Origin of the sequence: Cytobacillus sp. Hz8 (assembly GCF_042263505.1) — a bacterium.
Taxonomy (GTDB): Bacteria; Bacillota; Bacilli; order Bacillales; family Cytobacillaceae; genus Bacillus_BE.
Genome location: NZ_JBHKFI010000001.1, coordinates 1 through 230,686 on the forward strand (window position 1 = coordinate 1; position 230,686 = coordinate 230,686).

General features: G+C 37.0%; 218 protein-coding genes, 17 tRNA genes, 2 rRNA genes, 1 pseudogene and 1 other annotated feature (1 of these 239 cut by a window edge). Of the genes and pseudogenes, 170 read left to right on the top strand and 68 right to left on the bottom strand.

Annotation, left to right across the window (positions count from 1 at the left end; all coding sequences use genetic code 11):
* From ACE38V_RS00005 to ACE38V_RS00105, 21 genes are all read left to right on the top strand, one after another.
* Positions 1-128: ribosomal RNA gene (locus ACE38V_RS00005) — 23S ribosomal RNA — on the top strand; the annotation flags it as partial.
* A 76-nt stretch (positions 129-204) separates the two neighbouring features.
* Positions 205-322, top strand: a 5S ribosomal RNA gene (gene rrf / locus ACE38V_RS00010).
* Between the two features lie 7 nt (positions 323-329).
* Positions 330-404 (top strand) — tRNA-Glu (locus tag ACE38V_RS00015).
* 68 nt (positions 405-472) lie between these two features.
* Positions 473-548 (top strand) — tRNA-Val (locus tag ACE38V_RS00020).
* Positions 549-581: 33 nt separating this feature from the next.
* Positions 582-657: transfer RNA gene (locus ACE38V_RS00025), tRNA-Thr, on the top strand.
* A gap of 18 nt (positions 658-675) precedes the next feature.
* A tRNA-Lys gene (locus ACE38V_RS00030) sits at positions 676-751 on the top strand.
* 17 nt (positions 752-768) lie between these two features.
* Positions 769-853 (top strand) — tRNA-Leu (locus ACE38V_RS00035).
* Positions 854-861: 8 nt separating this feature from the next.
* A tRNA-Gly gene (locus ACE38V_RS00040) sits at positions 862-936 on the top strand.
* Between the two features lie 30 nt (positions 937-966).
* A tRNA-Arg gene (locus ACE38V_RS00045) sits at positions 967-1,043 on the top strand.
* A 35-nt stretch (positions 1,044-1,078) separates the two neighbouring features.
* A tRNA-Ala gene (locus ACE38V_RS00050) sits at positions 1,079-1,154 on the top strand.
* A gap of 20 nt (positions 1,155-1,174) precedes the next feature.
* Positions 1,175-1,248: transfer RNA gene (locus ACE38V_RS00055), tRNA-Met, on the top strand.
* An 18-nt stretch (positions 1,249-1,266) separates the two neighbouring features.
* Positions 1,267-1,359: transfer RNA gene (locus ACE38V_RS00060), tRNA-Ser, on the top strand.
* Between the two features lie 171 nt (positions 1,360-1,530).
* Positions 1,531-1,603, top strand: a tRNA-Phe gene (locus ACE38V_RS00065).
* Positions 1,604-1,615: 12 nt separating this feature from the next.
* Positions 1,616-1,699, top strand: a tRNA-Tyr gene (locus tag ACE38V_RS00070).
* Between the two features lie 36 nt (positions 1,700-1,735).
* Positions 1,736-1,811: transfer RNA gene (locus tag ACE38V_RS00075), tRNA-His, on the top strand.
* A 43-nt stretch (positions 1,812-1,854) separates the two neighbouring features.
* A tRNA-Gly gene (locus ACE38V_RS00080) sits at positions 1,855-1,925 on the top strand.
* Positions 1,926-1,933: 8 nt separating this feature from the next.
* Positions 1,934-2,007: transfer RNA gene (locus ACE38V_RS00085), tRNA-Ile, on the top strand.
* Between the two features lie 221 nt (positions 2,008-2,228).
* Positions 2,229-2,303: transfer RNA gene (locus tag ACE38V_RS00090), tRNA-Asn, on the top strand.
* A gap of 496 nt (positions 2,304-2,799) precedes the next feature.
* Positions 2,800-3,192 carry a response regulator gene (locus ACE38V_RS00095; protein ID WP_375839080.1) on the top strand — a complete coding sequence of 131 codons (393 nt, stop codon included), beginning with the start codon at positions 2,800-2,802 and terminating at the stop codon, positions 3,190-3,192.
* Complete coding sequence (locus ACE38V_RS00100; protein WP_375839081.1) at positions 3,185-4,114, top strand: cyclic di-GMP-binding domain-containing protein, MshE-related; 930 nt, start codon at positions 3,185-3,187, stop codon at positions 4,112-4,114. Before ACE38V_RS00095 ends, ACE38V_RS00100 begins: the two co-directional genes overlap by 8 nt.
* Before the next feature lie 261 nt (positions 4,115-4,375).
* Positions 4,376-5,287, top strand: coding sequence for a cation diffusion facilitator family transporter (locus tag ACE38V_RS00105; RefSeq protein WP_375839082.1), 912 nt, complete (start codon positions 4,376-4,378; stop codon positions 5,285-5,287).
* Positions 5,288-5,682: 395 nt separating this feature from the next.
* On the opposite strand, the gene ACE38V_RS00110 is transcribed toward ACE38V_RS00105, so the two are convergent.
* From ACE38V_RS00110 to ACE38V_RS00135, 6 genes are all read right to left on the bottom strand, one after another.
* Positions 5,683-6,333 carry a hypothetical protein gene (locus tag ACE38V_RS00110; RefSeq protein WP_375839083.1) on the bottom strand — a complete coding sequence of 217 codons (651 nt, stop codon included), beginning with the start codon at positions 6,331-6,333 and terminating at the stop codon, positions 5,683-5,685.
* Positions 6,334-6,454: 121 nt separating this feature from the next.
* Positions 6,455-7,804: a hemolysin family protein gene (locus tag ACE38V_RS00115; RefSeq protein ID WP_375839084.1), complete on the bottom strand. Its 1,350-nt coding sequence runs from the start codon at positions 7,802-7,804 to the stop codon at positions 6,455-6,457.
* A gap of 69 nt (positions 7,805-7,873) precedes the next feature.
* Positions 7,874-8,344, bottom strand: a complete 471-nt coding sequence (locus tag ACE38V_RS00120) for a MerR family transcriptional regulator (protein WP_375839085.1) — start codon at positions 8,342-8,344, stop codon at positions 7,874-7,876.
* A gap of 313 nt (positions 8,345-8,657) precedes the next feature.
* Positions 8,658-9,998 (bottom strand): hemolysin family protein, encoded by a 1,341-nt coding sequence (locus tag ACE38V_RS00125; RefSeq protein ID WP_375839086.1) that lies wholly within the window; start codon positions 9,996-9,998, stop codon positions 8,658-8,660.
* Between the two features lie 195 nt (positions 9,999-10,193).
* On the bottom strand, positions 10,194-10,736 hold the full coding sequence (locus ACE38V_RS00130) for a GNAT family N-acetyltransferase (protein WP_375839088.1): 543 nt from the start codon (positions 10,734-10,736) through the stop codon (positions 10,194-10,196).
* A 73-nt stretch (positions 10,737-10,809) separates the two neighbouring features.
* Positions 10,810-11,691: a cation diffusion facilitator family transporter gene (locus ACE38V_RS00135; protein ID WP_375839090.1), complete on the bottom strand. Its 882-nt coding sequence runs from the start codon at positions 11,689-11,691 to the stop codon at positions 10,810-10,812.
* Between the two features lie 275 nt (positions 11,692-11,966).
* Here ACE38V_RS00135 and ACE38V_RS00140 point away from each other — a divergent pair, with 275 nt between their 5' ends.
* The 3 genes from ACE38V_RS00140 to ACE38V_RS00150 are packed head-to-tail and all read left to right on the top strand — an operon-like array spanning position 11,967 to position 14,363.
* Positions 11,967-12,191 (top strand): FeoA family protein, encoded by a 225-nt coding sequence (locus tag ACE38V_RS00140; RefSeq protein ID WP_375839091.1) that lies wholly within the window; start codon positions 11,967-11,969, stop codon positions 12,189-12,191.
* Entirely contained in the window at positions 12,191-14,197 is a 2,007-nt protein-coding gene (gene feoB / locus ACE38V_RS00145) for a ferrous iron transport protein B (RefSeq protein WP_375839640.1), read from the top strand. Before ACE38V_RS00140 ends, feoB begins: the two co-directional genes overlap by 1 nt.
* 19 nt (positions 14,198-14,216) lie before the next feature.
* Complete coding sequence (locus ACE38V_RS00150) at positions 14,217-14,363, top strand: FeoB-associated Cys-rich membrane protein (protein WP_375839092.1); 147 nt, start codon at positions 14,217-14,219, stop codon at positions 14,361-14,363.
* Between the two features lie 389 nt (positions 14,364-14,752).
* Here ACE38V_RS00150 and ACE38V_RS00155 read toward each other — a convergent pair whose 3' ends face one another.
* The gene (locus ACE38V_RS00155) at positions 14,753-14,956 is read right to left on the bottom strand and encodes an alpha/beta-type small acid-soluble spore protein (protein WP_375839093.1); all 204 of its coding nucleotides are present in this window, start codon (positions 14,954-14,956) and stop codon (positions 14,753-14,755) included.
* 358 nt (positions 14,957-15,314) lie between these two features.
* On the opposite strand from ACE38V_RS00155, the gene ACE38V_RS00160 reads away from it, so the two are divergent.
* Complete coding sequence (locus ACE38V_RS00160) at positions 15,315-15,557, top strand: hypothetical protein (protein WP_375839094.1); 243 nt, start codon at positions 15,315-15,317, stop codon at positions 15,555-15,557.
* A gap of 53 nt (positions 15,558-15,610) precedes the next feature.
* Here the strand turns inward: ACE38V_RS00160 and ACE38V_RS00165 are convergent, their stop codons facing one another.
* From ACE38V_RS00165 to ACE38V_RS00190, 6 genes are all read right to left on the bottom strand, one after another.
* Positions 15,611-16,708, bottom strand: a complete 1,098-nt coding sequence (locus tag ACE38V_RS00165) for an ABC transporter ATP-binding protein (RefSeq protein ID WP_375839095.1) — start codon at positions 16,706-16,708, stop codon at positions 15,611-15,613.
* 118 nt (positions 16,709-16,826) lie between these two features.
* Entirely contained in the window at positions 16,827-17,768 is a 942-nt protein-coding gene (locus ACE38V_RS00170; protein ID WP_375839096.1) for a PucR family transcriptional regulator, read from the bottom strand.
* A gap of 109 nt (positions 17,769-17,877) precedes the next feature.
* Positions 17,878-19,056: a YheC/YheD family endospore coat-associated protein gene (locus ACE38V_RS00175; RefSeq protein ID WP_375839097.1), complete on the bottom strand. Its 1,179-nt coding sequence runs from the start codon at positions 19,054-19,056 to the stop codon at positions 17,878-17,880.
* A complete protein-coding gene (locus ACE38V_RS00180; protein ID WP_375839098.1) occupies positions 19,053-20,420 on the bottom strand; it encodes a YheC/YheD family endospore coat-associated protein in 1,368 nt (455 codons plus the stop codon). Before ACE38V_RS00180 ends, ACE38V_RS00175 begins: the two co-directional genes overlap by 4 nt.
* Complete coding sequence (locus ACE38V_RS00185; protein WP_375839099.1) at positions 20,417-21,505, bottom strand: YheC/YheD family endospore coat-associated protein; 1,089 nt, start codon at positions 21,503-21,505, stop codon at positions 20,417-20,419. The genes ACE38V_RS00180 and ACE38V_RS00185 overlap by 4 nt, the downstream gene beginning before the upstream one ends.
* Positions 21,506-21,511: 6 nt before the next feature.
* A complete protein-coding gene (locus ACE38V_RS00190; RefSeq protein WP_375839100.1) occupies positions 21,512-22,897 on the bottom strand; it encodes a YheC/YheD family endospore coat-associated protein in 1,386 nt (461 codons plus the stop codon).
* A 343-nt stretch (positions 22,898-23,240) separates the two neighbouring features.
* Here ACE38V_RS00190 and ACE38V_RS00195 point away from each other — a divergent pair, with 343 nt between their 5' ends.
* From ACE38V_RS00195 to ACE38V_RS00215, 5 genes are all read left to right on the top strand, one after another.
* Positions 23,241-23,591: a YlbF/YmcA family competence regulator gene (locus tag ACE38V_RS00195; protein WP_375839101.1), complete on the top strand. Its 351-nt coding sequence runs from the start codon at positions 23,241-23,243 to the stop codon at positions 23,589-23,591.
* A 223-nt stretch (positions 23,592-23,814) separates the two neighbouring features.
* Entirely contained in the window at positions 23,815-24,681 is an 867-nt protein-coding gene (locus ACE38V_RS00200; RefSeq protein ID WP_375839103.1) for a Cof-type HAD-IIB family hydrolase, read from the top strand.
* Positions 24,682-24,808: 127 nt separating this feature from the next.
* Complete coding sequence (yunB, locus tag ACE38V_RS00205; RefSeq protein ID WP_375839104.1) at positions 24,809-25,552, top strand: sporulation protein YunB; 744 nt, start codon at positions 24,809-24,811, stop codon at positions 25,550-25,552.
* 115 nt (positions 25,553-25,667) lie between these two features.
* Positions 25,668-27,182 carry a coproporphyrinogen III oxidase gene (locus tag ACE38V_RS00210; protein WP_375839105.1) on the top strand — a complete coding sequence of 505 codons (1,515 nt, stop codon included), beginning with the start codon at positions 25,668-25,670 and terminating at the stop codon, positions 27,180-27,182.
* Between the two features lie 126 nt (positions 27,183-27,308).
* Positions 27,309-28,100, top strand: coding sequence for an enoyl-CoA hydratase (locus tag ACE38V_RS00215; protein ID WP_375839106.1), 792 nt, complete (start codon positions 27,309-27,311; stop codon positions 28,098-28,100).
* Positions 28,101-28,429: 329 nt separating this feature from the next.
* On the opposite strand, the gene ACE38V_RS00220 is transcribed toward ACE38V_RS00215, so the two are convergent.
* Positions 28,430-28,615, bottom strand: coding sequence for a YhzD family protein (locus tag ACE38V_RS00220; RefSeq protein ID WP_375839107.1), 186 nt, complete (start codon positions 28,613-28,615; stop codon positions 28,430-28,432).
* A gap of 145 nt (positions 28,616-28,760) precedes the next feature.
* Between ACE38V_RS00220 and ACE38V_RS00225 the strand changes: the two genes are divergently transcribed.
* From ACE38V_RS00225 to ACE38V_RS00250, 6 genes are all read left to right on the top strand, one after another.
* Positions 28,761-29,660, top strand: coding sequence for an ABC transporter ATP-binding protein (locus ACE38V_RS00225; protein ID WP_375839108.1), 900 nt, complete (start codon positions 28,761-28,763; stop codon positions 29,658-29,660).
* The gene (locus ACE38V_RS00230) at positions 29,653-30,906 is read left to right on the top strand and encodes an ABC transporter permease (protein ID WP_375839109.1); all 1,254 of its coding nucleotides are present in this window, start codon (positions 29,653-29,655) and stop codon (positions 30,904-30,906) included. The genes ACE38V_RS00225 and ACE38V_RS00230 overlap by 8 nt, the downstream gene beginning before the upstream one ends.
* Before the next feature lie 113 nt (positions 30,907-31,019).
* On the top strand, positions 31,020-32,246 hold the full coding sequence (locus tag ACE38V_RS00235) for a metallophosphoesterase family protein (RefSeq protein ID WP_375839110.1): 1,227 nt from the start codon (positions 31,020-31,022) through the stop codon (positions 32,244-32,246).
* A 17-nt stretch (positions 32,247-32,263) separates the two neighbouring features.
* Positions 32,264-35,248, top strand: coding sequence for an ATP-binding protein (locus tag ACE38V_RS00240; RefSeq protein WP_375839111.1), 2,985 nt, complete (start codon positions 32,264-32,266; stop codon positions 35,246-35,248).
* Between the two features lie 111 nt (positions 35,249-35,359).
* Positions 35,360-36,301, top strand: a complete 942-nt coding sequence (gene yhaM, locus ACE38V_RS00245) for a 3'-5' exoribonuclease YhaM (protein WP_375839112.1) — start codon at positions 35,360-35,362, stop codon at positions 36,299-36,301.
* 141 nt (positions 36,302-36,442) lie between these two features.
* A complete protein-coding gene (locus ACE38V_RS00250) occupies positions 36,443-36,622 on the top strand; it encodes a sporulation YhaL family protein (RefSeq protein ID WP_375839113.1) in 180 nt (59 codons plus the stop codon).
* A gap of 61 nt (positions 36,623-36,683) precedes the next feature.
* On the opposite strand, the gene ACE38V_RS00255 is transcribed toward ACE38V_RS00250, so the two are convergent.
* Positions 36,684-37,547: a peptidylprolyl isomerase gene (locus tag ACE38V_RS00255; RefSeq protein WP_375839114.1), complete on the bottom strand. Its 864-nt coding sequence runs from the start codon at positions 37,545-37,547 to the stop codon at positions 36,684-36,686.
* Positions 37,548-37,810: 263 nt separating this feature from the next.
* Between ACE38V_RS00255 and ACE38V_RS00260 the strand changes: the two genes are divergently transcribed.
* Entirely contained in the window at positions 37,811-37,894 is an 84-nt protein-coding gene (locus tag ACE38V_RS00260) for a YjcZ family sporulation protein (protein WP_090746485.1), read from the top strand.
* 458 nt (positions 37,895-38,352) lie between these two features.
* Here the strand turns inward: ACE38V_RS00260 and ACE38V_RS00265 are convergent, their stop codons facing one another.
* Both ACE38V_RS00265 and ACE38V_RS00270 read right to left on the bottom strand, forming a co-directional pair.
* Complete coding sequence (locus tag ACE38V_RS00265) at positions 38,353-38,535, bottom strand: hypothetical protein (RefSeq protein ID WP_375839115.1); 183 nt, start codon at positions 38,533-38,535, stop codon at positions 38,353-38,355.
* A 130-nt stretch (positions 38,536-38,665) separates the two neighbouring features.
* Positions 38,666-39,223, bottom strand: a complete 558-nt coding sequence (locus tag ACE38V_RS00270; protein ID WP_375839116.1) for a DUF3267 domain-containing protein — start codon at positions 39,221-39,223, stop codon at positions 38,666-38,668.
* 323 nt (positions 39,224-39,546) lie between these two features.
* On the opposite strand from ACE38V_RS00270, the gene ACE38V_RS00275 reads away from it, so the two are divergent.
* A complete protein-coding gene (locus tag ACE38V_RS00275) occupies positions 39,547-39,882 on the top strand; it encodes a DUF1878 family protein (protein WP_375839117.1) in 336 nt (111 codons plus the stop codon).
* A 1-nt stretch (position 39,883) separates the two neighbouring features.
* Here the strand turns inward: ACE38V_RS00275 and ACE38V_RS00280 are convergent, their stop codons facing one another.
* Positions 39,884-40,459, bottom strand: coding sequence for an HTH-type transcriptional regulator Hpr (locus ACE38V_RS00280; RefSeq protein WP_375839118.1), 576 nt, complete (start codon positions 40,457-40,459; stop codon positions 39,884-39,886).
* A 732-nt stretch (positions 40,460-41,191) separates the two neighbouring features.
* Between ACE38V_RS00280 and yhzF the strand changes: the two genes are divergently transcribed.
* Positions 41,192-41,383 carry a membrane protein YhzF gene (gene yhzF, locus ACE38V_RS00285; protein ID WP_375839119.1) on the top strand — a complete coding sequence of 64 codons (192 nt, stop codon included), beginning with the start codon at positions 41,192-41,194 and terminating at the stop codon, positions 41,381-41,383.
* 33 nt (positions 41,384-41,416) lie between these two features.
* On the opposite strand, the gene ACE38V_RS00290 is transcribed toward yhzF, so the two are convergent.
* The 3 genes from ACE38V_RS00290 to ACE38V_RS00300 form a co-directional block, all read right to left on the bottom strand.
* Complete coding sequence (locus ACE38V_RS00290) at positions 41,417-41,944, bottom strand: tryptophan transporter (RefSeq protein WP_375839120.1); 528 nt, start codon at positions 41,942-41,944, stop codon at positions 41,417-41,419.
* Between the two features lie 143 nt (positions 41,945-42,087).
* On the bottom strand, positions 42,088-43,167 hold the full coding sequence (gene serC / locus ACE38V_RS00295; RefSeq protein ID WP_375839121.1) for a 3-phosphoserine/phosphohydroxythreonine transaminase: 1,080 nt from the start codon (positions 43,165-43,167) through the stop codon (positions 42,088-42,090).
* A gap of 325 nt (positions 43,168-43,492) precedes the next feature.
* On the bottom strand, positions 43,493-43,912 hold the full coding sequence (locus tag ACE38V_RS00300; RefSeq protein ID WP_375839122.1) for an HIT family protein: 420 nt from the start codon (positions 43,910-43,912) through the stop codon (positions 43,493-43,495).
* Positions 43,913-44,528: 616 nt separating this feature from the next.
* Between ACE38V_RS00300 and ACE38V_RS00305 the strand changes: the two genes are divergently transcribed.
* The 3 genes from ACE38V_RS00305 (at position 44,529) to ACE38V_RS00315 (ending at position 47,333) form a co-directional block, all read left to right on the top strand.
* The gene (locus tag ACE38V_RS00305; RefSeq protein ID WP_375839123.1) at positions 44,529-45,269 is read left to right on the top strand and encodes an ABC transporter ATP-binding protein; all 741 of its coding nucleotides are present in this window, start codon (positions 44,529-44,531) and stop codon (positions 45,267-45,269) included.
* The gene (locus tag ACE38V_RS00310) at positions 45,262-46,476 is read left to right on the top strand and encodes an ABC transporter permease (RefSeq protein ID WP_375839124.1); all 1,215 of its coding nucleotides are present in this window, start codon (positions 45,262-45,264) and stop codon (positions 46,474-46,476) included. Before ACE38V_RS00305 ends, ACE38V_RS00310 begins: the two co-directional genes overlap by 8 nt.
* Before the next feature lie 140 nt (positions 46,477-46,616).
* A complete protein-coding gene (locus ACE38V_RS00315) occupies positions 46,617-47,333 on the top strand; it encodes an EcsC family protein (protein ID WP_375839125.1) in 717 nt (238 codons plus the stop codon).
* 26 nt (positions 47,334-47,359) lie between these two features.
* Here the strand turns inward: ACE38V_RS00315 and ACE38V_RS00320 are convergent, their stop codons facing one another.
* Both ACE38V_RS00320 and ACE38V_RS00325 read right to left on the bottom strand, forming a co-directional pair.
* Positions 47,360-48,535, bottom strand: a complete 1,176-nt coding sequence (locus tag ACE38V_RS00320) for a M20 family metallopeptidase (RefSeq protein ID WP_375839126.1) — start codon at positions 48,533-48,535, stop codon at positions 47,360-47,362.
* Positions 48,536-48,676: 141 nt separating this feature from the next.
* Complete coding sequence (locus ACE38V_RS00325; protein ID WP_375839127.1) at positions 48,677-50,068, bottom strand: hypothetical protein; 1,392 nt, start codon at positions 50,066-50,068, stop codon at positions 48,677-48,679.
* A 311-nt stretch (positions 50,069-50,379) separates the two neighbouring features.
* Here ACE38V_RS00325 and hemE point away from each other — a divergent pair, with 311 nt between their 5' ends.
* The 3 genes from hemE (at position 50,380) to hemY (ending at position 53,909) form a co-directional block, all read left to right on the top strand.
* Positions 50,380-51,426 carry a uroporphyrinogen decarboxylase gene (gene hemE / locus ACE38V_RS00330; RefSeq protein WP_375839128.1) on the top strand — a complete coding sequence of 349 codons (1,047 nt, stop codon included), beginning with the start codon at positions 50,380-50,382 and terminating at the stop codon, positions 51,424-51,426.
* An 87-nt stretch (positions 51,427-51,513) separates the two neighbouring features.
* A complete protein-coding gene (gene hemH, locus ACE38V_RS00335) occupies positions 51,514-52,443 on the top strand; it encodes a ferrochelatase (RefSeq protein ID WP_375839130.1) in 930 nt (309 codons plus the stop codon).
* Between the two features lie 35 nt (positions 52,444-52,478).
* Positions 52,479-53,909, top strand: a complete 1,431-nt coding sequence (hemY, locus tag ACE38V_RS00340; RefSeq protein WP_375839131.1) for a protoporphyrinogen oxidase — start codon at positions 52,479-52,481, stop codon at positions 53,907-53,909.
* Between the two features lie 239 nt (positions 53,910-54,148).
* Here hemY and yhfH read toward each other — a convergent pair whose 3' ends face one another.
* The gene (gene yhfH, locus ACE38V_RS00345; RefSeq protein ID WP_375839132.1) at positions 54,149-54,283 is read right to left on the bottom strand and encodes a protein YhfH; all 135 of its coding nucleotides are present in this window, start codon (positions 54,281-54,283) and stop codon (positions 54,149-54,151) included.
* 224 nt (positions 54,284-54,507) lie between these two features.
* On the opposite strand from yhfH, the gene ACE38V_RS00350 reads away from it, so the two are divergent.
* The 3 genes from ACE38V_RS00350 (at position 54,508) to ACE38V_RS00360 (ending at position 58,013) form a co-directional block, all read left to right on the top strand.
* Positions 54,508-55,242: an MBL fold metallo-hydrolase gene (locus ACE38V_RS00350; RefSeq protein ID WP_375839134.1), complete on the top strand. Its 735-nt coding sequence runs from the start codon at positions 54,508-54,510 to the stop codon at positions 55,240-55,242.
* A gap of 33 nt (positions 55,243-55,275) precedes the next feature.
* On the top strand, positions 55,276-56,265 hold the full coding sequence (lplA, locus tag ACE38V_RS00355; RefSeq protein WP_375839135.1) for a lipoate--protein ligase: 990 nt from the start codon (positions 55,276-55,278) through the stop codon (positions 56,263-56,265).
* 182 nt (positions 56,266-56,447) lie between these two features.
* Positions 56,448-58,013, top strand: coding sequence for a fatty acid--CoA ligase family protein (locus tag ACE38V_RS00360; RefSeq protein ID WP_375839136.1), 1,566 nt, complete (start codon positions 56,448-56,450; stop codon positions 58,011-58,013).
* A gap of 158 nt (positions 58,014-58,171) precedes the next feature.
* Here ACE38V_RS00360 and ACE38V_RS00365 read toward each other — a convergent pair whose 3' ends face one another.
* The gene (locus ACE38V_RS00365) at positions 58,172-58,723 is read right to left on the bottom strand and encodes a helix-turn-helix domain-containing protein (RefSeq protein WP_375839137.1); all 552 of its coding nucleotides are present in this window, start codon (positions 58,721-58,723) and stop codon (positions 58,172-58,174) included.
* Between the two features lie 145 nt (positions 58,724-58,868).
* Here ACE38V_RS00365 and ACE38V_RS00370 point away from each other — a divergent pair, with 145 nt between their 5' ends.
* The 3 genes from ACE38V_RS00370 to ACE38V_RS00380 all read left to right on the top strand — a co-directional run bounded on the left by ACE38V_RS00370 (position 58,869) and on the right by ACE38V_RS00380 (position 61,742).
* Positions 58,869-59,600 (top strand): AzlC family ABC transporter permease, encoded by a 732-nt coding sequence (locus ACE38V_RS00370; RefSeq protein WP_375839138.1) that lies wholly within the window; start codon positions 58,869-58,871, stop codon positions 59,598-59,600.
* On the top strand, positions 59,593-59,898 hold the full coding sequence (locus tag ACE38V_RS00375) for an AzlD domain-containing protein (protein ID WP_375839139.1): 306 nt from the start codon (positions 59,593-59,595) through the stop codon (positions 59,896-59,898). The genes ACE38V_RS00370 and ACE38V_RS00375 overlap by 8 nt, the downstream gene beginning before the upstream one ends.
* A gap of 563 nt (positions 59,899-60,461) precedes the next feature.
* Complete coding sequence (locus ACE38V_RS00380) at positions 60,462-61,742, top strand: M48 family metallopeptidase (protein WP_375839140.1); 1,281 nt, start codon at positions 60,462-60,464, stop codon at positions 61,740-61,742.
* A gap of 321 nt (positions 61,743-62,063) precedes the next feature.
* Here the strand turns inward: ACE38V_RS00380 and ACE38V_RS00385 are convergent, their stop codons facing one another.
* Entirely contained in the window at positions 62,064-62,300 is a 237-nt protein-coding gene (locus ACE38V_RS00385; protein ID WP_375839141.1) for an IDEAL domain-containing protein, read from the bottom strand.
* Positions 62,301-62,485: 185 nt separating this feature from the next.
* Here ACE38V_RS00385 and ACE38V_RS00390 point away from each other — a divergent pair, with 185 nt between their 5' ends.
* Positions 62,486-63,019 carry a competence protein ComK gene (locus tag ACE38V_RS00390; protein WP_375839142.1) on the top strand — a complete coding sequence of 178 codons (534 nt, stop codon included), beginning with the start codon at positions 62,486-62,488 and terminating at the stop codon, positions 63,017-63,019.
* Between the two features lie 64 nt (positions 63,020-63,083).
* Here the strand turns inward: ACE38V_RS00390 and ACE38V_RS00395 are convergent, their stop codons facing one another.
* Positions 63,084-63,434, bottom strand: coding sequence for a YhjD family protein (locus ACE38V_RS00395; RefSeq protein WP_375839143.1), 351 nt, complete (start codon positions 63,432-63,434; stop codon positions 63,084-63,086).
* 361 nt (positions 63,435-63,795) lie between these two features.
* Here ACE38V_RS00395 and ACE38V_RS00400 point away from each other — a divergent pair, with 361 nt between their 5' ends.
* The 14 genes from ACE38V_RS00400 (at position 63,796) to ACE38V_RS00465 (ending at position 79,626) form a co-directional block, all read left to right on the top strand.
* Positions 63,796-64,734, top strand: coding sequence for an LCP family protein (locus ACE38V_RS00400; RefSeq protein WP_375839144.1), 939 nt, complete (start codon positions 63,796-63,798; stop codon positions 64,732-64,734).
* A 143-nt stretch (positions 64,735-64,877) separates the two neighbouring features.
* Positions 64,878-65,495, top strand: coding sequence for a TVP38/TMEM64 family protein (locus tag ACE38V_RS00405; RefSeq protein WP_375839145.1), 618 nt, complete (start codon positions 64,878-64,880; stop codon positions 65,493-65,495).
* Positions 65,496-65,540: 45 nt separating this feature from the next.
* Positions 65,541-66,083: a signal peptidase I gene (lepB, locus tag ACE38V_RS00410; RefSeq protein WP_375839641.1), complete on the top strand. Its 543-nt coding sequence runs from the start codon at positions 65,541-65,543 to the stop codon at positions 66,081-66,083.
* 446 nt (positions 66,084-66,529) lie between these two features.
* Positions 66,530-69,757, top strand: a complete 3,228-nt coding sequence (locus tag ACE38V_RS00415) for an AfsR/SARP family transcriptional regulator (RefSeq protein WP_375839146.1) — start codon at positions 66,530-66,532, stop codon at positions 69,755-69,757.
* 310 nt (positions 69,758-70,067) lie between these two features.
* A complete protein-coding gene (locus ACE38V_RS00420) occupies positions 70,068-71,288 on the top strand; it encodes a substrate-binding domain-containing protein (RefSeq protein ID WP_375839147.1) in 1,221 nt (406 codons plus the stop codon).
* Between the two features lie 77 nt (positions 71,289-71,365).
* A complete protein-coding gene (locus ACE38V_RS00425) occupies positions 71,366-72,142 on the top strand; it encodes an ABC transporter ATP-binding protein (protein ID WP_375839148.1) in 777 nt (258 codons plus the stop codon).
* Positions 72,117-72,824: an ABC transporter ATP-binding protein gene (locus ACE38V_RS00430; RefSeq protein ID WP_375839149.1), complete on the top strand. Its 708-nt coding sequence runs from the start codon at positions 72,117-72,119 to the stop codon at positions 72,822-72,824. The genes ACE38V_RS00425 and ACE38V_RS00430 overlap by 26 nt, the downstream gene beginning before the upstream one ends.
* Before the next feature lie 15 nt (positions 72,825-72,839).
* Positions 72,840-73,700, top strand: a complete 861-nt coding sequence (locus ACE38V_RS00435; RefSeq protein WP_375839150.1) for a branched-chain amino acid ABC transporter permease — start codon at positions 72,840-72,842, stop codon at positions 73,698-73,700.
* Between the two features lie 5 nt (positions 73,701-73,705).
* On the top strand, positions 73,706-74,716 hold the full coding sequence (locus tag ACE38V_RS00440) for a branched-chain amino acid ABC transporter permease (protein ID WP_375839151.1): 1,011 nt from the start codon (positions 73,706-73,708) through the stop codon (positions 74,714-74,716).
* The gene (locus tag ACE38V_RS00445; RefSeq protein ID WP_375839152.1) at positions 74,716-74,895 is read left to right on the top strand and encodes a hypothetical protein; all 180 of its coding nucleotides are present in this window, start codon (positions 74,716-74,718) and stop codon (positions 74,893-74,895) included. The genes ACE38V_RS00440 and ACE38V_RS00445 overlap by 1 nt, the downstream gene beginning before the upstream one ends.
* A 25-nt stretch (positions 74,896-74,920) precedes the next feature.
* Positions 74,921-75,934 carry a 3-oxoacyl-ACP synthase gene (locus ACE38V_RS00450; protein WP_375839153.1) on the top strand — a complete coding sequence of 338 codons (1,014 nt, stop codon included), beginning with the start codon at positions 74,921-74,923 and terminating at the stop codon, positions 75,932-75,934.
* Positions 75,931-76,830 carry an intracellular short-chain-length polyhydroxyalkanoate depolymerase gene (gene phaZ / locus ACE38V_RS00455; RefSeq protein WP_375839154.1) on the top strand — a complete coding sequence of 300 codons (900 nt, stop codon included), beginning with the start codon at positions 75,931-75,933 and terminating at the stop codon, positions 76,828-76,830. The genes ACE38V_RS00450 and phaZ overlap by 4 nt, the downstream gene beginning before the upstream one ends.
* A gap of 13 nt (positions 76,831-76,843) precedes the next feature.
* On the top strand, positions 76,844-77,584 hold the full coding sequence (gene fabG, locus ACE38V_RS00460) for a 3-oxoacyl-ACP reductase FabG (protein ID WP_375839155.1): 741 nt from the start codon (positions 76,844-76,846) through the stop codon (positions 77,582-77,584).
* 545 nt (positions 77,585-78,129) lie between these two features.
* Positions 78,130-79,626 (top strand): class I adenylate-forming enzyme family protein, encoded by a 1,497-nt coding sequence (locus ACE38V_RS00465; RefSeq protein WP_375839156.1) that lies wholly within the window; start codon positions 78,130-78,132, stop codon positions 79,624-79,626.
* Between the two features lie 78 nt (positions 79,627-79,704).
* Here ACE38V_RS00465 and tnpB read toward each other — a convergent pair whose 3' ends face one another.
* A complete protein-coding gene (tnpB, locus tag ACE38V_RS00470; protein ID WP_375839157.1) occupies positions 79,705-80,883 on the bottom strand; it encodes an IS200/IS605 family element RNA-guided endonuclease TnpB in 1,179 nt (392 codons plus the stop codon).
* A gap of 328 nt (positions 80,884-81,211) precedes the next feature.
* Between tnpB and addB the strand changes: the two genes are divergently transcribed.
* Together addB and addA are read left to right on the top strand one after the other, a co-directional pair.
* Complete coding sequence (addB, locus tag ACE38V_RS00475) at positions 81,212-84,688, top strand: helicase-exonuclease AddAB subunit AddB (protein WP_375839158.1); 3,477 nt, start codon at positions 81,212-81,214, stop codon at positions 84,686-84,688.
* A 3-nt stretch (positions 84,689-84,691) separates the two neighbouring features.
* Positions 84,692-88,465: a helicase-exonuclease AddAB subunit AddA gene (addA, locus tag ACE38V_RS00480; protein ID WP_375839159.1), complete on the top strand. Its 3,774-nt coding sequence runs from the start codon at positions 84,692-84,694 to the stop codon at positions 88,463-88,465.
* A 53-nt stretch (positions 88,466-88,518) separates the two neighbouring features.
* On the opposite strand, the gene ACE38V_RS00485 is transcribed toward addA, so the two are convergent.
* Genes ACE38V_RS00485 through ACE38V_RS00510 form a run of 6 tightly spaced genes read right to left on the bottom strand, consistent with a single transcriptional unit; the run spans position 88,519 to position 90,470 of the window.
* The gene (locus ACE38V_RS00485; protein WP_375839160.1) at positions 88,519-88,737 is read right to left on the bottom strand and encodes a spore germination protein; all 219 of its coding nucleotides are present in this window, start codon (positions 88,735-88,737) and stop codon (positions 88,519-88,521) included.
* Positions 88,738-88,777: 40 nt separating this feature from the next.
* The gene (locus ACE38V_RS00490) at positions 88,778-89,149 is read right to left on the bottom strand and encodes a spore germination protein GerPE (protein WP_375839161.1); all 372 of its coding nucleotides are present in this window, start codon (positions 89,147-89,149) and stop codon (positions 88,778-88,780) included.
* 8 nt (positions 89,150-89,157) lie between these two features.
* A complete protein-coding gene (locus ACE38V_RS00495; RefSeq protein WP_375839162.1) occupies positions 89,158-89,334 on the bottom strand; it encodes a spore gernimation protein GerPD in 177 nt (58 codons plus the stop codon).
* A gap of 7 nt (positions 89,335-89,341) precedes the next feature.
* Complete coding sequence (gene gerPC / locus ACE38V_RS00500; RefSeq protein ID WP_375839163.1) at positions 89,342-89,950, bottom strand: spore germination protein GerPC; 609 nt, start codon at positions 89,948-89,950, stop codon at positions 89,342-89,344.
* A gap of 58 nt (positions 89,951-90,008) precedes the next feature.
* Positions 90,009-90,233, bottom strand: coding sequence for a spore germination protein GerPB (locus ACE38V_RS00505; protein ID WP_375839164.1), 225 nt, complete (start codon positions 90,231-90,233; stop codon positions 90,009-90,011).
* Between the two features lie 15 nt (positions 90,234-90,248).
* Positions 90,249-90,470: a spore germination protein gene (locus ACE38V_RS00510; RefSeq protein ID WP_375839165.1), complete on the bottom strand. Its 222-nt coding sequence runs from the start codon at positions 90,468-90,470 to the stop codon at positions 90,249-90,251.
* 256 nt (positions 90,471-90,726) lie between these two features.
* Between ACE38V_RS00510 and ACE38V_RS00515 the strand changes: the two genes are divergently transcribed.
* From ACE38V_RS00515 to ACE38V_RS00545, 7 genes are all read left to right on the top strand, one after another.
* On the top strand, positions 90,727-92,325 hold the full coding sequence (locus ACE38V_RS00515) for a long-chain-fatty-acid--CoA ligase (RefSeq protein WP_375839166.1): 1,599 nt from the start codon (positions 90,727-90,729) through the stop codon (positions 92,323-92,325).
* 475 nt (positions 92,326-92,800) lie between these two features.
* On the top strand, positions 92,801-93,706 hold the full coding sequence (locus tag ACE38V_RS00520) for a fumarylacetoacetate hydrolase family protein (RefSeq protein ID WP_375839167.1): 906 nt from the start codon (positions 92,801-92,803) through the stop codon (positions 93,704-93,706).
* 104 nt (positions 93,707-93,810) lie between these two features.
* Positions 93,811-94,167: a YisL family protein gene (locus ACE38V_RS00525; RefSeq protein WP_375839168.1), complete on the top strand. Its 357-nt coding sequence runs from the start codon at positions 93,811-93,813 to the stop codon at positions 94,165-94,167.
* A 133-nt stretch (positions 94,168-94,300) separates the two neighbouring features.
* Positions 94,301-97,207 (top strand): EAL domain-containing protein, encoded by a 2,907-nt coding sequence (locus tag ACE38V_RS00530; protein ID WP_375839169.1) that lies wholly within the window; start codon positions 94,301-94,303, stop codon positions 97,205-97,207.
* A gap of 319 nt (positions 97,208-97,526) precedes the next feature.
* Complete coding sequence (locus tag ACE38V_RS00535; RefSeq protein ID WP_375839170.1) at positions 97,527-98,459, top strand: ABC transporter ATP-binding protein; 933 nt, start codon at positions 97,527-97,529, stop codon at positions 98,457-98,459.
* Positions 98,460-98,526: 67 nt separating this feature from the next.
* The gene (locus ACE38V_RS00540; protein ID WP_375839171.1) at positions 98,527-99,735 is read left to right on the top strand and encodes an ABC transporter permease; all 1,209 of its coding nucleotides are present in this window, start codon (positions 98,527-98,529) and stop codon (positions 99,733-99,735) included.
* Positions 99,732-100,829 (top strand): ABC transporter permease, encoded by a 1,098-nt coding sequence (locus ACE38V_RS00545; protein ID WP_375839172.1) that lies wholly within the window; start codon positions 99,732-99,734, stop codon positions 100,827-100,829. The genes ACE38V_RS00540 and ACE38V_RS00545 overlap by 4 nt, the downstream gene beginning before the upstream one ends.
* Before the next feature lie 184 nt (positions 100,830-101,013).
* Here ACE38V_RS00545 and ACE38V_RS00550 read toward each other — a convergent pair whose 3' ends face one another.
* A complete protein-coding gene (locus ACE38V_RS00550) occupies positions 101,014-101,580 on the bottom strand; it encodes a DUF2777 domain-containing protein (RefSeq protein ID WP_375839173.1) in 567 nt (188 codons plus the stop codon).
* 161 nt (positions 101,581-101,741) lie between these two features.
* Between ACE38V_RS00550 and asnB the strand changes: the two genes are divergently transcribed.
* Positions 101,742-103,592, top strand: coding sequence for an asparagine synthase (glutamine-hydrolyzing) (asnB, locus tag ACE38V_RS00555; RefSeq protein ID WP_375839174.1), 1,851 nt, complete (start codon positions 101,742-101,744; stop codon positions 103,590-103,592).
* A gap of 230 nt (positions 103,593-103,822) precedes the next feature.
* A complete protein-coding gene (locus tag ACE38V_RS00560; protein ID WP_375839175.1) occupies positions 103,823-105,358 on the top strand; it encodes an alpha-amylase family glycosyl hydrolase in 1,536 nt (511 codons plus the stop codon).
* A gap of 113 nt (positions 105,359-105,471) precedes the next feature.
* Here the strand turns inward: ACE38V_RS00560 and ACE38V_RS00565 are convergent, their stop codons facing one another.
* Entirely contained in the window at positions 105,472-105,963 is a 492-nt protein-coding gene (locus ACE38V_RS00565; protein ID WP_375839176.1) for a YajQ family cyclic di-GMP-binding protein, read from the bottom strand.
* Between the two features lie 133 nt (positions 105,964-106,096).
* Between ACE38V_RS00565 and ACE38V_RS00570 the strand changes: the two genes are divergently transcribed.
* On the top strand, positions 106,097-106,960 hold the full coding sequence (locus tag ACE38V_RS00570) for a CvfB family protein (protein WP_375839177.1): 864 nt from the start codon (positions 106,097-106,099) through the stop codon (positions 106,958-106,960).
* A gap of 210 nt (positions 106,961-107,170) precedes the next feature.
* On the opposite strand, the gene ACE38V_RS00575 is transcribed toward ACE38V_RS00570, so the two are convergent.
* Complete coding sequence (locus ACE38V_RS00575; protein ID WP_075981472.1) at positions 107,171-107,302, bottom strand: DUF3941 domain-containing protein; 132 nt, start codon at positions 107,300-107,302, stop codon at positions 107,171-107,173.
* Between the two features lie 291 nt (positions 107,303-107,593).
* Positions 107,594-108,454 (bottom strand): DegV family protein, encoded by an 861-nt coding sequence (locus ACE38V_RS00580; protein ID WP_375839178.1) that lies wholly within the window; start codon positions 108,452-108,454, stop codon positions 107,594-107,596.
* A 124-nt stretch (positions 108,455-108,578) separates the two neighbouring features.
* On the opposite strand from ACE38V_RS00580, the gene ACE38V_RS00585 reads away from it, so the two are divergent.
* Both ACE38V_RS00585 and ACE38V_RS00590 read left to right on the top strand, forming a co-directional pair.
* On the top strand, positions 108,579-109,409 hold the full coding sequence (locus tag ACE38V_RS00585) for a YitT family protein (RefSeq protein ID WP_375839179.1): 831 nt from the start codon (positions 108,579-108,581) through the stop codon (positions 109,407-109,409).
* 105 nt (positions 109,410-109,514) lie between these two features.
* Entirely contained in the window at positions 109,515-110,285 is a 771-nt protein-coding gene (locus tag ACE38V_RS00590; RefSeq protein ID WP_375839180.1) for a BsuPI-related putative proteinase inhibitor, read from the top strand.
* 48 nt (positions 110,286-110,333) lie between these two features.
* Here ACE38V_RS00590 and ACE38V_RS00595 read toward each other — a convergent pair whose 3' ends face one another.
* The 3 genes from ACE38V_RS00595 to ACE38V_RS00605 form a co-directional block, all read right to left on the bottom strand.
* On the bottom strand, positions 110,334-110,519 hold the full coding sequence (locus ACE38V_RS00595) for a DUF3813 domain-containing protein (RefSeq protein ID WP_375839181.1): 186 nt from the start codon (positions 110,517-110,519) through the stop codon (positions 110,334-110,336).
* A gap of 1 nt (position 110,520) precedes the next feature.
* The gene (locus tag ACE38V_RS00600) at positions 110,521-110,673 is read right to left on the bottom strand and encodes a hypothetical protein (protein WP_375839182.1); all 153 of its coding nucleotides are present in this window, start codon (positions 110,671-110,673) and stop codon (positions 110,521-110,523) included.
* A gap of 118 nt (positions 110,674-110,791) precedes the next feature.
* Positions 110,792-111,610 carry a Cof-type HAD-IIB family hydrolase gene (locus ACE38V_RS00605; RefSeq protein ID WP_375839183.1) on the bottom strand — a complete coding sequence of 273 codons (819 nt, stop codon included), beginning with the start codon at positions 111,608-111,610 and terminating at the stop codon, positions 110,792-110,794.
* A 357-nt stretch (positions 111,611-111,967) separates the two neighbouring features.
* Between ACE38V_RS00605 and ACE38V_RS00610 the strand changes: the two genes are divergently transcribed.
* From ACE38V_RS00610 to ACE38V_RS00620, 3 genes are all read left to right on the top strand, one after another.
* Positions 111,968-112,741, top strand: a complete 774-nt coding sequence (locus ACE38V_RS00610) for an alpha/beta fold hydrolase (RefSeq protein WP_375839184.1) — start codon at positions 111,968-111,970, stop codon at positions 112,739-112,741.
* 357 nt (positions 112,742-113,098) lie between these two features.
* Entirely contained in the window at positions 113,099-113,407 is a 309-nt protein-coding gene (locus ACE38V_RS00615; RefSeq protein WP_375839185.1) for a metal-sulfur cluster assembly factor, read from the top strand.
* Between the two features lie 15 nt (positions 113,408-113,422).
* On the top strand, positions 113,423-113,761 hold the full coding sequence (locus tag ACE38V_RS00620; RefSeq protein ID WP_375839186.1) for a DsrE family protein: 339 nt from the start codon (positions 113,423-113,425) through the stop codon (positions 113,759-113,761).
* A 170-nt stretch (positions 113,762-113,931) separates the two neighbouring features.
* On the opposite strand, the gene narI is transcribed toward ACE38V_RS00620, so the two are convergent.
* Genes narI through ACE38V_RS00640 form a run of 4 tightly spaced genes read right to left on the bottom strand, consistent with a single transcriptional unit; the run spans position 113,932 to position 120,367 of the window.
* Entirely contained in the window at positions 113,932-114,621 is a 690-nt protein-coding gene (gene narI, locus ACE38V_RS00625) for a respiratory nitrate reductase subunit gamma (protein WP_375839187.1), read from the bottom strand.
* Positions 114,597-115,172: a nitrate reductase molybdenum cofactor assembly chaperone gene (gene narJ, locus ACE38V_RS00630; RefSeq protein ID WP_375839188.1), complete on the bottom strand. Its 576-nt coding sequence runs from the start codon at positions 115,170-115,172 to the stop codon at positions 114,597-114,599. Before narJ ends, narI begins: the two co-directional genes overlap by 25 nt.
* Before the next feature lie 58 nt (positions 115,173-115,230).
* Entirely contained in the window at positions 115,231-116,697 is a 1,467-nt protein-coding gene (gene narH, locus ACE38V_RS00635; protein WP_375839189.1) for a nitrate reductase subunit beta, read from the bottom strand.
* Positions 116,687-120,367: a nitrate reductase subunit alpha gene (locus ACE38V_RS00640; RefSeq protein WP_375839190.1), complete on the bottom strand. Its 3,681-nt coding sequence runs from the start codon at positions 120,365-120,367 to the stop codon at positions 116,687-116,689. Before ACE38V_RS00640 ends, narH begins: the two co-directional genes overlap by 11 nt.
* A gap of 311 nt (positions 120,368-120,678) precedes the next feature.
* On the opposite strand from ACE38V_RS00640, the gene ACE38V_RS00645 reads away from it, so the two are divergent.
* Complete coding sequence (locus ACE38V_RS00645) at positions 120,679-121,797, top strand: TIGR04053 family radical SAM/SPASM domain-containing protein (protein ID WP_375839191.1); 1,119 nt, start codon at positions 120,679-120,681, stop codon at positions 121,795-121,797.
* Positions 121,798-121,874: 77 nt separating this feature from the next.
* On the opposite strand, the gene ACE38V_RS00650 is transcribed toward ACE38V_RS00645, so the two are convergent.
* Positions 121,875-122,573: a Crp/Fnr family transcriptional regulator gene (locus tag ACE38V_RS00650; protein ID WP_375839192.1), complete on the bottom strand. Its 699-nt coding sequence runs from the start codon at positions 122,571-122,573 to the stop codon at positions 121,875-121,877.
* A gap of 332 nt (positions 122,574-122,905) precedes the next feature.
* On the opposite strand from ACE38V_RS00650, the gene ACE38V_RS00655 reads away from it, so the two are divergent.
* Together ACE38V_RS00655 and moaA are read left to right on the top strand one after the other, a co-directional pair.
* Entirely contained in the window at positions 122,906-124,090 is a 1,185-nt protein-coding gene (locus tag ACE38V_RS00655; RefSeq protein ID WP_375839193.1) for a nitrate/nitrite transporter, read from the top strand.
* A 263-nt stretch (positions 124,091-124,353) separates the two neighbouring features.
* Positions 124,354-125,376, top strand: a complete 1,023-nt coding sequence (gene moaA / locus ACE38V_RS00660) for a GTP 3',8-cyclase MoaA (protein ID WP_375839194.1) — start codon at positions 124,354-124,356, stop codon at positions 125,374-125,376.
* 165 nt (positions 125,377-125,541) lie between these two features.
* Here the strand turns inward: moaA and ric are convergent, their stop codons facing one another.
* Positions 125,542-126,243: an iron-sulfur cluster repair di-iron protein gene (gene ric, locus ACE38V_RS00665; RefSeq protein ID WP_375839195.1), complete on the bottom strand. Its 702-nt coding sequence runs from the start codon at positions 126,241-126,243 to the stop codon at positions 125,542-125,544.
* Positions 126,244-126,437: 194 nt separating this feature from the next.
* Here ric and ACE38V_RS00670 point away from each other — a divergent pair, with 194 nt between their 5' ends.
* The 5 genes from ACE38V_RS00670 to ACE38V_RS00690 all read left to right on the top strand — a co-directional run bounded on the left by ACE38V_RS00670 (position 126,438) and on the right by ACE38V_RS00690 (position 131,036).
* Entirely contained in the window at positions 126,438-127,397 is a 960-nt protein-coding gene (locus ACE38V_RS00670; protein ID WP_375839196.1) for a methyl-accepting chemotaxis protein, read from the top strand.
* A 171-nt stretch (positions 127,398-127,568) separates the two neighbouring features.
* Positions 127,569-128,834 carry a molybdopterin molybdotransferase MoeA gene (locus ACE38V_RS00675; RefSeq protein WP_375839197.1) on the top strand — a complete coding sequence of 422 codons (1,266 nt, stop codon included), beginning with the start codon at positions 127,569-127,571 and terminating at the stop codon, positions 128,832-128,834.
* Positions 128,828-129,367, top strand: coding sequence for a molybdopterin-guanine dinucleotide biosynthesis protein B (gene mobB, locus ACE38V_RS00680; RefSeq protein ID WP_375839642.1), 540 nt, complete (start codon positions 128,828-128,830; stop codon positions 129,365-129,367). Before ACE38V_RS00675 ends, mobB begins: the two co-directional genes overlap by 7 nt.
* Before the next feature lie 159 nt (positions 129,368-129,526).
* A complete protein-coding gene (locus ACE38V_RS00685; protein WP_375839198.1) occupies positions 129,527-129,964 on the top strand; it encodes a respiratory nitrate reductase subunit gamma in 438 nt (145 codons plus the stop codon).
* Positions 129,965-130,319: 355 nt separating this feature from the next.
* On the top strand, positions 130,320-131,036 hold the full coding sequence (locus ACE38V_RS00690) for a YwiC-like family protein (protein WP_375839199.1): 717 nt from the start codon (positions 130,320-130,322) through the stop codon (positions 131,034-131,036).
* Between the two features lie 178 nt (positions 131,037-131,214).
* Here the strand turns inward: ACE38V_RS00690 and ACE38V_RS00695 are convergent, their stop codons facing one another.
* Positions 131,215-131,913 (bottom strand): Crp/Fnr family transcriptional regulator, encoded by a 699-nt coding sequence (locus ACE38V_RS00695; protein WP_375839200.1) that lies wholly within the window; start codon positions 131,911-131,913, stop codon positions 131,215-131,217.
* Between the two features lie 542 nt (positions 131,914-132,455).
* Here ACE38V_RS00695 and argC point away from each other — a divergent pair.
* From argC to clpB, 9 genes are all read left to right on the top strand, one after another.
* Positions 132,456-133,490: an N-acetyl-gamma-glutamyl-phosphate reductase gene (argC, locus tag ACE38V_RS00700; RefSeq protein ID WP_375839201.1), complete on the top strand. Its 1,035-nt coding sequence runs from the start codon at positions 132,456-132,458 to the stop codon at positions 133,488-133,490.
* Between the two features lie 12 nt (positions 133,491-133,502).
* Entirely contained in the window at positions 133,503-134,732 is a 1,230-nt protein-coding gene (argJ, locus tag ACE38V_RS00705; protein ID WP_375839202.1) for a bifunctional ornithine acetyltransferase/N-acetylglutamate synthase, read from the top strand.
* A 10-nt stretch (positions 134,733-134,742) separates the two neighbouring features.
* Entirely contained in the window at positions 134,743-135,516 is a 774-nt protein-coding gene (gene argB, locus ACE38V_RS00710) for an acetylglutamate kinase (RefSeq protein ID WP_375839203.1), read from the top strand.
* Complete coding sequence (locus ACE38V_RS00715) at positions 135,513-136,670, top strand: acetylornithine transaminase (protein WP_375839204.1); 1,158 nt, start codon at positions 135,513-135,515, stop codon at positions 136,668-136,670. Before argB ends, ACE38V_RS00715 begins: the two co-directional genes overlap by 4 nt.
* A gap of 78 nt (positions 136,671-136,748) precedes the next feature.
* Positions 136,749-137,828: a carbamoyl phosphate synthase small subunit gene (locus ACE38V_RS00720; protein WP_375839205.1), complete on the top strand. Its 1,080-nt coding sequence runs from the start codon at positions 136,749-136,751 to the stop codon at positions 137,826-137,828.
* The gene (locus tag ACE38V_RS00725) at positions 137,821-140,916 is read left to right on the top strand and encodes a carbamoyl-phosphate synthase (glutamine-hydrolyzing) large subunit (RefSeq protein ID WP_375839206.1); all 3,096 of its coding nucleotides are present in this window, start codon (positions 137,821-137,823) and stop codon (positions 140,914-140,916) included. Before ACE38V_RS00720 ends, ACE38V_RS00725 begins: the two co-directional genes overlap by 8 nt.
* Positions 140,916-141,875, top strand: a complete 960-nt coding sequence (gene argF / locus ACE38V_RS00730) for an ornithine carbamoyltransferase (RefSeq protein ID WP_375839207.1) — start codon at positions 140,916-140,918, stop codon at positions 141,873-141,875. The genes ACE38V_RS00725 and argF overlap by 1 nt, the downstream gene beginning before the upstream one ends.
* A gap of 116 nt (positions 141,876-141,991) precedes the next feature.
* Positions 141,992-142,171, top strand: a complete 180-nt coding sequence (locus ACE38V_RS00735; RefSeq protein ID WP_375839208.1) for a YjzC family protein — start codon at positions 141,992-141,994, stop codon at positions 142,169-142,171.
* A 196-nt stretch (positions 142,172-142,367) separates the two neighbouring features.
* Complete coding sequence (gene clpB / locus ACE38V_RS00740; RefSeq protein WP_375839209.1) at positions 142,368-144,965, top strand: ATP-dependent chaperone ClpB; 2,598 nt, start codon at positions 142,368-142,370, stop codon at positions 144,963-144,965.
* Between the two features lie 167 nt (positions 144,966-145,132).
* On the opposite strand, the gene ACE38V_RS00745 is transcribed toward clpB, so the two are convergent.
* Positions 145,133-145,324: a YjzD family protein gene (locus ACE38V_RS00745; RefSeq protein ID WP_375839210.1), complete on the bottom strand. Its 192-nt coding sequence runs from the start codon at positions 145,322-145,324 to the stop codon at positions 145,133-145,135.
* Positions 145,325-145,531: 207 nt separating this feature from the next.
* Between ACE38V_RS00745 and ACE38V_RS00750 the strand changes: the two genes are divergently transcribed.
* The 4 genes from ACE38V_RS00750 (at position 145,532) to ACE38V_RS00765 (ending at position 148,499) form a co-directional block, all read left to right on the top strand.
* Positions 145,532-146,269, top strand: coding sequence for an alpha/beta hydrolase family protein (locus tag ACE38V_RS00750; protein WP_375839211.1), 738 nt, complete (start codon positions 145,532-145,534; stop codon positions 146,267-146,269).
* A gap of 91 nt (positions 146,270-146,360) precedes the next feature.
* Complete coding sequence (locus ACE38V_RS00755) at positions 146,361-147,188, top strand: hypothetical protein (protein WP_375839212.1); 828 nt, start codon at positions 146,361-146,363, stop codon at positions 147,186-147,188.
* Between the two features lie 147 nt (positions 147,189-147,335).
* The gene (locus ACE38V_RS00760; RefSeq protein WP_375839213.1) at positions 147,336-148,289 is read left to right on the top strand and encodes a BMP family ABC transporter substrate-binding protein; all 954 of its coding nucleotides are present in this window, start codon (positions 147,336-147,338) and stop codon (positions 148,287-148,289) included.
* 39 nt (positions 148,290-148,328) lie between these two features.
* Positions 148,329-148,499, top strand: a complete 171-nt coding sequence (locus ACE38V_RS00765; RefSeq protein WP_375839643.1) for a ComZ family protein — start codon at positions 148,329-148,331, stop codon at positions 148,497-148,499.
* A 127-nt stretch (positions 148,500-148,626) separates the two neighbouring features.
* Here ACE38V_RS00765 and ACE38V_RS00770 read toward each other — a convergent pair whose 3' ends face one another.
* Positions 148,627-149,010, bottom strand: coding sequence for a hypothetical protein (locus ACE38V_RS00770; RefSeq protein ID WP_375839214.1), 384 nt, complete (start codon positions 149,008-149,010; stop codon positions 148,627-148,629).
* A gap of 199 nt (positions 149,011-149,209) precedes the next feature.
* Here ACE38V_RS00770 and ACE38V_RS00775 point away from each other — a divergent pair, with 199 nt between their 5' ends.
* From ACE38V_RS00775 to ACE38V_RS00815, 9 genes are all read left to right on the top strand, one after another.
* The gene (locus ACE38V_RS00775; protein ID WP_375839216.1) at positions 149,210-150,142 is read left to right on the top strand and encodes a beta-ketoacyl-ACP synthase III; all 933 of its coding nucleotides are present in this window, start codon (positions 149,210-149,212) and stop codon (positions 150,140-150,142) included.
* A 78-nt stretch (positions 150,143-150,220) separates the two neighbouring features.
* Positions 150,221-151,462 (top strand): beta-ketoacyl-ACP synthase II, encoded by a 1,242-nt coding sequence (gene fabF, locus ACE38V_RS00780; RefSeq protein WP_375839217.1) that lies wholly within the window; start codon positions 150,221-150,223, stop codon positions 151,460-151,462.
* Between the two features lie 319 nt (positions 151,463-151,781).
* Positions 151,782-152,405 (top strand): DUF2268 domain-containing putative Zn-dependent protease, encoded by a 624-nt coding sequence (locus ACE38V_RS00785; RefSeq protein WP_375839644.1) that lies wholly within the window; start codon positions 151,782-151,784, stop codon positions 152,403-152,405.
* Positions 152,406-152,530: 125 nt separating this feature from the next.
* Positions 152,531-153,562 carry an ABC transporter ATP-binding protein gene (locus ACE38V_RS00790; RefSeq protein WP_375839219.1) on the top strand — a complete coding sequence of 344 codons (1,032 nt, stop codon included), beginning with the start codon at positions 152,531-152,533 and terminating at the stop codon, positions 153,560-153,562.
* On the top strand, positions 153,555-154,544 hold the full coding sequence (locus ACE38V_RS00795) for an ABC transporter ATP-binding protein (protein ID WP_375839220.1): 990 nt from the start codon (positions 153,555-153,557) through the stop codon (positions 154,542-154,544). The genes ACE38V_RS00790 and ACE38V_RS00795 overlap by 8 nt, the downstream gene beginning before the upstream one ends.
* Positions 154,545-154,564: 20 nt before the next feature.
* Positions 154,565-156,259 (top strand): oligopeptide ABC transporter substrate-binding protein, encoded by a 1,695-nt coding sequence (gene opp4A / locus ACE38V_RS00800; protein ID WP_375839221.1) that lies wholly within the window; start codon positions 154,565-154,567, stop codon positions 156,257-156,259.
* Between the two features lie 88 nt (positions 156,260-156,347).
* Positions 156,348-157,313 (top strand): oligopeptide ABC transporter permease, encoded by a 966-nt coding sequence (gene opp4B, locus ACE38V_RS00805; protein WP_375839222.1) that lies wholly within the window; start codon positions 156,348-156,350, stop codon positions 157,311-157,313.
* 13 nt (positions 157,314-157,326) lie between these two features.
* Positions 157,327-158,226, top strand: coding sequence for an oligopeptide ABC transporter permease (opp4C, locus tag ACE38V_RS00810; protein ID WP_375839223.1), 900 nt, complete (start codon positions 157,327-157,329; stop codon positions 158,224-158,226).
* A gap of 633 nt (positions 158,227-158,859) precedes the next feature.
* Positions 158,860-159,606: a YjbA family protein gene (locus tag ACE38V_RS00815; protein ID WP_375839224.1), complete on the top strand. Its 747-nt coding sequence runs from the start codon at positions 158,860-158,862 to the stop codon at positions 159,604-159,606.
* A 45-nt stretch (positions 159,607-159,651) separates the two neighbouring features.
* Here ACE38V_RS00815 and trpS read toward each other — a convergent pair whose 3' ends face one another.
* Both trpS and ACE38V_RS00825 read right to left on the bottom strand, forming a co-directional pair.
* Positions 159,652-160,644 (bottom strand): tryptophan--tRNA ligase, encoded by a 993-nt coding sequence (gene trpS / locus ACE38V_RS00820; protein WP_375839225.1) that lies wholly within the window; start codon positions 160,642-160,644, stop codon positions 159,652-159,654.
* 140 nt (positions 160,645-160,784) lie between these two features.
* Positions 160,785-161,020, bottom strand: a binding site (T-box leader).
* Positions 161,021-161,074: 54 nt separating this feature from the next.
* Positions 161,075-161,443 (bottom strand): DUF3899 domain-containing protein, encoded by a 369-nt coding sequence (locus tag ACE38V_RS00825; RefSeq protein WP_375839226.1) that lies wholly within the window; start codon positions 161,441-161,443, stop codon positions 161,075-161,077.
* A 295-nt stretch (positions 161,444-161,738) separates the two neighbouring features.
* On the opposite strand from ACE38V_RS00825, the gene ACE38V_RS00830 reads away from it, so the two are divergent.
* The 5 genes from ACE38V_RS00830 (at position 161,739) to ACE38V_RS00850 (ending at position 167,508) form a co-directional block, all read left to right on the top strand.
* A complete protein-coding gene (locus tag ACE38V_RS00830; RefSeq protein WP_375839227.1) occupies positions 161,739-163,397 on the top strand; it encodes a peptide ABC transporter substrate-binding protein in 1,659 nt (552 codons plus the stop codon).
* Between the two features lie 139 nt (positions 163,398-163,536).
* A complete protein-coding gene (opp3b, locus tag ACE38V_RS00835; protein ID WP_375839228.1) occupies positions 163,537-164,466 on the top strand; it encodes an oligopeptide ABC transporter permease in 930 nt (309 codons plus the stop codon).
* Entirely contained in the window at positions 164,466-165,494 is a 1,029-nt protein-coding gene (opp3C, locus tag ACE38V_RS00840) for an oligopeptide ABC transporter permease (RefSeq protein WP_375839229.1), read from the top strand. Before opp3b ends, opp3C begins: the two co-directional genes overlap by 1 nt.
* A 16-nt stretch (positions 165,495-165,510) precedes the next feature.
* On the top strand, positions 165,511-166,545 hold the full coding sequence (locus ACE38V_RS00845; RefSeq protein ID WP_375839231.1) for an ABC transporter ATP-binding protein: 1,035 nt from the start codon (positions 165,511-165,513) through the stop codon (positions 166,543-166,545).
* Positions 166,546-166,566: 21 nt separating this feature from the next.
* The gene (locus tag ACE38V_RS00850) at positions 166,567-167,508 is read left to right on the top strand and encodes an ABC transporter ATP-binding protein (protein WP_375839232.1); all 942 of its coding nucleotides are present in this window, start codon (positions 166,567-166,569) and stop codon (positions 167,506-167,508) included.
* Positions 167,509-167,554: 46 nt separating this feature from the next.
* Here ACE38V_RS00850 and ACE38V_RS00855 read toward each other — a convergent pair whose 3' ends face one another.
* On the bottom strand, positions 167,555-167,740 hold the full coding sequence (locus ACE38V_RS00855; RefSeq protein WP_375839233.1) for a hypothetical protein: 186 nt from the start codon (positions 167,738-167,740) through the stop codon (positions 167,555-167,557).
* Between the two features lie 495 nt (positions 167,741-168,235).
* Here ACE38V_RS00855 and spxA point away from each other — a divergent pair, with 495 nt between their 5' ends.
* From spxA to pepF, 5 genes are all read left to right on the top strand, one after another.
* On the top strand, positions 168,236-168,631 hold the full coding sequence (gene spxA, locus ACE38V_RS00860; RefSeq protein ID WP_375839234.1) for a transcriptional regulator SpxA: 396 nt from the start codon (positions 168,236-168,238) through the stop codon (positions 168,629-168,631).
* Between the two features lie 311 nt (positions 168,632-168,942).
* Positions 168,943-169,602 (top strand): adaptor protein MecA, encoded by a 660-nt coding sequence (gene mecA, locus ACE38V_RS00865; RefSeq protein WP_375839235.1) that lies wholly within the window; start codon positions 168,943-168,945, stop codon positions 169,600-169,602.
* A 163-nt stretch (positions 169,603-169,765) separates the two neighbouring features.
* Positions 169,766-171,277 (top strand): cardiolipin synthase, encoded by a 1,512-nt coding sequence (cls, locus tag ACE38V_RS00870; RefSeq protein ID WP_375839645.1) that lies wholly within the window; start codon positions 169,766-169,768, stop codon positions 171,275-171,277.
* Positions 171,278-171,377: 100 nt separating this feature from the next.
* The gene (locus ACE38V_RS00875) at positions 171,378-172,568 is read left to right on the top strand and encodes a competence protein CoiA (RefSeq protein WP_375839236.1); all 1,191 of its coding nucleotides are present in this window, start codon (positions 171,378-171,380) and stop codon (positions 172,566-172,568) included.
* A gap of 182 nt (positions 172,569-172,750) precedes the next feature.
* Positions 172,751-174,571 carry an oligoendopeptidase F gene (gene pepF, locus ACE38V_RS00880; RefSeq protein ID WP_375839237.1) on the top strand — a complete coding sequence of 607 codons (1,821 nt, stop codon included), beginning with the start codon at positions 172,751-172,753 and terminating at the stop codon, positions 174,569-174,571.
* 1,345 nt (positions 174,572-175,916) lie between these two features.
* Here the strand turns inward: pepF and ACE38V_RS00885 are convergent.
* The 4 genes from ACE38V_RS00885 to ACE38V_RS00900 all read right to left on the bottom strand — a co-directional run bounded on the left by ACE38V_RS00885 (position 175,917) and on the right by ACE38V_RS00900 (position 178,737).
* Positions 175,917-176,795, bottom strand: coding sequence for a ClpXP adapter SpxH family protein (locus ACE38V_RS00885; RefSeq protein ID WP_375839238.1), 879 nt, complete (start codon positions 176,793-176,795; stop codon positions 175,917-175,919).
* Between the two features lie 5 nt (positions 176,796-176,800).
* Positions 176,801-177,199 (bottom strand): globin domain-containing protein, encoded by a 399-nt coding sequence (locus ACE38V_RS00890; RefSeq protein ID WP_375839239.1) that lies wholly within the window; start codon positions 177,197-177,199, stop codon positions 176,801-176,803.
* 290 nt (positions 177,200-177,489) lie between these two features.
* Entirely contained in the window at positions 177,490-178,128 is a 639-nt protein-coding gene (locus ACE38V_RS00895) for a lytic transglycosylase domain-containing protein (protein ID WP_375839240.1), read from the bottom strand.
* Between the two features lie 24 nt (positions 178,129-178,152).
* Positions 178,153-178,737 carry a CYTH domain-containing protein gene (locus tag ACE38V_RS00900; protein WP_375839241.1) on the bottom strand — a complete coding sequence of 195 codons (585 nt, stop codon included), beginning with the start codon at positions 178,735-178,737 and terminating at the stop codon, positions 178,153-178,155.
* Positions 178,738-179,185: 448 nt separating this feature from the next.
* Here ACE38V_RS00900 and ACE38V_RS00905 point away from each other — a divergent pair, with 448 nt between their 5' ends.
* The 4 genes from ACE38V_RS00905 to ACE38V_RS00920 all read left to right on the top strand — a co-directional run bounded on the left by ACE38V_RS00905 (position 179,186) and on the right by ACE38V_RS00920 (position 182,091).
* Positions 179,186-179,563: a UPF0738 family protein gene (locus tag ACE38V_RS00905; RefSeq protein WP_375839242.1), complete on the top strand. Its 378-nt coding sequence runs from the start codon at positions 179,186-179,188 to the stop codon at positions 179,561-179,563.
* Positions 179,564-179,608: 45 nt separating this feature from the next.
* Complete coding sequence (yjbM, locus tag ACE38V_RS00910; RefSeq protein ID WP_375839243.1) at positions 179,609-180,247, top strand: GTP diphosphokinase; 639 nt, start codon at positions 179,609-179,611, stop codon at positions 180,245-180,247.
* A 130-nt stretch (positions 180,248-180,377) separates the two neighbouring features.
* Entirely contained in the window at positions 180,378-181,175 is a 798-nt protein-coding gene (locus ACE38V_RS00915; RefSeq protein WP_375839244.1) for an NAD kinase, read from the top strand.
* Between the two features lie 19 nt (positions 181,176-181,194).
* Positions 181,195-182,091 (top strand): RluA family pseudouridine synthase, encoded by an 897-nt coding sequence (locus ACE38V_RS00920; protein ID WP_375839245.1) that lies wholly within the window; start codon positions 181,195-181,197, stop codon positions 182,089-182,091.
* A 23-nt stretch (positions 182,092-182,114) separates the two neighbouring features.
* Here ACE38V_RS00920 and prpE read toward each other — a convergent pair whose 3' ends face one another.
* Positions 182,115-182,855 carry a bis(5'-nucleosyl)-tetraphosphatase PrpE gene (gene prpE / locus ACE38V_RS00925; protein WP_375839246.1) on the bottom strand — a complete coding sequence of 247 codons (741 nt, stop codon included), beginning with the start codon at positions 182,853-182,855 and terminating at the stop codon, positions 182,115-182,117.
* Positions 182,856-183,248: 393 nt separating this feature from the next.
* Between prpE and fabI the strand changes: the two genes are divergently transcribed.
* From fabI to spoVIF, 23 genes are all read left to right on the top strand, one after another.
* Positions 183,249-184,022, top strand: a complete 774-nt coding sequence (gene fabI / locus ACE38V_RS00930) for an enoyl-ACP reductase FabI (protein ID WP_375839247.1) — start codon at positions 183,249-183,251, stop codon at positions 184,020-184,022.
* Between the two features lie 157 nt (positions 184,023-184,179).
* Positions 184,180-184,752, top strand: coding sequence for a CotO family spore coat protein (locus tag ACE38V_RS00935; RefSeq protein WP_375839248.1), 573 nt, complete (start codon positions 184,180-184,182; stop codon positions 184,750-184,752).
* A 19-nt stretch (positions 184,753-184,771) separates the two neighbouring features.
* Positions 184,772-185,113: a DUF1360 domain-containing protein gene (locus ACE38V_RS00940; protein WP_375839249.1), complete on the top strand. Its 342-nt coding sequence runs from the start codon at positions 184,772-184,774 to the stop codon at positions 185,111-185,113.
* A gap of 377 nt (positions 185,114-185,490) precedes the next feature.
* Complete coding sequence (locus ACE38V_RS00945; RefSeq protein ID WP_375839250.1) at positions 185,491-185,964, top strand: sporulation protein; 474 nt, start codon at positions 185,491-185,493, stop codon at positions 185,962-185,964.
* Positions 185,965-185,978: 14 nt separating this feature from the next.
* Positions 185,979-186,455, top strand: a complete 477-nt coding sequence (gene spoVAC / locus ACE38V_RS00950; protein WP_375839251.1) for a stage V sporulation protein AC — start codon at positions 185,979-185,981, stop codon at positions 186,453-186,455.
* The gene (spoVAD, locus tag ACE38V_RS00955) at positions 186,455-187,474 is read left to right on the top strand and encodes a stage V sporulation protein AD (protein ID WP_375839252.1); all 1,020 of its coding nucleotides are present in this window, start codon (positions 186,455-186,457) and stop codon (positions 187,472-187,474) included. The genes spoVAC and spoVAD overlap by 1 nt, the downstream gene beginning before the upstream one ends.
* Positions 187,475-187,487: 13 nt before the next feature.
* Positions 187,488-187,844, top strand: coding sequence for a stage V sporulation protein AE (gene spoVAE, locus ACE38V_RS00960; protein ID WP_375839253.1), 357 nt, complete (start codon positions 187,488-187,490; stop codon positions 187,842-187,844).
* Between the two features lie 71 nt (positions 187,845-187,915).
* Entirely contained in the window at positions 187,916-188,047 is a 132-nt protein-coding gene (locus tag ACE38V_RS00965) for a YjcZ family sporulation protein (RefSeq protein ID WP_375839254.1), read from the top strand.
* Positions 188,048-188,265: 218 nt separating this feature from the next.
* A complete protein-coding gene (locus ACE38V_RS00970) occupies positions 188,266-189,474 on the top strand; it encodes an acyl-CoA dehydrogenase (protein WP_375839255.1) in 1,209 nt (402 codons plus the stop codon).
* A gap of 78 nt (positions 189,475-189,552) precedes the next feature.
* Positions 189,553-190,323, top strand: coding sequence for an SDR family oxidoreductase (locus ACE38V_RS00975; protein ID WP_375839256.1), 771 nt, complete (start codon positions 189,553-189,555; stop codon positions 190,321-190,323).
* A gap of 95 nt (positions 190,324-190,418) precedes the next feature.
* Positions 190,419-191,171 carry an SDR family NAD(P)-dependent oxidoreductase gene (locus tag ACE38V_RS00980; RefSeq protein WP_375839257.1) on the top strand — a complete coding sequence of 251 codons (753 nt, stop codon included), beginning with the start codon at positions 190,419-190,421 and terminating at the stop codon, positions 191,169-191,171.
* Between the two features lie 148 nt (positions 191,172-191,319).
* Positions 191,320-192,933, top strand: coding sequence for a long-chain-fatty-acid--CoA ligase (locus tag ACE38V_RS00985; protein ID WP_375839258.1), 1,614 nt, complete (start codon positions 191,320-191,322; stop codon positions 192,931-192,933).
* Positions 192,934-193,094: 161 nt separating this feature from the next.
* Positions 193,095-193,664 (top strand): TetR-type transcription factor C-terminal domain-containing protein, encoded by a 570-nt coding sequence (locus ACE38V_RS00990; protein ID WP_375839259.1) that lies wholly within the window; start codon positions 193,095-193,097, stop codon positions 193,662-193,664.
* A 267-nt stretch (positions 193,665-193,931) separates the two neighbouring features.
* On the top strand, positions 193,932-194,330 hold the full coding sequence (locus ACE38V_RS00995) for an acyl-CoA thioesterase (protein ID WP_375839260.1): 399 nt from the start codon (positions 193,932-193,934) through the stop codon (positions 194,328-194,330).
* Between the two features lie 38 nt (positions 194,331-194,368).
* The gene (locus tag ACE38V_RS01000) at positions 194,369-195,496 is read left to right on the top strand and encodes a phosphotransferase family protein (protein ID WP_375839262.1); all 1,128 of its coding nucleotides are present in this window, start codon (positions 194,369-194,371) and stop codon (positions 195,494-195,496) included.
* A complete protein-coding gene (locus ACE38V_RS01005) occupies positions 195,456-196,229 on the top strand; it encodes a 2-phosphosulfolactate phosphatase (RefSeq protein ID WP_375839263.1) in 774 nt (257 codons plus the stop codon). The genes ACE38V_RS01000 and ACE38V_RS01005 overlap by 41 nt, the downstream gene beginning before the upstream one ends.
* Before the next feature lies 1 nt (position 196,230).
* Positions 196,231-198,012, top strand: a complete 1,782-nt coding sequence (locus tag ACE38V_RS01010) for an acyl-CoA dehydrogenase family protein (protein ID WP_375839264.1) — start codon at positions 196,231-196,233, stop codon at positions 198,010-198,012.
* Positions 198,013-198,125: 113 nt separating this feature from the next.
* On the top strand, positions 198,126-198,902 hold the full coding sequence (locus ACE38V_RS01015; protein WP_375839265.1) for an SDR family NAD(P)-dependent oxidoreductase: 777 nt from the start codon (positions 198,126-198,128) through the stop codon (positions 198,900-198,902).
* A 93-nt stretch (positions 198,903-198,995) separates the two neighbouring features.
* Complete coding sequence (locus ACE38V_RS01020; RefSeq protein ID WP_375839266.1) at positions 198,996-199,775, top strand: enoyl-CoA hydratase/isomerase family protein; 780 nt, start codon at positions 198,996-198,998, stop codon at positions 199,773-199,775.
* Between the two features lie 53 nt (positions 199,776-199,828).
* Complete coding sequence (locus tag ACE38V_RS01025) at positions 199,829-200,818, top strand: quinone oxidoreductase family protein (protein WP_375839268.1); 990 nt, start codon at positions 199,829-199,831, stop codon at positions 200,816-200,818.
* A 75-nt stretch (positions 200,819-200,893) separates the two neighbouring features.
* Positions 200,894-202,576 carry a long-chain fatty acid--CoA ligase gene (locus tag ACE38V_RS01030; protein ID WP_375839269.1) on the top strand — a complete coding sequence of 561 codons (1,683 nt, stop codon included), beginning with the start codon at positions 200,894-200,896 and terminating at the stop codon, positions 202,574-202,576.
* Entirely contained in the window at positions 202,576-203,577 is a 1,002-nt protein-coding gene (locus ACE38V_RS01035) for a phosphotriesterase family protein (protein ID WP_375839646.1), read from the top strand. Before ACE38V_RS01030 ends, ACE38V_RS01035 begins: the two co-directional genes overlap by 1 nt.
* Before the next feature lie 119 nt (positions 203,578-203,696).
* Complete coding sequence (gene spoVIF, locus ACE38V_RS01040; protein WP_375839270.1) at positions 203,697-203,954, top strand: sporulation-specific transcription regulator SpoVIF; 258 nt, start codon at positions 203,697-203,699, stop codon at positions 203,952-203,954.
* A gap of 180 nt (positions 203,955-204,134) precedes the next feature.
* Here spoVIF and ACE38V_RS01045 read toward each other — a convergent pair whose 3' ends face one another.
* The gene (locus ACE38V_RS01045; RefSeq protein ID WP_375839271.1) at positions 204,135-206,423 is read right to left on the bottom strand and encodes a UvrD-helicase domain-containing protein; all 2,289 of its coding nucleotides are present in this window, start codon (positions 206,421-206,423) and stop codon (positions 204,135-204,137) included.
* Between the two features lie 108 nt (positions 206,424-206,531).
* Between ACE38V_RS01045 and ACE38V_RS01050 the strand changes: the two genes are divergently transcribed.
* On the top strand, positions 206,532-206,759 hold the full coding sequence (locus tag ACE38V_RS01050) for a hypothetical protein (RefSeq protein WP_375839272.1): 228 nt from the start codon (positions 206,532-206,534) through the stop codon (positions 206,757-206,759).
* Between the two features lie 69 nt (positions 206,760-206,828).
* On the opposite strand, the gene ACE38V_RS01055 is transcribed toward ACE38V_RS01050, so the two are convergent.
* From ACE38V_RS01055 to ACE38V_RS01065, 3 genes are all read right to left on the bottom strand, one after another.
* Positions 206,829-207,251, bottom strand: coding sequence for a GNAT family N-acetyltransferase (locus ACE38V_RS01055; protein WP_375839273.1), 423 nt, complete (start codon positions 207,249-207,251; stop codon positions 206,829-206,831).
* A 6-nt stretch (positions 207,252-207,257) separates the two neighbouring features.
* Positions 207,258-207,767: a YjcG family protein gene (locus ACE38V_RS01060; RefSeq protein WP_375839274.1), complete on the bottom strand. Its 510-nt coding sequence runs from the start codon at positions 207,765-207,767 to the stop codon at positions 207,258-207,260.
* Between the two features lie 218 nt (positions 207,768-207,985).
* Positions 207,986-208,711: an alpha/beta hydrolase gene (locus ACE38V_RS01065; protein ID WP_375839275.1), complete on the bottom strand. Its 726-nt coding sequence runs from the start codon at positions 208,709-208,711 to the stop codon at positions 207,986-207,988.
* 173 nt (positions 208,712-208,884) lie between these two features.
* Here ACE38V_RS01065 and ACE38V_RS01070 point away from each other — a divergent pair, with 173 nt between their 5' ends.
* Entirely contained in the window at positions 208,885-209,439 is a 555-nt protein-coding gene (locus ACE38V_RS01070) for a phosphatidylglycerophosphatase A family protein (RefSeq protein ID WP_375839276.1), read from the top strand.
* 75 nt (positions 209,440-209,514) lie between these two features.
* Here the strand turns inward: ACE38V_RS01070 and ACE38V_RS01075 are convergent, their stop codons facing one another.
* Complete coding sequence (locus tag ACE38V_RS01075) at positions 209,515-209,739, bottom strand: hypothetical protein (protein WP_375839277.1); 225 nt, start codon at positions 209,737-209,739, stop codon at positions 209,515-209,517.
* Positions 209,740-209,900: 161 nt separating this feature from the next.
* Between ACE38V_RS01075 and ACE38V_RS01080 the strand changes: the two genes are divergently transcribed.
* The 5 genes from ACE38V_RS01080 to ACE38V_RS01100 all read left to right on the top strand — a co-directional run bounded on the left by ACE38V_RS01080 (position 209,901) and on the right by ACE38V_RS01100 (position 213,547).
* Positions 209,901-210,854: an ABC transporter permease subunit gene (locus ACE38V_RS01080; RefSeq protein ID WP_375839279.1), complete on the top strand. Its 954-nt coding sequence runs from the start codon at positions 209,901-209,903 to the stop codon at positions 210,852-210,854.
* Positions 210,851-211,858: a hypothetical protein gene (locus ACE38V_RS01085; RefSeq protein ID WP_375839280.1), complete on the top strand. Its 1,008-nt coding sequence runs from the start codon at positions 210,851-210,853 to the stop codon at positions 211,856-211,858. Before ACE38V_RS01080 ends, ACE38V_RS01085 begins: the two co-directional genes overlap by 4 nt.
* A gap of 28 nt (positions 211,859-211,886) precedes the next feature.
* Positions 211,887-212,696 (top strand): ATP-binding cassette domain-containing protein, encoded by an 810-nt coding sequence (locus tag ACE38V_RS01090; RefSeq protein ID WP_375839281.1) that lies wholly within the window; start codon positions 211,887-211,889, stop codon positions 212,694-212,696.
* Positions 212,697-212,701: 5 nt separating this feature from the next.
* Positions 212,702-213,406, top strand: a complete 705-nt coding sequence (locus ACE38V_RS01095) for a hypothetical protein (RefSeq protein WP_375839282.1) — start codon at positions 212,702-212,704, stop codon at positions 213,404-213,406.
* Positions 213,407-213,474: 68 nt separating this feature from the next.
* Positions 213,475-213,547: transfer RNA gene (locus ACE38V_RS01100), tRNA-Val, on the top strand.
* Positions 213,548-213,658: 111 nt separating this feature from the next.
* On the opposite strand, the gene ACE38V_RS01105 is transcribed toward ACE38V_RS01100, so the two are convergent.
* Both ACE38V_RS01105 and ACE38V_RS01110 read right to left on the bottom strand, forming a co-directional pair.
* Complete coding sequence (locus ACE38V_RS01105; protein ID WP_375839647.1) at positions 213,659-214,306, bottom strand: site-specific integrase; 648 nt, start codon at positions 214,304-214,306, stop codon at positions 213,659-213,661.
* 46 nt (positions 214,307-214,352) lie between these two features.
* Positions 214,353-214,888 (bottom strand): annotated as a pseudogene (locus tag ACE38V_RS01110) (transposase); the annotation flags it as partial.
* A 246-nt stretch (positions 214,889-215,134) separates the two neighbouring features.
* Here ACE38V_RS01110 and ACE38V_RS01115 point away from each other — a divergent pair.
* Positions 215,135-215,317 (top strand): hypothetical protein, encoded by a 183-nt coding sequence (locus ACE38V_RS01115; RefSeq protein WP_375839283.1) that lies wholly within the window; start codon positions 215,135-215,137, stop codon positions 215,315-215,317.
* A gap of 166 nt (positions 215,318-215,483) precedes the next feature.
* Entirely contained in the window at positions 215,484-216,203 is a 720-nt protein-coding gene (locus ACE38V_RS01120) for a hypothetical protein (RefSeq protein ID WP_375839284.1), read from the top strand.
* On the opposite strand, the gene ACE38V_RS01125 is transcribed toward ACE38V_RS01120, so the two are convergent.
* Positions 216,200-216,334: a hypothetical protein gene (locus ACE38V_RS01125; protein WP_375839285.1), complete on the bottom strand. Its 135-nt coding sequence runs from the start codon at positions 216,332-216,334 to the stop codon at positions 216,200-216,202. The genes ACE38V_RS01120 and ACE38V_RS01125 overlap by 4 nt on opposite strands.
* 489 nt (positions 216,335-216,823) lie before the next feature.
* Between ACE38V_RS01125 and ACE38V_RS01130 the strand changes: the two genes are divergently transcribed.
* The 5 genes from ACE38V_RS01130 (at position 216,824) to ACE38V_RS01150 (ending at position 221,717) form a co-directional block, all read left to right on the top strand.
* The gene (locus ACE38V_RS01130; RefSeq protein WP_375839286.1) at positions 216,824-217,183 is read left to right on the top strand and encodes a phage holin family protein; all 360 of its coding nucleotides are present in this window, start codon (positions 216,824-216,826) and stop codon (positions 217,181-217,183) included.
* Positions 217,184-217,225: 42 nt separating this feature from the next.
* Positions 217,226-217,561 carry a GH25 family lysozyme gene (locus ACE38V_RS01135; protein ID WP_375839287.1) on the top strand — a complete coding sequence of 112 codons (336 nt, stop codon included), beginning with the start codon at positions 217,226-217,228 and terminating at the stop codon, positions 217,559-217,561.
* Positions 217,555-218,109: a GH25 family lysozyme gene (locus tag ACE38V_RS01140; RefSeq protein WP_375839288.1), complete on the top strand. Its 555-nt coding sequence runs from the start codon at positions 217,555-217,557 to the stop codon at positions 218,107-218,109. The genes ACE38V_RS01135 and ACE38V_RS01140 overlap by 7 nt, the downstream gene beginning before the upstream one ends.
* Before the next feature lie 188 nt (positions 218,110-218,297).
* On the top strand, positions 218,298-219,419 hold the full coding sequence (locus tag ACE38V_RS01145) for an AAA family ATPase (protein WP_375839290.1): 1,122 nt from the start codon (positions 218,298-218,300) through the stop codon (positions 219,417-219,419).
* Between the two features lie 21 nt (positions 219,420-219,440).
* Complete coding sequence (locus ACE38V_RS01150) at positions 219,441-221,717, top strand: S8 family peptidase (protein WP_375839291.1); 2,277 nt, start codon at positions 219,441-219,443, stop codon at positions 221,715-221,717.
* Between the two features lie 538 nt (positions 221,718-222,255).
* On the opposite strand, the gene ACE38V_RS01155 is transcribed toward ACE38V_RS01150, so the two are convergent.
* The gene (locus tag ACE38V_RS01155; RefSeq protein ID WP_375839292.1) at positions 222,256-222,480 is read right to left on the bottom strand and encodes a tyrosine-type recombinase/integrase; all 225 of its coding nucleotides are present in this window, start codon (positions 222,478-222,480) and stop codon (positions 222,256-222,258) included.
* The gene (locus tag ACE38V_RS01160; RefSeq protein WP_375839293.1) at positions 222,464-222,796 is read right to left on the bottom strand and encodes a hypothetical protein; all 333 of its coding nucleotides are present in this window, start codon (positions 222,794-222,796) and stop codon (positions 222,464-222,466) included. Before ACE38V_RS01160 ends, ACE38V_RS01155 begins: the two co-directional genes overlap by 17 nt.
* A gap of 724 nt (positions 222,797-223,520) precedes the next feature.
* On the opposite strand from ACE38V_RS01160, the gene ACE38V_RS01165 reads away from it, so the two are divergent.
* From ACE38V_RS01165 to nagA, 6 genes are all read left to right on the top strand, one after another.
* Positions 223,521-224,675, top strand: coding sequence for an ROK family transcriptional regulator (locus ACE38V_RS01165; RefSeq protein ID WP_375839294.1), 1,155 nt, complete (start codon positions 223,521-223,523; stop codon positions 224,673-224,675).
* A 223-nt stretch (positions 224,676-224,898) separates the two neighbouring features.
* Positions 224,899-226,383, top strand: coding sequence for a sodium:solute symporter family protein (locus ACE38V_RS01170; protein WP_375839295.1), 1,485 nt, complete (start codon positions 224,899-224,901; stop codon positions 226,381-226,383).
* A gap of 111 nt (positions 226,384-226,494) precedes the next feature.
* Positions 226,495-227,793: an AGE family epimerase/isomerase gene (locus ACE38V_RS01175; protein ID WP_375839648.1), complete on the top strand. Its 1,299-nt coding sequence runs from the start codon at positions 226,495-226,497 to the stop codon at positions 227,791-227,793.
* Positions 227,790-229,082, top strand: coding sequence for a neutral/alkaline non-lysosomal ceramidase N-terminal domain-containing protein (locus ACE38V_RS01180; protein WP_375839296.1), 1,293 nt, complete (start codon positions 227,790-227,792; stop codon positions 229,080-229,082). The genes ACE38V_RS01175 and ACE38V_RS01180 overlap by 4 nt, the downstream gene beginning before the upstream one ends.
* Positions 229,079-229,849 carry a glucosamine-6-phosphate deaminase gene (locus ACE38V_RS01185; protein ID WP_375839297.1) on the top strand — a complete coding sequence of 257 codons (771 nt, stop codon included), beginning with the start codon at positions 229,079-229,081 and terminating at the stop codon, positions 229,847-229,849. Before ACE38V_RS01180 ends, ACE38V_RS01185 begins: the two co-directional genes overlap by 4 nt.
* On the top strand, positions 229,849-230,686 hold the 5' portion of the coding sequence (gene nagA / locus ACE38V_RS01190) for an N-acetylglucosamine-6-phosphate deacetylase (RefSeq protein WP_375839298.1). The gene runs 347 nt beyond the window's last position; the window shows 838 of its 1,185 coding nt (coding positions 1-838); the start codon lies at positions 229,849-229,851; its stop codon lies beyond the right edge, outside the window. Before ACE38V_RS01185 ends, nagA begins: the two co-directional genes overlap by 1 nt.

Here is a 230,686-nt window from a genome sequence, read left to right on the forward strand (position 1 = left end):
CTCAAGATGAGATTTCCCATAGCGCAAGCTAGTAAGATCCCTGAAAGATGATCAGGTAGATAGGTTTGAGGTGGAAGCGTGGCGACACGTGGAGCTGACAAATACTAATCGATCGAGGACTTAACCAAATAGATTACATGGATTTCTTTCTTCTTCTTGAACATTATCTAGTTTTGAGAGAACAAACTCTCAAGTGAATACAAGTCTGGTGGCGATAGCGAGAAGGTCACACCCGTTCCCATACCGAACACGGAAGTTAAGCTTCTCAGCGCCGATGGTAGTTGGGGGCTCTCCCCCTGTGAGAGTAGGACGCCCGCCAGGCTAAAATTGGCCCCTTGGTCAAGCGGTTAAGACACCGCCCTTTCACGGCGGTAACACGGGTTCGAATCCCGTAGGGGTCACCATTTAAAGGAAGGCATGCTAAAAGCGCGACGTCCTGTCGCAACGCATGCACTAGCACGTCCTGTGCGTTGGAGGATTAGCTCAGCTGGGAGAGCATCTGCCTTACAAGCAGAGGGTCGGCGGTTCGAGCCCGTCATCCTCCACCATATAAAATATTGTTAATGTTTTTGTATTCAGATGCCGGTGTAGCTCAACTGGTAGAGCAACTGAATCGTAATCAGTAGGTTGGGGGTTCAAGTCCTCTCGCCGGCACCATATCAAATTATTTTTTAAGAGCCATTAGCTCAGTAGGTAGAGCATCTGACTTTTAATCAGAGGGTCGAAGGTTCGAGTCCTTCATGGCTCACCATTATACATTTCAAATACGCGGGTGTGGCGGAATTGGCAGACGCACCAGACTTAGGATCTGGCGCCGCAAGGCGTGGGGGTTCGACTCCCTTCACCCGCACCATTAAGCGCGCGGAAGTAGTTCAGTGGTAGAACATCACCTTGCCAAGGTGGGGGTCGCGGGTTCGAACCCCGTCTTCCGCTCCAGTTTTTAAATGATTAATTTAACTAAAATTTGCGCCCATAGCTCAATTGGATAGAGCGTCTGACTACGGATCAGAAGGTTGCGGGTTCGACTCCTACTGGGCGCGCCATTAAAAAAATATTTTTTTAGAAAATCTTTATTATTGGGGGCTTAGCTCAGCTGGGAGAGCGCCTGCTTTGCACGCAGGAGGTCAGCGGTTCGATCCCGCTAGTCTCCACCATTCATTATATTAATAAATATGGCGGCGTAGCTCAGCTGGCTAGAGCGTACGGTTCATACCCGTGAGGTCGGGGGTTCGATCCCCTCTGCCGCTACTATTATTATATATATTTGGAGGAATACCCAAGTCTGGCTGAAGGGATCGGTCTTGAAAACCGACAGGCGGGTTAAACCGCGCGGGGGTTCGAATCCCTCTTCCTCCGCCATCATATAATTTAACAATGCTTAATGGCTCAGTAGCTCCAGTCGGTAGAGCACGACCGAGTAAGCTGCGAAGCAAAGGCATCAGCACACAAAACGAAAGGCTTCTTGAATAAACTTCCTGAGTTTTGGGTGAAGGACGAAGTGGAATTAACTGTAGGTGAATATTTTTATATGGCTCAGTAGCTCAGTCGGTAGAGCAAAGGACTGAAAATCCTTGTGTCGGCGGTTCGATTCCGTCCTGAGCCATCTTTTTTATTTGGAGGGGTAGCGAAGTGGCTAAACGCGGCGGACTGTAAATCCGCTCCCTTGGGTTCGGCGGTTCGAATCCGTCCCCCTCCACCACTATTTGCTTCTGACTATGAGAGTTGGAAAATAATGGCGGTCGTGGCGAAGTGGTTAACGCATCGGATTGTGGCTCCGACACTCGTGGGTTCGATTCCCATCGATCGCCCCATTATATTTAAGAGCGAAAATCCTAATAGAATTGTCACTGTTCTGCGGGTGTAGTTTAGTGGTAAAACCACAGCCTTCCAAGCTGTTGTCGTGGGTTCGATTCCCATCACCCGCTTTCCATATGGGCCTATAGCTCAGCTGGTTAGAGCGCACGCCTGATAAGCGTGAGGTCGATGGTTCAAGTCCATTTAGGCCCATTTTCTTTTAGAAATACTTTGCTTTTTAGAAAATGATTATGTATAATTGTTTTTTGTGATATTTTGAAAGAGTATTCCGCAGTAGCTCAGTGGTAGAGCAACGAGCATCTCTCCAATGAATATACTTCGAGTTGTACTCATCGAGCCGCTACTTGGATAAGCTTCCTGAGATGAGGACATTCGGCAAAGCTTTCCGAGTTTTAGGAACGAAAACTTATTATTCCGCAGTAGCTCAGTGGTAGAGCATTCGGCTGTTAACCGAACGGTCGTAGGTTCGAATCCTACCTGCGGAGCCATTTTATTAAAAAGATAAAACCAAGCTTTCGTTATTTTTGATTAGCTTGTTTTTTTGATTTAATTAAATTCCTCGATATTCTTGAATACTTTGACTAATTCTTCCTGTGCCATAGCAATGAGTACAGGTTTTTTTAATTATAAGATATTTTTTTATATAACCTACTCCATTACACTTATAGCATAATCCAATTATTTTCATTGTTATTCATCTCCTCCAAAACAAACTCATTAACAGTATGAATTAGAAAAGGAATTATTATACAAAAAATAGAAAAGGATCAAATGAATGTTTTAGGCCAAAAGACTTTAATATTCTCCAAAAATCGACAAAAAGCAGGAATATTCTTCGATTATAAAAAGGATTTTGGCCCTCTAATCTCGAAATTTAATGAATAAGGAATTCCAACCTAAAATCCTTATTATTTCATTCTTTGATGTTGTCATTGTTCCAGATTGCGTATGAAAAGTTCATTATCTGTTAGGAGTTGAGCATCTATGGAGAATAATTTAAAAGTGATTATCTGTGATGATTCCATGCTAATTCGGAAAAAGTTTATTGGCCTCTTAGAAAAATGTAAGTGTAAAGAGATTTTAGAAGCAGTTAATGGTCAAGTAGTGATTGAATTAGTTAAGGAACATCGTCCGGATCTTGTTTTCTTGGATATTGTTATGCCTGATAAGGATGGAATGGAAGCCTTGAAGGAAATTATGGAATTTGATTCAAATATCAAGGTTGTGATGGCCTCATCAGCCGGAACAAAGGATCACTTAAAGAGATCTTTACAGCTTGGAGCATATGATTTTATACAGAAGCCAGTCTCTCTCGATGCTGTTGCAAGCATCATTGAAAAGATATTAAAAGAAAGAGAGGAGACTGCACATGTTTAGTCAATATTTTGGTCATTATCTATTAAACAGTGGATTAATAACAGCCGAGCAGCTTAAAGAAGCTTTAGAGAAGCAAGGGACCACTCATGTCAAAATTGGTGTCATGGCTGTTGATGAAGGTTATATGACTGCCTCGCAGGTTGAAGAGGTTCATGAAAAGCAAAGACAAATGGATAAACGCTTTGGCGAGATCGCAGTTGAATTGGGGTATTTGACGGATGAACAAGTAAATCAAATGCTATCTGCGCAAAAGCAGGATCATTTATTATTAGCTCAGGCACTTGTTGATCAAGGTTTCATGACTATTGAACAATATTCGAGTGCACTTTCTGATTATAAAGTCAAACACAGTTTAACAGATGATAAATTTGAAGCAATCAAAAGTGGGGATATTGAAGCACTGGTTGAGAATTCTATTAATATAATGGATTTAGGAAATAAGGACTATATTATTCAATACATCTCCTTGTTTGCTAAAAATATAATTCGTTTTATAGATAATCAAGTTTACTTAGAAGTGCATGGATTAGATCAACCATTTAATTATGATTGGGTTGTTCATCAAGATATAGTAGGAGAAAAGACTCTTTATACTGCAATAGCGGCTAATGAAGATGTATTTCTTGAAATTGCTTCTGCATATGCAGAAGAACAATTAACTGAAATAGATGAGCTGGCAAAGGCATCCGTCAGTGAGTTTTTGAATTTACATAATGGTATCTTCCTTGTCAATATGTCGAATCAAGGATGTGAGTTAGAAATGAAGCCGCAACAGGTGACTCATCATTCAGAGATTCAAGGTGAAGCAACGAGTTATATTCTAAAAGTGCAAACAACAAAGGGAACTTTTTCTTTGCTTCTTTCCCAAAATCTTGAGAAAATCCATATTCATTCAATAGATGATTCTCAAGCTTTCGCTTAAATCCATAGGAAATGTGAAAATCGAGTTGTTTTAAAAGCGTTGTTGAATTTATTTCAGCAACGCTTTTCTTTTTTTCTTAAATCACATGAAAGGTACTCATTCAATGGGAAAAATAGCGGTAAAAATAATTGGGGATTTTTTGTTGATTTTTGCATGACGTTGTAGCATAATTTGAATATGAACATATACTCATATAGAACTGTTATAAAAGACAATGATGATTTAAAGGATAAAGTATGAGAGGGAAAGGAGAGAATTAAGATGGGTCATGATCATAATCACGAACATCATCATCATAGTCCTGTAAATTATGGGTTTGCATTTGGATTTGGGATTATATTAAATATTTTATTTATTATTGTTGAAGTGGTCTATGGTATCGTAGGAGATTCTTTAGCATTGCTGGCTGATGCTGGTCATAATTTAAGTGATGTATTAGGATTATTAATTGCATGGATTGCTGTATGGTTAGGAAAGAAAGCTCCCACTTCAAAGCGGACATATGGATTTAAGAAGAGTTCTATCCTAGCCGCATTATTTAATGCTGTTTTTCTACTAGTAGCTATTGGGGCAATAGCTTGGGAAGCCATTCAAAGGTTTTCATCTCCTTCTCCGGTTGAAGGAGGAATCATTATATCCGTAGCTTTGGTTGGTATCGTCATTAATTCGATTACCGCTTTGTTATTTATGAAAGGGAGTAAAGATGATCTAAATATTCGAGGCGCCTTTTTACATATGGTTGCCGACGCAGTCGTTTCATTGGGAGTTGTGATTTCAGGTTTTATTGTACTCTGGACAGGGTGGAATTGGATGGATCCTTTAATGAGCTTAGTCATTGTGATTGTGATATTTATTGGAACGTGGGGATTATTACGTGAATCCATTAATTTATCTTTAGACGCTGTTCCAAATGGTATTGATGTTAATCAAATTCAGCAGTACCTGAAAGATATCCCTACTGTGGTAGACGTTCATGATTTACATGTTTGGGGAATGAGTACGACGGAGCCGGCTTTAACGGTCCATCTTATTCGTTCAGACATTACTGATAATGATGTTCTCCTTCAAAAAATAAGTATGGAGCTACATGATCGTTTTGGAATTGAACATACCACAATCCAAATTGAGAAGGGGACTTATGATTGCTTACAGGCTCCGATCGGTTCAATTTAAACTAAAATAGATTTAATTATAAAGTGAAACTTCCATCAGTGGGGGTTTTCGACGCACAGGACGTGAAGTGTGCAGACTTATGTGTTGACGTCGCGCTTTTAGTCTGCCATTCATCCCCCACTTGATGGTTAGCCACGCAGAGCCTGATTGATTTTTCTAAGGGCTGAAGCCCAAAGAAAAATCTTATTTCACTTATCACGCTCAAGGGACGCCACATCCTGTGGCTTCGCCTGACTAGGACCTTAATCCCTCGTCGGACCTTTATGGACAGTTGATCTCCCACTTATCTTCTTCGTATTCTCAGAATCTTGAAGGGGAGTCAAAATGTCCGTTAAGAGTGGGATAAAATAGACCACAGCAATTTTATATCCTGTGGTCTATTTATTATTTATTTCTTAATGTTGGTTTGAAGACTGCGGCGTTGGAGCAATCCCATCAAGAATTTTTTTCATTTCCTCGTGAAATTGATTGTGGTCAATATCTAGATCATCTACGATATCATGTAGAGATTGACCTTGTTTTTTCAATTTGACAATCTCTTCTAAATCTTTGCCACTCAGTTTAGAAATGGCAGCACCGGCAACAAGGAATCGAAGTGAGATGTCATCCTTGATGTAAGCCTGAAATTGCTCAGGTTGCTTATTTGTATATTTAGCTAATGATTGAACAATAGCTTCTTTGTTTTTTACAAAAAATTGGCAGTTCATTTGTCTCATTCTCTTAAATTCTTCTAAATTGACCCCGAAATGCTTTGCAGTAACATCCCATGATTTTTTATTTTTTTTATAAAAGGACAAAACATCCTCAATCTCTTTATTGGCCTTTTTGGCAATATGTAATGCGATAAATATGTCTTTTTTGGTGTAGCCTTCTTCCATGAGGTCCTCTACTGTATCAGGATCGATGAGCTGCATATGATGATGTTGGTGCTGGCCAGTATTGGCATCTCCTTCAGGATTTATGGTTTCTTTTGCGGCCTGGCTGCTATTGGCTAAGCAGAAAAAGCAAAGGGTAAATAAACTTGCTATTAAAAATTTCTTCTTCATGAATGTCTCTCCTTTTAAAAGATGTTGTACAATTGATAGCATTTCCAAAAAATGTGAAAAATAATGACCAAATGAAGAAGTTTTATGAAAAATAAAAAAGCTGACGAGAAAGTCAGCTTTTTTAAGAAAGTGCTTCAGATTTTGTAAATGGTACTTGTTGAACGGTCTGTTCCATTTCTTGATTTTGGGAAACCTCGATATACTTAATATGATGTTCTTCCATTTCAACAATTTTGAACGTGTATTGATTAAAGTAAATAGTGTCGCCTTCTTTAACTTCATAGTTTTCTGTCAAAATCCAGCCGCCAATTGTATCCACATCTTCATCATCAATATTAAGACCAAGTAAATCATTTACTTCTGTCACTAAAACTTTTGAATCGATGATATAATGATTTTCTTTTATTTTTTGAATCATAGGGACTTCATCGGCATCAAACTCATCGCGTATTTCTCCAACGATTTCTTCAATAATGTCTTCAACTGTGACCAGACCAGAAGTGCCACCATATTCATCCATTAATATGGCCATATGAATTCGTTCCTTTTGCATTTTGACAAGCAAGTCATGGATAGGAATGGAATCAATTACACGAATAATTGGCCTTGTATAGGTTTCAAGAGTTAAGGAAGATAAATGTTTATTCTTAATTAACTCGGTTAAGATTTCTTTAATATTTACCATACCAATAATATGGTCTTTATCGCCATCAATGATTGGGTAACGAGTAAATTTTTCCTCTTGAACAGCTTGCAGAAACGTTTCAATGGTATCATTTTTTGATAAAGAAACCATTTCTGTTCTTGGTACCATAATTTCCTTTGCAATACGATCATCAAAGTCAAAGATTTTGTTAACGTATCGAAACTCTGATTGATTAATTTCACCACTTTTATAACTTTCCGAAAGAATCATGCGCAATTCTTCTTCTGAGTGGGCAATGTCATTTTCAGACGCTGGTTTAAGTCCAAAGATACTTGATGTTAAGCGTGCTGAACCATTTAGTACCCAAATAAATGGGAACATAACCTTATAAAATAAAATTAAAGGTTTTGAGGCAATTAAAGTTATGGTTTCTGCTTTTTGAATTGCTAATGTTTTTGGAGCCAGTTCTCCAACCACTACATGAATAAAGGTAATCAATGAGAAGGCAATCACAAGGGAAATGACACCTGCAATCGCTTCTGGTATATGCATTTGGAGAAATAAGGGTTCGAGAATCTCTTCAACCGTAGGCTCCCCTAACCACCCAATGCCTAATGCCGTAACGGTAATACCAAGTTGGCAGGCGGATAAGTATTCATCCAAGCTAGTGATTACCTTTTTAGCGGCTACCGCACTCTTGTTTCCTTCTTCAATCAACTGATCAATTCTTGTGCTTCTTACTCTAATAATCGCAAATTCAGAAGCTACAAAAAATGCGGTTAAAGCAATCAAAATGGCAATGATAACCAAGTTTAATATGTCCAAATAAATTTCCTTATCTCGCAATTAAACGAGTAAGGAGTCACCTCCTGATTTTTTCCAAAATAAATTTTGCTAGCTAGAAATTTTCAATAAAGATTTTAATAAAGCAGCACCCTCAGAAGATAACTTTTGCTTTTGCTCATCATCCAATTTTTCAAGGATAGGGACGAGAACGGAAATATCATTTTCTAGCTGTTTCATCTGTTGGGTGACAGTCCTAATTTGTTTTTCCATTTGCCCTTTATGAAGATTTGAAGCTTTCTTTAATTCTAGTTTTCTCTTAATCTCATCAAGTGGAATATGCATTTTTTTGCATTCACTAATAAAATATAAGTCAACTAATGCATCTTCAGAGTAGATTCGATAATTTGCCTCGGAACGGTCAGGAATTAAAAGACCGAGACTGGTATAATAATCGATTGTTCTCTTGGATACATTTGCCCTATTTGCTAGTTCGCCGATACGATAGACAGCCCCATCATACCACCTCAACTTATCATAAAAAATTTGTATCAATTCATTTTGTGTAATAATTTTATACAAAATGATTCGTCTTCCTTCGATAAATCACTATATTTTTAAGAAAAATATGCGTATTGGAAGTTATATTTCATTATACAGGATATCAAACCGTACAGTCAAACGTGATCGTTTTTATTTGGTAGAAGTTGTAAAATAGGAAGTTCGTTTGCGGCTAATATTCTTAGTCTGAGCTTCTGTTCGTTCATTGAGTAATTTTCTATATTTTATGTAAAAAAATACCTTATATGAATTATTATGCTTTAAATAATTAGAAATTTCAAATAATTCATGCCGCAAAAAAGCTGCAGGGAAGTGTGCAGCTCATTTTTTAAAATTAATCAGCATGATTTTCAATTAATTGTTCTTGTTTCTCCTTTTTTGCAGGATTCTTTTTCACTTCTATATACATGATGTGGTGTCCTTCAATTTCTTTGACAATAAAATTGTATCCTTCAGCCTCGATGATTTCACCTTGAAGGAGGTCAAATTTCTGCGTTAATAACCAACCGCCAATTGTGTCAACTTCCTCATCATCAAGATTGGTACCTAATAGATCATTTACTTCTGAAATTAATACCTTTGCATCTAAGATGTAGTGATCTTGGCTAATCTTTTGGATAAGCGGTAATTCATCGGTATCAAATTCATCACGTATTTCCCCAACAATTTCCTCTAAAATATCTTCAACGGTGACTAGCCCTGCAGTGCCGCCGTATTCGTCAGATAATATCGCCATATGGGCACGGTCTCTTTGTAGCATAACGAGTAAGTCGTGAATCGGAATGGATTCTATGACATGAAGGACTGGTTTAATATAGTTTTTCAATGGGTGCTCGTCTACGCATTTATTTTGAATGCAATCGGTGAGAATTTCTTTAATATTAATTATTCCGATAATATTATCTTTATCGCCATCGGTTACTGGATAGCGTGTGTATTTTTCCTCTTGAACCATTGCTAGAATTTCACTCATAGTTGCATCAACCGATAGACTAATCATTTCGGTCCGAGGTACCATAATTTCCTTTGCAATACGGTCATCAAATTCAAAGATTTTATTCACGTATTTATATTCATAAGGGTTGATTTCTCCACTTTTCACGCTTTCTGAGAGGATAATTCTTAGTTCTTCCTCTGAGTGGGCAATCTCATTCTCTGAAGCTGGTTTTAAACCAAATAAACTTGTGATAAATCGGGAAGAATGGTTTAGAATCCAAATAAAAGGGAACATGATTTTGCTAAAAACAATCAGTGGTTTTGCAAAATGGAGTGTAATCCATTCAGCCTTTTGAATCGCAAAGGTTTTAGGTGACAATTCTCCAATTACTACATTTAAAAAGGTTATAATCGAAAAGGCAATAATAAAAGATAATACTTGACTAATTGATGGTTGAAGATGAATTTTCTCGAATAACGGATCAAGAAGATCCTGCACTGTTGGCTCTCCAAGCCATCCAAGACCTAATGATGCAATAGTTATGCCCAATTGACAAGCTGATAAATAGGCATCTAAGTTTGACGTTACTTTCTTGGCCGCTTGAGCTTGTATGTTTCCTTCACCAATCAGTTGATCAATCCTTGTGGTGCGTACTTTGACGATAGCGAATTCAGATGCAACAAAAAAAGAAGTAAAAGCAATTAATAAGATAAGTAGTATAACGTTAAATAAAGCCATTATTTTGTCCTTACAACAAGTAAGGGATTCACCCCCTGAAGAATACGGTTATATGTACTTTTCCCTTATTATTTAATTTTACAATTATAAACAAAAGCTGACAAATTGTTTTATGCCTAAATCATGACATTAAGGGGAATTTAGCGAATCACTTTCGGGATAAGGGGTAGTAGATGAATGGAAATGGATAACTATTTATTTCTTCCATTCATGAGCGAGCATGCTATAAACAATGAGATTATGGAATCGATTATTCAATCTCTCTCCTTCTCTAAGGATTCCTTCTCTAATAAAACCGATTTTTTCAGGAATCGCACGGCTCTTCCAATTATGCTCCCCACAACTTATTTCAATGCGATGGAGCTTTAATTCATGAAAGGTATAATGGATGAGGGCAAAGGTACTTCTAACCATAATGCCATTTCCTTGAAAACCCTCTCCAAGGAAATAACCAATACTAGTTTGGTAATTAAACCAATCGATATGGTTTAGACTAATGCAGCCAACTAGAATATTTTTGTAACGAATCCCCAGATTTAAGCTGCTATACTCTGCAAATTGCTGGAGCCAATGATGGATAATTTGTTTATAATGCTCTGGAGATGAAATGCTGTCTACCCATGGAAGCCATTTGCGTAAATGCTGTCGATTGGAGTCTACGAGGTAAAACAACTCTTCTGCATGGTGAGGCTGCAGTAACTGAAGTTCAATATCGTGATCAACTCTTAATGTAAACACATAAACACAATCCTCTCAAAAACTGTATTTGTGTTTATGTATATGGAACCGAATGAATTGAGTTGACAAAAATTTAGGCATTTTCTTTAATCTGATAGGGTTCAATATGGATAAATGCCCTGCTGACTTTGTGTTCCTTTAATAGACGCTCTTCAATTTTTTCTGTAATCGCATGGCTTTCCACAACATTAAGTGTAGGATTGACGGTAATGGTTGCTTCAATTAATATTTGACTGCCATGCATTCTTCCTTTTAATTCTGTAATTTTGATAACCCCTGGTGTTGATGCAATGGTTTCATGAATACTTGATAATAAATTCGTGTCAAAGCCATCGGAAAGGGAGTAAGAAGATTCCTTGAAGATGTCCCAACCTGTTTTACAAATGAGAAGACCAACAATGACAGCAATGAGAATATCAAGCCAATCAATTCCCCAGTTAGTTCCCATAATTCCTATAAAAGCTCCCATGCTTACAAATGCATCTGAACGGTTATCGTAGGCAACGGCTTTTAAAGAAGCACTATTTATTTTTTTGGATAGCTTAAGGTTATAGTGAGATACACTGTACATGATGATGGCACAGCCTAATGCAGTAAAGCCAGCAAGCCAATCTGGGTTGGTAACACTAGATTTGAAAAATGTCTGGATCCCGTTAATGATAACTTGAATTCCAACAGTAAACATTATAAACGCTGCAATTAAGGAAGAAATCGTCTCCGCACGAGAATGACCGTATAAATGGTTGTGATCGGGTGGTTTTCTAGAAATTTTTAAACCAATTAAAATGGCGATGGAGGAAAGAATATCAGTTGAATTATTCAATCCATCTGCCCATAGTCCTTCTGAATCTCCAATCTTTCCAATTGTTAGTTTAAGAATAGATAATAAGATGTATGTGAATAGGCTTAACCATACTCCTTTATCAGCTTGAATTGATTTCTGCACTCTGTTCATAAATGAAACCCCCAATATCTTGTCCACCCATTTAAACCTTATCAAATCAAGGTTGTGTGAGTCTACAGCAAAATTGTCGCATAGAGGAAGTACTATTTCCTTTAGGTAATTTTTTTGGATAAAGGAAAAATAATGAAGCTATGAGGTATGTCACGGCAAATCTTAATAATTTGTGAATAATAAAGGAGAATCATTCTCAATTAGTTGTATTTTAGGTATAATTGGTTTTGTAAAGATAGTGAAAGAAAAATCCAATCTAATGTCGGGTGAGATTTATGTTAAGTCAATTGAAAAAAGGTGTAAAAGCGAGAATCAAAAATATATCAGAAATAGATGCATTGGTTCGCAGAAGATTATTAGACCTAGGGATTACGGAAGGTTCTGAGGTTTGTGTAAAATGCGCAATGCCCTTTGGAGGTCCTTTTATGATTGAATCCTATGGACAATGTATTGGAATTAGAAGAAAAGAAGCGAGCCGAATTGAGGTGGAAAAATTGTGATGGAAATAGCACTACTGGGGAATCCGAACACAGGGAAAACATCACTGTTTAACAATCTAACAGGTTCTTATGAATATGTCGGAAACTGGAGTGGTGTGACAGTTGAGAAAAAGGTTGGTGTTTTTAAAAATAAACAAGATTACTTGATTGATTTACCGGGAATATACTCATTAAATCCTCTATCAAGGGATGAAGGAGTTGTGACAAACTTTTTTCTCACTGAATCCTTTGATAAATTATTAAATATTATTGATGCCTCTCAGCTTGAGCGAAATCTGCATTTGACCATTCAATTGCTCGAGTACGGAAAACCAGTAGTAATTGGCTTAAATATGGTGGATGTTGCAAAAAATCGTGGCATACAGGTGAGTCCAGAGGAGCTATCTAAGGCTCTCGGCGTACCTGTTTCAGCAGTTGTTGCAAGAAATGGAAAGGGTTGTGACAAACTTTCAGATTTAATTGTTAAGGAACAAACGAGCAATCCTAAAGTCAACTTAATCGATTACGGCAGAGAGATTGAACAAGCTATTGATAAGCTCACTGAACTTTTACAAGGCAAAACAGAGCATTCCACTAGATGGTTAGCTCTTCAGTTTTTAGAGGGGAATCAATATGTCAAAAGATATTTAAGTCAGTTAATTGATCCAGATTTACTTGCAGATTTAGTCCAAGCAGTTGAGCAATCTGTTAAAAAGGCATATGGAGTCAAATCTTTAGATCAATATATATATCAAAAAAGAAAAGAATTTATCAGTCGCATTGTCTTTGCAGCCACTGAAAGAAAAGCAAAAAAGGTTGTTCCTTTATCTGAGAGAATTGATGCAATTGTAACAAATAAAATTATAGGAATTCCTATTTTTTTAGGGTTAATGTATGTCATGTTTGAGTTAACGTTTGATTGGCTTGGATTTCCATTATCGGATGCATTAGATGGTTTTATCTCGGGTCCGTTAACTTCAGGAATAGAAAGTGTATTAGCCCATTTAGGCGCCTCTACATTTATCCATGACTTAATTATTGATGGAATTGTTGCAGGGGTAGGCGGGGTTATAGTCTTTGTACCGCAGATTATAATTTTATTCTTCTTTATCTCTGTGTTAGAGGATTCGGGTTATATGGCACGGGTTGCGCTTGTGATGGACCGAATTATGGAGTCAGTTGGACTTAATGGAAAAGCATTCATCCCTATGATCATTGGCTTTGGCTGTAATGTCCCTGGAGTTATGGCAGCGAGAACGATTGAAACACCGAAAGAAAGATTGTTAACGATATTGCTAACCCCATTAATGTCCTGTTCTGCACGGTTACCGGTATACGCACTGTTTGTCGGAGCCTTTTTTGATGGCTACAAGGCTTTGATTGTTTTATCGCTTTATGTGCTTGGAGTAGTCGTTGCATTGCTGTTAGCCAAAATTTTCTCTTCCACTATTTTAAAGGGAGAAACATCCTTATTTGTTATTGAACTTCCTCCATATCGATTGCCACAGGCACAAGCTTTATGGAGAAGTACTTGGGATAAAGGAAAAGGATTTCTTCGCAAGGCGGGAACATTTATTTTTGCCGGATCTGCTTTTATTTGGTTATTAACTTATGCGGGACCAAGCGGTTTGAATGTTCCAATGGATAAAAGCTTTTTAGCTGTTATTGGTGGGATTGTCGCTCCGATTTTAGGCCCAATCGGTTTTGGAACATGGCAAGCAGGTTCTTCATTAATCACTGGTTTCTTAGCGAAAGAAGTCATTATTTCAACGATGAATATAATATATTTTGTACCTGACCAAGCAAGTCTTCAAGGAATTATGGCGAATTTCTATACGCCACTTTCCGCTTTTAGTTTTATGGCATTTATCCTATTATATATTCCTTGTTTAGCAACTGTGGCTACCATCTATAAAGAAACTGGGTCAAAAAAGTGGACATTCTTTTCAATGGGATATGCACTATGTATAGCTTACTTTATTGCCCTAATCATATATCAAGGTGGAAAACTTCTAGGGTTTTCTTAAAAATAAGAGGTGTGAGAACATGATTATTAATATACTAATTGGCTGTGCTATATTCGGATACGCCGGATGGGCATTGTTTAAATTTATCAAACGTTCAAAGCAAGGAAAATGTGCTGCTTGTTCAGTAAAGGACTCATGTAATCGTTGTGAGCCTGTAAAAAAATAGACAATTTGAGGAGACTCCTCAAAGGTGGTTATTCACTTTGTTGATGTTTTGGCAAGCAAGGAAAAATGTCACAAAAAATTCACTTATTTGGCATAAAACTTTCGAATTTTGTCCAAAGAAAATGGTCGGATTGTGATAATTTAAAAATAATCATTGTTTTTCAAGGGGGAGAAGCAAACATGGATCAGTTTACTATTACTTTAGCTATTGCAAGCATCATGGTGCTTGGATATTATATCGGATGTGCAATTGCTGGTAAGTCACAATCATAAAAATTCTTTTGCTGCTTGTCTTTAGTCAAGCAGCTTTTTTTTAACCATTGAAGGGGCTGACAATATGTCAGCCCCAAGCCATTTTCATATATAGTTATTTAATCTAAAAGCAATAAATTATTTAAAGCTTCCACCAAGTGATTGTTCAGCCATTTGAACTAAACGTTTTGTAATTTCTCCACCAACAGATCCATTTGCACGAGATGTAGTATCTGCTCCAAGATTTACTCCGAATTCGCTAGCAATTTCATACTTCATTTGATCTATTGCTTGAGATACTCCTGGTACTAATAATTGGTTTGAAGAATTGTTGTTTGCCATGTTGATGAGCACTCTCCTTCATTAGTTTTGTGGACTATTTTGGAATTGAACCAAATTGATTTAGAAAATCAAGCAACAAGCATAGTCCTTGTTAAAATGGGGCTGTGGTTGGGTTAGCCGGGCTTGCACCGGCAAGGTAACGATTGACCTTCCACTTGGAGTAACCCAATGCAGTTTGTTAAGTAAAGTTTGTTTATGTAATCATTATTATGGTGGATTTTTGAGAGTTTATTCGTGAAAATGTGCGAGGTAAATATTACCTTATGAAAACAATTAAATTTCGCTGTACATAGAGTTTGAAATAAGACATAAACTAATGGATGTACTTAATATAAAGGTTTATGGAGAGGTTATTTGCATGGGAATTTGTCCTGTATGTAATGGATTTCAGCAGATAAAGGAATACTGCCCAGCTTGTGGTTCTATATTAGAGGATTCCGGAAGAATCATGGATTTTTATGATGATTATAGCCCTTATATGCCTATTGATCAGTTGAAATTAGAAGATGGTTACCCAAGAGATTATGTTCAAAAGGAATGCCCGCATTCTTTAACATGTCCGTCTTGTGAATACAATAGGGTCATATTTATAAAAGAATAAAGGAAAAGGAATCCCCAAATGAATGGAGATTCCTTTTAACTATTCATTGATATTTATTTAATTCTTTTTTCTGTTTGAGAATCAAAGAAATGGCACTTGTTCATGTCAATTGCTAATTCAATTTTTACTCCATGTCTGATATCTGAACGAGAATCAATACGTGCAACGAAATTATGTCCTTCAAGGCTTGAATAGATCATCGTTTCTGCACCTGTTAACTCAGAAACCTCGACCGTTACATTAATTTTTGATCCGTGTGACGCGTCGATGAAAACCGGTTCATCATGAATATCTTCTGGACGAATTCCAAAGGTAACTTCTTTTCCAATATAACCTTGATCACGTAATGCGATCATTTTTCCTTCTGGAATGGCAATCGTTGTGTTACCAATAATAAATTTCCCATCTTGGACAGTGCCTTTAAAGAAGTTCATAGCTGGTGAACCTATAAAACCACCAACAAATACATTTTCTGGATTTTCATACACATCTTTAGGTGAGCCAACTTGTTGAATGACACCATCCTTCATAACGACAATTCTGGTAGCCATCGTCATCGCTTCTGTTTGGTCATGGGTTACATAGATGGTTGTTGTTTGAAGTCGATGATGGAGCTTAGCGATTTCAGCACGCATTTGTACACGAAGCTTGGCATCAAGATTAGATAAAGGTTCGTCCATTAAGAATACTTTTGCATCACGTACAATGGCACGTCCTAAAGCTACACGTTGACGTTGGCCCCCTGATAGCGCTTTCGGTTTGCGGTTTAAATATTCTTCTAATCCAAGAATTTGAGCTGCCTCTTTTACACGACGGTCAATTTCTTTTTTATCAAATTTTCGAAGTTTTAATCCAAATGCCATATTATCATATACAGTCATATGAGGATATAAAGCATAGTTTTGGAATACCATTGCAATATCGCGATCTTTTGGTGCGACATCGTTCACACGTTTTCCATCAATATAAAAATCTCCTTTAGAGATTTCTTCTAATCCCGCAATCATACGTAAGGTTGTTGATTTCCCACAACCAGAAGGTCCAACAAATACAATAAATTCCTTGTCAGCGATATTAAGATTAAAGTCTTCAACAGCAGTAACCTTATTATCATAAATTTTGTAAATATGATCTAGTTTTAATTCAGCCATTGTAGCTACCTCCTAAGATTTGCATTGTTGTTGATTGATTCCATCATATCCGATATTTCAGAATTTTGTTAGGTAAAAGATGCACAAAAATGGCAGCTTCCTTGTTGTGCAGTTTGCCTTAATTCGTTGATTGCTCAAATGCAAGACAGGCAAAATAAACGGTTACAGCACTATTGAAGTCTTTTAAATGGATTCCAGTTCTTTCTGAGAATTTATCAAGTCTGTATTGCAATGTATTCCGGTGTATATAGAGCTTTTTGGCTGTCATCGATGCATTCATATTATTTTCTAAAAAGATTTTGATTGTTACAAATAAATCTGGGCCATCCTTGAAAATTTCCGCAATATTTGCAAACAATACATGATGCAAATCCTCTGGAATATGGGAAGTGAGAATTTGAGGAAAAATCTTTTCAAAGGTAAAGACTCGTTCCTGAGGAGAGAGTGTAAGTGCATAATTAAAAAAGGCTCGTTCTTTTAGAAAAACATTGGAAAACTTTTTGGAACATAAGGAATTCTTTCCAACGTAAAGAAATACATTTATAAATAAGTCTGTTTCTATTGTTTTACTGATAGAAAATAATTCTTCCTCATTTAGCTGGTCTTTTTGCTCCTTATCAATGATGTACATTCGATTTTTATTTTCCCAAAAAATAATGATATCATCGGAAAAGAAGCCTTTAAGGGCGCTTTCTGTATTTTCGTTATCGATTTCTTTTCCGCTAAATTGTAATTGGAGGACACGATAACGATGTCCCTTGGAAACAGCAGGAACTTCTCCATGTTTGAATAAGAATTCAAACCATCCTGTGTCTTTATGGCTCTTGGGGATGGATTCATGGAAAACAAGAAAAGATTTTAAGAGAGCAAATTCCTTGCTGTCTATATCTTGGGAAGGAATACCCAACCAGACTTCATGGTTCTGATTTTCACAAAACCATAAATAGCTTTCAGAGAATAGAATAGAGGATTTATGATCCATTAAAATCGAATTGGGATATAGTTGTTGAATTTTTGTTAGCATAGTCAAAACTCCAATAATTAAATTTATATGTATCATTATAACAATTTCCTCCTTCTAACAAGAAAGAAAACTATTTTTGCCTTCCTGATTTCTAGTGTTCATCCAAAATGAAAGAGAAGGTATCTTCCCTTCTCTTAGGTCGAATTTAATCAAATTTTGATAGATGAAAAAATAGGCGTCTAAGCTTTTCAAGTCTGTTTGCTTCGATATCCATTTCATCAAAGCTCATCGGTTTTGAATTCACTTCATAGAGTACATATTTTCCTTCTGGGGTGAGCCCCGCATCGATGGAAAATTCACCAAAAAAACCGAGTTTTTCAGATAAATATGTCCCCAGTTCTTTCACGATGAATTCGATAAACTCGTCATGTTCCTTTGTTTTAAGCTGCTCATAAGGAATCATTTCCCCACCATTAGGAATATGGGTCGTAATTTCCTGCAATTTTGATTTTCGAATTCCGATGCCAGTTACTAAATACTTTCCATTGTCATAGTGAGCTAAAATTCGAAAATCAAAGCGGTGATTATCAATTTTGGAGGAAACAGCTTCTTCTTGCACTAAATAGGACTCTCCTGTTAAGGTCTCGTGCATTTCAGACCAAAAGACGGAAAAGTTTTCGTATGGGATTTCTTTTTTTATGCTTTCTAAATGAATTATCCCATCATCTAGTAAAGATAATTTATATATGCCCTTCCCCTTTGCAGAAAGCGTTGGCTTTAAGTAAACATTCTTATATTTTTGTAGGAAGGAATTGAGACGTTGCTCATCTTCAACTGCCTCTGTAAAGGGTAGGTATTGTTTGAGATTGGGATGCTCCTTTAATAGGAGATATAATTCATATTTGTCGATAAAACCAGGATTGAAGAAAGGAATATTTTTAACCTGAAGTATTCGTGTTGCTTGAAAAAAGGATTTGGTTTTTTCAATTTTTCGAAAAGGCACGCGATTGTATACTAAATGGGGAAGGGGGGTTTCAACCTTGATCCATTGGTTTCGCTCAGGAAGAAATAAAAAACCTTTTATCCCTTTACTGTTTATATTTTCAGGTGTAAAAACAATGGAAATTCCACCAAACTCCATTAATTTTTTTTGGAGATTACGAAAGAGTGTTCCATTTCCCGCAACTGAATAATTCTCTTTTCTGCTTGTCATAATACCGATTAAAGGACCTAAATTCCCTTTTTTCTCATTTAATTGAATAGAAAGAAGCTGCTTTTTATAGGCATCTGCCCTTTCTAAAGGGAGTGAACTTTTGCCAAGGGTGAGCCTTTGTTTTTCTTGATGTTTCCATTTTTTATTTCGCCCATCATAAAAAATGTTCATTTCAAAATTTCCTCTGGTTGTTCAATTGCTTTTTTCGTCAAAAAAACAGCAAAGGCTAGGGATAGCTTTCTTGTTAAGTATTCAAATTTTTTTAAATGAGGATGCTTAAATATGGACCTCCCAGGTTTTGAATTTGCCTCAAATAACCAGATCTTTCCTGTGTTATCTATTCCTAAATCAAAACCAATTTCACCAATAATTCCTTCTATTTGTTGTTCTAATGATTTGCTTAGCTGTAAGGCTGCTTCCGAAAATTTTTGGATAATCTCCTCTTTTTCATCGATTTGCGGAAAAATTTCATCAATTAATTTAATCGTTCCTCCGTTATTAATATGGGTGGTAACACTCCCGACCCCTGCTAATTTCGCAGCGATTGCTGTAACTTGCCAGTTTCCCTGGTCATCTTTATTCGTGTGTACTCGAAAGTCAAGTAAACGATTTTCTATGCGAATGAGGTTAATACCCTGCTGTACGAGAAAATTTGAAAGATTTTGCTTTTGGAAAACGTAATTAAATAATGATTCCAGGCTTCTGAATTTGAGTAATTTATTTTGATGCTCCTTGTTTCGATAGCGAATATAATAGTGTCCCTCTTCTTTATCAAAGACGATTTGATGGACTCCAAGTCCGAGACTGCCATGAATGGGTTTAATAAAGACATGACCATAGTCAGATAGCATTCGCTCAATCATAGATAGGGAAGTGAATGGGAAGGTTTCAGGTAAGTAATGGGCCACATTTTTATCTGAAACCAATCGCTCATAAATATCGAGCTTATTGAAAAACCCAGGATTGTACCAAGGAATTAAATATTGTGCTTGTAATTTTTCTTTAACCTTTTTTACGTGAGGATTTTGTTCACTTCTGCGATTTGGCAGGCGGTCATAGATGACATTTGGAAAGGGAACTTCAAGTTTCTTCCATTCGTCTTGCATATGAAAGAGCCCTTGTATGGTACCTTGTTCCCAATTGATATGCTGCTCTCCGAAAACAAAAACAAGAGCTCCAATCGGCTTATCAACCGAAAGTAATTTGGAAAAGAAGGCAGATCGCTCTCCGATTGGACGTATTTCATAAGGGGTAAATCCGGAAGTGAAGATTCCGACAAGTGGACCGATATATAAGATTTTTTCTTGAACAAAGACGTGCAGTGGACCACTGTCCATCGGAATCTTTAAGGCCTTAGCCAGTCCATGACTGATTGTGAGTGTATTCTCTCCATCTATTTTGGCGGGTGAAAATTTCGCTTCAAGTGAAAGGGTCCCAAACGCTATTTTTGTAAATTCATTTTTCGCAAATTCATGAGGGAGATAGATGATTGGTTCTTCACCATTGATGATATTAATTCGATATTTTTTCGTCATTTAATCGTTTCTCCTTTCCCGTTTCCTTCCATTTGATTTAGTGCTTTTGCATAATAGAGAGGTGCGGTATAAAGTCTTTCTTCAATCCCAGGGATCGTATCTAATAAGGCCTTTCTTCCGGGTTTTGAGTTGATATCTAGGATCCATAAGGCTCCATCACTAGATAAGCCGATATCGACCCCAATTTCAAAGAGCGGAGAAAAGGTTTTCTCTAATTGATGAGAGAGGCTCGTTAATAAATCATCTAATTCATCTAATAGATAGGATTTTGTTCGATCGGGCTGTTGGCTAAACCATTTCTCAAACTCAAGCGATGATGCTCCTTGCTGAAGGTTAGAAACAAGGCTTCCAGCTTTTCCTTGTCGAATGGCTTTTCCTGCAATTTTCCACTCTTCTTGATTATTTTTTTGCAGAAGGATGCGAAGATCAAATGGTTGCCCTTCCTTATTAGTAAGCGGGAGATAAGGTTGCATTAAAAATTGGTTATGGACCAAAAGGCGGTCTATCCAACGAGATAGTTGATATTCATCTAAAAAGAGATGTGAGAGCTGTTTTTCTCCTTTGTTGGTTTTAACAAGGACTCCTGTGTTTGTTTTTTGAAAATAATAAATATTGAATCCTCCAGATCCTGAGCTCGGTTTGATTAAAATTTTTGGTGTTTTTTTTAGAGATTCTAAAAGGTGGACTGCAGATTGGAACGCTTCTGTTTTGATTAAATAGGGGGCCAGTTTGGATTGCGTTAATTCAGTAAAAATTTTTAACTTATCCGGTAGACCATAGCCTAAAAATGTGATATCCTTTCGGGTTTTTAACCAATTAACGATGGATCTGCACTGGGTGGAGTGAGTATCTTCAATGTAAAAGCATCGGTCATATAAATATTCAGGAATGGTAAATTCATCGGAAATCCATTTTTTTTGCTGATAGTCAAATCTTTCTCCCATTACTTTCTCAGTCAATGGATGGATTTTGGATGGGATGAATCGAAAACAGGAAATATCAAATTTTTCCGCCCGTCTTGCAATTTCCGTGAAGTATTGTGATTCACTTGTTAAGCTCAATGCCATGAACCCTAATGAGAGCATTAGTTGTCACTCCTTTTTATCGTCAATATAAGTAAATGCTAATGAATAGCAGCATTTTAAGATGGCTTTAATCGATGGACGCATCTTTTCTCCATCGTTCCAATAGTCTTTTGAGGGTTTAGAATTGACTTCAATCAGCCAGAGATTTCCCAGTCTGTCAATGCCAATGTCGAGCCCTAGCTCGTAACAATTTGGATAATGCTCCATCTTGCTGATGATTCTAGCAGTCTCTAGAGAGAGCATTTTCAAGTGTGAGAAAGTTTGAAGTGCCATTTCTTCATTAAATAAATCAATTAATAATGCTTTTGCATTCTTTATCAATCCGCCACTTGCAATATTGGAGACAAACTGCTTTGAGGAAGCAACACGAGCAACAATGGAAGTGATTTTCCAATCTTGCTGATGATTTCGATGACAGAGTATCCGAAAATCAATAGGCCTTTCTTTATATTCTAGAAGAGGAATGGTTTGCTGAATGATATAAGATCTTTTTTGAGCAAAGGGTTTAAACCATTGATAAAATTGTGAGATATGGTGAAAGGCTTTTTTATCAACTTCGTAATTTTTTGTTGTTCTTTCTATTAAAAGCCCATTTTCTTCTTGGTTAAGATGAAGAATGTTCTTTCCTTGACTGCCGTGGACAGGTTTGATGTAGACATCCTGATAGATTTTTAAAAAATCCTGTAGATTTTCTGGTGTATAAAGAATGGTTGGAGGTAGAACTGATTGTAGAACTTGATCGGTTGCAATGGTTTGGTGAACCTCCCATTTGGATAGAAAACGCTGATTAAAGATGGGGATATCACGTGTTTGAAATAGTGTAAGCTTCTCTTGAAAAAAAGAGCTGGTTTCTAATTTCCTTGAGTGGATTCGGTTATAAATGACATTTGGAAAAGGGAGCTCTGCTTGAACCCATCCATCCCCATCAAAATAAAAACCTATTATTTCCTCTTGATGAATTTTTTGAATTTGAAAGACATAAAAGAGGCCACCAAATTGTGCAATCAATTGTTGAAGTTCCTCACAAAAGGAATGAATGGAACCAAAAAAAGGATTTTCTTCATCTATTTTCCTCATATTAGTCATCACTGCAATAATGGGCCCAATAAAAATCGTTTTTAAACCTGGATGATAATGGGCAAGCAGAGTTCTTTTATCGGCAGGGAGAGATAGCTCAGAGAGTAAGGAATGATGAAGAAGCCATTCATTTTTTTCCATATTGGAAAGTTCGATTTGTATTTGTACTTGTTTTGTTCCTACTGATAAAATAAGCTCTTCCTCAATGGGAATTTCCCAAAACCTTGCTAAAGTATGACTCATTATGATTTTCTGATGTGCTACTTGAGATGTTTTGTTCGGAGTTATGATAATTGATACGCAAGAAGTAATCATAAATATATTCCTCTTTTGCTTGCCTTTAGTTGCCAATGTTTATGATTGTGGAACCCTTACAATCTTTCTGAATATAGGCGAATATTAGATATCGTATCGTATGAATGGTTTGAAATAATGGTGCTTATGAAGAAGCAGAAGATAGAGGTTTTTTGAAGTTAAATTGGGAAGCATTAGAAAAAAATGATTGATGGTTTTTTTACGGAAAAGGGGATATTGGAATAATTTGTTATATTTTTGGAAGGATTTACGGTTTTTCTCGCTTGAAAGGGTGACATTATCGCAATGAAAGACATATTTTGTTATAGTGTATAGGATGCCTAACTGAAAAGGAGTTGTCAAAATGGCTGTAAATATACATGATTCAGCTTATGAATTGCAAAAAACCATTCGAAATAGTCAAGAATATTCTGCTTTAAAATTAGCTTATCAAGAAGTGAATGCAGATGAATCCGCAAGACGGATGTTTGAAAATTTTCGAAATATCCAAATGCAGTTACAACAAAAACAAATGATGGGACAAAATATATCCCAGGAAGAAGTAGAGCAAGCGAAAAAATCAGTTGCCTTAGTTCAACAAAATCCAAAGATTGCAAGGCTAATGGAAGCAGAACAACGAATGAGCATGGTAATTGCGGAGCTTAATCAAATCATTATGAAACCACTTGAAGAGTTATACGGACCTCTTGCCTAAAGAAAATCGCTAAAATAGAAATGAGCAGTGCTAAGATTCCTTTTAATGGGAAGTTTTGGACTGCTTTTTCTTTTTTGAAAAGCATTCGATTTTTTGCCAAGAACAAATGGTTATGTTCTTCACATCAGAAAGAATATCCATTGTCCTATTCTTTGTTCTATTCCCCCCTTAATCTACATAAAAGTGTATTAAGAACATTTCATCACGATTAGGGGGCATAACAATGATATATCGGTTATTGGCAATTAATATTGATGGTACAATTTTGCAGCCAAATGGCAGAATTCATAAAAGTACGAAAGAAGCAATTGAATATGTTCAAAATAAAGGAATTTACGTCACATTAGTAACAGGTCGTGGCTATTTATCTGCTAAAAAAGTGGCTAAGGCTTTAAGAGTGGATTCAGTATTTATCACACATCACGGGGCATACATAGCGAGCGCAGCCAACCCGCCAATTTCTGTGACTAGAATTCCAGAGGAAATTACATTTGATGTGGTGCGTTTATTGGAAGGATTTCCTTGTCAAATTCGGATCATGGATGAGAAGTTCTCACTAGCAAATAAATATAAATTAAATCACAATATCCTTACAAAAGCTGTATTTCAATCAGATGATTCGATTTTCTATCCACAACAATTTGTTGATGTGTTAAGTGATACCATTCTCGATGAACCAGTATCCCCCCTTAAACTAGAAGTTTATTTTGAAAGCCATAAAGATTTATTGGAAGCTAAAAAGATAATGGAGGGTTTATTCGACGAGATAGAAATCATCATCCTTAATGAGCTTCGAATGGAAGTTGTTGCACATAACGTATCAAAACTAAATGGGCTACACTTAGTAGGAGATTACCTTGGAATTAAACCTTCGGAAATGGTGGTCATTGGCGATGGTCTGGATGATTTAGAAATGATTGAGGCTGTCGGTTTAGGAGTAGCAATGGGAAATTCACCGAATGAACTGAAAAAAGCGGCAGATTGGATTACACGCTCTAACAATCAACATGGAGTTTCCTACATGGTCAAAGAGCATTTTCGCAAACAACAACCAATTGAGTTTCTAAAGAAAATGAATATTATTAAATAAGATCTCGGAAGACTCTTGCTAATTTTAATTAAGTAAGGGTCTTCTTTTTTTAGGTTAAGCTAGGGCTTGTTTACTGGCAATTTTCCTGTAAAACGAGCATACACTTGGTGTAAAGGAGGTTGTATCTATGTTTCGTCGACGATTTAAGGGCTTTCAAAAGCCTCGCAAAGGACCTCTGCCCATGAAGCTTGTTTTATTAATTTCCTTACTCATTTTTATTCTCTTAAATTTATTTTCTCTTTGGATTATTGAAAAAGCTGTACGTCCGATCCTTGTGGATATTGCGAAGACAGAAATAAGGGGGATTGCGATTGATGCCATAAATGAATCGGTCCAAGATAATATGAATAAGATGGATATCAATGATTTAATCGTTTTTCATAATATTGATAAGGATCATCTTACATATAGCACAAACTCAAAATTGTATAGTCAATTTATTACGAAAACCACAAAGGATATTCAAGAAAAGCTTGGAAATAAAGAACAGCATCTTTACTCAACAGAAAAGTCAGGGACAAAAGATAAAGAATTTGAATCCATCGTTTATTATATTCCCATTGGGGTTGTCACAAGAAACTCTTTACTTGCCAATTATGGTCCTAAAATTCCCCTTGAAGTTTCCATCGTGGGAGAAGTGGAGCCAACATTTGAAACCTCAGTCAAAAAAATAGGAATTAATAATACGTATTTGGAGTTATTTGTGACCTTTAAGGCATCACTACAAATTGTGATTCCATTTACAACGGAGGAGGAACCTGTTGTTACGAAGGTAAAACTAGGGGATATTTATCGTGAAGGTGATATTCCGCATTATTATGGAGAAGATGGAAGTGATTTACCTAATCCAACCATCAAAACGGAGGATTAAGAAAGATATTTCTCTCATATGGATAAAGTCTCAAAGCTAGTAAACATTCCCACAATATTGACCAGAATACTTCCTTTTTGTAAACTAGTAACAGTTCATGGATGAGGTGATTACTTTGCGAATAATGATTCGTGGTTTACTAGATGAGCGATTAAAACGGCCATTGCAGTTAATTGCTAATTTGTTTTTTGAAGAATCAGAGATTTTTTTTGAAACTTTGGTAGAAAATCCTGATTTTATCATCCAATTTCAGCTTGAAGTAAATGAAAGGATCAAAGTGAAAGCTGAATTAAATGGTGAGGGACAAGAAACGAAAATATCCGAAATGGAAAAGGCTATGCCCTTTTTTGATACAGAAAAACAAAGATTTAATTTTGTTAAAAATACAATCGCCAATGTTTATTTAGCTATTTTACAGGAGGCAACAGGGATTACCCAAAAGTGGGGGATCTTGACGGGGGTTCGTCCCACAAAGCTGCTTCATAAAAAAATAAAGGCAGGTATTTCTAAAAAGGACGCTCATCAACAATTAAAAGCCGATTATCAAATTACCGACGAAAAAATTGATCTTATGCAGCAAATTGTAGAACGGCAGTTAACCGTAGTTCCTGATTTATATCGTTTGCGTCATGAAGTAAGTATTTATATAGGAATTCCCTTTTGTCCAACGAAGTGTGCTTACTGCACTTTTCCAGCCTATGCAATTAATGGGAGACAGGGATCCGTTGCTTCCTTTTTAGGTGGCTTACACTATGAAATGCGTCAAGTGGGGAAATGGTTGAAGGATCATCATATGAAAATTACGACTATTTATTTTGGCGGAGGAACCCCAACGAGTATTTCTGCTGAGGAAATGGATCTGCTTTATGAAGAAATGTATGAGTCATTTCCAGATGTTAAAAACGTGCGGGAGATTACCGTTGAAGCTGGTAGACCAGATACAATTACCCCTGAAAAGCTGGCAATATTGAAAAAATGGAATATCGATAGGATTAGTATTAATCCTCAATCTTATATTCAGGATACTTTAAAAGCAATTGGACGTCATCATACAGTGGAAGAAACGATTGAAAAATATCATTTAGCTAGAACAATGGGAATGAACAATATTAATATGGATTTAATTATTGGTCTACCTGGTGAAGGTGTGAATGAGCTCAATGTTTCGTTAAATGAGACTGAAAAGCTAATGCCCGAATCCTTAACGGTTCATACTCTTTCTTTTAAGCGTGCCTCTGAAATGACCCAACATCGGAATCAATATAAAGTGGCTGAACGTTCTGAGGTGGAAAAAATGATGTCTATGGCTCAACAGTGGACGAAAGATCATGAATATGTTCCATACTATCTTTATCGCCAGAAAAATATTCTGGGAAATTTGGAGAATGTTGGATATTCAAAGCGAGGGAATGAAAGTATTTATAACATCATTATTATGGAAGAGGTTCAGTCCATAATTGGACTTGGATGTGGTGCGGCCAGTAAATTTATTGACCCTGCTTCAGGCAAAATTATGCATTTTGCAAACCCAAAGAATCCAAAGACTTATAATGATAGTTTTGAGAAATATACAAGTGATAAAGTGAAGATTCTAGAAGAATTATTTAAAAGTGAGGGAACTCTTTCTTAAAAGGGGTTCCTTTTTTCTACAAGAAAAGCGGACTTTCGGCAAATTTTTTCAATAATTCAGAAAGTGGTTCAATTCTTAGGAAAAAACATTTATAATCAAATTAACAAGAGGAGGAGGGGTTTAACATTGAATACGGAGTGTCCTACAAGCACAGTAAATGTGGTTGTTCATGGTCGTGTTGCTAGAGTGGAGATGAATAGGCCAGAAAGCTTAAATGCTCTAAATCAGCAAATGATCAAGGAATTGGGGGTAAAACTTAAAGAAATAGGTACGAGGGATGATATTGATATTGTTGTTTTAACAGGTAGCGGTAGAGCTTTCTCATCTGGTGGAGATATTAAGACGATGCTTTTAGGGAAAGATGAAAGCGATTTCTCCCAAGTGATGGATTGCTTAAGCGATCTTGTCGTGACGCTTTATTGTTTGCCGAAGCTTACGATTAGTGCGATAAAGGGGGCAGCTGCTGGACTTGGATTAAGCTTGGCTTTAGCAACTGATTATATTCTGGCAGATCAAAACAGTAAATTGGCAATGAATTTTATAGGAATTGGACTTATTCCAGATGGTGGAGCACATTTTTTCTTAGAAAAAATGCTTGGAGAAGATAGGGCAAAGCATTTAATTTGGGAAGGAAAAGTGCAAACGGCTGCTGAAGCGAAGCTTAGTGGGGTCATCCATGAGGTGGCAGAGGATGGATTAGAAGAAGCGTTAAATCGCAAGCTGAAGGAATGGTTGAATAAACCTGTTCAGGCGATGATTCGTACGAAGAAAATTCTTGCTGAAAATCATCGCCCGGATTTATTGAAAATATTAGAATTAGAGAAATATGGGCAGTTAAAAATGAGAAAAACGAAAGACCATGCAGAAGGAATTGCTGCATTTTTAGAAAAAAGAAAACCGAGTTTTAGCGGTCAATAATGAAGTCATGTGCTCAAATATTTAATATTTTGGCACTTTTTTGTTAAGTTTAGATGGTAGAAGGATTGGATGGAGCTGTAGCTTCTTTATGCTGGATGCCCTTCAAAGTATGTGGGCAGTATTAAGTATTTTCCGGATTGACCAATCTGAGGCTCGAGCCTGTTCCAATATTTAAACAACAATCTATTCCCTTTAAAACAAAAAAACGGACTCTAAATTTAGAAGTCCGTTTTTTTATCAAGATTATTTTCATTTTAAAAAAATAAAGGAACATGTGAAGCGCACCGTTCTATGTAGAGTCTGTCTAGTTGTTCGGTTTTTGGCCTATCTTAAGGATGGAAAAGGATTAGTTTCCCCTTAGGAGATGTACAACGATGCGTTTTTTCAGAGTAGCTTTTCTCTTCAAGTAACCTTTCCCCTATTTTCTTTGCTTCATCATCATCAATTGCTTGGAATGCTTCATCAAGTAATTTCTCCCCCGTAGGTTCGAAAACTGTCAGTTTGTAAGTGTTCACAAAACGCACCTCTTTTATAATATTCTGATAGTTTACTATTATTTTTGCATAATTTAAGATGAAGGTAAAGCAATTTTTCGTATTTTTGGAACTATTTAGCATGAGCTTTCGTATTAAAAATGATGAAAAAAAAGGAGGGAATTCTATGTCCTTACAGCTAGATAATGTGACGAAACGATTTGGAAATTTTACTGCAGTAAAAGATTTATCGATTAATATTCCTGAAAGCGAAATTTTTGGATTCCTAGGTGCCAATGGGGCAGGAAAGACGACGACCTTTCGGATGATCCTTGGCCTGCTTGATCCTAGCTCTGGGACCATTACGTGGCAGAGAAAGCCTATCAACTATTCGACAAGTTCGCAAATTGGCTATTTGCCAGAGGAAAGAGGGTTATACCCTAAGCTAAAAGTTAAAGAACAAATTGTTTATTTGGCAAGGTTGCGCAGGATGCAAAAAGAAGATGCTTTGAAGGAATTGAATTATTGGTTAGAACGCTTTAAGGTGCCTGAATACGCAGATAAGAAGGTGGAAGAGCTTTCAAAAGGGAATCAGCAAAAAATTCAGTTTATTGCCTCTGTCATACATAGGCCGAAATTATTAATATTAGATGAACCGTTTAGTGGACTCGACCCGATAAATGTTGAAATGTTGAAGGATGCTGTCTTGGATTTAAAGAAAAATGGCACAACCATCGTTTTTTCTAGTCATCGAATGGACCATGTTGAGGAAATGTGTGAGCATTTATGTATTTTACAAAATGGGACTCCAGTCGTACAAGGGGCATTAAAGGAAATTAAACGTTCTTTTGGAAAGAAAAATTTGATTATCCATGCAGATTTCGATCTTAGCTTTTTAAAGGATATTTCTGGTGTACATAAGGTGAAAATGACTCCAGAAGGAATCCATTTACAAATTGAAGGGGAGAGTGTGGCTGAGAATATTTTAAAGGACATTGTCGGACTTGGATTTATAAGAAGATTTATGCTAGAAGAGCCTTCTTTAAATGATATTTTTATAGAGAAAGTGGGTGCTTCCTATGAGTAATTTTTGGATCATGTTATTTCATACGTATTTATCTAAATTAAAAACAAAGCAGTTCATTATCACCACCCTAATTACCGTTTTGATCGTCATTGGTCTAACAAATATTCAAAATATCATTTCTTTTTTTGATAAGGACGGAGGTCATGAAAAGATCGCTGTTATCGATGAAACTGGTGCTTTATTTACTCCGCTTCAAAAGCAAGTTAAGGCAACAAATAAAGATCTTGAGCTGTCTTCCTATTCAAAGTCCATTTCAGAAGCGGAAAAGGCAGTGAAGGAAGAGAAATATAAAGGTGTACTAGTTCTTGATTTGAATCAGGAGAAACTACCAGTTGCGACCTATAAATCGATGACTATTTCCAATTCAGAGATTCCTTCAGAATTACAGGCTGCCGTTCAACAGATCAAAACGCAGATGGCCGCATCACAGATAAACTTAACTCCTGAACAATTAGCGAAATTATATGAGCCCATTTCTTTTCAAAAAGTGGCACTCGAGAAAAATGCTAAGTCAGAGGAGGAGTTAAATCAAGCAAGAGGACTAGTCTATTTTCTATTATTCTTTATTTATTTCGCGGTTATTATGTATGCCAGCATGATTGCAATGGAGGTCGCGACAGAGAAATCTTCAAGGGTAATGGAGATTTTAATCTCAAGTGTTTCCCCTGTTAAACAGATGTTTGCAAAGATATTAGCAATTGCGCTATTAAGCTTGACCCAATTAGCTGTATTTTTCGCTGTCGGCTATATTTTTGTGAAGAAGAATATGGATTCCCTTCAAGGCGGATTTTTCGATTTCTTTGGATTTGGTAATCTCCCAATTGCCACTATTATCTATGCAGCGATATTTACGCTGCTGGGCTATTTATTATACGCGACGATGGCAGCCTTACTTGGATCATTAGTAAGTAGAATTGAAGATGTGCAGCAAATGATTACACCGATGACCTTTTTAGTTGTGGCAGGATTTATGATTGCCATGTTTGGTCTTAGTCAGCCGGATAATACATTTATTACCGTAACCTCTTATATTCCGTTTTTTACACCAATGCTTATGTTTATGCGTGTTGGTATGCTCACGCTTCCAATTTGGGAACCGATAATCGGGATTGCCATTTTATTAATTACGATTATCTTCCTAGCAATTTTCGGAGCAAAAGTATATCGAGGCGGAGTGTTAATGTATGGTAAATCTAACTCCTTCAAAGATATTCGAAAAGCCTTGCAAATTACAAAAAAACAATAACATTTTTGATAAGGTCCTACCTTAAATGGCGGGACCTTCTTTTGATTAAAAGACAGAACGTGCATTCGTATTTCGGACATGTTAAAATATATAAAAAACGAGTGAGGTAAAAAATGAAAGAAATATCCTTTATTCATGCTGCTGATCTCCATTTAGATAGTCCGTTGATTGGGCTTCAACATCTTCCTCCAAAAATTTTTCAAAGATTGAAGGAAAGCACCTTTATTGCCTTGCGAAAAGTCATTGATGCTGCGATTCATTATCAGGTTGATTTTGTCATTCTTGCAGGCGATTTATTCGATGAGGAGGATCGGAGTGTTCGAGCGCAAACCCGGTTACGAAAGGAATTAAACCGTCTTTGTGCCCATCATATTTCTGTTTTTGTCATCCATGGGAATCATGACCATTTAGCTGGAGTATTCTCCAATTTGAAAATGCCGGATCATGTGAAAACCTTTGGAGCCCAGGTAGAGGTGGTTAACCACCTAACAAAAGGGGGAGCCTCTGTAAATCTTTATGGTTTCAGTTATCCCAAGCGACATGTGCTGGAGAGAAAAGTTCTCGATTATCAAAAGCAAGGGCAGGCTGATTTTCATATTGGGATCTTGCATGGTAATTTAGAAGGAAGTTCAGAACATGGAAACTATGCTCCTTTCCAATTAAAGGAGTTACTCGATCGAGAAATGGATTATTGGGCCTTAGGTCATATTCATAAAAGAACGATTGCTCAAGAGAATCCGCCAATTGTCTATCCTGGAAATATTCAAGGGCGAAATCGAAAAGAAGTAGGGATGAAAGGTTGTTATCTAGTGAATTTAACAGAATTAGGTTCAAAGCTTCACTTCGTTGAAACCTCTGATATTGTTTGGCTAGATTTAAAAATAGATGGTCGTGACATGTTGGACTTTCATTCCGTATTTCAGGGATGTCGGAAAGCTCTCGATTCTGTTAGACAGAATCATATCGGACAATTGGTTCAGTTGACAATACAGAATACAGCTCTTTTTGAGTCCCAGCTTGATCCGAATCTGCAGCAGGATTTATTAGAGGCTTTGCAAGAAGAAGAAAGTGAGGAATCAAGCTTTGTTTGGCCCATTTCTATCCAAATAGAGGAAGAGATTCAGTGGGATCGAAACTCTTTATCTTTGTCTGCTGACTTCTTTGAAGAGTTATTTGCTGTTATTGATGGATATCAGGATCAGGATCATGAACAAAGCTTAGCCCCATTATTTGATCATCCTGTCGCAAGGAGGTATTTAGAATCATTATCTGAGGATGAAAAAAGAAAGCTTTTACAAGAGACGGAAAATATGTTGGTTCAAGAGCTTTTAAGCCTGTAATAAGAAGGTGGTTGCAAATGAAAATTTTAGAAATACATATCTATGGCTATGGAAAGCTAGAGAATTTTGTCATAAAAGAGATGAAAGATTTACAAACGATTTATGGTGAAAATGAAGCAGGAAAATCAACCATTATGATGTTTATTCATAGTATTCTCTTTGGCTTTCCAACGAAGCAGCAATCAGAGCTAAGATATGAACCGAAAAACGGCGCGGCATATGGTGGAAAGCTGGTGTTGCTTTTTCCTGAAAAGGGACAAGTGGTTGTAGAAAGAGTGAAGGGGAAAGCAACTGGTGACGTCCATGTAAGCTTAGAGGACGGTACTTTCGGGGGAGAAGAGCTTCTAAAAGAGCTACTATTACATATGGACAAGAGCCTATATCAGTCGATTTTCTCCTTCAATCTAAATGGTTTGCAAAATGTTCATCTTCTCAAAAATGAAGAATTAGGACGATTTTTATTTTCTGCAGGAACATTGGGCTCTGAAAAATTAATGGCAGTAGAAGGAATGCTCCAAAAGAATCTAGATAATTATTTTAAACCCAATGGCAAAAAGCCGCTGTTAAATGAAAAGCTCAGGGAATTGAAAGCGGCTCAAGTTGAGCTCCAACAAGCAGGAGAGCAAAATGCAGATTATTTAGGGTTGATTCAGGAAAAAGAAGCACTTCAAGGCAAAATAGAGAAGTTAAAGGTAGAAACCCGTAATCAGCAATTAGAACTTCAGAAGTTTCAAAATTGGGAAGGGCTTCTTCCACTATTAAAAGAAGAACAAGCTTTACAGGAAGAAATGAGTTTGCTTGAAGACTTGCCATTTCCGATTGATGGCATTAGTCGCCTGAATCAGCTTGAACAACTGATTAAACCATATGAGGGACAAGTAAAGGGGATTAATGAGAGAATTAAATCTCTAGAGGGGCAGCTAAAGGAATTAAAACCAAATGAGAAAATCCTACAGCATGAGGCGGAGATTAGCTCTTTTATTGAAAAAATGCCTTTAATGGGACAATTAAAACAAGAGGAAGAAAAACTTCAAGAAGAGAAGAATCATATGGAAAAGGAGATTGCTGTTATTAAAGAGAATCTTCACACAGCAATGGATGATGAAGCTCTATTATTATGCAATACAGGAATCTCAATGAAAGAACAAATAGAAACTGCGGAAAAAGAGTATTCAAGATTGGTGGATAAAAAGGTCGAATTGGATGAAAGATTTGAGACAGAAAAGACGCGATTAGAGGATATCGAGCAAAAGGTTGCCGCATTGGAGCAAAGACTTTTACCAATTACGAAAAAACAAGATTTAGAAAATCAATTAAAGAAGAATTCAAATCAAGAAAAGCTTCAAATCGAGTTAACCAATATTCAAGATAAAATGGATTTTTTGGACCAAACAAAGAAAAAGCAAAAACAGCAAAAGAAGAAAAATCAGATGATTCTTACCATCCTTGTCCTTTTGAGTGTCATCGCTGTTATTAGGGGAATCATGAGCAGTCAGCTCATGATAGCAGCTGGAGGTGCTGTAGTAGTCATAATGCTTCTTTTCTTGCTGCTTAATCGTAGTCAATCAGACAAGGAAATGGAGCTAGAAAATCGAAAATTAAAAGAAAAGGAAAAAGATATTTCCGTTCAATTAAAGGATAAGGGAACAGAAGTGCTTGAGGCAATCGGAAAAACTTTAAAGGAAGATGCAGATTTAAGAAGACAATCCCAATTATGGTCAATGAAAAGGGAAGATCAAGAAATTCAGTATGAAAAGCTGATACAAGCATTTGATGAATGGGAGCACAGAACGAAACGATTGGAAAATCAATTGATTGACCTGAGAGAAGGGCTAGGTTTACCTAAGGAGATTACTTACAAGCATATTCCAAAGGCCTTTATGCTTTTGGAAAATTGGAAGCAGTATGTAAGAGATAAACAGAATATCGACCGACAATTATTGTTGATAAAGAAAGATATGGAATCGATAAGTCAGGAAATTAGAAAATGGGGAAATTTATTTTTAAAAAATAGGGAGACCCTTCCACTTCAGGAAGTAGCCATTCATTTAAAGAATAGTTTAAGAAAAGAAAATGAAAAAAATATCTTGTTTAAAGAAAATAAGGCAAAATTGATTGAATGGCATGAGGAATTGGATAAATTAACGGTTGAACTCGATTACTTGCAGGATGAAAAGAAAAAGCTATTTCAATTTGCAAAGGTGGAGAATGAGGAGACTTTTCGCGAGAGAGGAAAAATGGCGGAAAAACAGGGAAGTCTTTTTCGACGGTTAGATGAAATAAATCAACAATTTGTCCTAGCCAATATTGACACCGATGAAAAGAAGCAGATAATGGCAATCAATCATATTGAAAGTCTTCTAAATGATCAGAGCAGAACCATCGAAGAAACAGAACAACAGCTTCAAGGGCTTCATGAAAAATTAGCTGATATCAAACATAAGGTAAAGCAGTTAGAGGATGGAGGGATGTATACAGATTTGCTTCATCACTATAAGCAATTGAACTATCAATTTTCGGAGGAAGCGAAAAATTGGGCGCGATATGCGATTGCGAAGGACATCCTCTCAAAGACGATTGAAAAATATAAAGAAGAACGTCTACCAAGAATGCTGAAAAAGGCGGAGGAATATCTCTCCTATTTAACCAATCATCAATATGTGCGAATCCATGCTCAAAATGTGGGAAGCGGACTATTGATTGAACGAAGAGATCATACCCTTTTTGAGGCGAATGAATTAAGCCAGGCCACATCAGAGCAGGTCTATGTCGCCTTGAGGCTCGCACTAGCGACAACGCTTTATGATAAATATCAGTTTCCTATTGTTATTGATGACAGCTTTGTCAATTTTGATCATGAACGAACTGAAAAGGTTATTCGTTTGCTGCAATCAATAAGAGACCATCAAATATTGTTTTTTACTTGTCACAAACATCTTCTTTCTTATTTCAAAGAGGAAGAAATCCTGCATTTAAAGGAATCTATTATTCAAGCGTTCTAAACAAGATGAGGAAATTGGAAGGGCTAATTTCTATTTGGAAATGCTTGTAGTCTTCTATTTACAGATTAGGAATATGATATACTCTCTTTATGGGAAGGAGTGTCGGGAAAAATGAAAATGCTACTTCAGCACGAAGTTGGGGATGCGATTGAACAATTCTTATTAATTAAAAGCTCAACAAAAGGGACAGCAAGCAATGGGAAACCATTTTTATCGCTTATTTTGCAGGATCAAAGTGGAGAGATTGAAGCGAAGCTTTGGGACGTTTCTGATGAAGATGAGAAAACGTATGCCGCGCAAAAAATTGTTAAGATTCAAGGAGAAATTCAAAATTACCGTGGACGCAATCAGCTAAAGATTCGTCAAATACGTCCGGCAGTTCCTGATGATCGTGTAAAGCTGTCAGATTTTTTACAAACAGCACCCATCGGTATCGATGAAATGACTGGGAAAATTACACAATACATTTTTGATATGAAGAATCCGAGTATTCAAAGAATTACCCGGCATTTATTAAAAAAATATGAAAAGGCATTTTTTGAATATCCAGCAGCGACGAAGAATCACCATGAATTTGTCTCAGGATTATCGTTTCATGTTGTGAGTATGTTAGATTTGGCTAAAGCCATTGCTAATCTTTATCCAAGTCTTGATCAAGATTTATTATATGCTGGTGTCATCCTGCATGATCTAGGAAAGGTGATGGAGCTATCTGGCCCAATTTCTACAACCTATACAGTAGAAGGGAACTTGCTTGGCCATATCTCAATTATGGTGAACGAGATTGGAAAGGCAGCCGATGAGCTTAATATTTCTGGTGAAGAGATATTAGTATTACAGCATTTAGTGTTAAGTCACCATGGTAAGGCGGAGTGGGGCAGTCCAAAGCCTCCTATGATTAAAGAGGCTGAAATCCTTCATTATATTGATAATATTGATGCTAAAATGAACATGTTAGATCGTGCACTTGAAAGAGTGAAGCCAGGTGAATTTTCTGATCGAATTTTTGCTCTGGATAACCGTTCCTTCTATAAACCTACTTTTCATAAATAATCTTCAAGGGCTGAATCGGGATACGGATTCAGCCCTTGTTTTTTGAAGAAATAGAAGTTTCATCATACATATATCGATGGTAGCTGCATATTCTTATATAAAGTAATAGGACATCTTTTTCAAAATAGGGAGGATATGAACATGGCGATGCCAATTTGGGTTTATTTCATTGTAGCTGGTATTATTATTAGTGCACTGATGGCATTTAGAACAGGAAAGACAGAGAGAAAGCAGGAAATGGAGAGCATTGAGTTAGAAGGAAAGGTCTATATGGATCGAATTGAAAAGGAACGGAAGGTAAAAGATCAAGCAGAAGCATAAAAAACGGATCCGCTAATGGGATCCGTTTTTTTTTTGAAAAGGGAAGTGAAGTATCTTCGCCTTATTTTGCTGATGCCGTGCTATCACTGAAAATATCTTTTAGATCTTTATCTTTTACTTCAATGTCAGCATCCTTTAATTCTCGTTTTAATGCTTTTTGAACAGTATCATTATCAAGTTTAGATAATTTAACTTCTTCCTCAATTTGCTTCTTCATATCATTAAATGATTTCTTCTCTTTTTTATCTGTCACTTGAATAATATGGTATCCATTTTGTGATTTCACAGGCTTGCTGATTTCATTAATATCTAATGCATAAGCTGCTTTTTCAAATTCAGCAACCATAGTACCTGTACCGAACCATCCTAAATCCCCGCCTTTTTCTGCAGAGGCTGTATCAGTAGAGTATTTTTTCGCTAAATCTTCAAATTTTTGTCCAGCTTTAAGTTTTTCTTCGATTTGGTCAGCAGTCTTTTTATCTGCGACTAAAATATGTCTAGCCTTAATTTCTGGTTTGTAGTTTTTATAATAATCTTGTAATTCTTTATCTGTAACTTTAACATCTTTCATTGCTGCTTTTTGGATTAACATTTCATTCTTGAAAACTTTTTTCAATTCTTTTTCATCTTTAATATTGTTTTGTTGGAGAACAAGGTTAAAGCTATCTCCATATTGGTCCTTCAATTCTTGAACTTTAGCATCAAGCTCTTTATCAGTCACTTTATACTTATCAGACAAAACCTTATTATAGACAAGTTCTTGTAATGTAGCTTCACCGTACTTGTCCTTCATTGCGTCATATAGCTCGTCCTTCGTAATGTCCCCTGATTTTGATTTAACAATTGTTTCAGAGCCGCCATTGTTACAAGCAGCTAAAGCAATTACCCCAGCAGCTAAAGTCAGGGATAGTATCCATTTTTTCATCCATTAACACTCCTAGATCAATTTTCTAAAGTATTCATCCACAACCATAACTATACCATATAATGACTTATAAACAAAAATAATATCCATTTTATGATTTTTAAAAATTTTGAAAATAAGGACTGTACCATAGAACTTAATCCTGAATCCCTCCTTTTCATTTCAAGAAGGGATCAATTTGGGAATGATCAGGATAGTTGCCCATTCCAAATCAGTACAAATAACATAGTATAGATTAGCAACTCATGAAAGGAGGTGTTATCATGGGTGCAGGATATGGGGCAGGTTTTGCGCTAATCGTTGTACTGTTTATTTTATTAATCATTGTTGGAGCTGCTTGGCTCTAATGGTTACACGGTTACCAGTAAGGAATTAGCATGGTGATAAAGTGAAACTTCCATCAGTGGGGGTTTTCGACGCACAGGACGTGAAGTGTGCAGACGTAGCGATTGACGTCGCGCTTTTAGTCTGCCATTCATCCCCCACTGATGGTTAGTCACGCAAAGCCTGATTGATTTTTCTAAGGGCTGAAGCCCAAAGAAAAATCTTATTTCACTTATCACGCTCATAACGCCACGTCCTGTGGCTTCGCCTGACTAGGACCTTAATCCCTCGTCGGACCTTTACGGACAGTTGATCTCCCACTTATCTTCTTCGTATTCTCAGAATCTTGAAGTGGGAGTCAAAATGTCCGTTAAGAGTGGGATAAACTTACGCAACCTTTTAGTTAGTGAAAACAAAAAGAAGCGGAGAGAATCAGCATCTCTCCGCTTTTTTCAGCCTATTGATAAAAGCTTAATCTTAATTAAGTGAATAAAATTTCAAAATAGGAAGAAACCAATAAAATCGTGACTAAAATGTTAATGGTTCGAAACACTTTAGGTTGTTTTTCATCGGGAATTTCCTTTTGCAGACAAAGGGTATTTGTCAATGAATTAATTTGATACAAAATGAAAAAAGATACCATAATAAAAAATATGGAGATCATCAGCGAATCCCTCCTTTAAATACTTGTTAAATATTACTGGAAGTTTTTGCTAGGATAATTGTCATTACTCTAGCAAGAAAATACATAAAGCGTTAGTTCATTTTAATAACGTTTCAGACGGAGATACTAATCAATATGATGTATAGTTAGAACGTAACACTAATATTTCAATCCCATCTTTGCTTTCTTCAATGAAGGAATCCTTTGGTGCAAACAGGATATTTTTGACACGAATAAAATCGGGAGCACAAATTCCCACATGAAACGCTATTAAGATGGTAAAATAATGGACATAGTGTGGAAATAAGTAGCACGCTACCACGAAAAAAAGAGTTATAACGAAAAAAGGAATCGTTAATGTCAGTAAAAATAGATTTTTTGAAATGGGTTCATTTATTCTAACCATGATTGTTGGTAAATAATATTTGTTGATCCCCATCTTTTTCACAACCTTATTACCTAAATGGGCAAGAGGAAGGTAGTGTAAAAGCTTATGAATTGGGTACAAGAGCAGTAATCCTAGTACAAAAAAAATAAAATAGTGATTATCATGTTTATAAGAAACAAAGAAGTAAGTACTTGGAACATAAAGTAGAATAAAAGTAAAAAACATAGTTAAGGAAGACAATATAAATAGTCTATGTGAACCATATTGCTTTGAAAAGTTAATCGTCTTCCAGCAATTCATAGTATCAGCCTCCATTAGGAGTGTTTAACTCCAAACTCACCTAGATACTTTACGATGAAAAATGTAAAAAATCAATAGAAACTTCAGGTTCGCAGGAATAAAGAATTTTGAAATCTTTTCAAAGCTCTTTTATTATATGATATTTTCAGTTTTAATTGAATCTTGCAGCTAGAAAAAAGAAATAAAGGCAATCGGCATAAACCGATTGCTCTATACATGACCCATTCATATGAATAAAATGATCATCTTGATATTTGAATGAACATTGAATTACGATGAAGGGAAATTCTTTAAACTTAGCCAATCAAAAGGAGGTGCCAATAATGGATGAAAAAGAGTTAATGGAAAAAATGAACAGAATAGAATACCATCAATCATTAATAATCGAAATGATTTCTTCGAGTAGAGATGAGTTCTATAAGTTAGTTATTCATCATTCCCTAAATAAACAGGATGTTGACACATTTTATCAAAACTGTACTAAGCTAAGCATCAAGCTTGAAGAACAAAAAGCGGAAGGATTTGTGCATTTTCAGCCGCTTTTCGCTGAGTTTGTCTCTTTGTTAACTCCTGGACTTCAAGCAAAAGAAGTGATTAGTGCATGTATCAGACAGCAATTATTTGTTCCATTAATGGTTGAGCTTGAAAAATATTTGTAATTTAAGCAAACTCTTTTTCAGAATTTATCTTTTTTTCAACTTTTCCTTCAGCATCTTTAAATTCTCCATCAATATTTGAAAAGGATCGCTCAAATATTTCCATGAAATCCTGACCGTAAATATTTCTTACCACAGTCATGAGCTCGATAAATTCTGGAAATTTCCCATATAAATCTCTTAGAGGTAGAGCTCCTGAAAAGACTGAATTTTGCTCTGGCTGATAAGTTTCCATTAACTCTAATAAAACGTTTTCACCTTTTTCTGTTATTTTTACATAGGTATTGCGTTTATCGGTTTCTCTTTTTGAAAACTGTAGAAGTCCCCTTTCTTCTAGCTTCTTGGAAAAGTTAAACGCAGTTGAGACATGCATGACACCAAATTTAGCAACATCGGAAATAGAGGCTCCATTTAGATGGTAGGCGATCCATAGAATGTGATGCTCGTTTATGTTTAGATCGTAGGGCTTTATCCATTGCTGCCAATCCTTTTCCACTGACTTCCATAAAGCTTTGCTTAATTGTGCAATTCTCTGACTAAAAAGCAACGCTTCTTTTAATGAATACTGTTTCTCTGTCATCCCCAAAATTCACCTTCTTTTTATTATCTAATTAACATTATGCCAATAAAACAAAAATTAATAAAGATATAAATTTCAAAATTTTTAGAAATTTGATAAATTCTCTTGTCATTTAGTCTAAAATGATGGGTTTAATCGGGGGTGAAAAAATCTTGCTAACTTTCCGACAATTTTTATAGTATATTACTTTTCTTCTTCGACATGGAAAAATCCTTCTTTCTTCTAAAATAAATATTATTTAGGAAGGATTATTTTATCCCACTCTTAACGGACATTTTGACTCCCACTTCAAGATTCTGAGAATACGAAGAAGATAAGTGGGAGATCAACTGTCCGTAAAGGTCCGACGAGGGATTAAGGTCCTAGTCAGGCGAAGCCACAGGACGTGGCGTTATGAGCGTGATAAGTAAAATAAGATTTTTCTTTGGGCTTCAGCCCTTAGAAAAATCAATCAGGCTTTGCGTGACTAACCATCAGTGGGGGATGAGTGGCAGACTAAAAGCGCGACGTCAATCGCGACGTCTGCACACTTCACGTCCTGTGCGTCGAAAACCCCCACTGATGGAAGTTTCACTTTATGTGAATCTTTTTATTGTTTTGGAAAGCAGACCTAATCATGATTTTTCAGCCAAAAAATGTGGACAGGGTTAGTGTTAAAGGGAATTTAATAAGGAAATTACATATGATTTGGACAGAGTGCATAAATATGGATAAGGGAAGGGGGAGAGTGGGTTGTCAGGGATCATCTTTATTATATTTACACTTAGTGCAGCTTTAATTATTGGAATGCTCTATAATTTCCTTGCTTTACAGAGGTTTCTTGTCTATCCTTCACGGAAGATATTAAAAGAAAGAGTAAAGGTGTTAGGAGGAGGGGGAGTTCTTTTTTTTGTGATAGGAATGTTTTTAAAAAGCCTTCAATAAAAAAAGAACCCCTAAAGGGTTCTTTCTAAATGATTAATGACTGATTGTTTGGCTTGTTAATTTTGTTCGCTTTACGATTGATAGGGCAATTGGATACAGGATAATCATAAACACTGTATTGAAAGCAGCTGCTGGAAGTACGACTGTACTAAATAGGGCAATAAACGGTCCAGGTAAACCGACAATCAATAAAGCAGATGTTAAGAATACTGTTCCAGAAACGATTGTACCAATAGCTGTCAAAATCGCTACACCGATAATAGAGCTTTGGAATGATTTTAGCGCTGTGAAAATTCCAAATACGACAAAGGCTGTAACAAATTTATCAATAATGTTAGGAAATAGACCACCAGGGAATGTGGTGGTTAACCCTGAAATAATTCCTGTAACCAGCCCTAAAAGCAAGACGCTTTTCTTATCGGGGAATAAAATAATTCCTAAAAACATAAAGGTTAACATCATATCCGGTTTCATTCCAAGGAAAAATCCTGGTACAACGGCATGTAGCACAGCTCCCATACCAACTAATAAAGCTAAAACAACTAAATTTTTAGTTTTCATGTCTCTTCTCTCCTCAACTATTCTCACTAAACTTTGCTTCTCCTGCAGTGCTCTCATTGCCTGCAGCGAAAAGTTTTATTCATTATAACATACATTAATTTTGGAATAAAGATAAAAAAGTTTATGAATTTTGTATTAAAATTCTAGTAGTTTGCTTTAAATTGCTTCATAAATTGAGCAAGCTTTTCTACATTTTCGATTGGCACGGCATTGTAAATGGAAGCACGGCAGCCTCCAACAGAACGGTGCCCATTTACACCAACAAAACCAGCTTCTTTTGCTTGAGCCAAGAATGCTTGATTAAGTTCTTCTGTTTGTAGATTAAAGGTTACATTCATTCTTGAACGACTATTTTTTTCAGCATAGCCAATGTAAAATCCTTCACTTTCATCGATGGCATCATATAGAATTTTGGCTTTTGCTTCATTGACTTGCGCAAGTTTTTCCACTCCACCTTGATTAACGGCCCATTCCAAAACTAACTTCAATAAGTAAATGGCTAGTGTTGGCGGGGTGTTATATAAGGAATTATTCTTTGCATGTGTTTGATAATTCAACATAGTTGGTAATTGATCACTTGAACGGGAGAGTAAATCCTTTTTAATGATGACTACCGTAACTCCAGAAGGTCCAAGATTTTTTTGTGCACCTGCATAGATTAAACCGAAATTTTCGACATTAAATGGTCGACTTAAAATGTCACTAGACATATCGGCTACAAGAGGTACGCTGACTTCAGGAAAGCTTTGCCATTGTGTTCCAAAAATCGTGTTATTACTTGTGATATGCACATAGGCAGCATTCGGATCAATGTCCTCTGCGCTCAGTGTTGGAATTTCTTTAAATCCTTGTTCCTTAGTTGATGCAATGATTGCAGTTTTTCCAATTTTTTGGGCTTCCTTTAAAGCTTTTTCTGACCAAGAGCCAGATAATACGTAGCAACCAGTACGATCTTCAGTCAGTAGATTCATAGGAATCATGGAAAATTGAAGACTTGCCCCACCTTGAAGGAAAAGGACATCATAGTCATCTGGAATGGAGAGCAGCTGCTTTAAGAGTTCCTTTGCTTTTAAATGAACTTCTTCATAAGGTTTGCTTCGATGGCTTAACTCCATCACTCCCATACCAGTTCCATTGAAATTTAATAGATTTTTTTGCGCTTCAAGCAAGACTGACTCAGGTAATGCCGCTGGACCAGCATTAAAATTAAGTGCACGTTCCATTGTGAAATCTCCCCCAGTTATGATTTATAAACAAAACACTAAAAGTGTTACGAACCAATAGATATTTCTAGAAAAAATGCTTGTAGATCGCGTGATGAATCAACCATTTTGCTTAATAAAACGATTATTCGTTAAAAAAAATGGAAGTTTATTCGGATTTTTCGATTAAAGGCATATTTTTAAGCATTTAATAGTATAATCCTATCAAAAATCGTCTAATTGTAAAGAGAAAAATTTGAACATTTAGAAAATGTTTAATAATTAAAAAAGAGACCCGTTTTGGGGGTCTCTTAAAGTATCCCAGTGATTTTGGGATGGTTAAGCTCTATAGGGCATTCTGAATATCTTGTGCAAGCTTTTGTAAATCCTCTGGAGTATATTCAGAGGTATGTGTTTTCCAGACAGCTCCAAATCCATCTTCTTTGCCATAGCGAGGTAGGAGATGAATATGAAAGTGAAAAACGGATTGTCCAGCTGCCTCGCCATTATTATTTACGACATTCAGACCAATGGGATTGAATGCTTTCTTGATGCCATTTGCAATTTTAGGAACTGCTTCAAAAACGTGTTGGGCAATTTCTGGAGTTAGTTCATAAACATTTTCTTTATGTATTTTTGGAATGATTAATGTATGTCCTTTTGTGACCTGGCTAATATCTGTAAAAGCCAGAACATGTTCATTCTCAAAAATTTTAGCTGCAGGAATTTCCCCGTTAATGATTTTACAAAAGATACAATCACTCATTTAAGGTACACCCTTTCTTATAGCCAATATTTTCTAATTATTTTATCATAATTTAATTAGCTTGTCAGGAAATAGACCGAAAATGGTAAAGGCAGGATCCGCATGGAATCCTGCCTTCGTTGAAGGGGAATGCTTCTTTTCATTACGTTCTATTTCAGGTTAAATTCTCTTTGATAAACACCTCATTTAAAAAATGAATTGTGTTTTTTCTTTGAGAATAAGATCCTTGTTCAAGCTAACCATCCCCTACTCTTTATATGTTGTTTTAAGACGTATAAAGCTTTAGGATGATAAGTCTTTGATAAACACCTCATCTCGAATTTTGAAAATTAGTGTTTTAGATCATCGGTTTGTCTGCAAGCTTTGTGCAATGCAACCATCCCCTTGTAGAAACGCATCGAAGCTTATAAAGTAAGGTTACTGTCTGCCACAGACACCTCATTTCAAAATAGATGATCGTTAAATCTCTGTTTTGTTCTCCCCTTCGAATATTATGATGCTCATCTCTATGCGAAATATGCATCTTTTTTTGATATTTTTGGGGATTAGTCTATCCTGTTTTTTATGAGGACAATTTGTTAAAATGAAAGTAATCTGTAAGGAAGGACGTTCATTTATGACTTTGCTGCAAATTAAAGCGTTAACGGGTGGCTATACCAAAAATCCTGTATTAAAGGATGTTACATTTAATGTAAGTGAAAAGGAAATCGTTGGACTTATCGGTTTGAATGGTGCTGGAAAGAGTACGACGATACGACATATTATCGGTTTAATGGAGCCAAGAAAAGGGGAAATCCTGATCAATGGAGGGACTTTCTTAAACGATAAGGATCAATATCGTAAGCAGTTCACCTATATTCCTGAAACTCCCATTCTATATGAAGAATTAACATTGGAAGAGCATTTAAAAATCACCGCGATGGCATATGGACTAGAGGAAGCTCAATATCAAAAACGCATGGAAGCATTAATCAAAGAGTTTCGCATGAGTAAACGATTGAAATGGTTTCCTGCTCATTTTTCAAAAGGTATGAAGCAAAAGGTTATGATTATGTGTGCTTTTTTAGTTCAGCCTTCGCTTTATATTATTGATGAACCATTTGTTGGTTTAGATCCACTAGGAATACAATCCCTTTTAGATATGATGAATCAAGTAAAGGAGAATGGGGCAGGAATTCTCATGTCAACGCATATTTTGGCGACAGCAGAGAGATATTGTGATCGCTTTGTGATTTTACATGAAGGCAGGGTAAGAGCACAAGGAACATTGGATGAATTACGAGAGCAATTTTCAATGAAGGGTGCAACATTAGACGATTTATATATTCAGTTAACAAAGGAAGAAGATTATGTTTGATGAGAAGAAATTATGGCAAGAACGTTTCAGCCAATATACGAGAGAACTTAGTAAATATTTAAGATACATATTTAATGGACATATTGTTATTGTTCTCTTCTTCTTATTAGGAACGGCTGCCTATTATTATCAGCAATGGATAAAACAATTAAATTCGGATTTTCCTGCTGCTATCATTATGGCGATTATTCTCTCACTGCTTATGACGTATAGTCCTATCTTTACATTCCTGTTAGAAGCGGATCGTGTATTTTTACTCCCATTAGAAAGCAGGCTGAAGAGATATTTTTCACGTTCTTTAATGGTTAGTTATGTATTGCATCTATATTTATTGCTCATGGGGCTTGGAATTTTTATGCCTTTGTATGCAAGAGTAAATAATGGGAATTATCGCGCTTTCTTTTATTTCTTCCTTGCTATTCTTATTGCCAAAGCGTTTAATCTATCCATTCGTTGGCGGATTCATCATTTTGTGGAAGCAAGAGTTCAGATAATGGATTCCCTCGTTCGTTATGTTCTTAATGGCGTTTTTCTATATTTGTTATTTTCAAATGCACATATCATTTTTCTTCTTATTATTTTTGCTATTTATCTCATGCTGTATGTGTATTTTCAGCGTGCGACAGTGGCGAAGGGATTGAAGTGGGAACAATTAATTTCCCTTGAAGAACGCAGAATGATGTCTTTTTATCGACTGGCCAATTTGTTTACGGATGTCCCACAGTTAAGGGATCGAGTAAAGCGAAGAAAATGGCTTGATCCAGTCCTTTATTTGCTTAGGTATCAACAAAATCAAACGTATTCTCATTTATTTACAAGGACATTTATTCGTTCAGGAGATTATCTTGGTCTGTTAATCCGCTTAACGGTCATCTGTTTTATCTTCTTATTTTTCATTTCGAATGAATATGGACAAGTGTTTTTCACGATATTATTTCTTTATTTAACGGGATTTCAAATAATGCCGCTTTGGAATCATTATCAGAATAAGCTGTGGATTCAATTGTATCCTGTTAGTGAGACGCAAAAACAATCATCATTTCTAAAGCTTCTAACGAATGTGTTAAATTTGCAAACCATATTGCTTTCGCTAGCTCCTTTTATACAAGGGGGTTGGAAAACAGGGGTTGCAATCCTTGCTATTGGCTTTCTTTTTAATTTTGCTTTTGTATATGGGTATGCTAAAAATAGAATCATAAAAATATGATTGCCGGCTCTCCTTTATGGGGGGCCTTTTGTATGAAAATAGTAAATAACAATATCTGTTCAGAATAATATGTAACGAAGATCTGAAACAAAACAACGGATGAATCGTATGTAGAAGAAAGATTAAAAGGATGATGTGAAATGAATGAATATGAACATAAGGTTTATGAAGAGCTAGAGGCTTGGCACAGGGAAATTTTAAAGCGATCGAGTCTATTCAATCGACTTTCGAAAAAAGCTCAAAGAAAGCTTAATGAAGTTATTCCGGAAAAGGTTCATCAGGTTGTAACGGAGAGTATTAAAAATATGGTAAAAGCAACCCTTATTGGATCAAAGTTTACAACAAAGAAAAGAGAAGAGCCGTTATCCCTTTCGGAAATGGATGAAAGGGTAAAGCAAAAAATCAATACATTTCAAAAAACAGCTGCTGTTGAAGGGGCAGGGACAGGTGCTGGGGGGATCTTTCTAGGATTAGCCGATTTCCCATTATTACTAACAATTAAAATGAAATTCCTCTTTGAAACGGCTGCCATTTACGGCTATGATACGAATGAATATGAGGAAAGACTGTTTATTCTGCATATATTTCAACTCGCCTTTTCAAGTGATGAGAAACGGAGAGAAACCTTTGAAATTATTGAGAATTGGGAGCATCGAAAGCAAGAATTAGTGGATGTGGATTGGCGGGAGTTTCAACAAGAATACAGAGATTATATTGATTTTGTTAAAATGCTTCAACTTGTTCCAGGTATTGGTGCGGTAGTTGGGGCTTATGCTAATTATAATTTACTAGAGCATTTAGGTAGTGTTGCAATGAACTGCTATCGATTAAGATATCTTCAGGAAAAGGAGAGATAGCCTTAATAAGGTTATCTCTCCTTTTTTTAATTCTCGAAGTGATGATACTGAAGTGCAGCTGCTCCCAGAGTTTTAGCTGCGATGAGCATAGCATTTTCATCAATATCAAATTTAGGGTGATGATGGGGATAATTGCTTCCAGATGGTTTTGCACCAGTATAAAAGAAGGTGCCTTTGACATTTTGCAAATAGTATGCAAAATCTTCTCCGCCCATTTGTGGTTCGGATTCTTCAACGATTTTAACCCCAGGAATGTTTGTTGCGGTTTTAATCAAAAATTGTGTTTCTTTTTCATGATTCACAACTGCCGGATATCCTTTGATATATTCAAATTGATAGCTGCAGTCAGCGGTTTGGCATGTACCTTTTACAATACGCTCGATTTCCATGGTAATTTTATCACGTAGTTCTTCACTAAAGGTCCTTACAGTGCCAATTAACGTCGCTTTATCGGCGATGATATTAAAGGCATTGCCTGAATGAAAGGATCCAATGGTCACAACGGCTGCATCAATTGGACTAACTCTTCTGCTCACAATTTGCTGTAGATTCACAACAAGTTGTGAGGCTGTAACAATGGCGTCTTTTGTTTCATGCGGATGTGCCCCATGGCCCCCCTGTCCCTGAATTGTAATTTCAAAGCGGTCAGCAGCAGCCATAATAGGACCAAAGCGAAATTGAATCTTTCCAACTGGTTCTGTTGCCCACAGATGTGTACCAAAAATGGCGTCTACTCCATCTAGGCAACCAGCTTCAATCATGCTTTTTGCTCCACCTGGTGCATATTCTTCGGCATGCTGGTGGAGGAGGACATAGTTTCCTTCGAGTTCCTCCTTTAGTTCATTAAGAGCTTTGGCAAGAATGAGGAGTGTTGCAGTATGACCGTCGTGTCCACATGCATGCATGACACCAGGTATTAAGGATTTATAAGGAACATCCTTTTCATCCTGGATAGGGAGAGCGTCAAAATCGGCACGCAAAGCGATCGTTTTTCCTGGGTTATTCCCATAAATTTTAGCAACCACTCCGTTTCCGCCCACTTGGCTGTGAACCTCAACACCTAGTTGTTCATAGAAATTTTTAATAAATTTCGCTGTTTCTACTTCCTTAAATGAAAGCTCTGGGTGCTGATGAAGAAATCGCCTTATTGATACCATTTCACTGTAATACGACTCGAGTTTTTGAAAAAGCCTGTCTTTCATCCGCATTCCCCCTAAAAACATTTTCAATATTATAACATTTTTTACTTGAAAAGGATGGAATTTTGGTTTTTTATGATGATTTTTAGAAAGATGTTTAAGAGAGTGAAACAACCTCTGAATGAAGAAAGGCTGTTTTCTATTTTAAATGAGTAAAATGGCCACAATTGTTGTAGCGATTAATCCTACAATAACGGGTACTAGATTTCTTCGCGCTAATTCAAATGCATCCACATTACAAATGGCAGCTGCAGGAATGAGGGCCCATGGGACGAGCGTGCCGCCACCCACATAGATCGCGGCAATCTGACCTAAAGCCGTTAGTGTAGCAGCTCCTGCACCAATCGCAGTGGAGAAGAGATTAGCGATGGATCCGGCTAGGGAGATGCCAGAAAAACCAGAGCCATCTAAACCTGTAATGGCACCAACTGCCGTTAGGGTTACAGCTCCAATTTCTTTACTTAAAGGAACGACAGAAGCTAGGGCAACCCCTAGGTCGTTAACAATGCCATGCGAGCTTTTTGGAAGATAATCGCCAATCATCGTAGCGAAACCGGAATCTCCTAAATAGAAGAAAGCTGCAATTGGAATTACGGGACCAAAGACTTTAAAGCCGAATTGAAATCCTTCTATTAAATAACTAGTTGTTTGTTCTAAGCCCTTATTTTTATGGGCAACAAGGGTAATGAGAAGAAGGATAAAGATGGATGTTCCTCCGACTAATGCTGTCGCATCTCCACCTTGAAGATTTAACACAAACATAGTCACAACATCAAGAATGAATAGGACAGGAATGAGTAAGGCAAAAAATCTCTTTTGAGCTGTGGATAATAGATTTGGTTGTGAAATAGCGGAAGAAACAGCTAATGACTCTTGGTTAACTTTGAGCTTACCTAGCTTCATATCCTTTCTAAGCAGGAAAAAGGCAGTGAAGGTGGTGACCGCTCCCATCACAATAACTAGAGGGATACTAGCTTGAAGGACTGATTGAACCGGTAAACCAGCTGCATCGGCTGTTAATTTTGGCGCGGCTTGGATCACAAAATCTCCTGATAAGGCGATACCATGACCAAATAGATTCATTGCCATGGCAACGCCAAGTGCCGGCAAACCTACGCGGAGGGCAACAGGAAGCAATACCGCGCCAAGTAAAGCGACAGCAGGAGATGGCCAGAAAAACCAAGAAATTGCCATCATCAGAATACCAATGATCCAATAGGCAAGTGAGGGGGTTCGGATGAGCTTAGCAAAAGGGGAAATCATCACATCATTAATTCCCGTGGTAGTTAGAACTTTACTCATCGCAACAATAATGGAAATCACGAGGATTGTTGATAAGAGCTCTGTGATCGCATAAATAAAACTAGAAAAAATACTGCTGATGGATGCACTCAATGATCCTGTAGCGGTAATGGCAATGAGAAAAATCCCGATAATACATACAAGTGTTGTATCTCTTCGCATTACCATGAAGCCGATGATGAAAATAATAAAGGCAACATATATCCAATGAAGGGCGGTTAATTCAACAATCATAATTTTTCCTCCTCTTTCATCTTGGTTGAACGATCAAGTCTATAGACCAATACCTATTTTTTAGGTAATAACAGGATATGAATGAGGAAGAAAGTTGTGTTTCATTGTAAGAAAAACAAATTTACCATCATAGCAAAGGCTCACATGTTCATTGTAAAAACGTCTATTTTTTGACAAAAGCAAGTGTTTACTAGTCAAGCATAGAGGAAAAGGCTATATTAGAATAAGTATAAAATGATGATAAGTTTTTATTTTATGGTTTATATATTAAAATAATTAAGTTAGTGAATGGAAAGGTGGATAACTGATATATGGTAAAGCAAATAAATGATACTCTTTTAAAAGCCGCACGGGGTGAAAAAACAGATCACGTTCCGGTTTGGTACATGAGACAAGCAGGTCGTTCTCAACCAGAGTATCGTGCGATTAAAGAGAAATATTCTCTTTTTGAAATTACACATCAGCCTGAGCTTTGTGCGTATGTGACAAGATTGCCTGTTGAAAATTATGGGGTTGATGCGGCAATTTTATATAAAGATATCATGACGCCACTTCCATCTATTGGAGTGAATGTTGAAATTAAATCTGGAATTGGTCCGGTTATTTCCAATCCAATTACCTCTTTAGCTGATGTGGAAAGACTGGGAGAAATTCACCCGGAAGAGGATGTTCCCTATGTATTTGAAACGATTCGGCTTTTAACGGAAGAGCAGCTTTCGGTTCCTCTAATTGGATTTGCCGGTGCACCTTTTACACTTGCAAGCTACATGATCGAAGGTGGACCTTCGAAAAATTATAATAAAACAAAGGCTTTTATGTATGCTCAGCCTAATGCTTGGTTTGCTTTAATGGACAAGCTTGGGAACATGACAATTACTTATGTAAAAGCACAAATTAACGCAGGAGCCAAAGCTATTCAAATTTTTGACTCATGGGTTGGGGCATTAAACGCAAGTGACTATCGATATTTTATTAAACCCATCATGAATCGAATTTTCACCTCTTTAAAAGAAGAAAACGTCCCTCTAATTATGTTTGGAGTAGGTGCAAGCCACTTAACACTGGAATGGAATGATTTACCACTAGATGTTGTTGGTTTAGATTGGAGACTTTCAATCCAACAAGCTCGCCAATTGGGAATTTCAAAAGCAATTCAAGGAAATCTTGATCCAGCCATTCTTTTAGCTCCATGGGAAGTTATTGAAGAAAAGGCTAAGGAAATTTTAGATCAAGGAATGTCACAACCAGGGTTTATTTTTAACCTTGGTCACGGAGTATTCCCGCAAGTAAATCCAGATACTTTGAAAAAGCTCACTTCTTATATCCATGAGTATTCAGCTTCAATATTAGGTCAATAAGAGCGTTTCACAAGCATGGAATTGGTAAGTTTGACGTTTTTTTGGCACAATAATGGACTAGATACTAGAAAATAGAGGTGTGGGTCAATGACAAAGAAGAAAATGGGCTTATTTGTAATGGCATATGGAACTCCATATCATGAAGGGGATATTGAACGTTATTATACGCATATTCGCCATGGACGTAAGCCTACTTCTGAAATGCTTGAGGATTTGAAAAATCGCTATGAAGCAATCGGGGGCATTTCTCCGCTTGGAAAAATAACATTAGAGCAAGCGGAAAAATTAGAAAAGCATTTGAATGAAATTCAAGATGAGATTGAATTTAAAATGTATCTCGGATTAAAACATATTGAACCATTTATTGAAGATACCATTAAACAAATGACGGATGATGGGATTCAAGAAGCAGTTAGCCTAGTACTTGCTCCCCATTTTTCAACCTTCAGTGTGAAATCATATAATGATCGCGCAAAAGAGGCATCAGAAAAAATTGGTGGGCCGACGATTTCGTCAATCGAAAGCTGGTACCGAGAACCTAAATTTATCCAATATTGGGTTGATCAGTTGCATGCTACATATGCCAAGATGACAGAAGAAGAACGGGCAAACTCGATGTTAATTGTATCTGCACATAGCTTGCCAGAAAAAATCGTTGCCCTTGGAGATCCGTATCCCAAGCAGCTCCGCGAAACAGCAGAATTAATTACAAAACAAGCAGGAATCGAGAAGTATGCAATTGGCTGGCAGAGTGCGGGAAATACACCAGACCCATGGCTTGGTCCTGATGTACAGGATTTAACCCGTACGTTATATAACGAAGGACACTATCAAGCATTTGTTTATGCTCCAGTTGGATTTGTAGCGGAGCATCTGGAAGTATTATATGACAATGATTATGAATGCAAAATAGTAACAGAAGAGTTAGGTGTTCACTATTATCGACCTGAAATGCCAAATGCAAAGCCCGAATTTATTGATGCTTTAGCAACAGTTGTCTTAACTGCTCTCAAGTAGGGGAGTAATACATCGAAAAGAAGGCGAAGGACATTATGGAACAAAAAAGAACGGTTGTCGTGGTTGGGGGAGGCATCACCGGATTATCAACGGCGTTCTATTTACAAAAAAAAGCTAGGGAAAACAATTTATTATTAGATGTGAAATTAGTTGAAGCATCTGCAAGACTTGGCGGAAAAATCCAAACCTATCATAAAGATGGGTTTGTTATTGAAAAAGGACCGGATTCCTTTCTTGAACGGAAGCAAAGTGCTTCTCGTCTTGCGAAGGAAGTGGGTTTGGAAAAGGAATTAATTAATAATGCAACAGGGAAATCCTTTGTTTTAGTTCAGGATCGACTTTATTCCATGCCTGGAGGGTCCATTATGGGGATTCCAACCCAGATTGCCCCTTTTGTAACGACAGGTTTATTTTCTTTTCCAGGAAAGCTAAGAGCGGCAGCAGACTTTATTCTCCCACGGTCTAATCCGACAGAAGACCAGTCATTGGGTCAATTCTTCCGTCGAAGATTAGGTGATGAGGTAGTGGAGAATTTGATTGAACCACTACTGTCAGGTATTTATGCTGGAGACATCGATCAGATGAGCTTGATGTCAACATTTCCACAATTTTATGAAGTGGAGCAAAAATATCGCAGTCTCGTTTTAGGAATGAAAAAGTCTTCCCCAGCTCCAAAGAAGAAACCAGAAGAAAAAGCACAATCTAGTACGAAAAAAAAGGGTATGTTCTTAACTTTTAAAACCGGTTTACAGACCTTGGTTGAAGCGGTTGAGGCAAAGCTTGAGCCTAATTCTGTTATTAAGGGCACAAAGGTGGAGCATATTGATAAGGACGGAACCAAATATCATATTCAATTGAATAATGGGGAAATTCTTGATGCAGATAGCATTGTTTTATCAATTCCACATAAAGTGGTACCGTCGATTTTTTCTCAATATGAATTTTTTCAGCCATTTAATCATGTACCATCAACATCTGTTGCCACTGTAGCGCTTGTGTTTCCACAGAAAGCGATTAAGAAAGATATAGATGGTACAGGATTTGTGGTTTCCAGAAATAGCGATTATACGATTACGGCCGTTACTTGGAATCATAAGAAGTGGCCACATACGACCCCGGAAGGGAAGGTTACCTTACGCTGCTATGTAGGTCGTGCCGGGGATGAAACGGTAGTGGAGTTATCAGATGACCAAATTGTGAAAGTTGTGTTAGAGGATTTAAATAAAACAATGGATATCACAATGGAGCCTGATTTCTTTGTGGTGAGCCGCTGGAAAGAGGCAATGCCACAATACACAGTTGGCCATAAAAAGCGGATGGAAACGATCAAAAAGCATCTCCAAGAAGAATTGCCTGGCATCTTTTTAGCTGGTGGGTCATATGAAGGATTGGGAATACCAGATTGTATTGACCAAGGAGAAGCAGCGGTTGTGAAAGTATTAAACTATTTAAATATGAATGATTAGGATAGAAGAAAGGCTGCCAGTGGTAGCCTTTCTTGTCATCTTTGATAAACCAGAGTTTTGAAAAAATAGCTATGTATCAAAAAGAAAAAAAGAACCAGCCCATTTTTCATGGCTGGTTATCAAAAGGCAACAGCTCTTTTTCAGAAACTGTTTGGAAGGGTAGAGAATACGGTGACAAGCCCTATTCTCTAAAAAATCATGGAATTATTAAAAAACGAGATAACGAGATTAATAAAAAATTAAAGATCAGGTAACCCCAAACATCTGGAACACTTATCGGTGTAGCAATCATGCTGTTCCTCAATCGTCACTCCACATTGAGAGCATTGCTTTTTAGGCAAGCCTTTGAAAAATTCAACAATACTTCCTAGCATGATGAAGCCTCCCAATTGTTGTAAGTTGTATTTGCACAGTTTGTGATTAATTAAATTGTATTATAACAGAATAACGGTGTCAACTTGTTTTTTTAAATCAATAAATTTTTGAGAAGAGTGCTGAAGGTTTCTTTGTTTTTACTATTTTTTCAATCATTAAAAATGAGAAATTTAGCACAATCTAGTATAGTAAGAATAGACCTTTTAATGCGAGGAGGAGAAATATGAAATTAACTGTTATAGGGCCCTGGGGAGGTTATCCAAAGGTGAATGAAGCAAGTTCCGGATACCTTCTTGAGAGTGATGACTTTTCGTTATTAATAGATTGTGGCAGTGGTGTATTAGCCAAAATGCAAAATTTTATTCAGCCAGAGAATTTAGATGCAGCAATTATTTCGCATTATCATCCGGACCACATTGCTGATATTGGTGTATTGATGCATGCTCGTTTAATTCAAGGATTTTTAGGTAGTACGATGCCGAGTTTACCCGTTTATGGACATACAGAGGATGTCAGGGAGTTTGAAAAGCTTAGTCACAAAAATATCATGACAGGAGTAGCCTATGATCCTAATGTTCCTTTAAAATTAGGGCCATTTACTGTTCGGTTTTTAAAAACGAACCATCCTGTTCCATGCTATGCCATGCGATTTGAAAAGGATGGAAAAAGTTTTGTTTACACTGGGGATACTTCTTTTAAAAATGAATTAATCTCATTTTGTCAGGATGCTGATGTGCTTTTATGCGAATGTAATTTCTATGGGGACCAAAATGGACAAAATGCAGGGCATATGAATAGTTTCGATTGTGGGAACTTAGCGATGGAAGCGAATGTGAAAAGTTTGATTTTAACTCATCTTCCGCATTACGGTGAATTGGCAAAATTAAAAAAGGAAGCAGCAGAAAAGTTTGCTGGCCAGATATACTTAGCTTCCTTAGGATTAACAATGGAGGTTTAAGCTTAAACTTGTATTTTGAAAGGAGTGGATGAAATGTTATTTATCGATAATCAAAATATAACAGATCCACGGATTAATTTAGCTATTGAAGAATATGCATTAAAAAATTTAGATATAAACGAAACGTATTTACTCTTTTACATAAACGAGCCTTCTATTATTATTGGAAAGAACCAAAATACGATTGAAGAAATTAATACCGAATATGTTGAGAAAAACGGAATTCATGTGGTTAGACGTCTATCTGGTGGTGGGGCTGTTTATCATGATCTGGGGAATTTAAATTTCAGCTTTATTACAAAGGATGATGGCGATAGCTTTCATAATTTCAGAAAGTTTACTGAGCCTGTTGTTGCTGCATTAAAGCAATTAGGAGTGAATGCGGAGCTAAGTGGAAGGAACGATCTTGTTGTAGACGGCAGAAAAATATCCGGAAATGCCCAATTTTCTACAAGAGGGAGAATGTTTAGCCACGGGACGCTGATGCTCGATTCTGAAATTGACCATGTTGTCTCAGCGTTAAAAGTTAAGAAAGATAAAATTGAATCAAAGGGAATCAAATCGATTCGCAGCAGGGTTGCTAATATCTCTGAATTTCTTCCTGAGAAAATATCAATTGAAGAGTTCCGCAGTGTATTGCTCAATAGTATTTTCCATGATAGCGACGAAATTCCTCAATATCACTTAACAAATGAGGATTGGAAGAAGATTCATGAACTCTCAAAAAGCCGGTATCAACAGTGGGAGTGGAATTATGGAAAATCACCAAAATTCAATCTACAGTATTCTCATCGTTTTCCAGTTGGTCAAATTGATGTTCGTCTCGAGGTCAATAAAGGAATTATTGAAAATGGTAAAATTTACGGCGATTTCTTTGGTGTTGGCGATGTAAGTGATATTGAGCAAAAGCTTGTTGGTTTAAGATATGAAAAAAAGGAAATCGAACAGGCACTGGAGGGTTTGGATATAAAATACTATTTTGGAAATATTTCCAATGAAGATTTTTTAAATCTATTGTATTAAAACTACGATGGAGGATCAGAAACCCAACGGGAATTCTGATCCTCTTCTCATTATAAATTTTAAGAAAATTCATTCATGTTAGCGTTTTCTATTGAAGAAATAAATTTCTTTCAATATAATGTATTTAGAAAATTTTTAAAATAAAAATGAATGAGTATTCATTCAAACAAAGGGGTGGAGAGATGAATCTATCTTCTCAATTGCATGAAATAGCCAAAATAAAGGCTGACAAACCAGCATATTACTTTATGGACCATTTCAGTACATATGCTGAATTGGATGGGAATGTAACAAAATTTGCATCTGGGCTAGAGCATCTTGGGGTCAAAAAAGGGGATCATGTTGCAATACTTTCTGGAAATTCACCGTTCTTTGTCATTGGATTGTATGGAGCATTAAGGCTTGGAGCAACGGTTATACCGATTAATCCAATTTATACTCCAGATGAAATTAGTTATATCATTAATAATGGGGATGTTAAGATTGTAATCGGCTTGGATCTATTAGTACCGTTATTTGAAAAAATGCATCAGGTATTACCGAAAGTTGAACAATACATTATATTTGAAACACCTCAAGGCAATGAGGCTCAAAAAGGCCTAGATTTAACTGCTCTTACGGTATTCCCTAAATTGAAATCATTTGCAAATGTAATGGCTTCAGGGAACTTAAGCTTTAATGGTCCGGATTTAGATGAAGATGATACGGCCATTATTCTTTATACTTCCGGTACAACTGGAAAGCCAAAAGGAGCGATGCTGACTCATAAAAATATTTATAGCAATGCAAGTGATGCAGGCGATTATTTAAAGATGAGTGAAGCTGACCGCGTTATCGCCACCCTTCCAATGTTCCATGTATTTTGTCTGACCGTTGCATTAAATGCTCCTTTAATGAAGGGAGCAACCGTTCTTATCGATCCAAAATTTAGTCCAAAAGAAATTTTCCGCCTTTCAAGAGAATATAATCCAACTGTTTTTGTTGGCGTGCCAACCATGTATAACTTCCTATTTCAATTTAATGAAGGAAACCCTAAGGATTTTGCATCATTAAGATTATGTATCTCCGGTGGCTCGGCAATGCCGGTAGCCTTATTACAAAATTTTGAAAAGAAATTTAATGTTGTGATTTCAGAAGGCTATGGTTTATCAGAAGCATCTCCAGTCACTTGCTTTAATCCGTCGGATCGTCCAAGAAAACCGGGTTCAATTGGAACGAATATCACCCATGTGGAGAATAAAGTCGTGAATGAGTTAGGTGAGGAAGTGCTGGTTGGACAAGCTGGAGAATTAATCGTTCGTGGGCCAAATGTGATGAAGGGCTATTATAAAATGCCTGAAGAAACGGCGGCGACGATTCGTGATGGTTGGCTGTATACAGGAGATATGGCTAGAATGGACGATGAGGGCTATTTCTATATAGTCGACCGCAAAAAGGATATGATCATAGTAGGCGGCTATAATGTTTATCCACGTGAAGTAGAGGAGGTTTTCTATAACCATCCTGATATTGTAGAGGTAGCTGTGTTAGGTGTGCCAGATCCTAACCAAGGGGAAGCGGTAAGCTGCTTTGTGGTGAGCAAGAGTCCTGAACTAACCGAGGAAGAGCTATTAGTCTATTGCAAGGATCATTTAGCGAAATATAAGATTCCAAAAACGATTGAATTTCTAGAGGAATTACCGAAAAATACGACGGGTAAGATTTTACGAAGAGCATTAAAGGATAAGGTACTACAGGAATTTAAATAAAACCAAAAAGGGGCTAACACAATAAATCTTTCCCTGAGTTAGCCCTTTTTTTAGTGGAATTTGGTATGAATGTTAAGGTAAGGGCTTTCTTTAATGTGTAAAACTAATAGTGAATTGCGTATGTTTTTCATTTATGTGTCATGATGTTATTTCAGAATTTAAGGATAGTACATGATCAATTGAAAGACGGTTTCACGTTCATCCAGACTTCTATAACTATGTTCCTGATTGGCGGAAAAGCGGATGGAATCCCCTGCCTTAACATGGTAATTGTCTTTTCCAATGGTTACTTCAAGTACTCCAGAAGTGACCGTAATATATTCCTCCACTCCTTCGTTATGTTTTTCGGAATGGTGGGTGTAGCCGTGTTCTAGCTCAACCGTATAAATTTCAAATTTCCTTCTGGGATCAAAAGGGAAGATGGAGTAGACCCGATATTTTTGTCCAGCCTCCATGACCGGGCAAATTTGTTCCTTTTCCACGAAGAGCACATTGGCTTTTGTGTCATCAATTAGGGATGAAAAGGAAATCTGCAAGCCGAATGCAATTTTCCATAAGGTTGTAACGGTGGGATTGGATTCTCCTCTTTCAATTTGGCCGAGCATCGCTTTACTGACCCCGGTTAATTCTGCTGTTTGATCTAAACTCATTCCACGGGTTCTTCTTAGGTTTTTTAGGTTATCACCAATACTTTTTTGAATATTCCTCATTTTTTCCTCCAAAGATATTGTGAGATATAACGCACATATGTATAATATATTTTACAATCAATGATTCAGTCATGTTTCCTTTTTATTATCTTGTATTTGATTTTAAAGGTAAAGAGGGATTTGGTATACGTATAGGGGTGATATTGTGGCAGAGTTAGTGATGGCTAAACAGACATCGGAATTTAAAAAGGGGCTGCAAGCAGGAGTAAGCATCGGCATTGGTTATTTTCCGATTGCGCTCACCTTTGGTTTATTAGCAAAAACAACTGGGTTAACTATTTTGGAGACGGTATTGATGAGCATGATTGTTTTTGCGGGCGCGTCACAATATATGTCTTTGACTCTATTAACCTTAGGAACGGGAGCATTTGAAATTATTTTGACAACCTTTATCGTTAATATCCGCCATTTTTTAATGTCGGCTGCGTTGAATGAGAAGGCGGAGGAAGCTCCGACCCTCCATAAAGCTCTCTATTCATTTGGTCTTACCGATGAAACCTTTTCAGTTGCGGCAATGAGAGAAGAGAAGGTAACGACGGGCTTCATGATTGGCCTTAATCTGGTTGCTTATTCCAGCTGGGTCGTGAATTCTGGGTTAGGGCATTTAATCGGAGCCAATTTGCCGCAAACTTTACAGGAAAGTATGTCCGTAGCCCTTTATGCAATGTTTATCGGATTGTTGGTCCCTTCAATGAAAACGGGTGTGAAGGTTGCCTATTTAGCAGGGTTAGCCGCATGTTTTAATACAATCTTGACGATGACAAAGTTTTTATCCACTGGTTGGGCGATTGTGGCGGCAACTCTATTGTCGGCGATTATTGTTGAGGCAATTGAATCTTTGAAAATTAAGCAAGCGGAGGGGCGTGGCCATGAGTGATCGGATTATTTGGATGATTATAGGCATGGGAATAGTCACCTATCTCCCTAGAATGCTCCCATTTGTATTATTTAAGGGGAAAGAGCTTCCAACCTTTCTTCAAGGTGTTTTAAAAAATGTCCCTTATGCAACCTTAGGGGCTCTCATTTTTCCAGGAGTGCTTTTTATTCAAGAGGATATTTGGTATGGGCTATTAGGGGCTGCAGCGGCGTTCTTGCTTGCCTTTTTAGGTGTAAACGTGATTGTTGTTGTTTTAGGTTCTATAGCGGTTTTGACCGTATATTCTTTTTTTGTTTGAGAAGGGGATTTGTTGTTATTTCAATTTTTTATTGGCACTTGCATTAAGGGTGTCGGTTTTTTTGTTTAATTGGTATTTGGCTGAATATTGGTAGTGAATGAAGACAAAAATGGGAAGGACCCTTTGACAAAGTTGTTTAAAAGAGAAATGCTCAATAAAAAGGAGTTACTAATATTCATATTTGGAATAATATTATAAACTTTTCCTTGAGATAATCGTTTTGATAATGAAGAAATATTCAATCTAATTTATATGAAGGTTAATTTAAGGAGCATCTATATAGAGCAAGAATACATTTGTATAATCAGTGCCGTTGTAACTGGTACAGCTAGGGAGTCCAAACGGTTTCAAAAACCTGATGTCGTTTCAGCTTCTGTTCTTGGGGCAATCATTGAAAAAAAGTAGTTTGGTACGGGGCACTATCTATATATAGGGATAGTGTCTGTTCCATTCGATATAGTTGTTCTAAATATCATAATTTTAACTACACTAATAATAGGTTGTACGAATACTTGTTTTTCAAATATGCAAGGAAGCTATAATGGCAACGAGGGGGGAATGAAGTGGCGCGGAAAATCGGTTTTTATGCAATTCTTGCCTATCTTATCTATGGGCTTTTTATTTATTGGTATTTATTTTATTTTGCTGATACGAGCATGCCATTTGAATTTGAAGGAACGAAAGCGGATCCTGCAACTTTTTTAAATGGAAGAGAATTGATGCTGAGTGAGGAATATTCTAAAATTCGAGATTTCTTATTTTTCTTATCGACTCCATTTGAATGGCTCCTCTATCTATTTATTTTAATTACTGGAATATCGAAAGCTTTCAAGCACTGGGCTGAGCATTCATCAAAATATAAGTTTGTGCAGGTTGGTATTTATGTGATCTGGCTCTCATTTTTTGCTTACGTGGTTACTTTTCCGTTAAGCTATTTGAGTTATTCTTTATCAAAAAGTTATCATATTTCCACGCAATCATTTCCTTCATGGATGAAGGATGAGTTGATTGATTTTTGGCTAAATTTTGGAATGATGTTTGTGATCGTCCTGGTTCTTTATGGGCTTATTAAAAAGAGCAAAAAGCGTTGGTGGTTATATGCTTGGCTTCTATCTATTCCATTTACCTTGTTTACGATGTTCATCCAACCAGTGGTGATTGATCCACTTTATAATGATTTTTATCCATTAAAAAATAAAGAATTAGAAGCGAAAATTCTGGATATGGCAAACAAGGCACATATTCCGGCGGATCATGTCTTTGAAGTGGACATGTCGGAAAAGACGAATTCTTTAAATGCTTATGTGACGGGGATTGGTTCCAATTCACGGATTGTTTTATGGGACACCACTCTTAATCGTTTAAATGAGGACCAAATATTATTTATCATGGCACATGAAATGGGCCATTATGTTGAAAAACATTTGTATTTTGGAATTGCCGGATATCTATTGTTATCACTAGTCGGGTTGTATCTCATTTATCGATTGATGAATTTTCTCGTAGCACGTTATGGGAGAGTGTTTAAAGTCCTAACTGTCGGTGATATTCGTTCCTTCCCGTTATTCTTATTGTTGTTATCTATGCTTATGTTTGCCTCTAGTCCTTTATCGAATCTTGTGGCTCGATATGAAGAAATGAGGGCTGACCGTTATGCCATTCACATGACCGATAATCCAGAAGAAGCGATATCCGCTTTTCAAGAACTGACAAGAGCAGGACTAAGTCAAGTAAATCCCCCATTGCTGGTAAAAATATTCCGTTATACTCATCCAACCATGCTCGAACGGATTGTGATGTTAGAGGATTATGAATTGGAAAAACGAAAGCAAGAGGGAAAGTGAGCTTTGAAAACGCCATTTTTGCTGATCTTACACTGTGAGGATTTTGTTTCGTATATGATTATTTTGGAAATTCTCAAGGCTGTCTGAATGGGTCAATGATTCGGACTCACAAACCGGGGATCTATAAATCAGTCCAAAAGTTTCTAACAAATAGCAAAGGTAACGAAAAGATCCTTGTAAAATCGAAAAAGCCTTCCAATTGGAGGGCTTTTTCAATTGATTAAAATCTGTTCAGTTAATTGTCTTTAGAAAAATCATTCGCTTTTTTATTTAAACCTTTTGGTTCAAAGCTATTTTTCAGTCTCTCTAATCTCCAGCTCTCTATGTTCCAAATCGTTTAGTCAATTCCTTATATTCTTTAGAGAGTTTAAGAAAGTCAATTTTGTTCTTTTCATCAAGCGCTTTGTCAATTTTTTTTAGAAGTTTTTCCTTTTCCGAATGAAGCCGAATTTCGAATAACAGCATTTCAATGTATAAATCCATCATATAGGATTCTTTATTTTTCTGTTTTTTCATCGTAGAAGATTTCATTAGTTCAGAATATGATTTCTCCTTCATGAAATTCACCTCAGTGCTTTTTAATATTATATGGAGAAATTCTGAATTTTCAACTATTTTTTTAAAATTTTCTCAAAAATGTTTTTTAACAAAATTTGTGAATTAAATTTGAAATTTTAAAATTTTTGCTGTTTTATGGAAAATAAATGTTAAAATAAGGTAAAAACAAATTTGAGGTGAAGAAAATGAATGATGAAAAGAATCAAATATTGGGGGATTATGAAATTAATCCGTCCACTATGGCAATTTTTCCTTATAATTACGGCAGCAAGTTATATTCAAAGATTTATGAATTGGAACAGGAATTCCTATCTCCCTTTAAGCCTTTGGATAACGTTAAAAAAGGCTGCCGTTTCTTCGGCGTTAGTTATGAAGGCAGAAAAGAAGGAACTAAGGAGCTTCTAGGCTTATCACATAAACTTCCCATTGCAGTTGAACCGACTAACTCGATTTACTTTTTCCCAACAAGTTCACCTAATAAACCCCACTGCATTTGGCTTGCCCATGAACATATTATGAGTGTACAACGGGTGGACCGCAATCATTCCATGATTATCTTTCGAAATAAAAAAGCTTTAACAATTCCAGTTTCGGTTAGTTCCTTAAACAATCAGCTTTATCGAACATCGATGCTAAGGACGAAATTGGCTCAAAGAATTGCAGAAACAGAAAGAAAAGCATTCTATATGCTGAATAAACCCACTTATATGAAAGAGTAGTAGAAGAATAGCGGTAACTCTTATATTTTCGCTTTTGATCAATGATTGGAATAATGAAGCTTAGCTATTTAGAGAAGTATTGCTCCATTAATTCTTGAACCTTATTACGTATTCTTGGATTGAAATAATTATGATGCTCCTCATACCCTTTGTATAAAAACGAGAACATTGTAAAGGCTTCATCGTGATTGATTTGATGGACTTCTAGTTTGTTTTTGTTCATATATTGTTTAACTTTTCTTAGTTCCGCTTGAATTTCCCTCATCTTTCGTTCAATTAAATCAAGATAGGGCTGTTTTAATTTAAATGGACTATTGTTAATGATGTGAAGATCGCGAGTGAGGACCTTCAGCAGCATAGGTAAGTAAATCGCTTGCTCCATCATATTTCTGTCATCATCAGGTATTCTCGTCATTTTTATTGCTCCTTTAGTAAAAAAAATAGGAACATTTGTTCGTATGTATCATACGAAAAATTCTCAATGAATGCAATCCTTATGTACATATTTTTTCCCACTTCATCATTTTCATAGATAAAAAGGAACAAGCAAATAAAGAGAAGAATAAGTAGTTAATGTGAGGTTGGAATGAATTTCCGCCTCTTTTTTATGAAAATAAAATCTCGTCCATCTTGATAATAGAAATGTCGATTCTTTTCTGATAATCTTAATTTGAATGTAAAATATAATAAATAACGAAACTTTCTTGCTGAAAATAAAGTCATATCATGTAGAATTATGTTTATATTACTTTTTCAAGATGGAAGGAAAATGAAGTATGGGACGACAACAGTATCAAAAGCAAAAAAGGAAAAAGAAAAAAAAGAGATGGAAAACGGTCATTCTCGTTTTAATTCTCATTATTGCAGGCACGCTTGGTTATGCGTTTTACCAATATAGACAAGGGGTATTGCAATCAGAGAAAAAGGCAAATGTTAATAAAGAGGAATATAGCTTTAACGAAGCAAAGGATCAATATGGCGGAACGAATATTCTCCTACTAGGAAGCGACGCAAGAGGAAAGGAAAATTCTCGTGCTGATACCATTATGATTATGCAGTATCATCCAAAAAATAAGACCTATAAGCTCATCTCAATTATGAGAGATTCTTATGTTAGCATCCCTGGTCATGACAATAACCGAATTAATACGGCGTTTGCCTTTGGCGGACCAGAATTGCTTCGCCAAACGATTAAAGAAAATTTCGATATTGATTTGCAATATTATGCGATTGTTGATTTTGAAGGCTTCGTTCAATTAATTGATGAGGCATTCCCGGATGGAGTAGAGGTGAATGTCGAGAAAGAAATGTCAACTAATATCGGTGTTACATTAAAACCTGGTTTGCAGAGACTAGATGGGAAGCATCTTTTAGGCTATGTTCGCTTTAGACATGATGCCATTGGTGATTTTGGAAGGGTAGAGAGACAACAAAAGGTTGTGAAGGAAGTTGTAAATGAACTTACGAGTCTCCAAACCATTCCGAAGCTACCTAAATTAGTTGGGGTGGTCACTCCGTTTATTAATACAAATTTGAGCACAGGAAATATGCTTTATATAGGCAAGGATTTTCTTTCTCAGAAAAATCGCAATATCGAAACCTTGCGTGTTCCAGTTGATGGAAGCTATGCAAACGAAACAATTAATGGGGCAGCCGTACTATCAGTCGACTTAGAAAAGAATAAGGAAGAGATTCGTAAATTCCTTTCCAAATAAGTTGGTTAAAAGTTCTCTTTTCTAATTTCAAGGTGTACAATAAAGTAAAGCTTTAAGAGCAATAGGTGAAGAAACCAATTGCTCTTAAAAGCATATTCTCAAATAATAAGGCAATCATTAGCTATTAAACGAGGAGATTTCCCATGGATTTTGAAACAATCAAAGAATGGTTCACAATGGAAAACGTCATGGATTTGATTGAGCGTTATCGATCATTTGGACCGATTCCGGGAATATTACTTCCAGTTCTTGAGGCCTTTCTTCCCTTTCTCCCGTTAGTTCTATTTGTAATGGCAAATGCCAATGCATTCGGACTATGGCTAGGTTTTGGCATTTCCTGGGTTGGAGCTTGTGGTGGAGCAATTCTTGTATTTTTAATCATCAGAAGGTTTGGACAAAAAAGGATTCTTCGTTTTTTTAAAAAACATCCGCAGGTTCAAAAATTTATGTCGTGGGTAGATCGTCACGGATTTGGCCCACTCTTTATTTTATTATGTTTTCCTTTTACTCCGTCCGCCATTGTGAATATTGTTGCAGGTCTTTCTAAAATTAGTATCGCACAGTATGTGCTGGCTGTATTAACGGGGAAAATGGTTATGATTTTCACCATTAGCTTCGTAGGCTATGATATTCAATCTTTAGTCACAAAGCCTGTGAGAACGGGGATTGTAATAGCGGTTATTATTTTATTATGGTTTGTAGGGAAACAAATAGAAGGAAAAATGAATTCAATTATTGAAAAAGAGAAACAAAGAGGTTAAGGGAGTATCAAAAGGGGAACTCAGGGGGAAAAGGTATTGGAAAATATGAAAAAAGAAGGAATTGAGTGGATTAAGGCATTTGGAATTGGGTTAATTATTTTTGTATTTATCCGTGCTTTTTTCTTCTCCAATTATGTGGTGGATGGAGAGTCAATGAAGCCGACACTTGAGGATGGAAACAAGCTTGTCGTTAATAAAATCGGTTATCATTTAGGTGAATTTCACCGTTTTGACGTTATTGTGTTTCATGCAAATAAGAAAGATGATTATGTAAAAAGAATTATTGGCTTACCTGGTGATAAAATTGAATACCGTAAGGATCAGCTTTACATAAATGGAAAGGAATTTGCTGAGCCTTATTTAGAAAAATATCGCAAAGATCATAGAGGCGGTATCATAACTGGTGATTTTACTCTAAATGAGCTTACAGGAAGTACAGTTGTACCCCAAGGAAAGCTCTTTGTGCTTGGAGATAATCGGCTAGTTAGCTATGATAGTCGCCAATTTGGATTTGTTAATGTCGATCAGATTGTAGGAAAAGTAAATTTAAGATATTGGCCATTAGATCATATGCAAACATCATTTTAAGAAAAAACATGGACTAAAGAAAAATTTTTGGTCCATGTTTTTTTATCCCACTCTTAACGGACATTTTGACTCCTACTTCAAGATTCTGAGAATACGAAGAAGATAAGTGGGAGATCAACTGTCCGTAAAGGTCCGACGAGGGATTAAGGTCCTAGTCAGGCGAAGCCACAGGATGTGGCGTTATGAGCGTGATAAGTGAAATAAGATTTTTCTTTGGGCTTCAGCCCTTAGAAAAATCAATCAGGCTTTGCGTGACTAATCATCAGTGGGGGATGAATGGGAGACTAAAAGCGCGACGTCAATCGCTACGTCTGCACACTTCACGTCCTGTGCGTCGAAAACCCCCACTGATGGAAGTTTCACTTTATCTGCACACCATTTAAAGCCATATTTCATGATTCTATGGTAAAATAATTGTAAAATTAAGAAAATTATAGGTGATGCGATTGAATAAACCAATACCTGTGATTATGACAAAACTATTGGTGCCAAAGGTAAGAGAGGAAGCCATTAGAAGAAGCAAGCTTTCTCGAAAAATGAAAGCCTTTTCGGAATATCCGCTAACCCTTGTTCATTCAGGAGCGGGTTATGGAAAAAGCACAGCGTTAGCCCTTTATGTGTCCGATGAAAACCAGAAATGCTGCTGGTATTCCATCTCGTCCTCAGATGATGACATTTTGCCATTTTTAACCTACCTAATCTTATCTATACAAACCATTATTCCTTCATTTGGAACTGAACTAATTAGCCATGTAAACGGAATGGATCGCTATATTCGAGAAGAGGAATTAACGATTCTTTGTTCTTCCTTTATTAATGAAATGTCCTTAATTAAGGAAGAATTAATCGTCATATTAGATGACTTTCATCAAATCGAACATTCGTATACGGTCAATAGTTGGATAGAGAAGCTTCTTGAATACATTCCAGCGAATCTTCATTTAATCGTTTCAAGCAGAAGTCGTCCAGTTTGGAAGCAATTGACGAAGATGAAAGTGCAAAATCAGCTACTTGAAATAACAAAAGATGATCTCGTGCTTACAAAGGAAGAAGTAGAGCTCCTTTTAAATGATTATTATGATGTATCTGTGAATGATGAAGAGCTTCATCGCATTTTTGAAATATCGGAGGGTTGGATTATTGCCCTTGGGATGATTGCTCAGCAGATACGTTATCAGCAAAACTTTGATCATTGGTTAGATAAGTCGTCCAATACTCTCCAAGAACTATTTCAATATTTGGTTTTAGAAGTATTTACGAAACAGCCGCCATTAATTCAACAATTTTTAGAGCAGTCTAGCATCCTTGAGGTGATGAATGAAAGGCTCTGTGATCTCGTCCTCGGAATTAAAGGATCCTCTGTGATGCTGGAACAATTAACAGAAAAAAATTTATTTATCCAAAAAATCGGGGATAAACAGTATCGCTTTCATGCGTTGTTTAAGGAATTTTTAGAAAAACAATTGCAGGAGAATTATCCCCAAAGCTATTTACTTTTACACGAAAAGAGTGCCCGTTATTTTGAAGCAAACCACCAATGGGAAGAAGCATTAAGTCATTATGAAAAAATTGGTTATACAAAAGCGGTAGCTTCTCTTCTTAATGATATTGGGAAGAAGCTGCTGAAAAGCGGAAAGCTCGAGCATGTTTATGAGCGTTTAAAAAATATCCCAACGGAGGAGAAGGATCAGTATTATTCCTTATGGCTCTTAGAGGGAGATATTCTACGGTATCGTTCTCATTATAAAGAAGCGGAAGAATGCTACGACCTCTCAATAGCAGCTGCTGAAAAAAATGATGACTACCTTGAGATAAGCAAAGCATTAGAGAAAAAGGCAAGAATTTATTTGGATACAATTCAACCCTATCGCGCAGAAAGATTATTGTATAAGGCAATCGAAATTCGCGAATCTCATGAGCAAAAAGAAAAGGTTGAAATTTCGTCTTTATATCAGTTATTAGCGGAAAATCTGATTAATTCAGGGCAAGCCAAAAAAGCTGAAAAATGGATTCAACGAGCGAAGTTATTGAACGTATCTTTTTTAGACAGCAATTTAGAGGCGAGGCTTTATTTAAGGACGGGAAGATTAGAAGAAGCAAAAAATATTTTGCTAACAACAAAGAAAAATCAGGAACATGAAAGTGCCCATCTCCCGCAATCTCATCGTGAAACAGAGTTGCTTTTATCGTTAATAGAAGCATTTATGGGAAATGGGGTTGAGGCAAAAGCGTTGGCTCAAGAAGGGATTCAGCTTGGGATTCGAACAGAATCTCCTTTTGTGGAGGCATGCGGATGGATTAGAATGGGGCATGCTGTTCAAATGTTAAAATATGAGTTGCCTTTAGCAATTGAATGCTATGAAACGGCTCTTGAAATGATGGAGCAAATTCATGTTGATCGAGGAAAAGCCGAGCCTTTGATGGGGCTTTGCATTCTCTACGGAAGTACAGGGGAATATGAAAAAGCAATTGAAGCTGGCCACAAGGCCTTGGAGGAAACCGAGAAGGTTAAGGATGACTGGCTTGCAGCATTAATTATGCTCTGTTTAGGTATTACACATTTATACAATGGAAGCATGGAAAAGGCAAAGGACTTGCTTGTGAAAACAGAGGAAATGTTCGGCCAATGCCAGGATGAATATGGCTTAACCTTGGTGTATTTTTGGCAATCCCACTTATACTATGAAATGAAAAAGATGGAACCGTATAAGGAAAGCATGACTTTATTTTTAAAGCATGTCCAACTTGGAGAATATGATTATATTTTTTTTCAAAGAACTATTTTTGGCCCACGGGATTTACAAATGCTATCCCCGCTCCTGATTGAAGCATATAAACAAAATATATTTCCACACTATGTGTTTAAGCTACTGCAGCAGTTAAAGTTAGCAAAATTAGAATCTCATCCTGGATTTACATTAAAAATTCAAACATTGGGTGCCTTCCGAGTGTGGTTGGGAGATAAAGAGGTGGAGGAACGAGATTGGCAACGAGGGAAAGCCAAGGAATTACTCCAATTATTTATCACAAAGCTTGGCCAATTCATAACAAAGGAAGATATCTTTGAAATTCTTTGGCCAGATCAGGAGGAAAAGAGTGCAGCAAGGGATTTAAAGGTAGCGTTAAATGCCTTAAATAATGCGTTAGAACCGGGAAGAAGAGCTAGGTCCGCCCCGTTTTTTATTATAAGAGAAGGAAGTTCATATGGGATAAACCAGCAGACAAGTATCGAGCTCGATACTATGATGTTTACCGAATGGATTCAAACAGGGCTTGAGGAAAGGAATCGAGAGAAATCCATTGTCTATTTAAAAAAAGGCTTGGAATTATATAAAGGTGATTACTTACCGGAGCGAAAATATGATGACTGGTGTTTAAGTGCGAGGGAGAAGTTTTTAGTCTTTTTTCTAAGAGGGGCAGAGAGATTAGCACAGTTAAGCGTAGGAGTAGAAGACTACAATCAAGCAATATATTGGTGTGAGCGAATTATTGAAAAGGATATAACCTGGGAGGAAGCATACCGCTTAATGATGTATTGCTATTATCGAAAGAATAATAGACCATTTGCACTAAGATGGTATCAAAAGTGTTGCGAGGTTTTAGATGCCGAGTTAGGAGTTAAACCGCTGGAGCCTACAAGACATATGTATGAAATGATTTTTCATTCTGGTTAGCTGTTTCTAAAGGTCACAATTAGACTTTTGGGGACGGCTTTTTTTGCTGCTTGTAATTAGTTGTGATATGGACTTTGTGGTTATTGGGTTATTTGGTTGAAGGAATTTTGTAGAGTTGAGAGTCCGAGAGACCGCTGAATTCGAATAATTTTTATTCATGAACAGAAATCAGTCTTAATGAAGAAGTCAATGAATGGACCGCTCATCGCGCCATCCCCCGGTTCTCTTGATGTAACTGATTTGTAACTACCCCTATTTAAAATAAAAACTAGAAATATCTTCATTTAATTCAAAACAAGGGGGAAAATGGATGAAATCTTCTTCTCGTAAAATGGCTATTTTTTGTTTAGCGTTCTTTATCATGATTTTTGCAAGTGCTTGTAATTCTGAGAAATCAAGTGGAGATGGAAAGGATTCAAAGAAAGATCCAATCAAGATTGGAGTTCTTGCTTCCCAAACAGGGGCGCTAGAGTCTTATGGAAAACAAACACTTCGAGGTTTTGAACTTGGACTTGATTATGCAACAGACGGAAAAAGGGAAGTTGCCGGTCGAAAGATTGAATTTATTGTTGAGGATACTGAAACAAAACCAGAGGTTGCTGTGCAAAAGGCTACAAAACTTTTAGAAGATGATGAAGTAGATTTCTTAGTAGGGTCTTCTAGCTCTGGTGACACATTAGCTGTTCTTCCACTTGCTGAGGAGTATGAAAAAATCATGGTAGTGGAACCAGCAGTTGCTGATAGTATTACAGGTTCCGAGTTTAATAAGTATATATTCCGTACTGCTCGTAATTCATCCCAGGATGCAGTGGCTGGAGCTGCCGCAATTGCCAAGAAGGGAGTTAAGATTGCAACACTTGCTCCAGATAACTCTTTTGGCCGGGACGGAGTTGCGGCATTTAAAGAGAGTGCAGTTAAGCTTGGTGCAGACCTCGCTCATGAAGAATATGCTGATCCGGCTGCAACGGATTTTACCTCAAATATACAAAAAGTGATTGATGCAAAACCAGATTATTTATTTGTCATTTGGGCAGGTGCGAACACTCCATGGAATCAAATCGCTGATATGAAGGTACAAGAAAAAGGAATCAAAATTTCCACTGGGGCACCGGATATTGCCGCACTCAGTACAATGACACCGCTCGTAGGGATGGAAGGATTCTCTGTTTATTACTATGATCTACCTAAAAATGAGATAAATGATTGGTTGGTTACTGAGCATAAAAAACGATTTAACAATGAATTACCAGATTTATTTACACCTGGTGGTATGAGTGCTGCAATTTCCATTGTTGAGGCACTTAAGAAAACAGCCGGCAATACTGATGTAAATAAGCTCATCAAAACAATGGAAGGAATGAGCTTTGAAACGCCGAAAGGAACGATGACCTTCCGACCTGAAGATCATCAAGCTTTACAAGCTCTTTATGCCATTAAACTTGAGAAAAAAGCAGGAGTTGATTACCCAGTTCCTGTGTTAATACGTGAATTATCACCTGAAGAAACCGCACCTCCAATAATGAATAAATAAGGGAATCGGTGGGGTCGGACCAAGTATTCTGGTCGACCTCACTTTTCTAAAGGCAAAATATTAAGGTGGTGAGAGATATGGATGCAGCAATTGAAACGCGAGATTTGTCTATTAGCTTTGGTGGGCATCAGGCAGTTGACTCGGTGACAGTCTCTGTTCCAAAAAATCATTTTAAGTCCATTATTGGACCGAATGGAGCGGGAAAGACTACATTTTTTAATTTGTTAAGTGGTCAATTAATGCCGACAAAAGGGCAAATTTTTCTTGACGGGGAAGAGATAACAAAGCTTTCAAAGGCAAATAGAACGCGTAAAGGAATAGGCAGATCTTTTCAAATAACCAATGTATTTCCAAATTTATCAGTGCTTGAAAATGTTCGCTTAGCTGTTCAATCACAAGCTGGAATTCGCTATCAATTTTTAACTCATTTTCAAAACTATAAACAGCTTGATGGAGTGGCACTTGAATGGCTGGAAATGGTGATGTTAGATGCAAAAAAGCATATTCTCGCTAAAAATCTTGCTCATGGGGAAAAGCGAAAACTGGAGATTGCTATGTTGCTTGCCTTAAATACAAAGGTTGTTTTATTAGATGAACCAACTGCCGGAATGTCGATAGAAGAAGTGCCAGCCATTTTGGAAGTTATAAGGAAGATAAAGGAGAAGGGAGATCGAACCATTCTTTTAATTGAGCACAAGATGGATATGATTCTGGATTTATCAGATTCTGTTATGGTGCTATATAATGGAACCTTATTAGCAGATGGGACACCGGAGGAAATTATGAAAAATGAAACGGTTCAGTCCGCTTATTTAGGAGGTCATTACGATGAGCGTACAGCTGAAAGTGAATGAAATTGAAACCTATATCGGTCAGTTTCATATTCTTCATGGTGTGTCCTTTGAGGTGAGAAAAGGTGAGGTTACGGTTTTACTTGGTCGTAATGGAGCGGGGAAAACCACAACTTTAAGAACGATAATGGGGTTGAATTCTGTCTCAAAAGGGTCGATAGAATTTAACGGAGAAAAAATTCATAAGAATCCAACCTTTACGATTGCCCAAAAAGGCATTGGGTATGTACCAGAGGATCAGGGCATTTTTGGAGAATTGACTGTTGAAGAAAATTTAAAGGTAGCGATGAAAAAAGAAACAGAAGAAAGAAAGGGGAAGCTTGAATACGTCTTAAAGCTATTTCCTGATTTGAAGAAGTTTTGGAAGAAACAAGGGGGGCTATTAAGTGGTGGCCAGAAGCAAATGCTCTCCATTGCCAGGGCTTATGTGAATGATAATCAGTTGCTATTAATTGATGAACCGAGCAAAGGACTTGCTCCCATTATGGTTGAAAAGGTAATGGAGTCTATTATGCAAATGAAAGAAAAGACGACCATTGTTCTTGTTGAACAAAATTTCATGATGGCAAGCACAATTGGGGATCGTTTCTATATCATCGATGATGGGAGAACGGTTCAAAGTGGATTAATGAATGTATTGAAAGAAAATGAGGAAATGAGACGGAAATATCTAGGAATTGCTTAGAACGGAGGGGATTGGATGGGTGTCTTTTTCAATTTAATCCTAAATGGGTTAGCAACAGGCATGTTAATTTTTTTGCTGGCAGCAGGACTCACACTCATCTTTGGCTTAATGGATGTATTAAATTTTGCACATGGTGGGCTTTTTGCATGGGGTGCATACAGTGGAACTTGGATATATGCTGAAACGGGCAGTTTTTTAGTGGGAATTATTGGCGCTATTGTAACAGGATTGATTCTTGGCTGGGCGACAGAGAAATGGATTATTAAGCCAGTGTATAGAAACCATGTTCAGCAAATTTTGATAACGTTGGGATTGATGCTGGTTTTATCAGAGTTATTAAAGGTGTTTTGGGGTCCGAATCAAATATCAGCATCTCCCCCTGATTTCTTAAAAGGAAGCTGGGCAATAGGAGACATGGTTATTATCAAATATCGTACATTTATTATTGCAATTGGACTCTTAGTCTTTGTTATTGTGCAATACATTTTGAAAAATACCAAAATCGGGTTGATTGTGCGCGCTGGGGTCATCGATAAAGAAATGGTTCAATCTTTAGGGATTAATATTAATAAAATATTTATGTTTGTTTTTATGATTGGTTCAGCAATGGCAGCATTGGGCGGTGTGTTATTAGGTCCCTATTCAGGGGTTATTCATGCGGAAATGGGGATGGAATTTGCCATTTTAGCTTTTATCGTGGTGGTCATTGGGGGCATGGGCAGCTTTCCTGGTTCCATCCTAGCTGCCATATTAGTCGGGCTCTCGGGATCTTTTATGGCCTATTATGTTCCCGATTTAAGCCTTGCGGTTAATATGTTACTTATGGCAGCCGTATTAATTTTTAGACCACAGGGATTATTTGGATTAAAGGGGTGAGGAAGATGAATCTATTAAAAAATAATCGCTTCAATTTCATCTATATTTTAGCTGCTCTTATCCTTCTCATCCTTCCATTTGTTTATGATTCAAGGACCATGCTTATTTTGCTCACCCAGATTTTTATTTTTGCTATTTTTGCTATGAGCTATGATCTGTTGCTCGGTTATACCGGAATTGTCTCGTTTGGTCATGCGATGTTTTTTGGGATTGGCGCTTATACCATGGGGATATTCATGAAAAGGTATGAGCCCTCGATGTCTTATTTGCTGATGGCTCTAGTTGTTACCGTATTGTTGACCGCTGTCATAAGCTTTTTCATTGGCCTTTTGACTTTGCGCTTGAAAAGCCATTTTTATGCGATGTTAACCTTGGCATTTTCTGGTTTGTTTTTAGTGCTAGCAGAAAAGTGGAGAACGATGACTTATGGAAATGATGGTTTTACCTATAGAGTTCCAGACATTTTACGAGATCGAATGGTGTTCTATCTCATTTGTCTTATTATGATGATTCTGGTTTTTCTCTTTTTAAAAAGATTGATTCATTCTCCTCTAGGAAGTGTTATTCAAGGAATAAGAGAGAATGAGGAACGGATTGAATCGCTTGGCTTTCACGTGATTCATTATAAAATTATTTCAACTGTTGTTGCCGGAGTGATAGCAGGGATAGCCGGCATGCTTTATTCTCTTTCATTAAGATTTGTGAATACAAGTGTTTTTTCCATGGACATAACACTTGATGCTTTATTAATGACGATTATCGGTGGAGTAGGAACGCTCGTTGGTGCCATTATTGGTTCCGGGTTGATTGAATTTGCTCATCATTGGCTAACTGAATTAGCAAAAACCCATTGGATTTTCGAAAGATGGATTATTTTCTTTGGCATCATCTATATATTGGCGGTTATGTTTTTTCCACAGGGAATTGTCGGCAGCTTTTATTCCCTTCAGGCTAAAAGGCAAAATAAAAAGGGTGTTAAGGTGGCCAAAAAAACTTCAAACAAGGAGGTTTCCTGATGGAGCATTATCCAATTGCTTCCTTTGTCCTTCGGTTTCATTTAGCAGAGATTGATAAGGTATCCGATAAGAAATTATGGCGAATCCGGGTAAATCATGTGCAATGTGAAGAGGAAACCCTTTTTGAATCGATAGAAGAAGCCATGAACTACATGAAAAAAGTGGTCGGAATTTCATAGAAGGATAGACAGGAGGTGATGGATATTGAAGATTGGGATTGTCAGTACTGGAGTCTATCTCCCTCAATCATTCATGACTGGTGATGAGATAGCAGAAAAAGCAGGAATACCTTTGAACATTGTGAATGAAAAGATGGGGATTAAGAGGAAGCCTATTGCCGGAGAATATGATCATACATGTGCGATGGGGATATGGGCTGCCAAAAAAGCAATTGAAAAAGCGGGTATTGATCCATTAGCAATAGATGTAATTATTTATATTGGAGAAGAGCATAAAGAATATCCCTTATGGACTGCGGCAATTAAACTCCAGGAAGAAATCGGAGCGAAGCGTGCATGGGCATTTGATACGGCATTAAGATGTGGAACAACCATTTTAGGGCTTAAATTAGCGAAGAGCTTGATGCTCTCAGATGAAAAGATAACGACCGTTTTACTCGCGGGAGGATATCGGAATGAGGACTTCATTGATTATACAAATGAGAGAACTCGGTTCATGTTTAATCTTGGAGCAGGTGGAGGAGCCATTCTATTAAAAAAAGGTCATAAAAAGAATTTGATTCTAGAATCGGAGATTATCACGGATGGCTCTTTTTCAGAGGATGTTGTGGTTGTTGCGGGGGGAACGAAAAATCCAATTACGAAGGATAATCTTCATCTTCATAAATTGGATGTATTGGATCCTGTTGGAATGAAGGAAAGATTGGAACAAAAATCAATGAAAAATTTTTTAAAAGTGATTCATGCAGCCCTTATGAAAAGCGGTTATACAGAAAAGGATATTGGTTATGTTGCAATGCTCCACATGAAAAAGTCAGCTCACGAATATGTATTAAATGAATTAGGGTTAACGAATCATCACTCTATTTATCTTGAAGATTATGGACATATTGGCCAAATGGATCAAATTTTATCTATAGAACTTGCTGAAAAAGAAGGAAGGCTGAAAGACGGTGATCTTGTCGTTTTAGTTAGTGCTGGAATCGGGTATGCATGGGGTGCCACAATAATAAGGTGGGGAAAGGGAGGAACGCAATGACATTACATGCCTTGCAGTATAAAAAGACAAAATTGCCAAATGGTGAAACAATCGCTTATCAAGAGCGGGAAGGTGGGGAGCAGAAGGTTTTACTTATTCACGGAAATATGACCTCCTCTAAGCATTGGGATCTTGTTCTTGAAAAAATGGATCCGAAATATAAGTTATATGCCATTGATTTGCGTGGCTTTGGAAATTCCTCTTATCATCAAGAAATACGTTCAATTAAGGATTTTTCCGATGATGTGAAGGGATTTGTGGAGAAAATAGGATTAAAAAATTTTTCTATCGTAGGCTGGTCTACTGGTGGAGCAGTTGCGATGCAATTTATAGCAGAAAATCCAGGGGTTTGTGAGAAATTAGTTCTTCTTGCTTCTGCATCCACAAGGGGATATCCGTTTTATGGATCCGCCGGAGCTGGCCTTCCTCTCTTCAATAAGCGCTTATCAACTTATGATGAGGTTAAGGGGGAGAAAAGTAAAACGGTTCCGATTCAGAATGCATATGATACGGGTAATCGAAATTTTTTAAAAGCAGTATGGAATTCTTTGATCTATACGAAAAATCAGCCAAAAGATGAATTATATGAGGAATATGTAGACGATATGTTTACGCAAAAAAACCTTGCTGCCGTCTACCACGCATTAAATATTTTTAATATTAGTGAAAAACATAATGGATTAAAAAAAGGAAATGGCTTAGTAAAAAATATCAAAATCCCTGTTTTAGTTCTGCGTGGCGATCGAGATTTAGTGATTTCCGAACAAATGGCAAAGGAAACCGTTGAAGATCTTGGGGAATATGCAACATTTATCGAATTAACGGATTGTGGGCACTCACCGTTAATTGATGGTTTAGATCAATTGCTAAAGCACATAACCGAGTTTTTAAATTAATGGAGGGATCAACATGAGATTAAAGGATAAAGTAGCGATTATAACGGGTGCAGCAAATGGACTTGGTTTAGCAGCAGCTGAAACCTTTGCTCGAGAAGGGGCAAAGGTGGCTTTAGCTGATTATGATGCGAATTTAGGAAGGGAACGAGCAGCTGAGCTAAAAGCAAAAGGCTATGAGGTTTCATTCTTCCAAGTGGATGTATCAGATCGCAGTAGCGTTGATGAAATGGTACGAAGAGTGGCTGCTGAATTTAGCGGCATTGATATCTTAGTTAATAATGCAGGAATAACTAGAGATGCGATGTTAAAGAAGCTTTCTGTTGAAGATTTTCAAAAGGTCATAAGTGTTAACTTAACAGGCGTGTTTCATTGTACGCAAGCAGTGTTACCATTTTTACTAGAAAGAGGATCTGGAAAAATTATCAGCACTTCATCGGTCTCTGGCGTTTATGGAAATGTCGGGCAAACAAATTATGCTGCAGCAAAAGCAGGAGTTATAGGGATGACTAAATCATGGGCGAAAGAGCTTGGACGCAAAGGAATAAATGTGAATGCCGTTGCACCAGGATTTATTATGACAGGAATGACGGCGAAGGTGCCTGAAAAAATATTAGAGCAAATGAAAAGCATGGTGCCACTTGGCCGTTTAGGGGATCCTCGGGATATCGCAAATGCTTATCTCTTTTTAGCATCAGAAGAAGCAAATTATGTCAATGGAACCGTTCTTCATGTGGATGGTGGAATTATGATGTAAAGAATAAGTTTCAGGTGGATAAAGTGAAAGTTCCATCAGTGGGGGTTTTCATTCATCCCCCACTGATGGTTAGTTGAACTTATCGGACCTTTACGGACAGTTGATCTCCCGCTTATCTTCTTCGTATTCTCAGAATCTTGAAGTGGGAGTCTTACTGTCCGTTAAGAGTGGGATAAAAAATTCATTGATTCTTCAAAGATATTCATAAAGTACGAACCCAATTACAAGAACAGCCAAATCTTTTTCGTAAATGCCCGATTACTTAAACATTACTCTTTAAATCATCACTCGTTTTCCTTGAATTCCAATGATAATAATTTGTAAATACACTCACTCATGTTTTTAATCCATCTTCCCATTTATCTATATTTCTTCCCTTTAAAAAAAAGACGATCCCAATTTCAAATTTATCTAAATCCCTTGATTAATTGTGCTCAAGGGATTTTTAAATGGGAAATAGGCAGGAGAGTAGTTTTTTTACTTTGTAACCGACTTGTAACTTCTTATAACTACAATATGAACATCATAATGAAGGAGAGATGGCAGTGAGGTGGGAACTCGATTGGATTGAAAATAGAGCGCGATTAACACCAGATAGAGAGGCGATTATAGATGCGGAGCAAGAAAGACATTGGTCTTTTTTTGAGGTCAATCGTCGTAGCATTGCTGCTGCTAGCTGGTTAAAGAGGCAAGGAATTAAGGAAGGTGATCGGGTCGCCTTATTATCCCCTAATCATATTTGCTATTTTGATGTACTATTTGCTTGTGGAAAAATTGGTGCTATTTTTGTACCGATTAATTGGAGATTAGCTCCTAGGGAAATTGAATATATTCTTCGTGATTGCACCCCTAAGGCAATAGGCTTTCACTCCACTTTTTCTGAAAGACTAATGGAGCTTAATATAGGTCAGCCGATTTGTTTTCAAGTAGACCAGGAAGTCTATTTACAGGAAAATTTAACTCTAAGTAAAGATGAACCTGAAGGGAAGGAATTTGACCCATTAGCCATCATTTATACAGGAGGGACGACTGGAAAGCCAAAAGGAGTCGTATTATCTCATCAATCCATCATTTATAATGGGCTCAATACTATTTTAAGCTGGAATATTACAAAGGATGAAAGAACTCTTACTTATATGCCACTCTTTCATACGGGAGGATTAAATGCTTTATCGATTCCGATTCTTATGATGGGTGGCACTGTTGTCATTGCGAATGATTTCAATCCGGATGATGCGATTGATTATTTGAATAAATATCAATGTACGATTGTTCTACTTGTCCCAACGATGTATCATCTGATAACTAAATCAGCTAAGTTTAAAGAAGAAACCTTTCCAACTGTAAGGACCTTTTTATCCGGAGGGGCACCATGTCCGTTGGAAATTTATCAGGAATTTAGGCGAAGGGGGATGAAATTTAAAGAGGGATATGGGCTAACGGAAGCGGGGCCGAATAATTTTTTTATAGAACCTAGCAAAGTGAATGAAAAATTGGGCTCAGTTGGTAAACCGATGCTCTTTAATTCTGTGAAAATCGTAAAAGAGGATGGGGCAGATGCTGCGCAAGATGAAGTTGGAGAACTTTTGATAAAAGGCAAACATAGCTTTATCGGTTATTGGAATAATCCAAGAGCAACGAATGAAACGGTACAGGAGGGATGGCTATATACGGGTGACTTAGCAAGACGGGATCAGGATGGATATTTTTATATTGTTGGAAGAAAAAAGGATATGATCATAACGGGTGGGGAGAATGTCTATCCAATAGAGGTGGAGCATTGGATTGCATCACTCCCCCAAGTGAATGAAGTAGCCGTTGTTGGGCTTCCGCATCCAAAATGGGGTGAGGTAGTCACGGCATTTATCGTTTTAAAGAAAGATGAGCGTTTATCCTTTGCTGAGCTCAAAACCTATTGTTCTAAGAAATTAGGTGGATATAAAATACCGAAAGAAATGATTATTCTCGATGATCTGCCAAAAACTCATGTTGGAAAAATTGATAAGAAGAAATTGAAAGATTTCGGAATCAAAAATGGTTGAACTACCCACCGCTTAACAACCTTACGGCCTTTTTGAAGCGGGAGTTTCCTACGAACACCAAAGTATCCTTCAGTTATCTTAGTAGGCGATCCCCGCAGTCCCTGCGGTTAGAAGTCTTATCGCTTCATTCTTTAAATTTTGCCCTGCGTTAATATCCCTTTGATGATGTGTGCCACAAGTAGGGCATTTCCATTCACGCAATGCGAGATTTTTAACGTCTTTGTTTTGATAGCCACAACAGGAACAAAGCTGACTGGAAGGAAAGTTTTTCGCCACCGTTACGACTTGTTTTCCATACCATTTTGCTTTGTACTCCATAATACTTTTGAATTGTGACCATGATACTTCGCTAATGGCTTTGGCAAGCTTGTGATTCTTCAACATATTGCTTACTGACAAATCTTCCATACCAATGATATCGTGTTTTTTGATGATCTCGGTAGAAATTTTGTGTAAGTAATCATTTCTTGCTTGAGTCATTTTTTCGTGAATACGAGCCATTTGTTTTTTTGCTTTGTACCAATTGGCCCCGCCTATTGTTCGTCTACTCATGATTCTTTGTGCTTTAGCCAATTTTTCTTCTAGCGTACGAAAAAATTTTGGATTATCGTAAGTCGTACCATCTGATAGTATGGCAAAGTCTTTAAGACCAACATCTATCCCAATCACTGAATGGGTTTTCGGTAGTTCTACTATTTCGACTTCTGTTCCTATTGAGATGAAGTATTTACCTGATGGGTTACGTCTAATCGTGGTATTTAGAATACGACCTTCGACTTCTCGACTTTTGGCAAAACGGACAAGACCGAGTTTGGGCAGTTTAATGGAATGGTTTATGACCGCAATATTTCCATTTGTATATTTAGTGGTATAAGACTGAAGAGGATTCTTTTTTGATTTAAAGCGTGGATATTTATTCTGCTTTCGATAATATCTGTTGAAAGAATCAGCTAAGTTTTCAACGGACTTCTGCAAGGCAATACTATCCACTTCTTTCAAAAAGGGATAATTCTCCTTTAATTTTGGAATGGCTTTTACTGTTTCGTATTTATTTAGGCATTTACCCTTCCAGTTATTTGCTGGAAGCTGGCCGTTTTGAACCATTTCTTCAACCATGTACCAATAGGCATCTTTGTTTTTCTGTTCTCCCAAAAAGAAGTTAAACACAAACCTAGAGCAACCTATTGTTTTATTGATCAGTTCTATTTGCTTTTTATTAGGATAGATACGAAACTTAAATGCTTTATTAACTAACACTGTATTTCACCTCTCATAAAACGAACATTTGTTCTTATTTTATCATAAGAGGAAGGTTTTGACAATCGCCAACCGACATTCATCTCCACCTACTTATTGGGCAACAGTTCTTTCCGTTCCTTGAAGTGGGAGTCTTCTGTCGGAAATGGATAAAAGGAATTGCATGAAGCCATGATCTAAATAAGGATGATGGCTTTTTGCTGTTAGATAAAATCAGACCTTTAAATCCGTAATCTGCCAATTATACCATAAGCCAAATGTAAAAATAGATAGGATTTCTATGTTAAAATGAAAGAATGCAAAGAAGTTTGTAAGGGAGGTTATGGGCATGTCTGTACGGATGTTAATTGGACGAGCCGGTAGTGGGAAAACGACTTTTTGTCTTGACGAAATTCAAAAACAAATGCTGATAAATCCAGATGGCGATCCGATCATTTATATTGTTCCAGATCAAATGACCTTTTTATCAGAATATAAATTAATCTCTAATCCACAGCTTGGAGGGATGATTCGAACGCAAGTATTTAGCTTATCACGTCTTGCATGGAGAGTCCTGCAGGAGACAGGCGGAATTAGTCGTTATCACCTGAGCAGTGTAGGAATTAGTATGCTTATAAGGAAAATCATAGAAGACAAAAAAGCGGAACTTAAGCTATTTCATAAGGCGGCTGAAAAAAATGGCTTTGTTGCACAAATGGAACTGATGTTAACAGAGTTTAAACGATATTGTGTGAAGCCAGAGGAACTTTATGATAAAAGGAATGAATTAGAATCAGAAAATGGGAATCGAGCGCTCCAAGATAAATTACATGATCTTGAGTTGATATATAAAAGCTTTGAAGAAGCCTTATTCGATAAATATATTGATTCTGAGGATTATTTTCGATTATTAGCAGAAAAAATTTCCCAATCAAAATATTTACAAGCAGCCAATGTTTATATTGATGGATTTTATAGTTTTACTCCACAGGAATATATGGTAATCGCACAGCTGATGAAGCATTGCCAAAATGTGACGATTACGAATACGCTGGATCAGCCTTTTTATGATCATCCGCCAGATGAACTGCATCTTTTTCGAATGACCGGTGAAAATTATCAAAGCTTGTATGAAATGGCTAAAGTGGTAGGGGTAGAAATTAAAGAAATTCATTTTCATGAGCAAAAGAAATGGAAACAGGAGTCATTAAGGCATTTGGAAGCCTTTTTGAATTCGCGTCCGGTACATTCGTTTGAAGGCGAGTCAGGCGTTTATATTGCTGAAGCAGTGAACCGGAGAGCCGAGATTGAGGGAATTGCAAGAAGAATTAAAAGACATGCTCAATCTGGACAGTACCGGTTCCGGGATATGGCCATTTTATTGAGAAATAGTCATGATTATCGTGATTTAATTGAGACGATTTTTTATGATTACGAGATTCCATACTTTATTGATCAAAAAAGAACGATGCTTAATCATCCATTAATTGAATTGATTCGTTCTAGCCTTGAAGTTATTAATAGCTATTGGTGCTATGAACCGGTATTTCGGGCAGTTAAAACGGAATTATTGTTCCCGTTAGAAGTTAATTTAATTCAAATGCGTGAGCATATGGATAGGCTTGAAAATTATGTGCTAGCCTATGGAATTCAAGGAGAAAAATGGACAAATAAGGAGCGCTGGAAATATCGGAAAATCAGAGGATTAGAGCTCGTAAATAACGTGCAAACCGATGCGGAAAAGAAAATGGAGCAGGAGTTAAATGAATTAAGGTTTATGCTGACAACTCCTATTTTGAGATTATCGCGTCGATTTAAAAAAGCTGAGAATGGGCGGGATTTATGTGAGGCACTTTTCTTATATTTAGAGGAACTTGATATTCCAGCAAAGCTAGAGAGCTTAAAGCAGAAGAGTGAGACAATAGGGAATTTAATTAAGGCAAGAGAGCATGATCAAGCATGGAATGCCGTGATTGAATTACTGGATCAATTCGTTGAAGTGCTTGGTGAAGAGACCATTTCACCAAAACAATTTTCCTCTATCTTAGAAGCTGGAATGGAATCTCTGAAATTTTCCCTTGTTCCTCCGGGTATGGATCAAGTTTTGATAGCAGATATGGAGAAATCGCGGTTTTCCGATATTAGGATTGCATTTGTCATCGGGCTTACAGAAGGCGTATTACCGGCAAAATTCCAAGAGGATGGATTGTTAGCAGATGAGGATCGCGATAGCCTGCTAGAAAACGGAATAAGAATTGCTTCAAGTAGTAGGAAGCTATTGCTTGATGAGGAATTTATTGCGTATACAGCGTTTACTTCTCCATCAGAGCTGCTTTATGTCAGTTATCCACTGGCGAATGATGAAGGAAAGGCATTAATGCCGTCCTTGTATATTAAAAGATTAAGAGAGATAATTCCAAGTTATCATCCTTTATTCTATATGACGGATCCAACTGATTTATCAGAGGAGGATCAACTCGAATATTGTATCAATGCTAACACGACCCTTTCTTATTTAACGACGCAATTGCAGTTAAAAAAACGTCATTACCCTATCTATGAATTTTGGTGGGATATTTACAATTATTATATAAATAATAGTCAATTGTCTGTAAATACACGTAAGATTTTATCGAGTCTTACTTATGAAAATCGGGTTAAACAGTTATCTGAAATAGTTAGTAAGGAAATATATGGGGATGTGATTCAAGCAAGTGTGTCACGAATGGAATTATTCCAAGCGTGTCCTTTTTCGCATTTTGCTGGGGCTGGTTTAAAGCTTCGTGAGCGACAAATCTTTCGTTTGGATGCTCCTGATATAGGGGAGCTTTTCCATGCTGCCTTAAAATATGTCGTGGAAACTGTTATTAAAAATCAGCTATCCTGGGAATCCATTACTAAAGCAGAAATGGAGGAACTGGCGAGGCAGGCAGTCGATACACTAGGACCAAGACTCCAAAATGAAATTCTCTTTAGTTCAAATCGACATTTTTATATTAAGAGGAAGCTGGAACAAATTATTAGTAGAGCCTCTATGGTGCTAAGAGAACATGCAAAGGCTAGTGGTTTTGCCCCAGTTGGCCTAGAGCTTAGCTTTGGACCAAAGGGAGAGCTCCCACCATTATCCTTCCCGTTAAAAAACGGAGCAAAAATGGAGCTAATTGGTCGGATTGATCGTGTTGATATAGCGGACGAAAAAGAAGGAACCTTTTTAAGAGTGATTGATTACAAATCAAGTGCACGGGATTTAAATTTGAACGAGGTGTACTATGGTCTTGCCTTACAAATGTTAACGTATTTGGATATTGTCATTACTCATTCGAAGGAATTGATTGGGAAGGAAGCTGACCCAGCGGGTGTTTTATATTTTCATGTGCAAAATCCGATTATTCAGGCTACCAAAATGTTATCTCTCGATGAAATTGAAGAGGAAATCTTAAAGAAATTTAAAATGAATGGTTTAATACTTGGTGATCCTAATGTAATTAAGCTAATGGATCAAACCCTTGAATCGGGGAATTCCAGGATTATTGCCGCGGGAATCAATAAAAACGGCAGCTTAGCAAAATCATCAAAAGTTGCAGATAAAGAGGGTTTTAATGATTTGAGGAAATATGTTCGTAAGCTTTATGTCCAAACTGGAAATGAAATATCAGAAGGTAGAGTTGACCTTGCGCCATACAAATTAAAGGATAAAACTCCGTGTACTTTCTGTTCCTTTAAACCAGTGTGCCAGTTTGATGAGTCATTGGAGAGTAATTCTTACCGCGTACTTCCAACAAAATCGAAGGAAGATATCATGAATTTAGTAAGAGAGGAGGCCTGATGAATGAATAAAAAAGCAATTCCTCCTAAGCCAGAACATGTGACTTGGACCGATGACCAATGGAAGGCCATCATGGCAAAAGGGCAGGACATTCTTGTAGCGGCAGCGGCTGGATCGGGAAAGACAGCTGTATTAGTGGAACGGATTATTAATAAAATTACTACAAGGGATGAACCTATTAATGTTGATGAGTTACTAGTCGTAACCTTTACAAATGCATCTGCCGCTGAAATGAAGCACCGTATTGGTGAAGCTTTAGAAAAAGAAATAAATATGAACCCTAATTCATCTCATTTACGAAAACAATTAAGCTTATTAAATCGGGCATCCATTTCAACTTTGCATTCCTTTTGCTTAGAAGTAATAAGAAAATATTATTATAAAATTGATATCGATCCGGGATTCCGAATCGCTGATGAGACAGAAGCACAGTTGATGCGTGATGAAGTTATGGATGAGTTATTTGAAGAGGAATACGGTAAGGAAAATAATGAACTTTTTTTCGCATTAGTCGATACATTTACCAATGATCGTTCAGATGAAGGACTTCAGCATATCATCCGAGAATTATTTGACTTTGCTCAGTCAAATCCTCATCCCTTCAAATATTTAGATTTAATTGTTGAAATGTATCGTGTGGAGAATGTGACCAAAATCGAGGAACTTCCATTTACAGATGCACTGCTCTATGACATTGAACTGCAGCTTGAAGGAGCGAAACAATTGATTCAGGAGGGATTAGAGCTAACAAAGCTTCCAGGAGGTCCTGCTCCAAGGGCAGAAACTTTCATGGATGACCAACAGCTGATAGACATCTTAATCACGGCGAAAAAGGACTCATGGTCAACTTTATATCAGGCATTCCAGTCCATTAGCTTTTCTAAATTGAAAACTTGTCGTGGGGATGAATATGACCAGGACTTGATTGAAAAGTCAAAAGAGATAAGAAATCAAGCAAAAAAAATTATCGAAGGAATAAAGGGTGAGCTATTTTCAAGAAAGCCGGAAAGCTATCTGAACGATATGAAGGAAATGCTGCCAATTATTCAAGCATTGGTCCAAATTGTAAAAGAATTTGCTTTGCGCTTTGATGCTGTGAAGAAAGAAAAGGGATTAGTTGATTTTGCTGATTTAGAGCACTATTGTTTGGCTATTTTAAGTGACACAGATGTTGCTGAAGGAGAATTGCTTCCGTCTGAAGCGGCAAATAGCTACCGCAATCATTTTAAGGAAGTTTTTGTTGATGAATATCAAGATGTGAACTTTGTTCAAGAAGCCATTCTACAGCTTGTCACAAGGGATGGAGAACATCATGGGAACCTTTTTATGGTTGGGGATGTTAAGCAGTCAATTTACCGTTTCCGACTTGCAGAACCTAATTTATTTTTATCCAAGTATATTCGTTTTACCCCAGAGGCAGAAAATACGGGCTTAAAAATAGATTTAGCAAAAAATTTTCGCAGCAGACAAGAGGTTTTACATGGAACGAACTATCTTTTTAAACAAATTATGGGGATAAAGGTTGGAGAAATAGATTATGATGAAGCGGCAGAATTAAAAAAAGGAGCAGCCTATCCGGAGGATGAGATTCAGCCGATTGAGGTTCTCTTTATTGATCAAGAAATAGAGGAACAAGAGGACTCAGAATCATCCACTGAACAGCAAGGAGAGGAATTTGATCGTGAAGACTTAGCGGCTTCGCAGCTTGAGGCAAGGCTCATGGCTACTAAAATAAAATCACTCATTGAGGAAAGAAAGCCGGTTTATAATCCGAAAACAAAAACGTCTCAGCCAATTAAGTATCGTGATATGGTTATTTTGCTTCGATCTATGACATGGGCACCTCAAGTAATGGAGGAATTTAAGCAACAAGGGATTCCGGTTTATGCAAACCTTTCAACAGGTTATTTTGAAGCGACGGAAATTTCCATCATGATGTCTTTATTAAAGGTCATTGATAATCCATATCAGGACATACCTTTAGCAGCTGTTTTAAGATCACCTATTGTAGGGCTGGATGAGGAAGAGCTAGCCATTATCCGAGCTGCCAATCGAAAAGGGGAGTACTATGAAGCATTGACTGATTTTTGCCGTGAAGTCCCATCTCATCAATATGAAGAGCTGTGGGAGAAAGTAAGACACTTTTCCGAAAGACTAGTAAATTGGCGTTCGAAGGCACGGACTGGTGCTCTTTCAGAATTAATCTGGGAACTGTATCGTGATACTCACTTTTATGATTTTGTTGGCGGGTTGCCAGGAGGCAAACAACGCCAAGCTAATCTTCGTGCTTTATATGATCGGGCCCGACAATACGAGGAGACGTCTTTTAGAGGGTTATTCCGTTTCCTACGGTTTATTGAACGAATGAGGGATCGAGGCGATGATTTAGGGGCTGCAAGGGCGCTTGGAGAGCAAGAGGATGTCGTAAGAATAATGACTATCCATAGCAGTAAAGGTCTTGAATTTCCAGTCGTCTTTATCGCTGGTTTAGCCCGACAATTTAATATGATGGATCTAAGAAAACCCTATCTTCTTGATAAGGAGCTAGGTTTTGCAGCGAAGTATGTGAACGTTGAAAAGCGTATATCGTATCCCTCTTTGCCTCAGCTTGCTTTCAAACGAAAAAAGAAGTTAGAAATGCTAGCGGAAGAGATGCGTGTTTTATATGTTGCTTTAACTCGAGCAAAAGAAAAGCTTTATTTAATTGCAACCGTTAAAAGCTTTAAAAAGAAGCTGGAGCAATGGAGCAAGGCTCGTCAATATACGGATTGGCTCATCAATGAATACGACCGGGCAAAAGCCACTAGCTTTATGGATTGGATTGGGCAAGCGCTTGTTCGCCATCAAAGTACGCAAGAACTTCCATATTCCATTTCTTTAAATCCACTAGTGAAAGAAGAAATTGTTCATCATCCATCTTTATGGAGTGTAGATGTGTTAAAAGCAGATCACTTTCATGATACTGAAGAACATGATGCTGAGGAAGTTGAGGATTATCTTAAGCTTGTCTATCAAGGAAAACAGGTGCCAATTGAATCGCTTTATAAGCAGTTGGTGGAAGACCAGCTTTCTTGGAAATATCCATACTTTCCTTCAACTATTCATCGATCTAAGCAATCTGTTTCCGAAATTAAACGCCAGCAGGAAATGGCAAGTGAAGATGGGGCAACTGAATTAATTAAAACGTTTAAAAAGCCAATTCTAACTAGACCTAGATTTATGCAGGAGGAATCTCTCACTCCTGCTGAAAAAGGTACCGCCATGCATATGGTTATGCAACAGCTGAATTTAACGAAATCAATCTCAGAGACTTCCATCAGTCTACAAATTGAAGAAATGGTACAAAACGAACTATTAACAGAAAAACAAAAGCAAGGAATTAACATCCAACAAATCGCAGAATTTTTTGCAACAGAACTGGGTAGGAGAATGTTGAATGCCACCAAGTTGAGGAGAGAGATTCCTTTTAGTTTAAACTTACCTGCTGATATCGCTTATTCGGATTGGGTAGGGGAGAATGAGCCTGTCTTGGTCCAAGGGATTATTGACTGCTTATTTGAAGATGAAAGAGGAACAGTTTTATTAGATTATAAAACAGACGCCATTACGAACCGATTTAAGGGTGGATTTCAAGAAGAAAAGGACATTCTTGAGGAACGTTACCGGGTGCAGATTGATCTATATACAAGGGCATTAGAAGAAATTCTGAAGAAACCGATTGATGAACGATATCTATTTTTCTTCGATGGTTCATATTTTCTAGAATTGAAAAGATAAACAGGAAAAAAACCGGCAGGAATTGAACTATCCTTGTCGGTTTTTTTCTAAAGTTAATTGTTGCCTACAGTTGGTTGATCGATGAGGTTTTGGTCTAAAATGTTATTTCCATTGAGCCCATTATTATTTACGATTAATCCACCATTATTTCCTGATCCAGAACCTTCAACAACCTTTGAACTATTTTTTGGAGAAATATAGACCGTATCTCCAAATTGGACAACTCCTCCGCTAACATGAATAATTTGAACTGGTCCAACAATAGATGGCATGATAAACATCCTCTTCGTTTTTATTTCATATAGATATAGCTTATTTGCAGTCTAATAATTGGCGAATATGTTCCACTCTCGATTCTACATAAACATTTTGACTATTTCCCACTTGTAAAATGGAAGAACCAGAAAGGGCAAGAACATCTAGTTTGTCTACATGAATAAATGGTTTTAGATTTCGCCTTTCAATGGATATATATTCAGTAATTTGAGGAAGTGGAATCGGTTCTTGAAAAATGGGATAGCTACTAAAACTCCCTTCCTCTTCGAAGAAAATCTCTTCATCACGTTGTACAGCAATGGCACGAACAAACGCATTAATTGTATGGATATCTCCAATTTCTATAATCGATGAAAATAAAAGAGAATCAACTTTTATATGATTTATAACAGAAGTTCTTTTAAACATTTCATAAATCACTCGGCAGTCAGTGGGACAAAAGGTCCGATGATAAGAGATTCTGCTGGAGTGTCAAAGGTTGAAGCGAGTTGGATTGTATCGGAATCACCCACGATAAGCAAGGATGAACTGGAAATACCAATGACCCTTATCGTACCTACGCATAATTCTCGATTATATACCTGAAAATTCATCTATCCCTCATCCTTTCTCTTTTTCAAGATTTTGAAGAAAAACCTGTACTCCGTTATGAATATCATTTTTTAATTGTATTATGATTTCCTCAAAGAGGATATTCTGATCTTTGGAGGAACGATCATTAGGAGTGACTTTTAAAAGATAGTTCTCAATTCGGTTTGGAAGCTGTTTTTTTATATCTGTTTTTATAAAGTCAAGGTAGGAATCATCTATTTCTATTTTTGAAGTATTCTTGAATTGGTTAAAAATTGGCGGAATATCCGTTTCTACATAACGATGAAGCTCATCCTCAATTGACATCACTGCCTCTAATCTTTCTTGTGGCGTCAGCATAGGGGAAGCCATTGGCTGCTGCTGATTTACTGCAAACTCTTCTATCCCTTGTAAGTCAGAAGGATTAAGCCCGATACTCAATGTGCCATCTAATTTTTCTACTTTTAATTGATCAAAGCTATATTGGATGGAGTCAACGTGAATAGGAGTCCGATTTTTTATTGCACTAACTTCATTTCTTAATTCATTTACTGTTTTTTCTAGAGAAGAAATTTTTTTTTGTTGGACCCTGACAAATTGATGAAGTTGTTCTATATAATGAATAAATTCAGAATTCACAAAATCCACCCCACTTTTCTATCTAGCACATGATTATTCCAATTATATTAATGAGCATTCATAACGGAATAGCAGGTGAAACCAGTGTCCCTCCCATCTCACCTTGAATCATAACACCAGGTTTTTTTGATTTTGGTGCAGGGCCTGTAAATCCACCTGTATTATATAAATAGGAAGCTGGTTTAATAATTCCTGAGCTTCCTATTTGGAAGACAGATGAATTTGTTAAGCTTCCGATTCTGATTGTTTGGATTTGTATCGATTGTTGAATATAAAAATTCATATTATCACCCACAAATTATGCGTTAAATAAATTTCCCTGATCGATTCCATCTTGATCAAACACATTGGTTGTACTAACTTGATTGGATATTCGCAATCCATCCCCGGTATTAAAGGAACCAGATCCTGCAAAGGTTTTTGCAGTAGAGATGGGCATGACTTTATAAACATCCCCGATATTAACGATAGAACTGCTTCCTACATTAATCACTTGAACAATTCCTACAATGGCTGGCACTTGAAAACACCCTTTGCAAATCAAAATTGTTTTTTTTTGTTTGATCCCAAATGAAAGAAAATAGCAACTTTACTTTTATATCGTATGTAGAGAAATCCAGTTTGTGATAAAAAAGCCTAAATTCTCATTGTTCACAAAAGAATCCACATAAGAAGTGAGGTTAACACTATGAAAATATTGGTGTACAAGTTTAAAAATTATGTTAAAATAAAGATAAATTTGAATTATTTGTCTATTTAACAAAGGGGGTAAAAAAGTGAATGTACCATTAATTTTAACAGACTTTTTAGACAGAGCTGTATCACTGTATGGGTCAAAAGAAGCCATCTATTGTGATGACCGTACTTTTACTTATTCAGAGCTAAATGAAAGAGTGAATCGATTATCCCATGGTTTGAAAGAACTGGGAATTGAAAAAGGAGATCGAGTAGCGTATTTGGCACCAAACTCTGTTGAGATGCTTGAGGGGTTTTATGGAATTTATCAGCTTGGAGCGATTATGGTTCCACTGAATATTCGGCTAAAGCCGGATGATTATTTATTTATTTTGGATCATAGTGAATCGAAAGTTCTGTTTGTTGACCAAGATCTTTATCCATTAATTGTTCCTATTAAGGATAAATTGAAAACGGTTACTTCAATTATTGTTCATTATAAGGATGAAGAAACGGACGAAATTGGTTATGATGAATGGTTGAGCAAGCAATCCAATCAGACTTTTGAACGAGCAATCCTTGATGAAAATGATGTTTGTAGTTTGCTTTATACGAGTGGAACTACTGGTAATCCAAAAGGGGTTATGCTAACCCATCGAAATAATTACTTACATGCGCTTACTTCGATGCACCATTTACGCGTAAGCGATAAAGATACACTTGTCCATGTTTTACCTATGTTTCATGTCAATGGCTGGGGATCTCCTTTTTATTATACAGCCAATGGAGCTTCACAAGTTTGCTTAAGAAAGGCAACTCCAGAAACGATTTTCTACGCTATAGAAAAGTATAAAGCTACCATCCTTCATATGGCTCCAACAGTTTTAAATGCCCTAATGCAATTCTATGAGCAAAATTTACCAGTGATAGAGCATGATGTTCGCGTTGTTATTGCCGGATCAGCGCCTCCGCCTGCTTTTGTTACAAGAGTAGAGAGGGAACTGGGATGGGAATTCATTCAAGTATATGGGATGACAGAATCTTCTCCATTAAGCACTATTTCAACGATTCGTTCTCATTTACGAAAATTGCCGATGAAGGAGCAATATCGCTTAAAGGCAAAAGCTGGATATCCGATGATTGGCACAAGGGTGAGTGTTGTGAATGATTTAGGAGAAGAAGTTGCGCATGATGGAAAAGCCATCGGAGAAGTGGTAGTAAGAGGAAATGGTGTCATGCTCGGATATTGGAAGAATGAGCAGGCGACAATGGAGACGATTCGCGATGGCTGGCTCCATACAGGTGATATGGGAACGGTCGATGAATATGGCATGGTTGATATTGTTGATCGTAAGAAGGATGTTATTATAAGTGGTGGAGAAAATATTTCATCGATTGAAGTTGAAGGAGTTCTTTATGAGCATCCTGATGTTCTTGAGGCAGCCGTTATTGCTGCTCCACATGAAAAATGGGGTGAAACACCACATGCCTTTGTTGTATTAAGAGAAGGAAGAACGATAACCGAACAAGAATTAATTGCTTTTTCAAGAGAAAAGCTTGCGCATTTTAAGGCAATAACTGGAGTTACTTTTGTTCCTGAATTACCAAAAACCGCATCTGGTAAAATTCAAAAGGTTCATCTTCGCAATGATTACTGGGAACAGAAAGGTAAAGTATCAGCAGGCAAATTCGTCAATTAAATGGCAGGGCAGACTTTTAAAAAAGGTCTGCCCTTTTTGCGAGGTACGCACTTTGTTATTCACATTTGAAAAGATTTAAGTTCATATCCTCTCTACCCCTTGCCTGGCTCATCCATTCCAAATTTTATTTTCGTATTACTCGAAAAAGAGATTAAATTGGTTCATTTCCTACAGGAATTGAAGAGTTCCGTGGTATTAATAAATCTATTGAAATACGGTATAATTATGAAAGTTCCATAAAGTGAAACTTCCATCAGTGGGGGTTTTCGACGCACAGGACGTGAAGTGCGCAGACTTATGTGTTGACGTCGCATTTTTAGTCTGCCATTCATCCCCCACTGATGGTTAGTTGAACTTATCGGACCTTTACGGACAGTTGATCTCCCACTTATCTTCTTCGTATTCTCAGAATCTTGAAGTGGGAGTCAAAATGTCCGTTAAGAGTGGGATAAATTACATAAAAAGGGTGATTGGAATGAAGTTTGTTACTGCCAAGTATCAAGAAGAAGTTTTTGTAGGGTTAGTCCATCATCAGGATACTTTCGTTCTTCCTATAAAAAAAGCGGAAGGAAAGATGACAGGAAAATCAAATTTACCAGATACGATGATTGAATGTATTATGCTAGGTGATGAGTTTCTAGCAAAGGTAACGGATATTGAGCAATGGGTTGAGAAACATGAAGAAAGTGCTCTTTTACTTCCAATTGAAGAAGTCGAATTATTAGCTCCTATACCACGTCCTCGTAAAAATATTTTTTGCGTGGGAAAGAATTATGCTGAACATGCTATCGAGTTAGGAAGTAAAGCGGATATTCCTGAACATCCCATGATTTTCACTAAAGCGCCAACAACAGTAATTGGTGCAAATACTAGTGTATTGAACCACCTTGAGGTAACCAAGGAACTAGATTATGAAGGTGAATTAGCTGTTATTATCGGGAAAGAGGGGCGCGGCATTAAGCGAGAGGATGCCCTTAATTATGTATTCGGCTATACCATCATTAATGATGTAACTGCAAGAGACTTGCAAGCACGCCATAAACAGTATTTTATTGGGAAAAGTCTTGACACGTCTTGTCCAATGGGACCTTGGATTGTTCATTCTTCTTCAATCTCAAATCCCAATCATTTAAATATAGAAACAAAGATTAATGGTGAAACTAGACAAAAATCCAATACAGAACAATTTATCTTTCCGGTAGAAGAGATTATTTCTGTTCTTTCAAAAGGTATGACACTTGAGCCAGGGGATATTATAGCAACGGGTACTCCAGCAGGTGTAGGGAAGGGCTATAAACCACCGCGATTCTTAAAACCGGGAGATTTAATAGAAATATCAATTGAAAATATAGGGACATTAAAAAACAATATTCAAAAGTAGAATGATAGACCTTTTTAATCTTTGCAACGTAAATAACATAATTTTAGTGTTTTCTGAAAAATTATGTTATGATAGTTGATACATTGAATTAAGGAGGTTTATTCATGATTCATGCACATATCACAACATGGGTATTAGCACTCATTTTGTTTTTTATCTCATTAGGTTTGTCAAAATCCGGAAAAAGAAAAGGGCAAAAAATCGTTCAAATGATATTAAGATTAGTTTACATACTGATTATAATTACTGGAGGATTGCTGCTATTTAACATATCTAATATTACCGGCCTTTATATTTTGAAAGCAATAGTAGGACTTTGGGTCATTATTATGCTGGAGTTGATTGCCGTAAAAACGGTGAAACAGAAAAAAACAACCGGTCATTGGATTTTATTGATTATTACCTTAGTACTTGTTTTTTATTTAGGATTTAGCCTTCCACTTGGAACTGATCTTTTCTAAAACGTGACATTTTTCGCATATTTTCTTTAAAAAACCTGTCATTACGACAGGTTTTTCTTTTTATTGATTTTAACAACTTGGAAAGTATGATATTTTTAGAAGGTAAACAAAAATTATAAAATTGGTGATTCAGATGGTTAAGACAATTTCTTGTGTTTATGACAATGAGGCGCAATTAATTAATTTTATTACAGAATACGAGTTATTTGATTATCCAAATCTCCTTGTTCAAGGCTTTTTGGGACAAGTGGAAAAAGATATTATATTGGATATTCAAAAAGTAATAAGAAATCAATTGCCTCATGCAGTCATGGTTGGATGTACAACTGCAGGACAAATTTATGATGGCTGCCTTCTCGAACAGGAAATTGTTCTTTCTTTTACTATTTTTGAAAAAACGGAAGTTGATTCATTAGTGCTTCATTTAGATTCTTTTGAAAATAGTTTTGAAATGGGAAAGAATTTGGTCTCACAGCTAACCTCCTTTCAAACGAAGGTTCTACTTCTTTACCCTTCCGGCTATGATCTGGATGTTCAGAAATTAATTGAGGGAGTATATCATGAGAACCCTGATATTACGATTTCTGGAGGAATAGCAGGGGGGAAAAACCTTTTTGAAAATAGTTTTTCTTTTAATCTATCGGAAATGACAAATAAGGGAGTAGTCGCAGTAGCCTTAAACAGTGAGGTTTTGAAAGCAAAGACGATCTCAAATTATCAGTGGCAGGAGATTGGACATTCATTTACTGTTACGAAATCAAAAGGAACCACCATTTATTCAATTGATAATAAGAAGCCTAATCAAATAATAAAACAGTACTTAGGGGAGAATTTTATCCAGGAGCTACCTAAGATTGGTGTAGAATTTCCCTTTATTTATGAGAGAAATGGCGATAAGATTTCGGTATTTATTTTAAAATTATTAAAAGATGGATCGATTATTGTTAATCGTTCCATTAAAGAGGGTGAAAGACTCACTCTTGCTTATCCAAATATTAAAGAAATTATGGAAGATTCCGCAAAAGTTTTCCGCAAACTTTCTAAGAAACCTGTGGAAACCATGTTTATTTATAGCTGTATTGCCAGAAAACTGGTTATGCGTGATTTCACGGAGGCAGAGTTAAAGGAGTTCCACTCTCTGGGTTCGACTGCAGGATTTTTTGCAAACGGAGAAATTAGCTATAGTAAAGAAGGAATACCGGAAATTGTTGGTCATTCGATGTCACTGATTACCTTATCAGAAAATGAGAAAAAGCAAATTGTTAAGCCAACAACTTTTCAATACAATATTCCGGATAGCATGAATTCCATAATGACACTCACACATTTAATGCAAGCATCTCAACAAGATATTAATCATCTAAATGATTATTTAGTGGTTTCAGAGCAGTATTATAAATCTTTGTTTGATAATAATATGGATTTAGTATATTCCCTTGATTTACATGGAAACTTTACATCGGTTAATCCTGCCTTTCTGAAGGCATTTGGTTATGAAAAACATGAAATCATTGGGTCTTCAGCCCTTAAATATTTAAAAAATGAAGATATACCACGGGTCAGGATGCACTTCTATCGAGCTCTTAAAGGTAGTGATCAGTATTATAATATTGAAATTCCCTCAAAAGATGGGAAAGTGAATCTATATCATATAAAAACAATTCCTATTACCATCAACGGGGAAACGGTTGGTATTTATGGCATTGGTCAAAATATTACCGAAAAAATGAAAATCGAAGAAAAAGTGACTCAATTAGCTTATTATGATCAAGAGACAGGATTGCCTAATCGCATGAAGTTAACGGATACATTGAAGGAAATGCTGGAAAAGGCAAAGAAAAAGAAACGGAAGCTTGCTGTTTTTTCGATTGATATGGACCGTTTTAATATGATTAATGATAGTCTTGGACACTTTGCAGGCGATACAATTTTGAAGGAAATTGCCTTTCGTATTCAAAATATACTTCCAAAAGGAGCTTTTTTGGGTCGATTTAGCGGAGATAAATTTAGCTTGATTTTATCGGAAAATGTTAATAATGAAGAGATTATTTTGTTATCCAAAAAAATACTTGAAGCGATTTCAAAGCCCATTTACTTTGAAAATCAAGAGATTTTTCTCGCAGCAAGTATCGGCGTCAGCCTGTTTCCCGATGATGGATTGGATGTGGATGCGCTATTTAAAAACGCGGATATTGGCGTGAACCGTTCAAAAGCATATGGTGGAAATCGGATCACCTTATTTTCTTTAGAAATGGATGAAGAAGCGAAGGTACGACTTGAACTTGAAAGCTATTTACGAAAAGCACTGCAAAAGGATGAATTTTATTTATGTTATCAGCCATTAATTGATTTAAATACAAATCAAATTTATGGTAGTGAGGCGCTTATTCGTTGGAATCATCCGAAACTTGGACTGGTACCTCCTGCTGATTTTATTCCATTAGCTGAAGAAACGGGATTAATTGGAGATATTGGCAGATGGGTGCTAAGAACGGCATGCAAGCAAAATAAAAAATGGCAATTGATGGGCCATGAGAAGCTTTCCATTGCGGTTAATGTTTCTGCCCATCAGTTTCAGCATCATGATTTTATTAATGATGTTAAATTAGCCTTGTATGAATCAGGGCTTGAGCCGCAATATTTAACTTTGGAATTAACAGAAAGTGCAATGATCCGGAATATCGATTATAGTATTGCTGTGTTTGAAATTCTTCAGCAATTAGGTGTAAAAGTATCGATTGATGACTTTGGAACAGGCTATTCATCGTTAAGTTATTTACGAAATTTACCGATTAACACATTGAAAATTGATCGTTCATTTATTAACAATATAAGTAAAGATTCGATTGATGTTGCGATTGTGAAGGCGATTATTACAATGGGACATGGCCTGGATGTAGAAGTAGTTGCTGAAGGAGTCGAAAGTAAAAATCAGCTCATCCTTCTCCAAGAATTAAACTGTCATTATGCACAAGGTTATTTTATTGATAAACCGCTTAATACGAAGCTTTTTGAAGAGAAAATTATTAATGCAAATTGAAAGATTGAAATGTAACCAAGCTTTTTGATATTTATCAAGATTTTGCTAATGGAGGGGCAAAGATGACAAAGGCGATCATACTAATCTTCATAATTGGTACTATCCTAGTGTTTATGTATACCGTCTGGCTTATTTCAAGGTACATCTCTCCAAAATCTAAAGCTAGGAAATAGAAGAAAAGGCTTGGAAATGAAAAGAAAATACGATTAAGTGGCTAACTTTAGAGAGCTATCCAACGAGAAGAATTCTAAACGAATTTTGAGGAAGATGCTATTTGGGGTTAGCCTTTTTTTAATTCATTTTAAAGGAGGGTTCATTTGTGCTAGAGGTTATTGGGTTAACAAAAGAATTTAAGAATCATATTGCTGTTAGCGATGTTTGTTTGAAATTGCATCAGGGAGAGACGGTTGGATTACTTGGACCGAATGGAGCGGGGAAATCAACTACGATTTCCATAATTTCTTCCTTAATCCAACCAAATTCAGGGGATATTCAAATAAAAGGCGAGAGTATTTTAAAATCTCCTGAGAAAATTCGCAATATTCTCGGTGTAGTCCCGCAGGAGATCGCACTATATATGGAGTTAACCGCCAAAGAAAATCTCGAATTTTTCGGCAGAATTCATCGCATCCCAAAACCGCTTTTAAAGAGTAGAGTAGAAGAAACTTTGGAGATGATTGGACTATCCGATCGGGCCAAAGATTTAGTAAAGACATTCTCCGGTGGGATGAAAAGGCGATTAAACATAGGTGCTGCTCTATTACACGAACCAGAGCTGATTATTATGGATGAACCAACGGTTGGGATTGATCCACAATCGCGGAATTATATTTTAAAAACGGTAAAAAGATTAAATAAGGAAAAGAACATGACCGTTCTTTACACCAGTCATTATATGGAGGAAGTTGAATATCTTTGTGACCGGATCTATATCATGGATCATGGGAAAATCATTGCCTCCGGAACAAAAGAGGATATAAAAAATATCTTATCCTCCGAGCAGTCGATCATTGTAAAGGTGGAAATGATGAAGGATGAATTCATTCAGGAATTAAAGAATCATTCTTGTATTAATCATGTATCAGTTCAAGAAAACACAGCGACAGTGATTGTTCCAAAACAATTAAATATATTAAAAGATTTATTTAAACTTGCAGATGCTCGAAAAGTCAATATTATTTCTATTAATATTGAGACTCCTACGCTGGAGGATGTTTTCTTACATTTAACGGGACGTCAATTAAGAAACTGAGGTGAATAGGATGCTATTACACATAATCAAAAAGGATTTGCTGATGTTTTGGAGGAGACCTCGTGAATTGATTACATTATTATTAATGCCTTTTGTACTTATAGCAATTCTTGGTTCTGCCTTAAGTGCGATTAACGATGGAGGGACGCCTGATATAGATATTCAACTTGCAGTGGTGAATAAAGACCAGCCAGATGCGGCCAAAGTAAAGATGAAGGAAAGCATCATAAAGTCAGGTCTTCCTAGAGAAACACAAGCACAAATGACTGCTGCTATGGAAGACTTTAATCCTACGAATACCCTATTACATAATGTTTTAGAAAGTAAGGAACTTAACAAGACAATTCATATTAAATATTTAGATTCCATTCCAGCATCAGAAAAGGAAAAGCTAAAATATAGTGCCATAGCTATCATTCCTGAAAATTTTTCGTTGCAATTTTATCAACATGTCTTTAGCAAAATAGGAGCTGCCCCTGAAATAAAGCTGGAAGAAAACGAATCAAAGTCATTAGAGTCAAAAGTGGTGAAGGATATCTTTACTAGTTTTGAAGAACAGGTAACGTTATATTCAACATTAATATCTGCTCATATTCAACCAGCTCAGCTTCAAGAAAAAACAGCTAAACAGATTGGTAAAATCGAAACAGTAGCGAAGAAGGAACCAATTAATACCGTAAGCTACTACGCCATTGGAATGAGCGTGATGTTTATATTCTATGTTGCTTCAACCATCGCCTCTTTAGCCTATGAACAAAAGGAAAGCCAAGTCTATAATCGAATTTTACTTGCGAATGTACCGAAATTAAGTATTTTCGTAGGGATTTTTCTTTCTACATTTATCGTGGTGTTCTTACAAATCAATATACTTTTTGGCATGTCTGCACTTATTTTTCATGTTCATTGGTCGAATGTTATTGGATATATTGTTGTCACGATTTTGCTCTCTATGATGATTGGAGGATTTGCAGTTTTGCTTTCAGCCATAAGCTATCGTGGGAAATCGGAGAAAACATCTCAAATTTTCGGTTCCTTTCTTGTTCCCATATTAGCCTTTTTGGGAGGAAGCTTTTTTCCAGTATCCCAATTCGGTGAAGGTTTTGAATTTTTTTCAAGCTTTACACCTGGAGGAGCAGGAATCTCCGCCTTTATGAAAATGATGCAAGGCTATTCTTTAGCAGATATTTCAACCCAAATGTCTTCTATCATGGTTACTGTCCTATTACTGGTGGCGGTGGCATTATTGATTCAACCAAATCGAGGTGATTCAGCATGATGGCCATAATTAAAGCAAAACTATTGTTATTAAAACGCAAACCGGGCGGCTTTATTGCAACAACGATAATTTGCATCGCTTTTGCATTTATTATGGGGATGTCCTCGTCAGGAAAAGTTGTGATTCCGGTTTATAGCTCGATGCCAAATCAACCATTACAAAAAATAGTGAAGGAATTAAATCAAGGGGATGCTTATCAGTTTAAGATTGAAGACAAGAAATTGATGATGAATCGGATTGCAGAAGGAAAAGCAGAGCTAGGTGTCGAACTTAATGCCGACCATTTTACCATATACCGAGTGAGTGATTCACAAAATTTATATGTAATTGATTCTTATTTAGAAGGATATTATCGAGAAATGCTCCAGAAGCAAGGAATATTGGAAATAGCCAAGAATAAAACGGTAGGGAAGGGGATTATTGAAAAATTAGAACATGATAAATCCTTGGTGGTTCATTCTGCCTCCTATAAGGATCATTCGGATCCGGTTTATAATCAAAGCTTACAAGGGTTGTTTGGCTTTGCTTTATTCTTTTCTATTTTTACCGTTGCTTTTCATGTTGTTGAGATATTAAAGGATAAGCGTGATGGGATTTGGGATCGTCTTATTATTTCTCCTACTAAGAAAATTCAGGTGTACCTGGCTCATTTGATTTTTGCATTTTTAATTGGCTATTTACAAATCAGTCTTATTTTTATCATTTTAAAATTTGGAGCTGGGATTGATTTTTATGGTGGATTAGCTGAAGCTTTAGTCGTCATTATTCCATATTTATTCGCCATTGTCGCCTTAGCTATTTTGTTAACAGGATTGGTAAAGACAATGAGCCAATATAATGCGATTGTGCCGCTCATAAGTGTTAGCATGGCTATGGTGGGTGGTGCTTACTGGCCGATTGAAATTGTTTCCTCTAAAGTGATTATAGCGATTTCAAAAGTGGTACCGATTACGTATGGAATGGAATTATTAAAAGGAGTGACGATTTCTGGTCAATCGTTTTCAGAATTAACTTTTCCCATTTTGATTTTATTATTGATGGGTATTGTCATGATGGGTGTCGGCATTAGCCTGATTGAGAGAAGGCATGTTTAATTTTGGCTGACGATTATAGTTTATTATTTTTTCACATAAAAAAATGAACACACCGGCTCCTGTGGGAATGCAACAAGGTGGTCCGCTACTGCCTAAGTGTATTTAAATTACGTTTTTTTTAAGTACAATCTATATGAAAGTGGAATTCATTATTGAAGGAGGAATCATTTTGGCCGATTCCTCCTCATTTTTTTAAATATTTTTCAATCACTAATCGCTTTCCATTATTTAAGGTAAATTCAAAGCGATCACTTTTTCCTTCAAAGTAACTAAAATGATGCTGAACATTACAGATTTCTTCTTGATTATCGAAAATCATAAAGTTTACCCCGTTTTTCCGTTCTTGATTTTCGAGAAATTCTAATTGATTATAACAATAAAGACAATCAAAGATGGAAAATTTTAAGGTGTTTAAATTAGAAATAAAATGGTAAAAAGCATCATCACTAATTTCCTCTAATAATTTATCCAATGAATAAATAAGGGGCTTTCGAATCCGTACTTGATCTTGGTTTTTTAAAAAGATGATTTCATCCCCGAAGCTGATTTTCCCATTTTCAAATAAAATTCCTTTTTTCCAACGGTTAAAACGAAAAACCTCCATTTCCTGATGAAGGAATTCATCTAATAGAGAAGCTTCGTCTGTTTCCACATCGAAAAAAACCCATTGGTCATTTATGCTTTCTACATTCCCTTCAATAAAGGCACGGGTTTGAAATTCATAAAGTTTCGTTCGTTGCTGTCTATTCATCATTAACCTCCATTAAAATCCTTCACATTCTTTGTAGACAGATTTAGCTGAATTTAAACAATAGGGCATATCATTTAGGACAAATAACCATTTTTAAAATGCTGCATAATATAAAACATATTTCAACTGTACTGCATGTTCCGCAAAGGGAGGAGATTGACATGTGTGGAATTACAGGCTGGATAGAATATGAAAGAGACATGATAAAGGAAAGAAGCACGATTTCAAAAATGACGGAATCCTTAGCTAGACGTGGACCTGATGATACCAATCTCTGGTTGAAACCTCATGTGGGATTTGGTCATAAAAGATTAGTCGTTGTGGATCCCGAAGGCGGCAGGCAGCCAATGACAAGATTAAAGAATGATTCTTCTTTCACCGTTTGCTATAACGGTGAATTATACAATACTGAGGATTTGCGCAAAGAGTTACTAATAAAAGGATATTCTTTTAGCGGTCATTCTGATACAGAAGTTTTGCTTACAGCTTACATGGAATGGGAAGAAAATTGTGTTGAATATTTTAATGGGATATTTGCTTTTGCAATTTGGGATGAACAGAAGGAAAAGCTCTTTATTGGAAGAGATCGCTTAGGGGTTAAGCCGCTTTTTTATAAGGAAACCAATGATGGTCTGCTCTTTGGCTCTGAAATAAAAGCGATTCTTTCCCATCCAGATGTTCGTGCGGAACTGGATCGAGAAAGCCTAGCAGAAGTATTTAGCTTGGCTCCATCACGAACACCTGGAAGCGGCGTGTTTCGGGGAATTAAAGAATTGAGACCAGCTCATGCCTTAACTCTTTCCAAAAATGGCTTAAAGATATGGCGCTACTGGAATGTAAAAAGTGAAAGACATGAGGACGATTTAGGGGAGACAACGGCAAAAGTAAGAGAGCTTGTAAATGATGCAGTCAAAAGGCAATTAGTTTCAGATGTCCCACTATGTACGTTTCTATCTGGTGGATTGGATTCAAGTGCCATCACAGCGATTGCAGCGAATAGCTATTTAGAAGAAGGTAAAGGTCGTCTGCATACGTATTCAATTGATTATGAAGGAAATGATCAGTTTTTTAAGAAAAGCGAATTTCAGCCCAATTCCGATACGGAATTTATCAATCAGATGAAGGATCGTTTTCAGACGGAGCACCACTATAGTGTCATTTCTCAAGACCAGCTCGTTGAATATTTATTCGAGGCAATTGAAGTTAGAGATTTACCAGGAATGGCGGATGTAGATTCTTCTTTACTATGGTTCTGTAGGGAAATTAAAAAGGATTTTGTTGTCAGTTTATCAGGAGAATGTGCAGATGAAATTTTTGGAGGGTATCCTTGGTTTCACCGCTCAGAGGATTTTCATCGGGAAGGATTTCCATGGATGCGTTCCATAGAAGAAAGACAAGGATTATTAAGTGACCATTGGCAAAAACGTTTAAATTTAAAGGAATATGCGCTTGAAAAGTATCGCGATTCGATTGCGGAGACTCCAAAATTAGATGGAGAAAGCAAGGAAGATGCGAAAAGAAGAGAATTATTTTATTTAAATATGATTTGGTTCATGACCACCTTGTTAGATCGCAAAGATCGCATGAGTATGGGAGCTAGTCTGGAGGTGAGGGTACCTTTTGCTGATCACCGTTTAGTGGAGTATGTTTGGAATATTCCTTGGGATATGAAAATGTATGGGGATCGTGAGAAGGGATTATTAAGAAGAGCTTTAGAAGGAATATTGCCAGAGGATATTTTGTATCGGAAAAAGAGTCCATATCCGAAGACCCACCATCCGAAATATACGAAGGCGGTACAGGCTATTTTACGTGATATTATGAGCGATAAGCAATCCGTGCTTTTTGAGTTTTTTAATAAGGAGAAGTTAACGAATTTAATCGAAACAGAGGGCAACTCTTTTAAGGAACCGTGGTTTGGACAATTGATGACTGGTCCGCAGCTTTTAGCTCAATTAGTCCAAATTCATCATTGGTTTAATCATTATCATATTAATATCGTTGATCACTAAAATCGTTTGGACATCACCCATTTGGGTGGTGTTCTTTTTTAGTTAAGAGATTTAGAGTTAGGAAGAAGATAAAAAAGTCTTTAAGAAAAACAGAATGACTTCTACTAGATGTTTTCCGATAATTTGATATACTTTGTTGTGGGTACATTGTTTGGTTAAGCTTTTATAATGGATGTGAACAAAGGAGTCGAATGATTCAAAATATGAAGATTTCGAAGAAGGGGGCGGAGATGAGAAGAAGCGTACTCACTTTCATCTTGATTCCGTTACTTCTTTTTTATTGCCTGCCGGTTGAGGCAGCAGAAAAAGAAGCACGTGATTGGCAGGATGAAACTATTTATTATATTTCAGTGGATCGATTTAATAATAGTGATCAAACAAATGATTTTAATGTCAATACAAAGGATCCAGCAAAATATCACGGTGGCGATTTTCAAGGAGTTATCGATCAGTTAGATTATTTACACGATATGGGGTTTACCACGATTAATTTATCCCCTATTTTTGAAAGTAAAAAGAATGATTTTCAAGGCTATTCGATTCGGGACTTTTATAAAACGAATGAACACTTTGGATCTTTAAAAACCTTTAAGAAGTTAGTTAAGGAAGCTCATAAACGAAACATGAAGGTCATGATTGATTTTGTCACGAATAATGTGGCGCTAAATCATCCTTGGTTGAATGATTCAACAAAAAAGGCATGGTTTCATGAAGAAAAAGCAATTCGTAACAGCAGTGATCAACAGGACTTAGAGAAAGGTTGGGTGAATGGACTTCCTGATTTAAACCAGAATAATCAGGAAGTAAAGAAATATTTAATTGATTGCGCGAAATGGTGGATCGAAGAAACGGATATAGACGGATATCGTTTGAATCAGATGAATTATGTTCCGCTAAGCTTTTGGAAGGATTTTGTAAAGGAAGTAAAAACAATAAAATCCAATGTTTATTTATTGGGTGATGTTCAATCGAAAGATACAAACTATTTAAAGTCCTATCAAGATAGCGGAATTGATGGCTTATTAGATTTCCCATTGAATCCGCCATTAAGAGAAGCCTTTGCTGAGCCTGACCAATCCTTGGACAAGGTATTGGAAATGGATAAGGAGCAAATGACAAGCATCCAAAATTCAATGCGAATGGGCACTTTTATGGATACTCCTGAAACGGTTCGTTTTACAAGAGATGCGGTCATTCTAAATCAACATCCAGGACCAAGATGGAAGCTCGCTTTAACCTATTTATATACAACTCCTGGAGTTCCGGTTGTCTATTATGGAAGTGAAATTGCTTTAGATGGAGGTAAAGGTGCTGATGGTCAAAATCAAATGGATTTTCGTACCGATCAAGAGCTAGTAGAGTATATTACTAAGCTGGTAGAGGTCCGCAAGCAGCTTCCTTCTCTAGCAAACGGGACATTTAAGGTTCTTTATTCCAAGGATGGGATGGCTGTTTATAAACGGGAATTCAAGGGTGAAACTTCTATCATTGCATTAAACAATACTACAAAGACACAAAAAGTGACGTTAACAGATAACGAATTAGCAGCAGATAAGGAGTTGAGAGGTCTGCTAGCAGGGGATCTAGTAAAGAGTAAAAACAATGAATACAATATCATATTGGATCGTGATAAGGCTGAAATTTATGTGTTGGCTGAAAAATCAGGTCTTAATTATCAATATATCGTTGCAATGGGCTTAGTGTATCTATTATTTATTGTGTTTATTGTGGTAATTTGGAAAAGGTCAAAAAGAAAAAGAGCTTAAGCTGTTTAGGTATGAGGAAGAATGCGTCATTGCTTGATAAAGATATGAAAAAAAGCGAGTGCATCTGGTTACGCTCGCTTTTTTCAGGTTTATCAAGAATCGCTTGAGGAAGCTTAACGATAATTCACAAATTGGACATCAACCGTAAGATCTGCCTCTTTTACAGCTGCAATAATTTTTTGTAAGTCATCTCGATTTTTCCCGGTAACACGGACTTGGTCATCTTGTACTTGGCTTTTGACCTTTAATCCGCTATTTTTAATTATAGTATTGATTTTTTTGGCGTTCTCTTTATCAATCCCTTGAATGAGCTTTGCTCTCTGACGGACCGTACCGCCTGAGGCTCCTTCAATCTTACTGTAATCAAGGTTTTTGATTGGAATGCCGCGTTTAATCATTTTTCCAAATAAAACATCCTTTAATTGACCTAGCTTATACTCGTCATCAGAAATAAGGACAAGTTCTTCTTTATCGAGAGTGACTTCGCTTTTGCTTCCTTTAAAGTCATAACGTGTGGTAATTTCCTTCATTGTTTGATTAATCGCATTTGTGACTTCAGATAGATCGATTTTGGATACAATATCAAATGAACTTTCTTTAGACATAATGACCTCCAAAAAAAACAGTTTTCCCTTTCAGCCTTCATTATAGTAAAATATAGCAGTTCATACAACTTTTCAAATAAAACATCCACAAATGTAAAAGAATTTTTTATATAAAGATACAGGAGGAATGGATATGGCAATTATTGATTTTATCGGTCAAGTGACGGAATTAACGGTTGCACGGGTTGCACAGTTTGGTTATTTTCTTACAGATGGGACGGAAGATGTCCTATTGCATGCAAATGAGACAGACAAGGTATTAGAGGAAGGAGAAAAAGTGGAAGTATTCCTCTATATGGATAATGAAGGAAGAGTTGCAGCAACCACTTCTGTCCCAACGATTACGGTGGGGGCATATGATTGGGCAAAAGTTAGTGATGTGAAGCCCGGCGTCGGGGTATTTGTGGATATTGGAATTCAAAAGGAAATGCTATTAGGAGAAGAGGATCTTCCTAAACATCAATCGGTTTGGCCAGAGAAGGATGATTTATTATACATAACCTTGAGAGTGAGCCGCAATCACCGCATCTATGTCAAGCTTGCGACTGACACTATTTTTGAAGAAAAAAGAATTCATGCAACGCGTGAGCAATTTAATAAAAGCATTCAAGGTCATATTTATCGGACAGCGAAAGTGGGAAGCTGGATATTTTCCGTAGAGGGATTTAAAGGGTTTATTCATGAATCTCAAAGAAAAGTGGAGCCTCGATTAGGTGAAAAGGTAGAAAGCAGAATTATTGATGTGAAACCAGATGGAACGATTAATGTTTCTTTAATTCCCAGAAAACACGAAGCTATCGATGACGATGCAGAGCGGATTTATCAATATTTAATGTCAAGAAACGGTGCCATGCCATATGGGGACAAGAGCAGACATGAGGATATAGAGGAACGCTTCCACATGAGCAAAGGGGCATTTAAGCGAGCTTTGGGAAAATTGATTAAGGAAGGGAAGATTTATCAGGAAGAGGGTTGGACCTATAGCAAAAATCGATAAAGAAAACTTGACGATTGGCGAGCCTCAGGCGAATGAGAGGAGTAGTTCACCGCTTTTTTCGGATGCGTTGGGTTACTTGGAAGCTTCCCTTGTGGCCTCATATTTTATTCCTAAAATTGGCCACTACGTCGATTCTCATCACTGCTGCCAATTTCTTTCTTAAAGTATAAAACAAACGGGCTAATGGAATTAGCCCGTCTTCCGTTGTTATTATAAATGATCCGTTTTTTTAGAATACTGATGCTTGCCAGCTTTGCGATTTTTTTCACGCATCATATTTTTTTCATGTCGAAGGGCGTTATTATCTTTGGCTTTTTTATCATTATCAGAAGTATGCGGCATAAAAAAATACTCCTTTCTGTTCATGGCTTCAATTTTATCCCACTCTTAACGGACAGTAAGACTCCCACTTCAAGATTCTGAGAATACGAAGAAGATAAGTGGGAGATCAACTGTCCGTAAAGGTCCGATAAGTTCAACTAACCATCAGTGGGGGATGAATGGCAGACTAAAAGCGCGACGTCAATCACAACGTCTACACTAGCACGTCCTGTGCGTCGAAAACCCCCACTGATGGAAGTTTCACTTTATTGTTCGCAATGAACAGAAAGAGTATGTAAATAGCAAAAATGATTATTGCGGTAATTGGTTTAAAAAGAAAATGGCAATTGTTCCAGAGCCGGTATGGGAGCCAATGACAGCTCCAATTGAAGAAATAAAAATATTATCTGTGGAAAATTCCTCCGATATGAGTCTTTTCATTTCTAATGCGGTTTCTTCATCATCAGCATGGCTAATGCCAATTCGTTGCTGACTTAATGAGGCGCCGCGTTCGTGCATGACATCAATGACTCTGCGAAGTAATTTTTTCTTTCCACGAATTTTTTCAATTGGAACCAGCTTTCCATCTTCCACATTTAAAAGAGGTTTAATATTTAATAATCCTCCAAGAAAGGCAGAAGCTTTAGAGACACGACCACCTTTAGCTAGATATTCGAGATCATCAACGGTAAATAGGTGTTCCATGTGTTGACACAGGAATGTGGCTTTTTCCACAATTTCGTCCTTTGGTGCATTTTCTTTTGCAAGTCGTGCAGCCTCCATTACTACTAAACCGCAGCCAAGTGATGCACATTTACTATCTATAATAGTTAAATCCAATTGGGGATATTTTTCTTTTACCTGATCACGAATCATCACAGCTGTTTGATAGGTGCCAGAGAGCTGTGAGGAAAAGGCTATGTATAGACCTTGTTGGCCTAGTTCAGCTAATTCCGTAAAGGCCTTTTCAAAGGCGGCGGGAGAAACCTGGGAGGTTTTTGGAACCTTTCCTTCATTTATGGCCTTATAAACAGTTTTCGGTTCAATTGTGATAAAATCTTCATATTCCTGATTATCTAAATGGACCTTTAAAGGAATCATTGTGATATCATTTTCGGCAAAAAAACTCAACGGTAAATCAGAAGCGCTATCAGTGAGGATTTTTACTGACATATTGTTCCACCTGCTTTCACACAATGTTACTTTCAGTTTATAGAAAGACTATCGAAATTACAATTATTTGTATTGAAAATAAAGAAAATAGGGCAAGTTAAGGGCCTGTAGAGGTGAGTCAACCATGGTGTTATTACATACGAAAAAATTAATTGTTGTTATTATTGGAGCCTTCTTAAATGCGCTAGCGATGAATTTATTTTTAATTCCTGCAAAGATTTATTCAAGCGGTTTTACAGGAGCTGCACAGCTATTATCTAATATATTTCATGGAGGAATCTCAACTGGAGTTCTCTTATTTGTATTAAATATTCCCGTCACGATCCTTGGTTGGATGAAAGTCGGAAAATCGTTTACCTTATATAGCTTTATTAGCGTGGCTTTAATGTCATTTTTTTTGGAAGTATTGCCGATTTATGAGGTTTCAAATGATATCTTTTTAAATGCTGTTTTTGGCGGCGTGATTATGGCTGTTGGTGTTGGCTTCACGTTGAAATGGGGCGCGTCCACTGGGGGAATGGATATTATTGCTATGGTCCTTTCTAGGGTAAAGGATAAACCAGTTGGCACGTATTTATTTACTATGAACGCTTTTATCATTGTAACAGCAGGATATTTATTTGGCTGGGAAAAGGCATTATACACTTTGGTTGCTTTATATGCATCTACTCGTGTTATTGATGCGATTCATACAAGACATGAAAAATTAACGGTTCTGATTGTAACTAAAAAGGCAGAGGAATTAAAAGCTGCCATTTATGCAAAACTCGTTCGCGGTATTACGACCATTCCCGCAAAAGGTGCTTACACGAATGAGCATAAGGATGTGATGATGATTGTCATAACCCGTTATGAATTGTTTGATCTTGAACGGGTTATTAATGAAGTCGATCCAAGCGCTTTTACTAATGTGGTACAAACTTCAGCGGTATTGGGATTTTTCAGGAAAGAATAGTAAAGATTGAGAAATTGGATAAACTCTTTTTTAGAGGCAACTTAATGAATGCTTTTAGGACCATTCGTCTTCTTTTTGCCAATAATCACATCTTTGGAGGTATATATGAAGAGAATACTCGGATTAATGGTTGCGTTTATCCTAATGGTTCCACTTAGTGGATTTGCTTATGAAAACACGGGAGAGTACAGCTTTGATTTTTTTGTAGTGCCTACTATCGGAACGGAGAAAACCAATTTTGACATTGTTTTAAAAAATAGCGGGAATCTTCCTGTTCAATTTGAATTTCCCACCTCACAAAAGTATGAGTTAAGGGTGAAGGACTCTGAAGGAAAGGATGCATATGTTTATTCCAAAAACCAATCCTTTTTTCAAGGAATTCAGACAATCATCTTAAAGCCAAATGAAGAAAAAAGATGGAGGGAAAGTTGGAATAATCAAGTACAGGGAAAACGAGTTCAGGAAGGCCAATATACATTAGAAGCCGTTCTTACCTCTACGAAACGGAACCACTTAAATGCAATTCCAGTCAAATATGAAACAGAAATATATATTCCCAAATCTGATTCAGCATTTCAAAATTTTCAAGTGATTGGGCGAGAAGGAAAGTATCAGATTATCGGGCAGGTGCGTCCACATTCAGGAGAATTTTATTATACTGTGGAAGATGGGCATAATGAAATTATTAAAGAAACAAGGGTAATAGCTAAGAGTAAATTTCCACAATGGAGTCCCATTCACTGGGTGATTTCCATCGGTAAAGAAAAGCTCCCCAAAAATGGGGCATTCATTCTCCATTTATATGAACGTGATGGAAAAGGGACGATAACAGAAAGCAGTCCCGTTCTTTTAGAAAAATTTACTGAAGAAAGATGAAAAACAGGAGGCAATGACCTCCTGTTTTTCATCAATCATGGAAAAGGCTTACTGAAGTTCTTCAAGCTCGTTTTGCAGCTGCTGAAGCTGTTCTTTTTCGGCGATGGTTGTATTGGCATAAGCAGAGGAAAGGGCATTTTTTGCCGTTTCAATTGCACCAGATTGCTCGTTTGCGGGGCCTGTTTTTGCTAACCCAACTGCCATTTTGGCTTCTCTTAATAATCGATTCGCCAAGTTATATTCCCCCTAATGAAGAATCGTGGACATTCGCCATTTTCTGAGCCTCAGCTTCTGCATAGGTGGTATGATAAGGGATACGTTCAGCATGTTTTGAAACAGAATCAACACCTTGCTGTACAAATCGTTTTGATTTATTACGTTTACCCATAGAAAAACCTCCATTTTTAAAATCGAGCTTGGATGAAACAACAAAGCATTGTTGTTTCATCTTTAGTATGTGCTGTTTTTCATATAGATAAAAAAGAAAAAATTGGAGGGAAGACAAATTAAAGAACTTTTAAATTTAATAAATCATTTAAATAAACACCAACTCCATCCTCTTCATTCGTTAGTGTGACGTCTTTGGCGATGCTTTTTAATGGATCAATGGCGTTCCCCATGGCGATCCCGTGACCTGCATAATCAATCATTTCAAGATCGTTATCTTCATCTCCAAAAGCGATAATACGTTCAGGTGGGATTTGGTAATAGTCAGATGCTTTTTTTAGCCCTTCCGCCTTATTTAAGCCGGAACGAATAATTTCAATCACATGAAATGGAGCAGCCCAGCTTCTTTGATCAATCACTTCCGCATGGACTTCGGTTAAATGTTTGCGAATATGATGGATTTCATTTTCATCCGTATGAATAAGCATACTTGTTGGTGAACCTGTTAAGGACCTCCTTAAATCGCCGGTTGTCACATTTGGTTTTCCAAGATTGAATATATCAATTAGCTTCTCATCATGATAATGGAAATACACATCATCCATAATCTCCGCAATAATATTATGAAAAGAATAGGAGAGGCAAGTTTCAACAATGTCTTTTGCAACATCCATATCAAGGGGAGAATGATAAAAACCAAAGTGGTTATCCTTTGGATGATGAATAAAAGCTCCATTAAAATTGACAATTGGTGTATCTAGGCCTAGTTCTCGGTAATACATCTCACTTGAGCGATAGGGTCTGCCAGTTGCAATCATGACAATATGACCTTCTTCTCGTGCTTTGGCAATGACTTTTTTTGTATTGGGTGAAATCTCTTTTTTATCAGTTAATAATGTTCCATCTAGATCGAGAGCAATTAAATATTTTTCTGACATATAATCTCCTCTTTCCTCATAATGCTGTGTACATTTGTGCTTCATGCTGTGTACATTTGTGCTTCCTGCCCATAAAAGTTAAATGGAGTTGATAAAAAGCTATTGTGTATCATTTTCTTCTTCAACCTGATGCATGGTAAAATAATGTTAGTTCCCATATAACGGAATGATTGAAATCACTTTATCACAAATTCCTATTAAGGTCGAATAATCGTGATTTATGTGTTTCAAATGAGCGAATCTGTGATATAGGTCATTTCTTATTGCAGAGCTTGTTTTATTATATAATTACAATGGTAACAATTTTACCATCCTTAAGTAAAATTTCTGTTATGAAAAAATTTAGGAGGATTTACGTTGGTTGTCATTGAGAAGAAGTTTATCGAGCAAATTCCCGTGCTGCATTTAGTAAAACAAGAAATAATAGATCAAAGGCTTCCTTTTATTATTTTTAACCATGGTTTTACCAGTGCGAAGGAACATAATTTGCATTACGCCTACTTATTAGCGGAAAAAGGCTTTCGTGTCGTCTTGCCAGAAGCTCTTTATCATGGGGAAAGAGCAACCCGACCTTTTCAGGAACATGAACTTAATTTTCATTTTTGGGAAATTGTCATTCAAACGATTAAAGAATTGAATATGATCAAAAATGATTTTGATCAGCTTCATCTTATTGATGAAAATCGGATTGGTCTGGTTGGAACTTCGATGGGAGGAATTGTGACTCATGGCGCGTTAACGCAATATCCTTGGATAAAAGCCGCTGTTAGTTTAATGGGACTTGCAAATTATGAGAAATATGCGCATTTGCAAGTGGATGAAATGAAAAAACGCAATTTCATGCTGCCGTGGGATGAACAGGAATTGGCTGATCTCCTCCAAAGTCTAAAGGAATATGATTTAAGCCTTCAGCCGGAAAAATTAGATGCTCGTCCATTGCTTTTCTGGCATGGAAAAAGAGATCCGCTTGTGCCATATGCTTTATCTTATGAATTTTATCAATCCATTAAACCGCAATTTGGAAATCATCCTGAAAGACTTCAATTTATTACAGATGAAAAAGCAGGGCATAAAGTTTCCAGATTTGGGGTTTTAAAGACAGTTGAATGGTTTGAAACATATTTAAAGTAAAAGTACGTGAACTTTGATAAAATATGAATATAAACGAATAATAAACGGGACTCTTATAAAGTGAAACTTCCATCAGTGGGGGTTTTCGACGCACAGGACGTGCTAGTGCAGACGTAGCGATTGACGTCGCGCTTTTAGTCTGTCATACATCCCCCACTGATGGTTAGTTGAACTTATCACGCTCATAGCGCCACGTCCTGTGGCTTCGCCTGACTAGGACGTCCTGTCCGTCGTCGGGCCTTACGGACAGTTGATCTCCCACTTATCTTCTTCGTATTCTCAGAATCTTGAAGTGAAAGTCAAAATGTCCGTTAAGAGTGGGATAAAATGAGGACCAATAGATAGGAGAAAGAGTCTATGGATCAAGAATTAAAGGATAGTATTATGGGGTCACTTGAATTGGTTGTGGACCCTGAATTAGGAATAGATGTTGTGAATTTAGGTTTAGTCTATGATATCAAAATGGATGAGGAAGGAATTGTGACCATTGATATGACATTGACTTCGATGGGTTGTCCACTGGCGGGTACGATTGTTGATCAAGTAAAGGCTGTTCTTGCTGATATTCCTGAAGTGAAGGGAACAGAGGTTAATATCGTTTGGAATCCACCATGGTCTAAGGATCGTATGTCAAGATATGCGAAAATTGCTTTAGGAATTCGATAAAATCAGGTGAGAAAAATGAAAAACAAGGTCATTTTACTTAGCTCAAACAAATTAGGGAATGGTGATCAGGAGCTAGGTGAAAATTTGTTAGAAACCTTCTTTACTCTATTGAAGCAACGTGAGGAACTTCCCGTAGCCATATTTTGCGTTAACAGCGGTGTTTTAGCACTCACAATTGATTCCTTGGTTTCACTACACTTAAAGGAACTAGAGGATAAAGGCGTAGCGGTTTTAGCATGTAAAACATGTGTAGATTTTTATCAAGTAGAAGAAAAGCTTGCAGCAGGAAAAATAAGCAGCATGGGTCATTTTATTGAACTAGCAGCGAAGTATGAAGTGATGACAATCAACTAGGATAGGGCAGAGGGATGCTTGTTCCTCTGCTTATTTTAAAAGAAAGCATAAAATTTGTCACTGCCACAGTCCTTGAAACTGTGGCATTTTCGTTTGTGGAAAATTTAAAATAAATCTTTAAGTTTAAAAAAGTCGTCCAGGCAGTTTTAGCCTAGACGACTTTTAAATGTTTAAAGGCTTTCTTGCTTAGGGCCGCGTTTTCGGTAGATGACATAGCTGCGTGTCAAATAACGTAGAGGAAGGCTGAATACATGGACAAGTCGTGTAAATGGCCATGCAGCAAAGATACCAAGCACTGCTAGCAAGTGAATTTTAAACCAAATAGGGACATTAGCAAGATGGCTAGCATCAGCACGAAATGTTAAAACTCCTCTTAGCCATGGCCCAATTGTTGTCCGATAGTCAAAACCGTTTGGATTAATATTTAAGAAAGTAGCCGACATTCCAGATAGAATGACGATACTTAAGCATACTAAAGCAACCCAATCCCCTTTAGTACTGGTTTTGATAAGACGGCGGACACTCATGCGACGATAGAGAAGAAGTAAAATTCCAACCGTTGCTGCGATTCCAGCAGGTATTCCGCCTGATAGGGCAATGATATGATATTGATGCTCTGTAATTCCCATGGATTCATATACTTTAATCGGAATAAGGAGCCCCATAACATGACCAAAAAAGACAAAAATAATTCCCCAGTGAAATAGATTGCTTCCCAAACGAAGAAGCTTCTTTTCTAATAGCTCACTTGATTTTGATGTCCACCCAAATTGATCATGCTGATAACGATAAATATGTCCTCCAATAAAAATGGTCAACACAATATAAGGAAGAACTACCCATAAAAACTGTTCGAACATATTTCTTCACTCCTCCTAACTGTTTTCGTTATTCCTGCAGCCTCCATTGCTGAAAGAACAGAAGACATGATATGACCATATATATTTTGTTTCGGGTCTAAATGGTCTTTAATTTCTTTAATATTAGTCATATATCTTTCAAATACAGGCTTCAGTCTTTCTTGATCAACTTGGCTTGCAAATTCAAGCATAATGGGTAAGTAATCAGGAAGTTCAGAGTCTGTTACATCGAATCCATTTAATTTGTAGCAATTCTTTAAAAAGAGGAGATCCATTCCTCTTTCCCGTTGTTCTCCGTTCGTCATGTAGGTCACGTATAGGTTTGACTTTTTTCCAAAATCAAAAGTATATACATAGGTGGAAATCAACTCGGATGAAGTTAGCTTTTTTGCTTTTTCAATAAAGGTGATAAGTCCAGCTTGTTCATTTGTTATCGATAGAGACTGAAGCTCATTTTTCACTTCTTCAAAGGAGCCAATAAATTCTTCGTTCGGATAACTAAGCAAATAGGAGCAAAACTTGAAAATTGTTTGAATTTCATGATAACTCATCATTTCACCTGCTTTCGTTTAAAATGGGACAAAATTGACAAATATCGGGTGGTGCCTGTTACAATGTTCCACAAGCGCCTGGTCCACCTGCAAATGCTAGCCCACAGCTTCCTTGTTCATCGTAAAGATCGGCTACTTGTTCACGGTGAGAAGCAGGGATGACGAAGCGATCTTCGTATTTTGCAATAGCTAGTAAGCGATACATATCTTGGATATCTTGTTCTGTTAAATCAAGAGATTCCACTAAATCAATATTTGGTTTCTTATTAGTTTGCTGGCTTCTCATATAGGTTCTCATAACTGCCATTTTCTTCAATACAGTACGAATATGACTTTCATCTCCAGCTGTTAAAAGATTGGCCAAATATTCAATTGGAATTCTCATTTGATCAATAGCCGGGAAGATATCTTCTGCATCAGAGCTGGAACCAACACCCTCAAACATGTTCATGATTGGGCTAAGCGGTGGAATATACCAAACCATTGGCATTGTTCGGTATTCTGGATGAAGCGGAAGGGCAATCTTCCAATCAATAATCATTTTATAGATAGGAGATTTTTGAGCCGCTTCGATAAATTCCATCGGGATGCCTTCTTCTTTTGCCTTAGCCACTACTTCTGGGTCATGGGGATCTAAGAAGATTTCTAATTGAGAATGATAAAGATCCTTTTCATCAGCAAGAGCTGCTTCTTGTACTTTATCAGCGTCATAGAGCATGACACCTAAATAGCGGATACGTCCGACACATGTTTCAGAGCAGATGGTTGGCATTCCTGCTTCAATACGAGGGAAGCATAATGTACACTTTTCTGCTTTATTGGTTTGCCAGTTAAAATAAACCTTTTTATAAGGGCAAGAAGATACACAATGTCTCCATGCGCGGCAAGCATTTTGATCAACAAGAACAATTCCATCTTCATCACGCTTATACATCGCACCAGATGGACATGCACTGACACAGGCAGGGTTAATACAATGCTCACAAATCCTTGGTAAATACATCATGAAGACATCTTCAAATTCAGTTCGTATTTGGTTTTCCATTTTTGTCACATTTGGGTCCTGTAATCCAGTAATGTGACCTCCTGCGAGATCATCCTCCCAGTTTGGTCCCCAAAGAATTTCCATAAACTCGCCTGTAAGTGCTGATTTTGGACGAGCAACAGGTTGTGTTTTTTTTTCCGGGCTATTAGTTAAGGTCTCGTAGTCATAATTCCATGGCTCATAATAATCATCAATCGTTGGTAAATTCGGATTGTAAAATAAATTGAGTAAACGATTGGTCTTTGTACCTGATTTTAATTGGAGCTTCCCGTTCTTGACTTCCCAGCCTCCACGATAAAGGTCCTGGTCCTCCCAACGCTTTGGGTACCCAATGCCAGGCTTCGTTTCGACATTGTTAAAATACATATATTCTGCACCTGGACGATTTGTCCAGGTGTTTTTGCATGTCACACTGCAAGTATGACAGCCGATACATTTATCTAAATTCATGACCATTCCGATCTGTGCTTTAATCTTCAAGCCAATCAACCTCCTTCAGCTTACGGATAACAACGTTGACATCCCGTTGATTTCCCGTTGGTCCGTAATAGTTAAAGCCATAGCTTAGTTGCGCATATCCACCAATCATATGAGTTGGTTTGACGTGTATACGTGTAGGACTATTATGAGTTCCACCACGATTGCTTGTTAGTTTTGTACCAGGTACATTTATGTGACGGTCTTGGGCATGGTGCATAAAGGCCATTCCTCTTGGAATTCTATGAGAGACAACCGCTCTTGCGACAACGACACCATTGCGGTTAAAGCACTCAATCCAGTCATTATCCTCCACACCAACTTCATGAGCATCATCTTTGTTCATCCAAACCGTTGGGCCTCCACGGAATAGGGTAAGCATTGGCTGGGAATCAAAGTACATGCTATGAATCGACCATTTATTATGTGGGGTTAGATAGTTTAAGACAATCTCTTTTCCTTCTGCTTCCGGACGATTTTTTCTAAATGGCTTCGGTTGAAGAATTGGTTTAAAGGTTGCCATAGCTTCTCCAAATTCGTGCATCATCTCGTGATCGACATAGAAGGACTGTCTTCCCGTTATCGTTCTCCATGGGATAAGTCGTTCCACGTTGGTTGTAAACGGAGAATAACGGCGACCACCTTTTTCAGAGCCACTGAAGGCAGGAGAAGTGATGACGGTTTTTGGTTGTGCTGTAATTTGTGCAAAAGTAAAGCATTCTTCTTCTCTTTCGGCAGCTAAATCAACTAACTCAAGATCTGTTCTTTTTTCAAGGGCTTCCCATGCCTTAACGGCCATTCTTCCATTTGAGGTAGAGGAAAGAGTTAAAATTGCTTCACAGGCACTTTTAGCTTTTTCAATACTTGGGTAGCCGTCTGCAATTCCACCTTGATGAGTGCCAAGAACTTTTTTCAGCTTTTCGTACTCTTCTTCTGCAGACCAAGTGATTCCTTTTATTCCATAAGGGGCGTTCTTCACATTAGGTCCTAGAGTAATCATCTTGTCATAAATTAGTTTGTAATCTCTTTCCACAACATGGATTTGCGGCATGGTTTTACCTGGAACCGGTTCACATTCACCTTTGCTCCAATCTTTAATGGCACCAAGTGGCTGCGCCATCTCTTGTGGTGTATCGTGCAGTAATGGAGTAGCTACCACTTCCTTCAATGGATCCATATCGAGTGATGCTGCCATTTCAGACACGGTTTTCGCAAGAGACTTAAAGATATCCCAATCGGATCGAGCTTCCCATGGAGTAGAAATAGCCGGATTAAATGGATGGATAAATGGATGCATATCGGTACTATTTAAATCGTGTTTTTCATACCAAGTTGCAGCAGGTAGGATCACGTCTGAATAAAGGCCGGTACCCGCCATACGGAAATCTAAATCTATTAATAAATCAATTTTTCCTTCGGCTGCTTTGTCGCGCCATTTCACTTCCTCTGGTCTTAATGAATCCTCGTCGTCGTTTAATACTCCACTTGTCGTTCCTAATAAATGCTTTAAGAAATACTCATGTCCTTTACCTGAACTAGAAATTAAGTTTGAACGCCAAACGAATAAATTTCTTGGGAAGTTTACTGGATTATCAGGATCTTCAATGGCAAATTGCAATTCGCGTTCTTTTAATTTATTCGCAACAAATTGGCCTACGTCTTCCGCAGTTTTTGCTCCAGCTGCCTCCGCTTCTTTATAAAGGTCAATTCCATTTTGGTTAAACGTTGGATAGGAAGGGAGCCAACCAAGTCTAGCTGCCATCACATTATAATCAGCATAGTGATCATAACGCGCTTTTTCATGAATTGGCGAAATATGTTCACTAACTGGCTGATCCTCATATCTCCATTGATCTGTTGTAAAATAGAAGAAGGAGGTTCCATTTTGTAATTTGGCTTGTGCACCCCAATCTTTGGCGGTTGCAATGGTTTGCCAGCCTTCAACAGGTCTTAATTTTTCTTGACCAACATAATGAGCCCAGCCTCCGCCGTTAACACCTTGTGCTCCGACAAATAAAACGAGATTAAGCACTGCTCGGTAAATCGTATCAGAGTTGAACCAGTGATTGATTCCGGCACCAACAATAATCATGGAGCGACCATTTGTATCAAGGGCATTTTGCGCAAATTCGCGTGCAATTTTGGTTACAAGGTCTTGTTTAACACCTGTAATCGCTTCTTGCCAAGCTGGTGTAAAAGGAATATTGTCAGTTAATTCTTTGGCAACCTCACCGCCAAGTCCATGATCGACACCATAGTTTGCTAGTGTTAAATCATACACAGTTGTTGTATAGAAAACTTCGCCGTTATTTTCTATTTTTTTCATTGGAACATTGCGATAAAGCACTTCATTTCCTTCGTGGGAGAAGTAAGGAATTTTTACAGAAGCAATTTCCTCTTCAATTCCTTTAAATGACAGTCTAGGATTGATGCTTTCTCCTGTTTCTTCATCAATCATTTTTAAGTTCCATTTTGCTTTATCTTCCCAACGTGCCCCCATTGTTCCGTGAGGGATAACCAATTTTTCATTATTTTCATTGAAAAGGACCGGCTTGAATTCACCATTTTCTGTTGCTTTGCCAAGATCTGCTGCGTTTAAGAAGCGATCTGGAATAAAGTGATCCCCGTCCTTTTTCAATGTAACGACGAAAGGAAAGTCCGTATACTGTTTTGCATAATTGATGAAATATTCATGTTGATTATCAACATAAAACTCCTTCAGTATGACATGACCCATGGCCATTGCTAGTGCTCCGTCGGCCCCTTGCTTTACTTTTAGCCAGTCATCTGAGAATTTAGTAGACTCAGCGTAATCAGGACTCACAGAAACCACCTTTGTCCCACGATAGCGTACCTCTGCAAGGAAGTGGGCATCTGGCGTGCGTGTTTGTGGAACGTTTGAGCCCCAAGTCATAATATAGCCTGAGTTATACCAGTCGCTACTTTCAGGTACGTCTGTTTGATCTCCCCAAATTTGCGGTGAAGCAGGTGGAAGGTCAGCATACCAGTCATAGAAGCTTAGCATTGGTCCGCCCATTAATGACATAAAGCGTGATCCAGAGGCATAACTAACCATGGACATTGCAGGGATTGGTGTAAAACCAACGTTGCGGTCAGGTCCATATTTAAGGACAGTATAAAGCGTAGACGCTGCGACAAGCTTTAATACTTCATCCCAATCTGCACGAACCAAACCACCTTTTCCGCGTGCTTGCTTATATTTGCCTGCCTTTTCAGGGTTTTCGACAATGCTTTTCCAAGCATCTAAAGGAGTGGTATTTTCCTTTAGGGCTTCACGCCACATTTCTAATAAAATTCCGCGAACATATGGATATTTCACACGCAGAGGACTGTAAATATACCAGGAAAAGCTTGCTCCACGAGGGCATCCGCGTGGTTCAAAATCAGGCATGTCAGGTCCTGTAGATGGGTAGTCCAATTGTTGGCCTTCCCAGGTGACGATCCCATCTTTTACATAAATGTTCCAACTACAAGAACCTGTGCAGTTAACACCATGAGTGGAACGAATGACTTTGTCATGCTGCCATCTTTGACGATAGGCCTGCTCCCAGTCACGATTTTCATAGGTTGTTTGACTATGATTATTCGCTTGTTTTTCTATTGGAGTTAAATATTTTAAGCGATTTTGTATAGGTGAACGCTTCTTTTTCATTAAAATCTCTCCTATTCATTGAAATATCCAACCAAAATAAATCGGGTATGAGTTAGGAGTTTTGGTGGACTGCCACCAGGCATCCCAATTGGTCATTTCATTTCCTTCTTTATGACCAATTTATCAATGTGTTGATATTGGAAACAGTGAAGTACTTCACAATAAACTTTTTTGACACAAAATAGACACAAAGTAGAAATTGAATGGAGTTAATGAAATTGGTTGTGAGTTAGTTCACTTATTTGAGTATGGATAACCATTATAATTAGCATGGAAAAATGACCTACAGAAGTAATAAGGAGGCGCTACCGATGGTATTTGGTAGAGATTTTAATAAGGATCCTTTTATTGTCATTTGGGAGCTTACCAGGGCTTGTCAGCTTAAATGCTTGCATTGTCGAGCAGAGGCACAATATAAAAGAGACCCAAGGGAATTAACCTTTGAAGAAGGAAAAAGGTTAGTTGATTCAATATATGAAATGAATAATCCAATGCTTGTTTTTACAGGTGGAGATCCATTAATGCGGGAGGATGTCTTTAATATTGCAGAATACGCAGTGAAAAAGGGAATCCGTGTTTCCATGACACCGAGTGCGACTCCAAATGTCACGAAAGAAGCAATTGAAAGGGCCAAAGAGGTAGGCTTATCTAGATGGGCGTTTAGTCTAGATGGTCATAATGCGGAAATTCATGATCATTTTCGTGGAACTGCAGGGTCTTTTGATTTAACAATGGAAAGAATAAAGTATTTGCATGAGTTGGAAATTCCAGTGCAAATTAATACTGTTATTTCAAGGTATAATGTCGATTATTTAGACGAAATGGCGGAATTGGTAGAGAAATTGGATTGTGTATTATGGAGTGTCTTTTTCTTAGTCCCAACTGGAAGAGGGCAGGAAAAGGATATGATTTCTCCTGTCGAGCATGAATTGGTGTTTACATGGTTATATCACTTAAGCAAGAGGGTTTCTTTTGATATTAAGACAACAGCTGCACAGCATTATCGACGGGTTGTGATCCAGAACAAAATGAGAGAAGCAAAAGGCCAAATTGATGAAATTCAATACTTAGATGCTTTAACCAGTCAAGGCTTGACTGGTTCTATTGATGGCTTGGGAAGAGCGCCTAAAGGGGTTAATGATGGAAATGGCTTTGTGTTTATTTCTCATATAGGTGATGTTTATCCAAGTGGGTTACTTCCGATAAAGGCTGGAAACGTAAGAGAAACGAGTCTTGCAGAGATTTACCGCGAATCGCCAATATTTAAAAATTTGCGTAACCCAGATTTATATAAAGGAAAATGTGGGGTATGTGAGTTTCGTCATGTTTGTGGCGGATCACGTTCAAGAGCCTATGCGATGACAGGGGACTATATGGAAAGTGAACCATTTTGCGTTTATATCCCGAAAGCATTGCGAAAAAAGAATTAGACAACAAAAGTGGAGGCTTTTATGGCCTCCACGTTAACAGAATTTTTATTAAGAAAATTTAAATAATTAGCTGCCCATTATTCAATGCTGCAATAGACAGCAGGGCAGTTTTCACAGCCAATCTCATCCTTTAAAAATTGACGATTGTGAACCGTAATTTTGCCTTTATTGATGGAGATGATACCCTCACGTTTTAGCTCGTTTAAAATGCGGTTTGTACTTTCACGTGATGTTCCACAAAAATTAGCTAAATCCTGATTGGTTAACGGCAAGTCAATTAAAATTCCATTCGATTTTTCAACACCGTAGCTATTCGTCATCCGAATGAGTGTTGAAAATAAAGCTCCTCTTTTTCCATTAAGGACAAGATCGCGAAATTTTGTTTGGGTTTTTCGGAAATGATCGCTCATCCACTTCATAAATTCAAAAGCCAATGCACTATTTTGGAAAATTTCATTTTCAATTTTATCCTTTTTTATAATAGCGACTTCACCGTCTTCTAGGACAAGAGCATTTAGGAGATATTTTGGAGAGGAAGTAAATAGAGTTAATTCACCACAAATATCGTTTTCTCCACAAATTCGAAGAGAAAGCTCTCGTCCATCTGAGGTGATTTTACTGATTTGAACCCTACCAGAAATAACTAAAAAAAGTTCTTCCGCATGCATTCCTTCTTGGAACAAATATTGATTTTTTTTCATTTTTATCGTACGTTCAGCAAACCGGAGCAATTCTTTTATTTCAATTGAATGTGTTGGTTTCATTGCCGCATCCATAAGTGACCACCTCATTTTCTCGTAATACCCAAAATGCGTACCTTATACTATAGCATATCTCTTTTTATTATGTCAGTGATTCAAGATGCTTAAAGTTTACTTTTGAAGAGTCTCCTATAAAGCTTTAAAAAAGCAAATCATCGTTATTAATTGTTTATTTATATTGTATACTTTTCACTATGTTTGTAGTGAAAAAAATAATTGGTAACTGTGAATACTTTATGAACTTGAAATTAGATGTGAAGTATTTCACATCTTAAAATAGCTTCTTTTTTTACGATATTTTCTAAGCAGGTAATCATGATTTATCGAAAAATTAAAGGAGTTGAATTATGTTGAAAACCAAAACATTACAACTACCGCTTCAAACTTTAAGTTTAGTTGCAGGATTTATGGTGTGGGTTATTCTTTCTTCATTGATGCCATTTATAAAAGAGGAAATTCAATTATCAGCCAATCAAATCGCCTTGATTACCGCGATCCCGGTCGTTCTTGGCTCTATCCTCAGGGTTCCGATTGGCTATTGGACAAATCGATATGGGGCAAGAAAATTATTTTCTATTAGCTTTATTTTATTAGTATTTCCTATTTTCTATATTAGTAATGCAAATTCGTTTACTGATTTATTGGTAGGAGGTTTTTTTCTCGGAATAAGCGGAGCGGTGTTTTCTGTAGGTGTAACCTCATTGCCAAAATATTATCCAAAGGAACGCCATGGGTTTGTTAACGGAATTTATGGAGCCGGAAATATTGGTACAGCAATAACTACCTTTTCAGCACCTGTTATTGCTACAAAGTTAGGATGGGGAATGACCGTTAAGCTTTATTTAATTCTTGTAGTAGTCATTTCGTTATTGAATTTCTTAATGGGAGATAAGAAGGAACCAAAGGTGGTAACTCCATTAAGTACACAAATTAAAAGTGTATATAAAAATGAAAAGCTCTGGTTTTTAAGTTTATTTTATTTCTTAACTTTTGGTGCATTTGTTGCGTTTACGATTTATTTACCCAATTTCTTAGTTGCAAACTTTGAATTGTCAAAGGTAGATGCTGGTATAAGGACGGCTGGTTTTATCGCTGTTGCCACTGTATTTCGTCCAGTTGGAGGATTTTTAGGGGATAAATTTAATTCATTCAAAATCTTAATGTGGGTATTTGCCGGCTTATCCTTATCAGGGATTTTGTTGGCGTTTAATCCAGCGTTACCTCTATATTCTATCGGTTGCATTACAATTGCGCTTTGTGCTGGAATTGGGAACGGTACTGTTTTCAAGTTAGTTCCAATGTATTTTTCAAAGCAGGCAGGGATAGTGAATGGAATTGTTTCTGCTATGGGAGGATTAGGTGGTTTCTTCCCGCCACTGTTGCTTTCATTCTTATTCAATTTAACAGGACATTATGCGATTGGTTTTATGGCTCTATCCCAAGTTGCGATGGCTTGTTTAATCCTTGTCATTTGGATGTTTTACCAAGAAAAATTAGAAACTTTGAATAGGATGAGCGGTCATGTTGAATGAGTAGCTCCTTATCAAACAAAAAGTTCTAATTTTAAAATTAGGGGGATACAATAATAAGAAGAAAGGCTGTCGGAAGAAATGATTCGACAGCTTATTTCATATTATGACATATTATTGAATTTTGAATCAGATAGGAAATTAGGAGCTGTACATTATTTAAAAGGTACTATTTAATGTGCTATGATATAGGAAATGTGAAATTGTTAACAGATGAGGACTGATTTTTGGTTTATAATTTAACCCTACTCTAATTAAGGAGTTGAATGTTTTTGCAAAATAAATTAATTACCGATACAATGAATCGTCCCTTAAGAGATTTACGAATTTCTGTTATAGATCGCTGTAATTTTCGTTGCAAATATTGTATGCCTGCTGAAGTATTCGGTCATGATTTTGTTTTTTTACCTAAGAGTGAATTATTAACTTATGAAGAAATAGAACGTTTAGCTCATATTTTCGCGGAGCTGGGAGTTGAAAAAATTCGGTTAACAGGTGGAGAACCTTTATTGCGGAAGGATTTGCCTGTCTTGGTAAATAATCTTGCGAAAATAGAAGGAATTAAAGATATTGCTTTAACAACAAATGGGGTGCTGCTAACAAAACAAGCTGATGCCTTAAAGGAAGCTGGTTTAAAGCGGGTCAATGTGAGTCTTGACAGCTTAAACGATAAGCTCTTTGGTGAAATTAATGGTCGTCAGGTTGGGGTTCAGCCTGTGCTTGATGGAATTCATGCAGCTAAGGAAGCCGGACTTGGAATAAAGGTAAATATGGTTGTGAAAAAAGGTTTAAATGATTCGGAAATCGTTCCAATGGCTAAGTATTGCAAGGAACAACAAATTCAACTGCGCTTTATTGAATATATGGATGTTGGCAGTACAAACGGCTGGCGCATGGATGATGTTGTTACGAAAAAAGAAATTTTCCAGATTCTTAACGAACATTTTGAATTAGAATCTTTGTATCCAGACTATTTTGGAGAGGTTGCAAAGCGCTATCGTTATAAGGGTACCCAAGTGGAAGTAGGATTTATTACTTCTGTTTCAGAAGCTTTCTGTTCAAGCTGTACGAGAGCAAGACTATCAGCAGATGGGAAGATTTATACTTGTCTATTCAGCGGGAATGGCCATGATATGAAGAATTTCATGAGGGAAGGAAATTCTGATGAAGAAATGGCAAAACGAATCATCGATATATGGAATCACCGTACGGACCGATATTCTGATGAACGCACAGCAGAAACCGTGGCTAACCGAAAGAAAATAGAGATGTCATATATTGGTGGATAACCGACTGTAAAAGGTCGGTTTTTGTTTTTGTAGAAAAATTTTGTGTGCAGTCTTGAATGCAATATAAGATATGAAGTTTGTCTGCATTAGACTCAAAGTAGAGCAATTCTTCTCATTTAAAAATTGAAAAAAGCTGCGAAACAATCTTCGCAGCTTTTTCAATATTTAAGCTTCTAAATAACGTGGAAATAGAATATTATTTTCAAGATGGACATGCATGAATGTATGTCCTTCAAGTCCTTCGAGACGGCTAAACACTAAACGATAAGTACCACAGGCATCGAGAGGTGGTTCGAAATCGGATGTAATCTCTCTAAGTTCTTTTAGAATGGCACCCGCATGATCGTGTTCTTTTTCAAGCTCAATAATGTGTTGTATAATCTCTTCACGATTTTCAACATTTGGTTCATCCAGTTTTAATAGCATGGGGAATACAGTTGCCTCTTCTTTAGCGGTATGCTCCAAAAGCTCTTTCTTTAATTCATAAAATAAGGCATGAACCTGTATTAATTCAGGATGACGTTCTCCATGGACTTTCGCGATTTTTGTAACATATGGACTTAAGCTTGCAAGTTCTTCCTCTAATGTCCGATGATAATGCTTCTTGATATGCTCAATGATGACATCAGATTTTGAATTGGTCCAAACCTCAATATCCTCTTTTGCATTTTCGCCTGCTACATAAATTTCTTCTAATTGAGCCATTAATTCATCAATATTAACAGCACGTTCAGAAGCGGCTTCATTTAATGGGATATTTCCGCCACAGCAAAAGTCAATTCTATATTTTTTGAAGACATCACTTGATTTAGGTAGTTCGTTGACAATATCTCTTACTAAAGAAGTTTTAGAGAAAGGATTGTTCATTTTTGGATCTCCTTTTATCGTATTTTTACTATGTGTTAATCATAAAGGGTTCTCTCAAAAAAGTTCGTGACCCGAATCACAGTTGTTGATGAAATTGTTGGTGGATGCAGATAGTTGTAATATAAAGTTGTTAATAATCTCACAAATACAATATAATGTTTGTATTGTGGATCCTGATAAAAGGTGGAATGATGATGTTTCAAAATAATAAGAAAAAATTTTTAATAGATGAAAATCAACGGTTATTAGAAAAGATTGATCAATTACAATCACAGTTGATGCAAAAAGATCAAGGTATGAAGACCATAATCAACAATTTACAGGCTGAAATGCTAACAACCATCGATCAACATGAGAAAGTGAATGGTCAGCATGGAGAAATGGCTCATTTAGTTTCAAAAATTAAGGATCATTTCGAAAAGGCAAGTTATCAGGTGGAAACTTCATCACAGAAAGCAAATGAGATGAATGAAAAGGGCGCAGAACTTATTCACGCAGCTGAAGTGATGGAGGTAAGTGGTCAAGAGGGACAATCCATTGTAAATAATATGCAAACGTTAATTGATAACTTAGGTCAAGAAATGCAACAAAATTTAGAAGCAATAAAAATGGTCGGACAACGTTCAAAGCAAATTGATGAAATTGTTTTTATGATTAAAGGGATTGCTGAACAAACCAATTTACTTGCCTTGAATGCTTCCATTGAGGCGGCGCGTGCAGGTGAATATGGAAAAGGATTCTCTGTTGTTGCTGAGGAAGTAAGAAAATTAGCCGAGGAAACAGCTTCAAGCTCTCAAGGGATTATGGAGCTAACACAAACATTCCAAAAGGATATCGATAGTGCGGTTACAAATACAAATGAGCTATTTCATCTCGTTCAATCTGGTGTTGATTTTGGGAAACAAACAACGCTTAAAATATCCGAAATAGAACATATAATCATCGATGTAAGGGATCAGGTTCAAAATGTTCAGGCCTTGATTAAGGATCAAAATGAATCATGTCAAAATGCACTGAATGAAATGCAAAATACAGGCATTATTTTTGATGAAGTCAATCATCTTATTATGGATCATATTGAAGCAGCAAAAATTGTTGATAGAAAACTAGAAAATGGTATCTCACAATTAAAGGGTCATGAAAATTTAGAATAGAATAAGATTTTTCTAAAAAGCTTGAATTTCTCTTCTACTTTAATGAAGAAATTCTTGCTTTTTTTATATGATGGCGAATTGTGAGATTTATCATGTAAGTTCTATTTGGTGATGTTTATAATAGAACTAGAAATGGAAATTTATTATGTAGAGATATAAGGAGTGGACATATTGCTTAATAGAAGAACACCGATACCTGTTAGTGAAGCTGTACATAGAGTAATGGATCAATCAGTTGCTGGATCAAAGGAAGCGGTTTCAATTAATGAAAGTTATGGTCGTTTCCTTGCCGAGGATATAATTGCGACGAATGATGTTCCTCATTTTAATCGCTCTCCATATGATGGATTTGCTGTTCGTTCAATTGATACGTTAAATGCATCACAAAAAACACCGTCAAGGTTTGAAGTCATTGATACTATTGGGGCAGGTCATGTCACAGAAAAACAGGTCGATGAATTTCAGACTGTTAGAATCATGACGGGTGCGAAATTGCCGGATGAGTGTGATGCAGTGGTTATGCTTGAGCTTGCGAAAACCGAGGAAATCGATGGCAAGAGTTATATGACGATTAAACGTCCTTCGAAAACAGGAGAAAATGTTTCTTATCGTGGTGAAGATGCCAAGGCAGGAGATATTTTAATTAAAAAGGGGACATGGATTAATCCAGGGATTCAGGCGTTGCTTGCGACATTTGGTTACTCCCTGGTTCCGGTAGCAAGGAAGCCTATTATTGGTCTGTTTGCTACTGGAACGGAGCTTTTGGAAGTAGGGGATGATCTCCAACCTGGAAAAATTAGAAATAGTAATGCTGCAATGATTTCTGCACAAATTGAACGAGCTGGAGGAAAGGTTATCTATTTTGGAAAGCTGCCAGATGAGTTTGATATTTGTTACCAGGCTGTTCATGATGCCATAGATAAGGTGGATCTTTTAATCACAACAGGTGGAGTATCTGTTGGGGATTTTGATTATTTGCCGGCTATCTATGAAAAGCTTGGTGCAGAGGTATTATTTAATAAGGTCGGAATGCGTCCCGGTAGTGTTACGACTGTTGCCACATATAATGGCATGCATTTGTTTGGATTATCAGGAAATCCTTCTGCCTGCTATGTTGGTTTTGAATTATTTGCACGACCAGTTATTCGCAAGCTATTATTTTCTTCACGACCACATTTAAGAAAAGAACAAGCAGTTTTAGGCAGGGATTTTACAAAGCCAAATCCATTTACTCGATTTGTAAGAGGAAAACTTAGTGTAGATAATGGCGGTTTAGTGGGGATTCCAAGCGGTGTAGATAAGTCCAATATTGTAACAAGCTTAGCAACAACGGATTGTTTGATTATTCTACATGGTGGGACTAGAGGGTATCAAAAAGGTGATGCGATTGAGGTATTGCTATTAGAGGATCAAGAAGGTAACGAGTGGCCATGGTAACGCCGAAAATCATCCAAATTGTAGGATTTCAAAACAGCGGGAAGACTAGTTTCCTGAATACAACTATCCATGAGTTAGCAAATGACGGGTATAAGATTGCGACGATTAAACATCATGGACATGGAGGAAAACCAAGTGTAGTGGAAGATAAAGATTCTTCCCTGCACTTGAAGGCAGGTGCTGTTGCATCCTTAGTTGAAGGGGAAGGGAGACTTTTGCTGCAAGCGGAAGATGTTCGCTGGTCTCTTGAGGAAAAAATTCAATTTCTGTCCTCTTTTCAACTAGATTTTATTTTTATTGAAGGACATAAGCATGAAAATTATGAAAAGGTCGTTTTATTAAGGAATAAAGAGGATGTGGAGAGTCTTGCGGCTTTGACTAATGTTAAAGCCATTTATTATTGGAATGAGCTCAATATAAGAAGCTTTCAACGGATGGAAGCCGCTATTCCCTGCTTTCAAATTAATGATGCAAAAGGAAGGACATATTTCACAGAATTCCTCCTAAGTCAACGTCAAACTAAGGAAATATGATTATTGTCACATAATTTAAAAAATATGTTCGAAATTTCGATGAAAAATGTTAAAAAAGTTGTCAAATATGTAACTTTTGTCACTGCAACCAACCCTAATCTAGGATTAAATGAAGTAGGGGATTTGTGTTTGAAAAGATAGAGGGAAGAGTTGAAGGTGATGGAAATATTTCAAATATTGCTATGGATCGTCTATCCCTATGTCGTTCTTGCTGTTTTGGGGATGGGGATTGTTTGGCAAATGGACGTTGAAGATGCTCAAGCCCAAAATATTCGATCGGTAAAACATTCAAAACTGCTAAGTCGAACGGTTTTAGGATTAATGATTTTGAGCGTTTTAACTGGTCTGGCTGTGATTTATTATACCAGAATTAATCATGAGCCAAAATTGATTTTTGAATGGGTTGTTAGTTTAATTCGTTTTAGGCCAAATACAGAAATTATCCGAAATATTTCCTTCCTTTCTCGTGCTCACTTTATGGTGTTATTAACATTTATTCTGTTGATATCATTAACAAATTATTTACCGTATTTATTAAGGCCGCATCGTCTATTTCAGAAACTGGTGCGTGAACGAAAAAATGCTCATCATATCTAAAACCGCCATGAAAATAATGGCGGTTTTTTATACATAAAGAAAGCATAAATTGGCAGCAATGATGAAAATTCGACGTAGAAGCCAATTTTAGGAATTAAGTATAAGTGCACAAAGGGAGGCTTCCGAGAGACGCTTCGCAGCCGGAAAAAGCGCTTTTCTTTTTTCGGTGAACTACGCCTTTGTCTTCACCTGAAGGCTCGCCAATCGACGAGTTTTCTTTAAATTTTTTTGGTTATAAAATCTCGTTTCTTGAATGATGTGTGACAAAATTTGAAGGATAAGTCAATTTGTGATGTGCTTCACTTTCTCTTAGTTCGGGAAGATGTAAAATTTAACATAAGAGGAGTGGTAATCAATGAAATTATTTCTACCTAAACAACATGGTGCTTGGGCTATGCTCATCATCCCGTTTTGGTTAGGGGTGATAACAACAGGTTTCACGTGGCAACATATTCCATTTTTTATTGGCTGGCTTTTTTTGTATTTAGCCACTTATCCTATGTTATTGCTATTTAAGAAAAAAAGGAAGATGGAATACAGAAAATGGACTATTATTTATGTAATTCCTGCTATTTTATTGTTATTAATTCCGCTATGGACAAGACCATCCATTATCATTTTTGGATTCGTGATGCTTCCGTTTTTTGCAATAAATGCTTATTTTTCAAGGATAAATAAAGAACGTGCACTCATTAACGATTTCAGTGCCATCTTTGTTTTTTGCTTAGCGGGATTATCTAGTAGTTATCTCGTAAATGGAGATATTAATACGAAGGAAATTCTTGCTTCTGTTGCTTGTTTTTTATTTTTTATTGGTTGTACTTTTTATGTAAAAACACAAATTCGTGAAAAAAAGAGCCAAAGTTTTAAGTATCTTTCTTGGTGTTATCATATCTTCCTTTTTTTAATCTGGCTGGTTTTAGGATATGGGTTTATAGCACTGGCATTTTTATCTAGCTTATATCGAGCCATATTTTTTTATGGGAAACCCTATTCTGTCAAAAAAATTGGGATTCTTGAAATTGCAAATTCCGTTATATTTTTTATTCTGATGATTGTTGCATTAATATAAAAAAGGCTGTCTCTAAGGATCGGTTAGGCGATTTAAGAGGCAGTTTTTTGATGGGTGCTATTGGTAAATGGGTGAGTCCTGTTTAAGTAAACGCTGAAGCTGCTATGTGTATCTTATTTTCCAAAAAAAAGAGGTCCCAAAGTAATTCCTCTTGGGTATCCTCTTCATTATAAATTATTTAATCAATATTGCAGATTTCAATCGGACAATTTTCGCAATCAATTTCTACCTTTAAATAATTTAAATCATGTATAGTGATATAACTTTTATCAATTGTGATGATGTTTTGTTTTCTTAACTCACTCAGCATTCGATTGACAACCTCACGTGAAGTCCCGCAAAAGTTTGCCAGCTCCTGATTGGTGATGGGAATCGTAATAAAGATGCCTTTTTCACAAGGTTCCCCGTAGCTGTTGCTTAATCGGATTAAGGTGGAATAAAGAGCACCCTTTTTTCCGTTTAAGACAAGATCACGGAATTTTGTTTGGTTTTTTCGATATTGATGATTAAGCCATTTCATAAATTCTAAAGCAAGCTGATGATTTTCCCCTAGCTTCTTTTCAAGTTCTTGTTTATCGAATACGGCAACTTGCCCATTTTCGATGACCTTTGCGTTGAGCATATATTTCTGTGGTTGGTCAAATAACGGAACTTCTCCTATCAAGTCTCCTTCTTTACACATTCGAATCGTTAATTCGCGACCATCGGGAATCATCTTACTGATTTGAACCTTGCCACTAATGATAACAAACAGTTCATTAGCAAGTTCATCTTCTTGAAAAAGAAAAGTCCCTTTTTCCGTTTTTTTCATATATTGAGAATTGTTTAGAAGTTGGATTAGATTTGAAGGAAATTGTGTGTTTGTTTGCATCATCATTACCACCTTTTACGAGGTGTGAAATCTTTCACTATCTTAGTTTAATAAAAATATGAAAAAAACGTCAACCCATCAACATGCAAAATACTATAAATATATTGTTTTTATTAAAAAGTTCGCATTGTTGTAAAAAAGTCCACCAGAATGTTAACGGCAGAAATATTCTCAATCTGTATATCTTATAAATTTATTATTCATTTGTATTGATAAAGTGAAACTTCCATCAGTGGGGGTTTTCATTCATCCCCCACTGATGGTTAGTTGAACTTATCGGACCTTTACGGACAGTTGATCTCCCACTTATCTTCTTCGTATTCTCAGAATCTTGAAGTGGGAGTCTTACTGTCCGTTAAGAGTGGGATAAATAATTATTTGGAAAACAGTCCTTTCCTGCCCCATTATATAGTAATAGAGCCATGTTTTTAATCTAATTATAAAAAATGGTTGATTTTATAAAGAGACCTTTATATACTAGAGAAATAAAATTCATAAAAATTAATTTAAATGATTATTTATACATTCAGAGAAAAGGGGATGAGTGAATGAAAGCTTCTATTATAGGAACAACTGGTTATGGTGGAGTTGAATTATTGCGCATATTACACTCTCACCCTGAATTTGAGATTCAGTCGGTTCATTCATCCAAGAGTAAAGAAGCCATCTGGAATGAATATCCGCATCTTTTTTCTATTATTGATAAGAAGTTAAAGGGAATCGATTATGAGGAAATCGCATTAGAAAGCGATATCGTATTTCTTGCAACACCCTCAGGAGTGTCAAGTAAGCTTGTACAAGAGTTTTCTAAAACAAATTTGAAAATCATTGATTTATCAGGGGATTTAAGACTAAAAAATGCTGAGGATTATCGAAAGTGGTATAAAAAAGAGCCAGCCCCTGCCTCAATCGTTGGGCCTTCTGTATACGGTCTTTCGGAATGGCATAGAGAAAACATAAAAAAGGCGGAGTGGATTGCCAATCCAGGATGCTTTGCTACAGCTACCTTGCTCGGTTTGGCACCAGTCATTAAAGAGGATATCGTGGAACTAAATTCGATTATTGTGGATGCTAAATCAGGAATATCAGGGGCTGGAAGATCTCCTTCTCGCAATTCAATGTACTCGGAAAATAATGAAAATTTCAAAATTTATAAGGTGAATCAGCATCAGCATACACCGGAAATTGAGCAACAGCTTCATGAATGGAACCCTAAAACAAAACCGATAACCTTTAGCACACATCTTTTGCCGATTACAAGGGGGATTATGTCAACCATTTATGTGCAGCTTAAAGGAGATTGGAAGACAAATAATATCATAGATTTATATAGACAATCCTATGAAGGGAGTCGTTTTGTCCGAATTCGGCCAGAAGGGGCCTATCCTTCAGTCAAAGAAGTAAATAGTTCAAATTATTGCGATATCGGCATCTCTGTCGATGAGCGGACAGGAAGACTTACCATCATTTCTGTAATTGATAATCTAATGAAAGGGGCGGCAGGTCAGGCAGTTCAAAATGCAAATCTAATGTTTGGTCTTGATGAAATGGCCGGTTTAGATTTTATGCCGATCTATCCGTAAGGGGGAGCATTCATGGAAGTTTTATCAGAAGAAATTATAACCAAAAAAATCAAAGGGTCCATCGTTACACCACGAGGTTTTTCGGCAGCAGGAACAAATGCAGGTCTTCGTTATTCAAAAAATGATGTAGGGATGATAGCGAGTTCTGTACCTGCAAGCAGTGCTGCCGTATATACATTGAATGTATTTCAAGCGGCACCGATAAAGGTGACACAAGATAGTTTAAGTACAAATGGACTGTTACAGGGAGTAGTTGTCAATAGTGCTTGTGCCAATGCCTGCACAGGTGAAAAAGGCCTTAAGGATGCTTATGAAATGAGAAATAAAGCTGCTGAGAAGCTTGGTGTCGAGGAGGACCTTTTTGCGGTAGCATCAACTGGAGTAATAGGTGAATTTTTGCCATTAGATAAAGTGATTAATGGAATAGAGGCCTTGAAATTAAATTCTCAAATAGAAAATGCTGAGGATTTTCAAAATGCCATTTTAACAACGGATACAGGGATTAAGGGCTGTTGTTATCAAGCAGAAATTGATGGTGTCACGGTGTATATGGGTGGAGCTGCGAAAGGTTCAGGGATGATTCATCCTAATATGGCAACAATGCTGGGGTTTGTGACTACAGATGTGAAGATTGAACCGGAATATTTACAATCAGCATTAAAACAAGTTACAAACTTTACGTTTAACCAAATTACTGTAGATGGGGATACTTCTACAAATGATATGGTAATTGTTATGGCTAACGGAGAGGCACATAATCAGTCATTGACGCCTGATCATCCAGATTGGAGCGTTTTCCTTGAATTGCTTACTTTAACTTGTGAAAGCCTAGCAAAACAAATTGCTAAAGATGGTGAAGGAGCTACAAAATTAGTTGAGGTACTAGTGGATGGCGCCAAGGACAATGAGGATGCCCGAATGGTAGCAAAGCAGATTGTCGGCTCTAATTTGGTAAAAACGGCGATATTTGGCTCTGATGCCAATTGGGGAAGAATTATCTGCGCTGTTGGGCAATCTCAAGCAACTGTTAATCCGGATACGGTCAATATTGCAATTGGGTCACATGTTATGTTGAAAAACAGCGAACCGCAAAACTTTAATGAAGAAGAAGTAAGAGCTTATTTAGACGGTGATTTTATTCAAATATTTGTGGATTTGCAAAATGGAATAGGGAGTAGCAAAGCTTGGGGCTGTGATCTTTCCTATGATTATGTAAAAATAAATGCGAGCTATCGGACATAAGGTGAGATAAATGAAAAAGATTTTAATAAAATGTGGAGGAAGCGTATTAGATCAATTGTCGGAAGAATTTTTTGAAAGTATTGAAGAGTTAGTAAAAAAGGGGCACCAAATAATTTTTGTTCATGGTGGCGGCCCGGATATTAACCAAATGCTTGAAACGATGAATGTGACCCCGATATTTGTGAATGGTCTCAGAAGAACGGATGCAAAGACATTAAAGGTAGTAGAAATGGTTCTTTCGGGTAAAACCAATCGTAAGCTGGTTGAAAAGTTGACAAAGAATAGGCTTCAGGCGATTGGCGTGAACGGAAGCGATGCGGGGCTATTTCAGGCAGACTATGTAAACAAAGAAGAACTAGGGTTTGTTGGAGAGATTCAAGCGGTGAACAAGTCCATTATTCAATTGCTCTTAAGTAAAGGAATGATTCCTGTTATAACTCCAATTGCTGTAGCGAGGGACGGAGAGAAATTAAATGTCAATGCAGATTATGCTGCCGCTGCAATTGCTAATGCTTTAGAGGTGGAGCATTGTCTATTTGTCACTGACGTAGACGGAATTAAAATTAGGGGAGAAATTCAATCAGAAATCACGATTGAGGAAATTCACCATCATATTCAATCTGGTGAAATATACGGTGGAATGATTCCAAAGGTTCAATCTGCTCTTTCAGCCTTAAAAAAAGGAGTAGAAAGTGTGATGATTGTTTCCGGAAAAAATAAATTTTTTAATAATCAAAGTTGGAAGGGCACGAAAATAATCGGAAAAGAGATGGTGATACAATGAGCTATTTATTTCCTACTTATGCAAAGTGGGATGTAAAACCCAAAACGGCAAAAGGCTGTTATTTAATTGATCAATCCGGGAAAACCTATTTAGATTTTACTTCTGGGATCGGAGTTTGTAACTTAGGGCACCAACCGGACGAAGTAAAGGAAGAGGTCTTAAAGCAATTAGATGGTTATTGGCATGTCTCAAATCTTTTCCAAATGGAAAATCAAGAAATTGCAGCGGAGCTCCTTGCAAAGGCGGCAGGATTGGATGCTGTTTTCTTTGCCAATAGCGGAGCGGAAGCTAATGAAGCAGCGATTAAGTTAGCAAGAAAGGCAACGGGAAAATCAAAAATCATTACATTTGAGAAATCCTTTCATGGTCGTACTTTCGCAACAATGGCTGCAACAGGGCAGGATAAAATTAAGCAAGGATTTGGAACAATGCTAGAAACATTTGTGTACGTTCCATATAATGATATCACTTCCTTAGAGCAAGAAATGGATGAAGATGTGGCTGCTGTGATGCTAGAGGTGATTCAGGGTGAAGGTGGAATTAATGTCGGGGATGCTGAATTTCTTAAGTCTGTTGAAAAACTCTGTCATGAAAATCATTCTCTTCTTATTATAGATGAAATTCAAACCGGAATTGGAAGAACAGGTAAGCCATTTGCCTATCAGCATTTTGGATTAAATCCAGATATTATTACGGTTGCAAAAGGATTAGGAAGTGGGTTTCCCATTGGCGCAATGGTCGGGAAAGCAGAATTAAAGGCATATTTTGGACCGGGGAGCCATGGATCAACCTTTGGTGGTAATCCTGTTGCAATCGCATCGGCTATTGCCACAATGAAGAAGATTTTTTCTGAAGCATTCCTTGAGGAAGTGAAGCAAAAGAGTGATAACTTTATGAAGGAATTAGAAAAAGCTTTGCTTGAATTGCCAATTGTTAACGAAATTAGGGGCTTAGGTATGATGATTGGTATTGATATTCAAGGAAATATCCCAGCTATTCTTGCTGAAATTAGAGAAGAAGGTTTGCTTGTTTTGTCAGCAGGAGACAGCGTTATTCGCTTATTGCCACCATTAACAGTTAGTTTGGCAGAATTGAAAAAGGGCTTGGATATCATTACGAAGGTGCTAAAGAAGCATTGTTTAGCAGCCATTTAGGCTGATATTTTTTGAAATGAAATGTATAAAAATAAGATTGATAATATAATTATACAGAATCACATGAGGTGTTGCGTAATGGATGGATTTTTGCACTTGAACAGTGGTGACGTATTCAAGGGGAATTGGGAAACGTCTCTGCAGACAAATGATATAGAAGGAGAAATTGTATTTTTTACGGGAATGACTGGCTATCAGGAAGTATTAACAGATCCATCTTATAAAGATCAGATACTGGTTTTCACTTATCCCTTAATCGGCAATTATGGAATTAATGAGGATGATTTTGAAAGCAACAAACCGCATGTGGCAGGTGTCGTCGTTTTTGAGGCAAATGAAAATACATCCCATTATCAAGCAAAATATTCCCTTAAGGACTATTTGCAAAAATGGAATATTCCACTTCTTGCCCATATCGATACAAGAGCGGTCGTAAAAAAAATACGAAATAAAGGCTCTATGCCAGCAGCTTTATCTCTAAATAGCGAACCAAAGCAAATTAAATTAATACAGGATCATAAGGTGGAAAAGGTTTCTCAAAAAGGGCATCTAGTATATGGAGAGAAAGGGCATCCTCATGTTGTTCTTATGGATTTTGGTAATAAAAGGTCAATTTTGACATCCTTGTTAAAAAGAAGCTGTCAGGTGACTGTTGTTCCTTATGACACATCATTTACAGAGATGCAAGCCCTTAACCCTGATGGAGTTCTCTTATCAAATGGACCTGGGGATCCAAAGGAATTAATTCGTATTTTGCCGACTATTAAGAAGATTATTCAAAATTTCCCTACTCTTGGAATATGCCTTGGGCATCAATTAGCAGCACTTGCTATGGGGGCAGATACGAAAAAGCTTTTATTCGGACATCGTGGAGCTAATCATCCGATTAAGGATCAACAAAAGCAACGTGTATTTATGTCTTCGCAAAATCATAGTTTCGTTGTCGATGAACAAAGCTTAAGAGGAACTGGATTTAAAGTTCGATATTCGAATCTTCATGATCAATCAGTTGAAGGATTAATTCATACTGCTTTACCAGTCCAAACCGTTCAATTCCATCCTGAAGCAAACCCAGGACCTAGTGAAGGAGATTACATTTTTGATGAGTTTTTAGAGAATATAAGCCAATACAGTGGGAGAGTTACACAATATGCCTAAAGATCAGAGTATTCATTCTATATTAGTTATAGGTTCTGGCCCGATTGTCATTGGTCAGGCTGCGGAATTTGATTATGCGGGAACACAAGCATGCATCGCTTTAAAGGAAGAGGGATATCAAGTTATTCTTGTTAACAATAATCCTGCAACGATCATGACCGACACAAACTTTGCCGATCAAATCTATTTTGAACCTCTAACCGTTGATGTTCTTGAAAAGATTATTGAAAAGGAACGTCCTGATGGTTTGCTTGCAACATTAGGGGGGCAGACAGGATTAAACTTAGCTTTTCAATTAAGCGAACAAGGAATTCTGGAAAAATATGGAGTGAAATTACTTGGAAGTTCAATTGAATCAATTAAAAAGGGTGAGGATCGTGAAGCCTTTCGTCAATTAATGAAGGAATTAAATGAGCCTGTCCCTGATAGTGAAATCGTTCATACATTAGAAATGGCGCTTTCTTTCTCTGAAAAGGTGGATTTTCCAATCATTGTAAGACCAGCTTATACACTAGGGGGGACTGGCGGTGGAATTGCGGATAATCGTGAGGAGCTATCCAAGCTTGTTAGTGGAGGTTTAAAAGAAAGTCCTATACACCAATGTTTAGTTGAAAAAAGTATTGCAGGCTTCAAAGAGATTGAATATGAGGTCATGCGAGATGCGCACAACACATGTATAACCATTTGTAATATGGAAAATATCGACCCCGTTGGTATCCATACAGGCGATTCCATTGTGGTGGCTCCTTCGCAAACGCTCACGGATGAAGAGTATCAAATGCTAAGATCAGCAGCTATCAAAATTATTTCTGCTCTTGGAATTGTGGGGGGCTGTAATATTCAATTTGCATTAGATCCCTATAGTAAGAACTATTATCTAATCGAGGTTAATCCAAGGGTAAGCCGTTCTTCAGCATTAGCTTCAAAGGCTACTGGCTACCCTATTGCAAGGATGGCAGCAAAGCTTGCCGTAGGGTATGCACTATCTGAAATTATTAATCCTGTAACAGGTGATACTTTTGCAAGTTTTGAACCAGCTTTGGACTATGTTGTCGTGAAAATTCCAAAATGGCCATTTGATAAGTTTATGGATATTGAGCGGAAGCTTGGAACGCAAATGAAGGCGACAGGTGAAGTAATGGGGATTGATCAGAGCTTTGAAAGAGCTTTACTCAAGGCTGTCCACTCACTTGAAATTAAAACCAATGATTTAGAATATCCATACTTAGCTCAATATTCAGAGGAAAAGCTTTTGAAAATGATGCAGGAGCAAACGGATGAGAGATTTTTCATTATATTGGAGCTGATTAGAAGAGGAAAAGATATTTTAAGTATTCATGAAAAAACAAAAATAGATTTATTTTTCCTCCAATATTTCTTAAATTTGATTGAGCTAGAAAAGCAAATTTCCGAAAATTCGTTGGAAAAAGTTACGAAAGAACAGCTTCAACGATACAAAGAAAAAGGCTTTAGTGATCAGTATCTTGCCTCCAAATGGAAGGCAACAGAATCAATAATTCGTAACTTGAGAAAACAATTTGGGGTGATTCCTTCATATAAAATGGTAGATACCTGTGCAGCAGAATTTGCTGCTCAATCTAATTATTATTATTCTTCTTATTTTGGAGAAAATGAACAATCTTTATCAAACAAAAAGAAGGTTTTAATCATCGGCAGTGGACCTATTCGAATTGGTCAAGGGATTGAGTTTGATTATTGTTCAGTTCATGGGGTGTTTGCTCTTAAACAAGAAGGCATTGAAACAATCATGATTAACAATAATCCAGAAACCGTGAGCACCGATTTTGCCACAGCTGATAAGCTATATTTTGAACCACTTATATGTGAGGATATTCTAAATGTGATGGAGGCAGAAAAGGTGGATGAAGTAATCATCCAGCTTGGTGGGCAAACAGCCATTAATTTAGCCAAACAATTAGAAGCCTTTCAAGTAAAAATACTTGGCACAAGTTCAGAAACCATTGACATTTTGGAGGATAGACAATTATTTTATCAATTACTTGATGATTTGAAAATTCCTCATTTACAAGGAGAAATTGCGGCTAATAAGGAAGAGGTAAAAGTCTTAGCTAAGAAAATTGGATTTCCAATCCTAATTCGTCCATCTTTTGTCATTGGTGGGCAAGGAATGGTGGTTATTCATCATGAAAACCAATTAGAGGAATATTTTCATCAAGGGAATACAATCTATCCAGTGTTAGTCGATCAGTTCCTTTCAGCGATTGAGGCAGAGCTTGATTTAGTCTCAGACGGAATTAACATTCTTGCTCCTGCTATCATGGAACATATAGAAAAAACAGGTGTTCATTCAGGTGATAGTATGTCTGTCCTTCCAGCCCAGACGTTATCAACTGAGATTCAAAAAATAATGTTAGATTATGCACAAATGATGGCAAAGCATCTTCATTATAAAGGTCTTATGAACATTCAATATATAATTGATGGGAAGAAAGTCTATATTCTTGAGGTAAATCCAAGAGCTAGTAGAACAGTCCCTATAGTTAGTAAGGTTACTGGGGTTCCCTTAGTACAAATTGCAGCAAAAATATTGCTTGGGAAATATTTATTGTCAAATGATGACGAAAGCCTGAATTTATTGTCTATACCATTTGTTTGTGTTAAATATCCTGTATTTTCCAATTATGCACTTAAAGGATTAGATTCAAAAGTAGGTCCAGAAATGAAATCAACTGGTGAAGGAATTTGTTTAGGAAGAACTGTTGAAGATGCGTTGAGAAAGGTATTTCATCCAGCCATCAAGCAACATAAGGTGGCGAGAATCATCCTTCATCAGGATGAAGAAGAATTCTCTAATGAAAATTATGGGGCTAAGGTTCTTTTTAGCAAGGAAGAGGATATGAATCAAGAAAATACTGTGGTCTATTATAATCCAGGAAATTCAGAAGCAGATAAGAAACTACGAGAAGTAGCAACGAAAAATCGAATCATTACTTTTTCTGTAAAGGAAAGCTTAAAAGCCTTTCTAAAGGCATTAGCTTCAGATCAAATTACAGTGGATTCAATGAAAGATTGGGAGTCATTAATCAAGGAGGAAGTGAAGGCCTAATGATGAGTACATCTATATACCAACCAAATACAAATTTAAAAGGAAAAGATCTTCTAACACTTGCTGATATTTCATCAGAAACGATTCAACAGCTATTATTATTAGCGGGAAAGCTTAAAAGAGATTTAGCAAATGGAGAAAGACCGTTATTGTTAAAAGGAAAAATTCTAGGCATGATTTTTGATAAACCATCCACAAGAACGAGAGTTTCCTTTGAAGCTGGAATGGTTCAGCTGGGGGGGCATGCCATGTATTTAAATGGTCATGATTTGCAAATGGGCAGAGGAGAAACCATTGAAGATACAGCGAAGGTATTATCAGAATACGTGGATGGAATTATGATTCGAACTTTCTCACATCAGGATGTGGAGGAATTGGCAAAGCATGCTTCGATTCCTATTATAAATGGATTAACAGATATGTACCATCCGTGCCAAGCCTTGGCTGATTTGCTGACTATGCAAGAGGTGAAGGGTGAGTTGAAGGGATTGAAGCTTGCCTATATGGGGGATGGCAATAATGTTGCCCACTCCTTGTTGATTGCTTGTGCCAAAATGGGAGTTGATATTGCTGTAGCAGCACCAGAGGGGTATCAACCACATATGGAAGTTGTTAACAAAGCAAAGCAATTTGCTTTAGAAAGTGGTTCAAACGTTACGATCACGACTGATCCACTTGAAGCTGTTAACCAAGCTGATGCAGTCTATGGCGATGTTTGGACCAGCATGGGTCAGGAAGCTGAAAATGAAATCCGCCTTCATGTATTTAAAAATTACCAAATTAATGAGAAACTTGTGGAAAAAGCCAAGGCTGACTATATATTCTTACATTGCTTACCAGCTCATCGTGGGGAAGAAGTTACTGCTGATGTCATCGACGGAAAACATTCTTATATTTATCAACAAGCAGGTAATCGACTTCATGCCCAAAAGGCTCTTTTAGTCGAAATTCTTAAATAAAAAATCATTCACTTGATGATAATACAAAGGAAAAATAAGTGGCAATTATTGCTTTTATTTTTCCTTTTTTTTTTGGAGAAAATAAGGGCGAATCTAAGATCAAAGGAGGTTCACTGATGGGTCAAAATCATCGATTCCGTTCAGGCCAAAAAGCACCAAATAACGGCATATATATAGAAACAGGGGAAACAGGAAGCAATATTCTGAATCCTAAGAAAATAAAATTGAAGGCTGGAGATCATTTTCCTGAGTCTTCTAACCACAATCGTCAATGGACTTACTTAAGAAAACCATAAATGGAAATACTGTGGAATTGAAGTTGTTCAGTATTGAGCGGTGGCTAAAGAAGTCACAAATCATTCACTGATAGTTTATTTTTTATTAAAAAATCGATTGCCATCCATCCTGTATGGATGGCTTTACTTTTGAAAAAAATGGATTATAATAAAAGATAAATAAAGGTCAAAATTGGTCAAAAAGTGAGGGGTATTTATGGATTTAAATCGGATGACAGAAAGCCTGCAAAAGGCTCTGATGGAAGCACAATCCATCGCAATAAGGCATCAACATCAAGAGATTGATGACATCCATTTATTCATCGCATTGTCAGAGCAAGACAGTAGCCTACTTAACTCTATTCTCGAAAAACTTAAGATTACTTCCAATCATTTTCAAGACCAATTGTATACTTCTTTACAAAAGAAACCTCAAGTATCTGGAAGTGGAGTAGAGGAAGGAAAGCTTTATATTACGAATCAGCTGCAAACGATATTAGCAGAAGCTGAACAGGAAATGAAAAGATTTCAGGATGAATACTTATCGGTCGAACATGTATTACTGGCTGCTTGTGCCAATCGGCGAACGGAAATTGCCAAAATTTTATCAGCCAATAACATAACGTACGAGAGAATTCTACAGGCAGTTAAGGAAATAAGGGGGAATCAGAAAGTGACATCTCCAAATCCGGAAGGAACATATGATGCCTTAAAGAAATATGGTAGAGATTTAGTTGAAGAGGTCAAATCAGGGAAAATCGATCCTGTTATTGGACGGGATAGTGAAATCCGAAATGTAATTCGAATTTTATCGCGAAAAACGAAAAATAATCCGGTCTTAATTGGTGAGCCTGGTGTGGGGAAAACGGCGATTGTTGAAGGGCTAGCCCAAAGAATTGTTCGCAAAGATGTACCAGAGGGCTTAAAGGATAAAACGATTTTTGCCTTGGATATGAGCTCATTAATTGCTGGAGCCAAGTTTAGGGGCGAATTTGAAGAGCGCTTAAAGGCTGTTTTAAATGAAGTGAAAAAAAGTGAAGGCAGAATCCTTTTATTTATAGATGAATTGCATACGATTGTAGGTGCAGGGAAAACCGAAGGAGCTATGGATGCCGGCAATATGCTAAAACCGATGCTTGCCCGCGGGGAGCTTCATTGTATTGGGGCAACGACATTAGACGAGCATCGAAAATATATTGAAAAGGATCCAGCCTTAGAAAGACGATTCCAACAGGTATTAATACAAGAACCAGATGTGGAGGATACGATTTCCATTTTACGTGGTTTGAAAGAACGATTTGAAATTCATCATGGGGTTAAAATTCATGACAGAGCAATTGTTTCTGCAGCTACATTAGCGGATCGTTATATTACAGATCGCTTTTTACCTGACAAGGCGATTGATTTAGTCGATGAAGCCTGTGCCATGATTCGGACTGAAATTGATTCGATGCCAACTGAATTAGATGAAATCACGAGAAAAGTCATGCAACTGGAAATTGAAGAAGCCGCATTACAAAAGGAAAAGGACGAGGTCAGTAAAAATCGACTTAATGTCTTACAAAAGGAATTGGCTGAGCTCCGGGAAAAAGCGAATATCATGAAAGCAAAATGGCTGGCTGAAAAGGATTCCATTGGTCAAATCCAAGAAAAAAGAGAGCAACTCGAAAAACTTCGTCGAGAATTAGAGGATGCTGAAAATAGATATGATCTAAATAAGGCGGCTGAGCTTCGACATGGTCGGATTCCTAGCCTAGAGCGAGAAATTAATCAGCTAGAAGAAGCTGTTAATCAAAAGAGCGGAGAAAGATTACTCAGAGAAGAAGTAACAGAAGAGGAAATCGCAAATATTGTATCTCGGTGGACGGGCATCCCATTATCTAAGTTGGTTGAAGGAGAAAGAGAAAAACTTCTTAGGCTCGAAAATATTCTCAAACAGAGAGTCGTTGGACAAGATGAAGCGGTTCAATTAGTAACCGATGCAGTATTAAGAGCTAGAGCAGGAATAAAGGATCCAAATCGTCCAATCGGTTCATTTATCTTTTTAGGTCCAACAGGGGTCGGAAAAACAGAATTAGCCAAGACTTTAGCACAATCCTTATTTGATAGTGAAGACCAAATGATTCGGATTGATATGTCCGAATACATGGAGAAATTTGCAGTTTCAAGGCTAATTGGTGCCCCTCCTGGATATGTTGGCTATGAAGAGGGTGGACAATTAACTGAAGCAGTTAGAAGAAAGCCTTATTCTGTCATCTTACTCGATGAAATTGAAAAAGCTCATCCTGAGGTTTTTAATATTTTATTGCAAATGCTTGATGATGGGCGTATTACCGATTCTCAAGGAAGGACGGTTGATTTTAAGAATACAGTCATTATCATGACGTCTAATATTGGTTCTCAGTTCTTATTAGAACCTGGAAATGATTCTAATATTTCTGATGAGGCGAGAGAAAATGTCCTCGCACAATTAAGGGGACATTTTAGACCAGAGTTTTTGAACAGGGTGGATGAAATCATTTTGTTTAAACCACTGTCCTTAGTAGAAATAAAGTCGATTGTGACAAAATTGATTTCAGAATTACAACAAAGATTAAAGGAACAACAAATAAGTTTAAGTATATTAGACGAGGCCAGGGAATATATTGCAGAAAACGGGTTCGATCCTGTTTTTGGGGCAAGACCGCTAAAACGCTATATTCAACGGAATGTGGAAACCTTGCTTGCACGTGAGATTATCGCAGGAAGAATTAAAGAAAATAGTCAGGTGGAGATTGGGCTCAAAGAAGGAGAAATAACCTTAAAAATCGAATAATACCGTAAAATGAAGTTCAAAAGAACTCCATGAGAAAGCAAAAAGGCTGACTACGGTAACAAGATTTTTTGAAAATAGCATTGCAATCAAAAACCGCTTGTTATCCGTAATCAGCCTTCAATTAATTATGAATGATATCATGATGAAATGAGACTTATAAAGATGAATTAATGTGCTTCGCCTTCGCGGTTTGGTTCATTTGGAATAAGAGAACCAATGATAAAAATAAATACTGTCATAACCACTGCAAAAATCGTAGCAGTCACAGCGTCATATGTAGCTCCGTTCATTGAGTTTATCACGTAGTTCATCATATGCATAAGTAGCATTGACCAGAAAAAAGTCCAAAAATAACGCACCGTTCTCACCTCTTAATAGTAAATTCTTTAATCATCTTATCATAATGCGTGAAAATTAGAAAGAGGATGCATTAAATTATTAACGCCACTCTTTTAGAAATTAAACTTCGAATGACGCTGAATTTAGTTGGAAATAGGCAGATTCCCTTTCATTTTATTATTCCCTTCATACATTATTAGGAACAAATTTTTAAAGGGGTTTTTAATATGGAGAACCGAAACTTTAAACTGGATACCGAATGGAATATGATTCATTATCCCGAGCAGCCCAACGGTTTCGGTATCTTAATTATTGGGGATGAAAGGCATTTTGTTGATGAAAAAGGCAGCTTTTGGACGCAAAATGAAGGGAAGCTAATGCTAATTAACCAGTTGAAGAATGCTGGTTACACAATCTTTTATTCGAATTTATACGGAAAGAATTGGGGGAGCAAAAAAGCAGTGCAGTTGGCAGAAAGTCTCTATGAATATATTATCAGAACGGAAATCATCAATGATAAAATTCATTTAATTGCAGAAGGAATGGGGGCTCTTGTTGCCCTAGGATTATTGGAAGAGAAGCAAAATAAAATTCGATCCATTGTCTTGTTAAATCCGGTTTTATCCCTCAAACACCATTTAGAACAAGAAAAAAGCCATAAATTTTTTTATAAAAAGCTAATTTCAGAAATTTCACGTTCATTTGAAGTCGAAAGTGCCCTGATTATCGAGAAAATTGATAAAACAAAAGAAATATCGATTCATAATATAAGGGTACCCATGAGAATTATTCATGTCCTATCGGGAAATCGAGCATTTAATCAATCCAAGCTTTTAAATCAATTATCCGTTCAATGGAAGGATGAACATGCACCGATTTCTGTCACTTATATGCTTCCAGAAAAAAAGCAGCAGTTAGGTAGACAAATTATCAAGTTTATCAAAGATAATGAAAAAGTGCTGTAAAATGTTGGTGTTAAAAAACTCAAGATGGAAATAAATCATTTATCCATGCATAGGATACAACAAGTATGCTATGCATGGGGGATGGTTTTTCATGGACAAGGCTATTGTGCTTGGTGCATTTGAATTTCTCGGATTTCATTGCTGCTCTTTCTTACTTGAAAGTGGATTGGAAGTGAATGGAGTCCATTTACAAGAAAGTGATAACAGAAGTGCTGAGATAATGCGTTTGGATATTGGTAGAAATTCGAACTTTATAGAGATTGAAGAATCCAAATGGTGTATAAAAAAATTAACCGAGCCGTCCATCATCTTAATAGATTATTATGACTTATATATTAGAAAGAAAGAGACACGTTTCCAAGAAATCATTGGTTCAATCTTTGAAAAGGACAGCGAGATCATTAGGAAAACAGATTCACGAATTGTTTTGCTTCTTCCGCTTCAATTGTTAATAGAGGAACAGAAGAACGAAGGCCGGCAACCTATGCATAGGTTCCTTGAAAAAAAGAAGATTGAAGATATATTAATCCAAAAGTTTTATTTGCCTACCATATATGGACCATTTCAATCACAAGAAATGTTATTTCAGCAATCTATCATGGGTATGTTAAATAATGAAAATAATTTTACGATAAATGATCGTGAGTGGATAGGGGATGCGATTTTTGTGAAGGATGTCGTTAAGGATATCTTGATGCTTTCAGAAGAGCAACCTCATTCATTTTCTTATTTAATGAAAAGTAACATTGAACAACATTGGGAAAAATGTGCGAGCCACCTAAGAATTAATCTTGAGAAAAAAAAGGAAAGGGAGGGATCAAACATTCATCAACCGATAGACATTCGAATGGTTTATTCAGAAGGTGATATTCTTAACGGATTGCAAGAACAAAAGAAAGTATTCGAGCGGCTATTATAAATGAAAATAATAAATATAGCTTTTCAATTTTTTCTGTTAAAGGTAGAATGTAAAGGAAATAAGGAGTTTTTTCTAGTTCAAGTGTCAGGTCGTGAGTGGATAGATTGATTCCTTTTAGTTTCAGTGTAGGAAAGGGAGTTGCATAGAATGTTGAAACGTCTCGGGATGATTCTTCTATGCCTTTTTATAATCGCAGCGTGTGAACAGCCAATGTCGAAGGGGAAACTAAAAAAAGTTGGATTATTAATTCCAGAAACCATTAATGATCAAGTATGGGGTACAAAGGGCTATAAAGGAATATTAAAAATTCAGTCTCGTTTCAACGTTGATGTCTTTTATAAAGAGGACATGAATTCAAAAATGAAGGTAGAACGTGCTGTAAAGGAATTTGAGCAAAAGGGAGTTAATTTAGTTTTTGGTCATGGAAGTGAATATGCAGAATATTTTAACGAAATAGCAGATGAATATCCGGATATTCATTTCGTCAGCTTTAATGGAGATGCTGAAAAGCCTAATACAACGAGCCTAAATTTTAAAGCTTATGCGATGGGCTTTTTTGGTGGGATGGTTGCTGGACATATGACGAAATCGAATAATCTCGGTGTCATAGGTGCCTATGAGTGGCAACCAGAAATCGAAGGTTTTTATGAGGGAGCCCAATTTGAAAATGCAAATGCTAATGTGAATATTCAATATGTCGATCATTGGGATGACGATTCCCGCGCATTAATCATTTTAAATAACATGGTAAAGAGGAAGATTGATGTTGTCTATCCCGCTGGCGACGGATATAATGTACCAGTTATCGAAAAATTAAAGGAAGACGGATTATATGCCATTGGGTTTATTTCTGATCAATCTGATTTAGGTGAAAATACTGTTTTGACGAGCACAGTACAAAATGTGGATTCCCTTTATGAGTTGATAGCGGATCAATTTAATAATGGAAAATTGAAATCTGGTAATGTTTCGTTTGATTTTCAGGATAATGTGATATCCCTTGGAAAATATAGTCCATTAATTGATAAGGAATTTATTAGTACTTTAAATGAGTACATAGATCGATATAAGAAAACTGGAAAACTTCCAAATGAACAATAATGAAGGAGGATATACCAATTGAATACTCAAGATAAAACGATGGAATTTATGCAAATTGCCATGAAATATTTACCGGAAGCAAAACAGCAATTAGACGAAGCAGGCATTGAGCTTTCTATGGAATTAATTCAACCATTTCTTTCATTATTTACAAAAATTATGACGGAAGCTTATGAGTTAGGATTGAATGATGGTAATAATCAGGAATAATGATTGGAATTAGTCTTTAACATTCGTTAAAGATGGTGAGAATCCTACATAGTTTATAAAAAGGAGGTCAGACTTTGTATTGAACAAGGTTTGACTTCCTTTTTCTGTAAGCATTATCACCAAATTTCTATTTTTTTTGTAAAAATTGACTGAAAATTGATTTTACATCTCGATATAAAGGTTTTAATTGGTTCGTTGCTGTAATAAACGTATCGATTTTTTCCATTAAATCGACATAATCGAGATTGTTGATTATTTCTTCAATTTGGGCGAGCTTCCCTTGATTTTGAAAAGACAGAGATGATCCTCCATTTTCTTTTTGGAAAAGATTAAATGGCTGATTTGATTGTTTCGACTGTATAAACCAATCTCCTCTTTCATCAACTGAATTCTCCCGCTTGCTCCTTCTTCCTCCAAACATAAATTGAGTGAAGGGATCCATAGGAGCTTCAACTTGGGATTGAATCGGTGCTTCCTCTGTTTCAGTAAATTTCATTTCTTCTTTTTCCATTTTAATACCTCTCTTCGGATTAACTGCTAGTAATTAATCTATGTTAAAGAAATACTATTTGTATGGATATTCGTTTAAGAAATAGTTGCGAATTTTACTTAATGTTGATAAAATCTTAGTACCAAGTCTTAATAATTGATTATAAATCCATGTACTAAAGAATAGGTTCAATGGATAATGAAAAGGAGTTGACCTTTTGATGGGTGCTGGTATCGTTGGAATTGGGAAATATGTGCCTGAAAGGGTAGTAACCAATGCCGATTTAGAAAAAGTGATGGATACATCTGATGAATGGATTAGAACAAGAACAGGAATAGAAGAAAGACGGATTGCTGATGATGATACAAATACATCTGATTTAGCTTATCGTGCCGCTTTAGAGGCCATCAAAAATGCAAATATTTCACCAGAGGAAATTGATCTGATTTTGGTGGCAACCGTTACGCCGGATCGTCCTTTTCCTTCTGTATCCTGCATGCTTCAAGAGCGATTAGGTGCAACAAAAGCAGCGGCAATGGATATTAGCGCAGCATGTGCAGGGTTTATGTATGGGCTTGTTACAGCAAAGCAGTTTATTGAAGGTGGAGCTTATAAATATATACTGGTAGTTGGTGTTGAAAAGCTCTCAAAGGTTACCAATTGGGAAGATCGTAATACGGCTGTTCTTTTCGGAGACGGTGCTGGTGCAGCTATTGTTGGACCTGTTTCAGAGGGGAGAGGAATTTTATCCTTTGATCTAGGAGCGGATGGTACAGGAGGGAAGCACCTCTATCAAGACGAATATATCATTATGAATGGACGAGAAGTATTTAAATTTGCCGTTCGTCAAATGGGGGAGAGCAGTTTAAGGGCTCTAGAAAAATCAGGACTGACAAAAGAAGATATTGATTTCCTTTTTCCACATCAAGCCAATATTCGAATTATGGAATCTGCCAGACAAAGGTTAGATGTACCTGAAGAAAAGATGTCCAAAACTGTTAATAAGTATGGAAATACTTCAGCAGCTTCCATTCCAATTTCGATTGTAGATGAATTAGAGGCCGGAAAAATCAAAGATGATGATATAATCGTAATGGTTGGCTTTGGAGGCGGCTTAACTTGGGGCGCCATTGTTATGCGCTGGGGAAGATAGTCGAAAATAATTTGCTTCCAAAGTATAATAAGAAATAGATTTTTATGATTAGTGGTAAAAAACGAGGAGGATAACAAAATGGAAAAGAGAAGAGTTGTTGTTACAGGTATTGGTGCTGTAACACCACTTGGAAATGATGCAGATACTACATGGGAAAATATCTTAGCTGGTAAATCAGGACTTGGAATAGTAACAAGAGTAAATAAAGATGAGTATCCTGCTAAAGTATCTGCAGAGGTAAAGGATTTCAATATTGAAGATTTTATTAATCGCAAAGATGCGAGAAAAATGGATCGATTCACTCATTATGCAGTAGCTTCAGCAAAAATGGCAGTGAAGGATGCTAATCTTGATATCAATGAGGAAAATGCTCATCGTGTTGGTGTATGGATCGGTTCTGGAATCGGTGGCATGGAAACTTTTGAAACACAGTATGAAATTTTCCTTAAACGTGGTTATAGAAGGGTAAGTCCTTTCTTTGTACCAATGTTAATTCCGGATATGGCAACTGGTCAAGTATCAATTACACTTGGAGCTCGTGGATTTAACTCTTGTACGGTAACGGCTTGTGCAACGGGTACGAATTCAATTGGTGATGCTTTTAAAGTCATTCAGCGCGGTGATGCTGATGCAATGATTACAGGTGGAGCTGAAGCACCGATTACGAAAATGTCTATGGCTGGATTTTGTGCCAATACAGCATTATCACTTAATCCGGATCCAAAAACAGCAAGCCGTCCATTTGATAAAAATCGCGATGGCTTTGTTATGGGGGAAGGTGCAGGAATCATCGTTCTAGAAGAATTAGAACATGCACTTCGCCGTGGGGCAAAAATTTATGCAGAGATTGTCGGCTATGGTGCAACGGGTGATGCGTACCATATTACAGCACCGGCCCCTGAGGGTGAAGGTGGAGCTCGTGCAATGAAAATGGCGATTGACGATTCCGGGCTTCATCCAGAGGATATTGATTATATCAATGCACATGGAACTAGTACAGAATATAATGATAAATATGAAACAATGGCGATTAAGACGGTTTTTGGAGATTATGCTTATAAGGTGGCAGTAAGTTCAACAAAATCCATGACTGGACATCTTCTTGGTGCAGCTGGTGGAGTGGAAGCGATCTTTACGGTACTTGCGCTGCAAAATGGGATTATCCCGCCAACGATCAATTTAGAAACACCAGATCCAGAATGTGATTTAGACTATGTTCCTCATCAAGCAAGAAAACAAGAAATCAAAGCCGCAATGAGTAACTCACTTGGCTTTGGTGGACATAATGCAACGATTGTTTTTCGTAAATTTGAAAATTAATCATCCCATTTGATTTAGACAGGGCTGATAGCTTTCACACAAACAAATTTTTTGATTGTGTAAGGTTGTCAGCCTTTTATTTATTACACCTTTTTTACTCTTTCTCATATTATGATCAACAAATAATGATTCAAGGAGAGGATAAAATGGGGTAGTACGTACCGATGAATGGCTAGAAGATGAATTTGATGAACCCTTGAGGCTCTGTGAAAAGCTTGGTAAGACATTTTCTGAGACAAATCCGAAAAAGCTTTATCAATACTTATCTAAATTTGGAATGTTTCGTCCTAATCGAACTTCGTGGTCCACATTTCAAGAGATGAAAAAGAAGAATTATTGGGATAAAATAAAACAACTTTTGAAAAAATATCAAACTGAATGGCAGGGCCCGGATATTCCTATCTATCTTTTTCCAATGCAATCTCGTTCCAATTTTATTTTTCGTAGCCAACAAAATAAATCTGGAGTGTCGTTCCCAGATAAAATGTTCCTATTCTTAACTATTTTTGAGGATGAAAAGGAAATGGAGTCTTTATTTGTTCACGAATATCATCATGTATGTCGCTTGACGAAAGGGAGGAAGCCTCCAAAGCAAAATACTCTTCTTGATTCTATTATTCTTGAAGGTTTAGCAGAGCATGCCGTTCGTGAGCATTGTGGTGAAAAATATTGTGCGAAATGGTGTGGTCTTTATTCAAATAAACAGCTATTAAACTTTTGGAAAAAATTTTTCATAGATCATCTTTCCATCAATCAAGGAGATCCTCTTCATGAAAAATTATTATATGGACATACCCCTTATCCTCGTTTAGTTGGTTATGGACTTGGATATGAAATGGTAAGGAGAACATACGAGAATCATCATTTTACAACAAAATCCTCATTTACACTTCCAGCCAAGTTTTTCTTAAAAGAAAATCAATTCTTCAAAGTGGAGGCCTAAAGTAGGCTTTTTCTTTTTGTCTAAATGAAAAACCTCCCATTTGTAATAATTTCTATGTACATGAAATAACATCTTATTAATAGAATTTAATTGTCGGAAAATTTTCAATAGAATAGAGGTGCGATATGAGTTTGTACAACCAATCTTCTCAAGAGGATTATTTACTTGAAGTTAAGCACCTAGAAACTGCATTTGAAATTGAAGGTGAATTATATAATGCAGTGGATGATGTTTCATTTGTAGTGAATAAAAATCAGATCATTGGCATTGTTGGTGAATCTGGTTGTGGAAAATCGGTTTTAAGTTTATCCATCATGAAACTAGTGTCCCATGAAAACGGAAGAATTCAAGGTGGAGAACTAATCTTTAATGGCAAACATCTTGAACAAATGAAAGAGGGAGATATGAATAAAATGCGTGGGAAGGATATTTCAATGGTTTTTCAGGAACCAATGACTTCTCTCAATCCCGTTTTTACAATTGGCTATCAAATTCAGGAGATTCTTCTTAATCATATAAAATTATCTAAGGAGGAAGCAAGATTTGAAAGTATCGCTCTTTTAAAAAGTGTCGGGATTCCAAGACCAGATGAAATCATTAATGAATATCCTCATCAACTATCTGGAGGAATGAGACAGAGGGTCATGATTGCGATCGCCATTGCGTGTCAGCCCAAGTTATTGATTGCTGATGAACCAACCACAGCTCTTGATGTAACTGTTCAGGCGCAAATTCTTGAGCTTCTCAAAGAAATTCAAAAGGTTAACGAGATGTCTGTTTTATTAATCACCCATGACTTAGGGGTTATTGCAGAGATGTGTGATGAGGTGCTTGTCATGTATGCGGGAAAAATAGTGGAACGCACCAATGTTGATACTTTATTCTATGGTCCCAAACATCCCTATACCAAGCTATTGATGAGGGCAATCCCTAAGATGGATGAGGATGTTGAATCATTAACTACCATTTCTGGAATGGTACCTTCATTAAAAAATATGCCAAGAAAAGGGTGCCGCTTTTATAATCGCTGCCCTGCTAAAATGCCTAGATGTGAGAGAATTACCCCACAATTAAGTGAAATTGAAATAGGCCATTTTGTATCATGTTTATTATATGAAGAAAGTCGACATATAGAAGGAGAAAATAGATATGAATAAGCCAAGTCCAATCAAAGAAAATGATCATTTATTACAAGTCCTTCATTTAAAAACGCATTATCCCGTGAAAGGCGGCTTCTTTAAAAGAACATTAGGTTATGTGAAAGCAGTGGATGATGTTTCCTTTGAAATAAAAAAAGGGGAGACCTTAGGACTTGTTGGCGAATCGGGTTGTGGAAAATCCACGACAGGAAGAACCATCATGCGATTAGTAAATCCAACTAGTGGACAAATCTTTTTTCAAGGGAGAGATATCTCAAAAATTAAAGGAAAGCAATTAAGGGGGATAAGAAGAAATCTTCAGATGGTTTTTCAAGATCCCTATGCATCATTAAATCCAATGCAAAGAGTGGGAGATATGATTGCGGAACCGATTTATAACTTTATGAAAAAGAGCAAGCAAGAAATGAAGGATGAAGTAATGGAATTATTAAATAAGGTTGGTCTACAGCAAGAGGCATATAATCAATACGCTCATGAATTTTCAGGTGGACAAAGACAGAGAATTGGCATTGCTCGTGCGCTCGCTTTGCGGCCAAAATTAATCATTGCCGATGAGCCTGTTTCAGCCCTCGATGTATCTGTTCAATCCCAAGTTCTTAATCTGTTAAAGCAATTGCAAAAAGAATTTGATCTTACTTTTCTCTTTATTGCACACAACTTAAGTGTTGTGAAGCATATAAGTGATCGCATTGGTGTGATGTACTTAGGTCATATCGTTGAAATGGCAAATAAAAAAGATCTTTACAACACTCCCCTACACCCTTATACACAAGCTCTTATATCATCCATTCCACATCCGGATCCACGTAAAAAAGCAGAACGCATTATTCTTCAAGGCGATGTCCCTAGTCCAATAAATCCACCAGCTGGCTGTCCTTTTCATTCCCGCTGTCCACAAGCAAAATTAGAATGCTTGACGGTCAAGCCTTCATTAAAGGAGGTGAGGGAATCCCATAAAGTAGCTTGTCATCTCTATTGATATATAAAGGGGGAAAAAGAATGAGAAAAGGTTGGTTAATGTTAACAGCTATTATGCTAATCCTAACTGCATTTTTATCTGCATGTAGTGACAAAGAAGAGAATAAGAAAAAAGAGGAAAGTAGTGAATCAAAAGGAAAGCCAAAAGAAGGGGGGACTTTGGTATATTCACTTGATTCAGCTCCGGAGGGAATATTTAATTGGAGTTTTTATGGAAATGACACAGATTCCAAAGTATTAGATTTTTTTGACGAAAGCCTGTTTACTTATGATGAAAACTTGAAAATCCAGCCACATATTGCCACATGGGATACAAAGGATAGCAAGGTCTATACATTTACATTTAAAGAAGGAGTGAAATGGCATAACGGAGAGGAATTAACTGTAAATGACTGGGTGTTTGCATTAGAAACCATTGCCCATAAGGATTATAAGGGACCACGATATACGAATGTCCAAAATATTGAAGGGACCCCTGCTTTTCATAGTGGAAAAGCCAAAACAATTAGTGGAATTAAAGTGATAGATGACTATCATATAGAAATCACCTTTGATAAAGCCCGAGTCAATAATCTTGAAAATCTTTGGGCTTATCCAATGCCGAAGAAAGAATTTGAAGGAATGCCTGTAAAGGATATGCTCGAATCCGATCAAGTTCGTAAACATCCTGTAGGGTTAGGTCCATTTAAGGTAACGAAAATTGTTCCTGGTGAATCGGTAGAAATGGAACGATTCGATGATTATTTTGGAGGCAAGCCTCATATTGATAAAGTGATTCTAAAAGTGATTGATTCCACCTTAACGGTTGGGGAATTACAAAATAATTCATTAGATATGACTCCATTCCATCCAAGTATTATTAATGAAATTAAAGCTCTTGATAATGTAAAAGTTGAACAATATCCTGGCATATCCTATTACTATATTGGTTTTAGGCTTGGAACTTGGGATGGAGAAAAGAATATAATGAACGAGCCTAAATATCAAAATAAGAAATTACGTCAGGCTATGCTATATGCAATCAATCGCGAGGAGTGGGTGAAGGCTTACTTTTATGGAGTAGGTTCCCCGGTCAATCGCCCGATTCCTTCCAGTCACTGGGTAGCAGCTGATAATAAGGATTTAGAGCAATATCCATATGATCCTGAAAAAGCAAAGCAATTATTGGATGAAGATGGGTTTAAGGATGTAGACGGGGATGGCTTCCGCGAGGACCCAAATGGAAAAAAATTTGTCGTCAATTTCTCTCACTATGATGCAGGAAATCCTACATTTGAATCGCGGGCAAAGGCATTAACTCAGTATTGGGAGGAAGTTGGCTTAAAAACAAAATTAACCATGACTGAGGCAAATTTGTATTACAGTATGTTGGATAAGGCTGATAAATCGATTGAGGTATTCTTTGGCGGCTGGCAAACAGATTCAGATCCTGATCCGTCTGGATTATGGAAGTCAGATGCTGTTTGGAACTATCCTCGTTGGGTAAGTGAGGAAAGTGATAAATTATTAGATGATGCACTGGATGTTTCAATTGTAGGTACGGATCAAGAAAAACGGAAGCAAATCTATATCGATTGGCAAAAGCAATTTATGGATGAGCTTCCTATCCTTCCTATTGCGGAGCTTGATGAAATTATGGCAATTAATAAACGGGTTAAGGGCGTTACATTTAGTGTTGCTGGATTAAATCGTCCGAATGAATGGTGGCTTGATTAGTAAGATGGAAAACGATTAGTGGGGTATTCCTACTAATCGTTCCTTATATAATAGAAGAGATTAAAAGCAATTTCTAAGGAGAATGTGTATGCTCAAATATTCAATGAGAAGAATTATTGGGATGATTCCAATGTTACTCCTTACTTCCATTGTTGTCTTTGCCCTTGCAAAGCTCATGCCAGGAGATTCATTAGGTGGTGAAATTGATCCAACGAATACAAATCCTCAATATATAGAAGAAATGCGGGAAAAATTAGGATATGATGATCCCATTCCTCAGCAATATTTTCGCTGGATATCCGATTTTTTACAAGGGGACTTTGGCAAATCAACACGCTTTAAAATAGAGGCAGCCGATATTATTCTAGAACGACTGCCTAATACATTATTCCTTGGATTAACATCATTATTAATCACCTATGTACTAGCCTTTTTGATGGGAAAATATGCAGGGAGAAGACCTTATACCAAAATGGATCATTTGATTGGTGGACTCAATTATTTTGGCCTTGCCCTCCCTACCTTTATTGCAGGAGTTTTTGCTATTTATATCTTTTCCTTTCAATTTAATTTCTTTCCCTCAAATGGTTCCGTGGATATTTCTATTCCAGATGGAACAATTGATTATTGGCTAAGTAGGGTTCATCATGTTATCCTGCCTGCATTTGTTTTAGGGATACTTAGTACCGCGCAATATACGCAATTTTTGCGAAATGATATGATCGAAAACAGCCGCAAGGATTATGTACGAACGGCTAGAGCAAAGGGAACACCTGAAAAGAAGATCTACAATGTCCATATTTTAAGGAATTCGATTATTCCATTAGTTACATTTTTGGGATTTGATATCGTGACCGTGATTAGTAGTTCAGTCATTATTGAATCGATTTTTACATATCCTGGAATTGGACAATTATTTTTACAATCGGTTACAAGCCGTGATTATCCAGTATTAATGGCCATTACGATGCTATTTTCTTTTTTCACGTTATTTGGGAATTTGCTAGCAGACATTCTCTATGGGGTAGTAGACCCGAGAATACGGCTTGATTAGGAGGTGTGACTAGATGGAATTAGAGAAAGATCAAGTGAAAGTAAACATAAATAATAGCTTATCCCCATGGGGAATTGCCAGAAAGAAATTTATACTAAATAAATTAGCGATGGCAAGTTTAGTGTTTTTATTCGTTGTTACCATTTTTTCCATACTAGCCCCTTTTATTACATCAGCTGATATCACAAAGGTCAATATTGGAGAAATGTCGTTAAAACCATCGGGTGAGCACTGGCTTGGAACAGATAAGAGTGGCAGAGATGTTTGGACGAGATTACTGTATGGAGGACGGATATCATTATTAGTGGGGATTTCCTGTACACTATTTGTCATTATGATAGGAACCGTTATTGGTTCTATTGCAGGATATTTTGGAGGAATAATTGATCAAATGATGATGAGGTTTACCGATTTTGTCTTGAATTTTCCTTTTTTAGTGTTTGTCATTGTTTTAAATACGATTCTTTTCGGAAAAGTATCAGGTGTTTGGGTATTGATTACCACAATAAGTCTATTAACCTGGGGGCAGGTTGCCCGAATTGTACGAAGTAAAATATTGGCTGAAAAGGAAAATGAGTACATTCTTGCTGCGATATCAATCGGATGCTCACCAGCTAAAGTGATTGTAAAGCATTTATTGCCCAATGTATTGTCCACGATTATTGTTCATGCAACGTTATTATTTGCAACCATGATTGTTGTTGAATCCGGGCTGAGTTATTTAGGATTTGGGGTTCCACAAGAGGTTCCAAGTTGGGGGAATATGCTTTCATCTGCTAATCAACCGGATGTTTTACAATCGAAAACATGGATTTGGATTCCACCTGCTGTATTAATCACGCTAACTATTTTATCCATAAATTTTATTGGAGAAGGCTTAAAGGATGCGTTGAATCCGAAATCACGAAGGTAAATAGGTGTGGATATTTAATGAATTAGATTTTGGAAGAAGGGATGCAAATATAAAGTGGTTCATATTGATAGATGAACAGCTTTTTGGGTGGATTTGATGAACAGCATATCAGGAGAATGAATCGGTAAAAATTCGTTCATCGCGCCAAGGAACGATCAGTTAGATGGCCATGCTCTCTGTTCACTTTGAGATCAAATTTAAGGAATCTATCTATAAAGTGAAACTTCCATCAGTGGGGTTTTCGACGCACAGGACTTGCTAGTGCACGTTGCGATTGACATCGCGTTTTTAGTCTGTCATTCATCCCCCACTGATGGTTAGTCACGCAGAGCCTGATTGATTTTTCTAAGGGCTGAAGCCCAAAGAAAAATCTTATTTCACTTATCACGCTCATAACGCCACATCCTGTGGCTTCGCCTGACTAGGACCTTAATTCCTCGTCGGACCTTTACGGACAGTTGATCTCCCACTTATCTTCTTCGTATTCACAGAATCTTGAAGTGGGAGTCAAAATGTCCGTTAAGAGTGGGATAAAAAAATAGGATAATTGGAGGATCGTTGCATTTAAGGAATAATTTTACGGATGTCTGCCTATACTGAGGACAAATAGTTTCCGAAGTGAGGGGTATAATTATGTTGTATCTTCATGACGTTTGGGTAAACTGGTTCGAAGGGGAAGAAAATGGATATAATGTTTGCCATTTCCATGAATGGAGAAAAGAAGATGGAGTTGAACTACTCGATCAAGTTCCATTAATCAAGGTAGAATCCATATTATATAACTACATAGAAAACGACTTATCAGAGCTACCACAACAACTTCTTGATGAGGTCTACCAAAAGGCATATTTACGTAAAAATCATGAGCGAATCCAATTAGATTATTGCTTTATTATTTCAGATGGAACAGGGATTTTAGCAATTGATACAATCGGTTATAATATTCCAATTCGAAAAAGCAGGCTGATTCCAAGGCAAGAGCAGTTGGTATATGAAATGCTTAGTAATCAAGAAGAGAATGTGTATGCCTTTAATGACCGATCTTCTTTAAAAGAATTCCATATTCTATCTCCTGAGCCTGTTTTTATGTGTGGGCTGACTCGTAAAGAACGACAGTTAAAGCAATTATTATTTATGGCATTAGACCAACTGCATTCTTCTCATAATGTTGCTGAAGTTAGATATTGGTTAACGGAATGGAGCCCGGAAAAATATGAGGACATTCAAGGGTTAAATTTCGAGGAAGCATGGGTGCAATTATTTGAACAGATTAAAAGTGGATGGACAAGTAAACATGAGCATTTTTGTGAGAATTTAATTAAGGGTCAGCCATTTTTTGAGAAGCTATGGGAGATGGAGCATGGTCCGAAAGTGAATTAAGAGGAGTGGCTTTAGGACCAACTCCTCTTAAAAATGTCTTTCCATTTATCTTCTCTTTTTTCTTCCTAACCCCATGGCGTTTTCCATCTTTTTCAGCATTTTATTGGCAACCAATTTTGCCTTTTCAGCACCCTTATCTAAAATATCATCTAAAATCGGAGAATCCATTAATTCATAGTATTTGGTTTGAATGGGTTCGAAATTATCAATCACAACTTGAGCTAAATCACCTTTAAATTCCCCATAACCTCTTCCTTCATAAAGAATTTCAATTTCTTCAATTGGTTTATCTGAAAGAATGGAATAGATGGAAAGTAAATTGGATACTCCAGGTTTGTTTTCAGGATCATACTTTACAATTCCATCTGAATCGGTAACGGCACTTTTAATTTTTTTCTCAATGACCTTAGGATCATCCAACAATGAAATGAAAGCTTTTTTATTCGGATCGGATTTACTCATTTTCTTGGTTGGTTCCTGTAATGACATGATGCGCGCCCCAATTTTTGGCACACTTACTTCAGGAATCGTGAAAATATCGTTGTATTTTTTATTAAATCTCTCTGCTAGATCGCGCGTTAATTCTAAATGCTGTTTTTGATCCTCTCCAACTGGAACGAGATTTGTGTTATATAATAATATATCCGCAACCATTAAAGGAGGATACGTAAGTAATCCAGCTGAGACGGCATCCTTTCCAGCAGACTTATCTTTGAATTGCGTCATTCGTTCAAGTTCTCCGATATAGGAGATGCATTGCATCATCCAACCAGCTTGAGCATGTGCAGGAACCTCAGACTGAATAAATAAAGTAGCCTTCTCAGGATCAATGCCCACAGCGAGATAGAGAGCTGCTAGGCTGCGGATATTTTTGCGTAATTGTGCTGGATCTTGAGCAACAGTAATGGCATGCTCATCCACAATACAAAAATAACAGTTATGATCGTTTTGTAGATCAACAAATTGTTTTAATGCTCCAATATAATTGCCAAGTGTAATCGTACCACTAGGTTGAATCCCAGAAAAAATGGTTTTCATAGTAAACTCCTCCTTTAATAAAAAAACGATTTTGTAAAATAAGATGAATATTTTATGGAAAATTAATTATACCTAGAGATGTAGAGACGGCTGCTTTCTTTATTCATTATAATCAAAAAAAGACCATACGATCCTATATACATAGGGACGTATGGTCCGCGGTGCCACCCTAAATTACTCTAAAAAGAGTCTCTTATCTTCATGTATGGTACATGAAATCTTTTAACGCAAGATTTACGTCTAAAACTACTCTAAAACAGCATTTCGTAATAGAAGCTAAAAAGTCCATTCCAATTTCCCTCGTTGTTTGTTTCCACCAACCACAAACTCTCTGCAAACGAGTAGGAAATGTACTATTCTTTCTCATCGCTTACTTTCATATATACTATTATTTACGGATTATAAATAATATTGGTTGATAAATCAAGTATTAAAGATAATAGTAAAGAATTAATGAAATCACACAAAATGCCCCATTTAACAGACCCAGAACTAAAATTGGAAATTGTGAAAAAGATATTAACTCAGAATAAGGAGTTGTACTCGAAAATTCATCTTCTACAACAGCTTTTCTCTTTGCCTTAGCCAGTCTTCTAAACGAATCAAAAAACGAATTAAAGAATCCTGATTGTATGATATATATAGTCAGAGCTGCTAGAAGAAAGAAGAACGAAAAATAAAAGGAAATATTTATATAAGATAGCAATGTAATCTTTTTTTGGAGTACAAAGGATAAAATAAATATGACTATTTGGGTAATAATAAAGGCAAATAGAATATATTTTCTCTTATTTCTCATAAAGCAACCTCACTAAAATAATTATTCCTTTAAAGTGTTAAAGCATAAAAATGTTATTCATTCAAAAATAAGAAAGGAAAATAATAGTAAATTATACCAGTTTATACAATTGAGCGAATTTTTCAACAAAACCTTATATTAATAGATATTTATATATTATACCATATTTGAATATTCATTATTACTGAATAATATCAAAACTATAAAATTTTTTTGAAAAAGTAATGTACATTTTTCGGTAAATATGTATAATAGGAAATATAGAAAGTTTTCAGAAAATATAGGGAGGTCTATTATGAAAAAGTCTAGTTACTTAAAAGTACTAGCTCCTACAGTTGCTTTGAGCATGATTCTAGCTGCGTGTTCTGGTAGCGATGATAAAGCAGGAGACAAAAAAGAGACAAAAGGTACTGTAAAACAAGAGATTACTGCACTTGAATCTGCAGAAATTCCTTCAATGGATTCTGTAATGGCACAGGATGTTGTCAGCTTCACGATGTTAAACAACACAAATGAAGGCTTATATCGTCTTGATAAAGACCAAAAAGCGGTACCTGCAATGGCTGAAGGTCCTGCTCAAGCTAGTGATGACGGTTTAACTTACACAGTTAAATTAAGAGATGCAAAATGGAGCAATGGCGATCCTGTTACTGCACAAGATTTCGTTTTTGCATGGCAAAGAGCAGCAGATCCAGCGACTGCATCTCCATATGGCCCTTATATGATGAGTGGTAAAATTCTCAATGCAGACAAAATCGCTGCTAAAAAAGCAAAACCTGAAGAACTTGGAATTAAAGCGATTGATGATAAAACTTTAGAAATCAAATTGGTAAAACCAATTCAATATTTTGAATCTTTAATGACTTTCGGTACATTCCTACCTCAAAACAAAAAGTTTGTTGAATCCGAAGGTAAGGATTATGCTTCTGGTTCAGATAATCTATTATCTAACGGACCATTCAAAATTACTGGATGGGACGGCGCTGAAGACGTTGACTGGACATTAGAAAAGAACAAGGATTATTGGGATGCTGACTCTGTAGCGATGGAAAAAATCAACTTCAACGTACAAAAAGAGCCACAATCTTCTTTAAACATGTTCCAAGCTGGCGAAGCAGATATTACTCCTAAACTTTCACAAGCTGGGGTTATCGCACAAGTGGAAAGTGATCCGCAATTAGTTCGTTGGTTAGAGCCTTCCATTTTCTGGTTGAAATTAAATGAAAAGAATAAAGCTTTAGCAAATGTTAACATTCGCCGTGCAATCACAATGGCAATTGATAAAGATGCATTAGTTAACGATGTATTAAAAGATGGTTCAAGGGCAGCTAATTATTTTGTACCAGCTGAATTCGTTAAAGATGAAAAAGGTCAAGATTTCCGTGCAAAATATGAAGGATTTAACAAATACAATGTTGAAGAAGCTAAGAAGCTTTGGGCACAAGGTTTAAAAGAAATTGGTCAAAAAGAAGTAACATTTACTTATATTGGTCAAGATACAGATACTGCAAAATTATCTGATGCCTACTTTAAAGACCAATTAGAGAAAAACTTACCTGGTATTAAAATCAATCTTAAAAACGTGCCATTTGCACAAAAACTTAAACTTGAAACAGCTTTAGACTATGATATCTTATTCTCTGGTTGGGGTCCTGACTATCAAGATCCAATGACATTCTCTGATTTGTATATTACTGATGGACAAAACAACAATATGGCTTACTCTAGCAAAAAATATGATAACTATATTGCTGAAGCAAACAAAGAAACTGATAATGCAAAATACTATTCTCTATTACAAGATGCAGAAAAAACTTTACTTGATGAAGATGCGGCTTTAGTACCTCTTTACCAACGTACTTCTAACGTATTAGTTTCTGATAAAGTTAAAGGTTTTGTATATCATACTTTTGGTCCAGAGTACACTTACAAATGGCTTAAAGTAGAGAAATAATTTTCAAGTAGTAAGAACTCTGCTTCAAAAGCTATAAGTTTAAGAAAAGAGAGTATATCCCTTGAGTATACTCTCTTTTTCCCTGTTCGATAATTGTCGAAAAATGCCCAATATTAAAAACTTTTTAGGAGGTGCGAAGATGGTTAAGTATGTGGGACAAAGATTTATTTACATGTTAATTACTATGTTTATTATTGCATCAGTCTCATTTTTCTTAATGAAGATGTTGCCTGGTACACCATTCAGGGCTCAAGAAAAACTATCACCTGATCAGCTTGAAATCTTACTCGATAAATACCATCTGAATGATCCAATTCCAGTACAATATGGATACTATATGACTGGATTATTGAAAGGAGATTTAGGAGTTTCCTTCCAATTTGGAAACACACCTGTTACTGAACTATTATCCAAACGTGTTGGTCCTTCTGCACAATTAGGCTTACAATCACTCGTTTTAGGAGCGATAATCGGTGGAATTCTTGGAATTTTCTCTGCATTAAGGCAAAATACATGGGTTGACTATGGATCTACCTTTATTGCTGTCCTCGGGAAATCGATACCGAACTTCGTTTTTGCAGGACTGTTGCAATATTACATTGGGGTTAAATTAGGATGGACGCCTGTAGCCTTGTGGAAGGGGCCGGAATATACGATTCTGCCTACGATTGCTTTATCGATGTTTACTCTTGCCACCGTCTCTCGTTTTATGAGAACAGAAATGATTGAGGTACTAAATTCTGACTACATTACCTTAGCGAGAGCAAAAGGAGCAACGAGATTTAATGTGGCTGTGAAGCATGCTCTTCGTAATGCATTAATTCCTGTTATTACAGTTTTAGGACCATTAGCCGCATCATTGATGACCGGTTCACTAGTAGTTGAAAATATTTTCTCTGTTCCTGGAATTGGGGAACAGTTCGTAAAATCAATTAATACAAACGATTATCCTGTTATTATGGGTACAACTTTACTATATGCTGCGCTTTTTATTGTCATTGTATTAATTGTTGATATTCTATACGGATTAATTGATCCACGAATTCGTATTGCGGGAGGAAAGAATTAATGGCACAACTTGAAGAAAAAATACCAAAAGAACTTTTCGACCCCGCGATTATTGATTCTGCTGAAGCTGAAGTTATTGCAAAGCCAAGCTTAAATTTCTGGCAGGATGCATGGCTACGGGTAAAGAAAAATAAAGCTGCCCTTGTGAGTATAGTTGTCATCTTTATTTTAATCATTTTGGCGTTTCTGGGGCCTGTCATTAGCCACTACGAATTTGACCGTCAATTAACAGCACATTCAAATCTCCCTCCACGTATAAAAGCATTGGAAAATGTCCATTGGCTTCCATTTGATGGTGTGAGAAAACTGCCCAATGGCACTGAAATCAATCCATATGAACAAAAGCATATTGATGATTATTATTGGTTTGGAACGGATTCACTTGGAAGAGATATATTTTCCCGAGTATGGAAAGGTACGCAAATCTCTCTATATATTGCCTTTTTAGCCGCCTTAATTGATATGATCATCGGGGTAACCTATGGTGCAGTATCAGGATATTTCGGCGGCAAAGTCGATAATATCATGCAAAGAATTATTGAAATTGTGATGGGGATTCCAAACCTAATTGTGGTTATTTTAATGATCCTCATTTTAAAACCGGGGATTATTTCTATAACGGTTGCCCTGACCTTAACCAGTTGGACCGGTATGGCAAGGGTAGTTCGTGCGCAAATATTGAAATTTAAAAGTCAAGAATTTGTTCTGGCTTCTAGAACTTTAGGTGAAGGAAACGCCAAAATCATTTTTAAACATTTATTGCCAAATATGGCTGGTGTCATCATTATTAATACGATGTTTACGATCCCAAATGCGATTTTCTTCGAAGCCTTTTTAAGTTTCATTGGTCTTGGATTACAAGAACCGTTAGCATCACTTGGTACACTGATTAATGACGGCTTTAAAAATATGCGTGTATTCCCAGAACAAATGATCATTCCAGCAATTGTTATCAGTGTTGTCATGATAGCCTTTAACATGGTTGCTGATGGTTTACGTGACGCATTAGATCCTAAAATGAGAGACTAAAGGCAGGTGAAGCATAATGGAAAAATTACTAGAAGTGAAGGATTTAAATATTTCTTTCCATACATTCGCAGGGGAAGTTCAGGCTATCCGCGGTGCTACCTTTGATTTATACAAAGGAGAGACGCTAGCCATCGTAGGAGAATCCGGCTCAGGGAAATCTGTGACAACGAAAGCGATTATGAGACTACTTCCGGAAAGTAATTCCCAAATTAAAAGTGGAGAAATCAATTTCGAAGGGAAGGACCTTACCAAATTAAAAGAAAGAGACATGCATAAAATTCGCGGGAAGGACATTTCAATGATCTTCCAAGATCCAATGACATCCCTTAATCCAACGATGATCGTAGGAAAACAAATCATGGAGCCTATTATAAAACACCAAAAATTAGGCAGACATGAAGCGAAAGAACGTGCACTTGAGCTTCTTAAATTAGTTGGTATTCCAAAAGCGGAAGAACGGTTTAAGCAATATCCGCATCAATTTTCCGGTGGGATGAGACAGAGGGTTGTTATTGCTATCGCCCTTGCTTGTAATCCGAAGATTTTAATCGCGGACGAACCAACAACGGCACTTGACGTGACTATTCAAGCACAGATTCTTGAATTAATGAAGGATTTACAAAAGAAAATTGATACATCTATCATTTTTATTACGCATGATTTAGGCGTTGTTGCCAATGTTGCAGACCGCGTCGCCGTCATGTATGGAGGAAAAATCGTGGAAATTGGAACAGTAGATGAAATTTTCTATAATCCAAAGCATCCTTATACATGGGGGTTAATTAGTTCAATGCCAGATTTAGATACAGCTGATGACCAGCTATATGCGATACCAGGTACACCTCCAGATTTGTTAAATCCTCCAAAGGGAGATGCGTTTGCACCGAGAAACCAATATGCACTGAAAATTGATTTAGAGATGGAACCTCCAATGTTCAAAGTGTCTGATACGCATTATGCGGCTACGTGGTTACTCCATCCCGATGCGCCGAAAGTAGAGCCCCCAGCAGCGGTACAGAAAAGAATGAAACAATTTCCAGGCGCAAAATAAGGAGAAAAGGAGGTCATCCTCATGGAAAAGAGAGAAAAATTATTAGAGATTAAGCATTTGAAGCAGTACTTCAATCAGGGAAAAGCTAATGAAGTAAGAGCGGTTGACGATGTTTCATTTGATATTTTTCGAGGAGAAACTTTAGGACTGGTTGGCGAATCCGGGTGTGGAAAATCAACTACTGGGAGGACAATTATACGGTTATATAATGCAACAGGCGGAGAAGTTATATTTGAAGGTGAAAATGTGCATGGAAAGAAATCCAAAGCACAATTAAAAGCTTTCAACCGTAGAATGCAAATGATTTTTCAGGATCCGTATGCGTCATTAAACCCAAGAATGAGAATCGCTGATGTTATTGCTGAAGGCATTGATATTCACGGTCTCGCCAAGACAAAGGAAGAACGCATGCAGCGGGTTTATGAATTGCTAGAAACAGTTGGGTTGAGTAAGGACCATGCCACGCGTTATCCACATGAATTCTCAGGCGGACAGCGACAACGGATCGGAATCGCAAGGGCATTGGCTGTAGATCCTGATTTTATTATTGCGGATGAACCGATATCTGCATTGGATGTTTCTATTCAAGCTCAGGTTGTAAACCTTATGAAAGAATTACAACGCGAAAAGGGATTAACCTATTTATTTATTGCTCATGATCTTTCTATGGTAAAATACATCAGTGATCGGATTGGTGTTATGTATTTCGGAAAAATGGTTGAGCTTGCACCTGCAGAGGAATTATATAATAATCCGATGCATCCATATACCCAATCATTATTATCTGCTATACCGCTTCCAGATCCAATCACGGAACGTACTCGCAGAAGGAGAGGATATGATCCGAACTCACATAATTATGCAGAGGGTGAACAGGTAGAATTAAGGGAAATTGCACCTGGACACTTTGTCCTTTGCTCAGAAAAAGAATTTGAAAAATATAAAGCGCAACATAAACATTGAAAAAACGATCTCGTTAAAGAGATCGTTTTTCCTTATTCGAAATAGATTATTGATGCTTTCCACCAACACTTTTCCAGCCTGTTTGAAATCTAGTGGATTGGTTCACAAATTCCTTCTTGTGTTTTCTACCAAAAATTATATTTCCAATTCCATTAGTGAAAACACCAATTGTAGCAGTAATTCCGATAATTAGTAAGGCAACAATCACTAAATCTGTCAAATATCCTACCATGAAAACACCACCCATCATCTGTTTGAAAATTCCCCTTATTTATATATTAAAAGAACTATTTAAAGAAGAAAAGGAATATTTTTTATGAATTCTTGCGTTTTCAATCTGAAAAGTTAATTGAGAATTAAAAAAGCGCCTATATTGAACCATGTTCATGTTCAAAAAAAAATATTTAATTACCATAAATAATTTGAAACTTTTTTGCTTCTTATACGTCTTACATATATAGAATAATAAATGTTTAAGCATGGTAAGGGAAAAACCATTATCGTACAAGCTAAAAGGGAAATTGATTTTGCTAAATTACTTTAGAGAAAAACAATACGATAATGTTAAAAAAGGATACCAAATTAAATATAAGTAGTGTATAATAAATGATATAAATTACTTATTTAAATTAATTTTAATTTAGGTATTTTTTTCACAGAAAAACATGCTTGAATAAGTATAAAATAGAATTTGATATTCGTATGAATAAGGAGTGTGAATTTGTAAATGGTCACATTATACACTTCACCTAGTTGCACATCTTGCCGAAAAGCAAAAGCATGGTTAGAAGAGCATGAAATTGCATATAAAGAAAGAAATATTTTTTCAGAACCCCTTTCCATCGAGGAAATTAAAGAAATTCTCCGCATGACAGAGGATGGAACAGATGAAATTATTTCAACGCGTTCAAAGACTTTCCAAAAGTTGAATGTGAATTTAGAAACGATGCCTTTACAAGATTTGTTTAAACTGATAAAAGAAAATCCAGGACTTTTAAGAAGACCTATTATACTCGATGAAAAGCGCCTACAAGTTGGTTATAACGAAGATGAAATTCGTCGCTTCTTACCTAGAAAGGTACGGACTTACCAATTAAGGGAAGCCCAAAGATTAGTCAATTAACTAATAAAGATCTTTGTTTCTTTTTATAAGAAACAAGGATTTTTTTTTAGGCAATTTGATTGAGATAATGTCAAGATTTTGATACAATGCTAAAAAGTATTTCTGAGCATAAAAGATAAGGAAGATTAGGCAGATGATGGTTTTCATCATCATGAGTTTTTTTATTTCCCTTTATGCATGTTTTGTCATAAAATATAAGTACAAGGCAAACAATATTTGTATTATTCGATAGATGCTAAAAAGTTGGGTTGATTGACTGCGTAGGGGTATTTTGTCCCTTCAAAATTTAAGCAAGAAGGGAGAGGGTTCTTTTGGAGATTGAACGCATAAATGATAATACCGTAAAGTTTTACATTTCGTATGTAGATATAGAAGAACGCGGGTTTGACCGTGAAGAAATATGGTATAGTCGCGAGCGTAGCGAAGAACTCTTTTGGGAAATGATGGATGAAGTCCATCAGGAAGAGAATTTTTCCATTGAAGGTCCACTATGGATTCAGGTTCAAGCTCTTGATAAGGGACTTGAGGTATTAGTCACAAGAGCTCAGCTTAATAAGGATGGCCAAAAGTTTGAATTGCCATTTTTGGATGATAAGCTGAAGGATTTTCCAGTGGATGCAAGAATAGAAGACCTGCTTGATCAACACTTTAATCCAAAGGTTGAAGAGGAAGATGTCGAAGAGCTCAGTCTTGAATTTCTGCTCACTTTCAATGATTTTGAAGATTTGATTGCACTTTCCAATCGAGGAAATTTAGATTTTCTCCTAACGAAGCTCTATTCGTTTGAAGGAAAATATTACTTATATGTTGAATTTGATGAGGAAATTGATGAAGATGAAATTGATAATGCATTAAGTATCCTCTTAGAATTTGGGGTAGAGGCTCGAACGACCATCCATCGAGTAGAGGAATACGGAAAGCAGATTATTGCTGATAATGTATTCTCTGAAATAAGAAAATATTTTCATTAAAGCCTTTTAAGGCTGACTTATAAAGGTCCAGTTCCCCTTTGTTACGTTCATGGGTTTTATTATCAATACCCAATAGATGTTCGTTGTTGGAAATGGTTCTTTACATATAGTCAGTCTTTTTTATTTCTTTCCCCATATGTTGTATTAAAGGGAGGTGAATTTTATTAAAAATACGGTTCGGGTCATTATTTTTATCGGTATGCTTGCCGTTTTTTATTATTTATTGAATGAATTTGAGAAAAATGGGTGGTTTCGTTATATCAGTATTGTTAGCACCCTTTCTGTTATTTTTATCGGTTTTGTGATTTTTTTGGAAAACCGACATCCAACTCAAACCATTACTTGGTTAGTTGTTTTAGGAAGCTTTCCTCTTATCGGCTTTATTTTTTATTTATTATTCGGTCGAAATTATCATAAGGAAAGAATGTTTAGGAAAAAGTATTTCCTCGACAAACAAGCATTTATAGAACATACTTCGGAACAACACCGCAGCAGTGAAGAGTTATTCAATCATTTAGGTCCACACCAACGACAGTTATTTAATTTAGCACAGAAGCTTGGAAATAGTCCAATCTCATTTGGAACAGAAACGCAGGTATTAACAAATGGAAATGAGACGTTTGAACATATTTTGAAGGAATTAGAGAAAGCAAGGCATCATATTCACTTAGAATATTATATCGTTCGTCATGATGATATTGGTGAAGAGATCAAGAATATATTGATTAAAAAGGCTCGTGAAGGCGTAAAGGTTCGCTTTCTTTATGATGCTGTGGGCTCATGGCAATTATCGAAAAATTACATAACCTCTCTAAGAAGGGAAGGGATTGAAGTTCTTCCATTTGGGCCAGTTAAGCTTCCATTTTTGAATAGTAAATTTAACTTCCGAAATCATCGAAAAATTATTGTCATAGATGGATATGTTGGATTTGTAGGGGGCTTAAATATTGGAGATGAATATTTAGGCCGAAATAAACATATTGGCTTTTGGAGAGATACTCATCTTAAACTCAAAGGAGAAGCTGTTAAAAGTTTACAGCTCATTTTTCTCCAGGATTGGTATTATATGACGAATTTCAGCTTTTTAACAGCAGAATATTTATCTCCGAATCCTGCATATGGGGATCAAGGTGGGGTACAACTCATTGCGGGTGGTCCAGATAATGAGTGGAGCGTAATCAAGAACATTTTCTTTTCGATGATTACCTCGGCCCAAGAGTCTGTCTGGATTGCATCGCCATATTTTATTCCAGATGAGGATATTTTTTCAGCCTTAAAGGTGGCTGCTATTAGTGGGATTGATGTTCGTATTCTTGTTCCTAATAAGCCGGATAAACGCATTGTGTTTCATGCTTCCCGCTCATATTTTCCTGAATTATTAGAGGTAGGAGTTAAGATTTATGAATATGAAAAAGGATTTATGCATAGCAAAATGATTATTGTGGATAATGAATTAGCATCTATCGGCACATCGAATATGGATATGCGTAGTTTTCATTTGAATTTTGAAGTAAATGCCTTTTTATACCGTACAAGCAGTATCGATACGCTCGTTAAGGAATATTTAAATGACTTAACGAATTCAAAGGAACTGATTTTTGAAGATTTCAAAAAGAGACATATAGGATTGCGTCTCCTAGAATCTACTTCAAGATTACTATCTCCGCTTTTATAATTCGGATATAAAAGCGGATTTTTTATGCTGAATTTTGAAGAAAAAGGAAGGATATAGGCGGGAAATGGCGAATAACTGAGAAAGAAAGGAGGTATGTCCATTGCTGACTGCGAAAATGAAGAATGGGAAACTTCTTTGTTTGGCTGATGGAATGAGCAAAGCAGAATTAAAAAATTTGAAGAGGGAGGAGAAATTTTTTTGCCCCCAGTGTTCAGAGAAGGTTATTCTAAAAATGGGGTCTAAGCGTATCACTCATTTTGCTCATGAAAAAGGCCATTTATGTAGCAGGGATTATGACCGAGAATCTGAATACCATTTACAAGGAAAATTACATTTATATCAATGGCTGAAAAAACAGGCCTTAGAGCCACAGATTGAATATTTTATCGCAAGCATCAATCAAAAGCCAGATCTCACTTTTTCCTATGAAGGGCAGAAATATGTAATTGAATTTCAATGTTCCACCATTCCTGAAGAACTTTTTATGAAAAGAACAAAGCTTTATCTTGAACATTCAATTCAGCCAATTTGGATGATGGCCGGAAAGAATATAAGAAGAGTAGCAGATGGACGTGTAAAACTTTCAAGCTTTGATTATTTGTTTACAAGACGCAGTTCTGACTTCATTTCATTTATATCGGCATATTGTCCGATTACGAACAAACTAATTCTCCTAAAAAACATTTACCCAACCTCTATACGAAGTGCCATTACCCAGTTTTCCATTCAATCTTTATCAAATTGTGATGTAAAGGAAATCATTTCCCCACAATTTAGCTCCGCAATCGATTTCACCTTTTGGCAGCAACAAATCAATCGAATGAAGATTCATTTAATGCTGAGACCTACTCCGATACAACGTCGATTTCTTCAAGAGTTATATGAAAATCATCTGAATGTTCAACTCCTTCCTCCAATAACTGGCATACCAACCAGGCAAAGCATTTTTATTGAAACTCCTGCATTTATTTGGCAATCTTATATCTTAATCGATGTATTTTTGAAAAAAAGGATTGGCCAGCTGATAAGTAGGAAACAAGTATTTTTAACCTTTTTAAGCAGGTATAGGAGGAAGGAAATTACTATTCGAAAATTGCCTCTCATTGGTGTTGGGAATATGCAGTTATGGATTAGGGAATATTTAGATGAGCTTACTCGAATAGGTTGCCTTAAGAAAGTAGATGAGGAGTATTATTTGGTTAGAAATATTCAACTAGCATCGAATTTGGAGGAACAAAGGCGAATGGAGAGTGATTTTAATCAGACCTTTATGAGACGGTACATTGACTAGTTTTAGTTAACAAAATCTACTCTTTATCAATGAAAAAAGGATTGAATAAATGAAAAGCTCATAATCAACATAAGCTAAAAGGGGTAGTTAATTTCCTTTGGTTGAAGGAGTTTTCTTTCCAATCATAGAACTTAATAATAAGGATTTTTTCGGAAATCGAAATGTAAAGAGGAGGATGTAAGATGTCTAATGAAACAGCAGTAAAAAAGCTCCCTACTAGAAGCGAAATTGCAGTAGAGGATACTTGGAGACTGGAAGATATATTTGCGTCGGATGATGACTGGGAGAAGGAATTTACAGAAGTAAAAAATTTAATTCCTGGAGTAGAAGAATTTCAAGGAAAATTGGGTGAGAGCGCTAATTCACTTTATGATGTTTTGCAATATCAGGATCAATTATTAGAACGCTTGAGCAAGTTATATTCCTATGCTCATATGCGCTATGATCAAGATACAACGAATTCCTTTTATCAAGGATTAAATGATCGTATTCGAACTTTATATTCACAAGCAGCAAGTGCCCTTGCCTTTATTGTGCCGGAAATTCTCCAAATTGACGAGGGAAAGGTAAATGGCTTTTTAGCAGAAAAAGAAGAGCTTAAACTCTATAAACATTCTTTAGAAGAGATTAATCTTCAAAGGCCGCATGTATTATCTGCGGATAAGGAAGCCCTGCTTGCACAGGCTTCAGAGGTCCTTAGTGCCTCAAGCAATACATTTGGAATGTTGAATAATGCTGATTTGGAATTTCCGAGCATTAAAGATGAAAATGGGGAAGAGATTGAAATTACACATGGTCGCTTTATTCGATTCCTTGAAAGTGAAGATGCTAGAGTTCGCAAGGATGCGTTTAAGGCTGTGTATAAAAGATATGGACAATTCCGTAATACGTTTGCAAGCACCTTGAGCGGGCAAATAAAGAATGATAATTTCCAGGCGCAGGTGAGAAATTATCAATCAGCCCGACATTCAGCATTAGCAGGTAATAATATCCCCGAAGCAGTATATGATAATTTAGTCAGTACAATTAATGATCATCTACATTTATTGCACCGCTATGTAAAATTGCGTAAAAAGGTTTTAGGGCTAGATGAGTTACATATGTATGATCTTTATACGCCACTTGTGAAAAATGTGAAAATGGAAATCACTTATGAGGAAGCTAAGGATTTAGCATTAAAAGGATTAGCTCCACTTGGAGAGGATTATCTGAATGTGTTAAAAGAAGGGTTTGAAAATCGCTGGGTTGATGTTCATGAGAATAAAGGAAAAAGAAGCGGGGCTTATTCTTCAGGCACTTACGGAACAAATCCCTATATTTTGTTAAACTGGCAGGATAATGTGAATAATCTATTTACCTTAGTTCATGAGTTTGGACATTCTGTTCATAGCTATTACACAAGAAAGAATCAACCGTATCCTTATGGCGATTATTCTATCTTTGTTGCTGAAGTGGCTTCTACTTGTAATGAGACGCTTTTAAATCATTATTTATTAGAAACCATTGATGATGAGCAAAAGAGATTATTCCTATTGAATCATTTTCTAGAGGGCTTTAGAGGTACTGTGTTCCGTCAAACGATGTTTGCGGAGTTTGAACATCTTATTCATCAAAAGGCGCAAAATAATGAAGCCATTACAGCAGATATGCTGACAAATGAATATTATGCTTTAAACAAGAAGTATTTTGGAGAAGAGGATATTGTCCTCGATGAGGAGATTGGCTTAGAATGGTCAAGAATTCCACACTTCTATTACAATTATTATGTTTATCAATATGCAACGGGCTATAGTGCAGCAACTGCATTAAGCAAACAAATTCTTGAAGAAGGTAAGCCAGCTGTTGAACGGTATCTAGGTTTCTTAAAATCAGGAAGCTCTGATTATCCAATTGAAGTACTGAAAAAGGCTGGAGTAGATATGACCAGTCCAAAACCTGTAGAGGAAGCCTGTAAGGTGTTTGAAGAAAGATTAAATGAAATGGAAAGCTTACTTTCTAAATAACAATAATGAAAGCGAAGGACCTGAGAGAATCAACCCTTCGCTATTTTTTCAGAATAAGTCAAGCTAAAATCTTTTAAACCTCTTTCGATCGTTTATGTAAAAAATAAAAATAAATAAGGATACAAATAATAGGGGAGAAGTAATGAAAAGTGGAATTAAATCCATTAGTCCCAATAAGTTTAATAATAGAGAAATGAAAATGAAAAGTAGCATTAACCAAAAATTTACGCTTTTCATCAAGAGAGAATCCTCCTTAGTAACAAAAGAAATGACGAACAAGAATATCAATAGATAAGACCAATATATGCTGCTTGTCTTTTAATATTCAAACTTTATGACAAATTTGTGAAATCAGACACAAAGTATTGTAAAAGGTTGAAAAGTTATGGTATATTAATGATGTGAAATTAATCACAAACAAACATAAACCCCTTTTGTTTGACCGTGAAAAAAATTTCTCCCATCCCCTTTGTTCGTATTATTAAAAGAAAAGAGTCTTGTTAAGCAATCGGCTTACAAGGCTCTTTTCTTTTGTGTTCTAAAATTAATAGAAAAAGGATTCTAATGAGCAAAAAAGCCACCAGAATCCAAACGGGTTCCGTAACTATCTCAACCTGTCAATTTACACAGGAAAATGCAAACCCAAATATAATCCATTTTGCACTCGGAAATGTTGGACAAATGGGAAGGCTAGAGAAATGAAAAAACATTAGAAATAGCAAGGGTTTATCCCCATGCTGTTTCTGTTTTTAAAGGTTAATTCTTCGGATTACGAATGACGAATTCTGCTTATTAAGAAGTTTACAAATCATTTTCGCCTTCTCCTTATAATATCGTGTAGGTATGAGAATTCATAGGCGGAGAATTTCCTGCTAATGTATAGAGAGAAAGCTTAAGAAGCCAATATAAGCGGAGATATTCCGATTAATGGCTCTAAATAAGACAAAATACAAAGATTTGGATCATGTAAACGGAAAAACTCCTCTTATTTTTAAGGAAATATGGGTATTTCCCAATTTAGACGGAATTTGTCCGTTTATTTTTCATACACAGTAAAATCAACATTCAGTTATAGCAGAGGATAACCTTAAATAAAAACAATATTTTTCTGTATATCCATTTGCAAGTAAAAATGTCGTGTATTTTTGCTACGGTACACAGGATTGTACCCCTACATTTTCATATACAAATTGCCCTACAATTTCTCCAAAAATAATGATCGAACTCCTCTTATATCAACAAAAATAGACCTACAAATTATCATACAATTTGTAGGTCATATTGCTTTGCATTTTTAATGTTTGCGATAGTTAACGGAGCCCGTTACCAGAATCCTTCTCTTTTTTCATTCACCAATATATCTCCAAAAAACACCGAATTTAGCCGGGATTTGTTCAACCAATTGCTTTAATTGCAATTTCTTCATTTCTTTTTCGACTTCATTAATGGACATATTATAAACAAGTGCTATTTCAACTGAAGCCAGTAGTTTGTAATGCTTTAGAAATTTTACAATTGGGGGTGGAGCTGCTTTTTCAGGTTTAGCCGGCAGCATCTCCTCAAGAATTTGAACATAAATTTCGTATGGATAGCTTCCCGTAATTTTAATGCCTTCCTCTTCAACCGTTTGGTTAAAAAAAACAAGACTTGGAATTTCACGAACATCCATTTCTGCTGTGATTTTTAAATCACATTGAAAGGCTTTAGCTGCACTTTCTGAATGAATATCTAAAATAAATTCATGAACATCTAGGTCAACCTTACTCGCACATTCAGTTAGAACTTCAAGGCTTGAAATATTTTGCTTTTCTAAAAATAAAAATTCCTGAAGCTTACGTAAGTATTTAATGCCAGCTTTTCTTCCTTGAAGCTCAGCTGCTTTTATCGCAATGAAGGCTAAGTAGGGCGAAAAAATTGGATTTTTTAGCCAAAGACTGCCATCACAAGACATTCCTGATCGAGAAGCTGTTTTCTCCCAAGTTTGGGCAGTATTTTCATGCAACTGCTTTTTTCCTAGATTTAAAGAGGCAAGATTTCCACTTAGTACATGTTTAATTGAGAAATAACGTCCGTATTCAACATGCAGCTTCTTAATAACGGGCTCAAGAGCCCAGCACTCCGGACATAATGGATCGACAAACATATAAATTTCAATTGGCTTTTTTTCGTTTCCGCTGCAGCAATGAAATGATGTCGAGTTATGTTGGGAAAATTCGTGTTTCACGGCTCTCACCTTTCATCTATTTCGTTTTCTGGTGTGTTAACCATATGTTCAGCCACCTGAGTAAGCCTAGCATAGAAGCCACTTTTAAAGTCTCCTTCAAGACCGATTTCATCCATAGCTTCACTCATACACGATAACCATGCTCGAGCCCTTGTTTCGGTAATTTCAAAGGGGAGGTGACGGGCTCTAAGCATTGGATGCCCATGTTCTACAGAATATAGTGCAGGTCCTCCAAGAAATTGGGTCATGAATTGTTTTTGCTTTCGCGCCGTTTCTGTTAAATCATCAGGAAAAATAGGGATAAGATCTGGATGCTTGTGAACACGACTGTAGAAAGCGTCTATTAAACGATGAAGTAATTCCTCACCAATAACATCAAACGGTGTTTTCATGTTTTCGAGCATTCCACTAACTCCTTATATATAAAAATTGTGTAAAAATGATGAGTTTTAATTGGGAAGCGTCTAAACTCCTAGTTCCTAGGTTGTGTACTTGGGACTTCCACTTTTCTTTATTTTATCAATGGATATTTGATATCACAAATAGTTAGCTTGATAATATGGGATTTAGAGCAAAAAAAATATTGGAAAAATAAAAAAAGGCATCCTCAGGATGGCTCGATTTAATGAAAAGAGAGTGGTTCACTTTCTTTTCATTAAACTTTTTAGAGCCTATGGAGATGCCTTAAAGTTTGTTAGGCAAGATAAGAATCAGTTATTTTTTTTACATAATTTTGTGTTTCTTTAAATGGAGGTATTCCTCCGTATTTATCAACATTTCCTGGCCCAGCATTATATGCCGCAAGGGCAAGTTGTACATTATTGTCATATTTATCCAAAAGATTACGTAGGTATTTGCTACCAGCAAAAATATTTTCTTTTGGATCAAAAATATTTTCAACACCTAATCCTCTTGCAGTTTCTGGCATCAATTGCATCAAACCGGAAGCACCCGCATAGCTAGTAGCGTTTGGGTTAAAATTAGATTCCTGTTTAATAACGGATTGAATGAGCTTGGATGGGATATTATATTTGCTAGCTGCTTCATTAATAATATCATCAAAATCCGTTTTTGACCCTGTTAGCTTTGTTAGGCTCAAGGGTGGAAGTGATGTGCTGTTTAGGGAAAATGGAGTTGTATCTGAGCTTGAAGTAGGTAAGCTAGAATCAAGGCTATTTGAGTCCGTTAATAATGATATTTCATCCTCACTTAAAAGCTGATACATTAAATCTTTAAACATATTTCCTGTATCTGTGCTAGAGGCGGTTGAATTTTTATTTAAATTTTGTAAGGCTTGCAGCTGTAATAGAATTTTTAATTGATCAACGTTCATAATTTATCTCCTCGTCCATTTTGTTTAAAGAGATGTATTTTGTTTCCGAAGATAGAATCTTTTTATCTTGTTGGCTGTTTCTCGTAATGGAATTTGCATCTCTTGAAGTAATTCTTCAAAGAATTTCTTTCCCCTATCATAATCATTTACTTCATATTCTATCTCAAAATCACAAGTATTTAAATAGTAACTAAAATCTAATACAATTAATCCATCTTTAAAATATTTTTCTGCTCGCTCTGTCGTAAGTGAACCAAAATATTGAAGCGAGTCAGGCTCAACTTTTAGTTTTTTAAGGGCTGATTTTACCTCACCAGAAATAATTGTTCCTGTTTGAAGGATAAGAGCGGCTTCCTCAGATGAAAGGGTTTGATTTGTTTCTAATAATCCTTCCTTTGCAGGCTGCTTTAGGGTCATTTCGTATTGACCGTTTTTCTCACGGATTCGTAAGGCACAGCCTTTTGCTTTTAAGGCAAAGTTAACAGTATCAAAATAATGATTCTCTTGTTTTTTAAAATCAGCGTCAGCAAATAGAAAATATGTTTTTAATGCGGTAAATTCTGCTTCTGTGAGTAAATTTTTAAATTCAATTTCAATATTTTGAGACAAAGGGATTCTTCCTTTCCTTATTTCTTGATTATTTATCCCACTCTTAACGGACATTTTGACTCCCACTTCAAGATTCTGAGAATACGAAGAAGATAAGTGGGAGATCAACTGTCCGTAAAGGTCCGACGAGGGATTAAGGTCCTAGTCAGGCGAAGCCACAGGATGTGGCGTTCCTTGAGCGTGATAAGTGAAATAAGATTTTTCTTTGGGCTTCAGCCCTTAGAAAAATCAATCAGGCTCTGCGTGACTAACCATCAGTGGGGGATGAATGGCAGACTAAAAGCGCGACGTCAATCGCTACGTCTGCACGCTTCACGTCCTGTGTGTTGAAAACCTCCACTGATGGAAGTTTCACTTTATATTATCAACTTATTATGAAATGACTTCAATCTTTGAGATAAAACGTTTTGTTATGATAAAATAAAAAAAGAATACGGAGGTTTATGATATGAGGAAACAATATACAATTAAAGGAGTAAATTTTGCTCAAGGAGAATTGCTTTTAAGTTTAGATGAGGAGATTTCCTTTGAAAAAATAAAGGCAACCGATCAAATGCTTGTTGATTCTGATGCCATTTCTTTTATTTATATAATAGAATTGGATGAAGAGTATACATATATGGTGTTACCAGAAAACGTATGGCCTGATTTAAGAAGGATATTGATAGAAAATATTCCGGTATTTTTATTAGTAGATGAATCAAAGATCAAGCTACCCAATATACATAATGAATTGCATTACTTAATTGAAAATATTAAGGGGAATAAAAATTACGGAGAAGAAATGGTACAAAAGGTGGAAAGCGCATTTTTAAGTATTTCATGAGTTCATCCGTAACGATTAAGATATTCGGATGAGGTGATGTTGGTAATGAAAACCTGGGAAGATTTTTTGGCACCATATAAGCAAGCAGTAGAGGAATTAAAAGTAAAGTTAAAGGGGATGCGTGTTCAATTTCAACTTGTAGATTCCCATTCGCCAATCGAATTTGTGACTGGCAGAGTGAAGCCGATTGCAAGTATTCTCGATAAAGCAAAGGTTAAAGGAATTCCTTTAGATAAATTAGAAACAGAAATGCAAGATATTGCCGGACTTCGAATGATGTGTCAATTTGTTGATGATATCAAAAAAGTCGTTGAGCTTTTACGAATGAGAAATGATTTTGAAATCATTGAGGAACGGGACTATATTTCACATAAAAAAGCAAGCGGTTACCGTTCTTATCATGTTGTGATCCGCTATCCTGTTCAGACAATTACAGGGGAAAAAATGATTTTAGCAGAAATTCAGATTCGTACACTTGCGATGAATTTTTGGGCAACCATTGAGCATTCATTAAATTATAAATATAAAGGTCAAATTCCAAAGGATGTTATCTTAAGATTGGAAAGAGCAGCAGAGGCGGCCTTTCGTTTAGATGAAGAAATGTCATTAATAAGAGGAGAAATACAAGAAGCTCAAGCATTTTTTACGAGAAAAAAAGAAAAACAGCAGGATGACGATGAATAGTAGCCTGTTACTGGCTGTATTTTGTTGCAGGGTTTATCAATGCAGCCATTAGTGATCTATTAATTCATAAATCGAATTATCCCCTTATGATTTTCCATATTAATAGTAAAATTCAGAGGAGTAAACAAGGATGAAATTTGCCATTACATCAAAAGGAGATTCAAAATCAAATACTTTAATGTATAAAATGAGAACACATTTATTAGATTTTAATCTGGAGTATGATGAAGATCAGCCTGATATTGTTGTGTCTATTGGTGGGGATGGGACGCTATTATATGCATTTCACCGCTATTATAGCCGTCTTGACCGCACTGCATTTGTTGGGATTCATACAGGTCATTTAGGCTTTTATGCGGACTGGGTTCCAGAAGAGATGGAAAAGCTAGTTATAGCCATTGCGAAAACGCCATTTCAGGTAGTGGAGTATCCTATATTAGAGGTGATTATTCGTTATCAGAATGGGGGAAGGGAATCGCGTTTCTTAGCACTAAATGAATCCACTGTAAAAAGTGTGGAGGGAACTTTAGTAATGGATGTTGAAATTCGCGGTCAGCATTTCGAACGGTTTAGAGGAGATGGTTTATGCATATCCACTCCTTCTGGCAGTACTGCATATAATAAAGCATTGGGAGGAGCCATCCTGCATCCTTCTCTACCAGCGATTCAGCTTGCAGAAATGGCATCCATTAACAATCGGGTATTCCGTACAATCGGTTCGCCATTAGTTTTGCCGGCACACCATACGTGTATGCTAAAGCCTGTTAATTATCCGGATTTTCAGGTAACAATTGATCATTTAACTTTTTTACACAAGGACGTTAAATCCATTCAATTTCGCGTGGCAGATGAGAAGATTCGTTTTGCACGTTTTCGTCCTTTTCCATTTTGGAAAAGGGTTCATGATTCATTTATATCGGATAAATAAGGATAGGAGATTTATAAGAATGTCACGTTTTATGTTGCAATGGATGATAACATCACAGGATGAGGGACAGTTAATCAGGGAGTTTCTAAAGCAACATGAAATTTCTAAGGCAGCGCTAACAGATATCAAATTTAAAGGTGGAAAAATTGCGGTAAATGATGAAGAAGTCACCGTGAGATATCCTTTGAAAAAAGGGGATGTTCTTAAAATTTTATTCCCACAAGAAGAGCCAAGTGAGGGAGTGAAGGGAGAGAATATCCCTCTTTCGATTGTTTATGAGGATGAATATGTGTTGGTGATTAATAAGCCTGCAGGGATGAATTCAATTCCATCTCGTGAGCATCCCAATGGAAGTCTTGCAAATGGGATTGTTGGCCATTATAAAAAAATTGGTTTGCAGGCAACGGCGCATATTGTGACCCGCCTTGATCGGGATACTTCAGGACTTGTGCTCGTGGCAAAAGCTCGCCATGTGCATTATCTTTTAAGCAAGCTTCAAAAGGAAGTAGGAGTCAAACGGACCTATCAAGCACTTGTAGCTGGTCATTTCAATCAAGAAAATGGCACAATCATCGCACCCATTGCCCGGAAAAGCTCGAGTATTATTGAACGCGAAGTAAATCCTCTCGGTCAATATGCTTGTACACATTATCATGTTTTACGAACTTTTCCATCCATGACTCACATTGAGTTAAGATTAGAAACTGGGAGAACTCATCAAATTCGCGTTCATATGGCTCATATTGGTCATCCTCTACTTGGGGATGATTTATATGGTGGATGCATTTCAACCATCAGGCGTCAAGCCCTTCATTGTTGTCGAATTTCTTTTCACCATCCTGTATTAAAGAAAACGATGGAATTTGCGGTTAAGCTTCCAGAAGATATGTCTAATTTAATTGTAGCTAATTCATAAAAAGATCACAGCACAATCAGGACTTAATCAAATGTTTTGAATTTCTCTTCGATTAATGGCATTGTAGAAGGAACAGAAAGGATTTCTAGTTCAGGGTATTTAAGTGCAGTTAGCTTTCCTCCAAAAACAGCACCTGTATCTATATTATAGGTTTTATTGATGATTCTTGGATTTTTAACAGGTGTATGGCCATAGACAATATAAGGTTTTCCTTGATAGTTTTTTGCCCAATCTCGACGAACAGGTGACCCATCTTCGTGGGTTTCACCTGTTATATCCCCGTACAGTACAAATGTTTTTACTTTAGCGTGATTTTTCCCGATATAGTCCTCACGTATTCCGGCATGAGCGATTACTAATTTTCCTTGATCCAATATAAGATAAAGAGGAGCTGTTTCATATAGTTCGATAAATTGATTGCGAATGTTTGCCTGTTCCTTTTTGTTTAAGGCTTGAATCTCCGCCACTGTTGTTTCAAGTCCGTGAGTAATTTGCACCTTGTTGCCACGAAAATAACGATATAATTTATTGCAATGGTTTCCGGGTACATAATAAGCTGCTTGATGCTTAATGACTAATGTCCATACAATATGAATAATTTTTAATGATTGAGGTCCGCGGTCTGTGATGTCACCGACAAAGGCAAGCCTTCGATCTTTAGGATGAATCGGAATTCCAGCATCCCAGGTATAACCTAATTGCTCGATAAGAGATTGAAACTCTTCAAAACAGCCATGGATATCTCCAATAATGTCCAAATTCATCTTTATACCACCTTTTATGTTCATTTGCCCTTACTATTTTTGCATAGTATTCATTTATTATCCTGCTATTTATTTTAAGGAGGGACAAGTTATAGAATCGTCTATTACTTCTTTAGTTATAGTCATCATTGTAGTATTTTTAACCCCAATCCTATTACTTTGTTTGAAACTGAACTTCATAAATTTATCGAGGCATTATCCTCCAGTACCATTCAGATTGGAACAAGGGCTGTTTTTACACTCATCATTTTATTAGTTGCCTTATCAGAGACGGTTGGGGCAGAAAACATAGTTAAGATAGGAAAAATAGAGATGACCACTTTTCTTTTTTTCTTAAATATTGTAAAATTAGTACTAGGTACTAATAACAGTTATCAGTAGGAGGATATTTCAATGACTCTTTCATTAAATGGAAAAACGTTTGTGGTAATGGGTGTTGCCAATAAACGAAGTATTGCATGGGGAATCGCACGTTCTTTGCATGAATCTGGTGCACGTTTAATTTTTACATATGCAGGAGAAAGAATGGAGCGAAGTGTTCGTGAGCTAGCTGAATCACTTGAAACTCAGTCGCTTGTATTGCCATGTGATGTAACAGTAGATGAAGAAATTGCAAGTTGCTTTGCCAAAATAAAAGAAGAGGTTGGCACGATTCACGGGATTGCCCATTGTATTGCTTTCGCGAATAAAGAGGAACTTCAAGGCGACTACATGAGTACAACAAGAGATGGCTTCTTGCTTGCCCATAATATTAGCGCTTATTCTTTAACTGCAGTAGCTAAGGAAGCAAAGGAGCTTATGACTGAAGGTGGAAGCATTGTTACCCTTACTTATTTAGGCGGGGAACGTGTCATGACCAATTATAATGTCATGGGTGTTGCTAAGGCTTCTCTTGATGCTAGCGTGAAATATTTAGCAAGTGATTTAGGAAAGCTTGGTATTCGAGTTAACTCAATTTCTGCAGGACCAATTCGTACGCTTTCCGCAAAAGGGGTTAGTGATTTTAATACGATTTTGAAAGAAGTGGAAGAAAAAGCTCCACTTAGAAGAACAACGGCTCCTGAAGAAGTCGGCGATACTGCAGCTTTCTTATTTAGTGATTTATCACGCGGAATTACCGGTGAAAATATCCATGTTGATTCTGGATACCATATTATTGGCTATTAATGATTCAATTTAGTTAAAAATGGATTTTTTTAAAGGGTTTGCTAATTATTAGCAAACTCTTTTTTCATATAAAGTTTAGATGATCTGGCAACGAAGAAGCCCTCTTTGCATACAAATACAATTAGGATTGAATGCAATGGATAAAGGAGGCAGTTTAATGGCAATGCAGAAAATCAAGCAGGAACCTATTCTTTATATCCAACAACCGGAATTTAATAAACCTAATATCAAGATGCAGGCGATCTTTGTTGCGAGAAATTCAAAAGGGAGAATATTGAATGAACGGATAGACAATCCTGAGGAGAAAGAGTATCAAAATCGAAAAGAGACAATAGTGGATACGAATGATGAAGTGGTTGAAGTGATGATTTTATCCGAAATTAATGGCACTCAAGTGGAGCGCTACGAGCAGTCATCTGAACAAATTCAAGCCATTATTGAGGCATATGATGCATACTTTGTGGAAACTCTGCAACAGTTAAGTACAGGTTATCAGATTGATAAACGAAAATTCTTTAGAGAGATGACCATTCCGGAAAGAATCCAATACTTAGTGAATTTTCCTAAGGAGGTTCCCCCTGTTACCTGTTTGTATTTGACAAAAGACCAGTTGGTTCGAGGTTTTCTCATTAATAAAAATGATGAATGTATTGAAATTAAACAGCTTAACCAATCGATTATTAAATTGAAGATTCGTGACATTACGGAAATCAAGATGCTTGGGTTTTAATGTTGATATGGATATTTCAATGTTGGATTTTATTTTATTGGCATTAGCGAGTTTTCGTTTAACCAGATTAATTGTTTATGATAAAATTACTGCCTTTTTAAGGGCTCCTTTTTTTGATGAAATGGAAGAAGAAAATGAAAGTGGGGAAAAGGAAATTTACTTTGTTCCTAAGAAAACTCCAATCAGGGGATTTATTGGTGAGCTTTTGGGCTGTTATTGGTGTACGGGAATTTGGTCTGCCATGATTCTTTACTCCGGTTTTCTTTTTTGGCCGACGATATTAGGCCCTGTTTTAGTAGTACTAGCCGTAGCAGGTCTTGCCGCCATTGTGGAAACGATCATTCAATTGTGGATGTCTTAGAGCTTGTTTCCTCATTAACACAAGCTTTTGGCCATGCATAAGATAAAAAGAGTAAATTGATGAATACCGTTTATAATTTTGCTAAATGGAGGAACGAATATGTATAAACAAAAAATGCAAAGCACAAAGGTACAAATAGGGAAGACTGTTAAAAATAAAAAGGATTGCGGATGTGGAAAGAAAACACAAAAAACTAATAAAGCATAGGAAATTGGGGAAATTCTAAAGTAAAAAGCTAACAACTTGCTTAAGAATTTCCTCAATTTTTTTTTTGCTGTTTACTGGAAATTAAGGGATAAATAATCAATCATATATTTCCAATTAATTGAGGAAAATATTTATAGTTGATTTTTCGAATTGATGGAGGATAGAAGTTTATGAAATGGAAGCTATTTGTCTCGATGTTCCTTTTAACATTTTTAATGTCGGCATGTAATGAAAAAGAAAATTTAGAAGACAGCAAAACAGCCATGATTAAGAGGACGGATCCGAAACCAACATTAATTTCCAATCATTCACAAAAGCAGAAGGATTTGATTAAGAGCATCAAGCATGATGTTGCATCTGTAGAGGAGGTATACGATGTAGCAGTTGTAAAAGGGAAAAAAGACACATTGGTGGTTTATAAGGTTAAACATTTAAGGCGTTTTTTTATGAAAAAGATTGAAAAAAATGTTTTGACTAAACTAGAGAAGAAATATCCAAAGGAGGATTTTACAGTATCAAGCGATTATAAAATTTTTCTAGAAGCAGTCAAGTTAAAGGAAAAAATGGAGGAAGGGAAGATATCAGAGAAAACGGCAGAAAAGGAATTGAAGGATATTATTAAATTAACTGAAGAGTTGACATAGAAAGGAGAATGGTGATGGGAAAGAAGCAAAAAAATACAACCCCTAATCAACTTAAATATCAACAGCTTGAGCAAAAATATGAGTTGAAACGTCCCGTTTTGAAAAACTGTTTGAAGGCATTTTTAGTTGGTGGCATTATATGTGCCATCGGACAGGCCATTTCTTATTTCTATATTTATAATTTTAATTTCACAGAACAAACAGCCGGAAATCCAACAACGGCAACAATGGTATTTTTCGCTATGTTGTTAACTGGTTTTGGGGTATATGACCGCATTGGTCAATTTGGGGGTGCGGGAAGCGCGGTGCCCGTAACTGGATTTGGAAATGCCGTCATTTCTGCAGCCATTGAACATCGAACGGAAGGGTTTGTCCTTGGAGTTGGCGGGAATATGTTTAAGCTAGCTGGATCAGTGATTATATTTGGCGTCTTTTCAGCATTTATTGTTGCCTTGATTAAAACGATCTTGATTCAATGGGGGATCTTGTAATGCTTCAAGGGAGACAAACATGGATATTTCAAAATCGCCCTGTTATTGAATCTACTGGTGTATCAGGTGGACCTTTTGAGGCAAATGGAAAGCTGGCAGAGGATTTCGATATCCTTCACGAGGATTTATGGATGGGGCAGGATTCCTATGAAAAGGCTAATAAGGTCCTGATTGAAGAAGCCGTCCAGGTTGCTCTAAGAAAGGTCGATATGCAGGAAGGAGATATGCACTTTTTTATTGCAGGGGATTTAATTAATCAAATTACCCCGAGTAGCTTTGCTGCTAGGACCAATCAAATTCCTTATTTAGGTGTTTTTGGGGCTTGCTCGACATCGATGGAGGGGCTGGCACTTGCTTCATTTTTGATTAATTATGGAGGCGCAAAGTACATTATCACAGGAGCATCAAGCCATAACGCAGCTGTTGAAAAGCAATTCCGCTATCCGACAGAATATGGAGGGCAAAAACCTCCAACTGCTCAATGGACCGTGACCGGTGCAGGTGTTTCTATTATAGGGCAAAATTCGGGTGAAGCAACGGGTCAAATTGTCACAACATCTGCAACAATAGGAAAAGTGATCGATATGGGGCTATCGGACCCATTTAATATGGGAGGGGCAATGGCTCCCGCTGCAGCAGAGACAATTACCACTCATTTTAAGGATCGAAAAATTGCCCCTTCCTATTATGATTTGATTGTGACTGGAGATTTAGGAAGGATAGGGAGAACAACTACCTTAGAGCTATTAAAAAATAATGGCTTAACGATAGAAGAAGATAAGTTTCAGGATTGCGGCCTCTTAATATATAAGGATAGCCAGCCAGTTCAAGCCGGTGCAAGTGGTGCAGGTTGTTCTGCGACGGTTTTATACGGACATCTCATCAACCAGATGAAATCAGGGGTGTATCGTAAAATTCTTATTGTAGCAACAGGAGCCTTACTTTCTCCACTATCTTATCAACAAAAAGAAACGATTCCTTGTATTGCCCATGCAGTTTCCATTGAAACCAATTCATAGAGGAGGTATAACGATGTTTGCGATGTTTTTCTGGGCATTTGTAGTTGGGGGGATTATTTGTGTTATTGGACAGTTGCTCTTTGATGTGGCTAAATTAACTCCAGGTCATACCTTAAGCCTTTTGGTAGTGATTGGTGCTATTTTAGATGGAATGGGATTGTATGAGCCCTTTACTGATTTTGCAGGTGCTGGTGCGACCATTCCAATAACTAGCTTTGGAAATTCATTAGTTCATGGGGCATTGCAAGAAGCAGATCAGCACGGAATAGTTGGTGTTTTAACGGGAATGTTCGAGATAACCAGCTCTGGAATTTCAGCAGCGATTATATTTGGGTTTATTGGGGCTCTTATTTTTAAACCAAAAGGATAAAAGAGCCTATACACTTTTCCAGTGCCTCACATATGTTATTAATGAAAACATGTAAAGTGAGGTGGCAAGATATGGGCTTCTGCGGATTTGGCGGCTATGGATACGGTGGTTACGGCTACGGAGGAGGATATGGCAGCACATTTGTATTAATCGTTGTGTTGTTTATCTTACTCATTATTGTGGGTGCAAGCTTTCTTCACTAATTAATATAAGAAAGAAGCTGACTATTGGTAAGAGGAATGAATGTCTAGCAGCAGCTATACTCTAATTTCAGAAAAAGCAAAGCTGGTCCATCCTTTGGGTCAGCTTCTTTCTTTTAATATGAATTTTCTGACTTTTACTTGAATATTTTTATGAAAGGGTTTAGTATTAAATTTAAGCAACATACCAACCGGTTGGTATTAAAAGGAGGGAAATTTGGATGAATTTTTCTTACTCAGACAAGGTGAAGGATTTAGAGAAAAAAATATCTGAGTTTATGGAAGAATATGTGTATCCTAGTGAACAAATCTATGAACAACAGTTGAATGAACAGGAAAATCGCTGGAGTGCTGTACCACCAATTATGGAGGAGCTGAAGGAAAAAGCAAAAGCGGCTGGTCTTTGGAATTTATTTCTTCCCGAAAGTGAATTTGGTGCAGGACTTACCAACACAGAATATGCGCCACTTTGTGAGATTATGGGTCGTTCGATGATTGGACCTGAGGTATTTAACTGCAATGCTCCAGATACGGGCAATATGGAGGTCCTTGTTCGTTATGGAAACGAAAGGCAAAAGGCGGATTGGTTAAAGCCATTATTAACTGGAGAAATTCGCTCTTGCTTTTCCATGACTGAGCCTGATGTAGCCTCATCAGATGCAACTAATATTGAGGCTAGTATCATTCGAGATGGTGATGAGTATGTCATTAACGGGAAAAAATGGTGGTCTTCAGGAGCAGGAGATCCTCGCTGTAAGATTGCTATTTTTATGGGAAAGACAAACCCGGAAGCCAATCGCCATGAGCAGCAATCTATGATTCTCGTTCCGCTAGACACTCCTGGGGTGAAGATTGACCGAATGCTTCCAGTATTCGGCTATGATCATGCTCCGCATGGACACGGTCAAATTACATATGAAAATGTGAGAGTTCCAGTTGATAATATTCTTTGGGGAGAAGGAAAGGGCTTTGCTATTGCCCAAGGAAGGTTGGGACCTGGAAGAATTCATCATTGTATGAGGACCATTGGTGCAGCAGAGCGTGCATTAGAGGAATTATGTAAGCGTGTACAAAATCGCGTTGCATTCGGAAAGCCTCTAGCCAAACAAGGAGTTATTCAAGAATGGATTGCGGAATCTCGTATAGAAATCGAGCAGGCGAGACTATTAACGCTTAAAGCTGCTTATATGATGGATACCGTCGGAAATAAGGAGGCTAAAGCAGAAATCGCGATGATTAAGGTAGTAGCTCCATCGATGGCATTACGGGTACTTGATCGCACGATACAGGCCTTTGGGGCAGCAGGGGTCTCTAATGATTTTCCATTTGCTTCTCAGTGGGCGAATGTACGGACATTAAGACTTGCTGATGGTCCAGATGAGGTACATCGCGCTCAAGTGGCAAAGTTAGAGCTGCGAAAATATCAATGAATAATAGAAGAATCTATAAAGAATTCAGTAATGATTTGATAGCTCATGATAAATAGATTAAGAGAGTGAGGATTTAGGATGCATGTTTTGAAGCTTTTTGATTTGACTGGAAAAACGGCAATTATTACTGGTGGCGGTAGAGGTTTAGGAGCACAAATTGCTGAGGGCTTTGCTGAAGCAGGTGCAAATATTGTTTTATGCTCTAGAAAAGTGGAGGCTTGTCAGAAAGTAGCAAATCAACTGGAGAAACTTGGTGTAAAAACACTAGCATTAGCATGTGATATATCCGATCCAGATGATGTGAATCGTGTGGTGGAGGAAACCATTAAGGAATTTGGTTCAATCGATATTTTAGTCAATAATAGCGGTGCAACATGGGGGGCTCCCGTTGCAGAAATGCCTTTTGATGCCTGGCAAAAAGTTATCAATGTCAATGTAACAGGGACTTTTTTGATGAGCCAGGCAGTAGGAAGAGTCATGATTGAGCAAAATACAGGAAAAATCATCAATATTGCCTCTGTTGCTGGATTAGGTGGAACGGACCCTAGAGTGATGGATACGATTGGCTATAATACAAGTAAAGGTGCCGTTATTACATTTACAAAGGATTTAGCGGTGAAATGGGGTCCTTATAATATTAACGTAAATGCAATTGCCCCAGGATTTTTCCCAACCAAAATGTCAAAGGTCTTAATTGAAAACGGCAAAAATCCTATTCTTGAATCCACACCCCTTCGCCGTTTTGGAACTGAAAATGATCTAAAAGGTGCTGCCGTATTTCTTGCATCTGAGGCTTCGAGCTTTATAACAGGTGATGTATTAATTGTTGATGGCGGGACGCACGCTTAAGGAAAATGAGATGGGAGCGAGGATGAATATCATGCGCCCTTTAGATGCAGAAAATATAAAATGTTAATTTTAGAGAAGAAGGAGGGTAAGCTCACTTGAGACTTGAAAATAAAGTAGCGATCATTACAGGCGGCAGTTCCGGAATTGGTCGTGCAACGGCGATTTCTTTTGCTAGGGAGGGAGCGAGGGTTGCGGTCGCAGATTTAAATGTCAATGGTGGTTATGAAACGGTCAAGATGATTACGGAAAGTGGTGGAGAAGCTTACTTTCAAGAAACAGATGTTACTAAAGCTTTAGATATGAAGGAGCTTGTTAGACAAACAATCGAAAAATATGGGGCCATACATATCCTGTTTAACAATGCAGGAGTCGGTCAGTCTGAGGTGAAAAGCGTCGATTTGGATGAAGGTGAATGGGATCGGATTATTAATATTAATCTTAAGGGTGCATTCTTGGGGATTAAGTATGTGGTTCCAGAAATGATAAAATCAGGCGGCGGTTCAATTATTAATACAGCAAGCCTATTAGGATTAAAGGGGCAAAAATATGTAGCCGCTTACAGTGCGTCAAAAGGGGGCTTAATTTTATTAACGAAAAATGCAGCTTTAGAATATGGAAAATATGGCATTCGGGTGAATGCGATTGCACCTGGTGTCATTGACACCGATATTATTCAAGGCTGGAAGGATGACGAGCGAAAATGGCCAATTATTTCGAAAGCGAATGCCCTTAGACGTATCGGTAGCCCTGAGGAGGTAGCCGCGGCTGTCTTATTTTTAGCCTCTGATGATTCATCTTTTATTACCGGAACAACGCTGTCTGTTGATGGGGGAGGAAGTACTTTTTGATATTTGAATGATAATAGATTAAGTAGTTCTCGGTGTTTTGTTCGGGAACTGTTTAAATCCAACTCAAAGAATTTCAGAATGCGAAAAAACAGGTCATTTTTATAACAATCAATGATGAATTAAAATAGTGGTTCGTGGAGGGAATAAAATGAGTGAAAAGAAAGCCTGGTTAACCCATTATCCAGAAACAATTGCCCGTGAAATCGAAATTCCAAACAAGTCATTACCACAACTCCTTCTTGATACTGCAACCCAATATCCTCAAAATCAAGCAATTACTTTTTATGCGAAAAAAATAACCTATCAGGAATTGTTACAAGCCTCTACTGCGTTTGCAGCTTCCTTGCAAGCATCCGGTGTCCAAAAAGGGGATCGGGTTGGCATCATGCTACCTAATTGTCCTCAATATGTAATCACCTATTACGGTGCTCTTCTTTCGGGGGCTATTGTGACTCAAATGAATCCGATGCTTGTCGAAAGAGAAATTGAATATATATTAAAGGATTCTGGGGCTGAAACAATTATTGTATTGGATACCTTGTATCCACGGATAAAAGCAGTTCAGGGAAGGTCAAATCTGAAAAACATCATTGCGGTTAGTATCCAGCCGACAAATCAGAGCTTTGGAGATGACTATTCGTTTGAAACCTTTTCAACTGTTGGAAGAGGGCAGTATACACCGATTGAAATCGAGCCTGAACATGATGTTGCCGTGCTTCAATACACAGGTGGGACAACAGGTCGCTCAAAGGGAGCAATGCTCACCCATCGTAATCTTGTTTCCAATATTATGCAATGTTTTGAATTTTTTAAATCAAGTGTCACGATTGGAAAAGAACGCTTCTTAACCGTGATTCCGTTATTTCATGTTTTTGGCATGACATCCTGTATGAATTATGCCATTTTTACAGCGGCAGATTCGATTATGCTGCCACGTTTTGAGTTAGAGGAGGTTTTACATACGATAAAAAAGGAGCAGCCAACTATTTTTCCAGGTGTCCCAACGATGTATGTGGCTATTACTAATCATCCACGGGCAGAAGAATATGGCATCGATTGTATTGAAACCTGCAATAGCGGAAGTGCACCAATGCCACTGGAGCTAATGAGGGAATTCGAAGGAAAGACGGGTTCAAAGATTCTTGAAGGCTATGGACTTTCAGAGGCTTCACCTGTGACGCATTGCAATCCGGTGTTTGCTGAAAGAAAGCCCGGCAGTGTTGGAATTGGCTATCCTTCGACAGATTATAAGATTGTTGATATCGCAACAGGAACTCGAGAGGTTCCAACAGGTGAATTAGGAGAACTGATTATTAAAGGGCCGCAAGTCATGAAGGGTTATTGGAATTTGCCTGAAGAAACAGCGGAAACGTTAAGAGATGGGTGGCTCTATACGGGTGATATTGCTAGTGTTGATGAAGATGGATATTTATATATTGTTGATCGCAAGAAGGACTTAATTATTGCGAGTGGCTATAATGTTTATCCCCGAGATGTGGAAGAAGTGCTGTATGAGCATCCTTCTGTACAGGAAGCCGTTGTCATTGGCGTACCAGATGCCTACCGTGGTGAAAATATTAAGGCAATTATCGTCTTAAAGGATGAGAAGAATTTAACCGAGGAAGAAATCATTCAATATTGCAAGGAAAACCTATCCACTTATAAAGTTCCAAGAATCGTTGAGTTTCGTGAAGAGCTTCCGAAAACAGGAGTCGGAAAAATCCTTCGCAGACAATTAAGAGAAGAAGCAAGGAAAGGATAAAAAAGAGAAAAAAGCGCCAAATTTTGAAATAGTTTTGAACAAATTAATGATTTGGTGCTTCTTTCTAAAAATATTTTCAAGAGGGTATTTTCAATGTGGTTGAGGAGTGGTATGAATATGTTATAATTCTAAGATAATTTTTAAGATTGTGAGGACTAAAAGTGAAGGAAAAAATTACAGAGCAAAGTGTCCGTTTATTTGAACAAAAGGGCTATAGCGAAACTTCGATTCAAGATATTGTGGATTCTCTTGGTGTTACGAAGGGCACCTTTTATTATTATTTTTCAAGCAAAGAAGAATTACTAATGGACATCCAATTACGCTATATAGATGAATTGCTGGAGCACCAGGAAGGAATTATGGAGGATCAAACACTGAATAGCAAAAGTAAACTTTTTGAGGTTGTCTATATGTCGTTAACGAGTATCAAAAAGCAAGGATTAAGCGCGAGAATTTTTTTTCGTGAAATGAAGAATTTGAGCGAAGAAAGTTTGAAAAGAATCATGCCAAAACGGGACCAATATCGTTTAAATATTGAAAGAATTGTTACAGAGGGAATCGAAAGGAAGGAATTTCGCAAAGAGTTAAATCCAGTAATTGTTACCTTTGGAATTCTTGGTATAACGAATTGGACCTATCAATGGTATAGTCCGGACGGCAGCTTATCAGAAAAACAAGTTGCAAAAATTTACCTTGATATGCTATTAAATGGGATTCAAACGAAAGCATAGTGATAGATATTTGATTGAACAAAATAAAAGACCATCTCAGAAAGAATCTGTCCTATTTGATGGATATAGGCTGAAGGGGATTCTTCCTTTCGTATAAAAGTTGGGTTGGGAAGGGTCTATCTTTCACATACCAACTGGTTAGTATGAGCTTGTGCGATTTTGATTGAAAAATAGTAAAAGGAGAGGAAAACATAATATTTTACTTCCTTGTTTCATAGATTAGATGGATAAAAGACATTTTTCCATAAAGGGAGGAGAAAAACGAAGATGAGTGAGATTCAAATCACAGCACGCTTTGGGGAAACGGATGTGTTAGGTCACATCAATAATGCAAGTTATTTTAGTTATTTGGAGGAAGCACGTATTCGTTTTTTTGAGGAAATTGGCTATGAGATAAGGAAAAATAAATGGAATTTTATTTTGGCTTCAACAAAATGTGATTTTGTTAATCAAGGGTATTTCAATCAAAAGATGACGATTAGCACGTACGTATCCCATATTGGGACTAAAAGCTTTCAATTAGAGCAAGAAGTAATCTGTTCGGAAACAAGAAATCTGATTGCGAAGGCAAAAGCTGTGATTGTTTATTTTGATTTTGAAAAACAAGAGAGCATGGAGATCCCTGATTTATTAAGAGAGGGTTTAAAAGGCTATTTTGTTCATTAAAAAATCATCATTTTCAATAAATAAAGGAGAAAAAAATGATGCAAAAGCAAATCAATGAAGATACGATTCCTGTTCGAAAAGGAGAAGAATTAAATCTTTTTGAATTAGAAAAATTTTTGCGACAGAATATAAAGGATTTGCCATCTAATCCGCTTGAACTTCTGCAATTTTCCGCTGGACACTCCAATCTTACCTATCAACTTAAGATAGGGGATTGGGAGGCGGTATTAAGAAGACCTCCACTAGGTCCAGTAGCGCCAAAGGCACATGATATGGAAAGAGAGTTTCGCATTTTAACTGAAATACACCCGCTATTTGCACCAGCACCTAAGCCAATTTTATTCTCAGATGATGGATCCGTTGTTGGTAGTCCTTTCTTTTTAATGGAAAGAAAACACGGAACGGTTCTAGATTTTACCTTTCCAAGTGAAACCAAGGTTACAAAGGATCTTTGTTGGGGCATTTCTGAGAATCTTGTTGAGAAACTAGTTGAGCTTCATTCCATCGATTATAAAAAAACAGGTCTTGTTGAAATCAGTAAGCCGGACGGATTTATGGAGAGGCAGGTTCATGGCTGGATTGCACGTTTTCAACGGGCAAAGACCGATGATGTAAAAGAAGCTGAAACACTAATGAAATGGCTAGCCAAGAATGTTCCCGAAAAGCATGATCATTCGATTATTCATTACGATTATAAGTTAAATAATGCGATGTTTAATGAAGATTATCAGGAAATGGTCGGCTTATTTGATTGGGAAATGACAACGGTGGGAGATCCGCTTGCAGATTTAGGCGTTGCGATGGGGTATTGGACCCTCCCAGATGATCCGGAAATGCTGAAACGGGGCTTAAATAAGCCACCTGTTACCGCTGTCTATGAAGGGTTTATGACTAGAAATCAATTCATTGAAGCTTATGCAAAGAAAAGCGGGCGGGATGTGACAAATTTTCATTTCTACTTAACCTTTGCATACTTTAAGCTCGCTGTGATTTGTCAGCAAATCTATTATCGCTATAAAAAGGGGCAAACAAAGGACCCTAGGTTTTCACAATTTAATCGAAGTGTTCAAAGTTTAATTCAACACGCTACAAATGTAGCTTTAAACAATCAATATGAGGTGCGATATGGTAAAAATTCACCTTCTTGTCAGGAAGGAAGAGATTAGTGAAGAAAAAATGAGAATGGGGACTAAGCTCGCAGTAGTTCTAGATGTCTTGCTAGCTACCACCACTATTACGTCTGCATTAAGGGATGGAGCAATTGAGGTCATCCCTGTTTTGACACCTGAGGAAGGATTGGAAATTGCTAAAGAACAAACAGGAGATTTCATTCTTGCCGGTGAGCTCAACACAAAATCAATTGAGGGGTTTGTATATCCTAATCCAACGGAAATCCGAAAGATGATTCGTAACAAAACCCTTATTTTATCAACAACTAATGGCACGGTGGCTTTACGTAAATCTGCTGGTGCTAAAAAGGTGTATATTGCTTCCTTATTAAATAATGAATTTGTGGCTCGCAGCGTTCACGAGGAAATGAAGGATGATTATACGATTGTGGTGGTTTGTTCTGGTAATTCTGGAGAGTTTAGTTTAGAAGATTTCTACGGAGCAGGGCATTTTATTAGTTGTCTTATACATCAGAATGAAGATGAAATGGAGTTATCAGATGCTGCAAAAGCAGCTCTCTCCTTTTATCAATTACAAATAGAGGATACCTATGAAGTCCTTCATTCTTCCTATGTCGGAGAGCTTCTCTCTCGGTACGGAATAATGGATGAACTGCTTCTAGCCTCACAAAAAGGAATTGTACCAATCGTACCAATCTTGGAAGGTAAGAGGGTTGTGCGAGAGAAAACATATACCTATTTTAAAAGTCCTAGAAACGGAGGTTGTTAAGATGGTGAAAATCAATGAAATCAATCAAGGTGCTCAATTCTTATTAAAAACGCTGGATGTGAAGCAGCTTTTTACAGCAGAGGATTTAACCGATGAGCACAAGATGATTAATGCAACAGCTAAACAGTTCATAGAAAAGGAAGTACTGCCAAATAAAGAAGAAATTGAAAAGCAAAATTTTGAGCTGATTGTTAATTTAATGCATAAGGCTGGGGAGCTCGGGTTGCTTGCCCACAGTGTTCCTGAAAAGTACGGTGGTCTTGGTTTAGATAAGATCAGTAAAGGAATAGTGGGGGAGAATGTTGGAGCAACCGGCAGTTATGGGGTTGCTCATTCTAATCACACATGCATAGCTACTTTGCCAATTACTTATTTTGGAACAGAGGAGCAAAAAAAGAAGTATTTACCTAAGCTTGCATCCGGGGAATATATTGGGGCTTATTGTTTAACGGAACCAAATGCGGGTTCAGATGCATTATCCTCGCAAACAACTGCAAGACTGAATGAGACAGGAACTCATTACTTATTAAATGGGACGAAAATATTCATTACGAATGCAGTATTCTCCGACACGTTCATCGTTTATGCCAAGGTGGATGGGCAACATTTTACAGCCTTTATAGTTGAGGGAGGGTTTCCTGGCCTTTCTTTAGGTCCTGAGGAGAAAAAGATGGGAATTAAAGGCTCCTCAACAAGATCAGTTATTTTAGAGAATTGCGAGGTTCCAGTTGAAAATATTTTGGGGGAAATTGGCCGAGGACATGTCATTGCCCTTAATGTTTTAAATCTTGGACGCTATAATCTTGGCTTCGCCTGTATGGGAGGAGCAAAACAGGCATTAAAAGCGACGGTTCCCTATATTCGGGAGAGAAAACAGTTTGGTAAGCCAATTGCTGAATTTCCTGCTTTAAAAGAAAAGATCGCCAAGATGTCTGCTAAAATTTACGCGGCTGAATCCGTTCAATATCGTACAGCTGCCCTTTTAGAAGAGGCATTAGGGGGATTGTATGAATTAGCTGATCAAAGGCTAATCGCAAACAAGCTAAGTGAGTTTGCAACAGAATGTGCGATTTGCAAAGTATTTGGCTCAGAAACCTTGGATTATGTTGTCGATGAGGCACTTCAATTACATGGTGGAGCTGGATTTATGAATGATTATGGAATCGAGCGAATGTATCGTGATTCACGGATTAATCGCATATTTGAAGGAACGAACGAAATCAATCGTTTGCTTATCCCAACGCATTTATTCCGAAAAGCAATGAAAGGAGACATCCCTCTTCAAGAAAAGGTAAAGGAAGCTCGAGATAAGCTTCAAAAAGGAATGAATTTGCTTGAAGGTGAGTTTGCTCGTGAACGCAGCACGATTGAATTCATGCGCCATCTCTTTTTAGTTTGTGCTGGAATCACCGTTGAGACATTTGGGCAAGAGATGGTTCATGAACAGGAAGCGCTAATGCGTCTTGCGGATATGGCAATTTTCCTTTTTGGAGCGGAATCTGCCGTGTATCGTACCTATAAATCTATCTTGAAGCGTGGAGTCGCGCCTTCTAAATTGAAGATTGATTTAACAAGAACTTATTTACAAGATTCACTTTGGGGGGTAGAAAAATTAGCACGCATCCATGCATTAGAACTTTGTAAGGATGAGAAGGATGCAATGCAATTGGTTGAACTGATTACTAGGGAATGCAGTCGATATCAATTATATGGAAAAGGCTATGAGCGCAACCGAATGATAGCTGAAAAACAATATGAAGCCGGTCAATTTACCTGCTCATAATTTTTCCTTTTGAATGGTTGTAAACATTTCGCATTGAAAAGGAATTGGAAACTTGAAAACGATGATTGCCATTGTAATGGAAAATATCAGCAAATGAAAAGGAGAGTGTTTCAATGAGATTTTTACAAACAATCGCTCTTATTACTGGTGCTGGAAGTGGGATTGGAAAGGCGACAGCCATTCGTCTTGCAAATGAAGGGGCAAAAGTGATTTTGGTTGGAAGGACGAGAGCCAAGCTTTTAGAAACAGCACAGGAAATCAATGAAACGAAAAAAATCCCAGTTGCAGAAATATTCCCTGCTGATGTCACGAATGAAGAAGATGTACTTGAGTTGGCTGAACATGTTAAAGAACAATTTGGGGATTTGCATATTGTTATTAATAATGCAGGAGGTTCCAAGAATTCAACAATCCTCGAAACATCTGTTGATGATTGGGACTATGTCCAAGAAGTAAATTTACGGGGGGTTTTTATCGTTTCTAAAGTGTTGGGAAAACTTATGGTGGAAGCGGCAAAAGGGGATGATTTTCCGCAAAATCGTGCGATAGTGAATGTGGCCTCCCTATCAGGACATCAGGCAGGAGCCAATATTCCTCATTATAGTGCTGCGAAGGCAGGTGTTATTAATTTTACAAGAGCTTTAGCGTTAGAGCTTGCTCCATACGGAATTAGAGTGAATTCCGTTTCCCCCGGATTTGTCGATACTCCGTTAACTCAAGACGGGCTAGAAAATGAAAGGTTTGTCAAAGCAATCGAACGGAATACGGCATTAAGAAGGGTAGCAAAGCCAGAGGAAATTGCGAATGTTATTACCTTTACTGCTTCAAATGAAGCATCCTATATGACAGGCTCTGATCTGCTAGTGGACGGTGGCTGGTTAATTGTTTAGTAGATTGGAAGCTTGAAAGTTTGTGAAGAAGAGTGAAGAGGGTTTTGCAATGCGAACGGAAAACTAAAAGCCAAATGTGAAGGAGAGGATTTAATGAGTAAGCAAGACTTATTAATTCAGTTAGAAGAGACTATTTTGACTTTAACATTAAATCGACCAGAACGGTTAAATGCCTTTAGTCCAGATATGATATTAGGATTAACCAATGCGATTCAAGAAGCGGGAACAAATCCAGATGTAAGAGTGATTGTTCTTTCCGGTGCAGGAAGATCCTTCTCTGCCGGCGGTGATGTGAAAACAATGGGAGAATCAGGTGCTGTTCAGGTGTATGAGCATATTGGTCGACTTAATGAGTTGATTGTCACAATGAAGGATTGCGAAAAGCCTATTATTGCAGCTGTACATGGATTTGCAGCAGGTGCCGGCTTTAATCTTGCATTAGCCTGTGACTTAATTATCGCTTCAGAGGATAGTCAATTTGCCTTAAGCTTCTCCCAGGTAGGGCTCATTTCTGACGGTGGTGGATCTTTTCATTTACCAAGATTGATTGGTCCTCATCTCGCAAAGCAATTCTTCTTTAGCGCGGAAGCAATTCCAGCGAAAAGATTATATGAGCTCGGTGTGATCAACCATTTAGTGCCACTGGAAAAACTTCAGGAGGAAGTAGGGAAATATGCAGCAAAGCTTGCCCATGGACCAGGGAAGGCGTATGCAATGCAGAAAAAATTGATTGATCACTCTTTAACAGCAACTTTGGAGGAGATACTGGAGCAAGAACGAATTACGCAAACGATGATGGTACAAACAGAGGATCATCAAGAAGGAATTGTGGCATTTAAAGAAAAGAAAAAGCCGGCTTTTAAAGGGAAATAGGCTGTTCGAATTGATTTACTATTTTCAGTCAAGATGATGTGAGGAGGAAATAAATGAAGGCTTTTCAATTTACGGAATACGGTGGACCGGAAGTATTAAAACAAACGGAACTTGAAAAACCGCTGCCAAGGGGACATGAGGTCCTCATTGAAATCCATGCAATCGGGGTGAACTATGCGGATACTGCCCGAAGAGAAGGGCAATATGTTGTTCCAACCCCGTTACCGTTTATACCAGGTGCTGAAATTGCAGGGATCATAGTGGAGATAGGAGACCAAGTCTCTACGGTTCAACCCGGTCAAAAAGTAGTAACATTGATTGAATCCGGTGGGTATGCGGAATATGCACTGGCAGATGAGCGCTCCCTAATTCCTTTGCCCGAGAATTTGGATTTTCAAATGGCAGCGGCTCTTCCCTTGCAAGGGCTAAGCGCCTATCATGTGTTAAAAACAATGGGAAGGCTTGAAAAGGGGGAGAGTGTCCTCGTTTCTGCTGCTGCTGGTGGAGTCGGGTCTCTCGCTGTTCAGCTTGCCAAAATATTTGGGGCTGGTCAAATCATTGCAACAGCAAGTACAGATGAAAAGCTATCCTTTGCAAAGGATATGGGTGCAGATGTTTTAATTAATTACACCAAGGACGGATGGGAAAAAGAAGTTCGCGAGGCCACAGGGGGAAAGGGAGTCCATGTTGCTTTAGAGATGGCAGGAGGAGAGATCTTCCATCAAACGCTAAAATGCTTAGCTCCTTTTGGGAGACTTGTTATCTTTGGAAATGCAAGTGGGGTGCAAATTCCACTTTATCCAACCTCACTGATGGCAAGAAACCAATCAGTCATCGGCTTTTTTCTTCCACAGATTATGCGGCATCCGCAAATACTTCAGCCAAGCTTGGAGGAATTATTCTCTTTATTGGCAGAAAGTAAGTTGAAGCTAACCATTGGAGGGGTCTATCCGCTAGATGATGCGGCAAGAGTTCATGAATTATTGCAATCAAGAAAAACAATTGGAAAAATAATCCTGACTCCACAATCGTCTTCGTTTTGACCAAAAGGATGGTGGGTGGCAAAGGATGAGCCGCCAAATGGAAATCTGATCAATACTTTAAGGAGGAAAACGAGTGTGAATACGTTGCATTTTGCCCATTGGCCAAAGCGAATAGCGAAATCATTAACAGTGCCTGAAACAACCATCTACGATAATCTTGTTGTAACAGCCAAACGTTATCCAACCAAAAAGGCATTATACTATTATGGAGCCTCACTAACTTATTCTGAATTGCTACGTGAGGTGGATGCACTTAGTGGCTTTCTTGAACAAAAACTTGATGTGAAACCTGGTGACAGAGTCCTTTTATTTATGCAAAATTCTCCGCAATATTTGATTGCCTTCTATGCCATCTTGCGTGTTAGAGGGATTGTTGTTCCAATCAATCCGATGAATACAACAAGTGAATTGCGCTACTATATAAAGGATTGTGATAGTGAAATAGCCATCGTTGGTCAGGAATTATATTCACAAATTGAACCATTAATTGAAACAACTTCACTTAAATCTATCGTGGTTGCCGCCTATTCCGATTATTGTGCAAAAGAGGAGCAACAATCGGAATGGCCTCAAGAAGTGTTGACAGCAAGACAACCATTGAAAGGGGAAGGGCGATATCTATGGCAGGAGGTGCTATTAGAAGGTCACAACCCCACTCCATTTACAGGTGAGGCAGATGATATTGCGGTCTTGCCTTATACCTCGGGAACAACTGGAATGCCTAAGGGCTGCATTCATACGAATCGGACCGTTCAGGCTAATATTGTAAGCGCTTCGATTTGGAATACTACAACCTCTGATGCAGTTCATTTATCAACTTTGCCCCTATTCCATGTGACGGGCATGCTGCACAGTATGCATGCGCCCATTTTCACAGGATCCACCATGGTGATATTAACAAGATGGAATCGGAATCTTGCTATTCAAGCAATTGAAAAATACCAAATTTCTCATTGGGTAAATATCAGTACCATGCTTATTGATTTTCTCGCCAATCCTAACATTCAAAGCTATGACCTCTCATCCTTAATGGTTATTGCTGGCGGCGGGGCACCACTTCCGGAAGCAGTTGGGGAAAAATTGTTTCAGTTAACCGGTTTACGGTTTGTCGAAGGATATGGTTTATCAGAAACGATTTCCCACACCCATTTTAATCCACCTGATCGACCAAAACTTCAGTGTCTGGGAGTTCCAGCTTTCGATGTCGATGCAAGAATAATTGATCCCGTCACTTTACAGGAGAAGGGGGTTCATGAAATTGGTGAAATTGTCGTCTGTGGTCCGCAAGTATTTAAAGGTTATTACAATCGCCCAGAGGAAACAGAGCAGTCACTAATCAATATCGATGGAAAAAGCTTCTTCCGCACAGGAGATATCGCCCGATTTGATGAGGAGGGCTATTTTTTCATTGTTGATCGGGTAAAGCGGATGATTAATGCTTCTGGATTTAAGGTATGGCCAACAGAGGTCGAGTCTTTCCTCTATAAACATTCCGCTGTCCAGCAGGCATGTGTCGTTGGGGTTCCGGATCCTAAAAGAGGAGAAACGGTTAAAGCATTTGTGATTCTACAGCCTGATGCAATTGGCAAGGTAACAGAGGAGGAAATCATCGAATGGGCAAAAGAGCAAATGGCCGCTTATAAATACCCTAGAATCATAGAATTTAGAGATCATTTTCCAACTACGGCAAGCGGGAAAATTTTATGGAGACAATTGCAAGAAGAAGAAAAGAAAAAAATCGAGGCGGTGGAGAAATAATGAGTCAAATGGTAGAAACGGTTACAGGTCCCATTGCAGTTGAGGATTTAGGAAAAACATTAATTCATGAGCATATGATTTTTGGTTATCCAGGTTATCAAGGGGATGTGACTTTAGGTCCTTTTAATGAGGAGGAGGCACTTCAAGCAGTGATAGCTCAAGTTAAGGCAGTCATGAGCTATGGAGTTCAAACCATTGTTGATCCAACACCAAATGAGTGTGGACGTGATCCATTATTTCTAAAGAAAGTATCAGAAGCAACGGGTCTGCAGATTATTTGTGCAACAGGCTATTATTATGAGGGGGAAGGAGCACCACCATACTTTCAATTCAGATGGAGCCTTGGGAGTGCAGAACGGGAAATCTATGAAATGTTTATGGAGGAAATCACCGATGGAATCGCAGGAACAGGAATTAAGCCAGGAATCATTAAGCTAGCTTCAAGCAAAGATCGGATTACGGAATATGAAAAAATGTTTTTCTGTGCGGCCGCAAAGGTTCAGCAGGAAACAGGAATCGTTATTTTAACCCATACCCAAGAAGGAACCATGGGACCGGAGCAAGCAAGAATGCTCATTGAGCTTGGAGCTGATCCGCAAAAAATCATTATCGGTCATATGTGCGGTAACACGAATCCTAGCTATCATAAGGAAGTGATGGATCAAGGAGTCAAAATCGGCTTTGATCGATTTGGAATCCAAGGTTTAGTTGGCGCTCCATATGACGAGACAAGAATTGAAACATTGCTTTCCTTAATAGAACAAGGATATGAAGATCAAATAATGTTATCCCATGATTCCATTACAGTTTGGTTGGGGCGTCCGCCGGTAATGCCAGAGCCAGTAGCTGATATGATGAAAAATTGGCATCCACTCCATCTATTTGAAAATGTCCTCCCTGTATTACGTCAACGAGGAGTGGCAGAGGAGCAAATTGATAAAATGTTTGGTGCGAATGTATTATCGCTTTTCTCTGGTAGAAAATCGCAGGTGAATTTGTAAGGGAAAGGAAGGGAATATTCTAGTAGGGAGTGATTCCTCTTTTCCAATCCATGAAATCACACTTCAATTCTTTTTTCATACTATATAAAGTAGCTTACTAAGGAGGCGTAGTGTGATTCATGGATAACCAATTCTTTAAAAATGTTGAGAAAAAAACAGGCGTGAATATGAAGGATATTCTTGATTTAGCAGGTTCATTACAAAATGCGAACTTTAAAGACGAAAAAACCGTGAGAGGCGTTATCAAAAGAGTTTCTCAGATTGCGAATAAAAGAGTCCCAAAGGAAATGGAAGATAAGATCGTCAAATCCATCGTGAATGATGGCAAAAAGCTTGACTTTAATACCATTTCAAAGATGCTAAATACCAAAAAATGAAGCTATTTATTTGCATGGGGATCGAACTGAATGGATGATTTTGAAGTGTCCGCATTTATAAAAAAATGAAAAGAGAGAAAATGCAGGCTGGATGACTTAAAATGGGTAGATTTTTAAGCTCTTCTCAGCTTTTTCTGTGATAAGGGTCGCCTCAGAATACTTTAGATTCTGAGGCTTTGGTTATTTAATAGATTTTAAGAATCGAGAAGGATACGCCTTTTTTCCCCGCCTTTTCGTTGGTACGGAAAGATAAAGCTGTTCACGGGCTCTAGTGATGGCTACATACATAAGGCGTCGTTCCTCTTCCAACTGTCCTTCATCACCATTGCGATAAGCTTCTAAAGAAAAATCATGGGGTAGACTGCCATCTACAGCACCAAGAATATAGACAACTCTATATTCTAATCCCTTTGCCCGATGAATTGTACTCAATGTGATGGAATCATTCTTTTCTTTACTCATTTTTTTGATTTCACGATTCATGGCGGTCATATGGTCCGCATGCTCTAAAAATTCTTGCAAGCTTGTAAATCGTTTAGCAGCAACTTTTAAATCACGCACATCATCGGAACCCTTATCTAACTGATTTCCTTCATTTCCGCGTTTTTTCACAAAATCCTGATATCCGAGCTCCTTCTCCACTGTCTCAATAGCAGTCAGTGGGGAGAGAGAAGGAATTGTGCGCAATACAGGAAGAAGCTTTTTCAATTTCCGCTCTTGAAAAGCGAAGCCTGTCCTCGTTTCCGATAAGCACTCTAAAAGAGTGCGATCCTCAAGAATGCTCTTTGCGCGTAAATCATTAAAGATTGATTGCTTCACAAAAAGAGTTGGCAAAATATATTTCACCGATGTTTGGTCCTCTTCATTCAGGCTCAAGCGTAAAAAGGAAAGCATGCTTTTAACCATAAAACGCTCATAGAAGGGCTCCACATCTTGATCGATTTTAAATGGAAGACTGGAATTAGCCAATCTTTCAAACATCGCCCGGCTTCCGGTATTCGTTCGAAATAAGATGCAAAAATCCTCTGGTCGGTAGCCATTGGATAGCTTTTCTTGCATATCCGTAACAATCATGGTTGCCTCCTCTTCCTCATCATAGGGGAAAAACAATAGTGGAGGCTCCCCTTGTGAAAATTGCCCTTGCATTTTTTTAGGCCTCCTTACTTTATTGCCTTCAATCACGCGGTTGGCAGTTGTGACAATCTCATGGGAGGAACGATAGTTTTGGCTTAACACGACCAGTTTGGCATCTGGAAAATCTTTTTCAAATTGTAAAAGATAATGTGGATCACTCCCGCGGAAAGCATAGATGGATTGATCATCATCGCCAACGGCACAGACATTTTGATGACGGGCCGATAATAATTTTATCAATTCATACTGGACCTTATTTATATCCTGAAATTCATCGATAAGGAAATATTGGAAGCGATTTTGGTATTGCACAAGAATTTCTGGATTATCTTGGAGAAATTGATAGCAACCAATCAGCATATCATCAAAATCAAAAAGCTCCTGTTTTTGTTTATATTCCTCATAATATTGATAAAGGGAAGCGGTTTTTTCATCCCATTTAGATTCTGTCTGCACTTGATGGGGGAGGATTAATGAATTTTTCCAAAAACCAATCTGTTGAAGAGCTACATCATAGGAAAATTCTTTCTCCTCAAGCTCAAGCTCCCGTCCGGCTGTCTTTAAGATCTGTTCTTTCTGCCAGTCTTTTTTGATCAACTTTTGCGAATTCCATACATCTGGATGATGAAAAGAGAGAATTCGATAGAAAATGCTATGGAATGTTCCTGAGACAAGCTGTTGTACAGCAGTTCTTTGTATTCCAGGATAAGTAAGCAGTCTTCCTTTCATTTCTGCTGCCGCTTTGGCTGTGAAGGTGACTAGCATAATAGAATTAGGTTGAATTTTTTTTTCATGGAGCATATATGCTGTTCTTGTTGTTAATACGCGTGTCTTCCCACTACCAGCTCCTGCAAGAACAAGGAGTGGGCCTTCTGTATCGGAAACAGCCTCTCTTTGATGAGTGTCTAGGGAGACACTATGATTAGACAAGGTTTGTAAAAAAGGGAGGGTGTGTTGAACCTCATCCTCGTTAGGAGCCACAAAAGGAGGTGCCTTTTTCACGGGGTGTGCCTTTTTATATTCTAGTGGTTTAGTTGCTTCTGTTGTTGCTATTGCACGTGATTTTGGAATACGGAAACCACCTATCTCATTAGCTTCTGTTTGCTCTTCTTTTTTGATTTCATCAAGTTGTTGGGAATCCTTACAAATTGGATTCTTTGATAAAATATGGAAAAAATAAGGTCTCTCTTGTATTCCTAAAAATAAACGAACGGATTCGCCACATTCAGGACAGGTTAATTTCCCCTTTTTTCCTTCTTCATATATATGCTGGTAGCTTTCTCGGCTAAGAAAATCAAGATTTAATAGTTTATTGCCATGGATTGCAGTCTTCATAAGATCCCTCGTTTGCAAAAAATAACACAAATTTAATCATACCAAAACATATACATATGAAAAAGAGATTCGCGGAAAAGTTTTCATTTTTCATGATGGGGGTGAAGTTTGATGTGGGTTATTTCCATTAAATCCTCTTGGCAATCCGTTGAAAAAAAGGCAAAGCAAAAGTATGTCATGGCTTCTCAGCTACCAATTCAAAGAATCAATCGTTTAGGAAAAAAGGGACATGATGAGAGAGATAAAAAAGAAAAGAATAGAAAAGAAAAACAGCTTTCCCGATTGGTGGTTGCTCAATTGACAGGAGTGGGGCATATTATGGATGAGAAGGTATAGGGAGTAAACCAGATGAAGAAAAAGGAACTATTTCTATTTTGAATGGTCAGAAATAGTTCCTTAGATAAGTTAAATGGATTTCTTCATAGCGCGATGCGGGATTCCTGCATCCAAAAATTCTTCAGAAACAACTTCATAGCCTAAACCACTATAGAAGGGAATCGCATGGGTTTGGGCATTGAGCTTTATGGTAGAAAGACCTTGTTCTTTCGCATAATCCTCAATTTGGGTCATGATAAATCGACCTGCTCCAATTTTTCTTTGATCCTTCATGACACAGATTCTTTCCACTTTTCCAGCGCCTTCAAAAACGCGAAAGCGGCCAGCTGCAATCGGAAGCTGATCTTGATAGACGACAAAGTGTGTCGCTTCCTCATCGTATTGGTCAATTTCTTCTTCTTCGGGTACCTGCTGTTCATCAATAAATACGATTTTGCGAACTGTAAAGGCATCCTGTAATTCTTGTTCATTGGTGACAATTTTGATTTCCACGTTAATCTATTCCTTTCCAAGATGAAATGTTTCATAAACCGTCCATGATCCATTTTCTAATTGATAAAGCAAATGAAAACGATCGACGATTTCTTCATGTTGTACTTGCTGTAATCTGAGTGAACTGTAGACATCGGTATGCTCATCATCCGAAAGCTTTTGTCCAATCGTGATATGTGGGACAAAGGCATATTCTGAGGGCTCTTTGAATTGGGAATTTAGCTCATGGTTCAGGGTTTTGAGTTCATCCACTTGCTCGACCTTGAAATAAATGACATTGTTGACTGGCTTCAAAGAACTAATCTTTGTGACTTTTAATGGAAATGGCTTCACTTTGCTTGCGATTTGTTGCAATTGATTGACTCCAGTCTTAATAGAATCCTCAGAGGCTTCAAAGGGACTTAACAAGGTCAAGTGAGGAGTAATGAGTGAGTAGTGCGGATCATAGCGCTTCCTGTAAGAGTTGGCAAGATCCTGCAATTGTTTCGAAGGAAAAATAACAATTCCAAATTTCATACCATAACCTCCCAATGTATATTTAACAAATTATCCATGCTTGTGTGTCAGAAAGGATGAAGGAAGGACAAATTTCTTAATTCCGTAGTCCATATTATATCAAATATTCCCAATGATTAATATTATTATATCCATTGCTTCACTGAAAAAGTACGCGACTCACAACACACAACTTTTGATTGATGTTTGAGGCATTTAGGTGCAAGGGAACAGCACCTTTATTTAAACATTTCCAATAATGCCCGTTTTAAATCAGGCTGCCAGTATTTCCAGGTATGATCACCTGCAAACTCCTCATAGAAATAAGGAAATTTTTTTTCGCGCAACAGCTGTGATAGTTCGCGATTCGGTGTAAGAAAGTCCTGGATAGAGTGATCAGTTGTATGTACCTTAGTTTCTTTCTTGCCTATCACGTGATATAGCTCTATTAAATGATTTTCCGAAAAGTGATCAACGGCTGAAAGCACTTTTTCATTGACGAAAGGTGATTGCAGAATCACCTTTCCAAACGTATGGGGATATTGAAGGGCAGTCATAAGTGATACCGCTCCCCCTAAGGAGTCTCCTATTAATGCTCGTCCCATGCCCATTTGGTATGTTGGAAACTCTTGATCTAAAAAGGCAGCGAGCTCATGGGCGAGAAAACGGATATATGCACTATTTTGCTCGCCATCAGGATGATATTTTCTCCGTCTGTCCTCAACACTTTTGTAGGGAATTCCGACAATGATTAAGTTTTCAATTTTATTTTTTGCAAGTAGTTCATCCGCAATCCTACCAATCCTTCCAAGTTGAAAGTAATCCTTTCCATCTTGGGCAATTAATAAGGAATATTTATAAAGTGGTGAAAAAGAATGAGGCAAATAAATAAGCAATTGGAGTTCTTCTCCTAATTCCTTGCTAAAAAAAGTTCTATCACTAATTGTTCCTCGTGGAAATTCCATGAATATCCCTCCAGATCATAAACGTCAAGTTAATGTGATTTTACCATAACTATAGGGGATCATGCCCTTTTGAACGAGGATTGGACCCGAATTTTCATTCAGGAAAACGAATCGGCTCGTGCTATAATGAAAATATTGTTATATTTTCATATTTTGTGAGAGAAGGTATTTTTATGAAACAGGTGAATAGTAAGGTAGTGACGGAAGCTGCACGAAAGGCGCTAATTGAAAGAGGCGTTGCGATTGAAGCAATTGGTGAAATTGTATATGAAATGCAGGCTCCTTATAATCAGGATTTAGATATTTCAGAATGTATCGAAAGTGTAGACCGTGTATTAAATAAAAGAGAAATTCAGCATGCGATCCTAGTGGGGGTAGAGCTTGACCGCTTAGCTGAGCAAAAGAAACTTACTGAACCATTGCAAACGATTGTGGAAACGGATGAGGGGCTATTTGGAATTGATGAAACGATTGCAATTGGAGCAACCTTAACTTATGGAAGTATTGCCGTCACCACATTTGGTCATTTGGATAAAAATAAAATTGGAATTATTAAGGAATTAGATACAAAGTCAGGGAAAGGGGTTCATACCTTTTTAGATGATATTGTGGCAAGCATTGCGGCAACAGCTGCCTCTCGCCTTGCTCATAATCTACGTGATAGACAGGAAGCCCTTGAAGAAGGATATGTTGATGGAGAGATGTATGATGAATATGAATTAAAATAATCATGAATCTTTCAAGGGTCCTCATTATTGAGGACTTTTTTTCATGCAATATGCATGAAGGGATGATGAGTTATACTAGCTAATTTGTTTGCGGTATCCTTTTACTGGCATTACAGAAAGAATATGATCAATCTTGAATAGCCGTGTTTGCTGCCTTAAGGTGCAGAAGGCACGAACATAGTTTCCTTTTACTTCTTTCACCCATATTCTTCGCTGTGAAATTTGTCCTCTGGTTGAAAGGTAAATCATCTCAAGCGGAATGTTTTCTTTCAATGATCGAGAGAGTAGTTGATCCATCATTTTGGATTCCTCCTTTGTATTTATTATATACGAACATATGTTCTTTGTACAATAAAAAAAACAAACACATGTTCTTTTTTGCATTTTGGATTATTTTGATTATTCGTGAATTAAATATGTTACCATATAAGGGATTCCATTATTTGAGAGGAGGAGCCGCTTTGAAAAAAATCGCTTTTCTACCATTGCGACTAGTCGTGATCATCCTTGGTTTTTTATTTTATTTGTTTTTTCCATTAATGATTGCTGTTCATAAGAACAAAATCTCTTTTGGGTTTGAGAATGTAAAGGGTTTTTTTGAAAAATATGATGCGGTTCGACATATGAGTCGGAGAGAGTTAGTGGAGAAGATGGGGATTCTTCCTAGCTCAATCAAGGTGGAAGACCATAACATTTTTCATATCCTCTTTGAATCAAATATTGGGGATCGAATCGGATACTCGCTTACAATCTTTATTTTGTCTCTTTTATTCACCATTTTAGCAGGGCTTTTGATTGCAATTTGCGTTCTTCTCTTGTCGGGAAAATGGCGAAGCAGAGCAAAAGGCTTTCTCAATCTAACAGAAGCGGTTCCAGATTTATTAGTGATTTTTTTATTTCAATTTTTTGTGATTACTTTATATAAGTCAACAGGAATAAAGTTTTTGCAGCTATATGGAACCAACGCTTATCCTTATTTTATTCCAATTGTGACTGTTTCATTTCTTCCCATCTTTTTTATGGCGCAATTTTTAATCAAATCGTTTGAAGAGGAATCGGACAAGCAATATGTTTTATTAGCTAAGGCGAAAGGTTTATCAAATTGGGACATTTCCTTTAAACACCTGCTAAAAAATATATTTCCTTACGCCATTATTCATTTACGAGTAATTATTTGGTTAATTCTATCCAATCTTCTACTTGTTGAATATATTTTCAGCATCGATGGCTTTACAAGATCTCTATTTAACCAATTGATTATTACTGGTCATCATAATTATCAGTATTTAACCTATGATGTTGATTTTGTTTTACTAGCGATCTCCCTTTTTCTTTTTATCCTGCCGATGATTGTGATTGAATTTGTTATTTACCTGATGAAGAAAAAACGCCTAGCGAGAGGAGGGCAGCTATGAATCTTGTACAATACAAAAAGACGATGTTCGGGATAGTCATTCTGCTCATTCTGGTCATAGCCAGTTTGACATACTCGCTATGGGCACCTGCAGACTACGGCAAGGATTATTTTCATTACGATCAAAATGGTGATATTGACAAATCCGCCCCGTTTTCTCCATCCTGGAAGCACCCATTTGGCACGGATATTAGTGGGAATGATCTCTTTCTGCAAATGGTGAATGGGGCCAAGTATACGATCTTAGGGGCGATTTTTGTCTCTTTCTTCCGGGTTTTGCTTGGGGCCTTCTTTGGAGTGTTATTGTCATTATGGCTACCAAAAATTATCCCAGTTTTGAAAGATTTTTTTCTTCCGTTTCAATATATACCAACTTTATTTATCACCTTTGCCTTGATGGTACCTGTGGCTCCTTTTACTGGGCTACCTGTTATGAAAGTTGTTATTTATCAATTTTTAGTGATGATTTTTGTTGCTTTTCCAACTATGCTTTTTTATACAACGGATTTAATTGATGAGTGGAAACAATCAACCTTTGTTCAAAGTTCCTACTTAATGGGGGCGAGTCATTTCCATGTATTGCGAAAGCATTATGTTCCTTATCTGATTTCTTACGGAATCCTGATGGTTGTGCAACAGTTTTTTCAAACGCTAGTGCTAATGATGCATTTAGGGATTTTCACCTTCTTTATTGGCGGACAATCCCAATCCGGATTAATATCGGGAGACCCTATGACCTATCTTCCATCCTCTTTATCTAATGAATGGGCTGGATTAATTGGACAGAATTTCATGCAATTCATGAGAGCACCTTGGATCGTGTTAAGCTCTATATTTGGATTTTTCCTGTTGCTTGCGATTGCAAATATGATGAAAAAAGAAATCGAAGAAAGCCTCTCACAATCTATTTTTTTTCATAAGAAGAAAAAAATAGTGAAGAATGGCAGTGATAAAAAAATGGTGATTGAGGCAGATTCCTTTACCATTATTGAAAAAGAAAGTTGATGAGTTTGACTGGAAAGCTGGTGAGAGCATGAGTCGAGTGATTTTTGAAGCGAAAAGGGTAAGTAAAATTATTGATGGGAATCCAATCTTAGATGAGATTGACATCAAATTGAACAGTGGAGAAGTCGTTGCCATTACGGGTCATAACGGATCGGGAAAAAGCAGTTTGCTAAAACTATTGGCTGCTTTATACGAACCAAATCAGGGGAATATCTCTCGGCAAGTCTTGAGAATTGGTTATGTTCCTGAACATTTCCCTGAGAATTTGCGCTTTAAATTGAAGGAGTATCTGCAATTACTTGGAGGAATGAATGGGCAGGTGGGATGGAAGGAAGACATGATTCATTGGGTTAGGTTGTTTGGGATTGAATCTTACTTAGAATTACCTTTGAAAAAATTATCAAAGGGTACGAAGCAAAAGGCCGGCATCATTCAAGCGTTAATAATGAAACCAGATGTCCTTCTCTTAGACGAGCCATTATCCGGGTTAGACGAAGCATCTCAGCAGTCTCTTATTCAGCAATTATTACTGATCAAAAAGGAAACGACGGTCATTTTTACCTCTCATGAAAGTGACTTTGTCGACACGATTTCAGATAGAAAGATTGTATTAGATAAGGGAAGAATTGTATCTGACAACCGAGAAGTGAAAAGTGAACCTATGAAATGGATAAAAGCAAGGATTCCGACAGAACTGGATATTTCAACTTTGGTGGATAAGGTAGAGTTCGAGAGTGCAGAAATAGCCGTAGTTCATACTCAAGCGAGTGAAAGTGATTCTGTATTAAAGGAACTATTATTAAACGGGGCATCAATCTTAGAGGTAAGGGATAAGTGATCAAAATGGCAGTTTTTATTCGATATCAATTGAAAAGTTATATTCGTTCATTGAAATTTATTCCTCCCGTCACGGTGTTTTTAGGTTGGGTGTTTATTTTATATGCCTATAAAAATGTTCCTATCCTAAGTAGCTATGCCGTTTCAAGCATTGCCCTATACTTAACCATGGCCTGGATTGCGATGACGATTTTTACACTTGAAGAGGAAAGTGAAAAGCATATATTATTTCTGCAGCTTGGGAGTAAACGTTTATTTTTTGTTGGAAAATGGTTGGCATGCTTCATCGTGGCTTTCCCGCTATTTCTGTTTGCCGAGTTTTATTCGATTGTGATGAGGAATTTCCATGGGAGTCTAAGTGGAATTCATTATGGGCTTTCAATTTATAGTCATTGGATGCTTGCCATTTTCGGAATTATGGTTGGAACTCTGTTTTCGGCTACACGCTTTGCTTTAAAGAAATATGCCTGGTTAGGAGCGGTGCTGGTGCTGGTTATTTCACTTGCCTATGAATCATTGGCTGAGTTCGGGGTATGGGCTAAGGTTGTGTTGTGGGTATTTCCTCCGGTGCTTTTCGTCATTTCTTATTTAAGTGGGGGAGATACGGTTTCTTTAGGAGGTCATTTTTGGTGGGATCAAGCTATTGTAGTTGGTTATGGTTTGATTGGTGGAGTGCTGTTGGTATGGCTGTTTTTGCGGAAAGAGCGATAGGATGGGGTTGACAGTTTTAGTGAAAAATCGTATATTATATTGTGTCTTCACCTGAAGATATATAGAGCGATTCCGTAGCTCAGCTGGGAGAGCGCTACCTTGACAGGGTAGAGGTCGCTGGTTCGAGACCAGTCGGAATCATAATAGCAGAGGCCTGTATTCCTTGAAATTCAAGGGATACAGGCCTTTTGTTTTTCTCAAAGATTTCCGCGACATTATCTTGATTTGTGGGTATTAAGTGAGCATATATTTCTAATGTAACACGCGGTTTGCGTGTCCTAATCGTGCAGCTACTTTTACAGGATCTACACCAGAGTTGAGTAGAAGTGAAGCATGAGTATGTCTCAAATCATGAAATCGAATTTTCGGTACTTTTGCTTTTTTACATAGACGTTGCATTACACGTAAAACATTTTGGGGATCTTGTGGTTTACCCATTTCGGTACAAACAACAAGATCATTATCTTCGAACGCGGCTTTAAGTCGTTCTTTCCATTCATCTTGTTTTGCTTTATATTGCAGTATTTTTTGGATAACTTCATTTGAAATTGGAATTTGCCTTTTCGATTTTGTGGTCTTTAAATTTGTAAATATATATCTCTTTTCAGGTACAAATGCTAAGGATCTATTTACAAATATAGTCTTTTTCTCAAAATCAATGTCTTCCCATTTTAGCCCTAATATTTCTCCTCTTCTCATCCCTGTGTACAAAGCAAGAAAGAATACGAGGAAGGTTTTTTCTTCACTGTTAGCGTTTAAAAATTGATTAATACTCTCGATTGACCAGATTTCCATTTCCTCTCTTTTTATAGAAGGTGGATCTGCATCTTTAACCGGGTTAAAAGGTATCCTCCTCCATTTTCGAGCTTGATCAAATGCTTTATTTAGCATCTGGTGCATCTTACGTATATAAGTAGCACTAAAATCCTCATCAATCTTCAGATTATAGATTGGCTTCACGTTCAGCCTTCTCAATTAACCATTGTTCTCTCTCTTCTTTTGATTTATGTCCGCGTTTCTTGGGTTCAGTTTTTGGTTTTTCCTCTTTCGAAGGTGCTTGATCTTTAGCTTTAAAGTGTGTCGCATCAGTGGCTGCCGTTTCATCCGTGATAAATCCTTCAGTAATGGCTTGATATAGAATCGTTTCCTTAACCTTTTCAAGAACATTAGATTCACTAAGAATTATCACCATTCTTGAATAAGCTGCTTCTGATGGTACCGTATCAGAGACAAAAAACCGCAGTCTAGACGGAAAACCATATCATTTCTTAATTGCTTCACTAGGTTTTTGATAAATGGAATTCATTACTTTAATCGGGCAACTAGTGAGTAAATCATAGCCGTATAATTCAGTTCTACAGGTCTGCCAAAACGAGATTTCTTCGTTACCACAGCGAAGATAGGTTCAATGTCGATAGCTGAAAAAACAGCTTCAAAACGATGGGTAGGTTCTAAATCATATAATTCTTGTAGTCCAAACAGGCTTCCTTACTGTTTAATAGTCATAGGGAGTCTTCATCCAGTCTTATAAGTTTGTATGGTGCTTACTTATTTCGACATTTTGGGGAGGTATTCTTTTTTTTAGTATTTGAAAGCATTGAGTCCGTAGGGCTCAGATTTATGAAATTAATTCATGATATATACAAAATCATGGACAGTTGATAAAACCTGTTACAGAACTTTTTTATCAATATCAAAATAGTTACTGTGATAGAGGAACTTTTGTAAATGAAAATATTGGATTCAAATGCAAAATACCATTGTAATGATGCCAATAATTTTGCTATCAGCAGAGCCCTGATGGGAACATTTGGTGCAAGAAATCTTCTTCCAGCACCTGTTGAAAATACTTCTCAGAACACAATGAAAATCACTTATGACTTTATCTTTGATGCGGTCAATCCATGGTAACTTAAAATAGTAATCAAATATTTTTAGTATGCTCCGAGCCGATCGTGGTCATTAAATTGCAAAGTTGAAAGATTAAACTACATAAACACCACTATTTAGTTGGTGGTTTTTTATGTGTGAAGGTATAACAGGGATTTTGTAGAATATTAATAGAAGAGGTGAAATAATGGCTGAATTTTTGAGTACATTCATATTTATACTACCTGGAATAATGGCTTATTTTTGGTTACAGGTATTTGGTCTTAATCCTTCTGTCAAGCATACGGCTCCTGAATTATCGGGTATTGCAGCACTGCTATGGTTACCAGTAAGTTTCATTACTTTATTGATTATAAATACTTGGGGGGCATTAATATCAATAAAATACCTTTCTGTACAACAAGTTTGGACAGTTGAATCATTAAGTAAAGCTACATCAGATATTAAATATTTATTCTTATTTTTAGTGGTCAGTTTTATAGTTAGTTTCTTTCTATGTTGGGTGTGGAGTTTATGGGGAAATGAGTTTTTAAGAGCTAGAATAAATGATGTTAGAAATTCAAGAAATATTGCCCCCTTATCAAGTAGCACTACAGTTTGGGAAGAATTTTTTATTAAATACGAAAAAGATAAAAATAAAAAAGCTAATGGAAAAGAAGCAGTTTATAGAGTATATAAAATAGATAAAAAAGAGGATTATATTATTGGGTCAATGACTAAAGCTTCAAGGCCATTAGAATCAGATAAGGCGCTAGTCCTCGAGGCTACAGAAGAATGGAAGAATACAATAAAAGCCAATCCATATAAGATTAATAGAATATACATTGACACAAAATCAGGAATGGTAGTTGAAGAAATAGATCATAAATTCTTTGATGAAAACTCCATTCCTGAAGATAATAATTAGTTTGTTCTTTTTATAGGCGGCGGAGATACTTTGATTCCATCTACTGAACTGTTTACTCCCCCGCCCGGTGTATTTGGTGAAGGTTTTCCAACTGGCTTAGAATTTGGTTTACCATGTGGTTTTTTTGGCATTGCTGTTCTCCCTTTCAAAAATTATCAACCTTGAAATAAATTTATTTTTTAGGTTTTATAGATTTAGGAGGGGAAACTTTAGTTCCGTCTATGGATTTATTAAGCTTTTCGCCAGAGTTATCAGATGGCTTTTTTGTCAATTTTTACAACTCCTTTCAAATATTTGTAATTGAAACATAATTAAATTATTTTTTAGGGGTTGGAGTTGATGGTGGTGTAACTTTTATTCCATCTATGGATCTAGTTTCATCAGATTCTTTTGATCGCCTATAAATGTTGGATTGAATAATCATATAAATGTGCCCCCTTTTTTTTAAATATATCTCGCGCTAATAAATATAATTCGACATAAAATGGGCTTTTCCTTTAAATTACAATATTGATGTTCAAACAAGTTTTTTTCAATGAGTAGGTATATTTTCTACTATTTATATAATTGATACGCCCCGAGCCAATCGGGGCTATTTTTATTGAGAGAAGGTTGAGCACATGGAAAGAGTAGATTTATTAATCAAAGGTACAGTAGGAGTGATTGGGGCTGTTATATCGTATTTAGTGGATGGTTTAGGACTAGCGTTTGTCATCTTACTTGGAATGATGACCATTGACTATACAACGGGGATTATGGCAGCAATCGTAAATAAGAATCTCTCAAGCTCTATTGGGCGAAATGGCTTTATTCGAAAGATGTATGTCATTCTACTAATTGGAGCCATTTACATGCTTGCTAGTGTAGTAGACGGCCTTAAATATATCGGTGACGGGGTAACCATTGCTTATATTTTAATAGAGTTTATCTCAATCACAGAAAATGGTGGAAAGTTAAGGGCCCTATTCCAGATCAATTAAAGCAAATTATTCAGGTATAAAAGGGAAAGGTGAGGATAAAGAATGATTAAGCGAAAAGGAATGGACGTATCTGAACATAAGGGTAAGGTTGATTGGGATAAGGCTAAAGCTGATGGAATAGAGTTTGCTATGATACGTTTAGGAATCGGAAGTGATATTAAATCCCAGGACGATGCTCAATTTGAAAGAAATGTAAAAGAAGCTGAGAGAGTTGGAATACCTTGGGGTGCTTATCTTTACAGCTATGCATTAAATGTCACAGAAGCTAAAAGCGAAGCAGGACACTTTATTAGATTATTAAAAGGCAAACATCCATCCTATCCAATTGCTTTTGATATGGAGGATGCTGATCATTATAAACAAACCATGGTATGCTAAGAAATGCAACATTAGTTGATATCTGTGGCACCTTTTTATCAATCGTGGAGGATGCCGGATATTATGTCTCACTCTATGCCAGCAAGAGCTGGTTAGATAATCAGCTTAATAGTAGTAAGTTGGATAAATATGATAAGTGGGTAGCGCAGTGGGGCTCAAAGTGCACATATGATAAGAGTTACGGTATGTGGCAGTATACCAATGCTGGTACTGTAAAAGGAATTGGTGGTCGCGTGGATATGAATTATGCTTATAAAGATTATTCTGCCATCATAAGGTCCAAAAATAAACCAGCCACAAAGCCTAAAACAGCGCCAGCAAAGAAAAAGGGGAAGACTCTTTATTTACCAAAAACGGACTCTAAATGGAGGGTCTATCCTCTCAAAAAAAGCCGGTTAAAGGCAATGAAAAAGGCTATCTTAATCCTAAAAAATTTGGTGGTCTTAAATACGAAATCTTTGGTGAAACCCAAAAAGATGTTTATACCATTAAAACTGGTGATTTTGGAAAGGTTCAGATTTATGCAGCTCCAAGTACTGGTGCAATAATAAAATAGTGTACTAGAAGTCTTCCACTACACAGTGGGAGGCTTTTTTTTATTTCAGATAATAGTCAGGATTTGTGTATAATTTCGATTGATAAAAATAAAGTAAATTATCGAAAATGGTTTGACTCAATTTTTATAAGTGTTTATAATAAAAATATTCGAAAGAGAAATGATGAAGGGTGAAATCGAATGAATAATAATATTTTCAAACACTTACCGAATATTATTAGAGCATCTCTAGAGGGTGACAAAAGAACTGTAGAATTAGCAACGATGACGATTATTAGAAAACTTAAAAAAGAAGATCCTTCTCTTTCAGATGAATTGGCAAACATACTTACTACATATGGTGCAGGTGCTCCATTAACCAGGTCGTTGGGGATTGACCCACCACCGACAGATAAAGAAACTTTTTTATCTTTAGTTAAAATTAGTGATAATAGCATTTTAGATGAAGAGATTTTTTTGGTGGACGAAACAAAAGATGATGTAGAAAGGTTTGTTAAAGAACGAAGGGTAATGGGTAAATTGCTTTCTTACGGCATAAAACCACCTAATAGTATCATTTTGCATGGACCTCCAGGAGTGGGAAAGACACTTTTAGCCAAAGTTTTATCAAATCGCTTGGAGTTACCTTTAATAACATTGGATTTAGCATCAACTGTTTCAAGTTACCTTGGTAAAACTGGACAAAATTTAAAGAAGGTATTGGAATATGCTAAATCCACTCCTTCAATATTATTTTTGGATGAGTTTGATGCTATTGCAAAAAGACGGGATGACCCAACTGACCTAGGTGAATTAAAACGTATAGTGAATGTGTTATTAAAAGAACTAGAAGATTGGCCAAATAATTCCATAGTTGTAGCTGCTACTAATCATCCGGAATTTTTGGATAAAGCAATATGGAGAAGGTTTGATTTAAAAATTGAAATACCTTTACCGGATGAGAAAGTGCGGTTTAAACTGTGGAATAAGCAGTTAGATAAAGATATTACTCAGTTATCTGAAGACTTTATTGGTTTTTTAAGTAAGTCAATACAAAACATAAGTCCTGCTGACATTAAACAGATTTGTGAAAAGGTTTTGCGCCAAGTCATTGTTGAAGAAGCAGACCCTAAATTAGTACTGGTTAAGATATTAAAAGAGAGTTATGCCACCACTATTCCAAATTTCAATAAAGTTATGATAACTGAAATGAGGCGTAGTTTTGGTAAGAAAATTACACAAACACAAATTGCTGACATTCTAGGAATAAGTGTATCAACTGTAAATCATCATTTGAAATCGACATCAAATATTAATAAATAATCTAAAAGGAGATTATAAAGGATGAGCGATAAAAATAACAAAGAATATTTACCGATAATAGGATATGGAGAAAAAATGATTGAGCCTGTTACCAAAAAAGGTGGTTTTGGCACTCCTATTTTTCCTAGAACATTCAGTCAAGCTCGTAATCACATTAAAAACCAGGTCTCTGTTCTTAAAGAGAATATTAATAATATTCCAGAAGAAAAACGGATGGATGAAATTGTTGTAACAGTTCGATTAAATGAGAAGTTTTTAGCAAAATCATACACGCCTAACACTCTCTTTAAACAGGCTAGATTTGAAAACATTGGTTCAAGAAGATGGGAAATAGATGGAAAAGATGGCAAGAAAGAAAAACACAGTAAAATGCATTTTGTAAAAATAGATAAAGATAGCCTAGAGGAGTTTGAATTAATTCTTTCAAAAGAAGAAACACAACTTACAGAGAGTTTAAGAAATGATATTAGAAAAGTAGAAGACATATCATTCCTATCAGGAACCGAAATAGTTCAAGGATTCGATGATAAATGGGAAGAGGGTACTGTTGAATTTGTGCTTCACCCATTTGGTGACGATACTGAAGAAATGTTAAATAAGTTCAGAAAAATTCTTGATAAAAACAAGGTCGACCCTAATTCTTTAAGAATAAAAACTTATCCTAATGGACCAACCTTCGTTAGTGTATTTTTAAATAAAAAAGTATTAAGTGACTTTACTGATTTTAATCCATTACGTACAGTTCATCCATTAACGGTTGATTTTTTTCCAGAATTAAGGAGTTCTCAAAGCAATCCTCTTCTTTTAAAGCCGCCAGTAGGGAAGAATATTTCTCAGATAAAAGTGGGTATTTTTGATGGGGGCATTGATCCATCACACCCTTTACTTGCTAACTATGCTAGGGAAAATAAGTCTGTAAGTACAAGACCAGTTAGACAAGGTGTGGATCATGGGACAGCTGTGGCTGGAGTGGTTTTGTATGGAGACCTTAATCAGTATGAGGACCATTCTCAACTTCAAGAGCCGACCGTTTCTGTCGAAAGTTTTCGGGTACTCCCAAAGAGTAATCCTGCTGACTTAGATTTATACGAGGCTATCGATTTTATTGAAGAAATTGTCCCGACTAGGAATGATATCGATGTTTATAATTTATCCTTTGGGCCTTCTGGCCCTATCCTGGATGATGAGATTTCTAGGTTCACATATTCACTTGATCACATGGCATGGTACCATAAAAAACTATTCGTTGTTGCAGTGGGTAACGATGGAAATAAAATAAGTCCCTACAATAGGGTTCAAGCTCCAGCTGATATTGTTAACGGACTTGGTATAGGGTCCTATACTTTTAATAGTAATGGTGAAAAGGTAAGGGCTGATTATAGTTGCGTAGGAGGAGGAAGAGAAGGCTGTAAAGTTAAACCCGATATTGTTGCATTCGGTGGGGACGCTCACTACCCAATGCATCTACTTAGTACAAATCACAGCGATAAGTGGTTACATTGTGGTACAAGCTTCTCTTCCCCTTTAATTGCAAGCAAAGCTGCGGAAATTTTGGGGAGATGTAATCAGTTTAATCCACTTGTGGCTAGGGCGTTGCTTGTCCATTCAGCCCAACACCATAGTCAAGTAGACAATGAATTAGGATATGGTATTGTGGACCAAAGCGTGGACGATATTTTAAGGTGTGACGAGAACCATGTTACAATTATCTATTCAAGTTCACTGAATCCAGCAGCATTCGCTAAATTACCGATTCCACTGCCTGTAAATTCCAATATTCAAGGAGATGTGCATTTATCATGGACGATTGCGACTTTATCAAAAGCAAATCCTTTACATATAGAGGATTATACGGAATCAGCTATTGAAGATACATTCTATCCCCACTATAAAAAATATAAAATTACTAAAAATACTGCCTCTAAAACTCTTCATATTGACAATGATGCTGAAGAGATTGCTAGTTTAGTAGCGGATGGTTGGGCAGTTAGTTCACTTCCTTGTTCGAGCTCCCCTGAGCAATATCAGTCTGAACAGGCAAGAAGGGGAGAATTGAAATGGGATACCGTAGTTAAGAAATGGAAAAGAATGCGAGTCTCGTCTTTAGAGCGACCTTCGTTGGTACTTCATGGTATGGGAAGAAATGGAAGTTCAGAAAGGATGGATTATGCAGCGGTAATCACTATCAGTGTACCAAGGTTCAAGGGGAATTTACATGGAGATATTTTAAACGAATATAATGTGTTAGAACCTGTCTTTATACGTAATCGAAATGAAATCATGGTTCCTATAAGATAACTAAGAAGTCCTTCTCATTCGAGAGGGGCTAAAACTCAAAAAGGCAAATTATCCTTAAACACTGGTCTATTATGCCTTACTAAATCTGTAATATTATTACTTCCATTATAAATGACTTTTGTTATCTCCATATCAAGGCATCCATGCTATCTATATATTCGCTGCGCCCATATCTATATATGAACCTTCTTCATTAATAATAAACTTGTTAAAACAAATAGGGAATGCGGTTTAATAGATATGATGTTGACGAATTGTTGACGAAAACGGTCAACAACGTTCATTTTCCATCCGAAAATATCTTACAAGCAAAAATAAAAAGGTGATTAAATAAGGCTTTATCAATCTTCTTCAATGAGCTTCCTAGATTGATAGCCACTTTGACAGGGTAGAGGTCGCTGGTTCGAGACCAGTCGGAATCATAATAAACAGTGGCCTGTATTCTTTGAAAATCAAGGGATACAGGCTTTTTGTTTTTGATAATACAGCTCCATAATACTCGTAATTTAGGTTATTTGCTAACATTTTGCTAACATGTTTATTTTCTTTTCATTATATCCTCAAAGATTTCTGCGACATTATCTTGATTTGTGGGTATTAAGTGAGCATATATTTCTAATGTAACCCGAGGGTTTGCGTGTCCTAAGCGTGCCGCTACTTTTACGGGATCTACACCAGAGTTGAGTAGAAGTGAAGCATGAGTATGCCTCAAATCATGAAATCTAATTTTTGGTACTTTTACTTGTTTACATAGATGTTGCATTTTTCTTTAAACCACCTGCTACCAGATGTTTGTCACATTCTGTAAACTTTAGAATATACGCAAAACCCATTATAGATAAAATTGCCTGAATTAGAGGGGCAGTAACCATATTATCCGAAAATGCTTTAAATGCGCTCATAGGTTTTCCGGCAATTAAGGCCATTAGTATTACTGCACCAATAAGTACTAACCTTGCTTCTTTTTTCTTTATAGAAAATAAACAGCTCCGATAACAATAATAGTACCAACAATTAGAATCACGGTATTCATACTCATCTCTCCTAAGGATGGGAGTAATTGGAATAGATTTTATCAATTTTTTGCTCATTTTTTTACAAAATAGTTTTATTGAAGCTAACTAGTATTTTTTAAATGTATTTTGAAATACACCCCTCTCTTTTTGAATTTGTTTTTTTAATATAATTTTTATTACAGATTTATTTTTGCACGTTTTATTGATTACTTGAAATTCAAATTCTTTATAAATATATTAATTTTTATTATTAGTATTTTGGGTTGTGTTCTTTATTAAAGCCATGATCCTGAATTGATTATGGTCACCGAAATGTTCCGGTAATAACATAATTTTTACCAATGGATGACAAAAAATTTATAACCGAATGACAGGTTATTTACCAGATTAAATACTTGTTTAGATAGAACCACCTTTTCAGAATTAAAGAACACTTGTCTCGATCTGATTGGATATGCATTTGGATAGAGAACACCTCCCTTACAACGAAGATGGCGCTGATTATTCGTAATTTTAACAAACACGCCAGATTGTTGAACACATCTGATAGCTAGGTTAAAGTTTAGGAGAGATTTTGAAATTATGTACTTAGTAATGGGTCAGTGAAATATGTATAAATTTTGAGTTGTATAAATAGCCCACAATTTACTATATTAACTACATTCGGAGCTGTTAGCTTGATGAGCATGTGATGCTACCTCATAATATAGTAATAAGTACTTTTTTAAACTTCAAATATTTGCTTTGTTAAATAAAATTAAAAATATCATTAAATAGGTGATGAAAAATGGTAAAGGGACCCGCGGTACTTAGAGAAATTAATGAAAAACGTGTGTTGGCTTATATAAGAGCTAATGGAACAAGCTCTCGCCAAGAACTTACAAAGAATCTTGGGTTAAGTAAGAATACTGTTTCCTTAATTACTGAAGAGTTTATTAAAGAAGGCATACTAAGAGAAGTTGGAATTGATTCAAAAGGAGTAGGGCGTCCTAGGATGAAATTAGATCTTATTCCCGATATTTATCATTCTGTTGGATTGCATGTTAGAGATACTTTCTGTGAGTTGGTAGTAACCGATTATCTTGGGTCAATTATTGAAAGTAGAAAACTAATGATGAATACACAGAATGCTGCACAGTGTTTAAAAGAAATAACCTTGTTATGGCCTAAGTTAGAATCAACTTATTCTAACATCATTGGTTTCGGTATTGCTATTCCAGGTTTAGTTAATCCAGATGAAGGGATTGTTATTTCTTCATCTCACTTACACTGGAAAGATGTCAATGTTATTAAAATACTCGAGAAACAAATTCCTGTTCCTATAAAAGTTTTAAATAGAGTAAAAGCAGCTGCTCTTTCTCCAGAGAAAATTATACCAGAAGATGCAGATAGTACGTTTTATATCCGGATTGATGAAGGTGTTGGAGGTGCCTTTGTTCATAATAAAGATGTATTAAGCGGTTTTAATTATACAGCAGGAGAAGTTGGCCATCTAGTTGTAAAGCATAACGGGCCATTATGTACATGTGGGCAAAAAGGCTGTTTGGAAACATTGGTTTCTATTGGTAATGTCATTCGCAGATTAAGTGAAATGGGTGCAAACATAACAGAAAATGATCTTTATTCAAATCACTTTTTTACGATTTATTCATTTGACCCAAATTATAACGAGATAGTAAAAGTATTTAAGGAAGTTGGTAAGGAAGTAGGCACAGCTGTGTCAACTATTATCAATTTATTTAATCCCCAATTTATTGTCATAGACAGTCCATACAATGAAATGGAGTTTTTTAAGAGCGCAACACTGGCAACCATCAAAAGTAAAGCTTTAAAATATCCTTCTGAACGGACGAATACTATTTTTGCCAGTAATCCCCTTTCCTCTCCATGGGGAATGGCAATGTCAGTGATTCATCAATTTGAGGCTACTAATTTTGTCTAAATTATGAAATAATTTATTTTTCAGAATGTTATTGACTGCAAAAATTGATGGTGTTATATTTTAATCAATTAGTCATAAGTTAGGACTAATTATATCTTTAATCAATTAGTCATAAGTTAGGACTAATTATACCTTTAGTGCCCAATAAAGGCATAGTGGGTAAGCGCTTACAGTTTTTGATGTGTTAGCTTGGAAATGGACAAAACATAAAGGAGGAGTTAAATTGTCAGGTATTGATTGGTTTGTACTAATTCTTTATTTCTTTGTAATGATTGGAATTGGTGTTTGGTCTTATCGCCGAGTTAAAAATGCAGATGACTATTTCACGGCAGGAGGTAAAATGCCGTGGTGGTTAGCAGGAGTCTCGCACCACATGTCTGGATATAGTGCTGCAGTATTTGTTGCATATGCTGCTGTCGCCTATCAATATGGGTTTACTATATATATTTGGTGGGCTGTACCTGTATCACTTGCTATTTTTGTAGGCGCTCCCATTATTGCCCCCAGATGGGCAAGGCTTCGAGAAAAATATCAAATTGGGTCTCCAATGGAGTATTTATCTACAAGATATAACTTGCCAACACAACAGATTATGGCGTGGAGTGGTGTAGTATTAAAAGTTTTTGATGTTGGAGCTAAATGGGCCGCTATTGCCATAGTTTTACAAGTATTTACTGGGATGCCACTCTGGGAAGGAATTTTAATATCAGGTGGAGTTTCATTAATTTATTCAACAATCGGGGGATTATGGGCTGATGCCTTAACCGATTTTGTTCAATTCATTATTCAATTTGTTGCTGGTATTACCATGTTCTTTATCGTTTTAGCAAAACTCGGTGGATTTGGAGAAATTACCGGGATGTGGAACAAATTGCCGGCACATCATACTGATTTACTATCCGGTCCATATACACTTTGGTTTGTTATTGCTTATGTATTCATAGATTTCTTAAGTTACAACGGGGGAACATGGAACCTTGCACAAAGATATATTGCAACACCAAATGGCAAAGAAGCAAAAAAGGCAGCAATTCTTTCAGGATTTTTATACTTGATTTGGCCTTTAATTTTATTCTTTCCAATGTGGGCTTCACCAATCTTTTTCCCACATTTGGCTCAACCAGATCAATCTTATGCACTAATGGCAACACACTTTTTACCAAAAGGTTTAATCGGGTTAGTTTTAGCAGGTATGTTTAGTCATACGATGGCCATGACCACTTCTGATGCTAATGCCATCTCTTCAGTTGTTACGCGTGATATTTTACCAGCATTAACAAGAAAAAAAGAAAGCTTGACAAGTCATGGCTCTCTTATTGCAGGACGTACAACTACTTTAGTGTTTGTTCTCTTAACAATGGTTATCGCTGTTGAACAAAGTTCATTTGGCGGAGTTTTAGGATTACTTATTGAATGGTTTGGTGCTTTGGTTGGACCAATCTCCATTCCTATGTTGTTAGGGCTATTACCTTCGTTTCGTTATTGCGGTCCTAGTGCGGCTATTACATCCATTATAGGCGGGTTAGTAATATTTGCCCTTGATAAATATGTCTTTATTGTTGGAACGACTGCAACTGTTGGTCTTCCAATCCTTGGTTCTTTTATAATATTCGTTGTAATCGGTTACTTTACTAGAAATAAAGCAATTCGGCCTGAAGCCGCGAATATGTTAGCCGCAATTAATGACGACCAAAGTCAGAAATTATGAAGCTATTAAATACCTTTATTAAAGTCGAAAAAAGTTATGGTTTCCCTAAGTTGCAAATCGTGACTCTGGGGGTTGATTTTAAAAGCTAGGGGATGTTTTAAGGTGAAAAAAATGGAGGCAGAAGGTACTCTAACAGATAACACCCTGCTTGACTTTTATAAGGAACATCTTGAAAAGGTGCTATTACCATTTTGGAAGCTTGCTGTGGACAAGGATAATGGTGGTGTATTTACCTGTTTTAATAATACAGGGGGCCAATTGATCAGCCATGATAAATATACCTGGTCACAAGGCAGGTATATATGGATATGGTCCAGAATTGCAAGATTGTGTGAAAAAGGATTAATAAACGATTCACCACAATTCTATATTGATCAAGCTAAAAAAACGGTTGATTTTTTATGGGAACATGCAATTCTCCCAAATGGCCATTGTGCTTTTATTCTTACAAAAGATGGTACACCAAAAGAAAGTCAACCTGGAGCAGGTTATGATACAAGTTTCTATGCAGACTGCTTTGTTATTGTTGGTTTTTCAGAGTATGCCAGGGCTACAGGGGATATAGAGACGCTTAATAAAGCACTTCAAATTTATGATACGGTAAAAAGGCGGGTACGAAGCCATAACTTTAGAAGTGAGCCATATCCAATACCAGTTGGTTTAGAAGCCCATTCAGTTCCAATGATTCTTCTAAATGTATCACAAGAGCTTTTGGAAGGATTAAAGACTGTTAATCATAACTGGGAAAGTGAAATAAAAAAGGACTGCGAGTATTTTGCAGACCAAATTTTAAACAAATTCCGTTTAGAAGATGGCCGGATTGCTGAAATGACCAATATAAACACTGAGCAGTACAACGATACTATCCTTATGCGGCATTTTAATCCAGGACATACAATAGAAGATATGTGGTTTCTCATTCACTTATCGTTCCAGTTAGATAAGCCAGAGTGGATAGACCTTGCGGTTGAATCAATCCAAAAGGCTTTAGAGCTTGGCTGGGATGAACAATATGGAGGCTTATTAAGGTTTGTTGATAGAGAAGGAGGCCAACCGAGAGGAAAAGTTAGTGGAGTACCTTATGAAAAATTGATTGTTGATACTTGGGATACAAAGTTATGGTGGCCGCATTCAGAAGCACTTTATGGCACCTTGTTAGCGAAGCGTTTAACAGATGATTCTAATTGGGATGCATGGTATCAAACAATGCATAACTATATTTTTAATACTTTTCCCAATCCAAATAAGATCATCGGAGAATGGATACAAATTAGAGATCGAAAGGGTAACCCGATAAATAAGTTGGTTGCCCTGCCAGTTAAAGATCCGTTTCATATTATAAGAGATGTCCTTTTGATTATTGAGTTACTTGGAACTCCAAAACTTTTTTTACGAGGTCAAGCTAAATGAATAATTTTACAGAATTAAGGTTAGGAGTGTCTAAAGTCGATATCACCCCACAGGCCCCAATTCCGTTAGCGGGATTTGGACACCGGGTGGGAAATTTTAAAGGAATAGTCAGACCCCTTTTTGCCCGTTGCTTCCTGTTTGAAGAATTAGGAAATCAGTATTTATTCGTGACAGCTGATTTACTTTGGTGGGGGCAGTCTTTTGCTAATGATTTGCATAAAAGCATTGAAGAAACATGGGGAATACCATCTGATCATCTTATTTTGCATGCAACACATAATCATTCAGGTCCTCAAACAAGTGATCAGTTTGTATCAGCACTAGGCAAATATGATAGCAGATATCTTAAAAGACTTAAAATGCTAATTTACGATGGAATTTGCGAAGCAAGAAAAAACCTGGAATCTGTGACTGTTGAAGTTGGAAAGGGACTTTGGTCCGGAAGTATTAATAGGAGGAAAGTAATCAACGGTATATGTGAAATGGCTCCAAATGTGGAGGGGATAAACGATCAAACCATGACTGTGATTAAATACTCAACACAAGACAAAAAGCTTAAAGGGATTCTGGTTCATGCTACATGTCATCTAACCACAACAGGGGATAATTTCGTATCATCAGAGTTTCCAGGGGTTACTATGGAAAAGTTGGAAGGTCAATACTCTGACCAAAACGTTGTTGCAGGATTTTTACAAGGGTTCTGCGGCAATATACGCCCTGCTTTAATCCAAAATGGTGTATTCTACCGTGGGGATGATTCCCATGTTGTTAAGAATGGCCTTATTCTTTTGAACGAAGTAAACAGAGTCTTAGAAATAGGTATGAAACAAATTTCAACTAACCCTATTAAAATTATTAGAAAAACAGTTAATCTCCCGTTCTCAGTTGTACCAGGTCCAGAAGAAATAAGAGAAAAAGGATTGAATGGCAGTGTATATAGGGAATGGGCGCAGCTCTTATTGGAAGGTAAAAAGGAAATTCCATCATATGCCAAATTAAATATATCTTATATACAATTTGCAGAGAATCTATGCTTTTTAGCGGCAAACGCTGAAATGGTGGTTGAATATGGTATTTTTGCAAAAGAAATTTTAGGAGACCATTTGTTACCTATAGGATATACAAACGGCATGATTGGTTATATACCAACGGAAAAGCAACTGGAGGAAGGCGGTTATGAACCAGTAGAATCCACTTATTATTTTGGTTTACCAAGCCAATTTTCACCAGAGATTGAAGGGATTATTAAGGAAGTAATTGCTCAAATAAGAGAGGAGTCCTTCATGTGAATTACACAGGAAATGAATTTAAAGTAGATAGGTTAATTGTAAAGGCCTATGAAAATCGCCAAGACATGGGGATCGCTGCAGCAAAATATACAAGCAGTTTACTAAAAAAAATATTACAAAAAAAAGAGCAGATTCGTATGGTATTTGCTGCAGCCCCATCTCAAAATGAATTTCTGGAAAACTTGTGCAAGATTCCTGGCATCAATTGGTCTCGAATTGTGGCATTCCATATGGATGAATATATCGGATTGCCGGATGATCACCCTGCAAGGTTTGTGAATTATTTAAATAGAAATTTGTTTGATAAAGTACCTTTTGGTGCTGTTCATCGAATCAATTCGTCAAATGGGATTAATGAAGAATGCCGCCGCTATTCAAAACTTGTTAGTGAAGCTCCAATTGATATTGTTTGTTTGGGTATTGGTGAAAATGGCCATATTGCTTTTAATGATCCAGGCGTAGCTCACTTTAATGATCCAAAGATTGTTAAACCTGTTCAACTTGATCAAGTATGTCGGCTACAACAAGTTAATGATGGATGTTTCCCTGATTTAACTTCGGTTCCAAAAGAAGCTCTTACCCTTACCATACCAACATTAACATCAGCAGATTACATGGTTTGTGTTGTCCCCGGTAAGACAAAAAGCAAAGCCGTAAATAGGACGTTGAATGGACCAATCTCTGAAGAATGTCCGGCATCAATTTTACGCCGCCACGATAACTGTCAATTATTTTTAGACACTGCATCATTTGGAGGCGGTCATTAATGGCGGCAGAACAAGGTTTTGGAATTTTTAAAGGAGTAGAATACTGTACAAACAAACCCATTATCCTAAAAACAAATAACGGCAGGATTGTTAAAAAATTGGATGGTACAGGAAATAATTCCGATAATCTGCCATGGATTGCCCCCGGTCTAGTGGATTTGCAGATTAATGGCTATAGTGGGATTGATTTTAATACCTTACCACTTAGTTTTGAGTCTGTACATAAAGCTACTGAAATTTTATGGAAGGAGGGCGTAACGCAATACATTCCAACTGTCATCACAAATAGTCCAGAGCGGATAGAAACGATCCTAGAGATCATCTCAAAGGCAATTGAATCTGATGAATCAAGGCATACAATAGCAGGTATTCATCTTGAAGGGCCATTTTTGTCACCTGAAGATGGACCACGTGGTGCACATGATGCTGCCTATATTAGACCCCCTGAATGGGAAATGTTTGTAAAGTGGCAAAAAGCAGCTCGTGGTCATATTCGAATTCTTACTCTCTCTCCAGAGTGGCAAAACTCACCAAATTTTATTAAAAAATGTGTCGAAAGTGGGGTTAAGGTTTCTATTGGGCATACTGCCGCCAATTCAGAACAAATTTCATTAGCCGTTAAGGCAGGGGCAAGTCTTTCAACCCATTTAGGCAATGGCGCTCATGCCAAATTACCAAGGCATCCGAACTACATTTGGGACCAATTAGCAGACGATAGGCTTTGGGCTGGTATGATTGGTGATGGCTTTCATTTACCTGCTTCTGTATTAAAAGTTATTAGAAAAGTAAAAGAATCACATACCATTTTAGTGAGTGATTCAGTCAATTTAGCTGGTT

Coding starts and splice junctions, on each gene's coding strand:
- ACE38V_RS00490 (WP_375839161.1), bottom strand. CDS start 89,149: ATGTTTAAAAGAACTTCTGTTATAAATCATATAAAAGTTGATTCTCTT.
- ACE38V_RS00940 (WP_375839249.1), top strand. CDS start 184,772: ATGTTGGATTTTATTTTATTGGCATTAGCGAGTTTTCGTTTAACCAGA.
- ACE38V_RS01065 (WP_375839275.1), bottom strand. CDS start 208,711: ATGGAATTTCCACGAGGAACAATTAGTGATAGAACTTTTTTTAGCAAG.
- ACE38V_RS00640 (WP_375839190.1), bottom strand. CDS start 120,367: ATGAAAAAGAAGCGTTCACCTATACAAAATCGCTTAAAATATTTAACT.
- opp3C (WP_375839229.1), top strand. CDS start 164,466: ATGGCACAACTTGAAGAAAAAATACCAAAAGAACTTTTCGACCCCGCG.
- ACE38V_RS01135 (WP_375839287.1), top strand. CDS start 217,226: ATGATTAAGCGAAAAGGAATGGACGTATCTGAACATAAGGGTAAGGTT.
- ACE38V_RS00135 (WP_375839090.1), bottom strand. CDS start 11,691: ATGAACAGAGTGCAGAAATCAATTCAAGCTGATAAAGGAGTATGGTTA.
- fabI (WP_375839247.1), top strand. CDS start 183,249: ATGACTCTTTCATTAAATGGAAAAACGTTTGTGGTAATGGGTGTTGCC.
- ACE38V_RS00575 (WP_075981472.1), bottom strand. CDS start 107,302: ATGCCGCATACTTCTGATAATGATAAAAAAGCCAAAGATAATAACGCC.
- ACE38V_RS01130 (WP_375839286.1), top strand. CDS start 216,824: ATGGAAAGAGTAGATTTATTAATCAAAGGTACAGTAGGAGTGATTGGG.
- ACE38V_RS00845 (WP_375839231.1), top strand. CDS start 165,511: ATGGAAAAATTACTAGAAGTGAAGGATTTAAATATTTCTTTCCATACA.
- ACE38V_RS00390 (WP_375839142.1), top strand. CDS start 62,486: ATGAATGATGAAAAGAATCAAATATTGGGGGATTATGAAATTAATCCG.
- spoVAE (WP_375839253.1), top strand. CDS start 187,488: ATGTTTGCGATGTTTTTCTGGGCATTTGTAGTTGGGGGGATTATTTGT.
- ACE38V_RS00690 (WP_375839199.1), top strand. CDS start 130,320: ATGAAATTATTTCTACCTAAACAACATGGTGCTTGGGCTATGCTCATC.
- narI (WP_375839187.1), bottom strand. CDS start 114,621: ATGTTCGAACAGTTTTTATGGGTAGTTCTTCCTTATATTGTGTTGACC.
- ACE38V_RS00695 (WP_375839200.1), bottom strand. CDS start 131,913: ATGATGATGCAAACAAACACACAATTTCCTTCAAATCTAATCCAACTT.
- ACE38V_RS00165 (WP_375839095.1), bottom strand. CDS start 16,708: ATGGCTGAATTAAAACTAGATCATATTTACAAAATTTATGATAATAAG.
- ACE38V_RS00365 (WP_375839137.1), bottom strand. CDS start 58,723: ATGAGGAATATTCAAAAAAGTATTGGTGATAACCTAAAAAACCTAAGA.
- spxA (WP_375839234.1), top strand. CDS start 168,236: ATGGTCACATTATACACTTCACCTAGTTGCACATCTTGCCGAAAAGCA.
- fabF (WP_375839217.1), top strand. CDS start 150,221: ATGGAAAAGAGAAGAGTTGTTGTTACAGGTATTGGTGCTGTAACACCA.
- ACE38V_RS00200 (WP_375839103.1), top strand. CDS start 23,815: ATGATATATCGGTTATTGGCAATTAATATTGATGGTACAATTTTGCAG.
- ACE38V_RS00240 (WP_375839111.1), top strand. CDS start 32,264: ATGAAAATTTTAGAAATACATATCTATGGCTATGGAAAGCTAGAGAAT.
- ACE38V_RS01070 (WP_375839276.1), top strand. CDS start 208,885: ATGAAACAGGTGAATAGTAAGGTAGTGACGGAAGCTGCACGAAAGGCG.
- ACE38V_RS00935 (WP_375839248.1), top strand. CDS start 184,180: ATGGCAATGCAGAAAATCAAGCAGGAACCTATTCTTTATATCCAACAA.
- ACE38V_RS01155 (WP_375839292.1), bottom strand. CDS start 222,480: ATGCAACATCTATGTAAACAAGTAAAAGTACCAAAAATTAGATTTCAT.
- ACE38V_RS00985 (WP_375839258.1), top strand. CDS start 191,320: ATGAGTGAAAAGAAAGCCTGGTTAACCCATTATCCAGAAACAATTGCC.
- ACE38V_RS00565 (WP_375839176.1), bottom strand. CDS start 105,963: ATGTCTAAAGAAAGTTCATTTGATATTGTATCCAAAATCGATCTATCT.
- ACE38V_RS00975 (WP_375839256.1), top strand. CDS start 189,553: ATGCATGTTTTGAAGCTTTTTGATTTGACTGGAAAAACGGCAATTATT.
- ACE38V_RS00420 (WP_375839147.1), top strand. CDS start 70,068: ATGAAATCTTCTTCTCGTAAAATGGCTATTTTTTGTTTAGCGTTCTTT.
- lepB (WP_375839641.1), top strand. CDS start 65,541: ATGAAAAAAGAAGGAATTGAGTGGATTAAGGCATTTGGAATTGGGTTA.
- yhfH (WP_375839132.1), bottom strand. CDS start 54,283: ATGCTAGGAAGTATTGTTGAATTTTTCAAAGGCTTGCCTAAAAAGCAA.
- ACE38V_RS00905 (WP_375839242.1), top strand. CDS start 179,186: ATGAGGAAACAATATACAATTAAAGGAGTAAATTTTGCTCAAGGAGAA.
- ACE38V_RS00590 (WP_375839180.1), top strand. CDS start 109,515: ATGAAGAGAATACTCGGATTAATGGTTGCGTTTATCCTAATGGTTCCA.
- ACE38V_RS00720 (WP_375839205.1), top strand. CDS start 136,749: ATGGATGGATTTTTGCACTTGAACAGTGGTGACGTATTCAAGGGGAAT.
- ACE38V_RS00385 (WP_375839141.1), bottom strand. CDS start 62,300: ATGAAGGAGAAATCATATTCTGAACTAATGAAATCTTCTACGATGAAA.
- pepF (WP_375839237.1), top strand. CDS start 172,751: ATGTCTAATGAAACAGCAGTAAAAAAGCTCCCTACTAGAAGCGAAATT.
- ACE38V_RS00895 (WP_375839240.1), bottom strand. CDS start 178,128: ATGAACGTTGATCAATTAAAAATTCTATTACAGCTGCAAGCCTTACAA.
- hemH (WP_375839130.1), top strand. CDS start 51,514: ATGACAAAGAAGAAAATGGGCTTATTTGTAATGGCATATGGAACTCCA.
- ACE38V_RS00360 (WP_375839136.1), top strand. CDS start 56,448: ATGAATCTATCTTCTCAATTGCATGAAATAGCCAAAATAAAGGCTGAC.
- opp4C (WP_375839223.1), top strand. CDS start 157,327: ATGGAATTAGAGAAAGATCAAGTGAAAGTAAACATAAATAATAGCTTA.
- hemY (WP_375839131.1), top strand. CDS start 52,479: ATGGAACAAAAAAGAACGGTTGTCGTGGTTGGGGGAGGCATCACCGGA.
- ACE38V_RS00290 (WP_375839120.1), bottom strand. CDS start 41,944: ATGAAAACTAAAAATTTAGTTGTTTTAGCTTTATTAGTTGGTATGGGA.
- ACE38V_RS01045 (WP_375839271.1), bottom strand. CDS start 206,423: ATGAAGACTGCAATCCATGGCAATAAACTATTAAATCTTGATTTTCTT.
- feoB (WP_375839640.1), top strand. CDS start 12,191: ATGGAAATAGCACTACTGGGGAATCCGAACACAGGGAAAACATCACTG.
- ACE38V_RS00375 (WP_375839139.1), top strand. CDS start 59,593: ATGAGTGATCGGATTATTTGGATGATTATAGGCATGGGAATAGTCACC.
- ACE38V_RS00230 (WP_375839109.1), top strand. CDS start 29,653: ATGAGTAATTTTTGGATCATGTTATTTCATACGTATTTATCTAAATTA.
- spoVAD (WP_375839252.1), top strand. CDS start 186,455: ATGCTTCAAGGGAGACAAACATGGATATTTCAAAATCGCCCTGTTATT.
- ACE38V_RS00170 (WP_375839096.1), bottom strand. CDS start 17,768: ATGATACATATAAATTTAATTATTGGAGTTTTGACTATGCTAACAAAA.
- ACE38V_RS00585 (WP_375839179.1), top strand. CDS start 108,579: ATGGTGTTATTACATACGAAAAAATTAATTGTTGTTATTATTGGAGCC.
- ACE38V_RS00155 (WP_375839093.1), bottom strand. CDS start 14,956: ATGGCAAACAACAATTCTTCAAACCAATTATTAGTACCAGGAGTATCT.
- ACE38V_RS00270 (WP_375839116.1), bottom strand. CDS start 39,223: ATGAATTGCTGGAAGACGATTAACTTTTCAAAGCAATATGGTTCACAT.
- ACE38V_RS00195 (WP_375839101.1), top strand. CDS start 23,241: ATGGCTGTAAATATACATGATTCAGCTTATGAATTGCAAAAAACCATT.
- serC (WP_375839121.1), bottom strand. CDS start 43,167: ATGGAACGTGCACTTAATTTTAATGCTGGTCCAGCGGCATTACCTGAG.
- ACE38V_RS01000 (WP_375839262.1), top strand. CDS start 194,369: ATGCAAAAGCAAATCAATGAAGATACGATTCCTGTTCGAAAAGGAGAA.
- ACE38V_RS00300 (WP_375839122.1), bottom strand. CDS start 43,912: ATGAGTGATTGTATCTTTTGTAAAATCATTAACGGGGAAATTCCTGCA.
- ACE38V_RS01035 (WP_375839646.1), top strand. CDS start 202,576: ATGAGTCAAATGGTAGAAACGGTTACAGGTCCCATTGCAGTTGAGGAT.
- narJ (WP_375839188.1), bottom strand. CDS start 115,172: ATGAGTTATCATGAAATTCAAACAATTTTCAAGTTTTGCTCCTATTTG.
- opp4A (WP_375839221.1), top strand. CDS start 154,565: ATGAGAAAAGGTTGGTTAATGTTAACAGCTATTATGCTAATCCTAACT.
- addA (WP_375839159.1), top strand. CDS start 84,692: ATGAATAAAAAAGCAATTCCTCCTAAGCCAGAACATGTGACTTGGACC.
- ACE38V_RS00655 (WP_375839193.1), top strand. CDS start 122,906: ATGTTGAAAACCAAAACATTACAACTACCGCTTCAAACTTTAAGTTTA.
- ACE38V_RS01150 (WP_375839291.1), top strand. CDS start 219,441: ATGAGCGATAAAAATAACAAAGAATATTTACCGATAATAGGATATGGA.
- ACE38V_RS00725 (WP_375839206.1), top strand. CDS start 137,821: ATGCCTAAAGATCAGAGTATTCATTCTATATTAGTTATAGGTTCTGGC.
- ACE38V_RS00190 (WP_375839100.1), bottom strand. CDS start 22,897: ATGATTACTTCTTGCGTATCAATTATCATAACTCCGAACAAAACATCT.
- trpS (WP_375839225.1), bottom strand. CDS start 160,644: ATGAAAACCATTTTTTCTGGGATTCAACCTAGTGGTACGATTACACTT.
- ACE38V_RS00265 (WP_375839115.1), bottom strand. CDS start 38,535: ATGATCTCCATATTTTTTATTATGGTATCTTTTTTCATTTTGTATCAA.
- ACE38V_RS00550 (WP_375839173.1), bottom strand. CDS start 101,580: ATGAATAGACAGCAACGAACGAAACTTTATGAATTTCAAACCCGTGCC.
- ACE38V_RS00125 (WP_375839086.1), bottom strand. CDS start 9,998: ATGGCTTTATTTAACGTTATACTACTTATCTTATTAATTGCTTTTACT.
- ACE38V_RS00970 (WP_375839255.1), top strand. CDS start 188,266: ATGAATTTTTCTTACTCAGACAAGGTGAAGGATTTAGAGAAAAAAATA.
- argB (WP_375839203.1), top strand. CDS start 134,743: ATGAAAAAGATTTTAATAAAATGTGGAGGAAGCGTATTAGATCAATTG.
- ACE38V_RS00325 (WP_375839127.1), bottom strand. CDS start 50,068: ATGATTGTTGAATTAACCGCCCTTCATTGGATATATGTTGCCTTTATT.
- ACE38V_RS00600 (WP_375839182.1), bottom strand. CDS start 110,673: ATGGGTAAACGTAATAAATCAAAACGATTTGTACAGCAAGGTGTTGAT.
- ACE38V_RS00965 (WP_375839254.1), top strand. CDS start 187,916: ATGGGCTTCTGCGGATTTGGCGGCTATGGATACGGTGGTTACGGCTAC.
- ACE38V_RS00495 (WP_375839162.1), bottom strand. CDS start 89,334: ATGAATTTTCAGGTATATAATCGAGAATTATGCGTAGGTACGATAAGG.
- opp4B (WP_375839222.1), top strand. CDS start 156,348: ATGCTCAAATATTCAATGAGAAGAATTATTGGGATGATTCCAATGTTA.
- ACE38V_RS00890 (WP_375839239.1), bottom strand. CDS start 177,199: ATGCTCGAAAACATGAAAACACCGTTTGATGTTATTGGTGAGGAATTA.
- ACE38V_RS00920 (WP_375839245.1), top strand. CDS start 181,195: ATGTCACGTTTTATGTTGCAATGGATGATAACATCACAGGATGAGGGA.
- ACE38V_RS00175 (WP_375839097.1), bottom strand. CDS start 19,056: ATGAACATTTTTTATGATGGGCGAAATAAAAAATGGAAACATCAAGAA.
- lplA (WP_375839135.1), top strand. CDS start 55,276: ATGTTATTTATCGATAATCAAAATATAACAGATCCACGGATTAATTTA.
- yjbM (WP_375839243.1), top strand. CDS start 179,609: ATGAAAACCTGGGAAGATTTTTTGGCACCATATAAGCAAGCAGTAGAG.
- ACE38V_RS00425 (WP_375839148.1), top strand. CDS start 71,366: ATGGATGCAGCAATTGAAACGCGAGATTTGTCTATTAGCTTTGGTGGG.
- ACE38V_RS01180 (WP_375839296.1), top strand. CDS start 227,790: ATGAATAATTTTACAGAATTAAGGTTAGGAGTGTCTAAAGTCGATATC.
- ACE38V_RS00615 (WP_375839185.1), top strand. CDS start 113,099: ATGGATCAAGAATTAAAGGATAGTATTATGGGGTCACTTGAATTGGTT.
- ACE38V_RS00180 (WP_375839098.1), bottom strand. CDS start 20,420: ATGACGAAAAAATATCGAATTAATATCATCAATGGTGAAGAACCAATC.
- spoVIF (WP_375839270.1), top strand. CDS start 203,697: ATGGATAACCAATTCTTTAAAAATGTTGAGAAAAAAACAGGCGTGAAT.
- ACE38V_RS01105 (WP_375839647.1), bottom strand. CDS start 214,306: ATGCACCAGATGCTAAATAAAGCATTTGATCAAGCTCGAAAATGGAGG.
- ACE38V_RS00275 (WP_375839117.1), top strand. CDS start 39,547: ATGGATGAAAAAGAGTTAATGGAAAAAATGAACAGAATAGAATACCAT.
- ACE38V_RS00645 (WP_375839191.1), top strand. CDS start 120,679: ATGGTATTTGGTAGAGATTTTAATAAGGATCCTTTTATTGTCATTTGG.
- prpE (WP_375839246.1), bottom strand. CDS start 182,855: ATGAATTTGGACATTATTGGAGATATCCATGGCTGTTTTGAAGAGTTT.
- ACE38V_RS00405 (WP_375839145.1), top strand. CDS start 64,878: ATGGATTTTGAAACAATCAAAGAATGGTTCACAATGGAAAACGTCATG.
- ACE38V_RS00505 (WP_375839164.1), bottom strand. CDS start 90,233: ATGAATTTTTATATTCAACAATCGATACAAATCCAAACAATCAGAATC.
- ACE38V_RS00485 (WP_375839160.1), bottom strand. CDS start 88,737: ATGCCATCTATTGTTGGACCAGTTCAAATTATTCATGTTAGCGGAGGA.
- moaA (WP_375839194.1), top strand. CDS start 124,354: ATGTTTTTGCAAAATAAATTAATTACCGATACAATGAATCGTCCCTTA.
- ACE38V_RS01075 (WP_375839277.1), bottom strand. CDS start 209,739: ATGATGGATCAACTACTCTCTCGATCATTGAAAGAAAACATTCCGCTT.
- ACE38V_RS00850 (WP_375839232.1), top strand. CDS start 166,567: ATGGAAAAGAGAGAAAAATTATTAGAGATTAAGCATTTGAAGCAGTAC.
- fabG (WP_375839155.1), top strand. CDS start 76,844: ATGAGATTAAAGGATAAAGTAGCGATTATAACGGGTGCAGCAAATGGA.
- ACE38V_RS01165 (WP_375839294.1), top strand. CDS start 223,521: ATGGTAAAGGGACCCGCGGTACTTAGAGAAATTAATGAAAAACGTGTG.
- ACE38V_RS01090 (WP_375839281.1), top strand. CDS start 211,887: ATGAGTCGAGTGATTTTTGAAGCGAAAAGGGTAAGTAAAATTATTGAT.
- phaZ (WP_375839154.1), top strand. CDS start 75,931: ATGACATTACATGCCTTGCAGTATAAAAAGACAAAATTGCCAAATGGT.
- clpB (WP_375839209.1), top strand. CDS start 142,368: ATGGATTTAAATCGGATGACAGAAAGCCTGCAAAAGGCTCTGATGGAA.
- ACE38V_RS00825 (WP_375839226.1), bottom strand. CDS start 161,443: ATGAGAAATAAGAGAAAATATATTCTATTTGCCTTTATTATTACCCAA.
- ACE38V_RS01115 (WP_375839283.1), top strand. CDS start 215,135: ATGAAAATATTGGATTCAAATGCAAAATACCATTGTAATGATGCCAAT.
- ACE38V_RS01015 (WP_375839265.1), top strand. CDS start 198,126: ATGAGATTTTTACAAACAATCGCTCTTATTACTGGTGCTGGAAGTGGG.
- ACE38V_RS01085 (WP_375839280.1), top strand. CDS start 210,851: ATGAATCTTGTACAATACAAAAAGACGATGTTCGGGATAGTCATTCTG.
- ACE38V_RS00235 (WP_375839110.1), top strand. CDS start 31,020: ATGAAAGAAATATCCTTTATTCATGCTGCTGATCTCCATTTAGATAGT.
- ACE38V_RS00770 (WP_375839214.1), bottom strand. CDS start 149,010: ATGGAAAAAGAAGAAATGAAATTTACTGAAACAGAGGAAGCACCGATT.
- ACE38V_RS01125 (WP_375839285.1), bottom strand. CDS start 216,334: ATGCCAAAAAAACCACATGGTAAACCAAATTCTAAGCCAGTTGGAAAA.
- ACE38V_RS00255 (WP_375839114.1), bottom strand. CDS start 37,547: ATGAAAAAATGGATACTATCCCTGACTTTAGCTGCTGGGGTAATTGCT.
- opp3b (WP_375839228.1), top strand. CDS start 163,537: ATGGTTAAGTATGTGGGACAAAGATTTATTTACATGTTAATTACTATG.
- ACE38V_RS00395 (WP_375839143.1), bottom strand. CDS start 63,434: ATGACGAGAATACCTGATGATGACAGAAATATGATGGAGCAAGCGATT.
- ACE38V_RS01120 (WP_375839284.1), top strand. CDS start 215,484: ATGGCTGAATTTTTGAGTACATTCATATTTATACTACCTGGAATAATG.
- ACE38V_RS00350 (WP_375839134.1), top strand. CDS start 54,508: ATGAAATTAACTGTTATAGGGCCCTGGGGAGGTTATCCAAAGGTGAAT.
- ACE38V_RS01005 (WP_375839263.1), top strand. CDS start 195,456: ATGGTAAAAATTCACCTTCTTGTCAGGAAGGAAGAGATTAGTGAAGAA.
- ACE38V_RS00580 (WP_375839178.1), bottom strand. CDS start 108,454: ATGTCAGTAAAAATCCTCACTGATAGCGCTTCTGATTTACCGTTGAGT.
- ACE38V_RS00435 (WP_375839150.1), top strand. CDS start 72,840: ATGGGTGTCTTTTTCAATTTAATCCTAAATGGGTTAGCAACAGGCATG.
- ACE38V_RS00260 (WP_090746485.1), top strand. CDS start 37,811: ATGGGTGCAGGATATGGGGCAGGTTTTGCGCTAATCGTTGTACTGTTT.
- ACE38V_RS00320 (WP_375839126.1), bottom strand. CDS start 48,535: ATGAAAGACAGGCTTTTTCAAAAACTCGAGTCGTATTACAGTGAAATG.
- ACE38V_RS00400 (WP_375839144.1), top strand. CDS start 63,796: ATGGGACGACAACAGTATCAAAAGCAAAAAAGGAAAAAGAAAAAAAAG.
- hemE (WP_375839128.1), top strand. CDS start 50,380: ATGGTAAAGCAAATAAATGATACTCTTTTAAAAGCCGCACGGGGTGAA.
- argC (WP_375839201.1), top strand. CDS start 132,456: ATGAAAGCTTCTATTATAGGAACAACTGGTTATGGTGGAGTTGAATTA.
- ACE38V_RS00760 (WP_375839213.1), top strand. CDS start 147,336: ATGTTGAAACGTCTCGGGATGATTCTTCTATGCCTTTTTATAATCGCA.
- ACE38V_RS00915 (WP_375839244.1), top strand. CDS start 180,378: ATGAAATTTGCCATTACATCAAAAGGAGATTCAAAATCAAATACTTTA.
- ACE38V_RS00765 (WP_375839643.1), top strand. CDS start 148,329: ATGGAATTTATGCAAATTGCCATGAAATATTTACCGGAAGCAAAACAG.
- ACE38V_RS00560 (WP_375839175.1), top strand. CDS start 103,823: ATGAGAAGAAGCGTACTCACTTTCATCTTGATTCCGTTACTTCTTTTT.
- argJ (WP_375839202.1), top strand. CDS start 133,503: ATGGAAGTTTTATCAGAAGAAATTATAACCAAAAAAATCAAAGGGTCC.
- ACE38V_RS00150 (WP_375839092.1), top strand. CDS start 14,217: ATGATTATTAATATACTAATTGGCTGTGCTATATTCGGATACGCCGGA.
- ACE38V_RS01140 (WP_375839288.1), top strand. CDS start 217,555: ATGCTAAGAAATGCAACATTAGTTGATATCTGTGGCACCTTTTTATCA.
- ACE38V_RS00790 (WP_375839219.1), top strand. CDS start 152,531: ATGAGTTTGTACAACCAATCTTCTCAAGAGGATTATTTACTTGAAGTT.
- ACE38V_RS00650 (WP_375839192.1), bottom strand. CDS start 122,573: ATGGATGCGGCAATGAAACCAACACATTCAATTGAAATAAAAGAATTG.
- ACE38V_RS00605 (WP_375839183.1), bottom strand. CDS start 111,610: ATGTCAGAAAAATATTTAATTGCTCTCGATCTAGATGGAACATTATTA.
- ACE38V_RS00305 (WP_375839123.1), top strand. CDS start 44,529: ATGACTTTGCTGCAAATTAAAGCGTTAACGGGTGGCTATACCAAAAAT.
- ACE38V_RS00110 (WP_375839083.1), bottom strand. CDS start 6,333: ATGAAGAAGAAATTTTTAATAGCAAGTTTATTTACCCTTTGCTTTTTC.
- ACE38V_RS00185 (WP_375839099.1), bottom strand. CDS start 21,505: ATGCTCTCATTAGGGTTCATGGCATTGAGCTTAACAAGTGAATCACAA.
- ACE38V_RS00100 (WP_375839081.1), top strand. CDS start 3,185: ATGTTTAGTCAATATTTTGGTCATTATCTATTAAACAGTGGATTAATA.
- ACE38V_RS00530 (WP_375839169.1), top strand. CDS start 94,301: ATGGTTAAGACAATTTCTTGTGTTTATGACAATGAGGCGCAATTAATT.
- asnB (WP_375839174.1), top strand. CDS start 101,742: ATGTGTGGAATTACAGGCTGGATAGAATATGAAAGAGACATGATAAAG.
- ACE38V_RS01175 (WP_375839648.1), top strand. CDS start 226,495: ATGGAGGCAGAAGGTACTCTAACAGATAACACCCTGCTTGACTTTTAT.
- ACE38V_RS00715 (WP_375839204.1), top strand. CDS start 135,513: ATGAGCTATTTATTTCCTACTTATGCAAAGTGGGATGTAAAACCCAAA.
- ACE38V_RS00160 (WP_375839094.1), top strand. CDS start 15,315: ATGGGAATTTGTCCTGTATGTAATGGATTTCAGCAGATAAAGGAATAC.
- ACE38V_RS00095 (WP_375839080.1), top strand. CDS start 2,800: ATGGAGAATAATTTAAAAGTGATTATCTGTGATGATTCCATGCTAATT.
- mobB (WP_375839642.1), top strand. CDS start 128,828: ATGGTAACGCCGAAAATCATCCAAATTGTAGGATTTCAAAACAGCGGG.
- ACE38V_RS00280 (WP_375839118.1), bottom strand. CDS start 40,459: ATGACAGAGAAACAGTATTCATTAAAAGAAGCGTTGCTTTTTAGTCAG.
- ric (WP_375839195.1), bottom strand. CDS start 126,243: ATGAACAATCCTTTCTCTAAAACTTCTTTAGTAAGAGATATTGTCAAC.
- ACE38V_RS00140 (WP_375839091.1), top strand. CDS start 11,967: ATGTTAAGTCAATTGAAAAAAGGTGTAAAAGCGAGAATCAAAAATATA.
- ACE38V_RS00995 (WP_375839260.1), top strand. CDS start 193,932: ATGAGTGAGATTCAAATCACAGCACGCTTTGGGGAAACGGATGTGTTA.
- yhaM (WP_375839112.1), top strand. CDS start 35,360: ATGAAAATGCTACTTCAGCACGAAGTTGGGGATGCGATTGAACAATTC.
- argF (WP_375839207.1), top strand. CDS start 140,916: ATGATGAGTACATCTATATACCAACCAAATACAAATTTAAAAGGAAAA.
- ACE38V_RS00250 (WP_375839113.1), top strand. CDS start 36,443: ATGGCGATGCCAATTTGGGTTTATTTCATTGTAGCTGGTATTATTATT.
- ACE38V_RS00755 (WP_375839212.1), top strand. CDS start 146,361: ATGGACAAGGCTATTGTGCTTGGTGCATTTGAATTTCTCGGATTTCAT.
- ACE38V_RS00750 (WP_375839211.1), top strand. CDS start 145,532: ATGGAGAACCGAAACTTTAAACTGGATACCGAATGGAATATGATTCAT.
- ACE38V_RS00445 (WP_375839152.1), top strand. CDS start 74,716: ATGGAGCATTATCCAATTGCTTCCTTTGTCCTTCGGTTTCATTTAGCA.
- ACE38V_RS00685 (WP_375839198.1), top strand. CDS start 129,527: ATGGAAATATTTCAAATATTGCTATGGATCGTCTATCCCTATGTCGTT.
- ACE38V_RS00570 (WP_375839177.1), top strand. CDS start 106,097: ATGGCAATTATTGATTTTATCGGTCAAGTGACGGAATTAACGGTTGCA.
- addB (WP_375839158.1), top strand. CDS start 81,212: ATGTCTGTACGGATGTTAATTGGACGAGCCGGTAGTGGGAAAACGACT.
- ACE38V_RS00440 (WP_375839151.1), top strand. CDS start 73,706: ATGAATCTATTAAAAAATAATCGCTTCAATTTCATCTATATTTTAGCT.
- ACE38V_RS01060 (WP_375839274.1), bottom strand. CDS start 207,767: ATGAAATTTGGAATTGTTATTTTTCCTTCGAAACAATTGCAGGATCTT.
- ACE38V_RS01095 (WP_375839282.1), top strand. CDS start 212,702: ATGGCAGTTTTTATTCGATATCAATTGAAAAGTTATATTCGTTCATTG.
- ACE38V_RS00855 (WP_375839233.1), bottom strand. CDS start 167,740: ATGGTAGGATATTTGACAGATTTAGTGATTGTTGCCTTACTAATTATC.
- ACE38V_RS00815 (WP_375839224.1), top strand. CDS start 158,860: ATGTTGTATCTTCATGACGTTTGGGTAAACTGGTTCGAAGGGGAAGAA.
- ACE38V_RS01145 (WP_375839290.1), top strand. CDS start 218,298: ATGAATAATAATATTTTCAAACACTTACCGAATATTATTAGAGCATCT.
- ACE38V_RS00225 (WP_375839108.1), top strand. CDS start 28,761: ATGTCCTTACAGCTAGATAATGTGACGAAACGATTTGGAAATTTTACT.
- ACE38V_RS00545 (WP_375839172.1), top strand. CDS start 99,732: ATGATGGCCATAATTAAAGCAAAACTATTGTTATTAAAACGCAAACCG.
- ACE38V_RS00735 (WP_375839208.1), top strand. CDS start 141,992: ATGGGTCAAAATCATCGATTCCGTTCAGGCCAAAAAGCACCAAATAAC.
- ACE38V_RS00620 (WP_375839186.1), top strand. CDS start 113,423: ATGAAAAACAAGGTCATTTTACTTAGCTCAAACAAATTAGGGAATGGT.
- ACE38V_RS00520 (WP_375839167.1), top strand. CDS start 92,801: ATGAAGTTTGTTACTGCCAAGTATCAAGAAGAAGTTTTTGTAGGGTTA.
- ACE38V_RS01020 (WP_375839266.1), top strand. CDS start 198,996: ATGAGTAAGCAAGACTTATTAATTCAGTTAGAAGAGACTATTTTGACT.
- ACE38V_RS00945 (WP_375839250.1), top strand. CDS start 185,491: ATGAAATGGAAGCTATTTGTCTCGATGTTCCTTTTAACATTTTTAATG.
- ACE38V_RS00315 (WP_375839125.1), top strand. CDS start 46,617: ATGAATGAATATGAACATAAGGTTTATGAAGAGCTAGAGGCTTGGCAC.
- ACE38V_RS00795 (WP_375839220.1), top strand. CDS start 153,555: ATGAATAAGCCAAGTCCAATCAAAGAAAATGATCATTTATTACAAGTC.
- ACE38V_RS00105 (WP_375839082.1), top strand. CDS start 4,376: ATGGGTCATGATCATAATCACGAACATCATCATCATAGTCCTGTAAAT.
- ACE38V_RS00670 (WP_375839196.1), top strand. CDS start 126,438: ATGTTTCAAAATAATAAGAAAAAATTTTTAATAGATGAAAATCAACGG.
- ACE38V_RS00310 (WP_375839124.1), top strand. CDS start 45,262: ATGTTTGATGAGAAGAAATTATGGCAAGAACGTTTCAGCCAATATACG.
- spoVAC (WP_375839251.1), top strand. CDS start 185,979: ATGGGAAAGAAGCAAAAAAATACAACCCCTAATCAACTTAAATATCAA.
- ACE38V_RS00775 (WP_375839216.1), top strand. CDS start 149,210: ATGGGTGCTGGTATCGTTGGAATTGGGAAATATGTGCCTGAAAGGGTA.
- ACE38V_RS00430 (WP_375839149.1), top strand. CDS start 72,117: ATGAGCGTACAGCTGAAAGTGAATGAAATTGAAACCTATATCGGTCAG.
- ACE38V_RS00830 (WP_375839227.1), top strand. CDS start 161,739: ATGAAAAAGTCTAGTTACTTAAAAGTACTAGCTCCTACAGTTGCTTTG.
- ACE38V_RS00525 (WP_375839168.1), top strand. CDS start 93,811: ATGATTCATGCACATATCACAACATGGGTATTAGCACTCATTTTGTTT.
- ACE38V_RS01025 (WP_375839268.1), top strand. CDS start 199,829: ATGAAGGCTTTTCAATTTACGGAATACGGTGGACCGGAAGTATTAAAA.
- ACE38V_RS00785 (WP_375839644.1), top strand. CDS start 151,782: ATGAAAAAGAAGAATTATTGGGATAAAATAAAACAACTTTTGAAAAAA.
- ACE38V_RS01010 (WP_375839264.1), top strand. CDS start 196,231: ATGGTGAAAATCAATGAAATCAATCAAGGTGCTCAATTCTTATTAAAA.
- yunB (WP_375839104.1), top strand. CDS start 24,809: ATGTTTCGTCGACGATTTAAGGGCTTTCAAAAGCCTCGCAAAGGACCT.